180 protein-coding genes, 4 tRNA genes and 3 pseudogenes are annotated in these 197,256 nt (G+C 59.1%); 94 read left to right on the forward strand and 93 right to left on the reverse strand.

What is annotated here, in order from left to right:
• The 4 genes and pseudogenes from C7534_RS33115 to C7534_RS18115 form a co-directional block, all read right to left on the reverse strand.
• A pseudogene (locus tag C7534_RS33115) lies at positions 1-192 on the reverse strand (hypothetical protein); the annotation flags it as partial.
• 645 nt (positions 193-837) lie between these two features.
• Positions 838-1,404 (reverse strand): hypothetical protein, encoded by a 567-nt coding sequence (locus tag C7534_RS32525; protein WP_158283924.1) that lies wholly within the window; start codon positions 1,402-1,404, stop codon positions 838-840.
• A 448-nt stretch (positions 1,405-1,852) separates the two neighbouring features.
• Entirely contained in the window at positions 1,853-2,692 is an 840-nt protein-coding gene (locus C7534_RS18110) for a nitrilase family protein (protein ID WP_109786581.1), read from the reverse strand.
• Positions 2,689-4,188: a purine-cytosine permease family protein gene (locus tag C7534_RS18115; RefSeq protein WP_109786582.1), complete on the reverse strand. Its 1,500-nt coding sequence runs from the start codon at positions 4,186-4,188 to the stop codon at positions 2,689-2,691. Before C7534_RS18115 ends, C7534_RS18110 begins: the two co-directional genes overlap by 4 nt.
• Positions 4,189-4,333: 145 nt before the next feature.
• Here C7534_RS18115 and C7534_RS18120 point away from each other — a divergent pair, with 145 nt between their 5' ends.
• Positions 4,334-5,236 carry a LysR family transcriptional regulator gene (locus tag C7534_RS18120; RefSeq protein WP_109786583.1) on the forward strand — a complete coding sequence of 301 codons (903 nt, stop codon included), beginning with the start codon at positions 4,334-4,336 and terminating at the stop codon, positions 5,234-5,236.
• A gap of 49 nt (positions 5,237-5,285) precedes the next feature.
• On the opposite strand, the gene C7534_RS18125 is transcribed toward C7534_RS18120, so the two are convergent.
• Complete coding sequence (locus C7534_RS18125; RefSeq protein WP_046032455.1) at positions 5,286-5,819, reverse strand: cysteine hydrolase family protein; 534 nt, start codon at positions 5,817-5,819, stop codon at positions 5,286-5,288.
• 70 nt (positions 5,820-5,889) lie between these two features.
• A complete protein-coding gene (gene ggt / locus C7534_RS18130; RefSeq protein ID WP_109786584.1) occupies positions 5,890-7,617 on the reverse strand; it encodes a gamma-glutamyltransferase in 1,728 nt (575 codons plus the stop codon).
• 150 nt (positions 7,618-7,767) lie between these two features.
• Here ggt and C7534_RS18135 point away from each other — a divergent pair, with 150 nt between their 5' ends.
• Positions 7,768-8,283 (forward strand): methylated-DNA--[protein]-cysteine S-methyltransferase, encoded by a 516-nt coding sequence (locus tag C7534_RS18135; RefSeq protein ID WP_109786585.1) that lies wholly within the window; start codon positions 7,768-7,770, stop codon positions 8,281-8,283.
• Positions 8,284-8,289: 6 nt separating this feature from the next.
• Here the strand turns inward: C7534_RS18135 and C7534_RS18140 are convergent, their stop codons facing one another.
• On the reverse strand, positions 8,290-8,883 hold the full coding sequence (locus C7534_RS18140) for an NUDIX domain-containing protein (RefSeq protein ID WP_109786586.1): 594 nt from the start codon (positions 8,881-8,883) through the stop codon (positions 8,290-8,292).
• Positions 8,884-8,994: 111 nt separating this feature from the next.
• Positions 8,995-9,432 carry a hemerythrin domain-containing protein gene (locus C7534_RS18145; protein WP_046032460.1) on the reverse strand — a complete coding sequence of 146 codons (438 nt, stop codon included), beginning with the start codon at positions 9,430-9,432 and terminating at the stop codon, positions 8,995-8,997.
• A gap of 146 nt (positions 9,433-9,578) precedes the next feature.
• Here C7534_RS18145 and C7534_RS18150 point away from each other — a divergent pair, with 146 nt between their 5' ends.
• Positions 9,579-10,007 (forward strand): GNAT family N-acetyltransferase, encoded by a 429-nt coding sequence (locus tag C7534_RS18150; RefSeq protein ID WP_109786587.1) that lies wholly within the window; start codon positions 9,579-9,581, stop codon positions 10,005-10,007.
• A gap of 5 nt (positions 10,008-10,012) precedes the next feature.
• On the opposite strand, the gene C7534_RS18155 is transcribed toward C7534_RS18150, so the two are convergent.
• Positions 10,013-10,363, reverse strand: coding sequence for a hypothetical protein (locus C7534_RS18155; protein ID WP_046032462.1), 351 nt, complete (start codon positions 10,361-10,363; stop codon positions 10,013-10,015).
• A gap of 149 nt (positions 10,364-10,512) precedes the next feature.
• Between C7534_RS18155 and C7534_RS18165 the strand changes: the two genes are divergently transcribed.
• The 9 genes from C7534_RS18165 to C7534_RS18205 all read left to right on the forward strand — a co-directional run bounded on the left by C7534_RS18165 (position 10,513) and on the right by C7534_RS18205 (position 15,525).
• On the forward strand, positions 10,513-10,761 hold the full coding sequence (locus C7534_RS18165; protein WP_034146936.1) for a hypothetical protein: 249 nt from the start codon (positions 10,513-10,515) through the stop codon (positions 10,759-10,761).
• Positions 10,762-10,781: 20 nt separating this feature from the next.
• Positions 10,782-11,111: a DUF6388 family protein gene (locus C7534_RS18170; RefSeq protein ID WP_109786666.1), complete on the forward strand. Its 330-nt coding sequence runs from the start codon at positions 10,782-10,784 to the stop codon at positions 11,109-11,111.
• Between the two features lie 25 nt (positions 11,112-11,136).
• On the forward strand, positions 11,137-11,841 hold the full coding sequence (locus C7534_RS18175; protein WP_109786588.1) for a YoaK family protein: 705 nt from the start codon (positions 11,137-11,139) through the stop codon (positions 11,839-11,841).
• Positions 11,842-12,053: 212 nt separating this feature from the next.
• Positions 12,054-12,446 carry a sulfurtransferase complex subunit TusD gene (tusD, locus tag C7534_RS18180; RefSeq protein WP_109786589.1) on the forward strand — a complete coding sequence of 131 codons (393 nt, stop codon included), beginning with the start codon at positions 12,054-12,056 and terminating at the stop codon, positions 12,444-12,446.
• Position 12,447: 1 nt separating this feature from the next.
• Complete coding sequence (gene tusC, locus C7534_RS18185) at positions 12,448-12,810, forward strand: sulfurtransferase complex subunit TusC (protein WP_109786590.1); 363 nt, start codon at positions 12,448-12,450, stop codon at positions 12,808-12,810.
• Entirely contained in the window at positions 12,810-13,103 is a 294-nt protein-coding gene (gene tusB / locus C7534_RS18190) for a sulfurtransferase complex subunit TusB (RefSeq protein WP_109786591.1), read from the forward strand. The genes tusC and tusB overlap by 1 nt, the downstream gene beginning before the upstream one ends.
• Complete coding sequence (locus C7534_RS18195) at positions 13,100-13,435, forward strand: TusE/DsrC/DsvC family sulfur relay protein (RefSeq protein ID WP_046032468.1); 336 nt, start codon at positions 13,100-13,102, stop codon at positions 13,433-13,435. Before tusB ends, C7534_RS18195 begins: the two co-directional genes overlap by 4 nt.
• Positions 13,432-14,433 (forward strand): glycosyl transferase family protein, encoded by a 1,002-nt coding sequence (locus C7534_RS18200; protein WP_109786592.1) that lies wholly within the window; start codon positions 13,432-13,434, stop codon positions 14,431-14,433. Before C7534_RS18195 ends, C7534_RS18200 begins: the two co-directional genes overlap by 4 nt.
• Before the next feature lie 90 nt (positions 14,434-14,523).
• The gene (locus C7534_RS18205) at positions 14,524-15,525 is read left to right on the forward strand and encodes a glutathione S-transferase family protein (protein WP_109786593.1); all 1,002 of its coding nucleotides are present in this window, start codon (positions 14,524-14,526) and stop codon (positions 15,523-15,525) included.
• A 135-nt stretch (positions 15,526-15,660) separates the two neighbouring features.
• On the opposite strand, the gene cysG is transcribed toward C7534_RS18205, so the two are convergent.
• The 7 genes from cysG to C7534_RS32355 all read right to left on the reverse strand — a co-directional run bounded on the left by cysG (position 15,661) and on the right by C7534_RS32355 (position 23,561).
• Positions 15,661-17,055, reverse strand: a complete 1,395-nt coding sequence (gene cysG, locus C7534_RS18210) for a siroheme synthase CysG (RefSeq protein ID WP_109786594.1) — start codon at positions 17,053-17,055, stop codon at positions 15,661-15,663.
• Entirely contained in the window at positions 17,056-18,336 is a 1,281-nt protein-coding gene (gene serS, locus C7534_RS18215; protein WP_046032472.1) for a serine--tRNA ligase, read from the reverse strand.
• A gap of 16 nt (positions 18,337-18,352) precedes the next feature.
• Complete coding sequence (gene crcB / locus C7534_RS18220; protein ID WP_046032473.1) at positions 18,353-18,727, reverse strand: fluoride efflux transporter CrcB; 375 nt, start codon at positions 18,725-18,727, stop codon at positions 18,353-18,355.
• Positions 18,727-20,049, reverse strand: coding sequence for a replication-associated recombination protein A (locus C7534_RS18225; RefSeq protein WP_109786595.1), 1,323 nt, complete (start codon positions 20,047-20,049; stop codon positions 18,727-18,729). The genes crcB and C7534_RS18225 overlap by 1 nt, the downstream gene beginning before the upstream one ends.
• Before the next feature lie 142 nt (positions 20,050-20,191).
• On the reverse strand, positions 20,192-20,815 hold the full coding sequence (gene lolA, locus C7534_RS18235) for an outer membrane lipoprotein chaperone LolA (RefSeq protein WP_027925132.1): 624 nt from the start codon (positions 20,813-20,815) through the stop codon (positions 20,192-20,194).
• Between the two features lie 68 nt (positions 20,816-20,883).
• Positions 20,884-23,292 carry a DNA translocase FtsK gene (locus C7534_RS18240; RefSeq protein WP_077431877.1) on the reverse strand — a complete coding sequence of 803 codons (2,409 nt, stop codon included), beginning with the start codon at positions 23,290-23,292 and terminating at the stop codon, positions 20,884-20,886.
• The gene (locus C7534_RS32355; RefSeq protein ID WP_146206178.1) at positions 23,289-23,561 is read right to left on the reverse strand and encodes a hypothetical protein; all 273 of its coding nucleotides are present in this window, start codon (positions 23,559-23,561) and stop codon (positions 23,289-23,291) included. The genes C7534_RS18240 and C7534_RS32355 overlap by 4 nt, the downstream gene beginning before the upstream one ends.
• 38 nt (positions 23,562-23,599) lie before the next feature.
• Here C7534_RS32355 and trxB point away from each other — a divergent pair, with 38 nt between their 5' ends.
• The 4 genes from trxB (at position 23,600) to infA (ending at position 26,388) form a co-directional block, all read left to right on the forward strand.
• Positions 23,600-24,559: a thioredoxin-disulfide reductase gene (trxB, locus tag C7534_RS18245; RefSeq protein WP_077431876.1), complete on the forward strand. Its 960-nt coding sequence runs from the start codon at positions 23,600-23,602 to the stop codon at positions 24,557-24,559.
• 64 nt (positions 24,560-24,623) lie between these two features.
• Complete coding sequence (gene aat / locus C7534_RS18250) at positions 24,624-25,304, forward strand: leucyl/phenylalanyl-tRNA--protein transferase (protein ID WP_046032477.1); 681 nt, start codon at positions 24,624-24,626, stop codon at positions 25,302-25,304.
• Between the two features lie 57 nt (positions 25,305-25,361).
• The gene (locus C7534_RS18255; RefSeq protein WP_046032478.1) at positions 25,362-26,069 is read left to right on the forward strand and encodes an arginyltransferase; all 708 of its coding nucleotides are present in this window, start codon (positions 25,362-25,364) and stop codon (positions 26,067-26,069) included.
• Positions 26,070-26,169: 100 nt separating this feature from the next.
• A complete protein-coding gene (infA, locus tag C7534_RS18260) occupies positions 26,170-26,388 on the forward strand; it encodes a translation initiation factor IF-1 (RefSeq protein WP_002553999.1) in 219 nt (72 codons plus the stop codon).
• 825 nt (positions 26,389-27,213) lie between these two features.
• Here the strand turns inward: infA and clpA are convergent.
• Positions 27,214-29,484 carry an ATP-dependent Clp protease ATP-binding subunit ClpA gene (gene clpA / locus C7534_RS18270; RefSeq protein ID WP_046032479.1) on the reverse strand — a complete coding sequence of 757 codons (2,271 nt, stop codon included), beginning with the start codon at positions 29,482-29,484 and terminating at the stop codon, positions 27,214-27,216.
• A gap of 30 nt (positions 29,485-29,514) precedes the next feature.
• A complete protein-coding gene (clpS, locus tag C7534_RS18275; protein ID WP_046032480.1) occupies positions 29,515-29,877 on the reverse strand; it encodes an ATP-dependent Clp protease adapter ClpS in 363 nt (120 codons plus the stop codon).
• Positions 29,878-30,144: 267 nt separating this feature from the next.
• On the opposite strand from clpS, the gene cspD reads away from it, so the two are divergent.
• The gene (cspD, locus tag C7534_RS18280; protein WP_046032618.1) at positions 30,145-30,435 is read left to right on the forward strand and encodes a cold shock domain-containing protein CspD; all 291 of its coding nucleotides are present in this window, start codon (positions 30,145-30,147) and stop codon (positions 30,433-30,435) included.
• An 80-nt stretch (positions 30,436-30,515) separates the two neighbouring features.
• Here the strand turns inward: cspD and icd are convergent, their stop codons facing one another.
• On the reverse strand, positions 30,516-31,772 hold the full coding sequence (gene icd, locus C7534_RS18285) for an NADP-dependent isocitrate dehydrogenase (RefSeq protein ID WP_017339594.1): 1,257 nt from the start codon (positions 31,770-31,772) through the stop codon (positions 30,516-30,518).
• Here icd and C7534_RS18290 point away from each other — a divergent pair.
• The 26 genes and pseudogenes from C7534_RS18290 to C7534_RS18420 form a co-directional block, all read left to right on the forward strand.
• The gene (locus tag C7534_RS18290) at positions 31,771-31,998 is read left to right on the forward strand and encodes a hypothetical protein (protein WP_109786596.1); all 228 of its coding nucleotides are present in this window, start codon (positions 31,771-31,773) and stop codon (positions 31,996-31,998) included. The two genes, icd and C7534_RS18290, sit on opposite strands and share 2 nt — an antisense overlap.
• Before the next feature lie 267 nt (positions 31,999-32,265).
• On the forward strand, positions 32,266-34,491 hold the full coding sequence (locus C7534_RS18295) for an NADP-dependent isocitrate dehydrogenase (RefSeq protein WP_109786597.1): 2,226 nt from the start codon (positions 32,266-32,268) through the stop codon (positions 34,489-34,491).
• A gap of 237 nt (positions 34,492-34,728) precedes the next feature.
• Positions 34,729-35,175: an NUDIX hydrolase gene (locus C7534_RS18300; RefSeq protein ID WP_109786598.1), complete on the forward strand. Its 447-nt coding sequence runs from the start codon at positions 34,729-34,731 to the stop codon at positions 35,173-35,175.
• A 59-nt stretch (positions 35,176-35,234) separates the two neighbouring features.
• Entirely contained in the window at positions 35,235-36,368 is a 1,134-nt protein-coding gene (gene mnmA / locus C7534_RS18305; protein ID WP_046032483.1) for a tRNA 2-thiouridine(34) synthase MnmA, read from the forward strand.
• Positions 36,365-36,988, forward strand: a complete 624-nt coding sequence (hflD, locus tag C7534_RS18310) for a high frequency lysogenization protein HflD (RefSeq protein WP_046032484.1) — start codon at positions 36,365-36,367, stop codon at positions 36,986-36,988. The genes mnmA and hflD overlap by 4 nt, the downstream gene beginning before the upstream one ends.
• A gap of 124 nt (positions 36,989-37,112) precedes the next feature.
• Positions 37,113-38,483 (forward strand): adenylosuccinate lyase, encoded by a 1,371-nt coding sequence (purB, locus tag C7534_RS18315; protein WP_109786599.1) that lies wholly within the window; start codon positions 37,113-37,115, stop codon positions 38,481-38,483.
• Between the two features lie 86 nt (positions 38,484-38,569).
• Positions 38,570-39,739, forward strand: a complete 1,170-nt coding sequence (locus C7534_RS18320) for a ribosomal protein uL16 3-hydroxylase (protein WP_046032486.1) — start codon at positions 38,570-38,572, stop codon at positions 39,737-39,739.
• Positions 39,732-40,157 (forward strand): GNAT family N-acetyltransferase, encoded by a 426-nt coding sequence (locus C7534_RS18325; protein WP_046032487.1) that lies wholly within the window; start codon positions 39,732-39,734, stop codon positions 40,155-40,157. Before C7534_RS18320 ends, C7534_RS18325 begins: the two co-directional genes overlap by 8 nt.
• A gap of 216 nt (positions 40,158-40,373) precedes the next feature.
• Positions 40,374-41,135, forward strand: a complete 762-nt coding sequence (locus C7534_RS18330; protein ID WP_109786600.1) for a secretin N-terminal domain-containing protein — start codon at positions 40,374-40,376, stop codon at positions 41,133-41,135.
• A gap of 475 nt (positions 41,136-41,610) precedes the next feature.
• A complete protein-coding gene (gene aceA, locus C7534_RS18335; RefSeq protein ID WP_008032724.1) occupies positions 41,611-42,936 on the forward strand; it encodes an isocitrate lyase in 1,326 nt (441 codons plus the stop codon).
• A gap of 689 nt (positions 42,937-43,625) precedes the next feature.
• Positions 43,626-44,039, forward strand: coding sequence for an NADH-quinone oxidoreductase subunit A (locus C7534_RS18340; RefSeq protein WP_003223812.1), 414 nt, complete (start codon positions 43,626-43,628; stop codon positions 44,037-44,039).
• A 10-nt stretch (positions 44,040-44,049) separates the two neighbouring features.
• A complete protein-coding gene (locus C7534_RS18345; protein WP_007946424.1) occupies positions 44,050-44,724 on the forward strand; it encodes a NuoB/complex I 20 kDa subunit family protein in 675 nt (224 codons plus the stop codon).
• 73 nt (positions 44,725-44,797) lie between these two features.
• A complete protein-coding gene (nuoC, locus tag C7534_RS18350) occupies positions 44,798-46,582 on the forward strand; it encodes an NADH-quinone oxidoreductase subunit C/D (protein ID WP_046032489.1) in 1,785 nt (594 codons plus the stop codon).
• Between the two features lie 2 nt (positions 46,583-46,584).
• Positions 46,585-47,082: an NADH-quinone oxidoreductase subunit NuoE gene (gene nuoE / locus C7534_RS18355; RefSeq protein ID WP_008020715.1), complete on the forward strand. Its 498-nt coding sequence runs from the start codon at positions 46,585-46,587 to the stop codon at positions 47,080-47,082.
• Positions 47,079-48,434: an NADH-quinone oxidoreductase subunit NuoF gene (gene nuoF / locus C7534_RS18360; protein WP_046032490.1), complete on the forward strand. Its 1,356-nt coding sequence runs from the start codon at positions 47,079-47,081 to the stop codon at positions 48,432-48,434. The genes nuoE and nuoF overlap by 4 nt, the downstream gene beginning before the upstream one ends.
• Positions 48,435-48,571: 137 nt before the next feature.
• Positions 48,572-51,286 carry an NADH-quinone oxidoreductase subunit NuoG gene (gene nuoG / locus C7534_RS18365; protein WP_109786601.1) on the forward strand — a complete coding sequence of 905 codons (2,715 nt, stop codon included), beginning with the start codon at positions 48,572-48,574 and terminating at the stop codon, positions 51,284-51,286.
• Positions 51,283-52,290, forward strand: coding sequence for an NADH-quinone oxidoreductase subunit NuoH (gene nuoH / locus C7534_RS18370; RefSeq protein WP_109786602.1), 1,008 nt, complete (start codon positions 51,283-51,285; stop codon positions 52,288-52,290). Before nuoG ends, nuoH begins: the two co-directional genes overlap by 4 nt.
• A 12-nt stretch (positions 52,291-52,302) precedes the next feature.
• Positions 52,303-52,848, forward strand: coding sequence for an NADH-quinone oxidoreductase subunit NuoI (gene nuoI, locus C7534_RS18375; RefSeq protein WP_007946418.1), 546 nt, complete (start codon positions 52,303-52,305; stop codon positions 52,846-52,848).
• Between the two features lie 9 nt (positions 52,849-52,857).
• Positions 52,858-53,361 carry an NADH-quinone oxidoreductase subunit J gene (gene nuoJ / locus C7534_RS18380; protein ID WP_033057072.1) on the forward strand — a complete coding sequence of 168 codons (504 nt, stop codon included), beginning with the start codon at positions 52,858-52,860 and terminating at the stop codon, positions 53,359-53,361.
• A 2-nt stretch (positions 53,362-53,363) separates the two neighbouring features.
• Positions 53,364-53,672: an NADH-quinone oxidoreductase subunit NuoK gene (gene nuoK, locus C7534_RS18385; protein ID WP_007946416.1), complete on the forward strand. Its 309-nt coding sequence runs from the start codon at positions 53,364-53,366 to the stop codon at positions 53,670-53,672.
• Positions 53,669-55,522: an NADH-quinone oxidoreductase subunit L gene (gene nuoL / locus C7534_RS18390; protein WP_109786603.1), complete on the forward strand. Its 1,854-nt coding sequence runs from the start codon at positions 53,669-53,671 to the stop codon at positions 55,520-55,522. Before nuoK ends, nuoL begins: the two co-directional genes overlap by 4 nt.
• A gap of 40 nt (positions 55,523-55,562) precedes the next feature.
• Positions 55,563-57,095 (forward strand): NADH-quinone oxidoreductase subunit M, encoded by a 1,533-nt coding sequence (gene nuoM / locus C7534_RS18395; protein ID WP_046032494.1) that lies wholly within the window; start codon positions 55,563-55,565, stop codon positions 57,093-57,095.
• A gap of 7 nt (positions 57,096-57,102) precedes the next feature.
• On the forward strand, positions 57,103-58,566 hold the full coding sequence (gene nuoN, locus C7534_RS18400; protein ID WP_046032495.1) for an NADH-quinone oxidoreductase subunit NuoN: 1,464 nt from the start codon (positions 57,103-57,105) through the stop codon (positions 58,564-58,566).
• 420 nt (positions 58,567-58,986) lie between these two features.
• Positions 58,987-59,337, forward strand: a complete 351-nt coding sequence (locus tag C7534_RS18410; RefSeq protein WP_046032496.1) for a toxin — start codon at positions 58,987-58,989, stop codon at positions 59,335-59,337.
• Positions 59,327-59,641, forward strand: a complete 315-nt coding sequence (locus C7534_RS18415) for a helix-turn-helix domain-containing protein (RefSeq protein WP_109786604.1) — start codon at positions 59,327-59,329, stop codon at positions 59,639-59,641. Before C7534_RS18410 ends, C7534_RS18415 begins: the two co-directional genes overlap by 11 nt.
• 176 nt (positions 59,642-59,817) lie before the next feature.
• Positions 59,818-60,753 (forward strand): annotated as a pseudogene (locus tag C7534_RS18420) (OprD family outer membrane porin); the annotation flags it as partial.
• Positions 60,754-61,132: 379 nt separating this feature from the next.
• On the opposite strand, the gene C7534_RS18425 reads toward C7534_RS18420, so the two are convergent.
• The 6 genes from C7534_RS18425 to C7534_RS18450 are packed head-to-tail and all read right to left on the reverse strand — an operon-like array spanning position 61,133 to position 67,069.
• Entirely contained in the window at positions 61,133-62,875 is a 1,743-nt protein-coding gene (locus tag C7534_RS18425) for an ABC transporter substrate-binding protein (RefSeq protein WP_046032506.1), read from the reverse strand.
• A 47-nt stretch (positions 62,876-62,922) separates the two neighbouring features.
• A complete protein-coding gene (locus C7534_RS18430; protein WP_046032507.1) occupies positions 62,923-63,195 on the reverse strand; it encodes a DUF2160 domain-containing protein in 273 nt (90 codons plus the stop codon).
• 10 nt (positions 63,196-63,205) lie between these two features.
• The gene (locus C7534_RS18435; protein ID WP_046032508.1) at positions 63,206-64,006 is read right to left on the reverse strand and encodes a carbohydrate ABC transporter permease; all 801 of its coding nucleotides are present in this window, start codon (positions 64,004-64,006) and stop codon (positions 63,206-63,208) included.
• Between the two features lie 8 nt (positions 64,007-64,014).
• A complete protein-coding gene (locus tag C7534_RS18440) occupies positions 64,015-64,881 on the reverse strand; it encodes a carbohydrate ABC transporter permease (protein ID WP_046032509.1) in 867 nt (288 codons plus the stop codon).
• Complete coding sequence (locus C7534_RS18445) at positions 64,878-65,975, reverse strand: ABC transporter ATP-binding protein (protein ID WP_046032510.1); 1,098 nt, start codon at positions 65,973-65,975, stop codon at positions 64,878-64,880. The genes C7534_RS18440 and C7534_RS18445 overlap by 4 nt, the downstream gene beginning before the upstream one ends.
• Positions 65,975-67,069, reverse strand: coding sequence for an ABC transporter ATP-binding protein (locus tag C7534_RS18450; RefSeq protein WP_046032511.1), 1,095 nt, complete (start codon positions 67,067-67,069; stop codon positions 65,975-65,977). The genes C7534_RS18445 and C7534_RS18450 overlap by 1 nt, the downstream gene beginning before the upstream one ends.
• Positions 67,070-67,532: 463 nt before the next feature.
• Here C7534_RS18450 and C7534_RS18455 point away from each other — a divergent pair, with 463 nt between their 5' ends.
• Positions 67,533-69,383: a sigma-54-dependent Fis family transcriptional regulator gene (locus tag C7534_RS18455; RefSeq protein ID WP_109786605.1), complete on the forward strand. Its 1,851-nt coding sequence runs from the start codon at positions 67,533-67,535 to the stop codon at positions 69,381-69,383.
• Positions 69,384-69,718: 335 nt separating this feature from the next.
• Here the strand turns inward: C7534_RS18455 and hxsC are convergent, their stop codons facing one another.
• The 4 genes from hxsC to hxsA2 are packed head-to-tail and all read right to left on the reverse strand — an operon-like array spanning position 69,719 to position 72,912.
• Positions 69,719-70,882, reverse strand: coding sequence for a His-Xaa-Ser system radical SAM maturase HxsC (gene hxsC / locus C7534_RS18460; protein ID WP_077431865.1), 1,164 nt, complete (start codon positions 70,880-70,882; stop codon positions 69,719-69,721).
• Positions 70,876-72,333 carry a His-Xaa-Ser system radical SAM maturase HxsB gene (gene hxsB, locus C7534_RS18465; RefSeq protein WP_109786606.1) on the reverse strand — a complete coding sequence of 486 codons (1,458 nt, stop codon included), beginning with the start codon at positions 72,331-72,333 and terminating at the stop codon, positions 70,876-70,878. Before hxsB ends, hxsC begins: the two co-directional genes overlap by 7 nt.
• Complete coding sequence (gene hxsD, locus C7534_RS18470; RefSeq protein ID WP_109786607.1) at positions 72,326-72,628, reverse strand: His-Xaa-Ser system protein HxsD; 303 nt, start codon at positions 72,626-72,628, stop codon at positions 72,326-72,328. The genes hxsB and hxsD overlap by 8 nt, the downstream gene beginning before the upstream one ends.
• Positions 72,628-72,912: a His-Xaa-Ser repeat protein HxsA2 gene (hxsA2, locus tag C7534_RS18475; protein ID WP_077431862.1), complete on the reverse strand. Its 285-nt coding sequence runs from the start codon at positions 72,910-72,912 to the stop codon at positions 72,628-72,630. The genes hxsD and hxsA2 overlap by 1 nt, the downstream gene beginning before the upstream one ends.
• Positions 72,913-73,297: 385 nt before the next feature.
• On the opposite strand from hxsA2, the gene C7534_RS18480 reads away from it, so the two are divergent.
• Together C7534_RS18480 and C7534_RS18485 are read left to right on the forward strand one after the other, a co-directional pair.
• The gene (locus C7534_RS18480) at positions 73,298-73,855 is read left to right on the forward strand and encodes a class I SAM-dependent methyltransferase (RefSeq protein WP_109786608.1); all 558 of its coding nucleotides are present in this window, start codon (positions 73,298-73,300) and stop codon (positions 73,853-73,855) included.
• Between the two features lie 49 nt (positions 73,856-73,904).
• A pseudogene (locus C7534_RS18485) lies at positions 73,905-74,024 on the forward strand (helix-turn-helix domain-containing protein); the annotation flags it as partial.
• Between the two features lie 290 nt (positions 74,025-74,314).
• Here C7534_RS18485 and cysS read toward each other — a convergent pair.
• Together cysS and C7534_RS18495 are read right to left on the reverse strand one after the other, a co-directional pair.
• Positions 74,315-75,697, reverse strand: a complete 1,383-nt coding sequence (cysS, locus tag C7534_RS18490) for a cysteine--tRNA ligase (RefSeq protein WP_109786609.1) — start codon at positions 75,695-75,697, stop codon at positions 74,315-74,317.
• Between the two features lie 20 nt (positions 75,698-75,717).
• Positions 75,718-77,415 carry a glutamine--tRNA ligase/YqeY domain fusion protein gene (locus C7534_RS18495; protein WP_109786610.1) on the reverse strand — a complete coding sequence of 566 codons (1,698 nt, stop codon included), beginning with the start codon at positions 77,413-77,415 and terminating at the stop codon, positions 75,718-75,720.
• 250 nt (positions 77,416-77,665) lie between these two features.
• Here C7534_RS18495 and C7534_RS18500 point away from each other — a divergent pair, with 250 nt between their 5' ends.
• On the forward strand, positions 77,666-78,169 hold the full coding sequence (locus tag C7534_RS18500) for a peptidylprolyl isomerase (RefSeq protein WP_034146890.1): 504 nt from the start codon (positions 77,666-77,668) through the stop codon (positions 78,167-78,169).
• Positions 78,166-78,918, forward strand: coding sequence for a UDP-2,3-diacylglucosamine diphosphatase (gene lpxH / locus C7534_RS18505; protein WP_109786611.1), 753 nt, complete (start codon positions 78,166-78,168; stop codon positions 78,916-78,918). The genes C7534_RS18500 and lpxH overlap by 4 nt, the downstream gene beginning before the upstream one ends.
• A 182-nt stretch (positions 78,919-79,100) precedes the next feature.
• On the opposite strand, the gene C7534_RS18510 is transcribed toward lpxH, so the two are convergent.
• The 7 genes from C7534_RS18510 to C7534_RS18540 form a co-directional block, all read right to left on the reverse strand.
• Positions 79,101-80,630 carry a DHA2 family efflux MFS transporter permease subunit gene (locus C7534_RS18510; RefSeq protein ID WP_109786612.1) on the reverse strand — a complete coding sequence of 510 codons (1,530 nt, stop codon included), beginning with the start codon at positions 80,628-80,630 and terminating at the stop codon, positions 79,101-79,103.
• Positions 80,631-80,720: 90 nt separating this feature from the next.
• On the reverse strand, positions 80,721-81,923 hold the full coding sequence (locus C7534_RS18515) for an HlyD family secretion protein (protein ID WP_109786613.1): 1,203 nt from the start codon (positions 81,921-81,923) through the stop codon (positions 80,721-80,723).
• A gap of 15 nt (positions 81,924-81,938) precedes the next feature.
• Positions 81,939-83,408, reverse strand: coding sequence for an efflux transporter outer membrane subunit (locus C7534_RS18520; RefSeq protein ID WP_109786614.1), 1,470 nt, complete (start codon positions 83,406-83,408; stop codon positions 81,939-81,941).
• Positions 83,405-83,878: a MarR family winged helix-turn-helix transcriptional regulator gene (locus tag C7534_RS18525; protein WP_109786615.1), complete on the reverse strand. Its 474-nt coding sequence runs from the start codon at positions 83,876-83,878 to the stop codon at positions 83,405-83,407. Before C7534_RS18525 ends, C7534_RS18520 begins: the two co-directional genes overlap by 4 nt.
• A gap of 238 nt (positions 83,879-84,116) precedes the next feature.
• A complete protein-coding gene (locus C7534_RS18530; RefSeq protein ID WP_109786616.1) occupies positions 84,117-87,785 on the reverse strand; it encodes a translocation/assembly module TamB domain-containing protein in 3,669 nt (1,222 codons plus the stop codon).
• The gene (locus C7534_RS18535; RefSeq protein WP_109786617.1) at positions 87,782-89,509 is read right to left on the reverse strand and encodes an autotransporter assembly complex protein TamA; all 1,728 of its coding nucleotides are present in this window, start codon (positions 89,507-89,509) and stop codon (positions 87,782-87,784) included. Before C7534_RS18535 ends, C7534_RS18530 begins: the two co-directional genes overlap by 4 nt.
• 66 nt (positions 89,510-89,575) lie before the next feature.
• Complete coding sequence (locus tag C7534_RS18540) at positions 89,576-90,226, reverse strand: GNAT family N-acetyltransferase (protein WP_109786618.1); 651 nt, start codon at positions 90,224-90,226, stop codon at positions 89,576-89,578.
• Positions 90,227-90,535: 309 nt separating this feature from the next.
• Here C7534_RS18540 and xthA point away from each other — a divergent pair, with 309 nt between their 5' ends.
• A complete protein-coding gene (gene xthA / locus C7534_RS18545; protein WP_046032524.1) occupies positions 90,536-91,348 on the forward strand; it encodes an exodeoxyribonuclease III in 813 nt (270 codons plus the stop codon).
• Between the two features lie 186 nt (positions 91,349-91,534).
• A complete protein-coding gene (locus tag C7534_RS18550) occupies positions 91,535-92,875 on the forward strand; it encodes a substrate-binding domain-containing protein (protein ID WP_046032525.1) in 1,341 nt (446 codons plus the stop codon).
• A gap of 119 nt (positions 92,876-92,994) precedes the next feature.
• Here C7534_RS18550 and C7534_RS18555 read toward each other — a convergent pair whose 3' ends face one another.
• Positions 92,995-94,224 (reverse strand): acyl-CoA dehydrogenase, encoded by a 1,230-nt coding sequence (locus C7534_RS18555; protein WP_046032526.1) that lies wholly within the window; start codon positions 94,222-94,224, stop codon positions 92,995-92,997.
• Between the two features lie 178 nt (positions 94,225-94,402).
• Between C7534_RS18555 and C7534_RS18560 the strand changes: the two genes are divergently transcribed.
• The 3 genes from C7534_RS18560 to C7534_RS18570 all read left to right on the forward strand — a co-directional run bounded on the left by C7534_RS18560 (position 94,403) and on the right by C7534_RS18570 (position 96,929).
• On the forward strand, positions 94,403-95,332 hold the full coding sequence (locus C7534_RS18560; RefSeq protein ID WP_109786619.1) for a LysR family transcriptional regulator: 930 nt from the start codon (positions 94,403-94,405) through the stop codon (positions 95,330-95,332).
• A 169-nt stretch (positions 95,333-95,501) separates the two neighbouring features.
• Positions 95,502-95,900, forward strand: coding sequence for a MerR family transcriptional regulator (locus tag C7534_RS18565; RefSeq protein WP_046032528.1), 399 nt, complete (start codon positions 95,502-95,504; stop codon positions 95,898-95,900).
• A gap of 129 nt (positions 95,901-96,029) precedes the next feature.
• The gene (locus C7534_RS18570; protein ID WP_109786620.1) at positions 96,030-96,929 is read left to right on the forward strand and encodes a hydroxymethylglutaryl-CoA lyase; all 900 of its coding nucleotides are present in this window, start codon (positions 96,030-96,032) and stop codon (positions 96,927-96,929) included.
• A gap of 671 nt (positions 96,930-97,600) precedes the next feature.
• On the opposite strand, the gene C7534_RS18580 is transcribed toward C7534_RS18570, so the two are convergent.
• A complete protein-coding gene (locus C7534_RS18580) occupies positions 97,601-99,298 on the reverse strand; it encodes an AMP-binding protein (protein WP_109786621.1) in 1,698 nt (565 codons plus the stop codon).
• 204 nt (positions 99,299-99,502) lie between these two features.
• On the opposite strand from C7534_RS18580, the gene C7534_RS18585 reads away from it, so the two are divergent.
• From C7534_RS18585 to C7534_RS18600, 4 genes are read left to right on the forward strand one after another with little or no spacing between them, the layout of a single operon-like run.
• Complete coding sequence (locus C7534_RS18585) at positions 99,503-100,666, forward strand: isovaleryl-CoA dehydrogenase (protein WP_007946948.1); 1,164 nt, start codon at positions 99,503-99,505, stop codon at positions 100,664-100,666.
• 12 nt (positions 100,667-100,678) lie between these two features.
• Complete coding sequence (locus C7534_RS18590) at positions 100,679-102,286, forward strand: carboxyl transferase domain-containing protein (RefSeq protein WP_077431854.1); 1,608 nt, start codon at positions 100,679-100,681, stop codon at positions 102,284-102,286.
• 13 nt (positions 102,287-102,299) lie between these two features.
• Positions 102,300-103,112 carry a gamma-carboxygeranoyl-CoA hydratase gene (locus C7534_RS18595; RefSeq protein ID WP_046032533.1) on the forward strand — a complete coding sequence of 271 codons (813 nt, stop codon included), beginning with the start codon at positions 102,300-102,302 and terminating at the stop codon, positions 103,110-103,112.
• On the forward strand, positions 103,112-105,061 hold the full coding sequence (locus C7534_RS18600; protein ID WP_109786622.1) for an acetyl/propionyl/methylcrotonyl-CoA carboxylase subunit alpha: 1,950 nt from the start codon (positions 103,112-103,114) through the stop codon (positions 105,059-105,061). The genes C7534_RS18595 and C7534_RS18600 overlap by 1 nt, the downstream gene beginning before the upstream one ends.
• A 39-nt stretch (positions 105,062-105,100) precedes the next feature.
• On the opposite strand, the gene C7534_RS18605 is transcribed toward C7534_RS18600, so the two are convergent.
• A complete protein-coding gene (locus tag C7534_RS18605; RefSeq protein WP_046032535.1) occupies positions 105,101-105,742 on the reverse strand; it encodes a LexA family protein in 642 nt (213 codons plus the stop codon).
• A 129-nt stretch (positions 105,743-105,871) separates the two neighbouring features.
• On the opposite strand from C7534_RS18605, the gene C7534_RS18610 reads away from it, so the two are divergent.
• Both C7534_RS18610 and C7534_RS18615 read left to right on the forward strand, forming a co-directional pair.
• The gene (locus C7534_RS18610; RefSeq protein WP_046032536.1) at positions 105,872-106,213 is read left to right on the forward strand and encodes a DUF6124 family protein; all 342 of its coding nucleotides are present in this window, start codon (positions 105,872-105,874) and stop codon (positions 106,211-106,213) included.
• A 486-nt stretch (positions 106,214-106,699) separates the two neighbouring features.
• Positions 106,700-107,851, forward strand: a complete 1,152-nt coding sequence (locus C7534_RS18615; protein WP_109786623.1) for a M14 family metallopeptidase — start codon at positions 106,700-106,702, stop codon at positions 107,849-107,851.
• 213 nt (positions 107,852-108,064) lie between these two features.
• Here the strand turns inward: C7534_RS18615 and C7534_RS18620 are convergent, their stop codons facing one another.
• The 5 genes from C7534_RS18620 to C7534_RS18640 all read right to left on the reverse strand — a co-directional run bounded on the left by C7534_RS18620 (position 108,065) and on the right by C7534_RS18640 (position 113,502).
• The gene (locus tag C7534_RS18620) at positions 108,065-108,610 is read right to left on the reverse strand and encodes a cytochrome b (protein WP_109786624.1); all 546 of its coding nucleotides are present in this window, start codon (positions 108,608-108,610) and stop codon (positions 108,065-108,067) included.
• Positions 108,607-109,692: a catalase family peroxidase gene (locus C7534_RS18625; protein ID WP_109786625.1), complete on the reverse strand. Its 1,086-nt coding sequence runs from the start codon at positions 109,690-109,692 to the stop codon at positions 108,607-108,609. The genes C7534_RS18620 and C7534_RS18625 overlap by 4 nt, the downstream gene beginning before the upstream one ends.
• 122 nt (positions 109,693-109,814) lie before the next feature.
• A complete protein-coding gene (locus tag C7534_RS18630) occupies positions 109,815-110,579 on the reverse strand; it encodes an enoyl-CoA hydratase-related protein (RefSeq protein WP_046032540.1) in 765 nt (254 codons plus the stop codon).
• A 47-nt stretch (positions 110,580-110,626) separates the two neighbouring features.
• A complete protein-coding gene (locus C7534_RS18635; RefSeq protein ID WP_109786626.1) occupies positions 110,627-111,952 on the reverse strand; it encodes a hypothetical protein in 1,326 nt (441 codons plus the stop codon).
• Positions 111,949-113,502 carry an amino acid adenylation domain-containing protein gene (locus tag C7534_RS18640; RefSeq protein WP_256594781.1) on the reverse strand — a complete coding sequence of 518 codons (1,554 nt, stop codon included), beginning with the start codon at positions 113,500-113,502 and terminating at the stop codon, positions 111,949-111,951. Before C7534_RS18640 ends, C7534_RS18635 begins: the two co-directional genes overlap by 4 nt.
• 290 nt (positions 113,503-113,792) lie before the next feature.
• On the opposite strand from C7534_RS18640, the gene C7534_RS18645 reads away from it, so the two are divergent.
• The 4 genes from C7534_RS18645 (at position 113,793) to C7534_RS18660 (ending at position 117,697) form a co-directional block, all read left to right on the forward strand.
• The gene (locus C7534_RS18645) at positions 113,793-114,299 is read left to right on the forward strand and encodes an RNA polymerase sigma factor (RefSeq protein WP_109786628.1); all 507 of its coding nucleotides are present in this window, start codon (positions 113,793-113,795) and stop codon (positions 114,297-114,299) included.
• Complete coding sequence (locus C7534_RS18650) at positions 114,296-115,048, forward strand: anti-sigma factor family protein (protein ID WP_046032544.1); 753 nt, start codon at positions 114,296-114,298, stop codon at positions 115,046-115,048. Before C7534_RS18645 ends, C7534_RS18650 begins: the two co-directional genes overlap by 4 nt.
• Positions 115,049-115,172: 124 nt before the next feature.
• Positions 115,173-116,303: a cell division protein ZapE gene (gene zapE, locus C7534_RS18655; RefSeq protein WP_109786667.1), complete on the forward strand. Its 1,131-nt coding sequence runs from the start codon at positions 115,173-115,175 to the stop codon at positions 116,301-116,303.
• Between the two features lie 80 nt (positions 116,304-116,383).
• Positions 116,384-117,697 carry a protein kinase gene (locus C7534_RS18660; RefSeq protein ID WP_109786629.1) on the forward strand — a complete coding sequence of 438 codons (1,314 nt, stop codon included), beginning with the start codon at positions 116,384-116,386 and terminating at the stop codon, positions 117,695-117,697.
• A 126-nt stretch (positions 117,698-117,823) separates the two neighbouring features.
• On the opposite strand, the gene C7534_RS18665 is transcribed toward C7534_RS18660, so the two are convergent.
• Positions 117,824-118,528 carry a YebC/PmpR family DNA-binding transcriptional regulator gene (locus C7534_RS18665; protein ID WP_109786630.1) on the reverse strand — a complete coding sequence of 235 codons (705 nt, stop codon included), beginning with the start codon at positions 118,526-118,528 and terminating at the stop codon, positions 117,824-117,826.
• Between the two features lie 232 nt (positions 118,529-118,760).
• Here C7534_RS18665 and C7534_RS18670 point away from each other — a divergent pair, with 232 nt between their 5' ends.
• The gene (locus C7534_RS18670) at positions 118,761-120,161 is read left to right on the forward strand and encodes a type VI secretion system Vgr family protein (RefSeq protein WP_109786631.1); all 1,401 of its coding nucleotides are present in this window, start codon (positions 118,761-118,763) and stop codon (positions 120,159-120,161) included.
• A 5-nt stretch (positions 120,162-120,166) separates the two neighbouring features.
• On the opposite strand, the gene C7534_RS18675 is transcribed toward C7534_RS18670, so the two are convergent.
• Positions 120,167-121,558 carry an FAD-dependent oxidoreductase gene (locus C7534_RS18675; protein ID WP_109786632.1) on the reverse strand — a complete coding sequence of 464 codons (1,392 nt, stop codon included), beginning with the start codon at positions 121,556-121,558 and terminating at the stop codon, positions 120,167-120,169.
• 69 nt (positions 121,559-121,627) lie between these two features.
• Positions 121,628-122,953, reverse strand: coding sequence for an MFS transporter (locus C7534_RS18680; RefSeq protein ID WP_109786633.1), 1,326 nt, complete (start codon positions 122,951-122,953; stop codon positions 121,628-121,630).
• 268 nt (positions 122,954-123,221) lie between these two features.
• On the opposite strand from C7534_RS18680, the gene C7534_RS18685 reads away from it, so the two are divergent.
• Positions 123,222-124,094, forward strand: coding sequence for a LysR family transcriptional regulator (locus C7534_RS18685; RefSeq protein ID WP_109786634.1), 873 nt, complete (start codon positions 123,222-123,224; stop codon positions 124,092-124,094).
• Between the two features lie 119 nt (positions 124,095-124,213).
• Here C7534_RS18685 and C7534_RS18690 read toward each other — a convergent pair whose 3' ends face one another.
• The gene (locus C7534_RS18690; RefSeq protein WP_046032551.1) at positions 124,214-125,074 is read right to left on the reverse strand and encodes a LysR substrate-binding domain-containing protein; all 861 of its coding nucleotides are present in this window, start codon (positions 125,072-125,074) and stop codon (positions 124,214-124,216) included.
• Between the two features lie 109 nt (positions 125,075-125,183).
• Between C7534_RS18690 and C7534_RS18695 the strand changes: the two genes are divergently transcribed.
• From C7534_RS18695 to C7534_RS18705, 3 genes are all read left to right on the forward strand, one after another.
• Complete coding sequence (locus C7534_RS18695; protein ID WP_109786635.1) at positions 125,184-126,293, forward strand: 2-aminoethylphosphonate--pyruvate transaminase; 1,110 nt, start codon at positions 125,184-125,186, stop codon at positions 126,291-126,293.
• Positions 126,294-126,488: 195 nt separating this feature from the next.
• A complete protein-coding gene (gene phnX, locus C7534_RS18700; RefSeq protein WP_109786636.1) occupies positions 126,489-127,316 on the forward strand; it encodes a phosphonoacetaldehyde hydrolase in 828 nt (275 codons plus the stop codon).
• A gap of 188 nt (positions 127,317-127,504) precedes the next feature.
• Positions 127,505-128,053 carry a cytochrome b gene (locus tag C7534_RS18705; RefSeq protein ID WP_109786637.1) on the forward strand — a complete coding sequence of 183 codons (549 nt, stop codon included), beginning with the start codon at positions 127,505-127,507 and terminating at the stop codon, positions 128,051-128,053.
• 11 nt (positions 128,054-128,064) lie between these two features.
• Here C7534_RS18705 and C7534_RS18710 read toward each other — a convergent pair whose 3' ends face one another.
• From C7534_RS18710 to C7534_RS18730, 5 genes are all read right to left on the reverse strand, one after another.
• Positions 128,065-128,982 (reverse strand): 1-aminocyclopropane-1-carboxylate deaminase/D-cysteine desulfhydrase, encoded by a 918-nt coding sequence (locus C7534_RS18710; protein ID WP_109786638.1) that lies wholly within the window; start codon positions 128,980-128,982, stop codon positions 128,065-128,067.
• Positions 128,983-129,067: 85 nt separating this feature from the next.
• Positions 129,068-131,107, reverse strand: a complete 2,040-nt coding sequence (locus tag C7534_RS18715) for an oxidoreductase (RefSeq protein WP_046032556.1) — start codon at positions 131,105-131,107, stop codon at positions 129,068-129,070.
• A gap of 217 nt (positions 131,108-131,324) precedes the next feature.
• Positions 131,325-135,734, reverse strand: a complete 4,410-nt coding sequence (locus C7534_RS18720; RefSeq protein ID WP_109786639.1) for a response regulator — start codon at positions 135,732-135,734, stop codon at positions 131,325-131,327.
• Positions 135,735-135,785: 51 nt separating this feature from the next.
• Complete coding sequence (locus tag C7534_RS18725; RefSeq protein WP_046032558.1) at positions 135,786-136,943, reverse strand: HD-GYP domain-containing protein; 1,158 nt, start codon at positions 136,941-136,943, stop codon at positions 135,786-135,788.
• 218 nt (positions 136,944-137,161) lie between these two features.
• A complete protein-coding gene (locus tag C7534_RS18730; RefSeq protein WP_256577208.1) occupies positions 137,162-137,290 on the reverse strand; it encodes a hypothetical protein in 129 nt (42 codons plus the stop codon).
• Positions 137,291-137,442: 152 nt separating this feature from the next.
• Between C7534_RS18730 and C7534_RS32530 the strand changes: the two genes are divergently transcribed.
• Genes C7534_RS32530 through C7534_RS18745 form a run of 3 tightly spaced genes read left to right on the forward strand, consistent with a single transcriptional unit; the run spans position 137,443 to position 139,765 of the window.
• Positions 137,443-137,580: a hypothetical protein gene (locus tag C7534_RS32530; RefSeq protein WP_158283926.1), complete on the forward strand. Its 138-nt coding sequence runs from the start codon at positions 137,443-137,445 to the stop codon at positions 137,578-137,580.
• 10 nt (positions 137,581-137,590) lie between these two features.
• Complete coding sequence (locus tag C7534_RS18740; protein WP_109786640.1) at positions 137,591-138,721, forward strand: nitrilase-related carbon-nitrogen hydrolase; 1,131 nt, start codon at positions 137,591-137,593, stop codon at positions 138,719-138,721.
• A 3-nt stretch (positions 138,722-138,724) separates the two neighbouring features.
• On the forward strand, positions 138,725-139,765 hold the full coding sequence (locus C7534_RS18745; RefSeq protein ID WP_109786641.1) for an AraC family transcriptional regulator: 1,041 nt from the start codon (positions 138,725-138,727) through the stop codon (positions 139,763-139,765).
• Between the two features lie 342 nt (positions 139,766-140,107).
• On the opposite strand, the gene C7534_RS18750 is transcribed toward C7534_RS18745, so the two are convergent.
• The 11 genes from C7534_RS18750 to C7534_RS18800 all read right to left on the reverse strand — a co-directional run bounded on the left by C7534_RS18750 (position 140,108) and on the right by C7534_RS18800 (position 150,651).
• Entirely contained in the window at positions 140,108-140,941 is an 834-nt protein-coding gene (locus C7534_RS18750; RefSeq protein ID WP_046032562.1) for a DUF2242 domain-containing protein, read from the reverse strand.
• A 227-nt stretch (positions 140,942-141,168) separates the two neighbouring features.
• Positions 141,169-143,040: a SurA N-terminal domain-containing protein gene (locus C7534_RS18755; protein ID WP_109786642.1), complete on the reverse strand. Its 1,872-nt coding sequence runs from the start codon at positions 143,038-143,040 to the stop codon at positions 141,169-141,171.
• Positions 143,041-143,273: 233 nt separating this feature from the next.
• Positions 143,274-143,546 carry an HU family DNA-binding protein gene (locus tag C7534_RS18760; RefSeq protein ID WP_002552737.1) on the reverse strand — a complete coding sequence of 91 codons (273 nt, stop codon included), beginning with the start codon at positions 143,544-143,546 and terminating at the stop codon, positions 143,274-143,276.
• 153 nt (positions 143,547-143,699) lie between these two features.
• Positions 143,700-146,096 carry an endopeptidase La gene (lon, locus tag C7534_RS18765; protein WP_046032564.1) on the reverse strand — a complete coding sequence of 799 codons (2,397 nt, stop codon included), beginning with the start codon at positions 146,094-146,096 and terminating at the stop codon, positions 143,700-143,702.
• A 239-nt stretch (positions 146,097-146,335) separates the two neighbouring features.
• A complete protein-coding gene (gene clpX / locus C7534_RS18770) occupies positions 146,336-147,619 on the reverse strand; it encodes an ATP-dependent Clp protease ATP-binding subunit ClpX (protein WP_007946893.1) in 1,284 nt (427 codons plus the stop codon).
• Positions 147,620-147,731: 112 nt separating this feature from the next.
• Positions 147,732-148,367, reverse strand: a complete 636-nt coding sequence (clpP, locus tag C7534_RS18775) for an ATP-dependent Clp endopeptidase proteolytic subunit ClpP (protein WP_015094302.1) — start codon at positions 148,365-148,367, stop codon at positions 147,732-147,734.
• Positions 148,368-148,460: 93 nt separating this feature from the next.
• A complete protein-coding gene (tig, locus tag C7534_RS18780) occupies positions 148,461-149,771 on the reverse strand; it encodes a trigger factor (RefSeq protein ID WP_109786643.1) in 1,311 nt (436 codons plus the stop codon).
• Positions 149,772-150,173: 402 nt separating this feature from the next.
• Positions 150,174-150,249, reverse strand: a tRNA-His gene (locus tag C7534_RS18785).
• 77 nt (positions 150,250-150,326) lie between these two features.
• A tRNA-Leu gene (locus tag C7534_RS18790) sits at positions 150,327-150,411 on the reverse strand.
• A 55-nt stretch (positions 150,412-150,466) separates the two neighbouring features.
• Positions 150,467-150,542, reverse strand: a tRNA-His gene (locus C7534_RS18795).
• 32 nt (positions 150,543-150,574) lie between these two features.
• Positions 150,575-150,651, reverse strand: a tRNA-Arg gene (locus tag C7534_RS18800).
• 274 nt (positions 150,652-150,925) lie between these two features.
• On the opposite strand from C7534_RS18800, the gene folD reads away from it, so the two are divergent.
• Both folD and pbpG read left to right on the forward strand, forming a co-directional pair.
• Entirely contained in the window at positions 150,926-151,780 is an 855-nt protein-coding gene (gene folD / locus C7534_RS18805; RefSeq protein ID WP_046032567.1) for a bifunctional methylenetetrahydrofolate dehydrogenase/methenyltetrahydrofolate cyclohydrolase FolD, read from the forward strand.
• A 236-nt stretch (positions 151,781-152,016) separates the two neighbouring features.
• A complete protein-coding gene (pbpG, locus tag C7534_RS18810; RefSeq protein WP_046032568.1) occupies positions 152,017-152,955 on the forward strand; it encodes a D-alanyl-D-alanine endopeptidase in 939 nt (312 codons plus the stop codon).
• 55 nt (positions 152,956-153,010) lie between these two features.
• Here pbpG and C7534_RS18815 read toward each other — a convergent pair whose 3' ends face one another.
• The 3 genes from C7534_RS18815 to C7534_RS18825 all read right to left on the reverse strand — a co-directional run bounded on the left by C7534_RS18815 (position 153,011) and on the right by C7534_RS18825 (position 154,216).
• Entirely contained in the window at positions 153,011-153,226 is a 216-nt protein-coding gene (locus C7534_RS18815; RefSeq protein WP_109786644.1) for a hypothetical protein, read from the reverse strand.
• Between the two features lie 17 nt (positions 153,227-153,243).
• Positions 153,244-153,450: a DUF6021 family protein gene (locus C7534_RS18820; protein WP_027925384.1), complete on the reverse strand. Its 207-nt coding sequence runs from the start codon at positions 153,448-153,450 to the stop codon at positions 153,244-153,246.
• A gap of 94 nt (positions 153,451-153,544) precedes the next feature.
• Positions 153,545-154,216, reverse strand: coding sequence for a lipoprotein (locus C7534_RS18825; protein WP_046032570.1), 672 nt, complete (start codon positions 154,214-154,216; stop codon positions 153,545-153,547).
• Positions 154,217-154,437: 221 nt separating this feature from the next.
• Between C7534_RS18825 and C7534_RS32610 the strand changes: the two genes are divergently transcribed.
• A complete protein-coding gene (locus C7534_RS32610) occupies positions 154,438-154,608 on the forward strand; it encodes a hypothetical protein (RefSeq protein ID WP_175648988.1) in 171 nt (56 codons plus the stop codon).
• Between the two features lie 68 nt (positions 154,609-154,676).
• Here the strand turns inward: C7534_RS32610 and C7534_RS18830 are convergent, their stop codons facing one another.
• Together C7534_RS18830 and C7534_RS18835 are read right to left on the reverse strand one after the other, a co-directional pair.
• Complete coding sequence (locus C7534_RS18830) at positions 154,677-155,426, reverse strand: TerC family protein (protein WP_109786645.1); 750 nt, start codon at positions 155,424-155,426, stop codon at positions 154,677-154,679.
• A 26-nt stretch (positions 155,427-155,452) separates the two neighbouring features.
• Positions 155,453-155,689, reverse strand: coding sequence for a hypothetical protein (locus tag C7534_RS18835; protein WP_109786646.1), 237 nt, complete (start codon positions 155,687-155,689; stop codon positions 155,453-155,455).
• 135 nt (positions 155,690-155,824) lie between these two features.
• On the opposite strand from C7534_RS18835, the gene nhaR reads away from it, so the two are divergent.
• Positions 155,825-156,754 (forward strand): transcriptional activator NhaR, encoded by a 930-nt coding sequence (gene nhaR / locus C7534_RS18840; RefSeq protein ID WP_046032573.1) that lies wholly within the window; start codon positions 155,825-155,827, stop codon positions 156,752-156,754.
• Here the strand turns inward: nhaR and C7534_RS18845 are convergent.
• Positions 156,729-157,883 (reverse strand): MFS transporter, encoded by a 1,155-nt coding sequence (locus C7534_RS18845; RefSeq protein WP_046032574.1) that lies wholly within the window; start codon positions 157,881-157,883, stop codon positions 156,729-156,731. The genes nhaR and C7534_RS18845 overlap by 26 nt on opposite strands.
• Before the next feature lie 434 nt (positions 157,884-158,317).
• On the opposite strand from C7534_RS18845, the gene sstT reads away from it, so the two are divergent.
• The gene (gene sstT / locus C7534_RS18850; RefSeq protein ID WP_109786668.1) at positions 158,318-159,550 is read left to right on the forward strand and encodes a serine/threonine transporter SstT; all 1,233 of its coding nucleotides are present in this window, start codon (positions 158,318-158,320) and stop codon (positions 159,548-159,550) included.
• A gap of 186 nt (positions 159,551-159,736) precedes the next feature.
• Here sstT and C7534_RS18855 read toward each other — a convergent pair whose 3' ends face one another.
• The 4 genes from C7534_RS18855 to C7534_RS18870 all read right to left on the reverse strand — a co-directional run bounded on the left by C7534_RS18855 (position 159,737) and on the right by C7534_RS18870 (position 162,762).
• Complete coding sequence (locus C7534_RS18855) at positions 159,737-160,246, reverse strand: DUF1993 domain-containing protein (RefSeq protein WP_046032575.1); 510 nt, start codon at positions 160,244-160,246, stop codon at positions 159,737-159,739.
• A gap of 87 nt (positions 160,247-160,333) precedes the next feature.
• The gene (locus C7534_RS18860) at positions 160,334-161,743 is read right to left on the reverse strand and encodes an ArnT family glycosyltransferase (RefSeq protein WP_109786647.1); all 1,410 of its coding nucleotides are present in this window, start codon (positions 161,741-161,743) and stop codon (positions 160,334-160,336) included.
• Between the two features lie 3 nt (positions 161,744-161,746).
• On the reverse strand, positions 161,747-162,025 hold the full coding sequence (locus tag C7534_RS18865) for a lipid-A-disaccharide synthase N-terminal domain-containing protein (RefSeq protein ID WP_109786648.1): 279 nt from the start codon (positions 162,023-162,025) through the stop codon (positions 161,747-161,749).
• Positions 162,022-162,762, reverse strand: coding sequence for a glycosyltransferase family 2 protein (locus C7534_RS18870; protein WP_109786649.1), 741 nt, complete (start codon positions 162,760-162,762; stop codon positions 162,022-162,024). The genes C7534_RS18865 and C7534_RS18870 overlap by 4 nt, the downstream gene beginning before the upstream one ends.
• A gap of 312 nt (positions 162,763-163,074) precedes the next feature.
• Between C7534_RS18870 and C7534_RS18875 the strand changes: the two genes are divergently transcribed.
• On the forward strand, positions 163,075-163,722 hold the full coding sequence (locus tag C7534_RS18875; RefSeq protein WP_109786650.1) for a YceH family protein: 648 nt from the start codon (positions 163,075-163,077) through the stop codon (positions 163,720-163,722).
• 296 nt (positions 163,723-164,018) lie between these two features.
• On the opposite strand, the gene C7534_RS18880 is transcribed toward C7534_RS18875, so the two are convergent.
• A complete protein-coding gene (locus C7534_RS18880; protein WP_109786651.1) occupies positions 164,019-164,537 on the reverse strand; it encodes a cupin domain-containing protein in 519 nt (172 codons plus the stop codon).
• A 9-nt stretch (positions 164,538-164,546) separates the two neighbouring features.
• A complete protein-coding gene (locus C7534_RS18885) occupies positions 164,547-165,365 on the reverse strand; it encodes a shikimate 5-dehydrogenase (RefSeq protein ID WP_046032581.1) in 819 nt (272 codons plus the stop codon).
• 246 nt (positions 165,366-165,611) lie between these two features.
• Here C7534_RS18885 and C7534_RS18890 point away from each other — a divergent pair, with 246 nt between their 5' ends.
• From C7534_RS18890 to C7534_RS18900, 3 genes are all read left to right on the forward strand, one after another.
• The gene (locus C7534_RS18890; RefSeq protein WP_109786652.1) at positions 165,612-165,986 is read left to right on the forward strand and encodes a hypothetical protein; all 375 of its coding nucleotides are present in this window, start codon (positions 165,612-165,614) and stop codon (positions 165,984-165,986) included.
• 231 nt (positions 165,987-166,217) lie between these two features.
• A complete protein-coding gene (locus C7534_RS18895; protein WP_007944773.1) occupies positions 166,218-166,412 on the forward strand; it encodes a hypothetical protein in 195 nt (64 codons plus the stop codon).
• 100 nt (positions 166,413-166,512) lie between these two features.
• Entirely contained in the window at positions 166,513-166,695 is a 183-nt protein-coding gene (locus C7534_RS18900; RefSeq protein WP_046032584.1) for a hypothetical protein, read from the forward strand.
• On the opposite strand, the gene C7534_RS18905 is transcribed toward C7534_RS18900, so the two are convergent.
• Complete coding sequence (locus C7534_RS18905; RefSeq protein ID WP_077431768.1) at positions 166,692-167,753, reverse strand: AI-2E family transporter; 1,062 nt, start codon at positions 167,751-167,753, stop codon at positions 166,692-166,694. The genes C7534_RS18900 and C7534_RS18905 overlap by 4 nt on opposite strands.
• A gap of 178 nt (positions 167,754-167,931) precedes the next feature.
• Here C7534_RS18905 and trhP point away from each other — a divergent pair, with 178 nt between their 5' ends.
• The gene (gene trhP / locus C7534_RS18910; RefSeq protein WP_046032586.1) at positions 167,932-169,257 is read left to right on the forward strand and encodes a prephenate-dependent tRNA uridine(34) hydroxylase TrhP; all 1,326 of its coding nucleotides are present in this window, start codon (positions 167,932-167,934) and stop codon (positions 169,255-169,257) included.
• Positions 169,258-169,299: 42 nt separating this feature from the next.
• On the opposite strand, the gene C7534_RS18915 is transcribed toward trhP, so the two are convergent.
• Entirely contained in the window at positions 169,300-170,163 is an 864-nt protein-coding gene (locus tag C7534_RS18915) for a LysR family transcriptional regulator (protein ID WP_046032587.1), read from the reverse strand.
• Between the two features lie 98 nt (positions 170,164-170,261).
• On the opposite strand from C7534_RS18915, the gene C7534_RS18920 reads away from it, so the two are divergent.
• Positions 170,262-171,179 (forward strand): DMT family transporter, encoded by a 918-nt coding sequence (locus tag C7534_RS18920; RefSeq protein WP_109786653.1) that lies wholly within the window; start codon positions 170,262-170,264, stop codon positions 171,177-171,179.
• Between the two features lie 178 nt (positions 171,180-171,357).
• Positions 171,358-172,677: a hypothetical protein gene (locus C7534_RS18925; protein ID WP_109786654.1), complete on the forward strand. Its 1,320-nt coding sequence runs from the start codon at positions 171,358-171,360 to the stop codon at positions 172,675-172,677.
• Between the two features lie 41 nt (positions 172,678-172,718).
• Here C7534_RS18925 and C7534_RS18930 read toward each other — a convergent pair whose 3' ends face one another.
• Positions 172,719-173,432: a FadR/GntR family transcriptional regulator gene (locus C7534_RS18930; RefSeq protein ID WP_077431764.1), complete on the reverse strand. Its 714-nt coding sequence runs from the start codon at positions 173,430-173,432 to the stop codon at positions 172,719-172,721.
• Between the two features lie 280 nt (positions 173,433-173,712).
• Between C7534_RS18930 and C7534_RS18935 the strand changes: the two genes are divergently transcribed.
• Positions 173,713-175,059 (forward strand): MFS transporter, encoded by a 1,347-nt coding sequence (locus C7534_RS18935; protein WP_046032591.1) that lies wholly within the window; start codon positions 173,713-173,715, stop codon positions 175,057-175,059.
• A gap of 24 nt (positions 175,060-175,083) precedes the next feature.
• The gene (gene gudD, locus C7534_RS18940; protein WP_109786655.1) at positions 175,084-176,427 is read left to right on the forward strand and encodes a glucarate dehydratase; all 1,344 of its coding nucleotides are present in this window, start codon (positions 175,084-175,086) and stop codon (positions 176,425-176,427) included.
• A 1-nt stretch (position 176,428) separates the two neighbouring features.
• Here the strand turns inward: gudD and C7534_RS18945 are convergent, their stop codons facing one another.
• Entirely contained in the window at positions 176,429-177,322 is an 894-nt protein-coding gene (locus C7534_RS18945; protein WP_109786656.1) for a LysR family transcriptional regulator, read from the reverse strand.
• 162 nt (positions 177,323-177,484) lie between these two features.
• Between C7534_RS18945 and ampC the strand changes: the two genes are divergently transcribed.
• On the forward strand, positions 177,485-178,651 hold the full coding sequence (ampC, locus tag C7534_RS18950; protein ID WP_109786669.1) for a class C beta-lactamase: 1,167 nt from the start codon (positions 177,485-177,487) through the stop codon (positions 178,649-178,651).
• 212 nt (positions 178,652-178,863) lie between these two features.
• Here ampC and C7534_RS18955 read toward each other — a convergent pair whose 3' ends face one another.
• A complete protein-coding gene (locus C7534_RS18955; RefSeq protein WP_046032595.1) occupies positions 178,864-179,235 on the reverse strand; it encodes a DUF6124 family protein in 372 nt (123 codons plus the stop codon).
• 260 nt (positions 179,236-179,495) lie between these two features.
• Positions 179,496-180,068, reverse strand: a complete 573-nt coding sequence (locus tag C7534_RS18960; protein WP_046032596.1) for a DUF4174 domain-containing protein — start codon at positions 180,066-180,068, stop codon at positions 179,496-179,498.
• A 179-nt stretch (positions 180,069-180,247) separates the two neighbouring features.
• Between C7534_RS18960 and C7534_RS18965 the strand changes: the two genes are divergently transcribed.
• Positions 180,248-180,616, forward strand: a complete 369-nt coding sequence (locus C7534_RS18965) for a VOC family protein (RefSeq protein ID WP_046032597.1) — start codon at positions 180,248-180,250, stop codon at positions 180,614-180,616.
• Between the two features lie 20 nt (positions 180,617-180,636).
• On the opposite strand, the gene C7534_RS18970 is transcribed toward C7534_RS18965, so the two are convergent.
• Both C7534_RS18970 and C7534_RS18975 read right to left on the reverse strand, forming a co-directional pair.
• Positions 180,637-181,422 carry a sulfite exporter TauE/SafE family protein gene (locus C7534_RS18970; protein WP_077431761.1) on the reverse strand — a complete coding sequence of 262 codons (786 nt, stop codon included), beginning with the start codon at positions 181,420-181,422 and terminating at the stop codon, positions 180,637-180,639.
• A 226-nt stretch (positions 181,423-181,648) separates the two neighbouring features.
• Positions 181,649-182,398 (reverse strand): hypothetical protein, encoded by a 750-nt coding sequence (locus C7534_RS18975; protein ID WP_077431760.1) that lies wholly within the window; start codon positions 182,396-182,398, stop codon positions 181,649-181,651.
• 232 nt (positions 182,399-182,630) lie between these two features.
• Here C7534_RS18975 and C7534_RS18980 point away from each other — a divergent pair, with 232 nt between their 5' ends.
• Positions 182,631-183,452, forward strand: a complete 822-nt coding sequence (locus tag C7534_RS18980; protein ID WP_077431759.1) for an aldo/keto reductase — start codon at positions 182,631-182,633, stop codon at positions 183,450-183,452.
• A gap of 30 nt (positions 183,453-183,482) precedes the next feature.
• Positions 183,483-183,953: a DUF1810 domain-containing protein gene (locus C7534_RS18985; RefSeq protein ID WP_046032601.1), complete on the forward strand. Its 471-nt coding sequence runs from the start codon at positions 183,483-183,485 to the stop codon at positions 183,951-183,953.
• Here the strand turns inward: C7534_RS18985 and C7534_RS18990 are convergent.
• The gene (locus C7534_RS18990; RefSeq protein WP_175648987.1) at positions 183,918-186,278 is read right to left on the reverse strand and encodes a DNA polymerase II; all 2,361 of its coding nucleotides are present in this window, start codon (positions 186,276-186,278) and stop codon (positions 183,918-183,920) included. The two genes, C7534_RS18985 and C7534_RS18990, sit on opposite strands and share 36 nt — an antisense overlap.
• Before the next feature lie 221 nt (positions 186,279-186,499).
• Between C7534_RS18990 and C7534_RS18995 the strand changes: the two genes are divergently transcribed.
• Positions 186,500-186,940 carry a CBS domain-containing protein gene (locus C7534_RS18995; RefSeq protein ID WP_109786657.1) on the forward strand — a complete coding sequence of 147 codons (441 nt, stop codon included), beginning with the start codon at positions 186,500-186,502 and terminating at the stop codon, positions 186,938-186,940.
• A gap of 131 nt (positions 186,941-187,071) precedes the next feature.
• Here the strand turns inward: C7534_RS18995 and C7534_RS19000 are convergent, their stop codons facing one another.
• Both C7534_RS19000 and C7534_RS19005 read right to left on the reverse strand, forming a co-directional pair.
• Positions 187,072-187,695 (reverse strand): glutathione S-transferase N-terminal domain-containing protein, encoded by a 624-nt coding sequence (locus C7534_RS19000; protein ID WP_046032604.1) that lies wholly within the window; start codon positions 187,693-187,695, stop codon positions 187,072-187,074.
• 61 nt (positions 187,696-187,756) lie between these two features.
• The gene (locus tag C7534_RS19005; protein WP_077431757.1) at positions 187,757-188,377 is read right to left on the reverse strand and encodes an isochorismatase family cysteine hydrolase; all 621 of its coding nucleotides are present in this window, start codon (positions 188,375-188,377) and stop codon (positions 187,757-187,759) included.
• Between the two features lie 219 nt (positions 188,378-188,596).
• Between C7534_RS19005 and C7534_RS19010 the strand changes: the two genes are divergently transcribed.
• On the forward strand, positions 188,597-189,076 hold the full coding sequence (locus C7534_RS19010; protein ID WP_109786658.1) for a phage infection protein: 480 nt from the start codon (positions 188,597-188,599) through the stop codon (positions 189,074-189,076).
• An 80-nt stretch (positions 189,077-189,156) separates the two neighbouring features.
• Here the strand turns inward: C7534_RS19010 and C7534_RS19015 are convergent, their stop codons facing one another.
• A complete protein-coding gene (locus C7534_RS19015; protein ID WP_109786659.1) occupies positions 189,157-190,251 on the reverse strand; it encodes a DUF1615 domain-containing protein in 1,095 nt (364 codons plus the stop codon).
• Positions 190,252-190,436: 185 nt separating this feature from the next.
• Here C7534_RS19015 and C7534_RS19020 point away from each other — a divergent pair, with 185 nt between their 5' ends.
• A complete protein-coding gene (locus C7534_RS19020; protein WP_109786660.1) occupies positions 190,437-191,972 on the forward strand; it encodes an FAD-dependent oxidoreductase in 1,536 nt (511 codons plus the stop codon).
• Positions 191,973-191,995: 23 nt separating this feature from the next.
• Here the strand turns inward: C7534_RS19020 and hemB are convergent, their stop codons facing one another.
• The 3 genes from hemB to C7534_RS19035 all read right to left on the reverse strand — a co-directional run bounded on the left by hemB (position 191,996) and on the right by C7534_RS19035 (position 194,833).
• Positions 191,996-192,970: a porphobilinogen synthase gene (gene hemB, locus C7534_RS19025; RefSeq protein WP_109786661.1), complete on the reverse strand. Its 975-nt coding sequence runs from the start codon at positions 192,968-192,970 to the stop codon at positions 191,996-191,998.
• Positions 192,971-193,259: 289 nt separating this feature from the next.
• Complete coding sequence (locus C7534_RS19030) at positions 193,260-194,102, reverse strand: PhzF family phenazine biosynthesis protein (protein WP_109786662.1); 843 nt, start codon at positions 194,100-194,102, stop codon at positions 193,260-193,262.
• Between the two features lie 23 nt (positions 194,103-194,125).
• Entirely contained in the window at positions 194,126-194,833 is a 708-nt protein-coding gene (locus C7534_RS19035) for a glutathione S-transferase family protein (RefSeq protein WP_109786663.1), read from the reverse strand.
• A 371-nt stretch (positions 194,834-195,204) separates the two neighbouring features.
• Here C7534_RS19035 and C7534_RS19040 point away from each other — a divergent pair, with 371 nt between their 5' ends.
• Positions 195,205-195,879, forward strand: a complete 675-nt coding sequence (locus tag C7534_RS19040) for a histidine phosphatase family protein (protein ID WP_109786664.1) — start codon at positions 195,205-195,207, stop codon at positions 195,877-195,879.
• Positions 195,880-195,970: 91 nt separating this feature from the next.
• On the forward strand, positions 195,971-197,026 hold the full coding sequence (locus C7534_RS19045) for a permease (protein WP_109786665.1): 1,056 nt from the start codon (positions 195,971-195,973) through the stop codon (positions 197,024-197,026).
• Positions 197,027-197,256 lie beyond the last annotated feature (230 nt).

Here is a 197,256-nt window from a genome sequence, read left to right on the forward strand (position 1 = left end):
ACCACCACCACCACCACCACCACCACCACCACCACCACCACCACCACCACCGCCACCGCCACCGCCACCATCTTTGGCATAGGCACTCGAGTCATGGGAAATGGAATCTGGTACTAAAACAATGGAAGCCGAAAGGACGCCACCGATTGCCAGCGCCAGTAACCCTCTCTTGAAAAGCAGGTAAGTGTTCATCGTGCATTCTCCAGGTGATTTGCCACGAGCTGAGCCAACGCAATCAGGTTGCAATCCGGGAGCGGCATGGGATCAACCCCGTAGCTTTAAAATTTCTTAAGAATAATTTTCGTGGGAAATTTTCCCGCTAGACGTAAGTTAGTCCTTTCTGACTCCGGGTCAACCCGCGCAGGAGAAAGCCGACCGATGGCTAGGGGCACGAATGGAGATGGGGGTTGCCCTTACGGCGTGGTATGCGCTGTATGTCTGGCGCGTTTCTTGATCGCCATACGAAAAAAAGTCGCAAACCCCGCGTCTATTCAGGGCTTGCGACTCATTGCCGATACGTCCCTCAAACGCTCGGGACGTTTTCTTCGGGTATGCCAGCCGTGTTCGTTCGGAACGTGCTGGCCTAGTTCTGTACCTCAACCGCGTCGAAATCCGGCGCGTCCGGGGCATCTGGGGCGTCCGCCACATCCTCTCTGGCGGCCCTCGCCTCAGCTTTGGCAGCCTCTCTGGCTGCGTTCGCGTCAACTTTAGCTGCGTCCCTGGCTGCATCGGCAGCAGCCCTTGCAGCATCTCTTGCTGCATCTGCATCTCGTCGTGCGGCGTCCCTGGCTGCATCGGCAGCCGCCCTGGCAGCGTCTCGGGTTGCATCTGCGCCCGCTACGCCAGCAGCTTTTGCAGCATCCCTGGCTGCATCCGCCTCGGCTCTGGCGGCATCTCTAGCTGCATCTGCAGCAGCTTTTGCAGCGTCCCGGGCTGCATCTGCATCATTTCTGGCAGCATCTCTGGCTGCATTTGCATCGTTTCTGGCAGCGTCCCTGGCTGCATCTGCGGCATCGTTGTCATCGTTGTCATCGTTGTCACGCGCATTGCCTGGGCCTCTGTTCCCAGCAACACCACCATGGTCAGCGTCGCCGCGCCCCGGGCCTGCATGACCGTTACCGTCATGGCCTCCAGCACCATGATCGCCGCCAGCGCCATGGTCGCCGCCGCCGTGACCACCACTTCCGGAGCCACCGCCGTCGCCACCGTGACCACCGCCTCCGGAACCTCCATTGCCTCCATTGCCGGAGCCACCGCCACCGCTGCCGCCACCGTGACCACCACCGCCGCCGGAGCCTCCATTACCAGAGCCTCCGCCACCGTGACCGCCTCCGCCGTCTCCACCGTGACCACCGCCACCGCCGTGGCCTCCTCCACCACCGCCGCTGCCGCCATCTTTGGCATACACGCTGGAGAAACTATTGATGTAATCAGGCACCAGAACAGTCGATGCCGACAGGACTCCGCCGATTGCCAGAGCCAATAAACATTTCTTGAGCAGCATGATGCACCTCCACTTGGAGTTGCGAAGTCATCTCCGTATCGAACGCAATATCCAATGAGTTCCCGGCCGCCCATTGAAGCGGCCAGCCAACCGGCGCGGCCATGAATATGCAGCAACAACGAGCAACTGCGGTTTCCGCACGGTCCTTCAGAGCCAGTCAGCATCTCTTGTGGGAAATATTCCCACAGCTATAGGTTAGTACTGTCAGCCCGGGTGTCAACAACCGAATATCAGGACCAAGGAACGCGCAGGAGCAAAAATCTCAATCAATCCCTTTTGAGAATCGTCCAACAGTCGCCCCTTCCCTGCCACCGCACCCGGTGACAGAAACAGCGGCGATCTAGCGCTTCATCCCTCGACGCCCCCATACAACCCCTGCCGCCGATCCCGGTGCAAATCGTTGCGTGCACTGATGCGTTTGTTTCGCGCCTCGGCAAGGTTGAGGGTTGCCAGCAGAATCTGCTCACCACCCTGCTCGGCCGGTCCTGCCAGCGGATAACCATCCGCATCGACGATGACCGAGCCTTGCACCCACCCGACACCGCGCTCATGCCCATGCCGGTCACACGCAGCGATGAACATCCGGTTAACTGAAGCATTGGCCTGAACCCGCACCACTTCCGCCGCCCGCTCGGTGGGAGGCCTCGGTCCGTCCGGCCAATTGACCGGAGCGCACAGCAAATCCGCGCCGGCCAGTGCCGGGAGCCGCACCCACTCAGGGAACTCCAGGTCATAGCAAATCAGCATGCCGATTCGCCCATGAACCGTTTCAACCACCGGCGGCGCGGCGTTACCGGCGCTGAATATTTCACGCTCGGCATCCCAGAGGTGCGCTTTGCGGTACACGGCGCGCAGGCCTTGGGCATCAATCAGGGCGGCACTGTTGGCCAACTCATCGCCCTGCAAGCGTTCGCAGAATCCACCGACTACGACGATGTTCAGTTCGCGGGCGAGTGCCTCCCACAGGCGCAAGGTTGGCCCCTCTGTCGGTTCTGCCAAGGACAAGGCCTCGCTACGGTGGTTGAACACGTAACCGCTCTGCACCAGTTCTGGAAGCACCACAATCTGTGCGCCTTGATTCGCCGCTGAACGAATCGCGCGTTCGCACAGCGTCCGGTTGTAAGCCAGATCGCCGACTCTCGGTGCCACCTGGCAGCAGGCGACCACCGTTTTCTTTGCGCTGTTCAACGCGCCTCCTCAACAGGCTGTTTAGCCATGGAAATAATGTCGTCCTCGGTAATCGAATCGATGATCCGGCGTTCGGCCGCGAGGTCTATCGAACGACTGAGGAGGTAATACGTCAGGCCCGACACCACCAGTCCCACCAGCCAGGCAATGTCCACACCTTCCAGCATGCGCGCCAGCGGACCGACGAATACCTCTTTGTTGGCAGACGCATCAAAGATGTAGAAGAACGGCACCATCGCGGCAAAACCGATCAGGTACGAGACGATGCCGCGAAATTGCCAAGCGCCGTAGATGCCCTTCGGCGTGAAGAAATGCGGGATCGCGTAGCGGCCCTTGCGCACGAAAAAGTAGTCCACCAGATTGACGGCGGTCCAGGGCACGAGGAAGTACAGCAACAACACGAGGAAGGTGTTCAACAACGCGATGCCATCACCTTTGATCGACAACACGCAGGTCAACAGGATGATGCTGATCACGCTGATGGACATGACTCGGGCACGCGGTGTCGGCGTGATCTTTTTGATCGAGTCGACACCGGTCAGCAACGTCAGCATGGCGCTGTAAGTGTTGAGCGCGATGATCGGCAGAAAGCCCGCCACCGAGACAATGACCAGCACATTGCCCAAGCCCGGAATCATCGAAGAGCCGACCTGGTTCAACGCCACCAGCGCATCCGCCGCTTTCAGTTGCTGCGCCAGCCACGCACCGAGGCCGATCATCCAGCCACCGGACAGCGAAGCGCCGATGAACACCGCGGCGATCAATTTCGGGCGGCTGGTGTTTTTCGGCAGGTATCGGGAATAGTCGGACACATAGGGCGCATAGGAAATGTTGTAACTCGCACCGATGGCAAACAGCGTGGCAAACGCAACCCAGTTGAAACCCAGGTCTGTCGCCGGGGTGACGCCTTCCTGGCCGGCACCGAACATCAAGGCGATGGTCACCAGTGCATACAGGGGCAACGTCGCCAACAATGCCCATTTGAACGCTTTGTGCATCAGGTCATGGCCGTAGATCGACAACAGCGCGCCAATCAGTACCACCGCCACGGCGACAATCGTCGGGTCGAAACCGAAGACATGTTCCAGGCCGTTCATGATCAGCGAGATGTTCACCACGTTGAAACCGACGAACACAAACATCGTCGCCATCAAGGCCAGGATCACACCGCGATAACCAAACTGGGCGCGGGACTGGATCATTTGCGGAAGGCCCATCTCCGGACCTTGCGAGCCGTGAAACGCCATGAAAATGGTGCCGAACATAATGCCCAGCGCACCGGCCAGCAGGGTCCACAGCGCCGACAACCCAAGGCTCGGGCCGACAAAACCGATGGAGATGGTGAAGAAGTGGAAGTTGCCCAGAAACCAGAAAGGCCCCTGGCTGCTCAGTTTGGCGTGACGTTCATTTTCCGGAATGTAATCGATCGAGTGGCCTTCGATGGCCAACCCGCTGCTCGCTGCAATGGCGTGCACAGACTGCGGAGAACCTGACATACGATTGTTCCTATGCTGGTAATTGTTGTTTTTATGGGCAAAGCGCCGGTTTCATTGCAATGTAGGGCGTTAGTCAGGGCGGTAAAATATCGCAGGCACACTGTTTACATAGATCGGCATCTATGTGGCAAACAGGGGGGCACACATGCTGGGCACTGTATCGGAACTGGATTTGCGCTTGATCCGGGTCTTCCTGACTGTCGTTGAGGCGGGCGGAATATCGGCCGCGCAAACGGCGCTCAACACCACTCAACCCACCATCAGTGCGCAATTGGCGACGCTCGAAGCGAGGGTCGGGTTTCGTCTGTGCGAGCGAGGTCGCGGCGGGTTTTCGGTGACGCCCAAAGGGGGGCAGTTTGTCGAAGCGGCCCGTCGATTGCTGGCGGCGGCCGAAGGGTTTCGGGTTGAGGTCCAGCACATCAATCGCAAGGTGTCGGGCAACATCAACATCGGCCTGCTGGGTCAAATCGATCCATCCGCCAACAAGAACATCGCCCTGGCCATCGCGCGTTTGCGCTCGCAACATGAAGGCCTGTACTTCCACTTCACCGAGCTGTCGTCATCCTTGCTGGAAGAAAAAATCATCAACGGCCATATCGATCTGGCCATCGGGTACTTCTGGCATCGTTTGCCCAACATCGATTACTTCCCCTTGTTCAAGGAAACCCAAATCGCCTACTGCGCCCCGGCGCACCCATTGTTCGATCACGTCGGCGCACTGACCCGCGATGACGTCCGCGATTACGATTGGGTCTGGCCCAGCCACCCGCTGCCGGAAATGCCCGCGCCCACCACCCTCGAGCGGTTGACCGTACTCACCGACAGCATGGACGGTGCCGCCCTGCTCATTCTGTCGGGCCAGCACCTGGGCTTTCTGCCACAGCACTACGCGGCCAAGCATCAACAACTGGGGCAGTTGCATCCGCTGAACCCTGAGCAGTTGCGCTATGAAGTCGGCTTCCATGCTGCCGTTCGGCATTCGGCGCGGCAGCGCGACGTGGTGAGTGCATTCCTCACGGAGCTGATCGAGATTTTTGCTGCAACGTAAGTTCACAAACAACTGAATGTGCCTGCGTGGCGGGTCGTTTCGCCGCGGCTCAGATTTTGATCTCACCCGCCGGCATGACGTCGATACGCGCCACCGAACCGGTCAGGTGCGCCAAGTCCTTATTGTGCTCGACGATGATGTCTTCGGCACTTTGGTTACCGTTGTCGACGGTGGAGTGCGCGTCGGCCGCCAGCACCACGTCATATCCCATTTTCAGTGCCTGGCGCACGGTCGCGTTGACGCAATAATCGGTTTGCAAACCACAGATGATCAGACGCTCGAATTCCTCTTTCGACAGCAGCTGTTGAAGGTTGGTCTGATAGAACGAATCCGGTGTGGTTTTGCGTACGTAATAATCCTTGGGCTCGGCTTCCAGGCTTTCGGCCAGTTGCCAGCCGTCGGTGTCATATACCAGAGGGCCACCCTCTTCTTCATGCTGAATGAAAACAACCGGCACCCCGGCTATCCGGGCTCGGGTGCTGAGGTGGTTGATGTTCTCGATGACGCGGTTGATCTCGAAGCACGCGTACTCGCCCGAGCACAGTGCCCTCTGGACGTCGATAATTAGCAGTGCGGTAGCCATGGCCCCTTCCTTGATCAGTCGGTAGATCAGGGGACGAAAAAGCAGATCCGTCCCCTGTTAAACACAACCCTTAGTAACCGAGTGACAACCCGGTGTTACGGCGTGGGTCGTTGGCGCCGTAGAAACGGTTTTTGCCGACCGGTTTGCCGCCCAGCGAAGGCGCACCAACCAGGATTGCCGCCACGTGGTTGGCATCCTGTGGCCCGGCAAACTTGTGACCCCAGCTTTCGAGGATTTTCACCGTGTCCGGGCTGGTGGTGAAGGTCTCCAGGTTGGTTTCTTCGGGCAACCATTGCTGGTGGAACCGCGGTGCATCCACCGCTTCCTGGATGTTCATGCCGTAGTCGATCACGTTGAGCATGGTCAGCAAGGTCGCAGTGATGATGCGGCTGCCGCCCGGGGTGCCGACGACCATCACGACTTTACCGTCCTTGGTGACGATGGTCGGGCTCATCGACGACAGCGGTGCTTTGCCGGGTGCGATAGCGTTGGCCTCCCCTTGCACCAGGCCGTACATGTTCGGCACACCGATTTTCGAGGTGAAGTCGTCCATTTCGTCGTTGAGGATGACCCCGGTTTTGCTGGCCATGACGCCAGCGCCAAACCAGTCGTTGAGGGTGTAGGTCATCGACACCGCATTGCCCCACTTGTCGACAATGGAGAAGTGCGTGGTGTTGCTGCCCTCATGCGGCGCTACGCCGGGTTTGAGCTCGCTGGAGATAGCGGCCTTTTTCGGGTCGATGGCATCGCGGATTTTGGTGGCGTAATTTTTATCCAGCAGATGCGCGATCGGATTTTTCACGAAGTCCGGGTCGCCGAGGTAGCTGTTGCGGTCCACATAAGCGTGGCGCATGGCTTCGATCTGATAGTGCATGCCCTGGGCCGAGTGGTAGCCGAGGTCTTTGATCGGGTAGCCTTCGAGGATGTTCATGATCTCGCAGATCACCACCCCGCCGGAGCTCGGTGGCGGTGCCGACACCACGTGATAGCCCCGGTAATCGCACTCAATCGGCGCCAGTTCTCGGGTCTTGTATTTGTCGAGATCGGCCTGGGTGATGATGCCTTTGTTGGCCTGACTGGACGTGACGATGGCGTCGGCGACCCACCCTTTATAGAAACCGTCGGCACCCTTCTCGGAAATTTCCCGCAGGGTTTTGGCCAGGTCTTTCTGCACCAGTTTTTGTCCGACCTGCATCGGCTCGCCGTTGCTCAGGAAAATCGAGCCCGAGTCCTTCATGTCTTTCTTGAACACGTCGGTGGCGTAGTCCAGCAAATCGACATCGCCCTGCTCCAGGACAAAACCGTCTTCCGCCAGTTTGATCGCCGGGGCAATCACTTCCTTGCGCGGCTTGGTGCCGTACTTGGTCAGGGCCAGTTCCATGCCGGACACAGTCCCCGGCACGCCGACGGCCAGGTGGCCACGGGTACTGAGGTCGGGGACGACATTGCCTTCTTTGTCGAGGTACATGTTGGCGGTGGCAGCCAGCGGCGCTTTTTCGCGGAAATCGAGGAACGTCTTGCGCCCGTCCGCCAGCTGAATGGTCATGAAACCGCCGCCACCGAGGTTGCCCGCTGCGGGATACACCACCGCCAGCGCATACGCCACCGCGACGCCGGCATCCACGGCGTTGCCGCCGTTCTTGAGCACATTGACCCCCACCTGGGAGGCCAGATGTTGGGCGGTGACCACCATGCCGTTTTCGGCCGCAACCGGGGCTACGGAAGCGGCATGGGCAGTCAGGCAACTAAGCGCCAAGGAGGTCGCTATGAGCGATTTGGCAAAAGGTTCGTACTTCATCAGTCGGTCTCTTTTTTGTTTTTGGGCTCTGCACAAAACAGAGTGAGCAGTTCAAAAGCACAGGCAAGTATGGTCGGGATTACGTATTGCGCCTCCCCGTCGGAACAGTATGCTGGGCCTCTATTCAGCCCTTCTGCGGAGTCCGCCAGCATGACCTACACCTTCACCACTCTGGCGTCTCCGGTTGGCGAACTGAAGCTGGTAGCGAAAGACGCAAGACTGGCGGCCATCCTCTGGGAAAACGACAAACCGAACCGGGTTCGGCTTGGCCCGATGCACGAAGCCCCGGACAACCCGATTCTGGTACGCGCCGCTCAGCAGTTGCAGGAATACTTTGCCGGCACGCGCGATCGCTTCGAGCTGGAACTGGATTTTGCCGGAACGGAATTTCAGAAGAAGGTGTGGGCGGCGCTGCTGACCATCCCGTTCGGAGAAACGCGCAGCTATAGCCAGATAGCCAAGCAAATCGGCAATCCGAGCGCAGTTCGGGCAGTGGGAGCCGCGAATGGCAAGAACCCGATATCGATTGTGGCGCCCTGCCATCGGGTGATCGGGGCCTCGGGAAAACTCACCGGGTTCGCCGGAGGGCTTGAGGCGAAGGAACGTTTGCTGACGCTTGAGGGTTGCGAATGGGCAGGCGCCAGCAGGATGGATGATTTGTTTTGATGGACGCTAAGGTGTCGCGAAGATGTTCTTCATCGCCGCATATTGCAGCAGCATGATGGTCTTGGCGTCGCAGATCTCCCCGCGATAAAACGCTTCAAGTGCCTCATCGAACGCCCACTCCAGCACTTCCAGTTCTTCGGTCTCTTCTTCCAGCCCACCGCCTTCGCTGACTTTTGAAGCAGCGTCGTATTCGGCGATGAAAAAATGCAGTTTTTCAGTGACCGAGCCGGGGCTCATATACGACTCGAAGACCTTCTGCACATGGTGCACGCGGTAACCGGTTTCTTCTTCGGCTTCGGCGCGGATGCGTTCTTCCGGCGCGGCACCTTCAAGTAAGCCGGCGGCCACTTCGATCAGTAATCCGTCATGGCCGTTGACGAACACCGGCAAGCGGAACTGCCGGGTCAGCACCACGGTTCGCTTCTGGCGATTGAACAGCAGAATCGCCGCGCCGTTACCACGGTCATAGACCTCGCGGGTCTGGCGCTGCCAGTCGCCGTTGTTACGCTGATAGTCGAAGGTGATTTTCTTCAGCAGATACCAGTCGTGGGACAACACCTGGGATTGGATGATGTTGACCCGTTCGGCTGTGTTCGCCATGGCACCGCATCCTTTTTCGTGAAAAGTGCTCATGGTAGGCGAAAACGAAAAAGCCTGGCATCTCCCTAATGCGAACCTTGTAGCAGCTCCTTAACGGGTCCAGCCACAGGCTCAGGACAACTGAGCCTTGTATTCCTTCTCGTACTGGCCGGCCAGCGCTTCTTTTTGCTTGTCATCGAGCAGTTTGCCGGCCATCTGGAAGAACTTCTGCTCTTCCTCCTTGAGGTGATGATGAACCTTCTCGGACAGCTTTTTCGCGGTCACAAGCCATGACGGGCTGGACATCTCGGTGCCGTCCAGTTCCTCCATCATTTCGTCCATCTCGTGGTGTTCGGCGATGGCATGGCGGCTCAGGTCGACGCCGTTGTCGAATTCCATCAGCGGGATATAGAAGTGGCGTTCTTCGGCAGTAGCGTGGGCTTGAAGCTCGGACTTGAGTTGCTGGTAAGCCTCGACCCGCTCCGGGGTGTCACCACTGGTTTTGATCAGTGCCTTGGCATAGGTCCTTTGACGTTCGTGGCTTTCGCGCAGGGCTTCGAAAATATTCACGGGTTGTCCTCATCGGCGGCGTTCCGGGGTGACGCTGTTTAGGCTAGACATCCGTGCCACCACGACGGTTCCTTTGGTGCGCCAGGGATAGAACAAACGCCATCACCACGCTAGGCTCCTGATTCATTGCCATAAGTATGTCGCTCATGCCCCTGCGAATTGAACAGTCGCAAAACCCCACTGATGAACAACGTGAGGCCATCCTCACACCACTGCGCGCCTACAACGCGGCTCAGGCCGGCCCGTCCAATGCGCAACCGCTGGCCTTGCTGGTGCGCGACGACCACGGCGAGATTCTCGGCGGGTTGTATGGCCGCTTCTTTTACCAGTGGTTGTACATCGAATTGCTGTCGGTGCCCGAACAGGGCCGGGGACAGGGCCTGGGCTCGAAGTTGATGCAGATGGCCGAAGATCTCGCACGGGAAAAGGAATGCGTGGGAATCTGGCTGGACACCTTCGACTTTCAGGCGCCGAAGTTTTACGAAAAGCTCGGCTACAGCGAGCTGGGCCAGATTGCCGACTACCCGCCCGGCCACAAGCGCTTATTTTTTCAGAAGCGCCTGATAAACGCCTGAATCGCTTACAAACAGGTCGCCAACGCTGCCAAACGGCGCTTGGCGACGAAGTCGTCATGTTGCGCGTAGTAACTCAGCACGGTACCGGACGCATCGGTGGTCACGTCCACAAAGGACTCCGCCGACCGCGTGTAGACGGTCGACCCGCCCTTTTTGCCAGGCTGCAGATAAGCGGCGGCATCGACGCCGAATACCGCTTCGTCCTGCCAGGAAAACTGCACGCACTGGGCCACGGCCAATGACGGCTTGTCCGAGTTCAGGGTTTTGTACGGGGTCTTGGTACGAGCATCGTCCATCACCGAGCCCGCGCATCCCGCCAGCAACGTTACGGCCAGCGCCACCATCAGAATTCGCATTGCATTCGCTCATCAAGAAAAAGCGGACTGTATCACCGTGGCGCGCCGTTTCGTTCTGCTTTACTTCATTTATACCGCGACACCGCGCGATGATTCGCGCACCCTGTCGCGCCATTCATGCCGCATCGCGTCTATTTCTGGAAAGCCCAATGACACCCAACGCCGAATTCTACAAACCGACCACCGAATACGCCGACAAACTGATCAGCCAGATCGGCCAGACGCCTTCCTGGATCGCCAAGCGCATTGGCGTCACCGACAAGCGCATTCGTTACATCCTCGACGGCGAACGCACCGTCAAAGGCGAAACCACGCCAATCCAGATGACCTACACCGAACAGTTCGCCCTCGAATGCCTGGCGGCAGCGGCCAAGGCCAGCAAGAAGCAGTCTTCGTAATCCATTCTCAAGGAGCGACCATGGCGGCAACTGAACAGCAACACGAGCAGGCGCTGAAGAAGTTTCTCGACGAGCGCCCTGAACTGCGTCACGAACTCGACAACCTCAACCCGCTGCTGGCACAAGCCAAGGGTGAAACCCAGGCGCAGTATCGCGACGAGCGCTTGCATGAAGCGTTCGAAGATGAGGCCGAGCGCCAAGGGTTGTTCGCCTGGGAACTGACGCTGCAAATGACTGCCGCCACGCCTGCGGACTATCAAGCCCAACGCCTGGAAGTGCATAAGGAAGTGGCGGAAATGGCGGGCATGGAATGGCTGGACTATTGCGAGTTGTACGGGATACAACCGTAACCACCGTTCAAGGATGTCATCGCCCATGCTGCCTTCCGCCTCAACCTCCCACGCCAGCCCCGGTCACCTGCGCACGCAAAAGTGGCGTGGGCGCATAGGCATGACACTGGTGGCCATGCTCTCGGTCCTCGCCGGAATGACCGACGCCATCGGCTTCATGGCCAGCGGCGATTTTGTCTCGTTCATGAGCGGCAACACCACGCGGCTCGCCGTGGCCATCAGCGTCGGCGATCTGGGGCTGACCGGGCGTTTGCTGCTGCTCGTGGCCACCTTCATCGTCGGCAACGCCTTGGGCATTGTCGTCAGCCGCCTCGGCGGGCGACGGGCGCTGCCCTTGATGCTGACCATCGCCGCGTTGCTGTGCGCGGCAGCCACCTGGCCTTACGACGAACAATTGCCCGCGCTGCTGGCGGCGATCATCGCCATGGGCATGCTCAATGCCGCCGTCGAGGAAGTGAACGGCCTGCCGGTTGGCCTGACCTATGTCACCGGCGCCCTGTCGCGCTTCGGACGGGGGCTGGGGCGCTGGATGCTCGGCGAACGGCGCAATGGCTGGCGCGTGCAACTGATTCCCTGGACCGGGATGTTCGCCGGGGCTGTCCTTGGGGCGGTGCTGGAACATCATTTGGGGCTTCAGGCATTGTTCGCCAGCGGATTGCTGGCGGGTGTGCTGGGGGTGGTGTCGTTGAAGATTCCGCGGCGCTGGCAGTTGGGGTATATGCCGCGTTGATTCAGGCGTTGCCTGTTAGACCGCTATCGCGAGCAGGCTCACTCCTGCAGGTGGTTGTGGTGAAACTGCAATCTCAGGCATCACCCAACCTCCTGCAGGAGTAAGCCTGCTCCGGGCGGCGTTCCGACGATGAGGCCCGCCCAGACAACATCGATTTAGCCGCCCCGCCGATAAAGCTTTATCATGGCCGCAGTTTGTTGATCGAGTCCGTCATGAAATTCGCCATTGCGCTGTTTTCCGCCGCCCATGCGCCCTCCTCGCGCCGCGCCTTGCTGTTCGCTCAGGCTGCGCTGGCCGGCGGGCATGAGATTGTCCGGTTGTTTTTTTATCAGGATGGCGTCTACAACGCGTCCGCCAGCGTGGTCACGCCGCAAGATGAGCTGGACGTGCCCAAGCAATGGCGCACCTTTGTCAGCGAGCACCAACTGGATGGCGTCGTGTGTATCGCCGCGGCCCTGCGTCGCGGGGTATTGAACGAAGAAGAAGCCGGGCGTTATCAACGTGACGCCGTTGCCGTGGGCGCGCCGTGGGAATTGTCCGGTCTGGGGCAATTGCATGACGCGGTGCAGGGCGCCGACCGTTTGATCTGCTTTGGAGGCGCGTAAGATGCCTAAATCCTTGCTGATTATCAGCCGACAGGCGCCTTGGTCCGGACCAAATGCACGCGAAGCACTGGACATCGTCCTCGCCGGCGGCGCCTTCGATCTGCCCATCGGCCTGCTGTTTCTCGATGACGGGGTGTTCCAGCTCGCCGCGAAACAGGACGCCAAGGCATTGCAACAAAAAGACCTGAGCGCCAACCTGCAAGCCTTGCCGATGTTCGGTGTCGACGAGCTGTTCGTCTGTGCCGACAGTGCCGCAGAACGTGGGCTGGACCCGAACAGCCTGCCGCTCGAAGAAGCCCGGGCGCTGACCGCTCACGAAATCACCGCCCTTATTGACCGCTACGACCAGGTGATCACCCTCTGATGTCGACTTTGCATGTGTTGTCTCACTCCCCGTTCGGCGACGATCGCCTGAGCAGTTGCCTGCGCGTGATCGGCGCGAACGATGCGCTCTTGCTGAGCGGCGACGCGGTGTATGCCCTGCAGCCGGGCACTGCGCCTTTCAATACGTTGAACACTCGCGCCCTGAACCTTTTCGTGCTGGCCGAGGATGTTCAAGCCCGGTCCATTGAAACCCCGGACTGGGCCAAGGCCATCGATTACCCGGCCTTCGTCGATCTGTCGATTCACCATGACAAGGTCAACAGTTGGCTATGAATTCCCTGACGGTCGGCGCCCGCGCCATCGAGTTGGACAAGGACGGTTTTCTGGTCGAACTCAGTGACTGGTCTGCCGACGTCGCTGCCGCCCTGGCCGCCGCCGAAGACATCGAGTTGAGCCCCGAGCACTGGGAAATCCTCGAACTGCTGCGCCGTTTCTACGACGAGTTCCAGCTGTCGCCGGCCACCCGCCCCTTGATCAAATACACCGCATTGAAGCTCGGCCCGGAAAAAGGCAACAGCCTGCACCTCAACCGACTGTTCAAAGGCACCCCCGCCAAACTCGCCGCGAAACTGGCGGGCCTGCCCAAACCGACGAATTGCTTATGACCGACTTCCCAGCGCTGACCCTCGAAACACCCGCCGAGCATCCGTTCGCCCAGTTCGTGCGAATCCTCGGTAAAGGCAAGCGCGGCGCCCGCGACCTGACACGTGAAGAAGCCCGCGAAGCCATGGGCATGGTGCTCGACGACAAGGTCGAAGACACCCAGCTCGGGGCGTTTTTGATGTTGCTGCGACATAAGGAAGAAAGCGCCGAGGAAATGGCCGGTTTCACCGAGGCCCTGCGTGAACGATTGCAAGCTCCCGTCTTAAATGTCGATCTGGACTGGCCGACGTATGCCGGCAAGAAACGTCATTTGCCGTGGTACCTGCTGGCGGCCAAGTGCCTGGCGCAGAACGGCGTGCGTATCTTCATGCACGGCGCGGGCGCACACACGGCCGGTCGGCTGTACAGCGAACAACTGCTCAATGACCTGAACATCCCCCTGTGCCGCGACTGGCAACAGGTCGGTGATGCACTCGATAACGGTGGCCTGGCGTTCATGCCGCTGGTGGATTGGGCGCCGCAACTCCAGCGCATGATCGACCTGCGCAACACCTTGGGCCTGCGTTCGCCGATCCATTCCCTGACGCGCATCCTCAATCCGCTGGGCGCTCGCTGCGGCCTGCAAAGTATTTTCCACCCCGGCTATCAGGCCGTGCATCGCGATGCCAGCGGCTTGCTGGGCGACACGGCCATTGTGGTCAAGGGCGACGGCGGCGAGATCGAGATCAACCCGGACGCCGACAGCCATTTGTACGGCACCACGGGCGGCGAAAGCTGGGATGAAGAATGGCCGCAACTGTCGGCCCAGCGTCACGTCAAACCGGCGTCCCTCGACCCCGAGCATTTGAAGGCCGTCTGGCGCGGCGACGTGGTCGACAGCTATCCGCAAATGGCCCTGATTTCGACCATGGCCCTGGCCTTGCGCGGGCTCGGTCAGAGCCGCGAGCAAGCCTTCGAAACCGCCGAGCAGTATTGGGTTGCACGCAACAAATCTATTTAACCGATCATTTTCTCCCGATCTTTGCGCTTTTGGTTCAGGTTCATGGGAATAGACTCAACTCCAACGATTATTGGTTCAGGAGTCTTGAACATGGGTTTGTTAGTCGATGGCCGTTGGCAAGACAAGTGGTACGAAAGCAGCAAGGACGGCGCTTTCCAGCGTGAACAGGCGCAACGTCGCAACTGGGTGACCACCGACGGCAAACCGGGGCTGACGGGCGTCGGTGGCTTTGCCGCCGAGGCCGGTCGCTATCACCTCTACGTGTCCCTCGCCTGCCCGTGGGCCCACCGCACGCTGATCCTGCGCAAACTCAAAGGCCTCGACAGCCTGATCGACGTCTCTGTAGTCAGTTGGCTGATGCTGGAAAACGGCTGGACCTTCGACCAGAGCCTGGGCTCCACCGGTGACAAGCTCGATCACCTCGACTTCATGCACCAGCGCTACACCACCGACACTGCCCACTACACCGGCCGCGTCACGGTGCCGGTTTTGTGGGACAAGCAGCAGAATCGCATCGTCAACAATGAATCGGCGGAGATCATCCGCATGTTCAACAGCGCATTCGATGACCTGACGGGCAATGATCTGGATTTCTATCCGCAGCCACTGCGCGCCGAGATCGATGCGTTGAACGAGCGAATTTACCCCGCGGTGAACAACGGCGTTTACCGGGCTGGATTTGCAACGTCGCAACAGGCCTATGAAGAAGCGTTCGATGGCTTGTTTGAAGAACTGGATCGACTGGAGCAGCTATTGGGCGCCAACCGCTATCTGACGGGTGAATACCTGACTGAAGCGGATATTCGGCTGTTTACCACGCTGATCCGTTTTGACGCGGTGTACTACGGGCACTTCAAATGCAATCTGCGACGGATTGCCGATTATCCGAACCTGTCGAATTGGTTGCGTGAGATTTATCAGTGGCCGGGAATCGCCGAGACGGTGGACTTCACCCACATCAAGAGCCACTACTACGCCAGCCACAAGACCATCAACCCGACGGGGGTTGTGCCTAAGGGGCCAGAGCAGGATTTCAATGCGCCGCATGACCGGGCGCGGTTGAACGGGAAAGGGGTTTGGCGCAGGGCCTGAGATTTTTGCAGATGCTGATCGTTCCCACGCTCCGCGTGGGAATGCCGCCAAGGACGCTCCGCGTCCCGTTTGTGACGCGGAGCGCCAAGGAATTCATTCCCACGCAGAGCGTGGGAATGATCAGTTAGCCGGTTTCTAGACCTGCCCCTGAGCCCCTTCGAACCACGCCAGTTTCTCGCGCAGTTGCACCACTTCGCCCACGATCACCAGCGTCGGCGCATGCACTTCATGCTCCGCCACCAACTGTGGCAAATCCGCCAAGGTACCGGTGAATACACGCTGATTAACGGTGGTGCCCTGCTGGATCAACGCTGCTGGGGTGTCCGCCCCGCGACCGTGCTTGATCAATTGCTCGCAGATGATCGGCAAGCCCACCAGGCCCATGTAGAACACCAATGTCTGCGCCGGCGCGACCAGATCGGCCCACGGCAGATCGGTGGAACCGTCCTTCAAATGTCCGGTAACAAATCGCACGGACTGCGCGTAATCGCGGTGAGTCAACGGAATTCCGGCATAGGCCGCGCAACCGCTGGCCGCCGTGATACCCGGCACCACCTGGAACGGGATGCCCTGGGCCGCCAGCTCTTCGATCTCTTCACCGCCGCGACCGAAGATGAACGGATCACCGCCCTTCAACCGCACTACACGCTTGCCGGCCTTGGCCAGGACCACCAATTGCTGGTTGATCTGATCCTGCGGCACAGCGTGATCGGCGCGGCGCTTGCCGACGTAGACCCGCTCGGCGTCGCGGCGGCACAACTCCAGAATCGCCGGAGCCACCAGACGGTCGTACAGCACCACATCGGCTTGCTGCATCAGGCGCAGCGCCTTGAACGTCAGCAGATCGGGATCCCCCGGCCCTGCGCCCACCAGATATACCTCACCGGTGGTCACTGGCGCCTCGCCATCGACTTTCGCTTGCAGCAGACGCTTGGCTTCGGCGCCCTGTCCGGCTAGCTGGCGGTCGGCAATTGGCCCCTGGAATACGTCTTCCCAGAACGCGCGGCGCTGCTGCACATCCGGGAACAGTTTTTTCACCTGATGGCGAAAGCCTGCGGCCAGTCCGGCCAGATGACCATAAGTGGAAGGAATCCAGGTTTCGATCTTGGCGCGGATCAAGCGTGCCAACACCGGCGCATCGCCGCCGCTGGACACGGCAATAATCAAGGGGGAACGATCGACAATCGCCGGGAAAATCACGCTGCACAGCGCAGGTGCATCTACCACATTGACCGGCACACACCGCCGATGAGCATCGGCGGAGACTTGTGCGTTCAACGATTCGTCGTCGGTGGCGGCAATGATCAGCCCGCAACCGTCCAGATCCGCCTCGATGTAACCACGCAATAGACACTCGCCACCGCTGCCGGCAACCAGTTCGCGCAGTTGCAGTTCGATTTCAGGTGCAACCACCCGCAGCAGCGCACCGGCATCGGCCAGCAGGCGGGATTTGCGCAAGGCAATTTCCCCCCCACCGACGACCAACACACGACTGCCGCGCAGGTTGTGAAACAGCGGCAGATAGTTCATTTAGCCGATGACCTCAATGCCACCCATGTATGGCTTCAGCACTTCTGGCACACGGATCGAACCGTCGGCCTGCTGATAGTTTTCCAGCACCGCGACCAGGGTACGACCGACTGCCAGGCCAGAACCGTTCAGGGTGTGAACCAGCTCAGGCTTGCCGGTTTCCGGGTTGCGGAAACGCGCTTGCATACGACGGGCCTGGAAGTCGCCGCAGTTGGAGCACGACGAAATCTCGCGGTATTTGTCCTGGCTCGGAATCCACACTTCCAGGTCGTAGGTCTTGACCGCGCTGAAGCCCATGTCGCCGGTGCACAGCGCCAGGGTCCGGTAAGGCAGTTCCAGCAGTTGCAGGACTTTCTCGGCGTTGGCGGTCAGGCCTTCCAGTGCTTCCATCGAGGTCGATGGCTCAACGACCTGGACCATTTCGACTTTGTCGAACTGGTGCTGACGGATCATGCCGCGCGTATCACGACCCGACGCACCGGCTTCACTGCGGAAGCATGGCGTGTGGGCAACGAATTTGATCGGCAGCAGTTTCGAATCGACGATTTCGCCGGCCACGATGTTGGTCAGCGACACTTCAGCAGTCGGGATCAGGTACAGATCGGCTTCGCCTTCGCGAGTGATCTTGAACAGGTCTTCTTCGAATTTCGGCAACTGACCGGTGCCTTGCAACGCCGGGGCCTGAACCAGATAAGGCGTGTAAGCCTCTTCGTAGCCGTGCTCGGTGACGTGCAGGTTGATCATGAACTGCGCCAGGGCGCGGTGCAGACGGGCAATCGGGCCACGCAACAGGGCGAAACGCGCACCCGACAGCTTGGCGGCGGTTTCGAAGTCCAGCCAGCCGAACTTTTCGCCCAGGGCGACGTGGTCCTGAACCGGGAAATCGAAGGCGGTCGGAGTGCCCCAGCGGCGCACTTCGACGTTGCCGTCTTCGTCATCGCCCACCGGCACCGATTCGTGCGGCAGGTTCGGGATGCCCAGCAGGATCGAATCCAGATCGGTCTGGATCGCGTCCAGCTCGACTTTACCAGCGCTCAATTCGTTCGCCATGCGCTCGACATCCGCCATCAACGGCGCGATGTCTTCACCGCGCTGCTTGGCCTGACCGATGGATTTGGAACGGGCATTACGTTCAGCCTGCAGTGCTTCGGTGCGGGTCTGGACGGTCTTGCGCTGTTCTTCCAGCGCTTCGATGCGCGCAACATCCAGCACAAAGCCACGGGATGCCAGGCGGTCCGCTACGTCCTGAAGGTTGCTACGTAACAGTTTGGAATCGAGCATGTCGGTTTCTCGTTTATCAAAGTTTGGTCAAGGACAGGCCGGCCCAGGTGGCAAGCAGCCCGCCGAATACGCTGAGCGTCGCATAGCCCAGGGCCAGCGGCACTTGCCCGCTTTCCAGCAAGCGCACCGTATCCAGTGAAAAGGATGAAAAAGTCGTCAGCCCTCCGAGGAAGCCGACGATCAACCCGGCACGCACCTCAAACGGCACCTCCGGGCGTATCAAAAACAGACCGTATAGAACGCCGATCAGCAAACAGCCCACGATATTAACGGCCAGCGTCGCGGTATAGAAGTGCCGCGGCCAATTAGCGTTGATCCAGTTGCCCGTGGCAAAGCGCAACAACGTACCGGCCATCCCGCCGACGGAAACCGCAACGATCACTGGAAGCACTATTTTCTCCGCTGCCGGGGGCTTAAACGATCGAGTTTGGCCAGGTGATTGAGCTTTTCACCAATCTTCAATTCCAGGCCACGCGGCACCGGCTGATAGAACGGAATCGGGTCCAGCTCTTCCGGGAAATAATCTTCGCCGGCGGCATAGGCGTCCGGTTCATCGTGGGCATAGCGGTATTCATCGCCATAACCCAACTGCTTCATCAGTTTGGTCGGCGCATTGCGCAGATGCAGCGGCACCTCCAGCGAGCCGTGTTCGGCGGCGGCGCGCAGTGCGGTCTTGAAGCCCATATACACCGCATTGCTTTTCGGCGCACAAGCCAGATAGGTGATGGCCTGGGCCACCGCCAGCTCGCCTTCGGGGCTGCCCAGACGTTCCTGCACTTCCCACGCCGCCAGGCACAGGCTCAGGGCGCGCGGGTCGGCGTTGCCAATGTCTTCGCTGGCCATGCGCACCACACGCCGCGCCAGGTACAGCGGATCGCACCCGCCGTCGATCATCCGCGCGAACCAATACAGCGCGCCATCGGGGTTGGAACCCCGTACGGATTTATGCAGCGCCGAAATCTGGTCGTAGAACGCTTCGCCGCCCTTGTCGAAACGTCGACGGGTATCGCCGAGCAGACTTTGCAGCAGGTCGGTACCGATCTCGCTGTTGTCTTCGGCCAGGTCAGAGGCATTTTCCAACAGGTTGAGCAGCCGCCGGCCATCGCCATCGGCGGCAGACAACAGCATCTGGAAGCCTTCATCGCTGAGGCTCAGTTGCCGTTTGCCCAGACCACGCTCTTCAGTCAGTGCGCGTTGCACCAACTTGCGCAGGGCCGCTTCGTCGAGGCTTTTGAGCACATAGACGCGTGCCCGGGAGAGCAACGCGTTATTGAGTTCGAAAGAGGGGTTTTCGGTGGTCGCACCAATGAAAATCAACGTGCCGTCTTCAACGTACGGCAGGAATGCATCCTGCTGCGATTTGTTGAAGCGGTGCACCTCATCAACGAACAGGATGGTGCGCCGGCCGTACTGCCCGGCCTGTTGCTTGGCGATTTCCACCGCCTGACGGATTTCCTTGACGCCGGCCAGCACGGCCGAGACCGTTTCGAAGTGCGCATCCGAGACTTCCGCCAACAGCCGCGCCAGGGTGGTTTTGCCCACACCCGGCGGGCCCCAGAAAATCATCGAGTGCAGGGCTCCCTGCTCCAGGGCTTCGCGCAATGGCTTGCCGCGAGCGAGCAGGTGTTCCTGACCGACGTACTCGTCCAGATTGGCTGCTCGCAAGCGAGCGGCCAAGGGTTGAGCGATCGGGGCACTGCGAAACAGGTCCATCACTACTTGCGAAACCTCACTACTTGAACACCGCAGGACAATGTGGGAGCGGGCTTGCTCGCGAAGGCGGTGTGTCAGTCGCCATCAATGTTAACTGACACACCGCCTTCGCGAGCAAGCCCGCTCCCACAGGTTTTGCGTTTTACTCTTGAATTACGTCCGCACCCTTGGGGATATCGAACTTGAACTTGGATGCCGGGATCGGCTCGTTGGCCTTCACGCCGGTGAACAGGATATTGGTGCGCTGACCGACGCTGTCGATCAGTTGCATGTCGTTGACCAGACCATTACGGAACGACAGACGCAGGCTGTCGAACAGGGTGTCCTTGGTTTTCGGCTTCAGGGTGAAGTCGATTACGCCGCCGGCTTCCTTGGCGCTGATGTCGAAGCTCTGGCTGATTTTGGACACGTCACCGGACAGCAGCAGCGCCGGAGTCTGGGTCAGACGCATGTCGAGGGTCTTGATAGTGACCTGCTCCAGATCCGGGTCCCACAGCGTGACCTTCTTGCCGTCGGACACCATGGTTTGTTCGGCCGGCGCATTGGTGTGCCAGTAGAACAGGCCTGGGCGCTGCAACGACATATCACCAGCGGTTTCCTGCAATTGGGTGCCACTGCCATCAAGCGTCAACTGGGAGAAGCGTGCGGTCAGGGTCTGGGATTTTTCCAGCAATTGAGTCAAACGCGCCACGTCTTTGTCATCGGCGTGGGCCGAGAGCGTGGTCAAAGCCAGTACCGGCAGCAACAGCATGCGGATAAGACGCATGGGAGTCCTCTTGATATTCGTGGGGGATGCGAGTGGCGCGTCACTGCGCCACTCTGCTTCAAATCAAATCAGTCGCGTACCGGGCCAGGCGCCAGGACTTCACGCGAACCGTTGGTGTTCATGGACGTCACGACCCCGGCCATTTCCATGGCTTCGATCATGCGTGCGGCGCGGTTGTAGCCAATTTTCAGTTTGCGCTGAACCGCAGAAATGGACGCACGACGGCTTTCCAGGACGAACTGCACTGCTTCGTCGTACAACGCGTCGGCTTCCGGATCGTCGCCGTCGCCGCCACCGCTGCTGCCTTCGAAGCCACTGCCGGCCTCTTCGACACCGTTGAGGATGTCGTCGTTGTATTCAGGTGCACCGCGCAGCTTCCAGGCTTCCACGACGCGGTGAACTTCATCATCGGACACGAATGCGCCGTGAACACGAATCGGCAGGCTGGTGCCAGGCGGCATATACAACATGTCACCATGACCCAGCAGTTGCTCGGCGCCACCCTGGTCGATGATGGTCCGGGAGTCGATCTTGCTCGACACCTGGAACGCCATGCGCGTGGGGATGTTGGCCTTGATCAGGCCGGTGATCACGTCAACCGACGGACGCTGGGTCGCGAGGATCAAGTGGATACCGGCGGCACGAGCCTTCTGGGCGATACGGGCGATCAGCTCTTCCACCTTCTTGCCGACGATCATCATCATGTCGGCAAATTCGTCGACGACCACGACGATGGTCGGCAGCTTGGTCAGCAGCGGGGCTTCGTCGTGAATGCTTTCGCGCTTGTACAGCGGATCGGTCAGCGGCGTGCCGGCGTCCTGGGCTTCCTTGACCTTGGCGTTGAAGCCGGACAGGTTACGCACGCCCATCTTCGCCATCAGTTTGTAGCGACGCTCCATCTCCGCCACGCTCCAGCGCAGGGCGTTGGCCGCGTCCTTCATGTCGGTCACGACCGGGCACAGCAAATGCGGAATGCCTTCGTATATCGACAGTTCAAGCATTTTCGGGTCAATCATGATCAGCTTGGCGTCTTCCGGGCCAGACTTGAACAGGATCGACAGGATCATGGCGTTCACACCCACCGACTTACCGGAACCGGTGGTACCCGCCACCAGCAGGTGAGGCATTTTTGCCAGGTCAGTGATGACCGGCTTGCCACCGATGTCATGACCCAGGGCCAGGGTAACCGGCGATTTGAAGTTGTCGTACTCGGGCGTCGACAGTACTTCGGAAAAGCGCACGATCTGGCGGTCTTCATTGGGAATCTCGATACCGACGGTGGTCTTGCCGGGAATCACCTCAACCACACGCACGCTGGTCACGGCCAGGGAACGCGCCAGGTCTTTCGCCAGGTTGGAAATGCGGCTGACTTTCACACCGGCGGCCGGTTGAATTTCGTAACGGGTAATCACCGGGCCCGGGTGAATCGAATCCACCGTGACTTCGACGCCGAATTCCTTGAGCTTGATTTCCAGCAAATGGCCAACCGCGGCCAGGGATTCGGGCGAGTAATTGAGTTGTTTTTTTTCTGCGGGGTCGAGAATCGAGATCGGCGGCAAGGTGCCTTCCACCGCACTGTCGACGAACAATGGGGCCTGTTTCTCTTTTTCCACACGCTTGCTCGGTGCCACCGGCTTCGGCGGGGCTGGCGCGATGACGGGTGGTACCTGCTTTTCGCGTTCCGACATGTGCTTGCTCAGGGCCTGCTCACGTTCGATCAGGCGCTCCTTGACCTTGGCCTGCTCGCGCTTGTCGGTGACAGTCGGCGCGACCACGTCATGGACGCGATCATCAACTTCACGCAGCTGCGCAACCAGTTGCTTGCGCTCGGTACGAGCCGCCCACCAGCGATTGGCCGCCCCCTGGAACAGCTCGAAAAGGTCGAGGGTAATCTTGCCGGTGACGTCCATCACCTTGAACCACGACAGGTCGGTGAACACCGTCAGGCCGAACAGGAACAGCGCGATGAACAGCAGTGTGCTGCCCTGGATATTCAGCGCATTCCTGGCCAGATCGCCGAGGCTTTCGCCCAAAGCACCGCCAGCGCCCGCCGGCAGACCGGTGGCAGCGTGAAAATGGATGTGCGCCAACGCCGCGCCGGACAGCACCAGGAACACCAGGCCGATCAGGCGCCAGGAGAACAGCCAGCCACTCCATTGCCACGGCTCGTGACGCTGACGGAAGATCTGATACACCTTGATCGCCAGCAGCAACGGGAAAATGTAGGCGAAGTAACCCAGCACCATGAACAGGATGTCGGCGCTGTAGGAACCGGCCGGCCCCCCGAAGTTCTGCACGTCATCAATCTTGCTGTTATGACTCCAGCCCGGATCGTCCTTGCCGTAGGTCAGCAAGGCCATCATCAGGAACAGGCACAAGGCACCGATGGCGATCAATGCACCTTCCTTGAGCCGGTAGTGCAAATGCTGGCGCCAGAGCGGAACGACTGTTTTGGGTGCTGCGGTGGATTTCTTCAAAACGCTACTTTTCCTGCGCCTGGGGCGCGTCCATCTGTTGAAAGACTATAAAAAACTGCCCAATCCAGGCAGGTAAAAAAGTTAACAGGCGCAACTGGGACTACTTTTAACACTGCACCCCGTCTTTTATAAACACGGCGCGCACTGCTTATTTTGTTACAACCCTCTATACAGGCAGGCATTGTACGGGTTTGTTCGTCCGATGCCATGCTTGTGGCGCTAGGTGTAGCATAGTCAAAAGCACCATGACATGCGTTCAATTTGAGCATGCATTCTCTTTTGTGACAAAGGCTTATGAGGTGTTTTTATGAGCGAAGCGAAGCATTCACGCCTGATCATTCTGGGTTCCGGCCCTGCCGGTTACAGCGCAGCCGTTTATGCCGCCCGCGCCAACCTCAAACCCGTTGTCATTACCGGCATACAGGCCGGTGGCCAGCTCACCACCACTGTCGAAGTCGACAACTGGCCCGGCGATGTCGAAGGACTCACCGGCCCGGTATTGATGGAACGCATGCAACGTCACGCCGAACGCTTTGACACAGAGATCGTTTACGACCACATCCATACCGCCAAGTTGCAACAACGCCCCTTCGAACTGATCGGCGACGGCGGCACCTACACCTGCGACGCACTGATAATCGCCACTGGCGCTTCGGCGCAATACCTGGGACTGCCCTCGGAAGAGACATTTGCCGGCAAAGGGGTTTCAGCCTGCGCCACGTGCGACGGTTTCTTCTATCGCAATCAGGTGGTCGCAGTGGTCGGCGGCGGCAATACCGCTGTCGAGGAAGCCTTGTATCTGTCGAACATCGCCAAGGAAGTCCATTTGATTCACCGTCGCGATAAGTTGCGCTCGGAAAAAATCCTGCAGGACAAACTGTTCGAAAAAGCCGCCAACGGCAACATTCGCCTGCATTGGAACCAGCATCTGGATGAAGTGTTGGGTGACGCCAGCGGAGTGACTGGCGCCCGACTGCGCGACAGCCTCACTGGCGAAACCCGTGAATTGGCGCTGGCCGGCGTATTCATTGCCATCGGCCACAAACCCAATACCGATCTGTTTATCGATCAGTTGCCCATGCGCGACGGTTATCTGCGGGTCAGGAGCGGCAACGACGGCGACGCCACCGCCACCGAAATCCCCGGCGTGTTTGCCGCCGGCGATGTCGCCGATCACGTTTACCGCCAAGCCGTCACGTCGGCCGGGGCTGGCTGCATGGCCGCGCTGGATGCCGAGAAATACCTCGACGACATTCCCGCCGTTTAACGGCACACTTTAAGGCGGGCCTACCAGCCCGCCACCGCCCTCCCCTTCTGCAAGCCCGGATGCCATGCTGACTTGGTTACAACGCAATACCCTGACCTTCCCCCCGCTGGAAAAAGCCATGCGCGACCCCAACGGGCTGCTGGCGGCGGGTGGCGATCTGTCTGCCGATCGTCTGATTCAAGCCTATCGCCACGGTTGTTTTCCGTGGTTTTCCGAGGGCCAGCCCATTCTCTGGTGGTCGCCAGATCCACGCACCGTGCTGTTTCCCGACGAACTGCATGTTTCCCGAAGCCTGGCCAAATTGCTGCGTCAACAGCGCTATACCGTGACCTTCGATCAGGATTTCACCGCCGTCATCCGCGCGTGCGCCGCACCGCGTGATTACGCCGACGGCACCTGGATCACCCAGGCCATGCAGGACGCTTACACTGAACTGCACAGGCGTGGCCATGCCCATTCGGTGGAAGTCTGGGATCAGGACGAGCTGGTCGGCGGACTCTACGGCCTGGCGATGGGACAGCTGTTCTTCGGCGAGTCCATGTTCAGCCGAGCCGATAACGCCTCGAAATTTGGTTTTGCGACGCTCGTACGGCACCTGAAAGACTCGGGGTTTGTGCTGATCGACTGCCAGATGCCGACCGACCATCTGCACAGCCTTGGCGCCCGGGCGATTCCTCGCCGTGAATTTGCCGGCTATCTGGCGCAACACCTGGATCAACCCAACCGCGCCACATGGGTTTCCTGAGCGGCTTTTGCGCGTGTGGCTTACACTTAATTCACAAGCTTATTCCGAGGGTTGATCATGACCGAGTTGGCGCGTTTGAAGTTTTATGCCACTCAGCCCCACTCTTGCAGCTATCTGCCAGATGAACAGGCCACGACCCTGTTTCTCGACCCTAGCCAGCCCATGGACGTGCATGTCTACGCAGATTTGTCTGAAATGGGTTTTCGGCGCAGCGGCGATCATCTCTACCGGCCTCATTGCCAAAACTGCAATGCGTGCGTGCCGGCGCGCATCCCCGTGGCGCAATTCACCCCCAACCGCCAACAGAAACGTATCTTCAAACGCAACGCCGACCTGCAGGTCCGCCCCGCCAGGGCACAGTTCAGCGAAGAGTATTTCGACCTCTATCAGCGCTACATCGAACAGCGTCACGCCGACGGCGATATGTACCCGCCGAGTCGCGATCAGTTTTCGACCTTCCTGGTTCGCGACCTGCCGTTCTCGCGCTTCTATGAGTTTCGCCTTGAAGGCCGACTGCTCGCGGTAGCCGTCACCGATTTACTGCCCAACGGTCTGTCGGCGGTTTATACCTTTTACGAACCCGATGCAGAACGCCGTAGCCTGGGGCGATACGCGATCCTCTGGCAGATTGCCGAGACCCGACGCCTCGGACTGGAAGCCGTCTACCTCGGCTACTGGATCAAAAACTGCAAAAAAATGAGCTACAAGACCCAATATCGCCCAATCGAGCTGCTGATTAATCAACGCTGGGTCATCCTGAACTAGAACCCCTTGGCTTAAACCCCATTTTTCGGGCACAATGCACGCCGCTTTTGCCTGGCGCAGTTGCACCGGGCCATTCATTGGACACCGAGGGCTTTACTGCATGTCGAAAGAAGACAGCTTCGAAATGGAAGGCACTGTCGTCGACACCCTGCCCAACACCATGTTTCGTGTGGAGTTGGAAAATGGGCACGTCGTAACCGCGCATATCTCCGGCAAGATGCGCAAGAACTACATTCGTATTCTTACCGGCGACAAAGTGCGCGTCGAGCTGACGCCCTATGACTTGAGCAAAGGGCGCATCACTTACCGCGCTCGCTAATCAAGTCAATACAAAACGCCCGGCTCTGCCGGGCGTTTTTGTTTGCCTGCGATTTGGTGGGGTTTTGGGTTTTGGGTGTATATCCGTTGCTGCGGTGATGGCTGATTATGGTTTCGCTCTTACAGCGAATCCCTTTTTCAAACGCCAAAAAGGAACCAAAAGGCTTTGCCCCGGCGTACGGCACTTCGCTAAAGCTCAGTGTTCCCTCGCTACGGTATCCATCAGGGGACATCGCCTACGGTCTGCTTCGCTACGACCTCCTCTCGATGTGTGCGGCTTCGCCGCACGGCGCTACGCGCCTAATCCCCTGATGAACACCTACGCTCGGCCTGCCGAAGGGGCAAAAGATCAAAATCAGGATCAACGAGCCAAAGCCAGATCAAAAGATCGCAGCCGCCCCTATATGGGATTGGCGTACACCCGCCCTTCACCACTCAACAGGCCGAGCGTTAGCTCGCCTGCAGCTTTTGATCTTGATCCACCCGCCCCTTCGGGAGGCTGAGTGGAGGTGTTCATCCGGGGAGTGGCGCGTAGCGCCGTTCGACGCAGTCGAACACGCTGCATGTAGGTCGAAGCGAAGCCGACCGGAGGGCAGTGTCCCCGGATGGATACCGAAACGAAGGAACGCCGAGCCCTAGCGAGGGGCCGGACGCTCGGGGCGAGCCTTTTTTTGCTTACTTTTTTTTGGCGTTTGAAAAAAAAGTGAGTCGCCGTAAGGGCGAAACCCTAAGCAGCCGTTACCGCAGCAACGGATATACACCCAATCTAACAGACAACAAAAAGGCGCCCGAAGGCGCCTTTCGCTTTACAACAGATCAACACCCGTCAGGCCATTTCAGCCGTGGTCTCGAACTCGAAGGTCAGCTCGCCGTCCTTCAGGTCGATGTGTACCACACCGCCATGGTCGGCCAGTTCGCCAAAGAGGATCTCTTCGGCCAGCGGACGCTTGATCTTGTCCTGGATCAAACGCGCCATTGGTCGAGCGCCCATTGCCGTGTCGTAACCACCTGCTGCCAGCCAGCTGCGCGCGGCGTCCGTTACTTCCAGCTGCACGCGCTTGTCTTCCAGCTGCGCCTGAAGCTCGGTAAGGAACTTGTCCACCACGCTCTTGATGACCTCGTGACTGAGGCGACCAAACTGGATAATGGTGTCCAGACGGTTGCGGAACTCCGGCGTGAAGCTTTTCTTGATCACTTCCATCGCATCGGACGAGTGGTCCTGGTGCGTGAAACCAATCGAAGCACGCGCAGCTGTTTCGGCACCGGCGTTGGTCGTCATGATGACGATCACGTTACGGAAATCCGCCTTGCGCCCGTTGTTATCGGTCAGCGTACCGTGGTCCATGACCTGCAGCAGCAGGTTGAAGACTTCCGGGTGCGCCTTCTCGATTTCATCGAGCAACAGCACGCAGTGAGGCTGCTTGGTGATGGCTTCGGTCAGCAGGCCACCCTGATCGAACCCGACATAACCTGGAGGTGCACCGATCAGACGCGATACGGTGTGGCGCTCCATGTACTCGGACATGTCGAAACGAACCAGCTCGATGCCCAACGCCTTGGCCAACTGACGCGCCGCTTCGGTTTTACCGACACCGGTCGGCCCTGCGAACAGGAACGAACCGACAGGCTTGTCAGGCGACTTGAGGCCGGCACGGGACAGTTTGATCGCCGTCGACAACGAATCGATGGCGGCATCCTGGCCAAATACGGTCAGCTTCAGGTCACGCTCAAGGTTACGCAGCAGCTCTTTGTCGGAGCTGGTGACGTGCTTAGGCGGAATCCGCGCGATTTTCGCAACGATGTCCTCGACCTGAGGCACCTCGATGCGCTTCACACGTTTCTCGATCGGTTGCAGACGCTGATAGGCGCCCGCCTCGTCGATCACGTCAATGGCCTTGTCCGGCATGTGACGGTCATTGATATAGCGCGAAGCCAGTTCAGCCGCCGCACGCAGCGCTTCATCACTGTATTCGATGTTGTGGTGTGCCTCGAAACGGCCTTTCAGGCCGCGCAGGATGCCAATGGTGTCTTCCACCGAAGGCTCCGACACATCGACTTTCTGGAAGCGCCGGGCCAAGGCACGGTCTTTCTCGAAAATCCCGCGAAATTCCTGGAACGTAGTCGAACCGATGCAACGGATATCACCCGAGGACAGCAGCGGCTTGAGCAGGTTCGAGGCATCCATGACGCCACCGGACGCGGCACCTGCACCGATGATGGTGTGGATTTCGTCGATGAACAGGATCGCCTGCGGACGTTTTTTCAGTTCATTGAGCAGCGCCTTGAAGCGCTTCTCGAAATCGCCACGGTATTTAGTCCCGGCCAGCAAGGCGCCCAAGTCGAGGGAATACACCACGCTGTTGGCCAGAAGGTCCGGCACCTGGTTGTCGACAATGCGCTTGGCCAGGCCTTCGGCAATCGCGGTTTTACCCACGCCCGCCTCGCCCACCAACAGCGGATTGTTTTTGCGACGACGCGCCAGAATCTGAGCAACGCGCTCAACTTCCAGCTCACGACCTACCAATGGATCAATTCGACCCTGGCGCGCAAGTTCATTGAGATTGCTGGCATAAGCATCCAGCGGATTGCCTGAAGAAGAAGACTCACCGCCCTCGTCGTCCTGCATATCTTGCTCACCTTCAGAGTGATCGCCATGCCCCGGCACTTTGGAAATGCCATGAGCGATGTAGTTGACGACATCAATGCGCGCTACGCTCTGCTGTTTCAGCAGAAACACCGCCTGACTCTCTTGCTCACTGAAGATCGCGACCAGCACGTTGGCGCCAGTCACTTCACGCTTGCCCGAGCTCTGTACGTGGAACACAGCACGCTGCAGTACACGCTGGAAGCCCAGGGTTGGCTGGGTTTCACGATCCTCGTCATGTACGGGGATCAAAGGCGTGGTGGAGTCAATGAACTCCTGCAGGTCATGCTTGAGTTTGTCGAGGTTTGCGCCGCAGGCACGCAAAACGGTGGCGGCAGCCTCATTGTCCAATAGGGCCAGCAGGAGATGTTCGACGGTCATGAACTCATGACGCTTCGAACGAGCCTCCTTGAAGGCAAGATTGAGGGTGACTTCGAGCTCGCGGTTTAACATAGCTTCACCTCATACCCAAGTGGTCGGCGATTAACCGTCCTTCTCGATTTCACAGAGTAGCGGATGCTGGCTTTCCCTGGCGTACTGGTTGACCTGCATGGCCTTTGTCTCGGCGATGTCGCGGGTAAACACTCCACATACTGCCCGTCCTTCTGTATGGACGGCCAGCATGACCTTGGTCGCCAGCTCGCGATTCAGGTTAAAAAACACCTCGAGCACTTCGACGACGAAATCCATCGGCGTGTAGTCATCGTTGAACAAAACCACCTTGTACATCGGCGGCGCCTGTAACGCAGGCTTTGCCTCCTGAACAGCAATACCCGCTGAATCGTCGTCGTGTGAATCAGGGCGATCCTGATTGAATGTTAGTCGAATCTGGCTGATTGCATGCATGGAAAGAAAGGTTCGTCAGTTGTGCGAATACAGTGGTGGGGGCGGCTATGGACGATTTCAACACCGACCGCCCGGTCACCTTGACTATCGGGAAAACGGTGTTACAACCAATAGAGCCCACAGTGGGTAAAAAAGGTCCGCGGAGTCAATCTTAATTCCAAGATTAGACTGCGGATGTACTGGATGATACTCCAGTGATGGAGTCTGTTGCAGAGGGAGTTGGGTATGTCAGGTGTCAAGGGTCATGAGCCGGTTGCTAAAGGCACTATAGAAAACAAGGGTGACAAGCCAGCAGCCAAAGGCACTGTAAAAGGCAAGGTCAAATGGTTCAACAATGCCAAGGGTTATGGCTTCATCAATAAGGATGGTGATAGCGAAGACCTCTTCGCCCATTATTCAGCCATCAAGATGGACGGATATAAAACCCTGAAAGCCGGGCAAGCTGTCGTATTCGATATCATCCAGGGCCCCAAAGGCCTGCACGCGATCAACATCGGCAACCCCGTGGATGTCTTGAATACCGACGCGCCTGCAGTGCAACAGACCGTGACAGCCTAAGACCGCAGCGTCATCCAGTCATAAAAAAACCGCCCGACTCAATCACTTGAATCAGGCGGTTTTTGTGTGCCTGCGTATTCTTACATATGCGAGATCAGCGCATCGCCAAACCCGGAAGACGAAACCAGCTTCGCGCCTTCCATCAGACGTTCGAAGTCATAGGTCACGGTCTTGGCGGAAATCGCGCCGTTGGTGCCCTTGATGATCAGATCAGCCGCTTCGGTCCAGCCCATGTGACGCAGCATCATTTCAGCCGACAGGATCAGCGAACCCGGGTTGACCTGGTCCTTGCCAGCGTACTTCGGCGCAGTACCGTGGGTCGCTTCGAACATGGCAATGGTGTCGGACAGGTTGGCACCCGGTGCGATACCGATGCCGCCCACTTCCGCCGCCAGGGCGTCGGAGAGGTAGTCGCCGTTCAGGTTCAGGGTCGCAATCACATCGTATTCGGCAGGGCGCAGCAGGATCTGCTGCAGCATGGCGTCAGCGATGGCGTCCTTGACGATGACGTTCTTGCCGGTTTTCGGGTTCTTGAACTGCATCCACGGACCGCCATCGAGCAGGGTCGCACCGAACTCTTCAGCCGCCACTTCGTAGGCCCATTCCTTGAAAGCACCTTCGGTGAACTTCATGATGTTGCCTTTGTGCACGATGGTCAGCGAGTCGCGGTCGTTGTCGACCACATACTGCAGAGCCTTGCGTGCCAGACGCTTGGTGCCTTGCAGCGAAACCGGCTTGATGCCGATACCGCAGTTTTCGTCGAAGCGGATCTTGGTGACGCCCATTTCATCTTTAAGGAACTTGATGACTTTGGTCGCTTCCGGCGAACCGGCTTTCCACTCGATACCGGCGTAAATGTCTTCCGAGTTCTCACGGAAGATCGTCATGTCGACATCGCCTGGCTTCTTGACCGGGCTTGGCACGCCTTCGAACCAGCGCACCGGGCGCAGGCAGACATACAGGTCGAGTTGTTGGCGCAGCGCCACGTTCAGCGAGCGGATGCCGCCGCCGACCGGAGTGGTCAGGGGGCCTTTGATGGAAACTACATAATCCTTGACCGCGTCCAGGGTTTCCTGGGGCAGCCAGGTGTCCTGATCGTAAACCTGAGTCGCTTTCTCCCCGGCGTAGACTTCCATCCAGGAAATTTTGCGCTCGCCGCCGTAAGCCTTCTTAACAGCAGCATCGACAACCTTGATCATGACCGGGCTGATATCAACACCAATACCATCGCCTTCAATGAAGGGGATGATCGGGTTGTTAGGAACATTGAGAGAATGGTCCGCGTTGACGGTGATTTTGTCGCCGACTGCTGGAACCTGAATCTTCTTGTATCCCATGCTGAACTCCATTGTTTGGATTGAACATCTGGCTTCGTTCGAGCGTAACCCAGTTAAATCGGCGCGCAAACCCTATGTTCCATCCATCTGCCGCAAAGCTGCATTACTTGCGAGCTACAAGCCTGAAAGCAAAGGGAAAAGCGCCAAACTCAAGCACGCCGAACGACTCTACGCCGCCCTCGCCCCTGCGACCTTTAGACCAATGGACGAGAATCGTTACTCATGAACCATCGGCAGATTGCCAGCTACCTATGTATAATGCCGCCGCTGACCAAAGGGTCACGACGACTGAGGGGCTCTATGACGAGACTTTCAGCCCGATAAGCCGGTCTGTTACCGCAGCCCGAACGCTTGACGCCCTACTGATGCACCCAACATCACAGCAACGAAACCTCGATATTCGGCTCATGGATGACTTTGAACGAACGCGCTTACCCGGCGCACCTCGAGTTTCTGCGCACGCTTTAGCAAAGAAGAGAGAGTTAATCCGAATATGCCCACCCGCTCGAAGATCATCTATACCTTCACCGACGAAGCCCCAGCCCTCGCCACCTATTCACTGTTGCCTATCGTAGAGGCCTTCACCGCCTCGGCTGATATCGCCGTTGAAACCCGCGATATCTCTCTTGCAGGACGCATTCTGGCCAGCTTCCCCGAGCAACTGGGTGACAAAGCCGTAGCCGACCACCTCGCCGAACTGGGCGACCTGGCCGTTACGCCTGAAGCCAACATCATCAAGCTGCCGAACATCAGTGCTTCCGTTCCTCAGCTGCAAGCAGCGATCAAGGAACTGCAAGCCCAGGGCTTCGCGCTTCCTGACTACCCGGAAACCGTGACCAGCGACGCCGACAAGCTCGCCAAGTCGCGCTACGACAAGATCAAGGGCAGCGCCGTGAACCCGGTTCTGCGCGAAGGCAACTCGGATCGCCGCGCACCACTGTCGGTCAAGAACTACGCTCGCAAGCACCCGCACAAAATGGGTGCCTGGGCTAAAGACTCCAAGTCTCACGTCGCGCACATGAGCACCGGCGATTTCTACGGCAGCGAAAAAGCCGCCCTGATCGATGCCGCTGACGCTGTAAAAATCGAGCTGATCGCTCAAGACGGCACCACCACCGTCCTGAAAGAAAAAACCACCGTACAAGCCGGTGAGATCCTCGATTGCGCAGTCATGAGCAAAAACGCTCTGCGCAGCTTCATTGCCGCCGAGATCGAAAGCGCCAAGCAACAAGGCGTGCTGCTGTCGGTTCACCTCAAAGCCACCATGATGAAGGTCTCCGACCCGATCATGTTCGGCCAGATCGTTGCCGAGTTCTATAAAGACGCACTGGCCAAGCACGCTGACGTGCTGGCACAGATCGGCTTCAACCTGAACAACGGCATTGGCGACCTGTACGCTCGCATCAAGGCCCTGCCGGCCGAGCAGCAAGCTCAGATCGAAGCTGACATTCAAGCGGTCTATGCCGTTCGTCCATCGTTGGCCATGGTCAACTCCGACAAAGGCATCACCAACCTGCACGTGCCGAGCGACGTGATCGTCGACGCCTCGATGCCGGCGATGATCCGTGACTCCGGCAAAATGTGGGGCACTGACGGCCAGCTGCACGACACCAAGGCTGTGATCCCGGATCGCTGCTACGCGACCATCTACCAGGCCGTCATCGAAGACTGCAAGGTAAACGGCGCTTTCGACCCAACCACCATGGGCAGCGTGCCAAACGTTGGCCTGATGGCGAAGAAAGCCGAAGAGTACGGCTCGCACGACAAGACCTTCCAGATCAAGGCCAACGGCGTTGTCCGCGTCACCGACGGCAAAGGCGCCCTGCTGCTGGAGCAATCGGTTGAAGCCGGCGACATCTTCCGCATGTGCCAGACCAAAGACGCGCCGATCCAGGACTGGGTCAAACTGGCCGTCAACCGCGCTCGCGCAAGCAGCACGCCAGCGATCTTCTGGCTGGACCCAATGCGCGCCCACGACGGCGTGATGATCGAGAAAGTTCAGGCCTACCTGAAGGATCACGACACTGCCGGTCTGGACATCCAGATCATGTCGCCGGTCGACGCAATGAAGTTCACCCTGCAGCGCACCCGCGAAGGCAAGGACACCATCTCGGTGACCGGCAACGTATTGCGCGACTACCTGACTGACCTGTTCCCGATCATGGAACTGGGCACCAGCGCCAAGATGCTGTCGATCGTTCCACTGATGAACGGTGGCGGTCTGTTCGAAACCGGCGCCGGTGGTTCGGCTCCGAAGCACGTTCAGCAGTTGCTGGAAGAAAACTTCCTGCGCTGGGATTCCCTGGGCGAGTTCCTGGCCCTGGCCGCATCCCTTGAGCACCTGGGTGTGACCTACAACAACCCTAAGGCGCTGGTTCTGGCCAAGACCCTGGACCAGGCCACCGGCCAGTTCCTGGACAACAACAAGTCGCCATCGCGCAAAGTCGGCAACATCGACAACCGCGGCAGCCACTTCTACCTGGCGCTGTACTGGGCTCAAGCCCTGACCGCCCAGACTGAAGACGCTGCACTGCAATCGCAGTTTGCGACCCTGGCCAAAACCCTGACCGAGAACGAAGCAACCATCGTTGCCGAACTCAACGCCGTTCAGGGCAAGCCAGTGGACATCGGCGGTTACTACCACGCCGACGCCGAGCTGATCAGCAAGGCCATGCGCCCGAGCGCAACCTTCAACGCGGCGGTTGCTGCGCTGGTTTAAGGTTGTAAGGGAACATCACAAACCCCGGCCCTGTGCCGGGGTTTGTGTTTCTGACATCACCACTTCTGTAGCAGCTGCCGAGCCCGCGAGGCTGCGTTTGGCTGCGAAGCGGCCACAAATCAGGCAATGTAGTGCTCCATGCCCCACCCGGCATGACTTCTTGCGATTGCTGCGCAGTCGAACGCAGCCTCGCAAGCTCGGCAGCTGCTACCCCCTACAAAAAACCGAGGTATTTTCATGGACTGGAAACCCCACATCACCGTCGCCACGATCGTCGAGGATAACGGCCGCTTCCTGATGGTCGAGGAACACAAAGCCGGTCGCAACGTGCTGAACCAGCCCGCTGGCCACCTCGACCCGGACGAAACCCTGACAGAAGCCGCCATCCGCGAAACCCTCGAAGAAACCGGCTGGGACGTCGAGCCGACCGGCGTCGTCGGCATTTATCTCTATACCGCCCCCAGCAATGGCGTGACTTACCAGCGAGTCTGCTTCATTGCAAAACCGCTCAGGCACCACCCGGACTATCAATTGGACGACGGCATCGTCGGCGCCAAGTGGCTGACGCGTGACGAATTGCTGGAACAGCGCGCAAACTGGCGCAGTGAGCTGATCATCCGCTGTATCGATGATTATCTGGACGGCAATCACTTCAGTCTCGAACTGATCCGCCCTTCTCTTTAGCCTTGCGGGCTCCGGCCTGTTAGAATCGCGTCCTTTTTCAAGACACTCATTGAATCCCTATGCGTGATCCAGCCCCTTCTGACACACAAAAGAAGCGCGTCATTGTCGGTATGTCCGGCGGCGTGGACTCTTCCGTTTCCGCCCTCCTGCTGATCGAGCAGGGCTACGAGGTGGAAGGCCTGTTCATGAAGAACTGGGAAGAAGACGATGGAACGGAATACTGCACCGCCATGGACGACCTGGCGGATGCCCAGGCCGTGTGCGACAAAATTGGTATCAAGCTGCACACCGCCAACTTCGCCGCCGAGTACTGGGACAACGTGTTTGAGCACTTTCTGGCCGAATACAAGGCCGGCCGCACGCCAAACCCGGACATCCTGTGCAACCGTGAGATCAAGTTCAAGGCGTTCCTCGACTACGCCATGATGCTCGGTGCCGACCTGATTGCTACCGGCCACTACGTGCGCCGCCGCGATATCGACGGCCGCACCGAACTGCTCAAGGGCCTGGACGCGAACAAGGACCAGAGCTACTTCCTGCACGCCGTGGGCGGTGAACAGATTGCCAAGACCCTGTTCCCGGTCGGCGAACTGGAAAAACCCGAAGTACGCGCAATTGCCGAGAAATACGAGCTGGCGACCGCGAAGAAAAAGGACTCCACCGGCATCTGCTTTATCGGCGAACGCCGCTTCAGCGACTTCCTCAAGCAGTACCTGCCCGCGCAGCCTGGCGAGATCAAGACCACCGAAGGCGAAGTCATCGGCCGCCACCACGGCTTGATGTACCACACCATCGGTCAGCGCCAGGGCCTGGGCATCGGCGGCTTGAAAGACGCCAGTGACGAGCCATGGTACGTGCTGATCAAAGACCTGGAACACAACGAGCTTATTGTTGGCCAGGGCAATGACCACCCTTACCTGTTTTCCCGCGCCCTGCTCGCTTCGGACATCTATTGGGTCAACCCGATTGATTTGACCGAACCGCGCAAGTTGACCGCCAAGGTCCGCTACCGCCAAAGCGATCAGCCTTGCACGCTGGAGAAAACCGCCACCGGCTACCGCGCGACCTTCGATGACCCGCAGCGTGCGGTCACTCCAGGCCAGTCCGTGGTGTTCTATGACGGTGAAATCTGCCTCGGCGGTGGCGTGATCGAAATTGCAGAGCCGTGGACCAGCAAAGGCCAGCCTCAATGAGCCCGACCCAGGAGCAACTGACGGCACTGGGCGGCGTGTTTCTCGCCGCCGTCCTCGTCGACAAGATTGCCAAGAGCGGCCAGACCTCTGAAGCCGGCCTGACCTGCATGCTCGGCAGCCTGCTGATTCGCGACCCCAAGGACACGCTGGAAGTCTACGGCGGCGACGACCTCAACCTGCGCGAAGGTTATCGTGCACTGATCGGCGCCCTGGAGCGCGACCCGAGCGCCCTGCAACGCGAACCGTTGCGTTACGCGCTGGCGATGCTGGGGCTGGAGCGCCAGCTGGCCAAACGTGGCGACATGCTGGACGCGATCGGCAAGCGCTTGCCGCAGATTCAATCCCAGGTCGAACACTTCGGCCCCGCTCATGAAAACGTGATCGCCGCGTGCGGCGCGTTGTATCAGGACACTTTGAGCACACTGCGCCAACGCATCCAGGTCCATGGCGACATGCGCAACCTGCAGCAACCGAGCAACGCCTCGAAGATCCGCGCCCTGTTGCTGGCAGGTATTCGTTCGGCGCGCTTGTGGCGACAGTTGGGCGGTCACCGCTGGCAGCTGGTAATCAGCCGCCGCAAATTGCTCAAAGAGCTTTACCCGTTGATGCGTAACGAATAACTCGCATCGGCAGACCTTTACACCGAGTTACGCGTAATACGCCGGTCAGTTGGCGACGGACCGGCGGATTTTTTCATGTATGATACGCGCCCCATTTCGTTGCCCGACTGTCCGAGAACACCCCATGCAGCTTTCTTCGCTCACTGCGGTTTCCCCTGTTGACGGCCGCTACGCCGGCAAAACCCAGGCCCTGCGCCCAATTTTCAGCGAATACGGCCTGATCCGTGCTCGCGTTCTGGTTGAAGTGCGCTGGCTCCAGCGCCTGGCCGCTCATCCTGCCATCAGCGAAGTACCGGCGTTCTCCGCCGAAGCCAACGCTGTACTGAACACCCTGGCGGAAAACTTTTCTCTGGAGCACGCCGAGCGTGTCAAAGAGATTGAGCGCACCACCAACCATGACGTTAAAGCCATCGAATACCTGCTCAAAGAGCAAGCGGCCAAGCTGCCAGAACTGGCTGCCGTCAGCGAATTCATCCACTTTGCCTGCACCAGCGAGGACATCAACAACCTGTCCCACGCCCTGATGCTGCGCGAAGGCCGTGATGACGTGATGCTGCCGCTGATGCGTCAGACCGCCGAAGCCATCCGCGAACTGGCCATCCGTTTTGCCGACGTGCCAATGTTGTCGCGCACCCACGGTCAACCGGCTTCGCCGACCACCCTGGGCAAAGAGCTGGCGAACGTGGTGTACCGCCTGGAGCGTCAAATTGCTCAGGTCGCTGCCGTTCCGCTGTTGGGCAAGATCAACGGCGCTGTCGGCAACTACAACGCTCACCTGTCGGCCTACCCTGAGATCAACTGGGAAGAAAACGCCCGCGCTTTCATCGAAGACGAGCTGGGCCTGGGTTTCAACCCGTACACCACGCAGATCGAACCGCACGACTACATTGCCGAGCTGTTTGACGCCATCGCGCGCTTCAACACCATCCTGATCGACTTCGACCGCGACATCTGGGGCTACATCTCCCTGGGTTATTTCAAACAGCGCACCATCGCTGGCGAAATCGGTTCGTCGACCATGCCGCACAAGGTCAACCCGATCGACTTCGAAAACTCCGAAGGCAACCTGGGCATCGCCAACGCACTGTTCCAGCACCTGGCGAGCAAGCTGCCAATCTCCCGCTGGCAGCGCGACCTGACCGACTCCACCGTGCTGCGCAACCTCGGTGTCGGCTTCGCCCACAGCGTGATCGCGTACGAAGCCAGCCTCAAAGGCATCAGCAAGCTGGAGCTCAATGCCCAGAAGATCGCTGCCGACCTGGACGCTTGCTGGGAAGTATTGGCCGAGCCGATCCAGACCGTAATGCGCCGCTACAACATCGAAAACCCGTACGAAAAACTGAAAGAACTGACCCGCGGCAAGGGCATCAGCCCTGAAGCGTTGCAGACTTTCATCGACGGCCTGGACATGCCAGCCGCCGCCAAGGCCGAGCTGAAATTGCTCACCCCGGCGAACTACATCGGTAACGCTGTAGAGCAAGCCAAACGCATCTGATTGACCGCTTGCCCCGCTTGAGACGCCCGGCAGCGCCGGGCGTTTTTATTCCTGTCTCAAAAGTGCTTTTTTTCAATAGGTTACACATGAATCCTGACATTCCTCTTCAACTTCTGGGCGGTATCACGGCACGCGAGTTCCTGCGCGACTACTGGCAGAAAAAACCGCTGCTGATCCGCCAGGCGATTCCTGATTTCGAAAGCCCGATCGACGCCGACGAACTGGCCGGCCTGGCGCTGGAAGAAGAAGTCGAATCGCGCCTGGTGATCGAGCACGGCGAGCACCCTTGGGAATTGCGTCGCGGCCCGTTTGCCGAAGACGAGTTCAGCAAACTGCCGGAACGCGAGTGGACCCTGCTGGTTCAAGCGGTGGATCAGTTTGTGCCTGAAGTGAGCGAGCTGCTGGAACACTTCCGCTTTCTGCCGAGCTGGCGCGTTGACGACGTGATGATCAGTTTCGCAGCCCCAGGTGGCAGCGTCGGTCCACACTTCGACAACTACGACGTATTCCTGCTGCAAGGCCATGGCAAGCGCAACTGGAAAATCGGCCAGATGTGCGATTCCGAGAGCCCACTGCTGCAACACGCCGACCTGCGCATCCTGGCGGAATTCGAAGAGACCGCTGAATGGGTCCTGGAACCGGGCGACATGCTGTATCTGCCGCCACGCCTGGCCCACTGCGGCGTGGCTGTCGATGATTGCATGACGTATTCCGTGGGTTTCCGTGCGCCGAGCGCCGCTGAAGTGCTGACCCACTTCACCGACTTCCTCAGCCAGTTCCTGACAGACGAAGAGCGTTACACCGACGCCGACGCCCTGCCAGCGGTTGATCCTCACCAGATCCAGCATGACGCTCTTGATCGCCTCAAAAGCCTGCTGGCCGAGCACATGAGCGACGAGCGTCTGCTGCTGACCTGGTTTGGCCAGTACATGACCGAGCCGCGCTATCCAGAACTGGTGGTCGGCCCGGAAGAGATCGAAGAAGACGACCTGCTCGCCAGCCTGGAGCAAGGTGCCGTACTGATCCGCAACCCAAGTGCGCGCCTGGCCTGGTCCGAAGTCGATGACGACTTGCTGCTGTTTGCCAGCGGCCAAAGTCGTTACCTGCCAGGCAAGCTGCGCGAACTGCTGAAGTTGATTTGCGCTGCCGACGCACTGCACATCGACAACCTCGGCGCGTGGCTGACCGATGAAGACGGTCGTGGCCTGCTGTGCGAACTGATCAAGCAAGGAAGCCTGGGGTTTGCTGATGAATAAAATTCACGTACGTGTCGCAGACTGGCAGAAGGATATCGCCGAGATCCGGCGCATTCGTGAGACGGTGTTCATCGCCGAGCAATCCGTTCCACCTGAGCTGGAATGGGATGCTGATGACGCAACCGCGGTGCATTTCCTGGCCTTCGAAGGCGACTTTCCGATAGGCACCGCCCGCCTGCTGCCCGATGGGCACATTGGCCGGGTCTCGGTACTCAAGGACTGGCGCGGCTTGAAGGTCGGCGATGCACTGATGCAAGCGGTGATCGGCGAAGCCGAAAAACGTGGGCTGAAGCAGCAAATGCTCAGCGCACAAGTGCAAGCCACGGCGTTCTATGAGCGCCTGGGTTTCAGCATGGTCAGCGAGGAGTTCCTGGAAGCCGGGATTCCGCATGTGGACATGGTGCGGCACTCCGCGTGAGACCGAAGCGCTGCCATCGCGGGCAAGCCCGGCTCCTACAGATTCAGCGCGATACCTGTAGGAGCCGAGCTTGCTGGTGATGAGGCCCGCAAGAACACACAAAACGCCCCACCATCTTCGGATGTCGGGGCGTTTTGCTGTCTAAAATTCAACTTGCCCCACGCCGGGCCGACAAACTGGCACTATCAACACTTCAAGATGTCGGAGATAACGGATATGTCCCTACGCACCCTGCTCACCACCTTGCTGTTGGCTTGCAGTTTTTCGGCCATGGCGGCCACCGAGATCGTGCCCCTGAGCTTCCGTACCAGTGCTGACATGCTGCCCATGGCGCAGGATTTCATTGGCAAGGAAGGACAGGTCAGCGCCTACGGCAATCAACTGATCATCAATGCCGATCAACGCAAAATCGACGAACTTAAAGCGCTGATCGCACAACTTGATACCCAGCCAAAACGCCTGCTGATCACCGTCGACACCAATGAAAACAACTTCCATGGCGATCAGGGCTACTCGGTAAACGGCGCCAAGCCGAGCCAGACCCGAATCATCAATCACAGCACTGACAGCCGTGACGGCGGCATCCAACAAGTCCAGGCCAGCGAAGGCACTCCCGCACTGATTCAGGTGGGCCAGAGCGTTCCACTCATCAGCTCGCAAACCGACTCCTACGGTGATTTGCGCAGCCAGACCGAATACCGCAACGTCACTCAAGGCTTCTACGTCACCGCCAGCGTCACCGGCGACATCGTTCACCTGGCAATCAGCACAAACCGTGACCGCATGAGCCAGGAACGGCCCGATGTAGTGAACGTGCAAAGTACCGACACAACTGTCACCGGACGCCTCGGTGAGTGGATCCTGCTGGCCGGGATGAACGGCCAGACCCAGGCCGACAAACAGGCCATGACCCGCAGCTACTCAACCCAGAGTCGCAACGACATGACTTTGCGGGTGAAAGTCGACACCTTGGACTAAAGCACCAAAAACTGACTGATTAGTCTTATTAGACCAAAGATGTAGTGCTTGAAAAAAAGCACTACAAAACGTTTGACGATCGAAAAAAGCAAAGGCATGATGGCCTCGCTCCCGCTAATCAGAGGCCCTGGCAAGGGCCTTCGAGGCGATGCTTGCACCTACCCCGCGAGCCGCTTCGTGTCTGTACCGCCCACAAGGTGTGTTTGACGAGGTTGCCGACTGGAACGAAGTTGTCCCGAGGGACGGAAGCGTAATTAGGTAACCCGGCTACTCACTGTAGTTCGCACCAAGGCCCACGATGCCCGAATGCGCTCGCCAGCTCGCCCTTACCTGCTCACTTCCCCTCGAGCCCATCGTTCATCCCGTCGCCACCCCCGCCAAATCCGACTTGACCGCCAAAGCTTCTGGTCAGCGCGCAGCATGAATTTTCCACAGCAGCACAACTTTCCGTAAAGACGCGACGAGGTTTATCTCCATGGCACTGACACGCGAACAGCAAATTGCAGCCCTCGAAAAAGACTGGGCTGAAAACCCACGCTGGAAAGGCGTGACACGCGCTTACTCCGCTGCTGACGTCGTCCGCCTGCGTGGCTCGGTTCAACCTGAGCACACCTTTGCAAAACTGGGCGCCGAGAAGCTCTGGAACCTGGTTACCCAGGGTGCCAAGCCGTCCTTCCGCCCTGAGAAAGATTTCGTTAACTGCATGGGCGCCCTGACCGGCGGCCAGGCTGTACAACAAGTTAAAGCCGGTATCCAGGCGATCTACCTGTCGGGCTGGCAGGTTGCGGCGGACAACAACTCCGCTGAATCGATGTACCCGGATCAGTCGCTGTACCCGGTGGATTCGGTTCCAACCGTGGTCAAGCGCATCAACAACTCGTTCCGTCGTGCTGACCAGATCCAGTGGAAAGCCGGCAAAGGCCCGGGCGACGAAGGCTACATCGACTACTTCGCTCCGATCGTAGCTGACGCCGAAGCCGGTTTCGGCGGCGTACTGAACGCTTACGAGCTGATGAAGAGCATGATCGAAGCAGGCGCCGCCGGCGTTCACTTCGAAGACCAACTGGCTTCGGTGAAAAAATGCGGCCACATGGGCGGCAAGGTACTGGTTCCTACCCAGGAAGCCGTACAGAAGCTGACCGCTGCTCGCCTGGCCGCTGACGTTGCCGGTACTCCGACCATCATTCTGGCCCGTACCGACGCTAACGCAGCTGACCTGCTGACTTCCGATTGCGACCCGTACGACCAGCCGTTCGTCACTGGCGAACGTACCCAGGAAGGCTTCTACAAAGTGCGCGCCGGTCTGGACCAGGCCATCGCTCGCGGCCTGGCTTACGCTCCGTACGCCGACCTGATCTGGTGCGAAACCGCCAAGCCAGACCTGGACGAGGCTCGTCGCTTCGCTGAAGCGATCAAAAAGGAATACCCGGACCAACTGCTGTCGTACAACTGCTCGCCTTCCTTCAACTGGAAGAAAAACCTGGACGACGCGACCATCGCCAAGTTCCAGCGCGAACTGTCCGCCATGGGTTACAAGCACCAGTTCATCACCCTGGCCGGCATTCACAACATGTGGCACAGCATGTTCAACCTGGCGCACGACTACGCCCGCAACGACATGACTGCCTACGTGAAGCTGCAAGAGCAAGAGTTCGCTGACGCTGCCAAGGGTTACACCTTCGTGGCTCACCAGCAGGAAGTGGGCACCGGCTACTTCGACGACATGACCACCGTGATTCAGGGCGGCTCGTCTTCGGTAACCGCACTGACCGGTTCGACTGAAGAAGAACAGTTCCACTGATCTGCTTCACCTGAACAAGTGGCCGCTGCGGACCGAGTAAAAAGCTAACCGCAACGCTGCACATCTGACGCCCCGACTGGTTCGGGGCGTTTTTTTGCCTGTGATTTGTAGGCCATCACAACCCTGTAGCAGCTGCCGAAGGCTGCGTTCGAGGACGAAGTCCTCGCGAAACCATCCACCTTGTTGTGCCTGTTTCACCGTGCACTCGGGTTTTACGACTGCTGCGCAGCCGAACGCAGCCTTCGGCAGCTGCTACAGGGATCGTGCACGCCGGATTTTGTGCGGAAAATCATTGATCCTGAGCATTTTCCCGATTAGGAAAACAGGGTAAAACAACCCCGCTCGCTACTTGCAGTAACGCGCATATAAGGCAACTTCCTGATCGCCTACTCGCTAAACTGTTTAAAAATCACTGCAAACAATATTGATTATCATTTAGCCGCAACTATGTTCGTTACGCGCTGCGCAAAACATAATTAATGAAATCCCGGCTAATGCCCGAAGCGCATGGGCTGCGGGGCTTTGGAGGTGCGCTATGTCCTTATTCCTATAAATAATTTCGCTATAGGAATTTTACTTGCTGGGTGTTTAGCCATAAAATCAGCGGGATTGATTGCTGCGACATATCGTCACTGCGTTGTTACTTTTTTAAGCTCAGAGACCTTTGCTCTCTGTTAAGGATTACCAGCATGCCCGAAGCGACAGGACTCATGGCCCACAACTGGGGCTTTGCCATTTTCCTTCTGGGCGTCGTCGGCCTTTGCGCCTTCATGCTCGGCGTTTCCAGCCTCCTCGGGTCAAAAGCCTGGGGCCGCAGCAAAAACGAACCGTTCGAATCCGGCATGCTGCCTACAGGTGGCGCCCGTCTGCGGCTCTCAGCCAAATTCTATCTGGTCGCGATGCTCTTCGTGATCTTCGATATCGAAGCCCTCTTTCTCTTTGCATGGTCTGTGTCCGTCCGCGAAAGCGGCTGGACCGGATTCGTCGAAGCTCTCGTTTTCATAGCAATTCTGTTGGCAGGCCTTGTCTACCTATTCCGAGTGGGCGCCCTTGACTGGGCTCCGGAAGCTCGTCGTAAGCGACAAGCGAAGCTGAAACAATGAGGCTTTGGCAATGCAATACAATCTCACCAGGATCGACCCCGATGCTCCTAACGAGCAGTATCCGATTGGCGAACGGGAAACCGTTTCCGATCCGTTAGAAGATCAAGTCCACAAAAACATTTTCATGGGCAAGCTCGAAGACGTGCTTAACGGCACGATCAACTGGGGGCGCAAGAACTCCCTGTGGCCGTATAACTTCGGTCTTTCGTGCTGCTACGTGGAAATGACCACCGCCTTCACGGCGCCCCACGACATCGCGCGCTTTGGCGCCGAGGTTATCCGGGCATCGCCGCGTCAGGCGGATTTCATGGTTATCGCCGGTACCTGCTTCATCAAGATGGCGCCGATCATTCAGCGTCTCTACGAGCAAATGCTCGAACCTAAATGGGTTATCTCCATGGGTTCGTGCGCCAACTCCGGTGGCATGTACGACATCTACTCCGTCGTTCAAGGGGTGGACAAGTTCCTGCCCGTGGACGTCTACGTGCCTGGCTGCCCGCCCCGTCCTGAAGCTTTTCTGCAAGGCTTGATGCTCTTGCAAGAGTCGATTGGACAGGAGCGTCGTCCGCTTTCCTGGGTCGTTGGTGATCAAGGCGTGTATCGCGCCGAGATGCCTTCCGAAAAGGAAAAGCGCCGCGAACAGCGAATCGCAGTCACCAACCTGCGCAGCCCCGACGAAGTCTGATCCAGATCTGCTTCTTTCTATAGAACGAGAACCTGGCTTCATTCTTTACGTTGACCGAAAGCGATAAATAACCATGACTACAGGCAGTGCTCTGTACATCCCGCCTTACAAGGCAGACGACCAGGATGTGGTCGTCGAACTGAACAACCGTTTTGGCCCGGAGGCGTTCACCGCCCAACCTACCCGCACCGGCATGCCGGTGCTTTGGGTTGCGCGTGCCAAACTCGTCGAAGTCCTGACATTCCTGCGTAACCTGCCCAAGCCGTACGTCATGCTCTATGACCTGCACGGCGTGGACGAGCGTCTGCGCACCAAGCGTCAAGGGCTGCCAAGTGGCGCCGACTTCACTGTGTTCTACCACTTGATGTCGATCGAACGTAATAGTGACGTAATGATCAAGGTCGCCTTGTCCGAGGGCGACCTCAACGTGCCGACCGTGACCGGTCTGTGGCCGAACGCCAACTGGTACGAGCGTGAAGTGTGGGACATGTACGGCATCAACTTTGCCGGTCACCCGCACCTGACCCGCATCATGATGCCGCCAACCTGGGAAGGTCACCCGCTGCGCAAGGACTTCCCGGCCCGTGCCACCGAGTTCGACCCGTTCACCCTGAACCTGGCCAAGCAACAGCTTGAGGAAGAAGCCGCGCGCTTCAAGCCTGAAGACTGGGGCATGAAGCGTTCCGGTGCGAACGAGGACTACATGTTCCTCAACCTCGGTCCCAACCACCCTTCCGCGCACGGTGCGTTCCGCATCATCCTGCAGCTGGACGGTGAAGAGATCGTCGACTGCGTGCCGGACGTCGGTTACCACCACCGTGGTGCCGAGAAAATGGCCGAGCGTCAGTCCTGGCACAGTTTCATCCCGTACACCGACCGTATCGACTACCTCGGCGGCGTGATGAACAACCTGCCGTACGTGCTCTCGGTCGAGAAGCTGGCCGGCATCAAGGTGCCCGAGAAGGTCGACGTCATCCGCATCATGATGGCCGAGTTCTTCCGTATCACCAGCCACCTGCTGTTCCTGGGGACTTACATCCAGGACGTCGGCGCCATGACCCCGGTGTTCTTCACGTTCACCGACCGTCAGAAGGCGTACACGGTGATCGAAGCCATTACCGGTTTCCGTCTGCACCCGGCCTGGTACCGCATTGGTGGCGTCGCTCACGACCTGCCGCGCGGCTGGGAAAAACTGGTTAAAGACTTCGTCGAGTGGATGCCAAAGCGACTGGACGAATACCAGAAAGCCGCCCTGGACAACAGCATCCTGCGTGGCCGGACCATCGGCGTCGCCGCCTACAACACCAAGGAAGCCCTGGAATGGGGCGTCACCGGTGCCGGCCTGCGTTCGACCGGTTGCGACTTCGACCTGCGTAAAGCTCGTCCATACTCCGGTTACGAAAACTTCGAATTCGAAGTGCCGCTGGCGGCCAACGGCGATGCCTACGACCGCTGCATTGTGCGCGTCGAAGAAATGCGCCAGAGCATCAAGATCATCGAGCAGTGCATGCGCAACATGCCGGAAGGCCCGTACAAGGCGGATCACCCGCTGACCACGCCGCCGCCGAAAGAGCGCACGCTGCAACACATCGAGACCCTGATCACGCACTTCCTGCAAGTTTCGTGGGGCCCGGTCATGCCGGCCAACGAATCCTTCCAGATGATCGAAGCGACCAAGGGCATCAACAGTTATTACCTGACGAGCGATGGCGGCACCATGAGCTACCGCACCCGGATTCGTACCCCAAGCTTCCCGCACTTGCAGCAGATCCCTTCGGTGATCAAAGGCAGCATGGTCGCGGACTTGATTGCGTACCTGGGTAGTATCGATTTCGTTATGGCCGACGTGGACCGCTAAGCATGAACAGCACGCTTATCCAGACAGACCGTTTCACCTTGAGTGAAACCGAGCGCTCGGCCATCGAGCACGAGCTGCATCACTACGAAGACCCGCGCGCGGCGTCGATCGAAGCCCTGAAGATCGTCCAGAAGGAACGTGGCTGGGTGCCGGACGGCGCCTTGTACGCCATCGGCGAGATCCTCGGCATTCCGGCCAGCGACGTTGAAGGCGTGGCTACGTTCTATAGCCAGATCTTCCGTCAGCCAGTGGGCCGTCACATCATTCGCGTCTGCGACAGCATGGTCTGCTACATCGGCGGCCACGAGTCCGTGGTCAGCGAAATCCAGAGCAAGCTGGGCATCGGCCTGGGTCAGACCACCGCCGACGGTCGTTTCACCCTGCTGCCGGTCTGCTGCCTCGGCAACTGCGACAAGGCGCCGGCGTTGATGATCGACGACGACACTTTCGGTGATGTGCAGCCTGCCGGCGTTGCCAAATTGCTCGAGGGCTACGTATGACCCTGACTTCCTTCGGTCCTGCCAACCGCATCAAGCGTTCGGCCGAGACTCACCCGTTGACCTGGCGTCTGCGTGACGACGGCGAAGCCGTGTGGCTCGACGAGTACCAGGCCAAGAACGGTTACGCCGCAGCGCGCAAGGCCTTCGCCGACATGGCTCAGGACGATATCGTCCAGACCGTGAAAGACTCCGGCCTCAAAGGTCGCGGCGGTGCAGGCTTCCCCACTGGCGTGAAGTGGGGCCTGATGCCCAAAGACGAATCCATCAACATCCGTTACCTGCTGTGCAACGCGGATGAAATGGAACCGAACACCTGGAAAGACCGCATGCTGATGGAGCAACTGCCCCATCTGCTGATCGAAGGCATGCTGATCAGTGCTCGCGCGCTGAAAACCTACCGTGGCTACATCTTCCTGCGTGGCGAGTACACCACCGCCGCCAAGCACCTGAACCGTGCCGTGGAAGAAGCCAAGGCAGCAGGCCTTTTGGGCAAGAACATCCTGGGCAGCGGCTTCGATTTCGAGCTGTTCGTCCACACCGGTGCCGGGCGTTACATCTGCGGTGAAGAAACCGCACTGATCAACTCCCTCGAAGGCCGCCGCGCCAACCCGCGCTCCAAGCCGCCCTTCCCTGCCGCCGTTGGCGTTTGGGGCAAGCCGACTTGCGTGAACAACGTGGAAACCCTGTGCAACGTCCCGGCGATCATCGCCGACGGCGTGGACTGGTACAAATCGTTGGCCCGCGAAGGCAGTGAAGACATGGGCACCAAGCTCATGGGCTTCTCCGGCAAGGTCAAGAACCCGGGCCTGTGGGAATTGCCGTTCGGCGTCACCGGTCGCGAGTTGTTCGAAGACTACGCCGGCGGCATGCGCGACGGTTACAAGCTCAAGGCCTGGCAGCCAGGCGGCGCCGGTACCGGTTTCCTGTTGCCGGAACACCTGGACGCACAAATGTACGCCGGCGGCATCGCCAAGGTGGGCACCCGTATGGGTACTGGCCTGGCCATGGCGGTCGACGACAGCGTCAATATGGTTTCCCTGCTGCGCAACATGGAAGAGTTCTTCTCCCGCGAATCCTGCGGCTTCTGCACCCCGTGCCGTGATGGTTTGCCGTGGAGCGTCAAGCTCCTGCGTGCGATCGAGAACGGTGAAGGGCAAGCCGGCGACATCGAGACCCTGCTGGGTCTGGTCGGCTTCCTCGGCCCAGGCAAGACCTTCTGTGCTCACGCACCGGGCGCCGTGGAGCCGTTGGGCAGCGCAATCAAATACTTCCGCCATGAGTTCGAAGCCGGCATCGCGCCTGTCAGCGCCGTCGTCCCGCCTCTGGCAAGGCCGATCGTAGTCGGCGCTTAACGCTTAAAAAAGGCGAACGGTCCGTGCCGTTCGCCTTCTCGTGTGATGACGCCTTGAACGGCTGTGTTGATTCACGCGAATAACAAGATTCCATTAGCCACGCCCGCTGACACCGGGCCAACGAAGAACTTTGAACCATGGCCACTATCCACGTAGACGGCAAAGAGCTCGAAGTCGATGGGGCAGACAACCTGTTACAGGCATGTCTGTCGCTAGGCCTCGATATCCCGTATTTCTGCTGGCACCCAGCCCTAGGCAGCGTTGGCGCTTGCCGCCAATGCGCGGTCAAGCAGTACACCGACGAAAACGACACCCGCGGTCGTATCGTCATGTCCTGCATGACCCCTGCAACCGATGGCACCTGGATCTCCATCGAAGATGAAGAATCCAAAGCCTTCCGCGCCAGTGTTGTTGAATGGCTGATGACCAACCACCCGCACGACTGCCCTGTGTGCGAAGAAGGCGGTCACTGCCACCTGCAAGACATGACGGTAATGACCGGCCACAACGAGCGCCGTTACCGCTTCACCAAGCGTACTCACCAGAACCAGCAACTGGGCCCGTTCATTTCCCACGAAATGAACCGCTGCATCGCTTGCTACCGCTGCGTGCGCTTCTATAAAGACTACGCCGGCGGCACTGACCTCGGTGTGTTCGGCGCCCACGACAACGTGTACTTCGGTCGCGTTGAAGATGGCACCCTGGAAAGCGAGTTCTCCGGCAACCTCACCGAGGTCTGCCCGACCGGCGTGTTCACCGACAAGACTCACTCCGAGCGCTACAACCGCAAGTGGGACATGCAGTTCTCGCCGAGCATCTGCCATGGCTGCTCCAGCGGTTGCAACATCTCCCCGGGCGAGCGTTACGGCGAACTGCGTCGTATCGAAAACCGTTTCAACGGTTCGGTAAACCAGTACTTCCTGTGCGACCGTGGCCGTTTTGGCTATGGCTACGTCAACCGCGAAGACCGCCCGCGTCAGCCACTGCTGGCCAACGGCGCCAAGCTGAGCCTCGACGAAGCGCTGGACAAAGCCGCTGACCTGCTGCGCGGTCGCAACATCGTCGGTATCGGTTCGCCACGTGCCAGCCTCGAAAGCAACTACGCGTTGCGCGAACTGGTCGGCGCCGAGCACTTCTACTCCGGTATCGAAGCGGCCGAGCTGGAGCGCATTCGTCTGGTCATGCAGGTGTTGAAAGACAGCCCGCTGCCGATCCCGAACATGCGCGACATCGAAGACCACGACGCCGTGTTCGTCCTCGGTGAAGACCTGACCCAGACCGCAGCCCGCATGGCCCTGTCCCTGCGTCAATCGGTCAAAGGCAAAGCCGAAGACATGGCCGACGCCATGCGCGTTCAGCCTTGGCTCGACGCCGCCGTGAAGAACATCGGTCAGCACGCGATGAACCCGCTGTTCATCGCCAGCCTGGCTGAAACCAAGCTCGACGACATCGCCGAAGAGTGCGTTCACGCCGCTCCCGACGACCTGGCCCGCATCGGTTTCGCCGTGGCTCACGCCCTCGACGCCAGCGCTCCGGCCGTTGAAGGCCTGGACGCTGAAGCCCTCGAACTGGCCAAGCGCATTGCCGACGCCCTGCTCGCCGCCAAGCGTCCATTGATCATCGCCGGTACCTCGTTGGGTTCCAAAGCGCTGATCGAAGCCGCCGCGAACATCGCCAAGGCTCTGAAGCTGCGCGAGAAAAACGGTTCCATCAGCCTGATCGTGCCAGAGGCCAACAGCCTCGGCCTGGCCATGCTCGGTGGCGAATCGGTCGACGCCGCGCTGCAAGCCGTGATCGACGGTAAAGCCGACGCCATCGTCGTGCTGGAAAACGATCTGTACACCCGTACCGACAAAGCCAAGGTCGATGCTGCCCTGACCGCCGCCAAAGTGGTGATCGTGGCCGACCACCAGAAGACCGCCACCAGCGATCGCGCGCACCTGGTTCTGCCAGCCGCCAGCTTCGCTGAAGGCGACGGTACGCTGGTCAGCCAGGAAGGCCGCGCCCAGCGCTTCTTCCAGGTGTTTGATCCGAAGTACATGGACGCGAGCATCCTGGTTCACGAAGGCTGGCGCTGGCTGCATGCCCTGCGCGCAACCCTGTTGAACCAGCCGATCGACTGGACCCAACTGGACCACGCCACCGCTGCCGTTGCTTCCAGCACTTCGATTCTGAACCCCATCGTCGATGCCGCACCGTCCGCCACGTTCCGCATCAAAGGCATGAAGCTGGCCCGCGAACCACTGCGTTACTCCGGTCGTACCGCCATGCGCGCCGACATCAACGTGCACGAACCGCGTACTCCGCAAGACAACGACACCGCGTTCAACTTCTCGATGGAAGGTTACTCGGGCTCGGTCGAACCACGTCAGCAAGTGCCATTCGCCTGGTCTCCGGGCTGGAACTCGCCGCAAGCCTGGAACAAGTTCCAGGACGAAGTCGGTGGTCACATCCGCGCTGGCGACCCGGGCACCCGCCTGATCGAAAGCACCGGTGACTCGCTGAACTGGTTCGCCAGTGTTCCGCGTGCGTTCAACCCGGCTCCGGGCACCTGGCAGGTTGTGCCGTTCTTCCACCTGTTCGGCAGCGAAGAGACCTCTTCGAAAGCCGCGCCGGTTCAGGAACGCATTCCAGCCGCCTACGTCGCTTTGGCCAAGTCCGAAGCCGACCGCCTGGGTGTCAACGACGGCGCCATGCTCAGCTTGAACGTCGCTGGCCAGACCTTGCGTCTGCCGCTGCGCATCAACGAAGAACTGGGTGCCGGTCTGGTTGCATTGCCTGCGGGCATCGCCGGCATTCCGCCAGCGATCTTTGGCAAATCCGTTGACGGTCTGCAGGAGGCAGCGCAATGACTTGGTTCACTCCTGAAGTGATCGCCGTGATCATCTCGGTCATCCAGGCCATCGTGATTCTGCTCGCCGTGGTGGTGTGCGGCGCGCTGCTGAGCTGGGTCGAGCGTCGTTTGCTCGCCCTCTGGCAGGACCGTTACGGTCCGAACCGCGTCGGCCCGTTCGGCGCGTTCCAGATCGCGGCCGACATGATCAAGATGTTCTTCAAGGAGGACTGGACCCCGCCGTTCGCCGACAAGATGATCTTCACCCTGGCACCGGTCGTGGCCATGAGCGCCCTGCTGATTGCCTTCGCGATCATCCCGATCACCCCGACCTGGGGCGTGGCGGATCTGAACATCGGTATCCTGTTCTTCTTCGCCATGGCCGGTCTGTCGGTCTACGCGGTGTTGTTCGCCGGTTGGTCGAGTAACAACAAGTTCGCCCTGCTGGGCAGCTTGCGGGCCTCGGCGCAAACTGTGTCGTACGAAGTGTTCATGGGCCTGTCGCTGATGGGCATCGTGATCCAGGTCGGCTCGTTCAACATGCGCGACATCGTTGATTACCAGGCTCAGAACCTGTGGTTCATCATTCCGCAGATCTTCGGTTTCCTGACCTTCTTCATCGCTGGCGTGGCCGTGACTCACCGTCACCCGTTCGACCAGCCGGAAGCGGAACAGGAACTGGCCGACGGTTACCACATTGAATACGCCGGCATGAAATGGGGCATGTTCTTCGTCGGTGAGTACATCGGCATCGTGCTGATCTCGGCGCTGCTGGTGACCTTGTTCTTCGGTGGCTGGCACGGCCCGTTCGGCATCCTGCCGCAGATCCCGTTCATCTGGTTTGCACTGAAAACCGCGTTCTTCATCATGATCTTCATCCTGCTGCGCGCCTCGATTCCGCGCCCACGGTATGACCAAGTGATGGACTTCAGCTGGAAGTTCTGCCTGCCGCTGACCCTCGTCAACATGCTGGTGACCGCTGCGATCGTGTTGCTCAACACGCCCGCCGTCGCGGCTCAGTGAGGATAGAGAATCATGAAGTACATATTTGACATCGTGCATGGCTTCTTCACCCAGCTTCGCAGCCTGGTGATGATTTTCGGCCACGCCTTCCGCAAGCGCGACACGCTGCAGTACCCGGAAGAAGCCGTGTACCTGCCGCCGCGCTACCGTGGCCGTATCGTCCTGACCCGCGACCCTGATGGCGAAGAGCGTTGTGTAGCCTGCAACCTGTGCGCCGTGGCATGCCCGGTGGGTTGCATCTCGCTGCAGAAAGCTGAAACCGAAGACGGTCGCTGGTACCCGGACTTCTTCCGCATCAACTTCTCGCGCTGCATTTTCTGCGGCCTCTGCGAGGAAGCCTGCCCGACCACCGCGATCCAGCTGACACCGGATTTCGAGATGGCCGAGTTCAAACGTCAGGACCTGGTTTACGAGAAAGAAGATCTGCTGATCTCCGGCCCCGGCAAAAACCCTGATTACAACTTCTATCGTGTTGCAGGTATGGCGATTGCCGGGAAGCCGAAAGGCTCCGCGCAGAACGAAGCCCAGCCGATCAACGTGAAGAGCTTGCTGCCTTAAGGAAGAAAGATGGAATTCGCTTTCTATTTCGCATCGGGTATCGCTGTGGTGTCCACGCTTCGCGTGATCACCAACACCAACCCTGTGCACGCCCTGCTCTACCTGATCATTTCGCTGATCGCCGTGGCCATGACGTTCTTCGCCCTCGGCGCACCGTTTGCCGGTGTACTGGAAGTGATCGCCTACGCTGGCGCCATCATGGTGCTGTTCGTGTTTGTGGTGATGATGCTGAACCTGGGCCCGGCCTCGGTTCAGCAAGAGCGCGTCTGGCTCAAGCCCGGTATCTGGCTTGGCCCGGTTGCTCTCGGCGCCCTGCTGCTGGTTGAACTGCTGTACGTGCTGTTCAGCCATTCCAGCGGCCAGGCCGTCGGCCACACTACCGTAGACGCCAAGGCCGTGGGCATCAGCCTGTTCGGTCCTTATCTGCTGGTGGTCGAACTCGCCTCGATGTTGCTGCTCGCCGCAGCTGTCACGGCGTTCCACTTGGGCCGCAACGAAGCCAAGGAGCAATGACGATGCCTGCTATCCCTATGGAGCATGGTCTGGCGGTCGCCGGCATCCTGTTCTGCCTCGGTCTGGTCGGCCTGATGGTCCGCCGCAACATTCTCTTCGTGCTGATGAGCCTGGAGGTCATGATGAATGCCTCCGCTTTGGCGTTCATCGTTGCCGGTAGCCGCTGGGCGCAGCCGGATGGACAGATCATGTTCATCCTGGTGATCAGCCTGGCAGCCGCCGAGGCCAGTATTGGCCTGGCGATTCTGTTGCAGCTGTATCGCCGCTTCCACACTCTCGATATCGACGCTGCCAGCGAGATGCGCGGATGAATCTTCTCTATCTGACTTTCGTATTCCCTCTCATAGGTTTCCTGCTGCTGGCGTTTTCACGCGGCCGCCTCTCGGAAAACCTGTCGGCGCTGATCGGCGTCGGTTCCATCGGTCTGTCGGCCATCGTCACGGCTTACGTGATCTGGCAATTCAAGGTAGCCCCGCCTGAGGGCGGTCACTACACCCTGGTGTTGTGGCAGTGGATGGCGGTGGAAGGCTTTACGCCGAACTTCGCGCTGTACCTTGATGGCCTGTCCGTGACCATGCTCGGTGTGGTCGTGGGTGTCGGCTTCCTGATCCACCTGTTCGCGTCCTGGTACATGCGCGGTGAAGCCGGTTACTCGCGTTTCTTCGCCTACACCAACCTGTTTATCGCCAGCATGCTGTTTCTGGTCCTGGGCGATAACCTGTTGTTCCTGTACTTCGGCTGGGAAGGCGTGGGCCTGTGCTCGTACCTGTTGATCGGTTTCTACTACAGCAACCGCAACAACGGTAACGCGGCACTCAAGGCGTTCATCGTCACCCGTATCGGCGACGTGTTCATGGCCATCGGCCTGTTCATCCTGTTCGCTCAACTGGGTACGCTGAACGTCCAGGAACTGCTGGTGCTGGCACCGCAGAAATTCCAGGCTGGCGACTTCTGGATGGTCATGGCCACCCTGATGCTGCTGGGCGGCGCTGTCGGTAAATCGGCGCAACTGCCGCTGCAAACCTGGCTGGCGGACGCGATGGCCGGTCCTACTCCGGTTTCGGCACTGATCCACGCCGCAACCATGGTAACCGCCGGTGTCTACCTGATCGCCCGTACCCACGGCCTGTTCACCCTGGCGCCGGAAATCCTGCACCTGGTAGGCATCGTCGGTGGCGTGACCCTGGTCCTCGCCGGTTTCGCAGCCCTGGTCCAGACCGACATCAAACGTATCCTCGCCTACTCGACCATGAGCCAGATCGGCTACATGTTCCTGGCGCTGGGCGTTGGTGCGTGGGATGGCGCGATCTTCCACCTGATGACCCACGCCTTCTTCAAGGCGCTGCTGTTCCTTGCCTCCGGTGCGGTGATCGTTGCCTGCCACCACGAGCAGAACATCTTCAAGATGGGCGGCCTGTGGAAGAAACTGCCGCTGGCCTACACCAGCTTCATCGTCGGCGGCGCGGCACTGTCTGCCCTGCCACTGGTGACCGCAGGCTTCTACTCCAAGGACGAAATCCTCTGGGAAGCGTTCGCCAGCGGCAACCACGGTCTGCTGTACGCAGGTCTGGTCGGCGCGTTCATGACCTCGCTGTACACCTTCCGCCTGATCTTCATCGCGTTCCACGGTGAAGCGAAGACCGAAGCGCACGCCGGTCACGGTATTGCTCACTGGCTGCCACTGTCGGTGCTGATCGTGTTGTCGACTTTCATCGGCGCGATGATCGTTCCGCCGCTGCACGGTGTACTGCCAGAAAGCGTCGGCCATGCCGGCGGCGAAGCCAAGCACAGTCTGGAAATCGCGTCGGGCGCCATCGCCCTGGCCGGTATCCTGCTGGCCGCGCTGCTGTTCCTCGGCAAGCGTCGTTTCGTCACCGCCATCGCCAACAGCGGCATCGGCCGTTTCCTTTCGGCCTGGTGGTTCGCTGCCTGGGGCTTCGACTGGATCTACGACAAACTGTTCGTCAAGCTATACCTGGCGATCAGCCACGCACTGCGCAGAGACCCGCTCGACCAGACCATCGGTCTGATCCCGCGTATGGCCAAAGGTGGTCACACCGCCCTGAGCCGTACCGAAACCGGTCAACTGCGTTGGTACGCAGCATCGATGGCAGCCGGCTCCGTGCTGGTCATCGGCGCCATCGTGCTGGTAGCGGTCTGAATATGAACCTTGCGAACTTGCGAAAGGAATTGAGCCCGTCATGATTCTGCCTTGGCTAATCCTGATCCCCTTCATCGGCGGCCTGCTGTGCTGGATGGGTGAGCGCTTCGGCTCTACCCTCCCGCGCTGGATTGCGCTGTTGACCATGACCCTGGAACTCGCACTCGGCCTCTGGCTGTGGGCCCACGGTAACTACTCATTTGCACCGGCGCCTGGCGCCGATCCGACCTGGGCGCTTGAGTTCAAGCACATCTGGATCCAGCGCTTCGGCATCAGCGTCCACCTGGCCCTCGACGGCCTGTCGCTGCTGATGATCCTGCTGACCGGTCTGCTGGGTATCCTCTCGGTACTGTGCTCGTGGAAAGAGATTCAACGTCACGTTGGCTTCTTCCACCTGAACCTGATGTGGATCCTGGGCGGTGTCGTCGGCGTGTTCCTCGCCCTCGACCTGTTCATGTTCTTCTTCTTCTGGGAAATGATGCTGGTGCCGATGTATTTCCTCATCGCGCTCTGGGGTCACAGTTCTTCGGACGGCAAGAAAACCCGGATCTACGCGGCGACCAAGTTCTTCATCTTCACTCAGGCGTCCGGCCTGATCATGTTGGTGGCGATCCTGGGTCTGGTCCTGGTCAACTTCAACAGCACTGGCGTGATTACCTTCAACTACGCCGACCTGTTGAAAACCAAGATGTCGATGACCACCGAGTACATCCTGATGCTCGGCTTCTTCATCGCTTTCGCGGTCAAGCTGCCCGTCGTACCGTTCCACTCCTGGTTGCCTGACGCTCACGCCCAGGCGCCAACCGCAGGTTCGGTCGACCTGGCCGGTATCTTGTTGAAGACAGCTGCTTACGGCCTGCTGCGTTTCGCCCTGCCGCTGTTCCCGAATGCGTCGGCCGAGTTCGCGCCGGTTGCCATGAGCCTGGGTCTGGTCGGGATCTTCTACGGTGCGTTCCTGGCCTTCGCCCAAACCGACATCAAGCGTCTGATCGCCTACTCCTCCGTTTCCCACATGGGCTTCGTGTTGATCGGCATCTACTCCGGCAGCCAACTGGCGCTGCAGGGCGCGGTGATGCAGATGCTGGCGCACGGTCTGTCGGCCGCGGCACTCTTTATCCTCAGCGGTCAGTTGTACGAACGCACTCACACCCGCGACATGCGTGAAATGGGTGGCCTCTGGTCGAAGATCGCTTACCTGCCGGCCATCAGCCTGTTCTTCGCCGCCGCGTCCCTGGGCTTGCCGGCTACCGGTAACTTTGTGGGTGAGTTCCTGATCCTGATCGGCACGTTCCCGAGCGCTCCATTGATCACTATCCTCGCGACGTCCGGCCTGGTGTTCGGTTCGGTCTACTCGCTGATCATGATCCACCGTGCCTACTTCGGCCCGTCCAAATCGGACGCGGTGCTGCATGGCATGGATGGTCGCGAACTGATCATGGTGGTCGGTCTGGCAGCGTTGCTGATTTTCATCGGCGTGTACCCGCAGCCGTTCCTCGACACCTCTGCCGCGACGATGCATGGCGTGCAGCAGTGGCTTGGCACCGCCTTCACTCAACTCGCTTCGGCCCGGTAAGAGCGCTATGGAATTCACGACTCAACACTTTATCGCGCTAGCGCCGTTGTTGATCACCAGCGCCACGATCATCGTGGTGATGCTGGCGATCGCCTGGCGCCGCAACCACTCGCAGACCTTCCTGATTTCCGTGGCGGGCCTGAACCTGGCGTTACTGTCGATCCTGCCAGCCTTGAAAGTCGCGCCCCTGGCGGTGACCCCACTGCTGCAGATTGATAGCTTCGCTTGCTTGTACATGGCGCTGATCCTGGTCGCCACCCTCGCTTGTGTAACCCTCGCCCACGCCTACCTCGGCGATGGCGGTTCGGGTTACCCGGGCAACCGTGAAGAACTTTACCTGCTGATTCTGATGTCCGCCGCCGGTGGCCTGGTACTGGTCAGCGCGCAGCACCTGGCCGGGTTGTTCGTCGGTCTGGAACTGCTTTCGGTACCGGTCTACGGTCTGGTGGCGTATGCCTTCTTCAACAAGCGTTCGCTGGAAGCCGGTATCAAGTACATGGTGCTGTCGGCTGCCGGTTCCGCGTTCCTGTTGTTCGGTATGGCCCTGCTGTACGCCGACTCCGGCTCCCTGAGCTTCGTCGGTATCGGTCAGGCCCTGGCGGCTACCGGTCTGCCAAGCTCGCTGGCACAACTGGGCCTGGGCATGATGCTGATCGGTCTGGCGTTCAAGCTGTCGCTGGTACCGTTCCACCTCTGGACCCCGGACGTTTACGAAGGTGCTCCGGCGCCGGTTGCAGCGTTTCTCGCTACCGCTTCCAAGGTTGCTGTGTTCGCCGTGATGGTGCGTCTGTTCCAGATCTCTCCAGCGGCAAGCAGTGGTGTGCTGAGCGACGTACTGACCATCATCGCCATTGCGTCGATCCTGTTCGGTAACCTGCTGGCACTGACCCAAAGCAACCTCAAGCGTCTGTTGGGTTACTCGTCCATCGCGCACTTCGGCTACCTGCTGATCGCCCTGGTGGCGAGCAAGGGGCTGGCCGTGGAAGCCATCGGCGTGTACCTGGTCACCTACGTGATCACCAGCCTGGGCGCGTTCGGCGTGATCACCCTGATGTCCTCGCCGTACAACGGCCGTGACGCGGATGCCCTGTACGAATACCGCGGCCTGTTCTGGCGCCGTCCGTACCTGACCGCCGTGCTGACCGTGATGATGCTGTCCCTGGCCGGTATCCCGCTGACCGCGGGCTTCATCGGCAAGTTCTACATCATCGCGACTGGCGTCGAGTCGCATCAGTGGTGGCTGGTCGGCTCCCTGGTACTGGGCAGCGCCATCGGCGTTTTCTACTACCTGCGTGTGATGGTCACTCTGTTCCTGATCGAGCCGAACCTGCGTCGCCACGATGCACAACTGCACTGGGAACAACGTGCAGGCGGCGTGATGCTGCTGGCCATCGCCGCACTGGCGTTCTTCCTGGGCCTGTATCCGCAGCCGTTGCTGGTGCTGGTTCAGCAGGCGGGTCTGGCGGGTTGATCGCTTAAGCGACACTCGGTAGAAAACAGAAACGGCGCCTTCGGGTGCCGTTTTTGCGTTTATACCTTCACAGTTTCTTCACCATGGGCACGCAGGCCAGTTGAAGTCCGAAGGAGGCATGGTAGATCGCAAGCTCCTCCCCCCAGATAAAAATGCGTTCCCATGAGTACACCGTAACCGTCCTCAGCCGAACCCTAGATCCAGTCCAGCATTTGCTGCTCGCTGGAGGCATTGTTCCGACACTTCATTTGCGACGTCTCCCCTCTCTTTGATCGAACGTTCTCACCACACCGGTCGACTCGTCCTACAGGTGTTTTTGCGACCGGGATCTATCTTGAGAACAGGGACGAAAAGGACGGCTTCTATGCCTTGACCTATTCGGTTATCGACACAACACTATACGCAGGCAACGTACAGAACATGGATGCTCTTTTTATCGAATTACCTGCGTTTCAGAAACACCGAGACGACTATCTGGATGACGATCTGTTTCGCAGCTTTCAGCTGGAACTGCTGAAAAACCCAGCAGCGGGAGATCTCATTGAGGGTACAGGTGGGCTGCGCAAAATCCGCTTCTTCGATCAACGTCGCGGCAAGGGCAAGCGCAGTGGACTGCGGGTGATTTATTACTGGTGGTCAGGCTTCGAGCAGTTCTGGCTGTTCACCGTGTACAGCAAAAACGAGCACGACGATCTGTCGCCGGCCCAGAAAAAACTGTTCAGACAAATGCTAAATAGAGAAATCAATACGAGAACCCACTATGAAACGTGACATTTTTTCCGAACTGATCGAAGGCCTCGACGCCTTGGCCGACGAGCGCCAAGGCAAGATCACGCTGCGAACCCACAAGGTTCAATTGCCGAAACTGATGCCGATCACTGCCGAGGAAGTGGTCGCCATCCGCCAACAGCTCAACCTCTCCAGGTCGGTGTTCGCGATGTATCTGCGCACCAACACCCGCACCCTCGAAAACTGGGAACAAGGACGGGCAACACCCAATGCTCAAGCCACGACATTGATCCGCCTCGTTGAACGCTTCCCGCAAACCATCGAGCAGCTCGCAGCCTTGACCTGACCCACCGAGGTTTCAACCCGACCCACATGACGAAATTGTAATTTCCCCATCACCTTGGCGTTATCCGCAGCTTGTAACGATGTCACCCGGCGACCATGCCGGCGGGCCTTTGTCCGCCGAACAATAAAACCCATGCCGAAGCACGTTCCCGTTCTGCCGAACCCAAGGAGTGATTGATGGTTAACCATACAAAAATGTCGATGGCCGCTTTAGCGGTGGTGATCGGCTCCGGGCCGTCCATGGTGTTGGCGCAAGATAAAGCCGAGGGGTTTGTCGAAGGCAGCAGCCTGACGGTGCTCAACCGCAACTTCTACTTTAATCGTGATTACCGCAAAGGCCAGTCCAGCCCCACCGGCAATGGCTACTCCGAAGCCTGGGCCCAGGCCATCATCAGCAAGTTCGAATCCGGTTACACCCAAGGCACCGTCGGGTTCGGGATCGATGCGTTTGCGATGATCGGCTTGAAACTCGATACCGGTGACGGTCGCAACGGTGGCAACAGTTCGTTCGACGTGCTGCCGGTCGACAGTGACGGCCAAGCGCAGGACGAATACACCAAGGTCGGTGGCGCCGCCAAAGTCCGGGCCTTTGACACGGAGATAAAAATCGGCGACGTGTTCCCCGCCACCCCGGTCGTCGCGGCAGGTGACTCGCGGTTGCTGCCGGAAAGTTTCCGCGGCGTCACGGCCACCAACACCAGTATCGAAGGCTTATCGGTTCAGGGCGGTCGGTTGCATGCCATGAGCCAACCGGTGTCCAGCGACCTGCGCGAGAACTTCGCGACGTTTTACGCCGGCCCGGTCAATTCGCCGTGGATCGCTTACGGTGGCGGCGACTACGCGCTGAACCAGAACCTCAGTGTCAGCCTGTACTCCAGTCGCCTCAAAGACGCCTGGAATCAATACTACGCCGGCACCGCTTGGACTTACCCGTTGATGGACGACCTGTCGTTGTTTGGCGGCCTTAACTATTACAAGGCCGTCGACGAGGGCAAACAATTACTCGGCCAGTTCGACAACAACATCTGGAGCGGTCGGGTTGGCGTGAAACTCGGCGCCCATTCCGTCGCGCTGTCGCACCAGCGCAACAACGGCACCAGACTCCATAGCTATAACGACTACCTGTCGCCAATAGCCATGGAGCAAAAAGCGGCATAAACACCGTAATCGGTGTCCGAGATTACTTGACCAGTTCAGGCTCGCCCGCGATGGCGCCGGCACCTTCAGCATCCTCACCGACTGACCCACCGCTATCGCGGGCAAGCCCGGCTCCCACAGGGTTAAGGGTGTAGCTCTCTGAGGTATCAGACTTGAGATTTTCGCTGCCCGAACCACCGCTATCGCGGGCAAGCCCGCTCCCACAGTGATCACCGTCGTCCGTGGAATGTGTGAACACCACTGAAACCTGTGGGAGCGGGCTTGCCCGCGAAGACGGTGGAACAGGCCCAAACAAAAACGGCACCTTTCGGTGCCGTTTGCATTTCACAACAGCTTACTTACGCGCATCCGCCCACGATTTCAGCAGTTCGTTGTAGCTCACGGTCTCCCCTTTCGGTTTCTCGTTCGCCAGTTTTGGTTTCGGTGCGCCCGGTTGGTCGAACCAGTACTGTGCATCGCGCTCCGGGTTCATTTTCGGTGCGCAGGTGAGCTGCGCCTTGGAACGTTCCAGACGGGTCATGATGGCGTCCTGATCCTTGGCCAGGCCATCCAGGGCTTCTTGCGGGGTTTTGTCGCCACTGGCGGCTTCGGCGATGTGGCTCCACCACAGTTGTGCCAGGCGTGGATAGTCCGGCACGTTGGTCCCGGTCGGGGTCCATTGCACACGGGCCGGGCTGCGGTAGAACTCGACCAGACCACCGAGTTTCGGTGCCAGGTCGGTCATCGCTTGCGAGTTGATGTCCGATTCGCGGATCGGTGTCAGGCCAACGATGGTTTTCTTCAGCGACACGGTTTTCGACGTCACGAACTGCGCATAGAGCCAGGCAGCAAGTTTCTGTTTCTCAGGCGTGGACTTCATGAATGTCCACGAACCCACGTCCTGATAACCCAGTTTCATGCCCTCTTCCCAGTACGGACCGCGCGGCGACGGCGCCATGCGCCATTTCGGCGTGCCATCGGCGTTCACCACTGGCAGGCCTGGCTTGGTCATGTCGGCGGTAAAGGCGGTGTACCAGAAGATCTGCTGGGCGATGTTGCCTTGGGATGGGACCGGGCCGGATTCGGAGAAGGTCATCCCGGCGGCTTCCGGTGGCGCGTACTTTTTCAGCCAGTCCACGTACTTGGTGGTGGCGAACACCGCTGCCGGACCGTTGGTGTCGCCACCACGCGTCACGCTGGAACCCACCGGATGGCAATCCTCGACACGAATGCCCCACTCGTCCACCGGCAAACCGTTGGGCAGGCCCTTGTCGCCGCCACCGGCCATGGAGAACCAGGCGTCGGTGAAACGCCAGCCCAGGGACGGGTCTTTCTTGCCGTAGTCCATGTGCCCATAGACGCGCTTGCCGTCGATTTCCTTGACGTCTTCGCTGAAGAATTTGGCGATGTCTTCATACGCCGACCAGTTCACCGGTACGCCCAACTCGTAGCCGTATTTCTCCTTGAACTTGGCTTTCAGCTCCGGCCGCTCGAACCAGTCGGCGCGGAACCAATAGAGGTTGGCGAACTGCTGGTCGGGCAGTTGGTAGAGCTTGCCGTCCGGGGCCGTGGTGAAAGACGTGCCAATGAAGTCCTTGAGGTCCAGCGTCGGCGACGTGAAGTTCTTGCCTTCGTTCGCCATCAGGTCGGTGATCGCTTCAGTCTTGCCGTAGCGAAAATGCGTACCGATCAGGTCCGAGTCGTTGACCCAGCCGTCATAAATGCTCTTGTCCGACTGCATCACCGTCTGCAGCTTCTCCACCACGTCGCCTTCTTGCAGCAGGTCGTGGGTGACTTTGATCCCGGTGATCTCGGTGAAGGCCTTGGCCAACACTTTGGACTCGTATTCGTGAGTGGTCAGGGTTTCCGAGACGACCTTGATGTCCATCCCGCGAAACGGCTCGGCGGCCTTGATGAACCACTTCAACTCCGCGAGTTGCTGATCGGCCGTCAGGGTGGACGGTTTGAACTCGTCGCCAATCCATTTCTTCGCAGCGTCTTCATAGGCGTCGGCCCAGGCCGAAGCGCTCAACCCACTGAGTGCCAGCATGGCTGCCAATGAAATGCTATGTCGCAGCTTATTGTTTTTGTCGAACATAGAGACCTCCTGTTTGATTTTCGGAGCAACATTGCCGAGCGATTCGACTAGCCCCAACGCATCACAGCCAACAGCCACACCAGGGACAACGCGGACGCTACCCAGATGCTCCAGTCGGTGACGCCAATTACCAGCAAATGCAGGTAGGCGCTGCCGAGAAGACCGATAAACAGCCGATCGCCACGGGTGGTGGCAATCGGCAAGAAACCTCGTTTGAGAATGCTCGGCGAGCGCAACTCCCAGGTCGTCATGCCCACCAGGATCAGGGCAATGACACAGAAGAACGCCGCCGTGGGACCGGTCCAACTCATCCATTCCATCATCAGCTCCTCATACCCGACCCAGGGCAAAGCCCTTGGCCACGTGGTTGCGAACAAACCAGATCACCAGCATGCCCGGCAGAATGGTCAACACCCCCGCCGCTGCCAGCACGCCCCAATCGATGCCGGATGCCGAGACCGTGCGGGTCATCACCGCGGCAATCGGTTTGGCGTTGACCGACGTCAGCGTGCGCGCCAAGAGCAGTTCAACCCAGGAAAACATGAAGCAGAAAAACGCCGTGACACCGATGCCGGAACCGATCAGCGGGATGAAAATCTTGACGAAGAACTTGGGAAAACTGTAGCCATCGATGTAGGCGGTTTCGTCGATTTCCTTGGGAACGCCGGACATGAAGCCTTCAAGAATCCACACCGCCAGCGGTACGTTAAACAGGCAGTGAGCCAGTGCCACGGCGATGTGGGTGTCGAACAACCCGATCGAGGAATACAGCTGGAAGAACGGCAACAGGAATACGGCGGGTGGCGCCATGCGGTTGGTCAGCAGCCAAAAGAACAGGTGCTTGTCGCCCAGGAAACGGTAGCGTGAAAACGCATACGCCGCCGGCAACGCCACGCTCAGGGAGATCACCGTGTTCAGGCTCACGTAATACAGCGAGTTGAGGTAACCGGTGTACCAGGCCGGATCGGTGAAGATCACCTTGTAGTTGTGGAAAGTGAAATCCTGGGGAAACAGCGTCAGGCCACCGAGGATTTCGGTGTTGCTCTTGAAGGACATGTTCAGCAGCCAGTAGATCGGCACCAGCAGGAACAGGATGTAGATCAGCAGCGGGATGAGCTTTCTTTTACTCATGGCGGGCCTCAGCGGTTGGCGTCAGAGTGAGTCATGGCGGTGTAGAACAGCCAGGACACCAACAGGATGATCAGGAAGTACACCAGCGAGAATGCCGCTGCCGGCCCCAGGTCGAATTGCCCTATCGCCATCTGGGTCAGCGTCTGACTCAAGAACGTCGTCGCATTCCCCGGGCCGCCACCGGTCAACACAAACGGCTCGGTGTAGATCATGAAACTGTCCATGAACCGCAGCATCACCGCGATCAATAGCACGCTTTTGAGCTTGGGCAACTGGATGTGGCGGAACACCGCCCAGGCGGACGCACGGTCAATCCGCGCGGCCTGGTAATACACGTCCGGAATCGCCCGCAATCCGGAGAAACACAACAGCGCCACGAGCGACGTCCAGTGCCAGACGTCCATCACCAGCACCGTGACCCAGGCGTCCATGGTGTTCGCCGCATAGTTGTAGCTGATGCCCATGGCATTGAGGCTCGACCCAAGCAGGCCGATATCGGCTCGACCGAAAATCTGCCAGATCGTGCCGACTACGTTCCACGGAATCAGCAACGGAATGGCCAGGACGATCAGCACCAGCGACGACCAGCGTCCCTTGGTGGGCATGGTCAGTGCGATGGCGATGCCCAGCGGAATTTCGATCAGCAATACGCAGGCGGAGTAGATGAACTGGCGCAGCAGCGAGTCATGCAGGCGCGGATCGAGCAGCACTTGTTTGTACCAGTCGGCGCCGACGAAGTAGCGGCTGGACTGGTCGAAAATGTCCTGCACCGAGTAGTTGACCACCGTCATCATCGGGACCACCGCACTGAAGGCCACCAGCAGGAACACCGGCAACACCAGCCACCAGGCCTTGTTGTTTTGCACCTTGTTCATGGCTGTGTCTCCAGCAAGTATTCATCGGCATACACCATCAACCACTGCGCCGGAAAACTGATGTACGCCGTGCCTTCCGGCACCGGCTTGTCTTCGGCCAGGCGCACTTTCAATGGGGCGCCGTCGAGGTTCAGGGTCAGGATCTTGTAGGTGCCAAGGTCTTCGATGTGTACGACTTGAGCCCTCATCGCGTCATCAAAGGGCTCTTCCCACACATGCACAAACTCCGGACGGATACCGACTTTCAAGGTTTTCCACTCGGATTCGGCGATGCGTTTTTGCTGCGCCTCGGACAGCGGCAGATGCGTCGAAGCGAACCCCACGCCCCCGGCCTGCGGCGTGACCTCAATCAGGTTCATCCCCGGGCTGCCGATGAAATAGCCGACAAAGGTGTGGCTTGGGCGTTCGAACAATTCTCGCGGCGTACCGAACTGCACGATCTGCCCGCCGTACATCACCGCAATTTTGTCGGCGAAGGTCGAGGCCTCCAGTTGATCGTGGGTCACGTAGACCATCGTGATGTTGAACTGCTCGTGGATCTGCTTGAGCTTGCGCCGCAGCTTCCACTTCAAGTGCGGATCGATCACGGTCAGTGGTTCATCGAACAGGATGGCCGAGACGTCGTCGCGTACCAGCCCACGGCCCATGGAGACTTTCTGTTTCTCGTCGGCGGTGAGGTTGCTGGCCTTCTTGCTCAGCAGCGCCTGAAGGTCCAGCACCTCGGCAATTTCCTGCACCTTGCTGTGAATTCTTGCCTCGGCCATGCCTTGATTGCGCAGAGGAAATGCAAGGTTATCGAACACCGTCATGGTGTCGTAGACCACCGGAAACTGGAAAACCTGGGCGATGTTGCGCTTCTCGGGGGTCAGGTCGTTGACCGCTTTGCCGTCGAACAACACATGCCCCTGAGACGGGCTGAGCAATCCGGAAATGATGTTGAGCAAGGTGGATTTGCCGCAACCCGAAGGCCCGAGCAACGCGTAGGCACCACCCTGCTCCCAAATGTGGTCCATCTCGCGGATGGCGTAATCCTCAGGGCCGGTTGGCGTGCGGGTGTAGCTGTGGGCGAGGTTTTGCAAACGAATTTCGGCCATCAGGCAACCCTCGCGATACGGCGACCGGGCGCCTGGACCAAACGCCCCTGCGCATCGAACACAAACAGTTTGTGGGTGGGGATATAGATGCGAATCGGCGCATCGACGTCGTATTCGTGAACACCGGGCAGGTGCAGCACCAGCAGGAAATGCTCATTGCGCACATGCAGGAAGGTTTCCGAACCGCTGATCTCGGCGACCTCGACGGTCACGGCCAGCTCCAGGTCATCGTCGTTGCTCGGCACCAACGAGATGTGGCTGGGCCGCACGCCAAAGCGGAACTCGCCCTCACCCACTGGCCGCAAATCCACGTTCAACGGGAAGTGCACGAAGTTGGCAAAGCTCACTTCGTTGCCGGCAATCCGGCCCGGCATCAGGTTGATTGGCGGCTCGGAGAACAACTCGGCTGCCAGTACGGTTTGCGGCTGGTGATAGACCTCGGAAGACTTGCCGCTCTGGATCACCCGGCCTTCGTGAAGAATGGTCGTGGTGCCGCCCAGCGCCAGCGCTTCGTTGGGTTCGGTGGTGGCGTAAATGGCGATGGTGTGCCGCGCCTTGAACAGCTCGCGCATTTCCTGGCGCAGCTCTTCGCGCAGCTTGTAATCAAGGTTGACCAGCGGTTCGTCGAACAGAATCAGTTCGGCATCCTTGACCAGCGCCCGTGCCATAGCCGTGCGCTGTTGCTGGCCGCCGGACAGTTCGAGGGGATGGCGCTGGAGGAACTTCTCGATGCGCAGCATCTTCGCGGTTTCCAGCACTTTGCTCTGGATCAGTTCGTTGGAAACACCACCCTGGCGCAACGGCGAAGCAATGTTCTCGAACACCGTCATGGTCGGATAGTTGATGAATTGCTGATAGACCATCGACACATTGCGCAAACGCACCGGGCGCTGGGTGACGTCGACGCCGTTCATGAGGATGCGGCCGCTGTCGGGCTTGTCCAGACCGGCCATCAAGCGCATCAGGCTGGTTTTGCCGGACAGTGTTCGCCCAAGCAAAACGTTGAAGGAACCGGGTTCAAAACTAAGGCACGCATCATCGATCCAGGTCTGGCCCTCGACGGTGCGGCTGACGTGCTCCAGGGTTAATGACATGGCTCGGCCTTTTTTATTATTTGGAGTCAAGCGACCGGAGCTACAGAGCGACTTTCGTGCCAAAAATCACAAGCCATTGATCTAGCTTGAAAAACCTCGAATGGACGGCGTCATCGCTTTCGTTGCTGAACACAAATGAACAACCTGGACTGAACAACTGAACAATCCGCCGGTTGACAATGAACAATAGTGAACAACACTCTACAAACCGTTTTACTGCGAAAATTTCCGAATTACGCACAACCTTGTAGCAGCTGCCGAAGCCTGCGTCCGGCGACGCAGTCGTCGTTAGATCAGGTGTCGCGGTGTATAAGAAAGACCGCGAATACAGGTTTTACGACGACTGCGTCGCCGGACGCAGGCTTCGCCAGCTGCTACAAAATCGCGTTCGGCGGTATGTCGAGATGCGTGCAGATTGCGTTTACCCAAAACAAAAACAATAAATGCTTAGAGATCGACTGCCATGGCCGCACCCGCCACGCCGCTCTCCCACGACGCCATCATTCAGGACTCCTGGTCCCGTTGCCGCGCGTTCGGCCTCAATCACCAAAGCGCCCCGGCGTTTGATCAACTGCCGGCCGAAGGCATTGCGCAGTTGCTGGAGAGTCAGCATTCATTGGTGCAAACCACGCATCAGGAAGTACTGCCGTATTACGAAAACATCCTGAGCAATTCCAACTGCCTGATCATGCTTGCCGATAATCAGGGCCAGGTGCTGACGTCGTGGGGCACTCAGCGCTTTATCGAGCCGACCCTGGCCCGTGGTTTCAGCGCGGGCGCCAGCTGGATGGAGCGTTGCAGCGGCACTAACGCCATCGGCACCGCCCTGGCCTGTGAGCAGGCGGTGCACATTGAACACGATGAACACTTTTTGAAAGCCAACCGCTTCATGACCGGTTCCGCCGCACCGATTTTCGATGCCGAGCGCAAAGTGATCGCGGTACTGGATGTGTCCAGCGACAGCTACCTGCCGCCATCGCACACCCTGGGCATGGTCAAGATGATGAGCCAGACCGTGGAAAACCGGCTGATCCTCAACCTGTTCCATGGCCAGCATTTTCAACTGACCTTCAACACCGGGCTAAACAACCTCGACAGCCAATGGGCCGGTTTGCTGATTTTTGATGAGAGCGGCCAGGTGCTGTCGGCGAACCGCCGGGCCGACAATCTGTTAGGCATCAGCCTGTCGCGGGTCAGCATCGAAAGCCTGTTCAAGGTCTCGTTGCTGGAACTGCTGAACCAACCCGACGGCCTGCCGTTTGCCCTGCAAGCCTCCGGCCGCAACCGCTTTCAGTGCCTGTTGAAGCGGCCGAAACAAGTGCCCATACAACCTCGACTGTTTTCTGAACCCAAGAGCGCCGAGCCGGTGGTGGCGGCGCCCGAAGCCATCAGCCTCAACACCCTGCATTTCGGTGACAGCCGCGTGGAAAAGGCTGTGCGTCAGGCGGAACGCCTGCTGGAGAAAGACATTCCGCTGTTGATCCACGGCGAAACCGGGGTCGGCAAGGAAGTTTTCGTCAAAGCCCTGCACCAGGCCAGTTCGCGCAGCAAACAACCGTTCATTGCCGTCAATTGTGCGGCGATCCCCGCCGAACTGGTGGAGTCTGAGCTCTTTGGCTATGAGAAAGGCGCGTTCACCGGTGCCAATCAGAAAGGCAGCATCGGGCTTATTCGCAAGGCCGACAAAGGCACCCTCTTCCTCGATGAAATCGGCGATATGCCGTTGCCGACTCAAGCCCGGTTGCTGAGGGTTTTGCAGGAGCGCTGCGTGCAACCAGTGGGCAGCAGCGAACTGTTCCCGGTCGATATCCGGATTATTTCGGCCACCAACCGTGCGTTGCGTGAACAGGTGCAGCTCGGTCGCTTTCGTGAAGACCTGTATTACCGCATTGGCGGCCTGACCCTGGAGCTGCCGCCGCTAAGGGAACGCAGTGACAAGGAAGCACTGTTCAAGCGGCTGTGGGAGCAACATCGCGAACCGACGCAATGGGCCGGGTTGAGCCGGGAAGTTTTGGAGTTGTTCGGCCGCCACCCGTGGCCGGGGAATTTGCGTCAGGTCAGCAGCGTGATGCAGGTGGCGCTGGCCATGGCGGAGGAACAACCGGTGCGACTGGAACATTTGCCGGATGATTTTTTTGTCGATCTGGAGATGGAGCCGGTGGATTCGCCGCAGGCGTTGGAGGTGGATCTCAATGATGCCGAAGACTTGAATCGACAGCTGCAGGCGGCCGGGGGGAACATTTCGTATCTGGCGCGGCGGCTTGGGGTTAGTCGTAATACGCTTTACAAGCGGTTGCGTCAGTCAGAAAGCTGACTGCTGCGCAGTCAATCGCGGGCAGGCTCGCTCCCACATTTGATCTTCTGCACGACACAAATCCCCTGTGGGAGCCTGCTCGCGATGGCGTCAGCCCTGTCAACGCAAACCTAAAGCCCTGCACATAAACAAAACCCACATAAAGTGCCTATAGCGGCGACTGCTGTTGAATGCCCAGTTACACAGACTTGCTCTCTCACCCACAAGCATTCAACGTGACCTAACATCGCATCGGAGCTGACCACTACTAATCAGCGACCATTACGGCAGCAAACACCATTTGCGGACGTGCATGCACTAATGACGCTATGTGACTCACTAAAATGATGCCGAAGTCAGAATGGGACTAGGTGCTTGCTGTAACCGAATTTGACACCCGATGCGAAAAAACCTCCGCATTCGCGTTGTTTTTTACAGCTCTGACACTCAGAAGCGTACTCGTTCTTCCAGTCGCTGATTGATTTACGGTAGTAGGGTTGAATGTCCGGATTCACCAAACACAGCTGATGGTTGTATACCGAGATATTCATGCCGTACTTGGCCAAAATGCCAACTGATTTACTAAGTGTGTCTTTGTACTCGATTGGGTCAATCCACAGCTCCTCAAGATTTGCCCTAGTGAAGCCCATCATCTCAAGACCCATCAACGCCACATGATCAACAAACAGCAGATTGCGTGCGATGAACTCACACAGCTCAGGCAGGCGCCGCACTGATAGCTTGTGAATGACAACTCGGATCTCAACCTTCTGACCCAAACGCTTCAGATTGAGAATGCCCTGAAGGGTTTCATCGAATGCGCCTTGGGCCTGGACGATGTAGTCATGCAGCGTCGGATCGTCCGAATAGACAGGTATTCCGATCATCGCGTCGGGCAATTCAATCTGCGCATACTTTTCGGCGAACGCAGGGTCTTTAAAACTGCGCCCGTTCGAGAGAATGTGGATTGCAGTTCTTGGTAGATAACTTTTTGTCAGACTGATGATCTTAAGGAAGCGCTCCCGATTGGTCGTTGGCTCGCCGCCAGTAAACACCAATTCTGGGGTGTCCTTTGGAATTAGCGGGATCAGGTTTTCCGTTTCATCGAGCAACCATGAATCATCAGCAGCCTTAGGCGGTTGTGAGCACATCAGGCAGTAATGATTGCACTGTTCAGTAATCAGAATGCTGTTGTTGGGCGCCGATGCCCGAAATAGCACACGAATTGTCCGACGATCTGCTGAAAGCCTGACTATGTCACCATCGCCAATGTAGCTGTAGTCATTCGGTAGGAGTGAGTAATCAGAGTCGGGAGGCAGCACTTCAAACAACTCACGATGCTTTTCAAGCAGTAGGTAGTGTGCGAATCCTCGGGGAATCTGGTGATCAGAAACCAGATAGGCCATTTCTCGTCGCAATACTTCAGGCAGATTCCGGCTGGCCGCCACTTTGAGTAAGGTGAGGTCCTTGTGAACATCAACCGCATGGATACGGATAATCTTTCCGCCGAGCTTCAGCATCGATTGGCCCACCCCATAAAAATCCGTTTCGTTTGCTCATCGCTTTCCATCAGCTCAATGAGATGCTTGAAAATCGCCATATTTCGCTTGCAGAAAGAGGACTCGGGTTTTCTTGCAACCACGTCCTTGTGAATGGCGTGATGGTAGACGGGCTCGGCGCCGCAGTAAGGCTCAAACGCACAGTCAGAACACATTGGCGCGCTTAAAGTGAACGAATTCTCCAGTGCATCCAGAAGCTGATCAGAGAGGATTATGTCCTCATAGGAATGCATAAGAATGTTGCCCAACCGAAACGTATGATCGCCCATTTCGGCAAGCATTCGGCTTTCATCTGAGGCGTAGACCGATCCGTCGTAGTTGAACACGATGGCTGCGATGCCAGCACCGGCAGGGTTCATCAAATCAACAAACCCAGGGTCCCCTGATGTCAACATTTTCGTCAGCACAATCGAGGAGTACTGCTCTACAAATCTTATGCCGGACTTGTTCAGTTCAATAATGTACTCAAGACCTTCCTTGTAAAACTCGAGCCAACGCTCCGTGTCATACGACATGAATTTCTTGGTTTTAATCGCAAAGCCGTAAGGGGAAAGCGTACGTAAGAAGATCCCATCAAAGCCCAGGCGCAAGTATTCATCAATGATGTCACGTGCGCGTGGCAGGCTCTTATCTGTGGTTGTCATCAGGGCTGACACTTGGTCATAGCCGAGGGCTGCGCGGGCTTTTTTCAAGCCTTCCTCGAAACGCTGATGACTATCTCTGCCTGGACGTGGGCGATTTGCATTATGCAGATCCATTGGCCCGTCCAGAGAAGATGAAAGCACGATGCTGTGCCGCTTACAGAACTCGAGCATGTCATCCGTCAGAAGCGACAGTGTGGTCGCGATGACGAACCGCAGATCTCGCCCTTCCTTGATGTTGCGCTTTTTTGCTTCAAGAACGACGTATCTCACCATCTCGAAATTCAGCAGTGGTTCGCCACCTTGAAATTCGATTTTGATCGCTGGATTCGGTGACCTAAAAACGAAATCCAACGACTTGTCTGCCATCTCCGTGGTCATGTCGAATTCGCCTTTGCTTTCCGACTGCCTTGATACCTGGCAATACGGACAGCTGTGGTCACAGCGAAGGGTCACCACAAAGATATGTAGATTGGTGAACTGGGCCAGCCTGGACAGCCGTGTGCGTATTTTGAGTGCCAAGAGCTGAAGTGGCGCTTGCTCATTGGTGAAGCGAATGAATTGCTTGGACCGGAGCGTGGGGATCAGCTCTGATGAGAGTGGAAGCGTCTTTCTAATGATCGGCTCAAGCATAGGCGATGGTATAACGTGGAACTCGCCTGCCATGTTGGTGATGACATACTCGTCGTCATTCAGGCGATCAAACTTGAAGGGCAGCAACTCGTAAGGACGTTGCTGCGCGTAGAACTCAAGCTTTTGGAATTTACTCACTGATAAGCCCGGTTTTTGAAAAGGCCAGTCCAAGGATCAAATTTTTGATCGGCTGCGTCTCAGTGCTCAACTGGTGGCGCAATTGATAGTCGAGCACATCCTTCTTGAACTCTTGAACGGCAGATAGGAAGGACAACTCATCAACGCCGATATTCGAGGACAAGGCGCAGATAAACATCCCCTTATCGGCCGCGATATCAACCGTCAGAAATTTCATCGAACGATAAGCGGCTTTCTGCAAAACCTGCGCGTCGTAAAGCCGCTCATCAAAAACGAGCTTATGTGAGTAACCCATCAGGAGCCTGAAGTGTGAGAGGTGTGCGAGGCATGCGAGGCGTGCGAGGCATGGGAGGTGTGGTAGGCCATCATCTGACCTTGGTCTCCGCGTTTGAGAACAAAGGCGAATTGATCACTGCCACCGCGCACCGAAAGGTTTTCGCTTTGAGCTTCAGCCGGGAATGTGTTTGGGGCGTCGGTTATTGGTTCTATAACCTCGTGGGTCGCTATTGCTGATGCTTGTTCAGTTGCCATCGCAGCTGCAAGAGTGGCCATCGGTACCAGAAAGGAGCGTTTTTTCATCTCGAATTTCCCTATCGTTCTTGTGGTTTCTAGGAGTCTCGCTGACACATATCAGTGATGTCAATATGGAATCGACTAGTGGCCTTTTACTCGCCCATAACCTGACAGACGACACGCTTTTTAGTAAAGGCTATAGAAGAGCGAAAAACGGGAGCACAGAGATGGCGCCATATAATTCCTCTATTACCGTCCTTGACGGATGCGGCGCAAAGCCTTTCACGAAAATTGAGACTCCCCACCAGGCACGAGAAGGCGTTATCGAACCTCTTGAGCTATCTTAAACTTTCAGCGCAGGTCAACAGGACCTGATGGCTTTAAAATTGCTTATGGGGCATGCAGTGGTAATTTTGTTTTTAATTTGCAGAGCAATTTTCGCAGGCTCCTTATGAGATTAAGAAATAGTCAATTCGACAGTCATTACAGTCGACATAAAAAGCCGCTATCCGACGACCCTTCTAGTTTCTTAGAGGGGGTGCTTTCAGCCTTGACTTTACATGAAGGGTCAGCTGTTCTTGATGCGGGATGCGGGTACGGTCGTAATTCGGCACTATTATCCAAATATAATTTAAATGTAGTGGCTGCAGATTTTTCTCATAAAAGCTTTAGCAATTCATGGCACTTAAACCATAAGAATATAAACCCAATTGTTTTGGACTGCAGAAAACCACTACCATTCAAAAGCAATTCTTTTTCAGCCGCAATCATCATTCATTTTTACAATAAATATTTAATAGAAAATTTAATCGACATAATTAAACCATCTGGTTTTTTAATTTATGAAAGTATCGGTGGCAATGGTGAAAACTGGCGTGAACTGGGTGTTTCCGGAGAGGTAAAAAAAATTTTGGAGAAAACGTTTATTATCAAACACTACACAGAGCGACTTGTTGGTCCCGATAAAAAATATGCCACCGTAAAATTGGTTGCTCAAAAAATGAGTTAATAGAGCACCTGCGACTATAGACTGAAAGCATTCGCTCGAATGGGTCTACGATGTCAAGGATTTGAATCGGCAGTTGCCGGCGGCCGGGGGGAACATTTCGTATCTGGCGCGGCGGCTGGGGGTTAGTCGTAATACCCTTTACAAGCGATTGCGTCAGTCAGAAAGCTGACTGCTGCGCAGTCAATCGCGGGCAGGCCTGAACTGGTCAAGTAATCTCGTACACAGGTTCGGTGAACGACTCTGTCCCGTAGGAGCAAGGCTTGCCCGCGATAGCATCAGCCGAGCCACTGCTGCACTTGAGCCCCCCCCCCAAAAAAACAAAAACCCGCACAAGGCGGGTTTTGTTTGATCGTTCCCACGCTCCGCGTGGGAATGCAGCCAGGGACGCTCCGCGTCCCATGCCGAAGCGGACGCGGAGCGTCCAATGTGGCATTCCCACGCAGAGCGTGGGAACGATCATCAGTCAGCCAGGCGCCAGGTCGTACCGCCCTTGCCGTCTTCCAGCACCACGCCCATGGCGGTGAGCTGGTCGCGGATGCGGTCGGATTCGGCCCAGTCTTTGGCAGCACGTGCCGCCAGACGCGCAGCAATCAGCGCATCCACTTCAGCGGCATCGACACGCCCTTCGGCGCCCGCTTGCAGGAAGTCATCGGCTTCGAGCTGCAACACACCCAGCACGCTGGCCAGTTCTTTCAGGCGCGCCGCCAGACCGGCCGCTGCATCGAGATCGTTCTCGCGCAGGCGGTTGATCTCACGCACCATCTCGAACAGCACGGCGCAGGCTTCTGGCGTGCCGAAGTCGTCGTTCATCACCTGAGTGAAACGCTCGACGAAGGCTTCGCCGCCAGCCGGTGCCACGTTCGGCAGGCCTTTCAACGCGTGGTAGAAACGCTCGAGTGCGCCTTTGGCGTCCTTGAGGTTGTCTTCCGAGTAGTTGATCGCGCTGCGGTAGTGGCTCGACACCAGCAGGTAACGCACGACTTCCGGGTGGTACTTGTCGAGCACGTCGCGAATGGTGAAGAAGTTGTTCAAGGACTTGGACATCTTCTCGCCATTGATACGAATCATGCCGCAATGCATCCACGCGTTGGCGTAGGTCTTGCCGGTGGCCGCTTCGCTCTGGGCGATTTCGTTTTCGTGGTGCGGGAACTCAAGGTCGCTGCCGCCGCCATGAATGTCGAACGTCTCGCCCAGGCAGCAGGTCGACATCACCGAGCACTCGATGTGCCAGCCCGGACGCCCGGCGCCCCACGGCGATTCCCAGCTCGGCTCGCCCGGCTTGGCGCCCTTCCACAGCACGAAGTCCAGCGGGTCCTGCTTGGACTCGTCGACTTCGATCCGCGCGCCGATGCGCAGGTCTTCGATTTTCTTGCGCGACAGCTTGCCGTAGCCCATGAACTTGGCGACGCGGTAGTACACGTCGCCATTGCCCGGGGCGTAGGCGTAACCCTTGTCGATCAGGGTCTGGATCATCGCGTGCATGCCGGGGATATGCCCGGTGGCACGCGGTTCCATGTCCGGCTTCTTGATGTTCAGGCGCGCTTCATCTTCGTGCATCGCCGCGATCATGCGCTCGGTCAAGGCTTCGAACGACTCGCCGTTCTCGCGGGCACGATTGATGATCTTGTCGTCGATGTCAGTGATGTTGCGCACGTACGTCAGGTCGTAACCGCTGAACCGCAACCAGCGGGTCACCAGGTCGAACGCAACCATGCTGCGGCCGTGGCCCAGGTGGCAGTAGTCGTACACGGTCATCCCGCAGACGTACATGCGCACCTTGTTGCCATCCAGCGGCTTGAAGACTTCTTTGCTCTTGGTGAGCGTGTTGTAGATCGTAAGCACGTTAGTTCCTTGACGCTAAATCACTGGCCCCACGAATCACGCAGGGTCACGGTACGGTTGAATACCGGCTGACCTGGTTTCGAGTCCTTGATATCCGCGACGAAGTAACCTTCGCGCTCGAACTGGAAACGGTCTTCCGGCTGTGCGTTGCCCAGCGAAGGCTCGGCACGACAACCGGTGAGTACCTGCAGCGAATCAGGGTTGATGTTGTCCAGGAAACTGGCGCTGTCTTCGGCCTTCTCAGGGTTGGCCGAACGGAACAGGCGATCGTACAGGCGCACTTCGCACTCGACGCTGGCAGCCGCTGGCACCCAGTGCACCACGCCTTTGACCTTGCGGCCTTCAGGGTTCTTGCCCAGGGTGTCCGGGTCGTAGGAGCAACGCAGCTCGACGATGTTGCCGTCGGCGTCCTTGATCGCTTCGTCGGCACGGATCACGTAGCTGCCACGCAGACGCACTTCGCCGGCCGGTTCCAGGCGCTTGTAGCCTTTTGGCGGCTCTTCCATGAAGTCTTCACGGTCGATGTAGATTTCACGGGCAAACGGCAGAACGCGCATGCCCATGTCTTCTTTCGGGTGGCACGGCAGTTCGAGGTTCTCGACCTGGCCTTCCGGGTAGTTGGTAATCACGACTTTCAGCGGGCGCAGCACGCACATGGCACGCGGGGCGCTGTGGTCGAGGTCGTCGCGGATGCTGAATTCGAGCATGCCGAAGTCGACCACGCCGTCGGAACGGTTGGTGCCGATCATTTCGCAGAAGTTGCGGATCGATTTCGGCGTGTAGCCACGGCGGCGGAAGCCCGACAGCGTGGACATGCGCGGATCGTCCCAGCCGTTGACGTGCTTTTCATCGACCAGTTGCTTGAGCTTGCGCTTGCTGGTGATGGTGTAGTTCAGGTTCAGACGGCTGAACTCGTACTGGCGCGGGTTGGCCGGCACTGGCAGGTTTTCGAGGAACCACTCGTACAGCGGACGATGGCTTTCGAACTCCAGGGTGCAGATCGAGTGGGTGATGCCTTCGATGGCGTCCGACTGACCGTGGGTGAAGTCGTAGTTCGGGTAGATGCACCACTTGTCACCGGTCTGGTGGTGGTGAGCGTGACGGATGCGGTACATGATCGGGTCGCGCAGGTTCATGTTCGGCGAGGCCATGTCGATCTTGGCTCGCAGCACGCGTGCGCCGTCTGGGAACTCGCCAGCCTTCATGCGGGCGAACAGGTCCAGGTTTTCTTCCACGGAACGCTCGCGGAACGGGCTGTTCTTGCCCGGTTCGGTCAAGGTGCCACGGTATTCCTTGGCCTGTTCAGGGCTCAGGTCGTCGACATAGGCGTTGCCGGACTTGATCAGTTCGACGGCCCAGTCGTGCAACTGGTCGAAATACTGCGAGGCGTAGCGCACTTCGCCGGACCATTGGAAGCCCAGCCATTTGACGTCGCTTTCGATCGCGTCGATGTATTCCTGGTCTTCCTTGGCCGGGTTGGTGTCGTCGAAACGCAGGTGCGTGACGCCGCCGAACTCCTGGGCCAGGCCGAAGTTCACACAGATCGACTTGGCGTGACCGATGTGCAGGTAGCCGTTGGGCTCAGGCGGGAAACGGGTGACGATCTGCGTGTGCTTACCCGAGTCCAGGTCCGCCTGGATGATCGGGCGCAGGAAATTGACCGGCACGGCAGGGCCGGTCTTGGCATTCGAGGTAGGGTCGACAGTGGGCTTGCTCATAGGATCCTTGAACGTACAAGTGCGCGGCCAGAAGAAGGGCCAGATAAAACAAAGCCGCTATCATAGCCGATGCTGTCAAGCACCTGACAGAGCGCGCCTGCAAACGGTCGTATTTAATAGGCCATAAATGAAAAACAGCCTCGAAATTCGCGTCCGGCACGCTAAACTGCGCACCTTGGCTGTTACTGGCCAAACCGGTTGGGGGCTGTAATGCCCCGAAACCCACGAATTCCCAGATAGAGTACCGATCATGACCCAAGTCAAACTGACCACCAACCATGGCGACATCGTCCTGGAACTGAACGCCGAGAAAGCCCCGATCACCGTGGCTAACTTCGTCGAATACGTTAAAGCCGGTCACTACGAGAACACCGTTTTCCACCGCGTCATCGGTAACTTCATGATCCAGGGCGGCGGTTTCGAGCCAGGCATGAAAGAAAAGAAAGACAAGCGCCCAAGCATCCAGAACGAAGCTGACAACGGTCTTTCCAACGACAAGTACACCGTTGCCATGGCCCGCACCATGGAGCCGCATTCGGCTTCCGCCCAGTTCTTCATCAACGTGGCTGACAACAGCTTCCTGAACCACAGCGGCAAGAATGTCCAGGGTTGGGGCTACGCGGTATTCGGTAAAGTGACTGCCGGCACCGACGTTGTCGACAAGATCAAAGGCGTGGCCACCACCTCCAAGTCCGGCCACCAGGACGTTCCAGCAGACGACGTGATCATCGAGAAAGCCGAGATCATTGAGTGATATTGCTGATTTCAGACTTGCATCTGGAAGAGGAGCGCCCGGACATCACCCGGGCGTTTCTGGATTTGCTCGCCGGACGCGCCCGCTCGGCGAGTGCGTTGTACATTCTGGGCGACTTTTTCGAAGCGTGGATTGGCGACGATGCCATGACGCCCTTTCAGCGCTCCATCTGCCAGGCCCTGCGCGAATTGAGCGACAGCGGCACGGCCATTTTTCTGATGCACGGCAATCGCGACTTCATGCTCGGCCAGGCCTTCTGCAAACAGGCCGGCTGCACGTTGTTGAAGGACCCGAGTGTCGTGCAGTTTTATGGCGAGCCGGTGCTGTTGATGCACGGCGACAGCCTCTGCACCCGCGACGAAGCCTATATGAAGCTGCGTCGTTACCTGCGCAACCCCGTCACCCTGTTCATCCTGCGTCACTTGCCGCTGCGCACGCGCCATAAACTGGCCCGCAAGCTGCGCAGTGAAAGCCGCATGCAAACGCGGATGAAGGCCAATGACATTGTTGATGTCACGCCCGAGGAAATTCCGCGAATCATGCAGGAATACGGGGTGAAGACCTTGATCCACGGGCACACCCACCGCCCTGCCATCCATAAACTGCAACTTGGCGAGCAGGCGGCCAAGCGCATTGTGTTGGGGGATTGGGATCGTCAGGGTTGGGCGTTGCAGGTGGATGAGAACGGGTTTGCGTTGGCACCGTTCGACTTCGCCCCGCCACCGCAACTGGCAGCCCCCACGAGCTGACTGCCGGACACACACCCTGTAGGAGCGAGCCTGCTCGCGATAGCGGACTCAAATTCAACATCATTTGATCGTTCCCACGCTCTGCGTGGGAATGCCTCAACGGACGCTCCGCGTTCGGCTTTGGATGGGACGCGGAGCGTCCCGGGCTGCATTCCCACGCGGAGCGTGGGAACGATCTTCACTCAATGCCCGGATGCCGCAGGGCCTGCTTTGGCGGCAAACGGTGGTTTCGCCAGCCACACAATCAGAATCAACCCCATGAACCCCCACCCCAGCAACGTGAAGTAATCCACGGTGGAAAGCATGTACGCCTGACTGGTCAGCACATGATCGAGTTGCGCATACGCCGGACTCCCCGCCCCGCCCAGCGTGTTCAACGCATCGCGGGTTGCCGGGTCGTAAGTGGTGATGCTTTCACTCAGGTACGCGTGGTGCTGATCCGCCCGGCGAATCCAGATCCAGGTGGTCAACGACGCCGCAAAACTACCGCCCAAGGTGCGCAAAAAGGTCGCCAGGCCCGCGCCATCGGCGATCTGGTGCGGTGGCAGGTCTGACATCAGGATGCTCAGGGTCGGCATGAAGAACAGCGCCACGCCAATGCCCATGAACAGTTGCACCAGGGCAATGTGCTGGAAGTCGACTTCATTGGTGAACCCGGCGCGCATGAAACAACTCAGGCCAATCGCCAAAAACGCCAACCCGGCCAACAATCGCAGGTCGAAATCGTGCGCATACTTGCCGACAAAAGGCGACAGGATCACCGGCAGAATCCCGATTGGCGCCACGGCCAGACCAGCCCAGGTCGCGGTGTAGCCCATTTGGGTTTGCAGCCACTGCGGCAGGATCAGGTTGATGCCGAAGAACCCGGCGTACCCCAACACCAGCACCAGCGTGCCGATGCGGAAGTTGCGATAGGCAAACAGCCGCAGGTTGACCACCGGATGCTTGTCGGTCATTTCCCAGATCACAAACACCGCCAGCGCAATCACTGAAATGGCCGCGCCGAGGATGATGAAGTTCGACTCGAACCAGTCCAGGTCATTGCCCTTGTCGAGAATCACCTGCAAGGCCCCGACACCAATGATCAGCGTGATCAAACCGACGTAATCCATCGGCTGACGGCTGGTTTCCACCGGCCGTGCCTTGAGCTGCTGGCGCACCACCATCACCGCGAAAATGCCGATGGGCACGTTGATGAAGAAGATCCACGGCCAGCTGTAACTGTCGGTAATCCAGCCACCGAGAATCGGCCCGGCAATCGGCGCCACCACCGTGACCATCGCCAACAACGCCAGGGCCATGCCGCGTCTGGCGGGCGGATAAACCGCGATCAGCAGCGTTTGGGTCATTGGGTATAACGGACCGGCGACCAGCCCTTGCAACACCCGAAAGCCGATCAGCTCCGGCATCGAGGTCGAGATACCGCAGAGAAACGAGGCCAGCACAAACAGCACCGTGGCCCACAGAAACAGCTTCACTTCACCGAAGCGCCGACTGAGCCAACCGGTCAGCGGCAGCGCAATGGCGTTGCTCACGGCAAATGAAGTAATCACCCAGGTGCCCTGCTCCGAACTCACGCCCAGGTTGCCGGAAATGGTCGGCAGCGCCACGTTGGCGATGGTGGTGTCGAGCACTTGCATGAAGGTCGCCAGCGACAGGCCGATGGTGCTGAGCAACAGGCTGGGCGGCGTGAAAGAGGCGTTATTGCTCATCGCGAATCCTTTGAAACCGGGTGGGCGCAGCGCCTGTTACTGACGCAGCTGACCTTGTGGGAGCGAGCAAGCTCGCTCCCACAGGGCGAATCAGCGTTGCGCGGTTTTGCTGACTGCGGCGCTGTTGTCGTGGATCAATTGGGTGATCATTGCGTCGGCCTCGGCCAACTGACGATCGTAGACATTGGTGCTGAACGAGGCCTTTTGCGGCGGTTGTTGTGCCAGTACCGGGCCGCTCTGGTCGCGCAGGTTCACATTGACCAGCGTCGACAAACCAACCCGCAGCGGATGCTTGGCCAGTTCTTCGGCGTTGATGTGGATCCGCACCGGCACCCGTTGCACGATCTTGATCCAGTTACCGGTAGCGTTTTGCGCCGGGAGCAGGGCAAACGCGCTGCCGGTGCCGGCGCCAAGGCTGTCGATGGTGCCGCTGAATTTCACGTCGCTGCCGTACAGGTCGGCTTCGATGTCCACAGGTTGACCGATGCGCATGTCACGCAGTTGGGTTTCCTTGAAGTTGGCGTCGATCCACAGTTGATCCAGTGGAATCACGGCCATCAGCGCAGTGCCCGGCTGAACCCGTTGACCCAATTGCACGGAGCGTTTGGCCACGTAACCGGTGACCGGCGCGATCAAGGTGCTGCGCGAGTTGTTCAGGTAGGCCTGACGCAGTTGCGCGGCGGCCGACATCACGTCCGGGTGCGACGAAACCACGGTGTCATCGACCAGCGCGCTGGTGGTTTTCAGCTGCTGTTTGGCGTTGGCCAGGGCGTTTTGCGCCGAGGTCAGGTCATCGCGAGCGTGGGACAGCTCTTCCTGGGAAATCGCACCGCCGGCGGCGAGGTTTTTCCGGCGATTGAAGTTGTCCTGCGCCTTCTGCACTTCGGCTTGTTGCGCGTTGACCTGAGCCTTCATGCCATCGACGTTACTGTACAAACCACGCACCTGGCGCACGGTGCGGGCCAGATTGGCCTGGGCACTTTGCAGGCCGACTTCGGCGTCGTTCGGGTCGAAGTTGATCAGCACCTGGCCTTCGTGGACGAGGTCGCCATCATCAGCACCGATACTGACCACGGTGCCAGTCACCAGCGGGGTGATTTCCACGACGTTGCCGTTGACGTAGGCGTCGTCGGTGCTTTCATTCCAGCGCCCGTAGAGTTCGTGATAACCCCAGACGCCGACTCCGGCGAGGACAACCACGATGGCCAGAGCGACCAGCATGACTTTGCGTTTACGCGGATTGCCCGTGTCTTGAGCGTTATCCGGGGCTTGAGGTGTATCGACGGTGGCCATGACAAATACCTTGAATTAGTTGTGCTGCGTGGCTGGGATGGCGTTGGCTGCGGTCAGGGTGTCGCCCTGAAATCCGCCGCCCAGCGCTTGCATCAATTGGATCGACAAGTCGATCTGCTCGGCATTCAGGTTGGCCAGCTGACGCTGGGCCTGGAGCAATTGCTGCTCGATGCTGAGCACGTCCAGGTAGTTACCGATGCCGGAACCGTACCGCTGAACCACGGTGTTGTAAGAATCCTGGGCAATGTCGGTGGCGTGCTGCTGAGCACCGATTTGCCGGCCGATATCGCGTAACTGGTTGATCGTGTCGCTGACATCGCCGAGCGCTTTCACCAGGCTTTTGTTGTACTGCGCCACCGCGAGGTCGTAATCGGCATCGCGCGAATCGAGGTCGGCGCGCAGCCGGCCGCCGTCGAAAATCGGCACCGAAATGGTCGGCGCGACATTAAAGAAGCGACTGGCCGACCCGAACATGGCATCCCCTAACAACGATTCGGCACCGGCGGCGGCGCTGAGGTTCAAGTTGGGATAGAACTGGGTCTTGCCGGCGGCAATGTTCTTGCTCGCCGCCTCGACCCGCCAGCGTGCAGCCACCAGGTCCGGGCGGCGACCCAGCAACTCGGCGGGCAATACCGACGGCAATGCCACGGCGCTGGCCTGGAGGATTTTTGGACGGGCGATTTCGTTGCCGCGATCCGGGCCTTTGCCGAGCAACACCGCCAGGGCGATTTTTGCGCTGTTCAGGCGTTTTTCAGCGTCGATCAGGCTGGCTTCGGAAGTGGCTTCCAGGCTTTCGGTTTGCTGGAACTGATACTGGCTGTCGATGCCCGAACTCAAGCGACGCTGGCCCAGATCGAGCATTTGCCGGGTGCGCTTGAGGTCCTCGTTGGCCAGGTCGTAAACGATGTGCGCCTGACCCAGATCGCTGTAGGCGCGGGCAACATCGGCGGACAAGGTCAACTGGGCGGCCTGTTGATCGACTTCGGCAGCGCGGGCTTCGCCCAACGCCGCTTCCCAGGCGTCACGCTGGCCGCCCCAGAGGTCGAAGTTGTAATTGAAGCTGGCACCGATGTTACGCACGGTGGCGTAAGTACCGCCCTGCCCGCTCGGGTCCTGATCCCGAGAGAGTCGCGAACGGCTGACGCCAGCGCTGGCGTCGAGGGTCGGCATGCGGGCGGCGTCGGCGGCGTAAGCGGCAGCGCTGGCCTGGTGGGCACGAGCGTCGGCAATTTGCATGTCCGGGCTGTCGTGCAAAGCTTCGCGGATCAAACCGTCCAGCTGCGGATCACCGAGGCTTTTCCACCAATCGTTTTTTGGCCAGGCCGCTGGCGACAACGTGACGCCGTTCAACGATTGTCCGGCCTTCAGGTTTTTCGCATCGAGGCTGACGCCTTCGGTGGTCAGGCCGCTGTAGCTGGCGCAACCCGCCAGCGTCATGGCCAACAGCACCAGACTCAGGCTCGTACGCAGGGTTTTACTGTTCATTTGTCACCTACCCGCAGCAGGGTGATCGAGTCACCGGCAGCCACCAGGATTTTCTTGAGGATGTGTTCCAGGGTCTTGAGCTCATCGGGGGTGATGGCGCCGGCCAGTTCGTTCATCGCTTCTGCACCGATGTGCGGCAGGCGGTCGGCGAGCTTCTGGCCGTCTTCGGTCAGCACCAGTTGAACCTGACGGCGATCCGCCTCGCTGCGTTGGCGGGCGAGGAAACCCTTCTGTTCCAGACGATCGAGCATGCGGGTCATCGAACCACTGTCCAGCGACAGATGACGGCACAGCTCGGCCGGCGTATCGACGCCGTATTGGCCAATGATGATCAGCACTTTGAACTGCGCGGCGGTGATGCCGTGGGGTTCCATATGGGTGTCGAGAATCCGGTCCTTGAGCAGCGCGGCGCGCCCGAGCAGGAGCCCGAGGTGGCAATTCTGGAAATCGTCCGGAGAGAAATGTTTCATCTGGCCACCAATTAGCTGCCTAGGCAGAGAATGTATGACGAAATGTTACTGCCTAGGCAGCCAATGTCAACGCAATAGTTAGGTTGCTTCGTATTTAGTTGACCAAAGGAGTCGGATATTGTGGCGCGCGCACGGACGCTATCGCGGGCAAGCCCGCTCCCACAGGATCGGTGTAATCCCCTGTGGGAGCGGGCTTGCCCGCGATGGCAGCGACTCGGTTTGAAAAAGTGACGGGGTCTTAGAAATCCCGCTTGTAGAAGATGTCCAGCGAACTGGCCACGCCGCTGGCGGCTTCGAGGTAGACCTTCTTGCTCAGCTTGTAGCGCAAGGCAATGGTGTTGGCCGGTTCAAACACGCCAACGCCATAACGCAAACTGAGCTTCTCGGAGATATTGCCGCTGGCAACCACGCTGGTGGTGCTGCCACTGCCCTGGGTATCGAGCTGGAAATCCTGAATCCCCAGGTCCTTGGCCAGCCCGCCAGTCACTCCCGAACTGCCCATCAAGCCCAACCCAAGCGCAGCTTGGGCAAGCATGTTGTTATCTTCGCCGTTGCTGCTCAGCGGACGACCCAGTACCAGATAGGACAAGGCCTGCTCCTGGCTCATGGCCGGCTCGGAGAAGATCTGCGTGGTTGGCTGCTCGGCGCTGCCGCTCAGGCGTATACCGGCAATCACGTCGTCGGTCTGGCGAATCGCCTCGACGTCCAGGTAAGGCTGATCGAGCGGGCCGGCAAACAACAAGCGCGCCCGGCGCACGGTCAAGCGCTGACCGTAGGCGCGATAACGCCCGTCGTTGAGCCACAACTCGCCGCGCGTGTCCAGGTTGTCGCCGATGTGCACATGCCCCTGCACATTCGCAGTCAGGCCAAACCCGGCAAAGCTCAGTTTGTCTTCGCCGACCACCACATCGATGTCCATCTTCATGGCCAGGGGTGGTTTGCCCTCTTCGGTCTGCTGACCGACGATCACCACGTCATCGGACACCTTGACCGTGGAAGGCGGCAACTCACGAATGGTGATCTCGCCTCTGGGCACCAGCACTTTGCCGGCGATGGCCAACTCGTCACCTTTCATCGAGATCTTCAGGTCAGGCGCGACTTCCAACTTGGCGTACGGCTCGACGGTGACTGGTAATTGTGAGCCCTTGAGCGCCAGGTCGACCATGAGCGCCTGCCCCCAGTCGATGTTGCCGTTGAGCGTGCCCTGCCCGGTCTTGCCGCTTTTCCAGTCGCCATTCAATTGCACGGTTTCACCGGCAATTACCGCGCGCAGTTGCAAGGCTTGCAGCGCCATCGGCAACTCGGCCCCGGAGACTTCACCGTCGCTGAGCAGCAGGCTGCCGTTGACCTGCGGCGCCAACAGGCCACCGGAAATCGTGCCACTGCCATTCAAACGCCCGGTCAGCTTTTCGACCATCGGCACGAATGGCCGAGCTACCGACAGGTCCAGCCCACTGAGGCGGAACGAGCCGCTCACAGGTTTGCTCTTGGGCAGCGGATTGATCTGCGCCTGGACCATCAGCTCGCCGAGCTTGCCGCCGACGAAGTTGAGGTCAGTGTCGATGCGTTTGGGCGTGAGTTTGCTGGTGACTTTCAGCGTCTGGTACGGGAAGTCCAGCCACTGGTCCTTTTCCTTCATGCGCAACGTACCGCCGCTGGCGTCGATGCTGATCTGGCCGTTCGGACCGCTGGCCGGCAAGTCCAGTTGCAGGTCGGCGTTGAGACTGCCCTTCCAGGCGAAATCTTTCGGCAACCACTGCGCCAGGCTGTCGATCGGGAACTGCTTGAGGTGATAACGCAACTTCGGCTCAGGCATCAGGCGCGAATCCTCACCACACAGACTGGCCGGGCCGGACGCCCAGCAATGTGCCCCGAAGGTGATTTTGCCGTCCGCCAGTCGTTCCAGTTTCGCCGGGGATTGCAGCTTCCAGTCTTGCCCTCCGGCCTGGATATCGCCGCTGGCCAAGCGCCCGCGCCAGTTGCCCTGATTCAGATTGCCATCGAGGCCGAGCGCCAATTTGAGCTTCGGCCCTTGCAGGTCGAGCGTCAGTTTCTGGCTTTTGATGTCGCCCTGACCACTGGCGGTCAGCGTTCCCAGCGACGTATCACCGGCCTGGATGCTGCTGCCCTTGAGCTCGATTTTCGCCCGTTGCGCACTGTCGAGGGTCGCGTCCAGGTTCAGGCTTTGCAGGCGATTGTCCTGGAATGTCAGTTGCGAACCTTGCAGCCCAAGCTTGCCTTGCGGCGCCTTCAGCGTACCGGCGACATCGATGCGCCCGTTCAGTTGCCCACGAAGTTGCGGCCAGAGTTGCGCCAGACGCGGCAGGTTGATGTCGATCTGCCCGGCGAGTTTCTGCTGCAGGCTGCCTTTGCCATTGATGCTGTTGTCGCCCAGACGAACGTGCAGCGCATTGAGGTTCCATTGCTCGCCGCCACCGTCAGCCTTGGCCTGAATCACCGCCGGCTGGCCACGCAGTTTGCCTTTCAGATCGAGGTCGGCGGTCAGGCTGAGCTGTTCATTTTTCATCTCGCCTTTGCTGCGCAAGGGCCCAGCCAGGGTGCCCGGCAGTTCCGCCACCCAATACGCCGGGTTGATCGCCGAGAGGTCGAGCGCCGTATCCCAGGCAATGCCGTCGGCGAATTGCAGGTTCAGATGCCCTTCGGCCTTGCCCTGCCCCGCCTGGAGCTCAATCTGTTGCAGGTAGATTTTCGTCAGGTCGCCGCTGAACGGGCTGTTCAGGGTGAAGGCGCCGGCCGGACCGTCCAGTGCGGCGTTGAAACTGCCGAGGTATTTTCCGTCGGTATAGGAGATATCGCCATTGAAGCGGCGCAACGCGACGTCCGGTTCGTCGATCAGCGGATAGAGTCGGTGCCACGGGAAATCCTGCCAGTCGATCTTCGCATCGGCGCTCAGGCCTTTGCTCCAGTCCAACTGCCCGGTGAGTTTGAGGGATTGCTTGTCGTTGGCCGTCAGGTCCAACCCGGCAATCTGCGCGCCCTTGGCGTCGACCTTGCCTTGCAGCAGTAACGCGACCGGGCCTTGCTCGGCGGGCAAAGAGGCTTTGCCGAGCAATTGATAACCGTTTTTCAGATCACCGTCGCCGGTCAGTTCCAGTTGATTGAGTTGCAGCGTGTCCGGCAGGTCGGCACTGGCCTTGAAGCCATCGGCGGTGATCCGCACCTTGGCCGGCAGGTTTTCCACCAAGGGTTGCAGTTCAGCGGTCAGTTGCCCGTTCAGGTAACCGCTGCTGTCGGCTTTCAAGTTCAGGGTTTTCAGCAGATCGCCGTCAACCTTCAACGCCAGTGTCCAAGGCCCCGGGGTCGCCAGGGTCAGATTGCCTTCAGCCTTGAGTGGCCAATTACCGCTGGGCTGCAACAGGCCGGAGAGGTTCAGGCTCAGGTCATCGCGTTGCAACTTCACCGAGTCGATCTGCAAGCCTTGCACCGTCCAGTGCGCCGCCAATTGCAGGCCTTTGAGCGCTTCGCTGCCATTGAACAGCAGGCTGCCGACCTGGACGTCACCCAGCTCGATCGCCACGGGCAACTTCAATTCCGGAAGGCTGAGCGGCCCGCTGCTTTGCTCTTCAGCGCCCGGGGGAAATTGCAGGCTGACCTGGTCAGCCTTCACTTGCTCAAGGCACAGGGTCATGCGCGTCAGGCACAACGGTGACCAGGCGAAAATCACCTTGCTCAGTTCAACCCGGCGGGTGTCTTGCTGCCACAGCACATGATCGGCGCTCCACTGTCCGCCCAAACGGCCCTGGAAATTCTCGACGGTCAGACCCGGTACAAACCCTAAAGCCCAGCGGCTGCCCGTGGCTGTACCCAGCACCGACACCACACTCAGCAGCACCAGCATCAGCAACGCCAGAATCGCCAGCAGCGTTATTTTCAAACCACGATTCAAAGCTCAGGCCCCATGGAAAAGTGCAGTCGAATGCCGCCGTCGTCGTCCAGCGCATGGGCCAGGTCAAGACGGATCGGCCCTACCGGCGAGACCCAGCGCACGCCGATACCCACACCGGTCTTGAGGTTCGGCAATTCGAGTGTATTGAAGGCGTTGCCCTGATCAACGAAGGTCGCGACCCGCCATTTTTCGGCGACGGAATATTGGTATTCGGCGCTGGCTGCGACCATGTAGCGGCCGCCGATGCGGTCGCCCTCGGAGTTTTCCGGGGACAGGCTTTGATAGTCGTAACCGCGCACGCTCTGATCACCACCGGCGAAAAACCGCAGCGACGGCGGGACTGAGCTGAAGCCATTGGTGGCGCTGCCGCCCACCTGCACCCGGCCAAGAAAGCGGTGTTTGTCAAAGACCGTGGTCAAGCCTTTCACCAACGCGGTGCCGTATAGCAAGTTGCTGTCTGAACCCAGGCCTTCTTTCGCCACTTTGGACTCGAATTGCAGGCGATAGCCGTTGTGCGGGTCGATGCGGTTGTCACTTTTCAGGTAGGAATAGCTGACGCCGGGCATCAGCAACGTACTCAAACCCGCGTCGTCACCCAGTGAGTAATCCTCACGCTGCCATTTCAACGACACCACGCGCTGCCAGCCACTGGGTAACTTGCTGTGCCATTCCGGGCCGAGGGTCAGCAGCTTGCTGTGGGTGTCGGTACCGGCGATGTCTTCGTTCTGGTAACCACCGGCAAAACGCAGTTTGTCGGTCAGTGGCGGGTCCAGCGGGATGTCGTAGAACAGCCCGACGTTTTGCCGGGGCGCCGATAGCTCGGCTTCCCAGCCATAACTATGCCCCTGCGGATTGACCCAGTGCCGGGTCCAGTTGGCCTTGATCCGGGGACCGACGTCCGTGGAATAACCCAGGCCCAGGCCCATGGTTCGCGGCTTGCGCGTTTCGAGTTTGACGTCCACCGGGATCACGTCATCTTTGGATGCCGTGGGTGCTGCATCGACGCGCACACCTTCGAAATAGCCACTCGATTGCAACGCCTGATTGAGCTCGGCGATGAGCTCAGAGTCATAAGGCGCTCCGGACTCGAACGGCACCATGCGTTGCAGCAGGTCTTCATCGAAAGGCGTGTCGCCTTCGAAACTGACCTTGCCCAGCGCATAACGCGGGCCGCTGTTGTAGATCAGTTCGATATCGGCCACGCCGGCGCGCGGGTCCACTGACAACTTCTGGCTGGTGAAGTGACCACTGAAAAAGCCGAAGCGCGAGGCTTGATTCTGGATCAGGCGCTTGGCGTCTTCGTAATGACCATGATTGAGCACCGCACCGGTTTTCAGCGAAGCGCCTTGGGGCACACGAAAGGATTTGAGGTCTGCCGCCGGGCCGTCGACGCGAATCGTGACATTGCGCAGGTGTACCGGCTCGCCGGGGTCGATGTTGAGCACCAGGCGCGGCGTCTTGCCACCCTTCACATTACTGTCGATCTGCGGCTGGTAATAACCCAAGGCCTGGGCGGCCTTGCGCGCCTGCTGCTCGGCGCCACGACTGAAGCGCAGCAGCGCTTCTTCGTCACGATCGCCAAGGTTGCCGATATAGCCCTCTACATTGGCTTTCAGCTCATCATTGGACGGTTTGATCCGCACATCCAATTCACTTTGGGCCAGTGCCGCACTGCTGGTTAACAGCATCAGTACGCCACTGGTAAATCTTCCTGGAAACTTCATAGGCACGGATGCTATCACGAGCTTGGGAGCGTGATAGAGCGTGGGGAGGCGTTAAAGTTCTACCGTTTATGCCGTCGCGGTGTGCAAAACCTGCGGATTGGCATGGAAAAAAACGTGCTCGCGGATGGGTCCTACAGCGACCTCGCCGATTTCCTCGTAACCCTGACGTTTATAGAACTCCAGGTAGCGAGGATTCCCGGTGTCGAGGATCACACCCTCGGAGGTTTCATCGACGGCGCACCAGTTATGCACCGCTTGCAGCAGTTGCTCGCCAAAATGTTTGCCCTGAAATTGCGGGTGAATGCCCAGCAGCGGCAACACATGGACCAAGTCCGTGGGCAGACAGGCCGCGACGGCGGCGTGGTAGTCGAGGTAGCGGCGGGTGCAACGAAAACCGGCACTGAGCACCATGCGTAAACGCCAGGCCCAACTTTCGGTGATGCCCAGGCGTCGTTGCGGGGGCGCGATCAGCGCGATGCCAATCAAACGGTCGTTGACCAGCAAGCCAATGGCCGGCAACTCCTGGACAAAGTGCTGTTTGACCAGCTCACGCACGGTCGCCCGCACGCGATGTTCATAACCGGGGCGTTCGGCCTCGAACAGGTAACCAAAGGTCGGTTCGTGGCGGTAAGCGTGGTAAAGCAGGGAGCGCGCTTCGTGGGCATAGCCGCTGTCGAGCATGTGGATATCGGCAAGGGCGGTAGAGGTTTCAGGCATAACGGTTAATCTCCCCGGTACAGCTCAAATGGCTGTGCTCTTCTTGGTACGAGCCTATCGGTGCTGACACAGTTCCCTACTGATCGATATCAGTGTTGACTGTGATGACGCCATCGTCGGAACGCCGCCCGGAACAAGCTCGGCTCCCACAAAGGTATAGACCAGACTCGGACTGTAGGAGTGAGCCTGCTCGCGATGAGGCCCGCATTGGCGATGAAAGACCTACCTCCGGACACGAATCCCCTCACCCCACGCTGGCCCGATTCCTACATGTCAGCTAGCATCGCCCTTTTGCCAGGACTGCCGACCATGAAGATCGTCTCCTTCAACATCAACGGGCTGCGTGCTCGCCCACATCAGCTGGCGGCGCTGATTGAAAAACATCAGCCAGACGTCATCGGCCTGCAGGAAACCAAGGTTCACGACGACCAGTTCCCCCTGGCCGAGGTTCAGGCGCTGGGCTATCACGTGTACTTCCATGGGCAGAAAGGCCATTACGGCGTCGCCCTGCTCTCGCGCAAAGAACCGCTGGCACTGCACAAAGGGTTCGCCACCGATGAAGAAGACGCTCAGCGCCGCTTCATCTGGGGCACATTCGCCGACGCCAACGGCGTGCCGGTGACGATCATGAACGGCTATTTCCCACAGGGCGAAAGCCGCGATCACCCAACCAAGTTCCCGGCCAAGGAACGTTTCTACAGCGACCTGCAACAATTGCTGGAAAGCCAGTTCAGCAACGATCAGCCGCTGGTGGTGATGGGTGACGTCAATATTTCCCCGGAAGACTGCGACATCGGCATCGGCCCGGACAACATGAAACGCTGGCTGAAAACCGGCAAATGCAGTTTCTTGCCGGAAGAGCGCGAATGGATGGCACGCCTGAAAAACTGGGGCCTGGTGGACAGTTTCCGTCACCTCAACCCGGACGTGGCCGATCGTTTCAGTTGGTTCGACTACCGCAGTCGTGGCTTTGAAGACGAGCCCAAGCGCGGGCTGCGGATTGACTTGATCATGGCCTCCCATGGCTTGTTGCCACGGATCAAGGACGCCGGCGTGGATTACGACCTGCGCGGGATGGAAAAACCGTCCGATCACGCGCCGATCTGGCTTGAGTTGAGCTGATCCCAGGCTTTACACAAATCAAAATGTGGGAGCGAGCTTGCTCGCGATTGGGGACTTTCAGCCAACATAGATGTTGGAAGTGCCACCGTCATCGCGAGCAAGCTCGCACATAAGTTAACTGTCATCTTTCGGAAACCTTGCTGACTTATTGTCCCCGCACTTTCTTTGTTTTTTTAAGGTGCGGGCATGACGCTGCGCGTTTTGTTTGTGTTGATGCTGTGCGCCGGCCTGCCATTGACGGCATCGGCCGGTGATTTACCGACAACCGCCAATGGCCCGGTGCTGCGCATCCAGGGTTCCAACACCATCGGTGCGGCCTTGGGTCCGGCGCTGGTCGAAGGCATGCTGCGCGAACAGGGCCTGCTCAAGGTTCACAGCGAAGCACCGGACAAAGCCAACGAACTGCAAGTTGTCGGCGAAACGGCCCAAGGCCATCGCGTCGTGGTGGAGGTCGCGGCCCACGGTTCCAGCACCGGTTTCACCGCGCTGAAAAACAGGTCCGCCGACCTCGCCGCGTCTTCGCGCCCGATCAAGGACAGCGAACGGGTCGACCTCGAACCCTTGGGCGACTTCAAAAGCCCCGACGCCGAACAAGTCATCGCGATCGATGGGCTGGCCATCATCCTGCACCCGCAAAACCCGCTGAACCAACTCGATACCGAACAACTGGCGCGAATTTTCAGTGGCGAAGTCAAAACCTGGGAAGAACTCGGCGGCAGCGGCGGCGCCATTCATTTGTATGCGCGGGATGACCAATCGGGCACCTACGACACCTTCAAGGAATTAGTCCTCAGCCGTCGTGGAAAAACGCTCAACAGCGCTGCGAAACGCTTCGAATCCAGTGAGCAATTGTCCGACGCGGTCAGTCTGGACCCGCAAGGCATCGGTTTCATCGGCCTGCCTTATGTGCGCCAGGCCAAAGCCGTGGCCATCGTCGACGGCCAATCCCAGGCAATGCTGCCACTCAATAGCCTGATCGCCACGGAAGACTATCCGCTGTCGCGCCGGCTGTTCTTTTACCTGCCGCCCCACGCCCAAAACCCTTGGGCCGAGGCCTTGGCGACGTTCGCTCAAAGCAATAAAGGCCAGGCGATTGTCGCGGCCAACGGTTTTATCGCTCAGACCGTCCAGGCCATCACGGTGACGCCGAACGCGCTGATGCCCGAGGCTTACCAGGCGCTCAGTCGCCATGCTCAGCGACTGTCGGTGAATTTCCGCTTTGAAGAAGGCAGTGCCACGCTGGACAACAAGGCCCAGCAAGACCTGTCACGGGTGCTCGACTATATAAAGCAGCACGGCAAGACCAACCGCGAGGTCACGCTGGTAGGGTTTGGTGACGCCAAGAGTGACCCGGCGCGTGCCGATCTGCTGTCGAAGCTGCGGGCGATGGCCGTGCGGCGGGAATTGGTGAAAAGCGGTGTGGTGTTTCGCGAGATCCGCGGTTTTGGCGCCGAAATGCCGGTGGCGACCAATAGCGGCGATGAGGGGCGGATCAAGAATCGGCGGGTTGAGGTTTGGGTGTATTGAGTCAGATGCTGATACGGTGGATCGGCTGACGCTATCGCGAGCAAGCTCGGCTCCCACAGGGGTCACGCTGTACCTGTGGGAGCTGGGCTTGCCCGCGATGAACGATGACGCGGTCTAACTTACTGCCCGCTACGCATCATCTCTTTGGGCACGTACTTGCCGATCTCGAACTTGCCAATGGCTGCGCGGTGTACTTCGTCCGGGCCGTCGGCCAGGCGCAGGGTGCGCTGCATCGCATACATGTAGGCCAGCGGGAAATCGTTGGACACCCCGGCCCCGCCATGGATCTGGATCGCCCGGTCGATTACCCGCAATGCCACGTTCGGCGCAACCACCTTGATCTGCGCGATTTCGCTCTTCGCCACCTTGTTGCCCACGGTGTCCATCATGTACGCCGCTTTTAATGTCAGCAGGCGTGCCATGTCGATTTCCATCCGCGAGTCGGCAATCTTGTCGATATTGCCGCCCAGGCGTGCCAACGGCTTACCGAACGCAGTACGGCTGACCGAGCGTTTGCACATCAATTCCAGCGCCCGTTCAGCCATGCCGATCGAACGCATGCAGTGGTGAATCCGGCCTGGGCCAAGGCGGCCCTGAGCGATTTCGAAGCCGCGCCCTTCGCCCAACAGGACGTTTTCATACGGCACGCGGACGTTTTCGAACAGCACTTCGGCGTGGCCGTGAGGCGCGTCGTCATAACCGAACACAGGCAGCGGACGCACGATCTTCACGCCCGGGGCATCCACCGGCACCAGAATCATCGAGTGCTGCGCGTGGCGCGGTGCATCCGGGTTACTCAGGCCCATGAAAATCAGAATTTTGCAGCGTGGATCGCAGGCACCTGAGGTCCACCATTTTTTGCCGTTGATGACCCACTCGTCACCATCACGCACAGCGCGGGCGGCCATGTTGGTGGCGTCGGAGGACGCGACGTCCGGCTCAGTCATGGCGAACGCCGAGCGGATCTCGCCGCGCAGCAGTGGTTCGAGCCAGCGTTGTTTCTGTTCTTCGTTGGCGTAACGCACCAACACTTCCATGTTGCCGGTGTCGGGTGCCGAGCAGTTGAACGGTTCTGGCCCCAGCAACGAGCGGCCCATGATTTCAGCCAATGGCGCGTATTCGAGGTTGGTCAGGCCGGCACCGAGTTCGGACTCAGGCAGAAACAAATTCCACAGACCTTCAGCCTTGGCCTTGAGTTTAAGTTCTTCCATGATCGCGGTCGGCTGCCAGCGATCACCTTCGGCAACCTGGCGCTCGAACACGGCTTCGGCGGGATAAACGTAAGTGTCCATGAACGCGGTCACGCGCTCACGCAGTTCTTGCACCTTGGGCGAATAAGCGAAATCCATGAGCAATTACCTTCTTGGGCAGAGGTTGTTTAGGTCATGCGATTGATGCTAGAACAGCGCTGATAATTTACCTAGCCTATTCTCGGCGTGTATTAACATTCATCACCGATATATGATCGGGTGATCGCCAAGGCCTCCGGCCACAACGAAATGCCCCAAACAATAAGAGTGCAGCGCAATGAATCTGAGCAAGGTCGACCTCAACCTTTTCATCGTCTTCGACGCGATCTACACCGAAGCCAACCTGACCCGTGCCGGGCAGATTGTCGGCATTACTCAGCCAGCGGTCTCGAACGCTCTGGCTCGCCTGCGCGAGACCTTCAACGATCCGTTGTTTGTACGCACCGCCCAAGGCATGGTGCCGACGCCGATGGCGCAGAACATCATCGGGCCGGTGCGTAACGCCCTCTCTCTACTGCGCGTATCGGTGCAGGAAAGCCGCATATTCAACCCGCTGCAGGCGGTCAAGACCTACCGCATCAGCATGACCGACCTCACTGAAGCGGTGATCCTGCCGCCGCTGTTCCAGCGCCTGCGCCGTCTGGCCCCGACAGTGATCATCGAAAGCTTCCTGTCCAAGCGCCGCGAGACCACCAAGGAACTGGCGGCCGGGCGTCTCGACTTCGCGGTGGATGCGCCGCTCAACACCGACCCGCAGGTGCGTCACGTCAAGTTGATGGAAGACCGCTACGTGTGCGCCATGCGCAAGGGGCATCCGCTGGCGGGTAAAGAGAAATTCACCCTGGATGATTACCTGTCGCTGACCCACATCCACATTTCCAGCCGCCGCAGCGGTCTGGGCCATGTCGACCTGGCTCTGGGGAAGATGGGCATCCAGCGCAAGATCGCGCTTCGGTCCCAGCACTATTTGATGGCCTCGCAAGTGTTACAGCAGACCGACATGGTCATGACCGTGCCGGAGCGCTTCGCCCGTCGCAATGACTTGCACGCCTTCAGCCTGCCGGTCAACGACGTGCCACCGGTGGAAACGCACCTCTACTGGCATGAAAGCACCGACCAGGACCCGGCCAACCGCTGGATGCGCGAGCAGATGATCGAGTTGTGCCAGCAGGTGACGGCGCATGAGAAGAAGCTCGAAAAGGCGTAGGCATCATCGTTCATCGCGGGCAAGCCTTGCTCCTACAGGTTCGGCTCAGATCCTGTAGGAGCGAGGCTTGCCCGCGAAGAGGCCCGCATTGACAGCGAAAACCGCTGCCCCTTGACGTAAACGTCAACCTGCCATTAGCTTAGCGCCATGACCTTTTTCGAGCGCCTCCATGAGCAGCCAGACCTATAGCATTTCCGACCTCGCCCGCGAGCTCGACATCACCACGCGGGCCATCCGCTTTTATGAAGAGCAAGGCCTGCTCAGCCCCGAACGTCGCGGTCAGGAACGCATCTATTCGCCCCGCGACAAGGTCAGTCTGAAACTGATCCTGCGAGGCAAGCGCATAGGCTTCTCGCTGGCCGAATGCCGCGAGCTGATCGAGCTATACGACCCGACCGGTGGCAATCAGAAACAACTGCAAACCATGCTGACCAAAATCGCCGAACGCCGCGAACAGCTGGAGCAGCAAATGCTCGACATCGAACAGATGAAGCTGGAACTGGATACCGCGCAGGAGCGTTGCGTCCAGGCGCTGGAGCAAACGATCAAGAGCCAACAGGTCGTGTAGGAGCTGAGCTTGCTCGCGAAAGCGTCAGGTCAGTCGACATCGATGTTGAAGGCCATACCGCTATCGCGAGCAAGCTTGGCTCCTACAGGGTTCTGTGAACATTCAGACAATTACAACAGGTCCAACGCCATGTCCCTTCCTACCCACGTACGCATTGTCGAAGTCGGCCCACGCGACGGTCTGCAAAACGAAGCCCAGCCCATCAGCGTTGCCGACAAGGTGCAACTGGTCGACGCGCTGACCGCCGCCGGCCTTGGCTATATAGAAGTCGGCAGTTTCGTTTCGCCAAAGTGGGTGCCGCAAATGGCCGGTTCCGCCGAGGTCTTCGCGCAGATCCAGCGCAAGCCGGGCGTCACCTACGGCGCGCTCGCCCCCAACCTGCGCGGGTTTGAAGACGCAATGGCGGCGGGTGTAAAGGAGGTGGCCGTGTTCGCCGCCGCCTCCGAGGCGTTTTCCCAACGCAACATCAACTGCTCGATCAGCGAAAGCCTGGAGCGTTTCGTGCCCATCATGGAGGCGGCCAAACAACACGGCGTGAGCGTGCGCGGTTACGTGTCCTGCGTGCTGGGCTGCCCTTACGAAGGTAACGTCGCCCCCGAGCAAGTCGCCCTGGTTGCGCGCGAGCTCTATGCAATGGGCTGTTATGAAGTGTCATTGGGCGACACGATCGGCACGGGCACCGCTGGCGCCACCCGCAAGCTGTTCGAAGTGGTCTCGGCCAGCGTGCCCCGCGAAAAACTCGCCGGGCACTTCCACGACACCTACGGCCAGGCCATGGCCAACATCTACGCCAGCCTGCTGGAAGGTATCTCGGTGTTCGACAGTTCCATCGCCGGCCTCGGCGGCTGCCCGTACGCCAAGGGCGCCAGCGGTAACGTTGCCACTGAAGATGTGGTTTACCTGCTCAACGGCCTGGGAATCGAGACGGGTATCAATCTGGATGCATTGATTCTGGCCGGTCAGCAGATTTGCACGGTGTTGGGGCGTGTGACCGGTTCGCGCGTGGCCAAGGCTCGCAGCGCACAGTGAGTGTGTCTGGGTGTTACCGCGCGGTCTCAATGGTGGGCGCAAGCGAGTAACACGGAAACAGATTCTAGGGTTTTACCTGAGGCGCAAAACCTTACAAAATCACAAAGCATTGATTTTAAAGTGTTTTTAAAAGTTGGCACGGCTTCTGCTATCTCTACTGCATAACAAGAACAAAAAAAGCAGCAAACCTAATAAAAATAAGACGTAACGACTCTGACATAACAAAAACAACACGGCAGAGACGCAGCTAACAGATTTTTTTGGAGAAGGTGTGCTTTTCAGGGTGCTTTTCGGAGTAACCCGCAACCGGGCAGAGAACAATAAAACTACCCTCAGGTAGCTCCCGAACTGGTTGGATCGCTTAGCGAAAAAGTAGATCAGCGCTCAAAAAAATACGTTTGCTCTTGATCCCGGATGGGGATCGACAAAAACAGCGGTAAAGGGTCACGGTCACTAAAAACAAAAACAGACCGCCCCTCAATAATAAAAAAAGAGCACGCGCAACGACAAAATTAAAGGGGAGCTTCGGCTCCCCTTTGTGCTTTCTGGCATTCAGGTTTTCACTATCCCCTGTGGGAGCGAGCTTGCTCGCGATAGCGGTGGGTCAGTCGACATCTTTGCTGGATGTGCTACCGCTATCGCGAGCAAGCTCGCTCCCACAGGGGTTCCCTTCAGTCTTGGTTACCGCGCAGTTCTTCGATACTGATCTCACGCATACGGAATTTCTGGATCTTGCCAGTCACCGTCATCGGAAACTCCTCGACGAATTTGAAGTAACGCGGCGTCTTGAAGTGCGCGATGCGATCCTTGCACCAGGCTTGCAGCTCTTGCTCGGTAGCGCTGTGGCCAGGGTGGAATTTGATCCAGGCGACAATCTCTTCGCCATAACGCGAGCACGGGATGCCGATCACCTGCACGTCAGCCACCGCCGGGTGGGTGAAGAAGAACTCTTCCAACTCCCGTGGGTAAACATTTTCACCGCCACGGATGATCATGTCCTTGTTGCGTCCGGCAATGCACACATAGCCTTCGTCGTTCATGCTCGCCAGGTCGCCGGTATGCATCCAGCCGGCCTGATCAATGGCTTCCGCCGTGCCTTGCGGGTTGTTCCAATAGCCGAGCATCACGCTGTAACCACGGGTGCACAGTTCGCCAATGGTGCCGCGCGGCACGAGGTTGCCGGCCTCGTCGATGATTTTGCTTTCCAGTTGCGGCTGGGTGCGACCGACCGTGGTTACGCGCAACTCCAGTTCGTCTGACGGACCGGTCTGCAACGACACCGGGCTTGTTTCCGTCATGCCGTAGGCAATCTGCACTTCGTTCATGTGCATTTCGTTGATGACCCGGCGCATCACCTCGATCGGGCACGTTGCACCGGCCATGATCCCGGTGCGCAGGCTCGACAGGTCAAATTCGGCCCGGCTGGGCTGATCGAGCATGGCGATGAACATGGTCGGTACGCCATACAACGCTGTGGCTTTTTCTTCAGCGACAGTGGTCAGGGTCAGCAGCGGATCGAAGGCATCACTCGGGTAAATCATGGTGCTGCCATGAGTGACGCAGCCGAGATTGCCCATGACCATGCCGAAGCAGTGATACAGCGGCACCGGGATCACCAGGCGATCATTGGCGGTCAGGCCCAGGCTTTCGCCGACCATGTAACCGTTGTTGAGAATATTGTAGTGACTGAGGGTCGCGCCTTTCGGGAACCCGGTGGTGCCGGAGGTGTACTGGATGTTCACCGGCTGATCGAAATGCAGGCTGTCCTGGCGTTCTTGCAACTGCTCAGTCGAAACGCTGGCGGCCAGATCGGCCAATTGTGACCACGGCAGGAAACCTGAAGGCGGCTGCGCATCCAGACTGATGACACCGCGCAGGTCGGGCAGGCGTTCACTGTGCAACTTTCCGATGGATTGCTCGGCCAGTTCGGGAACGAGGCCTTGCAGCATCCCGTGATAGTTGGAGGTTTTGAACGCGCCGGCGCAGACCAGCCATTGGCAACCCGACTGCTTGAGCACATATTCGAGTTCGGAGCTGCGATACGCCGGGTTGATGTTGACCAGAATCACGCCGATTTTCGCCGTGGCGAATTGGGTGATGCACCACTGGGCGCAGTTCGGTGCCCAAATGCCGAGACGGTCACCCGCTTGCAGGCCCAGCGCCAGAAGCGCTCTGGCGTGCAGGTCTACGACGTCGGCCAGTTGCTGCCAGGTGTATCGCAACTGCTGATGGCGCACGACCAGCGCCTCCCCGGTCGGGTACTGCGCAACGGTGTTATCGAATGCCTGGCCGATGGTCATCGCCAGCAAGGCTTTGTTTTGGGAACCTCGGGTATAGCTGCGCTGCGGGCTTGCACTGGGTTGATCCATGACGACCCCTATTGTCTTTATTAGTGGGTTGTTGGACCGAGGCATATGAGTAGCCCCGATCGTTCAGAACTGCCTCTACTCTCGCTCAAGTTGACGTTAACGTAAAGGGTGATTGACAGCCATTCGTCACAGGCTTACGTTAACGTAAAGGTGAGAGCCGAATCACTGCCCTCCCCACCCTACAAAAAAGCCAAAAGGTGACCCATGAGCTACCCATCCCTGAATTTTGCCCTCGGTGAAACCATCGACATGTTGCGCGATCAGGTTCAGTCCTTCGTCGCCAAAGAGATCGCACCGCGCGCCGCTCAGATCGACATCGATAACCTGTTCCCCGCTGACCTGTGGCGCAAATTCGGCGACATGGGCCTGCTGGGCATTACCGTGCCGGAAGAGTACGGCGGTGCTGGCCTGGGTTACCTGGCGCACGTGGTTGCCATGGAAGAAATCAGCCGCGGTTCGGCGTCGGTCGCCCTGTCCTACGGCGCCCACTCCAATCTCTGCGTCAACCAGATCAACCGCAACGGCAATCACGAACAGAAATCCAAATACCTGCCGAAGCTGATCAGCGGCGAGCACATCGGCGCCCTGGCCATGAGCGAGCCGAATGCCGGTTCCGACGTGGTCTCGATGAAACTGCGCGCTGACAAACGTGGCGACAAGTACGTGCTCAATGGCAGCAAGACCTGGATCACCAACGGTCCTGACGCCAACACCTACGTGATCTACGCCAAGACCGACCTGGAAAAAGGCCCGCACGGCATCACCGCGTTCATCGTCGAGCGCGACTGGAAAGGCTTCAGCCGCAGCAACAAGTTCGACAAGCTCGGCATGCGCGGCTCGAACACCTGCGAACTGTTTTTCGATGACGTCGAAGTGCCGGAAGAAAACATCCTCGGCGTGCTCAACGGCGGCGTGAAAGTATTGATGAGCGGCCTCGACTACGAGCGCGTCGTCCTTTCAGGTGGCCCGACCGGCATCATGCAGGCCTGCATGGACTTGATCGTTCCCTACATCCACGACCGCAAGCAGTTCGGCCAAAGCATCGGCGAATTCCAGTTGATCCAGGGCAAAGTCGCCGACATGTACACCCAGCTCAACGCCAGCCGCGCCTACCTGTACGCCGTGGCCCAGGCTTGCGAACGTGGCGAAACCACGCGCAAGGACGCTGCCGGCGTGATCCTCTACAGCGCCGAACGCGCCACGCAAATGGCCCTCGACGCGATCCAGATTCTGGGGGGCAACGGTTACATCAATGAATTCCCGGCGGGTCGTCTGCTGCGTGACGCCAAGCTGTACGAAATCGGCGCCGGTACCAGTGAGATCCGTCGCATGCTCATCGGTCGCGAACTGTTCAACGAAACCCGCTAAACGGAGCTGTCCATGGCTATCCTGCATACCCAGCTCAACCCCCGTTCGGCGGAATTCGCGGCCAACAGCGCGGCGATGCTCAAACAGGTCGACGCCCTGCACACCCTGCTCGCCCAAGTGCAGCAAGGTGGCGGCCCGAAGGCACAAGAACGCCACACTTCGCGAGGCAAGTTGCTGCCCCGCGAGCGGATCAACCGCCTGCTCGATCCGGGCTCGCCGTTTCTTGAGATCAGCCAGCTGGCGGCCTACGAGGTGTACGGTGAAGACGTTCCAGCCGCTGGCGTGATCGCCGGGATCGGCCGCGTGGAAGGCGTCGAGTGCATGATCGTCGCCAACGATGCCACGGTGAAAGGCGGCTCTTACTACCCGCTGACCGTGAAAAAACACCTGCGCGCCCAAACCATCGCCCAGCAGAATCGCCTGCCGTGCATCTATCTGGTGGACTCTGGCGGCGCCAATTTGCCGCGCCAGGATGAAGTGTTCCCGGATCGCGAGCACTTCGGACGAATCTTCTTCAACCAGGCCAACATGAGCGCCATGGGCATTCCGCAAATTGCGGTGGTCATGGGCTCCTGCACCGCCGGTGGCGCGTATGTGCCAGCGATGGCTGACGAAGCGATCATGGTTCGTCAGCAGGCGACGATTTTCCTCGCCGGCCCACCGCTGGTGAAAGCCGCGACCGGTGAAGTGGTCAGCGCCGAAGACCTTGGCGGGGCCGATGTGCATTGCAAGATCTCCGGGGTGGCCGACCACTACGCCGAGAGCGATGAACACGCCCTGGCCATTGCCCGACGCAGTGTCGCCAACCTTAACTGGCGCAAACTCGGCGAGCTGCAACAACGTGCGCCGATTGCTCCGCTGTACAGCAACGACGAGCTATACGGCGTGGTGTCGGCGGACGCCAAGCAACCGTTCGATGTACGCGAAGTCATTGCGCGCCTGGTCGACGGTTCGGTGTTTGACGAATTCAAGGCACTGTTCGGGACCACACTGGTCTGCGGCTTTGCCCACTTGCACGGTTACCCGATCGCGATCCTCGCCAACAACGGCATCCTGTTCGCCGAAGCCGCGCAGAAAGGCGCGCACTTCATCGAACTGGCCTGTCAGCGCGGCATTCCGTTGCTGTTCCTGCAAAACATTACCGGGTTCATGGTCGGCCAGAAATACGAGGCCGGTGGCATCGCCAAGCATGGCGCGAAACTGGTGACCGCCGTGGCGTGCGCCAAGGTGCCGAAATTCACCGTGATCATTGGCGGCAGTTTTGGTGCCGGCAACTACGGCATGTGCGGGCGAGCCTACGACCCGCGCTTCCTGTGGATGTGGCCGAACGCTCGCATCGGCGTGATGGGCGCCGAGCAAGCCGCTGGGGTGTTGGTGCAGGTCAAACGCGAGCAGGCCGAGCGCAGTGGTCATGGTTTCAGCGCCGAGCAGGAAGCCGAGATCAAGCAACCAATCCTCGATCAATATGAAGAACAGGGTCACCCCTACTACTCCAGCGCACGGCTGTGGGACGACGGTGTCATCGACCCGGCGCAGACCCGCGATGTGCTGGCCCTGGCCTTGTCCGCGTCGTTGAACGCGCCTATCGAACCGAGCCGCTTCGGCGTGTTCCGGATGTGATCGGGAGAAAACCATGAGCGACTTCAATACCCTCGAACTGCTGACCGACCCACGGGGTTTCGCCACCCTGTGGCTCAGCCGCGAAGAAAAGAACAACGCGTTCAACGCTGAAATGATCCGCGAACTGATCCTCGCGCTGGATACCGTGGCCAGCGACACCAGCCTGCGCTTTTTGCTGGTGCGCGGGCGCGGCAAGCATTTCAGCGCCGGCGCAGACCTGGCGTGGATGCAGCAGTCGGCCGAGCTCGATTACAACACCAACCTCGACGACGCCCGGGAACTGGCGGAATTGATGTACAACCTCGCCAAGTTGAAAATCCCGACAGTGGCCGTGGTGCAAGGTGCGGCATTCGGCGGTGCACTGGGCCTGATCAGTTGCTGCGACATGGCCATTGGCGCCGATGACGCGCAGTTCTGCCTGTCGGAAGTGCGCATCGGCCTGGCGCCAGCGGTCATCAGCCCGTTCGTGGTGCAAGCCATTGGCGAACGCGCTACACGCCGTTATGCCCTGACTGCCGAACGTTTCGGCGGGCAACGGGCGCGGGAAATCGGCTTGTTGTCGGAGAGCTATCCGGCCACTGAGCTGGAGCAAAAGGTCGATCAGTGGATCGACAACCTGCTACTCAACAGCCCGGCCGCCATGCGCGCCAGCAAGGATCTGCTGCGCGAAGTCAGTCACGGCGAATTGACTCCGGCACTGCGCCGCTACACCGAAAATGCCATCGCCCGTATCCGCGTCAGCCCTGAAGGTCAGGAAGGCCTGCGCGCTTTTCTGCAAAAACGTCCGCCGAGCTGGCAGGCCCCCACCACGAAGGAGCCGCGTTGATGAGCGCACCTGTTCTCACCACCCTGCTGGTGGCCAACCGTGGCGAAATCGCCTGCCGCGTGATGCGCACCGCCAAAGCCCTGGGCCTGACCACCGTGGCCGTGCACAGCGCCACTGACCGTGACGCGCGCCACAGCCGCGAAGCGGATATCCGCGTCGACCTCGGTGGCAGCAAAGCCGCCGACAGTTACCTGCAAATCGACAAACTGATTGCTGCCGCCAAGGCCAGCGGTGCTCAGGCGATTCATCCGGGTTATGGCTTTTTGTCGGAGAACGCCGGGTTCGCCCGCGCGATTGAAGAGGCAGGCCTGATTTTCCTCGGCCCACCCGCCTCGGCCATCGACGCCATGGGCAGTAAATCCGCGGCCAAAGCGCTGATGGAAACCGCCGGCGTACCGTTGGTCCCCGGCTATCACGGCGAAGCGCAAGACTTCGACACCTTCCGCGATGCCTGCGAACGCATTGGTTATCCGGTGCTGCTCAAGGCCACCGCCGGCGGTGGCGGCAAAGGCATGAAAGTGGTCGAGGATGTCAGCCAGTTGGCCGAAGCCCTGGCCTCGGCACAGCGTGAAGCGAAATCGTCCTTCGGCGATTCGCGGATGCTGGTGGAGAAGTACCTCCTCAAACCGCGTCATGTGGAAATCCAGGTCTTCGCCGATCAGCATGGCAACTGCCTGTATCTGAATGAACGTGACTGCTCGATCCAGCGTCGGCACCAGAAAGTCGTCGAGGAAGCCCCCGCGCCAGGCTTGAGCCCGGAACTGCGTCGTGCCATGGGCGAGGCGGCTGTGCGTTCGGCGCAAGCCATCGGTTATGTCGGTGCCGGCACCGTGGAGTTTTTGCTGGATTCGCGCGGTGAGTTCTTCTTTATGGAGATGAACACGCGCCTGCAGGTGGAACACCCGGTCACCGAAGCCATCACGGGGCTCGATCTCGTGGCCTGGCAGATTCGTGTGGCTCGTGGCGAAGCGCTGCCGATGTCCCAGGCCGAGGTTCCGCTGATCGGTCACGCGATTGAAGTGCGGCTGTACGCCGAGGACCCGGCCAATGACTTCCTGCCGGCCACCGGCCGCCTGGACCTGTATCGCGAATCCGCCGCAGGCCCGGGACGTCGGGTTGATAGCGGTGTCGAGGAAGGCGATGAAATTTCGCCATTCTACGACCCGATGCTCGGCAAGCTGATTGCCTGGGGCGAGGACCGTGAACAGGCGCGTCTGCGCTTGCTGAGCATGCTCGATGAGTTTGCGATTGGCGGGCTCAAGACCAATATCAACTTCCTGCGCCGGATCATCGCGCACCCTGCGTTTGCGGCGGCAGAGCTGGACACCGGGTTTATCCCGCGTTTTCAGGAGCAATTGTTGCCAGCGCCCTCGGACCTCGATGACGCGTTCTGGCAAGCCGCTGCGCAGGCGGTTGCCCAGAGCCAGCCAGCTTCACCGCGCGCTGATGACGTGAGTTCGCCGTGGGGGATCAGTAATGGTTTCCGTGCCGGATTGCCGAAGGAAATCACCCTGCACCTGAGCTGCGAAAACCAGGACCGGGCGTTGACCCTGGGCGACATCTGCACGGCGCAACTCAAAGGCGAGCAATTGCTGACCGAGCACAACGGCGTGCGCCGCCAGCATCGGACCCTCCGTCGTGGCGACTCTGTCTATCTGCAATGGGAAGGTGAACTGCGCCGTATCGAGTCCTACGACCCGATCAGCGCCGTCGAAGCCAGCCACAGCCATCAGGGCGGTCTCACGGCCCCGATGAACGGCAGCATCGTGCGAGTCCTGGTGGAGGCCGGGCAAACGGTCGAAGCCGGGGCGCAATTGGTGGTGTTGGAAGCAATGAAAATGGAGCACAGCATTCGTGCGCCCCACGCGGGTGTGATCAAGGCCTTGTATTGCCAGGAAGGCGAAATGGTCAGCGAAGGCAGTGCGTTGGTCGAACTGGAAGAAGCGTGAAATGAAGATCGGTCCTACGTTTTGCGAGGACCGATCTGATTAGAATTTGGCCGTTGCCTGAACCACTACGCCGAGTATTCGACACTCCTCGGTGAAAAGGGCTTTCGGATACGTCGGATTGAGCGGGACCAGGTAACGCTGCCCGCCCTCTTCGATCAGTTTGCGAAAGGTCGCCTCGGTGCTGTCCGACCACTGCGCGATCACCAGTTTTCCGGGCTCTGGCACAATGGCCGGATCGACCAGGATCATCATGCCCTCGGCGATACTTATGCCCGTGGGCGCAGTCATCGCATCGCCCACCACCTCCAGCCAAAACGCAGCACCCTGCGCGTGGTAATCGGTCAGTTCGAAACGCGGCTTGCCGTAGACCGATAACTCACCGTCACGCACTTGCGCGGGCTCCCGCCAGTCACTGACCGGGTAGCGGAAGTACGGGTTGTACTTGTGTGTCAGGCAAGGCTCGTCATCCTGCAAGACCTCGCGAATCACCATCGCCACTTCCAGAAAATCCATCCCGAGCGCGCGCAAGACACGATTCATGTCTTCGATGCTCGGCGAACGGCGTTTATTCAGCCAGTGACCCACGCCACCCTGGGACATCCCGAGGCGGTCGGCGAGTACCTCTTGAGTGACTTTGAGCTCACTCATCTTGGCTTTGACCAACTCAATCCATTTATCCATGTGCGGCACGATACGTGGGGTACTCCGACCAACAAAACACAAATTGTAGTATTTAAATCCCTGTCACAAATACAGTTCGTACTAGGATGGATTCACGGATCTGAATCTATCACGGAGCTTGCCATCGTCATGACGTTACCCAGCAACGACCTGCCAGACATGCAAATCGATACCACCCTGACCTCGCCAAAAGGCAGTGCTGCCGCGCAACGAGCATTGGATTACTACTTGAAACCAACTGTGTCCGAAGCCGCGACGGTCGAGCGTTTCTTTGATGTGAACCCGGGTATCAGTGCTGAAGAAGCACTGGTTCATGCCTCGGATTTGTTGCGATGCGCTGCGGCGACTGCACACGAGTCCGCCAGTAACCTGCACGGTGCAAGCCGCGACCTGGCGTTTTCGACGGTGCACATGATCGACATGGCCAAGGCGATGATCGATCGGTCATTGCAAGCGCATCAGAACGTGTGAAGCGAAGGTACTTCTGGGGAAGACGGGAAAGAATTTTCCCATCGTGCAGATAAATTCATTTGACTTGCAAACGAGAATGATTATTATTGCATGCAGCTGGTCGCGAGATCAGTCGATTGTCCAAATGACCTTAGGTCGGTCTTCTGGACTATCTCCTCATCAGGCTAATCACGGTTTTTGACCCGGCTTTTTGCCGGGTCTTTTTTTTGCCAGTTATTCTGGCTTTTACCTTCAGGCTAATGAAGTCTTTGGGTGCTGCAAATTCGATGGCGCGGATAATATCAAAAGAATATCGGTTGGCAAGAGAAGCCCGGCATCATTGGGCCAAACCAATGTAAAAATAGCACTTGAGAATCAATCGCACAGTCTCTAAGCTGCGTCGGCGTCAAGGAGGACGCCCCCCTCTGCACCCCGCAATTTCCCTCGGTTTCCCCCCTGTCTTGCGTGTAAAGTAGCCGCCATAAAATCATATTCTGGATATCGATTATGACCGTGGCTAAATCTTCCTTCGACATCAGTGCAAACTTCGACAGTGGCAACATTGAAGTGCTGGATATCAGCAATCCGCTTCAAGCATTGCTGGCCATCAAACCCGACACCCGCAGCCAACACTTTCAATGGTTCCACTTCAAGGCCAGCGGTCTTCACGTCGGTCAGGAGCACTGGTTTCGCCTGAACAACGCCAGCAAGTCCTCCTATAACAAGGCTTGGGACGGCTATCAGGCCGTTGCGTCCTACGACCACGTCAACTGGTTCCGCGTACCCACCATCTTCGAAGGCGACTGCCTGCGCTTCAGCCTCGAAGCCACCGCGACCCACGCCTGGTTCGCCTACTTCGAACCCTATAGCCGTGGCCGTCACGACTGGTTGATCGAACAGGCATTGACCAAAGCTGGCACCGAACTGTTGGCCACCGGCAAGAGCGTCGAAGGGCGTGACATTCAATTGCTGCGTAAAGGCACGGGTGCCGAAGGCCGGCGCAAAGTCTGGATGATCGCTCAGCAACACCCCGGCGAACACATGGCCGAATGGTTCATGGAGGGCGTCATCGAACGCCTGGAAAAACACGATGACCCGGTATTGAACAAACTGCTGGCCAGCGCCGACCTGTACCTGGTGCCGAACATGAACCCGGACGGCGCCTTCCATGGTCATCTGCGCACCAACGCCATGGGGCAGGACCTGAACCGTGCCTGGCAGAGCGCCAGTCAGGAAACCAGCCCGGAAGTGCTGTTCGTTCAGCAGCAGATGGAAAAGTATGGCGTCGACCTGTTCCTCGACATCCACGGCGATGAAGAAATCCCCTACGTGTTCACCGCTGCCTGTGAAGGCAACCCTGGATACACGCCGCGAATCGAAAAACTCGAAGAGCATTTCCGCAGCCATCTGAAACACCTGACCAAGGACTTCCAGACCAAGCATGGCTACACCCGTGATGAGCCGGGTAAAGCCAACATGACCTTGGCTTGCAACAGCGTCGGTCAGAAATTCGATTGCCTGTCCTTGACCCTGGAAATGCCGTTCAAGGACAACAACGATTCGCCGAATGCGCTCACTGGCTGGTCCGGAAAACGCTCGAAGCAATTGGGTAAAGACGTGTTGACCACCGTCGCCGACATGATCGACACCCTGCGCTGATTACCCGGCTCATGTAGCAGCTGGCGTAGCCTGCGTTCGGCTTATGTAGCAGCTGCCGAAGGCTGCGTTCGGCTGCGAAGCAGTCGTAAAAACCAACACCGCGGTGTTTCAGATCAACCGCGGTGTTTTTGATGACGACTGCTTCGCAGCCGAACGCAGCCTTCGGCAGCTGCTACATAAGCCGAACGCTGCCTTCGGCAGCTGCTACAGGGATCAGCCGCGACCCTTGCCCCGCAACATGCTGTCCAGCACGTCATCACGCCGCACCCAACCGTGAAACAACGCCGCCGCCAAGTGCAGCAACACGGTCAAAAACAGCAGATACGCCAAGTACCCATGCGCCTTGCGCAGGAACGCGAACACCTGAGCATTGGCCGGCAGGATCGACGGCAGCTGGATTGAATGGCTCAGCATCACCGGGTCGCCCGCTGCCGAAATCATTGCCCAACCGAGCAACGGCAACACAAACATCAATGCGTACAGCAAAAGGTGCGAAGCCTTGGCCGCCAGCACCTGCCACCCCGGCAGGTCTTCTGGCAAGGGTGGCTGTTGCGTGGAAAAGCGCACGAACACACGCACGATCACCAGCAGCAATATCGCAATGCCCAACGGCTTGTGCAGATGAATCAACCACTCATGGCGCTCGGACACCGAGGCCACCATTCCCGCACCGATAAACAGCATCGCAATAATCATCAGCGCCATCAGCCAATGCAGCAGCCGCGCCAATGGCGCGAAATGGTTCGGTTGAGCGCTCATTGTCGAGCCTCCTGTTTAGCGGCGGGCAACTGACTGACTTCACTGGTGCGACGCAAGTAGGAACTGGCGTAACCGGCTGAACGAGCAGCGAGCAACGGGTCGTCGGAACCTTCGATACCGCTGGGCAGCACGAGCGGATCGTAGTTGATGTCGCGGCACTCGCCATTGAGCTGTGGCTGAGTGCGCTCCAGCACCAAGGTGCCGGCATTCAACACTTTACGACCGTCAGGCCAGGCCTTGCTGGCGTCGTTGACCGGGTCTTCCGGGTTCGCCAGCGTGATCTTCAACTGCCAACGCAACGGCCCGGCCGACAAGCGCTGAACCAGGTCTTTCTCAAGAAAATCACTGCCCTCAGGCGCGGCGGCACCCGCCGCATCCTGAGCCACCGGCACCATGTTCCAGCGCACTGCCTGGCGTTGACCGGCAGCATTCACCAGGTAAAACGCGTTGACGCTGTTGTACGACTCTGTCGCATAACTGGCCGACGGCTTGGCGGTTTTGATCCAGGCCAGGAACGGCGCCGCTTCCGGGTGGGAGCCGAAAAACGCCGGAACCGCCGCAGGGTTGGGTTTGCCGGTGGCGGGATCCGGCGACTGGGCTTGCTGCAGTTGGTAGAACGCCTCAGGGCTGCCCACCGGGAATACCGGCATGCTGTTCATGCCGGTGCGCCACTGCTGACCGTTGGCCTGAGTGAAACGCAACGCCAGGCTACGAATCGGCACGGCGCTGTCCGGTGCGTAAGGATTGCCGGCAGGCAACGCGAACCGCCCGACCACCGGGGTCTGAGCCTCGCTGAACACTTGGGCGCTGGAAAAGGGGCGCGCCTCGGCGGTGCTTTCAAAATGACCGATCACGCACACACCTTTGGCGTGGTTACGACGGAATCCAGGGTGCACACCGTTGTTGGTTTCCAGCACATTGATCAGTTTTTTGGGTGTCAGACGCTGTGGGTCAAAGGTGCCGTTGACGTAGGCAAAGGCCCCGGCCAACGCGGCGACCACCACGGCGATGCCGGTCAAACGCAGTGTCAGGCTTGCGCCACTCAGCGGTGGCCGTGTGGGCGGTGTTGAGCGATCAACCATGAAAGACTCCAGGGCCATCGGCCATAGGGGGAAGGACCTATGAGACGAACGTCACGTAGGATTATTCCCCCTGAACTGTAGTTTCTTTCAAATCACCGCGAGCGACGAATACCAGAGGCCCGTTACACGGGGTTAAAACGCGCCTCACGTTTATCGAGAAAAGCCTGCATGCCTTCTTGTTGCCCAGGGGTGGAAAACAACCCATGGAACGCCCTTCGCTCGTACAGCAGACCTTCGCGCAATCCAGACTCCAGCGCACGATCAACCGCTTCGCGCGCCGCCATGGTAGCGGTCTTGGCAAAACCGGCGATGGTCTGCGCCGCTGCCAGGGACTCCTCCAGCAGATCGGCGGCGGCAATCACTCTCGACACCAACCCCGCCCGTTCGGCTTCCTGGGCAGACATCGAACGTCCGGTCAGAATCATGTCCATGGCTTTGGATTTGCCGATCAGATGCGTGAGACGCTGGGTGCCCCCGATGCCTGGCATCACGCCCAGTTTGATCTCCGGTTGAGCAAATTGCGCGTTGTCGGCAGCAAAGATCAGGTCGCACATCATGGCTAACTCACAACCGCCGCCAAAGGCATATCCGGCGACGGCTGCCAGTTTGGGGGTACGTAACGCGGCAAAGGCTTCCCACCCGGCAAAGTAATCCTCGTGAACCATGTCCAGATATGACTTTTGCTGCATTTCCTTGATATCGGCGCCAGCGGCGAAAAAATCCTCCGTACCCGTCAGGACGAAACACCCCACCTGCGGGTCCCGATCCAGTCGTTGCAGGATGTCCAGCAATTCGCGCATGAGTTCATCATTCAGGGCGTTCCGGGCTTGCGGGCGGTTGAGACGAATCAATACGACTCGATCATGACGTTCGATCAATGTGTACATGGTGACCTCGTTGAATAATGGTTGAATGGCGAGCACTTGCTCACACCTCAGGAATCCCAGATCGCGCCATAGGCCGGAATACCCCGACCTTCCATTTCCTCTACCACACGTTGAGTCAGTGCCTGGTTGGAAATGCAGATCACGGCCTCTGCACCGGTCGCTTGAACTGCGTCATAGGCCAGTTGCACCAGATCGGGTTTGCCGAGCACATCGGTGTCCCAGATCAAGGCGTCGGGCTCGGCCCGGAGAATCTCCTCCACCAGTTCGTCACCGTAGGTTTTGCGTGGGTTGCGGGTCGACCAGATCAGATGTATCGGTACCTGCCTGGCAAGAAGATGAGGCAGCACCGGGCCAATACCACTACCGGTCGCGATATACACCACCGACTTGAACAGGGTTTCTATGTGCGCCACACCTGCGGTGGTAATGCCTTTGACCCAGACGTGAGTCGGCATTTGCTCGATGAATTCGCCGGTCCAGTCCCCGGCACGGGAAATGATCAGGCGGAAACCGGCCTGCCCCGGCGCGGGAATGTTGGCAAACGAATGCCATTCCAGCAGCGGATTGAGACTGATGGCGTTTGACGAACCTGCAAACGGCGTGACATGCCCGAACCGGGCAATCACAGCGTGGGATGAAGTCCTGAGTAACTGCACCGGCACTTTGCGTAAACGCAGCCATGGCAGCGCAATACTGAACGTCAGGACCACCAGCATCCAAAAGGGAACAGAAGTGGCCAGTACTTCTTGCAACGGCACTTGCGGGTTCTGATCACGGGCAAACACAAAGGTCGATACCCAAAACAAAGCGAGCGCCGTCCAGCCACCGAAGCGATGTGTTCGTTCGAATCCATTGTGGAAACGTGAGCGAATCCCGGGATGCGCCATGGTCGCTATCAGCAACAACACGCCCAGCAGTGCTGCGTTCACCCACAGAAGCGCTGTCGAAACGCCGCCCTTGTCATCAATCCAATGCCAACCCAATGAGCCTAGCAATGCCACGAACCAGCCAATGGCTGCCAAGGCTGCGCCGCTGTGCAGCCCACCAAAGTGATAGACCTTGGCCAATGAACGACGAATCGGCAGCGGCCAACGGGTGGGAGCCCGGGTGGCTAGCCAGAACAGCAGGTTGATGACGTATTGCTGACGAATCAAAATCGCCAACGACAGATTCGCCAACACCAACCCCGCCAGCATTTCCAGTGCAACACCGGAGGGGGTCCACCATTGCCCCGCGTTCAACCCATGCGCCAGCGCGGCACCATTAAGTACCAGTACCAATGCCACAAGGCGGTTGTAATGAGAGAACACCGACAGCGTTCCGAGCCGTCGCCAAATCGCACGCTTGGCGGGTAGACCGCCGGCGGTGCTCATGCGCTCACCGTTGGTACAACATTGACATCAAGCCTGGCCTGTTGCGCTTGTTCCAGCAGCAGCCGCTTGTCGACTTTACCCCGTGACGTCAGGGGAATGTGGTCCACAGCGATGATCAACGAAGGTACGCAATAGTAGGCGAGGCGCTCCTCGCAGAGACGTCTCGCCTCTTCGACATCGGTGGACGCGGGGCTGACGAAGGCAACCAGATGACGACTGTCGAGTTTCAGCGTGACCGCCCTCTCGCAGGAGGCGCACGACTCCAGCACCGCGGACACGCTATCGAGTTCAACCCGAAAACCCCGCACCTTGACTTGATCATCGACGCGCCCCAAGTGTTCGAGCTCGCCATCTTCTGTCCAGCGTCCCAGGTCGCGAGTGCGAAACATCATCCGGTTCTCACCGAGAAAGGGATCGGGGCGATAACGTTCGGCAGTGAGAGCGGTATTCCCCAGGTATCCGGCCGTCACGCAATCCCCGCCAGCCCACATCTCCCCTTGCACCCCTGTGGCACAAGGTCGACCGTTTTCATCGAGTACGTACACCGTGTTATTGGGCGTGGGTTTGCCGATGGTCAGGGCCTTACCGGTCTGGTAGCGCTGCATGGTGTTGACGATGGTGGTTTCGGTCGGTCCGCAGGCATTGAAAAAAATGCAGAACGAAGACCAGCGATCGGCCAGCGGCTGTGGACACGGCTCACCGGCAACGGCAACGACCTTGACCTGCTGGCAACGTTCCGGATCGAGCGTGCCGAGAATCGACGGCGTGGCGATCAGTACATCGCATTGTTCGGCAGTCTGAGCAATGTCTTTGCCACGGATCATTAACGTCGCGCCATGGGCCAGGCAACCCAAAATCTCCCAGGCGGCCATATCGAAGGCGATGTTTAGAATCTGCCCGACCTTGAGCCCAGGCTTCATGCCGAGGTTGCCAGGTTCCGTCAGCAGAATATTGCAGACATTACGCTGGGTAACCCGAACCCCGTTGGGCTGTCCGGTGGTACCGGAGGTGAACAAAAGGAAGCACAGGTGATCCGGGGTCATTAACGGCGTACAGGCCACGTTCAATTCGTCCGATTGCATTGACGCCTCGGACATGAACGTATCGAGGCAAATGCAGTGCTGCGCCGCAGTCAGGGGAATCTGCGACTGCAGGTTCGACAGCGTCAGCACCAAACGTGTGTTGGCAACCTCCATGATGTGGCGCAATTGCGTCGCAGGGGTGATCCCCACGTGCTGGGGAATGTAGGCCGCGCCTGCTTTCAACGCGGCCAACATGCCTACCAGCATGGGGATCGACCGTTCCACGAACAAGGCAACGTGATCACCTGGATTGACGCCTTCCTTTATCAACAAGGCAGCCAGTCGATTGGCCTGTCTGTTCAATTCTCGGTAGGTGATGGATTCACCCAGGCAATGGGCCGCAACACCTTGTGGGTTGGTCACGGCTTGCGCTTCGATTGCATGATGAATCAAGGAGAACGCTGGCTTGACCGTCGGCCCACAAGCAAAAGGCTGCCAAAGCTCCTGATCGACTGCGGACACAGGCATCGCACAATAGGCTAATGCTGGTTTGAGGGTGATTGCGTGCTCTTGCATGAAAAAAGTCTCAACGGGCTCAATGTGTAAGCTCAAGGCCGGCTGAACTGAGTGCCGGTTGCGCTTGTTATGAGGGTTGAGCCACGACGCTTGATGCCGTTACATGGATTACAACCAGATAGGAACAGTCCTACAGAAAGTGGACCGTGGGATTTTCTTTTCCAGTAGAGGGAATAACCTGCAGTAGCCGGCGTCTTCCTTGTCAATGCCGCCCTTCACTGACTCAAGACACACCCTTCCCCATGAACGATATCGACGAACAACTCAGAGAAATCATTCCCAGGCTGCGGCGTTTCGCGGTGTCGCTGACGCGCAATCCCAGCGCTGCCGACGATCTGGTGCAGTCGAGCCTGGAGCGCGCCCTGTCGAGTTGGGGCGACAAACGCCCCGAGGGCGACTTGCGCGCCTGGCTGTTTTCAATCCTTTATCGCCAGTTTCTGGATGCCCACCGCCGTTCCCGGCGCTATGCGCGGATGCTCGAATTCTTTACCGGGCGTGACGACGCACAACCATCGGTCGAGCGCACGGTGATTGCCCAATCGACACTGCAAGCCTTCGATCAGCTCACCACCGAACAGCGCGCGCTGCTGCTCTGGGTGTCGGTGGAAGGTTTGAGTTATAAAGAGGTCGCCGCGATTCTCAACGTCCCTACCGGCACCGTGATGTCCCGCCTGTCCCGCGCACGCCAGGCCTTGCGCCAGCTCAGCGACGGCGAAATCACCAGCCCTTCTCTGCGGATACTCAAATGATCAGCATGCCCCCGAGCGAGCGTGACCTGCACGCCTACGTCGATCACCAGCTCAACGACGCCGACCGACACCTGATGGAAACCTATCTGGCCAGTCACCCTGAAGTGGCCGTGCAAGTGCGCGCCTGGCAGCAGGATGCTCAACAATTGCGCGCCGCCCTGAGCGGCACGCTGCAACTCCCCGTCAATCAGGACCTCGACCCGGCGCTGATTCGCCAGCGCCTAAAACACCAGTCCCGTCGTCATCTGGCCAGCGCGGCGGTGCTGTTGATCGCTGTTGCCGTGGGTGGATTGAGCGGCTGGCAAGCGCGCGAGATGACCCTGGCCAGCGCCCAGACGCCGATGGCCGATGCCATGCAGGCTTATCGCCTGATCGCCCAGCAAGGCATCCTGCCGGCGGACTACAAAGCCGTCGCCGACGGCGACATGCAAGGTTGGCTCGACCGTTATTTCACCCAGGCCCATCGCCTGCCTGACTTGTCGAGTTCAGGCTTCAAACCGGTCAGCGGCCGTTTGCTCAGTACCGAACAAGGGCCGGCGGCCATGGTGGTTTACGAGGATCAGGGCGGGCACAAGATCAGCTTCTACGTGCGCCCACCAGGCCCGAAAAACAATTTGCTGCCACGAGGCAGTCGCAGCGACGGCGAGTTGCAGGCCGAGTACTGGTCCGGCGGCGGCTACAACTATGCGATGGTCAGCCCGAGCGACACGCCAGCAGCGCAGATGCTCAAGAAAACGGTGCAGTTCTGATTCGTTTCAGGTGGGTGTAAAACGCGGCGTCCGTCGACATGACTGGAAGGGAAATTCCCCAACTGGTTACACTACGCCGCCGCTGCTCGGGGAGCCGGCCTGACGATTTCGGGGTGACATGACCATGGCCGCTCGACCGCCTGACCGTTCGCGACTCACACCGCGCTTGCCTTCCTTGCGCGGCCTGTTCGGCAAGACGCTCGCGGCCCCTGCCTGCGGGATGGCGGCAGGTAAAGCCGTCCACGACTACTTTCGGCAAAAGGCCCATGCCCAGGGTTATACCCTCAGCCATAGCCAGCAGCGCGTGATCGACTGCATGGCACAGCACGCCACGGCGCTGCTGGGTGCGTCGGCGAAAACGCCGCCCGGTCTTTACTTGCATGGTGCGGTCGGGCGCGGCAAGAGCTGGTTGCTCGACGGTTTCTTCCAGGCGATCCCTATCGAGGCAAAACAGCGCCTGCACTTCCATGAGTTTTTTGCGCAATTGCACCAGGGCATGTTCATCCATCGCGATCAGCCCGATGCGCTGGCATCCACCCTCGATGAGCTGCTGAACGATTGCCGGGTGTTGTGTTTCGACGAGTTTCACGTCCATGACATCGGCGATGCGATGCTCATCACGCGACTGTTCAAGGCACTGTTTCGTCGCGGCATCCTGTTGCTGGTGACGTCCAACTACCCGCCGGAAGGCTTGCTGCCCAACCCGCTCTACCATGCGCGTTTCAAACCGGTCATCGACCTGATCCACGCCCGCATGCACGTGATGGAAGTCGGCGGCCCGCATGACTACCGCAGTCAGGTGCGAACGCACGTGCAACAGGTGTTCACCCAGGGCCGGTATGTCTGGCCGGGCAGCGTCGCACAACGTCAGGCGTTGAACCTGCCCGAACGCAACCCCACGCCATTGCAACTAGCGGTCGGCACCCGCCACCTGCAAGCGCAGCACTGCGCAGAACGGACCATCGCGTTCACCTTTGGCGACCTGTGCGAACACCCTACCGCCGTCATGGATTATCTGGAGCTGTGCCGGCGCTTCGATCACTGGATCATCGACGAACTGCCCAACCTGGCCGACTGTTCGATCGCCGCGCAGCAGCGTTTCATCAATTTGATCGACGTTTTATACGATCAGGACAAGCACCTGACATTGCTCGGCCTGCAATCACTGCGCGAAAGCCTGGGCGGCGATGCCATCGATCTGGCCCGCACGCGTAGCCGTCTGGGGCAGTTGCTGGAAGTGCGCGCAACGGCCTGACAAGCGCGAACCCTTTACCGTTATCATGTCGCCCATTTCCGGGCCCCTGCGCCTTCACTTGATCAAAAGCGAACCCGCTCATGGATACCCTCGCCCAACTGCGCGCCGGCCAACTGACTGGCATCACCCGCCTGGACCTGGCCTGCGGCCTGACAGAGTTCCCCCGGGAAATCTTCGACCTGGCGGACTCGCTGGAAGTGCTCAACCTCAGCGGCAACGCCCTGAGCAGCCTGCCCGATGACCTCCATCGCCTGACCCGTTTACGCGTGCTGTTCTGCTCGGACAACTTGTTCACCGAGCTGCCTGCGTGCCTGGGCCAATGCGCCGCGCTGACGATGATCGGCTTCAAGGCCAATGCCATCGAAACGGTCCCGGCCGCCGCGCTGCCACCGTTGCTGCGCTGGTTGATCCTGACCGACAACCGCATCACCGAACTGCCAATGGAACTGGGCGAGCGGCCCTACCTGCAAAAACTCATGCTCGCCGGTAACCGCTTGCAGCGCCTGCCGCGAAGCTTGAGCCAGTGCCATCGGCTCGAACTGATCCGCATCGCCGCCAATCAGCTCAGCGAACTTCCCGAATGGCTGCTGACCTTGCCCAGCCTGACCTGGCTGGCGTACGCCGGTAACCCCCTGGAAACCGAAGCCGATGCGGCTGCGCTGCAAGCCACGCCGCTTATCCAGTGGGACCAATTGCGTCTGGAACAGTTGCTGGGCGAAGGCGCTTCGGGGGTGATTCATCGGGCGACCTGGAGCCCGGAGGGGCATCCGCAGACATCGGTCGCGGTGAAGCTCTACAAGGGTGAAATGACCAGCGATGGTTCACCGCTGCACGAAATGAATGCCTGCATCACCGCAGGCCTTCACCCCAACCTGATCCAGGTCAAAGGCCGAATCGTCGGTCATCCCGAGCAGCAGGCCGGGCTGGTGATGCAACTGATTGACCCGAGTTATCGCAACCTGGCCGCGCTGCCAAGCCTGGCGTCCTGCACCCGCGACATCTACACCGAAAACACCCGTTTCAGCGCGCGCGTGGCCTTACGCATTGCCCATGGCATTGCTTCGGCGGCCAGGCATTTGCACCGCCAAGGCATCACCCACGGCGACCTCTATGGCCACAACATCCTGTGGAACGAGCACGGCGATTGCCTGCTGGGCGATTTTGGCGCCGCGTCTTTCCACGCGACGGTGGACAGCCATGAAAGCCGGGCGCTGCAGCGCATCGAGGTGCGGGCATTTGGTGTGTTGCTGGGGGAACTGCTGGAACGCATCGACTCGGGGTTGAGCAATATCGCGCGCGAGGAGCTGCAAGTGTTGCAGGAGCGCTGCTGTCAGCCAGAGGTGCTGAAGCGACCGGGGTTCAGCGAGATTGTGCGGGAGCTGCAGGATCGGTGACCGCTTCGCGGTCATTCGTCGCAACGCCGCCCGGAGCAGGCTCGCTCCTACATTGGATCTGTGTATGACGGAGATCCAATGTAGGAGTGAGCCTGCTCGCGATAGCGGTATTACTGAAGAGTCAAATTACCCAGCCAGACCCACAAACATATCCTGTACATCATCATGGTTGTCGAGGCCTTCCAGGAACGCTTCGACTTCAGCCATTTGTTCATCGCTCAATCCGCTGACCGGGTTCTTCGGCTGATAGCCCAGTTTCGCCGACAACACCGTGAAACCTTGCTCCGGCAGGGCTTTTTGCACCGAGTCGAGGTCCGCAGGTTCGGTCAGGAACAGGGTTGCGCCGTCTTCACCCGGTTCGAAATCCTGGGCACCGGCTTCGATCGCGGCCATTTCCGGGTCGGCGTCCGGGCTGTCCGGGGACGCCTCGATCATGCCGACATGGTTGAAGTCCCACGCCACGGAGCCGGAAGCACCCAGTTGGCCCTTACGGAACGCCACGCGGATTTCCGCCACGGTGCGGTTGATGTTGTCGGTCACGCATTCAACGATCAGCGGCACCTGGTGCGGGGCGAAGCCTTCGTAAGTCACGCGATGGTATTGCACGGTTTCGCCCAACAGGCCCGCGCCTTTCTTGATCGCGCGATCGAGGGTTTCCTTGGGCATCGAGGCTTTCTTGGCCTGTTCAACCACAAGTCGCAGATGTGCGTTGGTGGCGGTATCGGCACCGTTGCGCGCAGCAATGGTGATTTCTTTCACCAGTTTGCCGAAAATCTTGCCTTTGGCGTTGGATGCCGCTTCTTTGTGTTTAACCTTCCACTGTGCGCCCATTACTCACTCTCTTGATCTGTGGCGCCGAGACATCTATTGGCCGACGCGTTGTGCAAGTTTATACGGCCTAAAGTTGGCAATCGACCAAAAAATGCGGACTGATTCAGCGCCCTCGCCGATCGACATATTCACCAGCACTCGTAGGACGATTCTGAAATGCCGATTTGCGGTGACCATTGAGGGGCTTGGTTTCGTACCCTTCGCGTCCCATTCCATGGCAGAAGCGTGTTCAATGCACAACGACAAGGAAAGTCTCTACACCCTGACCCTCCTCAAAAGCGGATTGCGCCTGCAGGTGTTGCAGTTCAGTGGCGCTGAAGGCCTGAACCAGCCCTATCGGTTCAGCATTGAAATGATCAGCCTGGCACCGGCGATCAACCTCGACCGGCTGCTGCAACAACCGGCTTATCTGAACTTGGGCGATCACAGCGGCATTCACGGCATTGTTCAAAGCGCCAGCCTTGAACATCGCGGCCCGCATCGCATTGGCTATCACCTTGTCCTGGTGCCCTACCTGCAAAACCTCGACCGTCACCGCTCACGTCGGGTGTTCGATCGCCTCAGTGTGCCGGCGATCCTGCATCGGTTGTTCCAGGAACATGCACTGCCCGAGACCAGCTATCGCCTGGATCTGGCAACCGGGCACTACCCGCCCCGACCTTTTTGCATTCAGTACGAAGAGACCGACCTGGCACTGCTGCAGCGACTTTGCGAAGAAGAAGGCATCCACTATCACTTCGAACATCGGCACGACGGGCATGTGTTGGTGCTGGCCGATGACACTCAGAAATTTCCGCAGGAACCGCTGCGGCTGCCCTTCCAGGACACTTCGATTGAGCAGATTTCTGCGCCGGTAATCCATGAGCTGTTCCAGCGTCATGGCGCGCGCGCCCAACCTGAACGCCGCATTGTCCACAACCTCGGCACTCAGGCAATCGATGACGGCGCGGCCAACCACGCCATTGCAGCCACATCTCCTTCAACCGCTCGTCCGTCCCCCGAGCAGGCGCACCGTGAGCAGCTCAGTCGGCGGTTGCTGGAGCGAATGCGCTGCCACCATCAGCAGATTGAAGGCCGATGCAATGAATCCGACTTGCGCAGTGGAAGCATCGTACAAGTGACGGGGCATCCACTGGCGGGCTTCAACGATCAGTGGCTGATCACAGAAGTCCGGCACCAGGGACAGCAGCCTTCAATCCTTGCCGATCAACGTCCACGGCGCTACAGCAATCAATTCACCGCGATTCCCTGGTCAACGGAATTCAGGCCCCCGCGCACACAGCCCCGGCCGAGCATTCCGGGGTATCAGACGGCGCGCGTGCTAGGGCCGATCGGGCAGCCGGCGCAGTTGGATGACCAAGGCCGGATACACGTCAGGTTATGGCCAACGCTCGAAGACGACGGGGACGAATCAGCCGGCCTGTGGCTGCCTGTAGCCCTCACCCTGCCGGACGGCCGGAGGGATCCGCACTGGCTGCCAATCGCCGGCACCGAGGTGCTCATCAGTTTTCTCGACAGCGACCCGGATCGCCCGGTGTTGTGCGCCACCGCCGGCCGCCCGCCCAAACCGGGTGCCGCTTATCGACCACGCAGCGACGGGCGTTTGCTGCTCGATTGGCTGATCCGTCGCTAAAGCCCTCAGCCCTTGTCCGCTTTGCCGGCCGCCGCCGCAAATTTGGCCAGGCGCACGTCCAGATGCCGTGGTCGGCGCCCGTGATCTTCAGCGCGCTCCTTGCGGCGGATGGCGTTGCGCACCATCAGGGAACCGAGGTAACGGATCGGCTCCGGCGGGAAGAACCCCAGCGGGCCGTTCACCAATGGCGAACGAGTCCAGGCGTTGTCCAGCCCAAGGACCATCGAGGCAAGAATCTGCCCGCCCATGTGACACGGACCAACGCCGCTGCCGGAATACCCGAACCCGTAGAACACATTCCCGCTGGCACTCATCTGGCCAAAGAACGGCAAACCGGTGACCGAGCGATCCGAGGGACCATTCCAGGTGGACTCGACCTTGACCCCGGCAAACGCCGGAAAGAACTCACTCAAGCTGTCCTTCAACAACCCGGCGTACGGTGACGGCTGATCGAACACCGGCAGCATTCGCCCGCCGTAGGCAAACGTATTGCCGCCCTTGCCGAGCATGATTCGCCCGTCCGGGGTGTTGTGGTAGTAGTGCACGAAAATCCGCGAATCGAGGACGGTGACACCGCTGGTCAGGCCGATTTCATTGAGCAGATCAGGTCGCGGTTCAGTGATCAACATGTCGCTGGAAACAATCGCCACGCTGCGTTCGAACTGCGGGAACGCCCGGGCCATCCACGCGTTCATCGCCAGCACTACCCGATCCGCGCGGACCGTTCCTTTCGGCGTTTCCACCCCTGCCGGCGAGCCCTCCTCCAGCCCGGTCATCGCGGTGTTTTCGTGAATTCTCACGCCCAATTGCAACGCCACCCGGCGCAAGCCGCGCACCAGTTTGCCCGGCTGCACACTGGCGGCGGCCGGCGAAAACCAGCCCTCCAAGTGCTTTCGGGAACCGGCCATGCGTTGCACGTCGGCGACCGGCCGTTGGGTGAACGAGTTGATGCCGTTGCGCGCCAGCGCGGCAATCACCGCATCGGTCGAGCCGCACTGGGCGTGATTGGTCGCGGTATAGAGCGTGCCATCGAGGCGGAAATCGGCGTCCACGCCGTACTGCTCGCAGAAGGTGCCAATCGCGTAAATGCTGCGCTCGGACTCCTTGACCAGGCGCACCGCCTCTTCGACGCCAAACAACCGCTCCAGCGTGAAGTACTTGGCCAACCACGACAACGCACAACCGCCGTTGCGGCCACTGGCGCCGGCACCGCAAACGTCCGCTTCGATCAGCACCACATCGAGTTCCGGGTTCTGCTCCTTGAGCATGATCGCAGTCCACAACCCGGTGTAGCCGCCACCGACAATGCACACATCCGCGCGGGTGTTGCCCTCCAGCGCCGGGCAGGTGTCGGACGTATCAGCCTTTAAGGCCTGGTCCAGCCAAAAGGGTCTCATGGGAAAATCTCCAGTCAGATACCCACACGCAAGCCTGCCGCCAGCGCAGCAGGCTGCAAGGGACAGGGTTCAGGTACGCAGGGGTTTGATGGCCATCGCCCGATTGGGCACGAACGGGTAATTGGCACGCAGGCCAGCCGGGCGGCTGTTCCAGTGGGGGATCAACACCAGGGCCGAGAACAACGCGCAGCCGGCGAAGACAATGAACACCGTGACCGAGTCGAAGTAGCCTGGCAGCAACCCACCGAGAATTGCCCCGACCGAACCGCAACCGTTGACGAAACCTGCCGCCGTCGCGCCTGCCTTGGCGGTGCCGAAATCAATCGCCGCCGCGCCGCTGATCATCGAGTCCGGCCCGTACAGGGTCAGGCCCATGACAAACAGCAAGGCCACCACCAGCAAGACACTGCCGGTATGCAGGGCGCCCATGAACAAGGCGAGAGACACGGTCAGCGCCAACAGACTGATCACGCAGGCCGGCATGCGGCGAGCGCCGAACAGTTTGTCCGAGGCCAGCCCCAGCAGAATCGGCCCGAGCAATCCGGCCAGTTCGAACGCAGTCGGAATTATCGCCGCGCCGACCTTGCCCACCGTCGGCATCTGTTCGAAAACGATCACCGGGCCCCACAACAGAATGGCGTAACGCGCCGGCTTCAGCAGAAAGTACGCCAGACCCAACACCAGCACCGTGCGGTTGCGCAGGATTTCCTTCAGGGGTTGCAGAACGCTGATCCTGCTTTGGGCGTCAGCCTCTTCAGCCGTCAACTCAGGTTCGATGTCCACCGCCGGTAGACCGACGTCTTGCGGTTTGTTGCGTTGAAAAATAAAAAACAGCACGGCGACCAGCCCAACCACCGCCGCACTGGAAATGAACGCCGCATGCCAGGTGCCGATGAGCGTGTAGGCCCACCAACCGGCAAACGGCGAGGCCACCAACCCGCCAAAGGCGTAGCAGGAGCTCCACAACCCAAGCACCCTTCCGCGCTGCTGTGCAGGGAAGAAACTGCCGATGTTCTTGCACAGCCCCGACCAACCGGTGGACTGCGCCAGGCCTTGAATCAACATGCAGGTGGCGAAGATCGGCAGTGTCGCGAAGCTGCCCATCACCAGCGCAGCCGCCGCCGAAATCAGTAACCCGCCAAGCACCACGACCCGGGGACCAAAGCGGTCGGCAAGCAGGCCCCAGGTGAATTGCCCGAGGGCATACGCCGCCAGGTAGATCGCGTCGAGGTTGGCCATGGCCATTTTGTCGAGCATGAAGGTGGGGTCTTCGGCGATCCCCAGTTTTGCCACGGAAAACGCTTTGCGGGTGAAGTAGAAAGCAGCGTAGGCGAGCCAGGTGATCGCGAAGATCTGCACGCGCCAACGCTTGATGGTGCCGATGTGATTATTCATTGTGGTTCTGACCTCAGGGTGTGAGTGTGCCGGCAGAATTTGGAAGAAAACGCCTGTGTTTTTATTGTTGAGCACTGCGGTATCGCGGATTCCCTGTAGCGATACCGGTCAGATGAGTCCTGCTGTTACACGCACAGGCTCATGGCCACCGATGCTGATCGACTGAGCAGTCACGGGGTTGAAACGGATAGAAACAATTACTGAATAATAAGTGAAATCGATTTATCGTATTTCCAAAATAAGCTCAGCTTGTTACTGGAGGTTTTCGATGTCGGTTTCCCACGCCCAGCTCAAAGCCTTCCACGCCGTGGCCGTCCACGGAAGCTTTACCAAAGCCGCCGAACGGCTCTTTCTCACACAACCGGCCATTTCCGACCAGGTGCGCAAACTTGAAGAGCGATTTGCTGTGTTGCTGTTCCACCGCAACAAACGCTCGGTGCGCCTGACCGACCTGGGCGAACGCTTGTTGAGCATCACCCAGCGGTTGTTCGTCATTGAAGCCGAGGCGCAGGAGTTGCTTCACGACTCCCAGGCGTTGAAGACCGGCAGCCTGATCCTCGCGGTGGATGCGCCGGTGCATGTGCTGCCGCAGATCGCAAGGTTTTGCGAACGCTTCCCCGGCATCAGCGTAAAGATTGAAACCGGCAATACCGATGAGTCGCTGTTTCGCCTGTTCAACTATCAGGCCGACCTGGCGCTGCTGGGTCGGGATGTCAGTGATGAGCGGCTGATCTCGTTGCCCCTGCGCAATGACCCGATGGTGGCGTTTGTCTCACGCAATCACCCGTGGGCCGATCGCGAGTCGATTTGCCTCGCGGACCTGGACGACACACCGTTGGTGCTACGGGAAATCGGCTCGGTGACCCGCCAGACACTGGAAGAGGAAATGGCCCGCGCCGGGTACCGCATTCGCCCGGCGATTCAGGTTGAAGGCCGCGAAGCGGCGCGCGAAGCGGTGGTCGTGGGGATTGGGGTTGGCGTGGTGTCGGCCGCCGAGTTCGGTGCCGACTCAAGGGTTTGCGCGTTGCCGATTACCGATTGCACGCGGCGTCTGACGGAGACGCTGGTGTGCTTGCGCGAGCAGAGTTCGCGGCGGGTCGTGGCGACGTTTCTGGAGATGGTTCGCGAGAGTCTGGTGTAGGCAGGTCAGGCCCCATCGCGGGCAAGCCCGGCTCCCACAGGGATTTGAGTCGATCACAGAAGCCGATTCCACCGCGCATCCTGTGGGAGCGGGCTTGCCCGCGATAGCCGCGCCGCGGTCTAACTGACAGGCGCCAACCCGAAAAACGCCTGAATCAAGCGCAAATCCCGCCGCCGCTCCATGCACCCGATCATGTGCCGGTTCACCAGCCCCTCGCCGATGATCGGCACTGCCGCCACCCGTGGGTCATGGCTGACTTCCACCGACGACACCACACCGACCCCCAACTCGGCGGCCACGGCTTCGGTCACCGCTTCACGACTGTCCAGCTCCAGCAACACCCGTGGATTGACCTTCGCCGTCGCACACGCGTCATCGAACGTGCGTCGCGTAATCGAACTCGGCTCACGCAACACCATGATCACCTGATCCAGCTCCTTGAGCTTGACGCTGGGTGCCTTGGCCCACGGATGATTTTGCGGCACCAACGCGCAAATTCGCGATTCATTCAACGCCTGCAAATGCAGGCCTTTGCGCGGTTCAACCTCGGTCAGTACTGCCACGTCGGCATGCTCGGACAATAACGCCGCCAGGGTTTCCTGAGCATTGCCCAGCCGCAGGTTCACGGTGATCCCCGGATAGCGTGCGCGCAGACTGGCCAGCATCGGCATCACCATGTGCGGGCCGTCCGCTGCCACTTCCAGGCGCCCGGTCAGCAACTGCCGATTCGCTTCGAGCATCACTTGCGCCTCTTCCGCCAGGCCGAACATGGCCCGGGTGATCGCCGCCAGTTTGGTGCCCTCCTCCGTCAGTTCCACTCGACGAGCGGTACGTCGCAACAAGGTGATCTGGTAATGCTCCTCCAGGGCCTTGATGTGCCCGGTCACCGCCGGCTGACTGATGAACAACCGCGCGGCAGCACGGGTGAAGCTGCCTTCACGGGCCACCGCATCAAAGGCCCGAAGCTGGAACAGGTTCATGAATAAATCTCACTGATGGCTGGCATAACAACAAACAATTTGATTGATACAACCGCAAATTGCAATTTATGTCCCGTAGCTTCATCCCATCGAATGCGAGGACACGAGAATGAGTACTGCCGAACCCATCCTGCTCACCCCCGGCCCACTGACCACATCGGCCCGCACCCGTCAGGCGATGATGGTCGACTGGGGTTCATGGGATGACCGCTTCAATCAACTGACCGCCAGCCTGTGTGAACAACTGCTGGCAATCATCAACGGCGGCGACAGCCACCATTGCGTGCCCCTGCAAGGCAGCGGCACCTTTGCTGTCGAGGCCGCGATCGGCACGCTGGTGCCTCGTGACGGCAAGGTGCTGGTGCTGATCAACGGCGCCTACGGCAAACGCCTGGCGAAAATCTGCGAAGTGCTCGGCCGCGCCTTCAGCACCTTCGAAACCGCCGAAGACGAACCGACCACCGCCGCCGACGTCGACCGCCTGCTGCACGCCGACACCAGCATTACGCACGTCGCCCTGATTCACTGCGAAACCAGCACTGGCATCCTCAACCCGCTGCCGGAAATCGCCCACGTCATTGCGCAACACGGCAAACGCCTGATCATCGACGCCATGAGTTCGTTCGGCGCCCTGCCGGTTGACGCCCAACAGGTGCCATTCGATGCGCTGATCGCCGCTTCAGGCAAATGCCTGGAAGGCGTGCCGGGCATGGGTTTTGTCTTCGCCCGCAAAGAGTCCCTGGCCAACGCCGCCGGCAACTCGCACTCGCTGGCGATGGACCTTTACGACCAGCACACCTACATGGCCAAGACCGGTCAATGGCGCTTCACCCCGCCGACCCACGTGGTCGCGGCGCTGCACGAAGCGTTGCTGCAATACAACGAAGAAGGTGGCTTACCGGCGCGGCATCAACGCTACGCCAACAACTGCCAGGTGCTGCTCGATGACATGGCGAAGCTGGGGCTGCGCAGTTTTCTGCCCGCCGCGATCCAGGCACCGATCATCGTCACGTTCCACGCACCGAAAGATCCGCGCTACCAGTTCAAGGAATTCTACGAACGGGTCAAGGCCAAGGGTTTCATCCTCTACCCGGGCAAATTGACCCAGGTTGAAACCTTCCGCGTCGGCTGCATCGGCCACGTCAACCAGGCCGAGATGCAAGCGGCCGTGGCGGCCGTCGCCGAAGTGCTGCGCGAGATGGAAGTCGTCGAAATCTGATTCAAAGGCATCTGTAGCAGCTGCCGAGCCTGCGAGGCTGCGTTCGGCTGCGAAGCAGTCGTAAACCCTGTCGACGCGATTCACCTGAAACACCAATGTGGATGGTTTTACGACTGCTTCGCAGCCGAACGCAGCCTCGCTTGGGCTCGACAGCTGCTACAGGGCTCTTCATTCCCCAAATACAGGATTTGAGACATGAACTACGCAAACCCAACCAAGCTGCAAGCCGCCATCCTCGACTGGGCCGGCACCGTCGTAGACTTCGGTTCCTTCGCGCCTACCCAGATTTTTGTCGAAGCCTTCGCCGAATTCGACGTCCAGGTTTCCATCGAAGAAGCCCGTGGACCGATGGGCATGGGCAAGTGGGACCACATCCGCACCCTGTGCGATCAGCCGCAAGTCGCGGAGCGTTATCGCGCCGTGTTCGGCCGCACGCCAACCGACGATGACGTCACCGCCATCTACCAACGCTTCATGCCGCTGCAGATCGAAAAAATCGCCGAGCACTCGGCGTTGATTCCAGGCGCCCTGGACACCATCGCCAACCTGCGCCAGCAAGGGATCAAGATCGGTTCCTGCTCCGGTTACCCGAAACAGGTCATGGACAAAGTGGTCGAGCTGGCGGCCACCAATGGTTACGTCGCCGATCACGTGGTGGCCACTGACGAAGTGCCCAACGGCCGCCCTTGGCCGGCTCAAGCCCTGGCCAACGTGATTGCGCTGGGCATCGACGATGTCGCGGCTTGCGTGAAGATCGACGACACCGTGCCGGGCATTCTCGAAGGTCGCCGCGCCGGCATGTGGACCGTGGCGCTGATCTGCTCGGGCAACGCGCTGGGCCTGGACTACGAAGGCTACCGCGCCTTGGGCAGCGATAAACTGGACAGCGAACGCAAGCGCATCCATGCAATGTTCGAAGGCTCGCGCCCGCACTACATGATCGACACCATCACCGATTTGCCAGAAGTCATCGCCGACATCAACAAGCGTCTGGCCAAGGGTGAAATGCCGCAAAACAGCTGATGTTGAAATTTTGCCGCTGATCAAAGCGCCAGTTCTTCGCGGAACGGGCGCTTTTTTTTGGCCAATCACTTGATCCAGAGCGTTGCAACGACAAATAGCCGCAGGCAAATCCATCAAAGCGGATTACAGTAAAGGAACACCGTCGAACAAGAACGGTGGCTTTAGACCAGACCTGTGAGGAACACCGTATGCCCTGGAAGAATTCCGAATCACGCTACAGCACGGTATCGATCACGCTGCATTGGTTGATGCTGGTCTTGCTGGCGCTGGTTTACGCCTCTATCGAGTTTCGCGGGATCTTTCCCAAAGGCAGTGGCGGCCGGACCCTGATCGTCGAATCACACTTCATGCTCGGCCTGACCGTGTTCGTGTTGGTGTGGCTGCGGCTGTTCGCTCGCAGCTTCGGCCCGGCGCCGCAGATCTTCCCCGCCTCGCCTCACTGGCAAACCACGCTGGCCAAGCTGATGCACTGGGCGCTGTACATTTTCATGATCGCCATGCCGATTCTGGGATGGCTGGTGACCAGCGCCAAGGGCAATCAAGTGATGTTTTACGGTTTTGATCTGCCGTTGCTGGTCGCCGAAAACAAGGAATTCGCCAAAGAACTCCAGGGCTGGCACGAGCTCGGTGGCACTATCGGCTACTGGCTGATTGGCCTGCACGCGGTAGCCGGGATTTATCACCATTACGTGGTGCGGGATAACACCTTGCTGCGCATGATGCCCAAGCGCAACTGAACGCAGCCCTGCTACACAAATCCCCGGCGGCCCTGCAAGCCGCCGGTGTGGATGAAGATCAGCCGCATGCCCTTTTTGAAGCGTCCAGCCTCGACGTTCTGCTTGAGCGTCAGCAGCGCCTTGGCGGTGTACAACGGCTCCAGAGGCACGCCGCCGGCTAGTTCGGTCTGTTCGATGAAGTCGAGTAACGGCTGATCGACTTTGGCAAAACCGCCACGACTGGCGTCCAGCAGCTCATAGTTGTGCAGTCGCAAACCCGCCTCCTGCAGAATGGATTCGACGTTTTGCGCAACGCCGTGATCATCGGGCACTGCCATCGCCCCATACACCTTGCGTTCACCGGCCTCGGCCAGCACCAGACCCGCCAGGGTCGTGCCGGTGCCACAGGCCAGCCACCAGCCGTCGTAATCGCTCCAGCCCAGGTCGTTCAGTCGCTCACAGACCTGGGTCTTGAGTTGCATGCAGCCAAGCGCGCCACGCAGCCCCCCGCCACCTTCGGGCACGGGTTGCAGGTCGGGATACTGTTCTGTCCATGGCAGCCAGAAACCCGGCTCATGACGCGCTCTATAACCGCCATACCCCAACCAATGCAATTGCATGCCGAACGCCTGCAAATCCGTCACCGTCGGCGTGTCTTGCGCATGCCCGCGCAGCAGCCCGACGGTACGGAAACCGAAGCGTTTGCCTGCAGCAGCCAATGCATGCAGATGGTTGGAGTGCGCACCGCCCAGGCTGATGATGCCGTTGGCACCCGCGAGGTCAGCGGCGTTGAGGTGTTCGATGAGCTTGAACCACTTGTTGCCGCTGATCAGCGGATCGATCTGGTCCAGGCGCAGGATCGCGACCTCGATACCGGCGGCGGTGAGCCAATCGAGATGAAGGGGTTCGAGGGGGGCTTGGGGCAGCCAGTGGCTGGAAGGAAAAAGCATGATGCCGGATCCACGAGAAGATCCGGCATCTTAGCAGCAGCCCTGTGGTGAGAGGGCTTGGCCCCTCACCACAGGTTTGTGTGGATTACAGCTCCGCAGCCAACCGCGAACCCTGGTTGATCGCCCGCTTGGCGTCCAGCTCTGCCGCCACGTCGGCGCCACCGATCAAATGCACGTTCTGGCCAGCCGCGACCAGTCCGTCCTGCAACTCACGCAACGGATCCTGGCCAGCGCAAATCACGATGTTGTCCACCGGCAACACGTGCGGCTCGCCGGTTTCACCGATGCGGATGTGCAGGCCTTCGTCGTCGATCTTCAAGTACTCGACGCTGTTGAGCATCTGCACTTGCTTGTTCTTCAGACCGGTCCGGTGAATCCAGCCAGTGGTTTTACCCAGGCCGTCGCCGACTTTGGATTTCTTGCGTTGCAGCAGGAACACGTCACGTGCCGGTGCATGTGGCTCAGCCTTGATGCCGGCGACACCACCGCGGGCTTCAAGGTGTGTATCGATGCCCCACTCCTTCCAGAACGCTTCGCGATCCTGACTGGTGGCCACGCCTTGGTGCACCAAAAATTCCGACACGTCGAAACCGATACCGCCGGCGCCAATCACCGCCACACGCTTGCCCACCGGCTTGCGCTCCAGGATCACGTCCAGGTAACTCAGCACCTTGGCGTTTTCAACACCTGGAATCGCCGGCGTTCTTGGCGCGATGCCGGTGGCCAGGATGATCTCGTCATAACCGCCTTCCACCAGTTTCGCCACATCGACACGGGTATTCAGGCACACCTCGACGTTGGTGGTCTGCAGTTTGCGGTTGAAATAGCGGATGGTTTCGTAGAACTCTTCCTTGCCCGGCACACGCTTGGCGATGTTGAACTGACCGCCAATTTCGCTGGCCGAATCGAACAGCGTTACCTGATGACCACGCTCGGCGGCCACGGTCGCGGCGGACAGGCCCGCAGGCCCGGCACCGACAACGGCGATCTTCTTGATCTGCTGCACCGGCACGTAGTTGAGCTCGGTTTCATGGCAAGCGCGTGGGTTGACCAGGCAAGTGGTCAATTTGCCGCCGAAGGTGTGATCCAGGCACGCCTGGTTGCAACCGATGCAGGTGTTGATTTCATCGGCGCGACCTTCAGCGGCCTTGTTGACGAAGTCCGGATCGGCGAGGAACGGCCGCGCCATCGACACCATGTCGGCATCGCCTTCGGCCAGAATCTGCTCGGCCACTTCCGGGGTGTTGATACGGTTGGTGGTGATCAGCGGAATGCTCACCGAGCCGCGCAGCTTGGCGGTCACTTTACTGAACGCCGCGCGCGGTACTTTGGTGGCGATGGTCGGGATCCGCGCTTCGTGCCAGCCGATGCCGGTGTTGATGATGGTCGCGCCGGCCTGTTCGATCGCCTTGGCCAGCGTCACGATTTCTTCCCAGGTACTGCCGCCTTCCACGAGGTCGAGCATCGACAGGCGGAAGATGATGATGAAGTTCGGACCGACCGCTTCACGCACCCGGCGCACGATTTCCACCGGCAGGCGCATACGGTTCTCGTAGCTGCCGCCCCAACGGTCGGTGCGGTGGTTGGTGTGGGCGGCGAGGAACTGGTTAATGAAATAACCTTCGGAGCCCATGATCTCGACGCCGTCGTATTCGGCGGTTTGCGCCAGTACCGAACAGGTGACGAAATCGCTGATTTGTTTCTCGATGCCTTCCTCGTCCAGCTCTTTGGGCTTGAACGGGTTGATCGGCGCCTGGATGGCGCTCGGTGCGACCTGTTTCGGGCTGTAGGCATAACGGCCAGCGTGGAGGATCTGCATGCAGATCTTGCCGCCCGCCTCGTGCACCGCGCGCGTCACGATCTGGTGCTTGAGCGCTTCTTCCTCGGTGGTCAGCTTGGCTGCACCGGAATACACCCCGCCCTCATCGTTCGGGCCGATACCGCCGGTGACCATCAGGCCAACGCCGCCACGGGCACGTTCGGCAAAGTACGCCGCCATGCGCTCGAATCCACCGGGCTTTTCCTCAAGGCCAGTGTGCATCGACCCCATCAGGGTACGGTTACGCAGCGTGGTAAAACCCAGGTCCAGCGGGGCCAACAGGTGCGGGTAGTGAGCGGCGGCCATTTGTAACTCCACATCGAGCGATCACGGAAAAAGTGCAGGAGCTCTTTGGCTCCCGTCAGTCATGGTGGACAGACTAAGAGTCGAACCACTACCGCTCAATGACCGAAACTGACAACTTAATGATCGAAATGTGCAGCACCCCATGACTAATCTCGCAATGCCGCTTTACTTCGCAAGTGCATGAATGACCAGGAGCGGGCTCAATCCACTTCAATTATCAGGACAGGTTTTCAAGCAACTCCAGCGCCTGATCAAAATCGAAGCGCTCCGCTTGCCGGACAACCCGAAGCAGCTGCTCGGTCATCCGCGGGTCTGAAACCAGCCCCTGCAGTTTGAGCAAGGCCGTCAGCGCCTGGGTGTCGCTCTCGGCCAGCAGCGACCGGGCTTGGGCCAACTGCGCATGCCATTCGCTGCCCGGTGGCGCGATTGATGAGTCTGCGGACGATGTCGGTTCGTCGATCACCGATAATCCTTCCAGCACTGTTGTCAGGCAGCGCTCAACCTCCGCCAGCCGGTCAGCCAGCACCTGCTCCGTTCCATCGCTCGCCCCATCGTTCAGACACGCCTGCTCCAGCGCGGCGGCTGCGTTCGCCACTTCAACGGCACCAATGTTGCCCGCCGTACCGCGTAAGGTATGGGCCAGCCTGACCGTCACCAACGGATCGCCTTGACCTTGGGCAGCCAGGAACTCAGCGCAAAAATCCTGCTGGCTGGAGCGAAACTTGCGCAGCAGGCGCAGGTAGAGCTCGACCTTGCCCATGCAGGTGCCCAGGCCCGCGTTCAAATCAATACCGGGAAGGCTGGCTGGCAGGCTCGTTGCTGACACCGAGGTGGCCGGCGAAACGTCGGCCGACATCGCGCCACGGTCAGCGCGCGGATGTATCCACTTGGCCAACGTGGCGAACATGTCATCAACGTTCAAGGGTTTGGAGATGTGGTCGTTCATGCCGCAGGCCAGCGCCCGCTCACGGTCCCCCATCATGGCGTCTGCCGTCATGGCGATCACCGGCAGATTCGCCCAGCGTGGCTGCTCACGAATCTTGCGGGTCGCGGTATAGCCGTCCATCACCGGCATCTGGCAGTCCATCAACACACCATCGAAGTCTGCGTCATGTTCCAGTTGGTCGAGCGCCTCTGCGCCGTGAACGGCCAGGCACAGCTCGATTCCGGCGCTCTCCAGCAGCTCACAGGCCAGCTCGCGGTTCAGCTCATTGTCTTCCACCAACAGCAGTCGCGCGCCACGCAGGCGGGCCATGGCGCCGGCGCTCTGGCCCAATCGCTCACTGGCCCGGGTATCGGCCTGGGGAGTCTTGCCGAGCACCGTACCCAGTGCCTCAAGCAACGTAGACGGCGTCACCGGTTTGGTCAGTACCACCGGCAATTGAATGCCGTGCCGACTGGCTTCCTCGCGGGCCTCCTCGCGACCGAACGCCGTGACCATGATCACCGACGGCGTATGCGCCAGTTTAGCGGCCTGCATCTGCCGCACCGTCTCCACACCGTCCATGCCAGGCATGCGCCAATCCATCAGCACCAGATCATAGGGCAGCGCCTTGGCTTCAGCGTCCACCAGCATGGCCAGTGCGGCCCTGCCACTTTGCGCGACGTCCACCTCCACGCCAAAACTGCGCGCCATGCTGGACAGGATCTCGCGCGCGCTGGCGTTGTCATCGACCACCAGCACACGGCTGCCAAGCAATTCGTCGGCGGTCACCATGCGCCGCAACTGGCTGTCACGCTGCACGCCCAGACTCACCTCGAAATGGAAAGTGGAACCCTGGCCCGGCTCGCTCTCAACCCAAATGCGCCCGCCCATCAACTCCACCAGATGCCGGGAGATGGCCAGGCCCAACCCGGTGCCACCGTACTTGCGGGTGGTGGTGCTATCAGCCTGGCTGAAGGGTTGAAACAGGCGCGAGCATTGTTCGGCGTTCATGCCGATGCCAGTGTCACGTACCCAGAAATGCAACTGCGCCTGCTCTCCCGCAGAGCCCCGCTGCTCTACGCCGAGCACGATCTCACCCTGCTCGGTGAACTTCGTCGCATTGTTGCCCAGGTTGATCAGCACCTGGCCAAGACGCAGCGGGTCGCCGATCAAGGCGGTCGGCAGCTCGGCATCGGTGCTGAACAGCAACTCCAGGCCTTTGTCCTCGGCTTTCAAGCCAATCATGCTCGCAAAGCTGTCGAGCACGGCCTCGAGGTGGAAGGGAATGTGCTCCAGGTGCATCTTGCCGGCCTCGATCCTGGAGAAGTCGAGGATGTCGTTGATGATCACCAACAGGTATTCCGCCGAGCGATGGACCTTTTCGATGTAGTTGCGCTGGCGGTGGTCGAGCTCGGTGCGCAATGCCAGGTAGCTCATGCCGATGATGGCGTTCATCGGCGTGCGGATCTCGTGGCTCATGGTGGCCAGGAAGTTGCTCTTGGCCTGGGTCGCCTCTTCTGCGGCCTCCCGTGCGCGCTGCACCTCGGCCTCGGCGGTCTTGCGGTCGGTGATGTCAAAGTACCAATTGGCCCCCATGCCCCGCTCCCCCAGCGTCATCGTGATGGCCGAAACCAGTACGTCGAAGCGCTCGCCTCCTGCGCGCTGCAGAGTGGTCTCGAAGTTCAGCACTGCACCTTGCGATGCCGCTTCGAGAAAGCGCTGGTGGGCCTGCGGGTCGACCCAGAACTGCGCTGGATCCGTGCCTTCGAGCTCAGCCAGACGAGTCCCGAACAAACTGTCGAACTGCGGATTGCAGTAGGTCGGGCGGCCATCAACGTCCCTGATCTCCATGGCCACCGGGCTGCTGTCGAGTACTGCGCGCAACTGTGCCTCGCTGGCCTTGAGTGCCGCCTGCAGATGACGGCGTTCGCTCACGTCGCGCACCGACGCGCACACGCAGTCTCCGCCCCCTTCCAGGCTCGGCAGATGCGACAGGCTGATCTCTGCCGAGAACAGACTGCCGTCTTTGCGCACGCCTTGCAGGTCGTCCAGGTTGGCCCCCATCTGGCGAGTGGCGCCGTGGGCCATGAAGCCCTTGCGCAATGCCTCGTGGCGCCCGCGACTGGCCAATGGCACCAGGCGATCGATGGTTTCGCCGAGCAGCTCACCGGCGCTATAGCCGAACAGCTGATCCAGCTGGCGATTGGTGCGCAGGATTTGTCCTTCGGCATCCACCACCAGCATGCCGTCCGGCGCCGCTTCGATAATGCCGCGATACCAGGCCTCGGTGGCGCGCAACGCCGATTGCTGGGATTCGAGTGCCTGCGCCTGCTGCTCCAGCTGCAGCGCCTGTTCCGCCATTTCATTGGCCTGGCGCCGGGTTTCCGCCAACAGGGTCTTGACCGCCTGATTACGCTCCAGAATCGCCATGGCCGCGGCCAGGCGCGGGGTGGCTTCCTGCAAGAGCAGCAGTTCACGCTCGCCCAAGAGTTCCAGCCCGGCCAGCTCGAGCACGCCCAACAAACGCTCGCCACGCACAATGGGTTGCAGCAGCAGGCAACGGGCCGGGACCTCGCCAAGCGGCGAGCGCAACCGCCAGTATTGCTCCGGCATCGCCTGAAACTGACGCGGCACGCGATCCACCGCGCACTGCCCCAACAGGCCATCGCCGAACTTGACCTGCGCTTCGGGTGGCCGCTCGGAATCGGTGGCATAACCCCCCATCAGCGCCAGCGTGCCAGAATCCTCCTGCGCGCTGTACAGCACCCCCTGGCAGATTCCGTGCAGGCCGGCCATGCATTGCAAGAACACCTGCGCCAGTTCGGCCGGGGTTTCTGCCTGCTGCAGATCGACCTGTAATTGGGCGGTATGCGCCTTGATCCAGCGCTGACGTTCAAGTTGTTGGGACTCGGTCTGCAATTTGGCGATGGCCCGCGCCAGATCGCCGGTTTCGTTGTTCATGTCGGTGTGGGGAATCGGTTGATCGAGCTGCCCCGCGGCCAATTGGTCTACCGCCACCCGCACCCTGTTGAGCGGATTGCGGATCGACTGGCTGACGACCCAGGACAACAGCAACGCCAGCGACAAGCCACCGAACAACAGGATGTAGGTCAGAAGGGTACTGCGTTCGGCAAACTCGGCAATGTCCTTGGCCGTGTCGCGAATCGAGGCTTCCTTGACCTGGGCGATCGCGTACAAAAGGCCATCGGCCTGCTGGGCCAGTTGCTGGAATTCACTGCTATTGAGCAGCATTAACGCCTTGTTCTGCTGGCCCTGGTCGATCATTACAAAGGCCTGGTCGCTTTGACGCTGCAACTGTTGCAGCAGCAGGTCGAACTCGGAGAGTCGCGCCAGATTCTCCGCGCGCCTGAGGGTCACTTTGGCGTGGGCCACCGCCTGTTGCAGGCGCTCCTGGATCTCGTGCAACTGCTGCAGGGATTCGACGCGAATCTGCGCGCTGTCGGTGCCCACCGCGCGTTGCAGCGCTTGCAGCATATGCGGCAATTGCACACGTGCTTCCTGCAAGTGCTCCATGCCGACCAGTTCCTGCAGATAAAGGTTCTGCATATTTTGCTTCAGCGATTGCTGGGTGCGCAGGCTTTGCACGCCGAGCACCAACACCAACAGCAGCAGCGCTGAAAAACCCAGGATCAGTTTGTGCCGTAGCGCGAGGCGCTCAAGCAGGGTACGCAATCCAGCCATGACTATCCTCGTGGACCTGATGAAATTACTGACAAAGGGGCCATTGCGGGTTCACGGAGTCTGGCCGAGACGCTCCAGGGCCGCCCGCTGGACGGCCATGTCCTGATCGGTATCAGCGAAACGCTCGGCAATGGTCTGGAACTGGTCGAGGCAATCCAGGAAGGCATCACAGATGTCCGGGTCGAAGTGCGTGCCTCGCCCCTGACGAATAATCTCGACCGCCTGCCCGTGGGGCATCCCCGCTTTATAGACCCGACGGCTGATCAACGCGTCATAGACGTCCGCCACCGCCATCAACCGGGCGCTAATCGGGATGTCGTCACCCGCCAGCCCTTGCGGATAGCCACTGCCGTCCCATTTTTCCTGGTGACTGTAGGCAATTTCCTTGGCCAGGCTGAGAAACTCGGCGCGCATGCCGAGCTGGTCCTCGGCATGCTGTATGGCGTCACGCCCCAGCGTAGTATGTGTCTTCATGATCTCGAACTCTTCCTCGGTATAGCGTCCCGGCTTGAGGAGGATATGGTCGGGGATGCCGATCTTGCCGATGTCGTGCAGCGGCGCCGACTTGAACAACAAGGCGACGGTGTCCTCGGTGAGAAAGTGACTGAAGCGCGGATGGTCACGCAGATGCTCCGCCAGCACCTTGATGTAGTGCTGGGTCCGCCGGATATGGTTGCCGGTTTCGTTATCGCGCGTCTCGGCCAGTGAAGCCATGGCCTGGATGGCCACATCCTGGATCGCAATCACCTCGAGGGTCCGGCGCGCTACTTCCTTTTCCAGATAGTCGCTGTGATCACGCAGGAAGTCTGCCGCCGCCTTGAGCTTGAGTTGGGTATCCACCCGCGCCAGGACCAGTGCCGGCCGGATCGGTTTGGTGATGTAGTCGACAGCCCCCAGCTCCAGGCCATGGATCTCGTCTTCGGTGGCGGCCATGGCCGTCAGAAAGATGATCGGAATGTCACGGGTACGCGGGTCGCGCTTGAGTTGCTGCGCCACTTCATGGCCGGACAGCCCGGGCATCATCACGTCAAGCAGGATCAGGTCAGGGAGTGTGTCGCCTTGTAGTACGCGCAAAGCCTTTTCACCGCTATTGGCGGCCTTGACCCGGTAGCGATCCTTGAGCAGATCCGTCATCAGCATCAGGTTATCGGGCGTGTCATCGACCACCAGCAGGGTCGGCGGACTGTAATGACGCTGTTCGACGCTCATGACGGGGGGCTCCCTTGCCGGAAATAGACATCCCGAGGCAACACTTCCACCGCCGCCCCAGCGCAGGAGAGCTTAGCTGCAGTTCTTCAGGGCTGCCCGGCGTCAAGCCGCGTACAAAGATGCTCGATGACCACGCAAGGCGTTGCGCCAACGTCGTGATGCGCCGCTACTTTCCAACCCGAACATTGCAACGCAGCTTGAGCGAGAGGCCATCACCGCTATCCCAGCAGTGCATGCTTGAGCACCGAATCGGTCGTGGTCTGATAATGACTGGCCAGCAACTCGCAAGCCTTGTCGATGTCTTTGGCCAGCGCCGCCTCCATCAACTGGCGGTGTTCATGGGGCACATTACGCGCAGTGTAGGGGCCAGGCAGAACGAATGCCTCTGCGGGCTAAAACACACTTAAGCAGTAAAAACACCCACAGCGATCACTTGCCTCAATTTCGGCGCGATGATCTTTACCAAGGGTCGCTGTACGTTATGTAACTTGGCGGCAGCATGACCAGCACCGATTCCATTCGGCCAAAAAGCGAAGAATTGTCCGGAGAAAAAAGAAAATTGCCCATTAACCCATTGATTCGCTTTATCCTCGATCCAAATCCTGGTGAAAAGCCATGCCCTGAACACGGCTGTTGATTGCTCCCCCATGCGCAAACTTTTGTACCTGACCTTTTCCATGGCCATCGTTGCCACCCTGACAACCTACGCCATGTGGGCCGCGGATCGTCCGGTGGGCCATTACCTGTCGGACCTGCGCATCAACCTGGCCATTGATCAAGGCGAACCCGCCGATCGCGGCAATCTGCTGGGCATCCAGCCTGAGCTGTTCCCTACCGACTATCAAAGCCCCGAACGCTTGCATCGCAAACTCGCGGCCTATCTTCAGAAGGCCCAGGATGAGGGCCTGTTGAATGACAAGACCATCGTCGTGCTGCCTGAACATGTCGGCACCTGGCTGATGGTCAGCGGTGAAAAAGATGAGCTGTACCAGGCCACCACGCTCCAGGAAGCGATGAACTGGCTGGCGGCGAGCAATCCCCTGAAGTTTGTCCGCGCACTGTTCAGTGCCAACGGCGGCAGCCGTCTCGACGACGCTCATTTGCGGATGAAGGCCAAAGGCATGGCCAAGGATTACCAGGCACTGTTCGGGGGGCTGGCGAAAGAGTTTCATGTGACGCTGGTGGCGGGCACCATCGTGCTGCCGGAGCCCAGCATCATTGACGGTACGCTGAAAATCGGACGCGGTGCGCTGTACAACAGCAGCGTGATATTCGGGCGCGACGGCGTGCCGATCGGCCAACCCCAACGCCAGATGCATCCGGTGTTCGAGGAACATGACGACATCAAGGCCAATGACCTGCAGGCACTCAACGTCATCGATACGCCCGCCGGACGCTTGGGTGTGTTGATCGGCAGCGACAGTTGGTACCCGGAAAACTACCGAAAGCTCGATGCTCAGGGCGTGCGACTGGTGGCCGTACCGGCGTACGTCATCGGGCGCGACACCTGGGATAAACCTTGGCGGGGATACCGAGGGTTGCCAACACCCGAATCCGTCACCCTCAAGGCCGGCGAACTGAGCGAAGGTCAAGCCTGGCATCGCCTGACACTGACAAGCCAATCGCCTTCCAGCCAGGCCATTGCCGGGATGAGCGTGTTCCTGCGCGGCCAGTTCTGGGACAGGGGCAGCGCCGGGCAAAGCTTTCTCAGCAACAACGGTCAACAGTTCGCCGACGGCAATGCCCGCGGCGCGCGGTTGTTGAACCTCTGGTTGTAACCCATGAAACCGCAGCCGATGCGCCTTGGGGATTTGTCGGTGGGCTTCGTCCATAGCCTGGCCGATGCCGTGCACAGCCATGGCGTAGATCCTCAACCGTTGCTCGATCAATACGGACTGGATGCGGCCCGACTGGCGGAGCCCGGTGCCCGGCTGTCGATCCCGCGTTACATGCGCCTGGGCCACAGTGCAATTCAACTGACGAATGACCCGGCTCTGGGTTTGCGCATGGGCCAGGTCAGTCGCCTGAGCCAGGCGGGTCTGGCCGGGGTCACGGCCGCCCAGGCGCCAACCGTTCGAGAAGCCGCGCGTTGCCTGATTCGCTTCGAAGCCTTGTACGGCTCTAACTATCGCGGCCAGTCGAGTTTTCATGAAGACGCTCAGGGTGCATGGCTGCGCTTCTATTCCATCAGCCCCTACAACGCCTACAACCGCTTCGTGGTGGATTCGATCATCGCCGGCTGGTTGCAGCAGTTGTCCAGCCTGAGCCCTGCCCCGCTGCGCGCAGAGCGCATAGAAATCGAATTCGATGCTCCGGATTACCGCGAGGCGTATGGCCTGCTGGGCGACTGTCCGATCCAGTTTGGCGCCGAGCACAACCAACTGCGCCTGAGCCTGCCCAGCCTCGCCCAACGCAACCCGCAGCACTGCCCGAGTACCTGGCGGCATTTACTGCAACTCTGTGAACGGGAACTGGAACAACTGACCCGCACCCGCAGCCTGCGTGAACGCATCACTCAGTTACTGGGGCCGTTGCTCAATGGTGGTCGGGAACCCGACCTGGAAGAAGTGGCGGCACACCTGAAGCTGCCCACCTGGACCTTGCGCCGCAAACTGGCCGAGGAAGGCACGCAATTTCGCGCAATTCTCAACGACACCCGTCGCGACCTGGCCATGACCTACATTCGCGATACTGAACTGGCGTTCGGAGAAATCGCTTATCTGCTGGGTTTCGCTTCAGCTGAAGCCTTCCAGCGGGCCTTCAAACGCTGGAATGGCCAGACCCCTGGCGAGTTTCGCCGCAGTCATCGCCAATCCGCTTGACGCTTACAGCTCGGTAGCGTCTTCGGCGGGTTCCAGCGGATCCAGTTCAAACGCCTGGAACTCGAGCAGCTCTTCTTGATAATCGTCCATTTTTGAATCCCCCTGCGCTCGTTTAAAAAATGCCTGAATAAATGACCAACACCCTGAGCATAAAGTGCCCCCGTGAAAGAAAAATGACGCAGGTGCACCGCTCAGCGGCTACTCAATAAAACGTAGCAGGCGGTCAGGAATTTATCACAGGTTTTTTCGATACAGGCTGTAGGACTACGGCCCGGCTGACGCAGATCAACGTTAAGCGCCTACGGGATCGATGTCGTCTGACCCGACCCCGTAGATAAACGCTTAATGACCAGAGATGGGCATGGCCGGAATCGGCTCGCTAGGTGGCGGCAGGTCCGACTGTGGTGGCGGAGTGACAGCTTCTGCGGTCGGTGCCGGTTCGCTGTTTTGTGCCGGGGTAATCGGAGCGGTTTCGACCGGCGGTGCAACAGGTTCAGAGGCCGTAGGGGCCGGTGCAGGCTCAGCAGCCGGTGCTGGCGCTGGCGTCGGTTCCGCAGGCGTTGGCGCTAACGCTGCAGGCGCCGCTTTGGCTTCAGGCACGCCCAGGTCAGTCTTCGGTTTCTCGACGATGTGTGCGGCTTTCTTCGCTTCCGGTGGCAGGAACAATTCGACCAGCGTGAAAAAACGCTCGTAGAATTTGGCCGACGAAACGGTTTCGCTGGCGACCTTGACCATCGAGTCGTCGGACGAGCCGATCGGCATCGACACCGAGCCCAACACACCGACACCGAGGCTGGCGGAGTTATTGGTCTTCTTCAGCGCGTAACGGTCCTGCAGGGCGTTGGCAAACATGGTCGCGTGGTGCCCGTCGCTGCCATCATCGGCACAGACCACACTGAAACTGATCTCCATGTGGGTTTCGCCAGTCTGCTGGAAACTTTTGTGCCCACTGATCAACTTGGGGTCGCTGCTGGTAATGATGTAACCCTGGCTGAGCAAGGCGCGACGGGCGGCTTCGCAGGTCTGCGCATCGCTCACCGGGTAATTGCGCGAAAAGGTGCCGGAGTCGGAGAAGTTCTCATGCTCATAGATCGCGGCTTTCTTGGACGAGCAGCCGGCAGCAGCAGCGAGCACCAGTGCCAACCCGACGAGGCGCATGGGAATTGATTTAAACATTGAACATCCTGAGGAAAACGGTCCGGGGCGTATTGTGCAACAGATCGATGCTTAGCGGCGTATCGATTAGTGTCTTAAAACAGTTACAAGTGTAAAGACTGCCTTTGACGCAAAAAAGTCGATCCGCATCCACATCGGGCGACGGATAACCGTTTCGCCTTTCCCCTGGCAAAAAAAACCCCGGCCTTTCGGCCAGGGTCTTTTTGCAGCAAAGAGCTAATCAGGCATCAGTAACGCTTGATGTCAGCTTCACTTTCCAACTGCTTGCGGTAAGCCGCGAAGTCCTGCTGGCCAATGCGCGAGGCGAGGAAGCGACGGTACTGAGCCTTCTCTTCATCGGTCGGCGCAGCCGCTTCGTTCACGTTATTCAAGCGCACGATCACCAGGCTACCATCGGCCAGGGTCACGCTGCTGAAGGACGGCTTATCCTTGGCGGCTGGTTTTGGCATCCGGAACAGCGCTTGCAGCACAGTTGGGTCAACCCCTTCCTGAGCGCGGGTCGCTGCTTCGATCACTTTCCAGTTCTGGCCTTCAATGGCTTTGTCCAGCGGGGACTTGCCGTCGCGCAGGCTGGCAATCAGCTGTTCAGCCTTGGTCTTGGCGGCAGAGCTGGCGTGCTCCTTGGCCAATTGCGTGCGAATGGCGACATTCACGCTTTCCAGCGGCAATTGTGCAGGCTTGAGGTGTTCCTTGGCGCGCAGCACGATCACGGTTTCCGGATCGAGCTCGATGGCGGTGCTGTTGGCACCTTCATCCAGCACTTCAGGACTGAACGCAGCGGTGATCACGGCACGGTTGGCTGCAATCCCCTCACCGCCTTCACGACCAAACGGCTTGGAGGTGTGAACAGTCAGCTTCAGGTCTTGTGCTGGCTGGGCCAGATCGGACGCCTCGAACGAGGCGTCTTCCAATTGCTTGGTCGCCTCGACGAACCGCTGCTCCACTTGCTGGGCTTTCAGCTCACGGGTCAGCTTGTCTTTCAGGCTGGCAAACGTTGGCACTTCAGGAGCTTCCACACCCAACAGCTTGATCAGGTGGAAACCGAAGTCAGTACGAACCGGCTCGGAGACTTGATCCTTGTTCAGCGAATACAGGGCTTTTTCGAAGACCGGGTCGTAGACACCTGGACCTGCGTAGCCAAGGTCGCCGCCATTGTTGGCCGAACCCGGGTCCTGGGAGAACTCTTTGGCCAAGGCCTCGAATTTCTCACCTTTGGCCAGGCGCGCCTGCACTTCTTCGATCTTGGCCTTGGCTTGCGCCTCGGTCATCTTGTCGTTCACTTCGATCAGAATGTGCGCAGCCCGACGCTGTTCGGACAGGTTCGCGATTTCTTTCTGATACGCCGCTTGCAGGTCTTCGTCCTTGACGCTGACTTGATCAAAGAAGGAAGCCTTCTTCAATTCCAGGTAATCGATGACCACCTGATCCGGCGTCATGAACTCCTTGGCGTGTTCGTCGTAGTAGGCTTTGACTTCATCGTCGGTCAGCTTCACAGCCGCCGGGTCAACCTTGACGTTCAGGGAGGCGAAATCGCGGGTCTGTTTTTCCAGACGAGCGAAGGCCAGCACCTGGGCGTCGGTGACGAATCCGCTACCTGCCAGGCCCGCACGCAGCTGACCAATCAGCATTTCCTGAGCCAGCATCTGGCGGAACTGCATACGGCTGTAACCGAGCTGACGGATCACCTGATCGAAACGCTCAGGGCTGAACTTGCCGTCGACCTGGAATTCAGGCGTCTGCAGGATCACTTGGTCCAGGGCGCCTTCGGAGAAAGCGAATTTCGAGTTCTGTGCGCCTTGCAGCAGCAATTTGCGGTCGATCAAGCCTTTGAGGGCCGATTCGCGCAGCATTTTTTCATCCAGCAAGGAAGCGTCGAAATCCTTGCCCAGCTGTTGCATGAGCTGACGGCGTTGCATATCAACCGCTTGGCTCAGCTCGTTCTGGCTGATTTCTTCGCCATTGACCTTGGCCGCATCATTGCTGTGCGTGGTGGCCTTGAAAATGGCATCGAAACCGGTCAAAGCCATCAATGCAACGACGACCCCGATGATGGTCTTGGCAATCCAGCCTTGTGAATTGTCCCTGATATTCTGCAGCATGCGTCCCCCAGAAACGGTTGAACTTCAAAAATTAGGCAACCGTGGAGCGTGGGTAGAATCCGGATAGAAGAAAGGCGCATCCGGGGATGCGCCTTCTCGTAACTGGCGGAGCGGACCGAGGGTTCGAACTTGCGACCCTCAGTGTCTCAGACCGGCATTCGCCGGCTGGACTACCGCTCCGCTGCCAGGTCAGGCATGACCCCGACCCGGATAGGCAAAAACCTGAATCGAACTTAGTTGACAGCTTCTTTCAGTGCTTTACCGGCTTTGAAACCTGGTTTTTTGGCTGCCGCGATTTCCAGTGTCTTACCGGTCTGTGGGTTACGACCAATGCGAGCTGGACGATCAGTTACGGAGAAAGTACCGAAACCAACCAGAACAACGGAGTCGCCAGCCTTGAGAGCGCCAGTGACGGATTCGATTACTGCGTCCAGCGCACGGCCAGCAGCAGCTTTCGGGATATCAGCGGATGCAGCGATAGCATCAATCAGTTCCGACTTGTTCACTCTAAGTCCCCTTATATCTATCTATTTGAGTATGATTCTAAGTTTTTTTGGTGAAAGCAAAAACGTGTGCTGAATGGCCTACAGACACTTAAGAGCCGCTTTATAACAAGGGCTCTAAAAAGCTGTCAAGGAAGCCACCCGGCCAAATGCGTACTAATGCGTGCTAATTCTTTCCTTAGAGTCAGACTCGCGTTTTTCATCCTTTGCAACTATCTCAGGAGCCACATCAGGCAGGGGCTCCGGCGCGTATTGCAGCGCAATTTGCAGGACCTCGTCAATCCATTTAACCGGTTTAATCTGCAGATCTTGCTTGATATTGTCAGGAATTTCCTTCAGATCGCGTACGTTCTCTTCAGGAATGATCACTGTCTTGATTCCGCCACGGTGAGCGGCCAGCAGTTTTTCTTTCAAACCACCAATGGCCAGCACCTGACCACGCAGGGTGATTTCACCCGTCATGGCGACGTCCGCACGCACCGGGATCCCGGTCAGTGCCGATACCAGGGCCGTGCACATGCCTACGCCAGCGCTAGGACCGTCTTTCGGGGTCGCCCCTTCCGGCATGTGAATATGCGTGTCGCGCTTCTCGTGGAAGTCCAGGGGGATCCCCAGGCTCTTCGCACGACTACGAACCACGGTCAACGCTGCAGTGATCGATTCGACCATCACATCACCCAGGGAACCGGTCTTGATCAATTGACCTTTACCCGGGACCACGGCGGCTTCAATGGTCAGCAGCTCGCCACCCACTTGAGTCCATGCCAGCCCGGTCACTTGACCGATCTGATCCTGCGACTCAGCCAGGCCGTAGCGGAATTTACGCACGCCCAGGAAGTGTTCGAGCATCTCGGCAGTGACCTTCACCGAGAAGCGTTTTTCCATCGCATGCTCTTTGACCGCCTTGCGGCAAACCTTGGCAATCTGGCGCTCCAGCCCACGCACACCGGCTTCGCGGGTGTAGTAACGGATGATGTCGCGGATCGCTTCGGCGTCGAATTCCAGCTCGCCTTTCTTCAAGCCGTTGGCAGTGATCTGCTTCGGCGAGAGGTATTTGACGGCGATGTTGATTTTCTCGTCTTCGGTGTAGCCCGGCAGACGAATCACTTCCATCCGGTCCAGCAATGCCGGCGGGATGTTCATGGAGTTCGAGGTGCACAGGAACATCACATCGGACAGGTCGTAGTCGACTTCCAGGTAGTGATCGTTGAAGTTGTGGTTCTGCTCGGGGTCGAGCACTTCCAGCAACGCCGACGCCGGATCGCCACGCATGTCGCTGCCCATCTTGTCGATTTCATCAAGCAGGAACAGCGGGTTGCGGACGCCCACCTTTGTCATCTTTTGAATCAATCTTCCTGGCATCGAACCGATGTAAGTACGGCGATGGCCACGAATTTCAGCCTCATCACGCACACCACCAAGGGCCATGCGCACGAATTTGCGGTTGGTGGCGTGGGCAATCGACTCCGCCAGCGAGGTTTTACCCACGCCCGGAGGACCGACCAGGCACAACACCGGGCCACGAATTTTCTTCACGCGTTTTTGCACGGCGAGGTATTCGAGGATCCGCTCTTTGACTTCTTCCAGACCGTAGTGGTCGGCGTCGAGAATGTCCTCGGCGCGCGCAAGGTCCAGACGGACTTTGCTCTGTGCCTTCCACGGCACCTGAACCAGCCAGTCGATATACGAACGCACCACGGTCGCTTCCGCAGACATTGGCGACATTTGCTTTAGTTTGTTCAGTTCAGCCTGGGCTTTGGCCAAGGCATCTTTGGGCAGGCCAGCGGCATCGATGCGCTTTTTCAGCTCTTCGATTTCGTTGTGGCCTTCGTCGCTGTCGCCGAGCTCCTTCTGAATGGCCTTCATCTGCTCATTCAGGTAGTACTCGCGCTGACTGCGCTCCATTTGCTTTTTGACGCGACCACGAATGCGTTTTTCAACTTGCAGCAGGTCAATCTCGGCATCCAGCAGCGCCAGAACGTGCTCGACACGGGCCGACAAATCGATGATTTCGAGAATTTCCTGCTTCTGCTCGATCTTCAGGGCCATGTGCGCGGCCATGGTGTCGACCAGGCGGCCTGGCTCGTCGATGCTGTTGAGCGACGACAGCACTTCAGCCGGGACTTTCTTGCCCAACTGTACATATTGTTCGAACTGAGCCAGCAGGCTGCGAACAAAGACTTCCGACTCGCGCTCAGGCGCGTCGACTTCATCGATCAGCGAGACTTCGGCACGACAGTGGCCGTCCACTTCGCTGAAGCGCTCCACGGCGCCCCGCTGCTCGCCTTCGACCAAAACCTTGACCGTGCCGTCAGGCAGCTTGAGCAGCTGTAGAACGGTTGCAATAGTACCTACGCGATAAAGTGCATCTTCACCGGGATCGTCGTCAGCAGGGTTTCTCTGAGCCAGCAGAAGGATCTGCTTGTCGCCCGTCATCGCTGCCTCGAGGGCTTCGATGGATTTCTCGCGCCCCACGAACAGCGGGATAACCATGTGCGGATAAACCACAACATCACGCAATGGCAGGAGAGGCAATTCGATGGTTGTCTTCATGATTTCGCCTCTACGGCGGCCATAAGGCCGTAAACAGATGGAAGTAAGCTTGAAACCAAGATGGGGGCTGCTCTGGAAAAAAACAAGCGGATAAAAGCAGTAAAAGATCGCAACCTTAGGAAGCTAAGGGAATGGATGGTTGTCAGGCCGCTTTCGCTGCGGTGCGGCGATCCGACAATCCAGCGCCCACAATAGCAAAGGGGCCCGAAGGCCCCTTCTTTGTTCCGGCTGCATGACGCTTAAGCGTCTGGCGCGGCCTTGGCAGCAGGCTCACTGTTTTCGTAGATATACAGTGGCTTGGACTTGCCTTCTATAACGCTTTCGTCGATCACTACTTTACTCACCTCGGACTGCGAGGGGATTTCATACATAGTGTCGAGCAATACACCTTCGAGAATCGAACGCAGTCCACGGGCACCGGTCTTGCGTTCCAGAGCACGTTTGGCGACCGATTTCAGTGCGTCGGCCCGGAATTCCAGGTCCACGCCTTCCATCTCGAACAACTTGGCGTACTGCTTGGTCAGAGCATTTTTCGGCTCGGTGAGGATCTGCATCAGCGCAGCCTCATCAAGCTCGTCCAGCGTGGCAAGTACCGGCAGACGACCGACGAATTCCGGGATCAGACCGAACTTGACCAGATCGTCAGGCTCGACTTCACGCAGGGACTCACCGACTTTCTTGCCTTCTTCCTTGCTGCGCACTTCTGCGTTGAAACCGATGCCGCCCTTGGTGGAACGGTTTTGAATAACCTTTTCCAGACCAGAGAACGCACCACCGCAGATGAACAGGATGTTACGGGTGTCGACCTGAAGGAATTCCTGCTGCGGATGCTTGCGGCCACCTTGCGGCGGAACGGAAGCGACCGTGCCTTCGATCAACTTGAGCAGGGCCTGCTGCACGCCCTCACCGGAAACGTCCCGGGTGATCGACGGGTTGTCAGACTTGCGCGAGATCTTGTCGATCTCATCAATGTAGACAATGCCCATCTGGGCTTTTTCTACGTCGTAATCGCACTTCTGCAGCAGCTTCTGAATGATGTTCTCGACATCTTCACCCACATAACCCGCCTCGGTGAGGGTGGTTGCGTCGGCGATGGTGAACGGAACGTTCAGCAAGCGGGCCAGTGTTTCGGCAAGCAGGGTTTTACCCGAGCCTGTCGGGCCGATCAGCAAGATGTTGCTCTTGCCAAGCTCGACGTCGTCATTCTTTTTGTCACGCTGGTTCAGGCGCTTGTAGTGGTTGTACACCGCTACGGCCAGAACCTTTTTCGCACGCTCCTGACCAATCACGTACTGATCAAGGATGCCGCTGATTTCTTTAGGCGAAGGCAATTTATGCGCGCTGCTTTCGGCCTGGGCTTCCTGCACCTCCTCACGGATGATGTCATTGCACAGGTCGACGCACTCGTCGCAGATAAAGACCGAGGGGCCGGCAATCAATTTGCGTACTTCATGCTGGCTTTTGCCACAGAAGGAGCAATAGAGCAGCTTGCCGTTGTCCTCGCCGTTGCGGGTGTCAGTCATTCGTTCGATCCAAATCCGATAGGCTTGCAACACAAGATGAAGGCTATTGCGGGCTTTTTCAAGCCCGCTGGTGATCGGACGAGCCGACCAACCCTATTTTGAGTTGCTTATATTAAGCGGGGCGCTGGCTGATCACTTCATCGATCAACCCGTACTCACGTGCAGCGTCTGCACTCATGAAATTATCGCGGTTGGTATCGCGCTCGATTTCCTCAAGCGTGCGCCCGCTGTGCTTGGCCATCAGCGTGTTGAGACGCTCACGAATGAAGAGGATTTCCTTGGCATGGATTTCGATATCCGAAGCCTGGCCCTGGAAACCGCCCAGTGGCTGGTGAATCATCACACGCGAGTTCGGCAGGCAGTAACGCTTGCCCTGGGCACCGGCGGTCAACAGGAACGCGCCCATGCTGCACGCCTGACCGATACAGGTGGTCGACACGTTTGGCTTGATGAACTGCATGGTGTCGTAGATCGACATGCCAGCCGTCACCGAACCGCCCGGGGAGTTGATATAGAGATGGATGTCCTTGTCCGGGTTTTCCGCTTCAAGGAACAGCAATTGCGCACAGATCAGGTTGGCCATGTAGTCCTCTACCGGGCCAACCAGAAAGATCACTCGCTCCTTGAGGAGGCGCGAGTAGATGTCGTAGGCGCGCTCGCCACGAGCGGACTGCTCGACAACCATCGGGACCAGGCCGCCTGCGGCCTGGATATCAGAGTTCTGCTGAATATACGAATTACGGAACATGCTCTGCAGTCACTCCCAAATAGTTATGTCTTGAATACGCATAAGCCAGCACGAAGGCTGGCTTATGGTGTGTACTTCTTATCGCAAAAACGATCAGTCGGCTTGTGGAGCTTCTACCGGCTTGACTGCTTCTTCGTAAGAGACCGATTTGTCGGTCACACTAGCCTTCTGCAGAACAGTATCCACAACTTGTTCTTCCAGCACAACCGAACGGACTTCGTTCAGTTGCTGCTCGTTCTTGTAGTACCAGGACACGACTTGCTCAGGCTCTTGGTAGGCCGAAGCCATTTCCTGAATCATCTCGCGAACGCGGGCTTCGTCAGGCTTGAGGTCGAATTGCTTGACCACTTCAGCAACGATCAGGCCCAGTACTACGCGGCGCTTGGCTTGTTCTTCGAACAGCTCGGCCGGCAGTTGGTCCGGCTTGATGTTGCCGCCGAACTGCTGAACAGCCTGCACGCGCAGACGGTCAACTTCGTTGGACAGCAGAGCCTTAGGCACTTCGATCGGGTTGGTGGCCAGCAGACCGTCCATTACCTGATTCTTGACCTTGGATTTAATCGCCTGGCGCAGTTCGCGCTCCATGTTCTTGCGAACTTCGGTGCGGAAGCCTTCCAGACCGGTTTCCTTGATGCCGAATTGAGCGAAGAATTCTTCGGTCAGCTCTGGCAGTTTTGGCTCGGAAACGGTGTTGACAGTCACGGTGAACTCGGCGGTTTTGCCAGCCAGGTCCAGGTTCTGGTAGTCCTCAGGGAAGGTCAGGTTCAGAACACGCTCTTCGCCGGCTTTAGCGCCAACCAGACCGTCTTCGAAACCAGGGATCATGCGACCCGAACCCAGCACCAGCTGAGTGCCCTTGGCGGAACCGCCAGCGAACACTTCACCGTCAACTTTGCCGACGAAATCGATGTTCAGTTGGTCTTCGTTCTGGGCAGCGCGATCGGCCACTTCGAAACGGGTGTTCTGCTTGCGCAGGATTTCCAGCATTTTGTCCAGATCGGCATCTGCCACGTCAGCGCTCAGGCGCTCTACGGTGATACCTTCGAAACCGGCAACAGTGAACTCAGGGAACACTTCGAATACAGCAACGTATTCCAGGTCCTTGCCCGCTTCCAGGGACTTAGGCTCGATCGAAGGCTGACCAGCCGGGTTCAGCTTCTGCTCAACCACAGCTTCGTAGAAGGAAGACTGGATCACATCGCCTACAGCTTCCTGGCGAGCGTCAGCACCGAAACGGCGCTTGATTTCGCTCATTGGCACTTTGCCTGGACGGAAGCCAGCAATCTTGGCCTTTTGGGCAGTCTGCTGCAGACGCTTGTTGACCTGGCTCTCAATGCGCTCAGCCGGCACGATGACGCTCATGCGGCGCTCAAGAGCAGTAGTATTTTCAACAGAAACTTGCATGGATATTCCTCGTTGCACAGACGTTAGCCGGCCGTTTCCGACCCCAGAATCAAGGGCATGCATTCTAGTGGGTCAAACTCAAGAAGTCACCCTACTGAAAACGGGTAAAAACGCAGCAGGCAATTTATAGGTGCGAATGCACGAATGCACCTCGCCCCGATGGCAAATACAGCCAATTACGCCAGGGCTCTGCGCCAACCCTTCTATATATAGAAGAGGCTGCCAATCATCTCCCTGACAGCCGATCTTGCAAGCAAGGTCGGCGGGCAGCGCGGCATCATCGAGAAACAAAAATACGACGAAACGCCCCACCCCTGCGACCCAGAACCTGCAGCCGCCAAATACTCGAACCACTGAAACAAAAAAGGCGCCAGACTGTTAAATCTGGCGCCTTTCGAAATATGGGGTGGACGATGGGGATCGAACCCACGACAACGGGAGTCACAATCCCGTGCTCTACCAACTGAGCTACGCCCACCATATTGCCTGTCAAAGAAGCCAAACAACCTCTTTGTAAACCCCAACCACGCCAATCGGCATGAATGAAGCTTTATTTGGTGCGGATGAAGAGACTCGAACTCTTACGCCTCGCGGCGCTGGAACCTAAATCCAGTGTGTCTACCAATTCCACCACATCCGCATTGAAGCCTTTAAAGCAAAGGCGCCAGACTGTTAATCTGGCGCCTTTCGAAATATGGGGTGGACGATGGGGATCGAACCCACGACAACGGGAGTCACAATCCCGTGCTCTACCAACTGAGCTACGCCCACCATATTGCGCTACTTGTGCCAAAGCTGCCTAATGGCGCACCCGGCAGGACTCGAACCTGCGACCATCCGCTTAGAAGGCGGATGCTCTATCCAGCTGAGCTACGGGCGCCTTGTTAGCTGTAACCTTGGAGGACTACAAACTAAGTGCTTTCCAGTCTTGCGGAATCGTAACTCCGTTCGACCTTCCCAACCAGTGCTAGGCTGTGCCCGACAAGTGCGACGAATAGTATAGAGCCCCCCGGAGGTCGTCAAATCCTTTTTAAAAAAAATTCATTTAATTAAAGGAGTTAGGGGAATTTGCAGACCAAGCGCCTTTGCCCTCACCTCATGACATGCGAGAATGCGTTCTCTTTTTTTCCCCTCTCGATGGTTAATCACGCGCAATGACTGCACAACTAATCGACGGCAAATCGATCGCCGCCAGCCTGCGCCAGCAGATCGCCAAACGCGTTACCGAACGTCGCCAGCAAGGTCTGCGCACGCCGGGGCTCGCGGTGATCCTGGTCGGCAGCGATCCCGCCTCTCAGGTTTATGTCTCGCACAAGCGTAAAGACTGTGAAGAGGTCGGCTTTATCTCCCAAGCCTATGACCTGCCTTCCGAAACCACTCAAGAAGCACTGACCGATCTGATCGATCGTCTGAACGACGACCCGGCAATCGACGGCGTTCTGCTTCAGCTTCCTTTACCGGAACACCTGGACGCCTCCAAATTGCTGGAGCGCATTCGTCCGGACAAAGACGTCGACGGCTTCCATCCTTATAACGTCGGTCGCCTGGCCCAACGTATTCCGCTGCTGCGCCCCTGCACCCCTAAAGGCATCATGACCTTGCTGGAAAGCACCGGTGCCGATCTCTACGGGATGGATGCCGTGATTGTCGGCGCGTCCAACATTGTTGGCCGCCCGATGGCGATGGAGTTGCTGCTGGCCGGTTGCACCGTGACCGTTACCCACCGCTTCACCAAGGATCTGGCTGGCCATGTCGGCCGCGCTGACCTGGTGGTGGTTGCTGCTGGCAAGCCAGGCCTGGTCAAGGGTGAATGGATCAAGGAAGGCGCGATCGTGATCGATGTCGGCATCAATCGCCAGGAAGACGGCAAACTGGTCGGCGACGTAATCTACGAAACCGCCCTGCCCCGTGCTGGCTGGATTACACCCGTACCGGGCGGTGTTGGCCCGATGACCCGTGCCTGCCTGCTGGAAAACACGCTGTACGCGGCCGAAACCCTGCACAGCTAAGTGACAAAGCAGACGTAAATGGCCAATCAAGAACCCCGCTACTGGCGGGGTTTTTTTTGCCTGCAGAAAAAGCCCGACCACCTGCCGGAAAATGACATATTTTTCATGTTTCCAAACACTTTCATCTCTTACTGGAACAACCATCGACAGTTATTCAGCCATACTCCAGAATGTCGCGCTTTTTACGAAATAGCCCGTTACAAAACGGCTTATCAACACATAATGAGTCTGCCAGCGTGAAAATCCGTCTTTCGATCCTGAGCCTATTTTTTGCAGTTACAGGGACTTTCATCACGCCAATCGCCAACGCTGGCGATACGACCGCCGCGCCTCGAGATGCAACACATCTCAAACTCGCGTCGGGCAGTTCATTAGTCATGGATATGCAGACCAACAAAATCATCTACGCCAGCAACCCCGACGTGGTGGTCCCTATCGCTTCCGTGAGCAAGCTGATGACGGGCCTGGTCGTGGTTGAAGCGCGCCAGAACATGGACGAAATCATCAACATCAACATCAGTGACACCCCGGAAATGAAAGGGGTGTTTTCCCGGGTCAAGCTCAACAGTGAGATGCCACGCCGGGAAATGCTGCTGATTGCGCTGATGTCTTCGGAAAACCGCGCGGCGGCAAGCCTGGCCCACCACTACCCGGGTGGCTATGCGGCATTCATTGCCGCCATGAACGCCAAGGCCAAGGCACTTGGCATGACCAACACCCACTTCGTCGAACCGACCGGTCTCTCCCCGCACAACGTGTCCACCGCTCGCGACTTGAGCAAACTGCTGGTCGCAGCGCACAAGCAACCGCTATTGACCGAACTGAGTACCACCAAAGAAAAAATCGTGTCGTTCCGCAAGCCCAACTACAGCCTGCAGTTCCGCAATACCGACCACTTGGTGCGCAAAGACGATTGGGACATCCAGCTGACGAAAACCGGCTTCACCAATCAGGCGGGTCACTGCCTGGTGCTGGTCACCAGCATGGGTAACCGCCAGGTTGCGCTGGTCATCCTCGACGCTTACGGCAAGTACACTCACTTTGCCGACGCCACCCGTATTCGCAATTGGGTCGAAACCGGCAAAGGCGCAGACGTGCCGTCGGTGGCCTTGCAGTACAAGTCTGACAAGAACCTCAAGCAACGTCAGAGCGGTGTGATTGAAGCCTCAAAGTAAACCAGCGCTCCCAAAAACAAAGCCCCGAAAAATCGGGGCTTTTTTTGTCTGAGGGTTAATCGTTGGGCAGCGGCATCTGATCGTCGTCAGGAATACCGTCCCCCTTGCTCGGGTCTCTCCAGCCCTCAGGGTGCGCTTTTGGCGACACCGGCCGTGCCAAAGGATCGCGCAGCGGGCTGTTCGGATCCATCACAGGGTCCGTCGCGGTCCCTTCGGGGGTTGTAGGAACGCTGTCCGGACGCTTGTCGTCGAAACTCGAATCGGTAGACATAGGCACCTCATCAGGGCTCAGGGTTTCAGATCAGCCAAGGGGTCGTAAGGCTTCGCTGGTGCCTTGGGATTGTCACCTGGCTTCACGTCCCTGGGTGCCTTGGCCGGACCGATGGGATCGACCTGGGGATCGGCGAGGTCTGGCGAATCGGGATCGAAACCCAGCTCATCGCCCGAAGAATGCTCAGACGAATGCGGGCCGACAGGGGTAGTGGAATGTGCCATGGGCGCCTCCTTGGTACGGCCCGGACAAATCCGGGCCCTGTCCTTTAGAGAGCCGCTGTGCACGGCAGTGCCCTGCAGAATGACGAACGGAGACCTACTGCGCCGTCAGGGCCTTTTTTGCCCGCGCAGCTGCTTGCTCCTGACCGGCCTGCCCCAGCTCATTGGCCGCCTTGAGCCAACGCTGCTGATCGACGTTGGCCGGAATCTGATCCGGCTTCAGGATCAGCACGGCCCAGCCGCCAGCGTCCTTGAATGACGATTCAAACGAACTGAAACTCATCAAGTCCCGACGATTCATCCCCGCGCGCAGCAACACGGTCTGCTTCTTACTGTTGTATCCAGCGAGAATGGCGTAGCGCGGCTCAGCCCAGAGCGCCGTACCTTCGGTGAAACGCACCATCACCGGATAGCCGGCGGCGACCTGAGTCAGCAGCGCGGGCAAAGTGTTGTCGAGGGGGTAAACCACCATCCCGTACTCTCGGGCCAGGTTCTGCATGTTCTGCTGTAACTTGTCTTCGGCGCCCGGCAAATGCAGGGGCTTTTCCAGCAAGCCAGGGGTAATGACTATGCCCTGTTGCGCCAACAGGCTGGCCAGCACTTGCGGTCCACTTTGAAAGGCTTGCCCGCGGTAGAACGTACCACTGAGCTCCACCCGCTCCGGCAGACGCTTGATCTCAGGTGCGACGCTCCCGGCGCACCCCGCCAATCCGGCAACGCAGCCAACGATCAGTGCTGCCGTTCGAATTCGAGAAAATACCCGCTCCATGTTCACTCTCTGTTCAGGCGCCAGGCACCACACTCCCGGCTTGGCCGTCGATCATAGGACGACGCGCGGTGCCGGTATAGCTTTAACCGGCAGTTGCGCGCATTCGATAGAGCGAACTCGTTAGTGACAGGCGACCTTTGGTCAATTGTCTGACACACAGCACCGACTAGACTGACAGTTGCAAAGCGTGTGTGCCCGATGCAGGGCAAAGAGGAGGCACGATGAGCCTTGTTATGACGATCGTGATGTTGATTTCCGGCTGGCTGGCCGTTGCCGCCGCCATGTTGTGGGGAGTCCTGCGCATTACCCGACGGCACCATCACCACCCGGTGCAATCAGCGCCTGTGGCCAAAAGCGAAAAACCAGCTGAGCACCACGCCACCGTGCACTGATCGGCCTATTTCAGCCTTCAAAAAAAAGGCCGCCTGAACACTCAAGCGGCCTTTTCGTTTATTGCCGATTAAGCTTCAGTCGCTACGCGCTTCTGCCTGGCCCGGCGGGACATCATGTTCAAGCATTCAATCGTGGCCGAGAACGCCATGGCCGCATAGACGTAGCCTTTCGGTACGTGGGCGCCGAAGCCTTCGGCGATCAGCGTCATGCCGATCATGATCAGGAAGCCCAGCGCCAGCATCACCACCGTCGGGTTTTCGTTGATGAACTTGGCCAATGGATCAGCCGCCAGCAACATCACCAGGACCGACACCACCACCGCAATGATCATGATCGGCAAATGCTCGGTCATGCCGACAGCGGTAATGATGCTGTCGATGGAAAACACCATGTCCAGCATCAGGATCTGACCGATCGCAGCCGCAAAGCCCAGGGTCACAGCGGACGTCGCCGATTTCGGATCTTCCGGCGCCGGGTCCATGCTGTGATGGATCTCGGTGGTCGCCTTCCACAACAGGAACAGGCCGCCGGCAATCAGGATCATGTCCTTCCAGGAGAACGCATGGCCGAGAACTTCGATCACAGGCGCCGTCAACTGGACGATGAACGCAATGGTGCTCAGCAGTGCCAGGCGCAGGATCAACGCCATGCCGATACCAATACGGCGGGCTTTCTGCCGGTGCTGCTCAGGCAGCTTATTGGTCAGGATCGAGATGAAGATCAGGTTATCGATGCCGAGCACGATTTCCATCACCACCAAAGTAGCCAGGGCGACCCAGGCGGTAGGGCTTGCAGCAAGTTCTAAAAGGTATTCCATGGGTCAGTCCTGACTCGTATTAGACGTTAGATTTCCTGGGATTGGGCTTTGTCTTTCTCTTCACCCGATGACTCTTTTTTGCTGATAACACCGTTAGTGGCGTCGCTGAGCGCTTGTTTGGCGGCTTTGTGGGTCTCGTCAATCGCCTGTTTGGCGCTTTCGGCAGCCTTGCCCATCAGTTGCTGAGCACTTTTTTCCGCCTGGTCGCAACCGGCCAACAGCAGTAAAGACGCGAACAGCACAGCCGTGGTTTTAAGCATCATGATGTTTCCCTCGTTAGAACAAACGGCACCAAAACGATGGCCCGTTGATAGCGACGCATTCTAGGGAGACAAACACTTCAGGAAAATTCGTATTTTTAGCGGCTATACTTCGATTTTTACGAACTGTAGACCGCGATGCTCAACTATCGGCAATTGCATTACTTCTGGGTGGTAGCCAAGACCGGCAGCATCGTGCGCGCCTGCGAGCAGCTCAACCTGACACCACAGACCATCAGCGGGCAGATTTCCCTGCTCGAACAAACCTACGGCATCGAGTTGTTTCGACGGGTCGGCCGACAGCTTGAACTCACCGAGGCGGGCCGTCAGGCCCTGCCCTACGCCGAGCAGATGTTTCAGTTGGGCGGTGAACTGGAGTTGATGCTGCGCGCACAGCCCAACGAGCAGCAGATTCAATTTCGTGTGGGGGTCGCGGACGTCGTGCCCAAGTCGATCGTCTATCGGCTGATCGCGCCGACCATGGAGCTGAGCGAGCCGCTGCGCATCACCTGCCGCGAGGACAAGCTCGAGCGGTTGCTCGCCGACCTGGCAATCCAGCGCCTGGACATGGTGATTTCCGACAGCCCAATGCCCTCGCACCTGGACATCAAGGGCTATAGCCAGAAACTCGGGGAATGCGGGATCAGCTTCTTTGCCACGGCGGAACTGGCCGCGCAGCACGGTCAGGATTTCCCCCGCGGCCTGCACGGCGCGCCGCTGTTGATTCCGGGGCCGGAAACCGTGGTGCGCAACCGCTTGCAGCGCTGGTTCGCCGAGCAGCAAATCCAGCCGCGCATTGTCGGCGAGTTCGACGACAGTGCGCTGATGCAGGCTTTCGGTCAGTCCGGCAGCGGGATCTTCATCGGCCCGAGCGTGATTGCCGATGAAGTGAAACGCCAATGTGGCGTGGAGTTGATTGGCCAGACCGACGCCGTGACCGAGTCGTTCTACGCCATTTCAGTGGAGCGCAAGGTCAAGCACCCCGGCATCGTGGCGATTACCGAAGGCGCCCGACGCCAGTTGTTTACCGACCTTTCAACCGTCAGGCGTAAATCTCACGAGGCTTGAAGGTCATCAGCGCAATGGCCAGCAGAATCGAAGCAAGGATAAAACCGGCCGCCGCAAAACCAAGGCCTTGCAACCCGACACTGTCGATCACCCGGCCGCCAACGATCGCGCCCAGGCCGATGCCGAGGTTGGCCCCGGCAATGTTCAGCGACGCGGCGAACGCCGGGGCCTCGGGTGCCGCCTTCATCAGGCGCACGTGGCTGACCAGGAACAGCGCCGCCTGAGTCACGCCCCAGATACCCATCGCCGCCGCCAGACCGAGGGGCGAATGGATATTTGGCACCAGCGTTACCAGGCCGGAAATCATGAAGGCGCAGAACATCATCGAAGCGATCAGCGGATGGCGATCCACCGCGCGACCGCCCAGCGAGTTACCGATCAGCCCGACCGCGCCAAAGCCCATCAGGCACCAGCCGACCACCGTGCCGTTGAAACCGGCCAGGCGCTCAAGAATGTCCGCCAGGTAGGTGTACGCGGTAAACATCCCGCTGAAGACCACAATCGACAGCAGCACGTGGCCGAGCATCAGCGGGCTGCGCAGGATTTTGAATTGCGAACGGAAACTCACCTGATGCTGATGCAGATCGGTTTTGGGCAGGTAAATGAACAGCAGCAAGGCTTTGGCAAAGGCAATGACAGCGAGAATACCGAAGGCACTGCGCCAGCCGAATGCATCGGAAATCAGCGTGCCCACCGGAATGCCGAACACCGTGGCGCAGACAATCCCGAAACCGATCTTGGCGATGGCCCGCCCGGCGTAATCGGGGCCGACGATATCCACCGCCGTCTCGCTGGCCAGGGCCCAGAACACCGGCAACCCGAGCGCAGGAATCAACCGGGCAAATGCCATCACCCAGATATTGGGCGCAAAGGCCGCGAGGGTATTGGCCAGACCGAACATGATCAGCACGCTGATGAACAGTTTACGGCGCTCAAACCTGGCGAAGTATGCAGTCAGGAACGGCCCGAAGGCAGCGACGGTGAAGGCAAACAACGTCACCAGCAAACCCGCTTGCGGGATCGAGACGTCCAGGTCCCGGGCAATGGCCGGCAACAGGCCAACGATGACGAATTCCGTGGTCAGCACCGTAAAACCGGCGGCGGACAACAGAAGAATGGGCAACAGCATGCAGAGCTCCAGAAAACGACGACACCAGCGATAGCCCGAAGGCCCACTGGCAACTTGAAAGTGAGGATGGCGAATCTTAACAGAGTGATTCAAAACAGGGTTGCACGAACCTGCCTATCTCGTTGAACGCCATAGCGTCAGTTGGTCACAGGTCTGAAAGAACGGTCCTGCGCTGTGATAAAGTCCGCGCCCTGCAAAATGTACACCCTGTGGTTAATGCCGATCAGTTAAACCAAAACGCAATTTTTGTAGCCGCTGGCGAAGCCTGCGTTCGGCGGCGCAGCCGAACGCAGGCTTCGCCAGCGGCTACAAATCGTGTGATGGCTGACTGATCGGCACTACACCCCTTTCCGGTTTCCCGCCTGTGGCCTGCCCCCGTTTATTGCCGCAAACCTGCGAAACCTTGCACTTATAGAAAATCAGAGATGCTGTTTATGACTGCTTCATCCCCTTCTCTATTGCAACGCCTGAAACGCACCAGCCTGGTGACGCAAATCGTTATCGGCCTGCTCGCCGGTATTGCCTTGGCCCTGTTCGCGCCTGAAGTGGCGAAGTCCACGGCGTTTATTGGCAAAGTCTTCGTCAGCGCATTGAAAGCAGTCGCGCCGATTTTGGTGTTCGTGTTGGTCATGGCCTCGATTGCCAACCATAAACACGGCCAGGAAACACATATCCGGCCGATTCTGTTCCTGTACCTGCTGGGGACTTTCGCTGCCGCGGTGGTCGCCGTCGTGGCCAGCATGATGTTCCCGTCGAGTCTGGTGCTGTCCACCCAGGACGTCGCGGTGACGGCACCGGGCGGTATTGGCGAAGTCCTGCAAAGCCTGCTGCTGAGCGTGGTTGATAACCCGATCAGCGCACTGATGAACGCCAACTTCATCGGCATCCTGGCGTGGGCGATCGGCATGGGCATCGCCATTCGCCACGCCGGCGACACCACCCGCGAAGTACTGGGTGACTTGTCCAATGGCGTGACCGTGATCGTGCGCGTGGTGATTCGCTTCGCCCCGCTGGGGATCTTCGGCCTGGTGTCCTCGACCCTGGCCACCTCCGGTTTTGGTGCCTTGATCGGCTACGCACACCTGCTGGCCGTGCTGCTGGGCTGCATGCTGTTCGTGGCGCTGGTGATGAACCCGCTGATCGTGTTCTGGAAGGTGCGTCGCAACCCTTATCCGCTGGTGCTGACCTGCCTGCGTGAGAGCGGCATTACCGCGTTCTTCACGCGCAGTTCGGCGGCGAACATTCCGGTCAACCTGGAGCTGAGCAAGCGCCTGGGCCTGCACGAAGACACCTACTCGGTATCGATCCCGCTGGGCGCGACCATCAACATGGCCGGCGCGGCGATCACCATCACTGTGCTGACCTTGGCAGCCGTGCACACCTTGGGCATCGCCGTGGACATTCCGACGGCCATTCTGCTGAGCGTCGTCGCAGCGATCTGTGCCTGTGGCGCTTCGGGCGTGGCCGGCGGTTCGCTGTTGCTGATTCCGCTGGCGTGCAGCCTGTTCGGCATTCCTAGCGAAATCGCCATGCAGGTGGTGGCGGTCGGTTTCATCATTGGTGTATTGCAGGATTCGGCGGAGACCGCGCTGAACTCCTCCACGGACGTGCTGTTTACCGCCGCGGCGTGCCTGGGCGAAGAACAGAAAGCCGAGCGTTTGGCCTGACACAAACCCTTGTAGGAGCGAGCCTGCTCGCGATAGCGTTCAATCATTCAACATAGATGTCGCCTGATACTCCACCATCGCGAGCAGGCTCACTCCTACAGGAACCGTGGTGTAGTTGATAAATGCGTACACATGAAAAAGCCCCCGCAGCTTAAGGCTCCGGGGGCTTTTTTGTACCTGGACGGTTTAGAACGCGCCCATGAAGTCGCGCTTGCCCACTTCCACACCGTTGTGACGCAGCAATGCGTAAGTGGTGGTGACGTGGAAGAAGAACTGCGGCAGGCCGTAGGTCAGCAGGTAAGCCTGGCCACTGAAGCGCTTCTCTTTAGGAGTACCCGGACGGGTAACGATCTCGATGCCTTCCTTGCCGTTGATCTGCTCCGGCTTGATCTCGCCGATGAAGGCCAGAACCTTGGCGATCAGTGCTTGCAGCTCAGCGAAGGTGGTTTCGGTGTCGTCGTACTTCGGCAGCTCGATTTCGGCCAGGCGCGAGGACACGCCTTTGGCGAAATCAACGGCGATCTGTACCTGACGCACCAGCGGGAACATGTCCGGGTACAGACGTGCCTGCAGGAATGCGTTCGGGTCAATGTTCTTGGCAGTGGCGTGGGCTTCGGCCTTGTTCAGCACATCGCTCAGGGCATTGAGCATTTGCTTGAAAACAGGAACAGAAGCGTCGTACAGGGCGATGGTCATGGCAGGTCTCGTGTGGTGACAGGAGGGAAACGTCGGCCGATTATAGCCATGCGCAGCCCTCCTCCGACCGCTCTTTTTAAGCGGCGATCAACGGCACTCGCCACCCAAACGCACAAGGACCGCGCCCCGTTCCGGTTTCAGATAAGGTTTGACCGCGCCAACGGCGCACGACACCAGGTTCTGTAGCTCTGGCTGGAGCGGCTCCTGCATGAACAACAACCCCGCGGGCCGGGACTCTCCCTGCAACTGCTCCACCGTCAACGCTGCAACCGGCCGGCCCAGGTAATAGACCAGACGGATATCCGGCTCGCCGAGGGTGTAGGCTTTTTGGCCCGGTTGCCCTGCGGCCAATGTCGCGACCTGTTCCAGGCCAGCGACCCGGTGAGCCAGTACCCGCGCTTCAACGAACATGTAGAACACAACGAACCCGGCCAGCATCACGTAGGGTACAACGGCCAGGACCGTGCGCCAGCGCCCCTTCAGATCATCGAGCACTGCCGCCCAGTGCATGGCCAGCAGCAACGCCATGGACGGGTAAACCGGCAACAGGTACTTGCCGTGCTTTTCGGTGAACATCGAGAAAACCAGCAGCGGCAGCAGCGTGCAACACAGCAGCATGGCCGCTTCACGGCGCGAGCGGATCATTGCCCAGAACTTGCGCGGCTGCACAAACACAATCAGCCAGAATGGAAAGAAATCACCGGCCAGGTACAGCAGATACGCGTACCAGGCCTCGGCGCCCTGCCCGTCAATCTTCTTCACGATGTCTTCGCTGATGATCGACGCCCAGATGCCCCAGCCCTGACTTACCGACACCGCCACGTACCAGGAACTGCCCAGCACCACGGCAATCAACCAGCCCCAACCGTCACACAGGTAAGCCTTGGCCCGCGCATCGCGGTAGATCAAGGCGTACGTCAGAATCGGCGCCGTCACCCACAACAGGCACACCGGGCCTTTCGTCAGCAGTGCACAGCCAAGAAGGACGTAGCTGAGGCGGCGCCAGACATCCCGGCCCTGCAGGAAGATGAACTGCCACGCTGCCAGCAATGCGCCAAAGCACAGCAGGGTCAGCAGCATTTCGATTTCAGAGCGGCGGGCGAACAGACTGAAAGCACCGTTGGCGGCCAGAAACACCACGGCGAACAAACCGACCTGGCGCCCGGCCTGCCTGACGCCGTACCAATACGTGCCAAGGCAGCACAACATCGCGGCCAGCGCCGACGGCAGGCGCACACTCCACTCGGACAAACTGCCCAGCACGGCCGTCGACACCAGGCCCGCCCAATAGAAAAACGGCGGTTTGGACAGGTACAAATCGCCGTTCATGTACGGCAGCAACCAGCTCCCCGCTTCGCGCATTTCCCGCACGGTGACAGCGCGACGAGCCTCGTTGACACTGAGGAACGGCACGCTGCCCAATCCCCAGAAAAACAGCAGCGCAATGGCGATCGCCGCAAGTAACGTGATATTCCGGGTCGATAACGATCCGCGCATGACCTACTCCTTCAGGCTTTTGCTTTTGGCGATCAACTGCAAATTGCGAAAATAGACGATTGAACCGAAGGCCTGCCCGACAATGAACACCGGGTCCTCACGGTAAATGGCGTACGCGAGCAACAGGGTGCTGCCGACGATGCTCAGGTACCAGAAGCTCACCGGGATCACGCTGCGTTTTTTGTACTCGCTGTACAGCCACTGCAGGATAAAGCGGCCGGTAAAGGCGATCTGGCCAATAAAACCGACTGCCAGCCACATGGCTTCGCGGGAAAGATTCATCCTTCAATCTCCTGCGCATGGGTGTTCAGGCGCGTGCGTTTGATCAGCCACCAGACGCCGATCAGGTCGAGAATGCCCACTAGGGCGCGGTCGAGATTGCCGTACTTGGACACCCCGGCGGTGCGCGGTCGGTGGTTGACCGGATGAACGATCATTCGGCCGTTATGGCGCTGGATCAGCGCCGGGATATAGCGATGCATGTGGTCGAAGTACGGCAGGCGCAAAAACGCCGCACGCTCGATCAACTTCAAGCCGCACCCCGTGTCCGGGGTGGAATCCTTGAGCAGGCGACTGCGCAGGCCGTTGGCGAAACGCGAAGCCCAGCGCTTGCTCGCGGTATCACGGCGATTGACCCGGTGCCCGGCCACCAACTGCACATCGACGCGTCCCGGCTCACCGCGCACCAGCGCCAGCATACCGGGGATGTCCGCCGGGTCGTTTTGCCCGTCGCCATCGAGTGTGGCCAACCACTGTCCACGCGCCTCGAACGCCGCGTGGTAAAGCGAAGTGCTCTGCCCCAGCGAACGTTCATGGTGCAGGATGCGCAATGCGTCCAGCCCGTTGTGCCGCATTTGCCGCAGTTCGTGCAAGGTGGCATCGGTGCTGCCATCGTCAACGACGATGATTTCGTAAGCCTCATCGGCCAACGCCACGCGGATTTCCTCAAGCAGTGGCCTGAGGTTGTTTGCTTCGTTTTTGGCTGGAATCAGTACAGATACAAAAATGTCTTGGTTCATGGAGTCTCTCTCGCCTTTATTGGTTTTTTGTAAGCAGAGGCGAATGAAGGTGTCGTACACCGAGTGACTCGATGCATGGGGCAGAAGTTCGGGGGCGATACAGCCAATGACCACAACGCCGTGAATGGCTCGCGCGACGTCGCGCGAGCCCGCATAAGGTGCCCGCGCATTTGTAAAAAAGTCGTTAATATTTCATTTAGGTTTCGTCATCGTTATGGCGCAGGCACAACGAATTCAGTTGCCATTGGCGCTCGCCCCTCTAAAGTGCATCCAGGCACGTGAAAAACATGAACCGGGCAAGGATTCGCAACCATGAACACTGAGCAAGAAACGACCTCTGACGGACCGCGGCTTAACAGCGCGGAAATCCGAATTTTGGGCTCGCTGATCGAGAAACAGGCCACCAGCCCCGAAACGTATCCGCTGACCCTCAATGCCCTGGTGATCGCCTGCAACCAGAAAACCAGCCGCGAACCGGTGATGAACCTGACCCAGGGTCAGGTCGGCCAGAGCCTGCGGGCGCTGGAAGGACGCGGCTTCGCCAAACTGGTGATGGGCAGCCGCGCGGATCGCTGGGAGCACAAGGTCGACAAAGCCCTGGAACTGGTGCCGGCACAAGTGATTTTGACAGGCCTGTTGTTCTTGCGCGGCCCGCAGACGACCAATGAATTACTGACCCGCAGCGGGCGCATGCATGAGTTTGAAGACGCCGAACAGGTGGTGCATCAGCTGGAGCGTTTGATTGTCCGGGGCTTGGCACTGTTGATTCCAAAGCAGGCTGGCCAGCGGGAGGACCGGTATATGCATGCGTTGGGTGATCCGGCAGACATCGAAGTGATTCTGGCGGCACGGCACAATCCGGTGGAGCGAGGCAATGCCAGCGGGATGTCGGTTGAGCGAATCGAAGAGCTTGAAGCGCGAATTGCCGCGCTGGAAGAACGCCTGGCCCGCCTCGAATAACCCGTAGCAGCTCGTCCGGCTTGTAGCAGCCGTCAAGCAGCGCGAGGCTGCGTCCGGCTTGTAGCAGCCGTCGAGCAGCGCGAGGCTGCGTCCGGCTTGTAGCAGCTGTCGAGCCGCGCGAGGCTGCGTCCGGCTTGTAGCAGCTGTCGAGCAGCGCGAGGCTGCGTCCGGCGGCGAAGCCGTCGTGAGTCAGGCTAACGCTGTCTGTCTGAAACACCGCAAGTTCTGGTTCAGCGCCTGCTTCGCAGTCGGACGCAGCCTCGCGCTGCTCGACAGCTGCTACACGCTGCTACAGGTTACTCACCGTCCCAATAATCCACGCCGTCGCCCGGCCGGGCGATGGCAACGAAGCCCGAAGCATTGCCCTCGGCATCCACCCTGAAATCATCCATCACCGCATACTTACCGGAATCCGGGTACTCGCAAATTTCCGGTGATTGCTGGGTGCTCACCGCCAGATAGCGCAGTTCAGCGTTGCTGGTATTGATGATCTGATGCGCCGCTTCCGGACCACCTGGCGGACAAGCAATCACGTCGCCCGCACGGATGGGAAAACGCTCGGTCCCGAGGCGTACCTCCCCTGCCCCGGCCACGACGTAAAACATCTCCTCGTTGACCCGATGGCTATGAAACGGGCTGCCACGCATGCCCGGTTCCAGCGCATACAGCCGATACCCAAGCTTTTGCGCGCCCAATTGCTGGCCAACGCGGGCGAAACGCTGCTGGTAGCGACCGGCCGTGTCGCCGGTAGGAGCCAGGGCTTCGGGCAACGGTTCAAGATCGACCTGGTTCAGATTGAGAATGCGCGGGTGCATAGGCACCTCCTAGCTGCGGGCAAATTCCACGGCTTTGTGAAACTGCTCATCCGTGGGCCTTACACCGGTGTACAACACAAACTGCTCCAGTGCCTGGATCGCGATCACTTCCAGCCCCGTGATGACTCGCTTGCCTTGCGCACGACCGCTCACGATCAGCGGCGTTTCCGAGGGAATTGCCACCACATCGAAGACAGTCTGCGCGCTGGCAATCGCGTGCGCATCAAACGCCAGTTGATCAGCTTCCGGACCGCCCGTCATGCCAATCGGTGTGACGTTGATCAGCATTTGCGGGCGCTGTGCGCCCAGTTCCGCTTGCCATTGGTAGCCCAGCGACTCAGCCAGGGCGCGTCCGGCGCGTTCATTTCGGGCGACGATCAAACCGTTTTTGTAGCCGCCATCACGCAACGCGCTGGCCACGGCCTTGGCCATGCCGCCGCTGCCGCGCAGGGCAAAGGTCGACTCTTTGGGCACTTCGTGGGTCTTGAGCAGTTGTTCGATGGCAATGTAATCGGTGTTGTACGCCTTTAAATGGCCATCGGTATTAACGATGGTGTTGATTGATTGAATGGCCGCCGCCGAGGCGTCCAGTTCATCAACCAGCTCGATACACGCTTCCTTGAACGGCATCGACACCCCGCAGCCACGAATGCCCAAGGCGCGAATACCGCCGACAGCGCCGGGCAAATCCTGGCTGCTGAAGGCCTTGTAATAGAAATTCAGGCCCAGTTGTTCATACAGATGATTGTGAAACCGCAGGCCGAAGTTGCCGGGGCGCCCCGAGAGCGACATGCACAGCTGAGTGTCTCGGTTGGGGTTCATCTGCATGAAACTTTCTCCTTCAATAGCACTTTCAGATGGACGGGATTAGCCAATCCATCGGGTCTGATCGATCATAATCAAAGGCCTGCGCGAGGTAGCGCGGGTCTGTCAGGAAATCGGTACAGACCTTACACAAAATTTACCTATCGGCCGTGCTGTTTTTCAAAAAAAAGCTGTCTTAGAGGTATCCCCGCGACAATCCTTGGGTCTATTGCAGACGCAAGCGCCGGGTCGAAAAGACGAGGATTTATCATGAACCGTAAAATCACCACAGTTGCCTTGCTGATCGGCGCACTCGCTGTCGCAGGGCAGGCACAAGCCCATGGCGGTGGTTGTGGTAACTGCTGGCAAGGTCCGGCGATTTTTGGTGCGCTCGTCGGCTCGGCCATTGTCGGTTCGGCCGTGATCAACGCCAACCGGCCGGTCTATGTTCAACAACCGGTTTACGCTCAACCGGCGCCGGTTTACATGCAACAACCGCCACCGGTTTATTACCAGCCTGCACCGGTCTACGTGCAACAGCCGGTCTACTACGCCCCGGCACCGGTTTACTACGGTCCGCCACGTGGTTATTACGGCCCGCCGCGCGGTTACTATGGCCCTCCCCGTGGTTATGGCCACTGGTAACAACATTCCCCGGCCCCGCCTCAACAGCGGGGCTTTTTTGTGACCGTTCGTCGGCGAACGTCTGGATAAATCGCGTCAAGGTCGCTGTGGGGACAGAGTGGGTGGTTCAAATGGGCAAGATTGACATGACCCGCCCTCGCCTTGCGCCAAACGGTCATATTTTTGTCATATCAGGTCCGCAAGCTTGGATCTGTCCGCAAACAACAGGTTGATAACAACAAGGACGACCTCATGCCTACGCAAAACCCGCACCGCATTGTCGGTTTGTGCACTTCCAGCAAGGTGTACAACGCTTTGACCGAACTCAAGCACCTGGAAGGCCATCGCAGCGCCAAGTTTCTTTCGCTGCTGGCGGAAAACCTGGTACGCAAGGGCCTGCTCAACGAACACGAAGTGGTTCACATGCTGGATCTGGTCGTCGACTGAGGCGAACACTCATCGGCGTCAATGACCACTATCGAACGTGTTGATTGTCCGTTCCTGCGCGACGTCCTTAAGGTAGCTCCATAGATTGATGGAGGTACTTATGTCCCAGGTTCAGATCATGTCCGTTATCGGCAGCGCCGTTCCCTCATCGCTTAGAGAGCTGGGTTTGCTTGCCTGTTGGTATCTGGTGCAGGACGGCGAAGCGATCAGCGGTCCGCTCACCTCGCTACCCGCCGCCCAGGCCTTGTCGCAGCGCATCGGCCAAGGCCTGCTCAGCGCCTAAGGCAACTGCACCCGCGGTTTGGTTTCGATGAAAATGTCCCAACTCGACATGAACAGGGCCGCGATCAGCGGCCCGATAACGAAACCATTGAGGCCAAAGATCGCCAGACCGCCCAGTGTCGAGATGAGGATGAGGTAGTCCGGCATCTTGGTGTCCTTGCCCACCAGGATCGGTCGCAAGACGTTATCCACCAGGCCAATCACAAAAACCCCGTACAGCCCCAACGCCACACCCTGCCAGATCGCCCCGCTGAGCAGGAATAACGCCGCCACCGGCGCCCAGACGATCCCTGCCCCCACCGCTGGCAACAGCGACAAAAACGCCATCAGCACCGCCCAGAGCAACGCGCTCGGGATGTCCAGAAACCAGAATATTGCCCCACCCAAAGCGCCCTGCGTGATCGCCACCAGCAGGTTGCCCTTGACCGTCGCCCGCACCACGCGATTGAACTTGAGTTGCAAGCGACGCTTCTGGTGCTCCTCCAGCGGCACCGCCGCGCGAACCTTGCGTGCCAGTTCGGCGCCGTCACGCAAAAAGAAATAGAGCAAATACAGCATGATGAAAAAACTCACCACAAAATCAAACGTGCCCTGGCCGAAGCTGAACGCCTGAGTGGCGAAAAACTCATTGCCCGTCACCGCGCTCTTGATGATTTTCTCCCGCAGCCCGCTCAATTCGCCCACCCCGAACCGGTCAAGCAGGTGCTGGAAGTACGGCGGCAGGCTGTGCTTGAAATGCGAGACGAACCCGGCGATATCCAGTTCACCACTTTCGATGCTTTTGTACAGCGTGGTCCCCTCTTGAACCAGCAGGAAGCCAAGGATGATCACCGGCAGGATCGCAATCACCAGACAGATACTGAGCGTGAACAGTGACGTCAGGTTGCGCTCCCACCCCAGTTTCAATTGCAGTCGGCGCTGCATCGGCGCAAAGAGGATGCCGAGGATCACCGCCCAAAACACCGCACCGTAAAACGGCAGCAGAATCCAGATGAAGGCGGCGGTCACCAGCCATAGCAAGATCACCAGTGATCGGTTGTGTACGGTTTCTTCGCTCATGTCCGGTCCGTGTCAGTGCGCAGGGGGACGCAGGCTCTTGTACTGACGAGCCTTTCTGATACTTAGTCCGCCACGGTTCGCGCGAGTGCCATCCGTTTGTTCATCAAGCATAGATCCAGATCAATAAACCCCTCGGGCAAGCCGATTACGCTCCTTGGCTTTTGCGACCGACACTGCCATGACTCCCCTCGCCCCCGAACTGCTCGCCCCTGCCGGCACCTTGAAAAACATGCGTTATGCCTTCGCCTACGGCGCCGATGCGGTGTACGCCGGCCAGCCGCGCTACAGCTTGCGGGTACGCAATAACGAATTCGATCACGCCAACCTCGCCCTCGGCATCAAGGAGGCCCAGGCCCAGGGCAAGCGTTTTTACGTGGTGGTGAACATTGCGCCGCATAACGCCAAGCTCAAGACCTTCCTCAAGGACCTGGCACCCGTAATCGCCATGGCGCCGGACGCGCTGATCATGTCGGATCCGGGCCTGATCATGCTGGTGCGGCGACACTTTGCGCAGATGCCGATTCATCTGTCGGTGCAGGCCAACACCGTGAACTGGGCCAGTGTCGAGTTCTGGCAGCAACAGGGGTTGAGCCGGATCATCCTGTCGCGGGAACTCTCGCTGGAAGAAATCGGCGAAATCCGCGAACAGGTGCCGGCCATGGAGCTGGAGGTGTTTGTCCATGGCGCGTTGTGCATGGCCTATTCCGGGCGCTGCCTGTTGTCGGGCTACATGAACAAGCGCGATGCCAATCAAGGCAGTTGCACCAACGCCTGCCGCTGGAAATATTCGGCGCAGGAGGCCACGGAAAATCAGCTCGGCGAAATCGTCCAGCAATATCAACCCGAACCGACCTTGGGCCTCGGCCCCCCCACCGACCAGGTGTTCCTGTTGCAGGAAGCCAATCGGCCAGACGAACTGATGCCGGCCTTCGAGGACGAACACGGCACCTACATCATGAACGCCAAGGACCTGCGCGCCGTTCAGCACGTCGAGCGTCTGACGCACATGGGCGTGCACTCGCTGAAAATCGAAGGCCGGACCAAGTCCCATTTTTATTGCGCGCGCACTACGCAGGTGTATCGCCGGGCCATCGACGACGCCGTGGCCGGGCAAGCATTCGACCGCAGCCTGATGACCGACCTGGAGTCGTTGGCGCAGCGTGGCTACACCGAAGGATTTTTGCGACGGCATGTGCATGACGAATACCAGAACTACCAGAACGGCAGCTCGGTGTCGGAACGACAGCAGTTTGTCGGTGAACTGACCGGAGAGCGCCGCGATCGGCTGGCTGAGGTCAAGGTGAAAAACCGCTTTGGCCTGGGCGATCACATGGAACTGATGACCCCCAAGGGCAACTTCCATTTCGATTTACATCAGCTTCAGAACGCCAAAGGCGAACCGATTGAAGTCGCGCCGGGGGATGGGCACACGGTGTACTTGCCGATTCCGGACGCGGTGGATCTGAACTTCGGATTGCTGATGCGCGACGTCCGCGTGACCTGAGCTCCAAACACGAACGGAACCCTGTGGGAGCGAGTTTGCCAGTCACGCGAACTCCTCGCGCAGCATCGCCACAAACGCTTCGCGCGCCGGGTGAACCCCGGCGTTTTCATGCCAGTAAAACAAATTGTCGATAGCCGTCAGCTCAGGAAATTCATACCCCGCGCACCCCGCCCCCTTGGCGTACTGATCAAACACCCCTTTGGGCACTAACGCGACACCGGCACCCGCGCTGACACACCCGACAATCGCGCCATAACTCGCCAGACTGACAATCGGCAGCGCCAGCCCCTGACGCAACAACCAATGTTCCAGCGCCGCCCGATACGGACAACCCTGGGGCCACATGAAGACGGTCTTGTCCTGCAAATCCGCAATGCTGTGCACCGCTCCCAGCGACGTTGAGGCAATCAACAAAAGCTCTTCGCGGTACATCGGTGTGCGCTTGAGTTGAGCGCGCTCGACATCCACGGCGACGATGGCGCCGTCGAGCCGGTGGTTGAGTGTGTCGTCGAGCAATTGGCCCCAGCTGCCCGTGGTCAATTCCAGCGCAACTGCGGGATAGCGCTTGTGGAATTTCGCCAGCAGCCGCGGTAAGCGACCGGTGGCCGAGGACTCGATGGCGCCGATGCGCAGCGGCCCGGAGGGGTCGGCTGACGGGTCCAATGCGCGCTTGGCCTCAACGGTCAGCGCCAGAATTTTTGAGGCGTAGGACAAAAACGTTTGCCCCGCCGCGCTGATGCGCAGCCCTCGACCCTCGCGCAGAAACAGCGCCACCCCCAATTCCGTCTCCAGCGCCTTGATCCGCGCCGTGATATTGGACGGCACGCAATGCAGCAACTCGGCGGCCCGGGCGATGCTGCCGACATCGGCCACGGTCTTGAACATGCGAATCTGCGCCAGCTCCATAATCATCACCAAAAGTGAACGGTCTACGCAGTATAAGTCAGTTGTGGAGAGCAATCTGAGTTCTGATACTCAATGCACCTACCTGATGGTGCACGACCATGAATTCACGCACGCACGCTCCCCGCTCGCCCTGGAAAATCATCCTCGCGATGGCTTTTGTCGTCGCGTGCTGGGGCTATTCACCGACCGGCATTCATATCGGATTGCAGGCCTATGACCCCGGACACCTGGCACTGCTGAGGTTTCTGATGGCCTCGGTGTTCATGGCGGTCGTCGCCGCGTTCAAAGGCATCCGCCTGCCCAGGCCTCGCGACCTGCCGTGGCTGGTTGCTCTCGGTTTTTTCGCGGTGAGCCTGCATCACGTCGTACTGAACATAGGCCAGCAGCATGTCACTGCCGGGGCTTCCAGCGTGTTGGCACAATCGACACCGTTGTTCAGCACGCTGCTGGCGCGTTTTGTGTTCAAGGATCGGGTCAGCTTCTGGCGCTGGGGCTGCATCGTGTCGGGAATGATTGGCGTGGTGATTGTGGTGGCCGGTGATCACGGACTGGGCGGCCTCGATGTTTACGGTTTGTTGATCTTGCTGGCAGCAGTGTCCTGGAGTTTTTACTTCGCCTTGCAGAAGCATCATTCCACGCGCTATGACGGCCTGACGCTGGTGTGTTACACGGTCTGGTCGGGCACGGCGTTGTTATTGATTTACCTGCCGGGATTGGCCAGCGAGGTCGTCAGCGCACCGGTTCATGTGCAGTGGGCGGTGCTGGCGCTGGGCATATTTCCCAGTGCGCTCGCCTATCTGGCGTGGGCGTTTGTGCTGGCCCATGTGGACTTGAGCCGCGCAACCATGACGCTGTATCTGATCCCGCCGACCGCGATGGCCATCGCCGCTTACGCCTTGGGTGAACAGCCAACACTGATGGTCGGCGTCGGCGCCCTCGTGATTTTGATCAGTGTGCTGGCATTGAATATGGAACGACGCGCCACCGTTACCGCGAGCGGCCCGGTGCGCCCCTGAACGGAGGTAGCGCCGGGTTAAAGAATTACTGGGGGCTGCCGACCTTTTCAGTTCACATGTATGTGGCACTTATCGCCATGGATTGCCTATGACCCGCTTTGTTGTTATCGGTTTGCTGACGTTGATTTCAGGTTGCGCCAGCAAGCCAATACCTGCCCCCGTGCCCAAGATACCGCCCATGACAACGGAGGAAATGCTCGACGAGCCACTGCTGACTCACTCGGTCATGCGTGATGCAGACCTGCTCAGCTATCTGGTGAGCATTCCCGAGCGAAACATGAAAAACACGCAATCGACCTTGCAGATGCAAGCCAACTGCGACGCCACCGGTGCCACCGCCCTGTTCCTCGACACACGTATCGTCTCCGGTTCCAGCACCGGGTCCTACAAGTCGCCCAAGAACACTCCATTGTCTGCGCCACTGCTGGCTCGCCTGGCGCAGAACCCGAGCTTCGTCGAAGCCTGCGCGGAAACGCCCCCTGCGGATTGGCGTGTGGCCTTGGGCGGCGACACGGAACGCCGGCTGCTGATCGACCGCAACAGCTTCAAGGCACAAGGCAGTTCCGTGTTGTTCTGGGGCGCGATTGATGAGCCGGCATTGCTCACCGACGCGAGCTATAAAGTGTTATTCGGACAAACTCGCAGCCGTTATCAAGTCGATTGCAAGGGCCAGACCTACCGCGTGTTGAGCGAGTTCAAACTGGACGAAAAAGACCAGATCACCCGAGGAACGCTGCTTGCCGACGCCCCGCAAACAAACTTCGAGCAAGGTGCGGATGTCCGGCCTTTGTTGAAAGCGGCCTGCGCCCCGGCCTCCCAACTGTCGACCCTGGCGCCCTACTCTCCCCGCCGTAAAGTGGCGCAGGTCTATCAATCCAGACCCGTTGCGGCAAACGTGCTCAAGTCGATTGCCGACCTGAACCTGGCACCGCCGGCCAAGGCGATCAAAAAGATCGAGATTCACTCGAAAAACGTCGGGTACCTGGGCGGCGCGCCGTCGCAGAGCGAGCAACGCTACGAAATCGATCCACAAAGTGGCCAGTTGAAATTGCAGTGGCCTGGCAAGGTGATAGACACCTACTCGGTCAATTTCCGCGGGCTGTTGACGCTACGCCTCGACAGCCAATACACCGACCGAAAACTGCCCGTGTCGTACGCAATCGATACCGAAAACCTCACATTCACCGGCGACTGGAGAACGATGGCGGTTGGCTCATCGTTGGGCTATCACATCACCCAACAGCGTCGCAGCACGCTCAAGGGCACCTCGCTCAACAGCGAAAAACTCGAGTGTGTGGTCGAGCGCCAAATTGACGCCGTACAGGTCAACACTTCATTGCAAGGCGGCGCAAAAGAACTGGCGTGCACGATTGAAGGGGGTGAGCTCAAAGTGAGCGTGACGATGTATTACCTTCAGGATTACGGTTACTTCTTCCGGTCGCGCTATCAGGCTGGATCGATAACGGATGTGCGAACGACCTTGCTCGCTATCGAGTGAACTGACACAGAACCTGTGGCAAGCGCCTTCGCCACACAGTTTCAGCCACCCGGTGAAAACCGGTCGCGGCTGTTGGTCAGGTGCAGCCACATCGCCGCACGCGCCGCATCCGGGTCTTGCCGTTTGATGGCATTGAGAATCGCCTCGTGCTCGAGGTTGGCAAGCTGCCCGAGCTTGCTCAAATCTGCCGCACCGCGCTCGACGGCGTTGACGCGAGTCCGGGGAATCATCGCACTGCCCAGGTGCTGCATGATTTCGGTGAAACACACATTGCCGGTCGCTTCGGCGATCAACAGGTGAAAACGCCTGTCAGCCTCAACGCAGCTGTCGTTATTGGCCAGCAGGCTTTGATAGTCGTCCAGCGCTTCACGCATGTGCGCCAACTGCGCCGGCGTACGGCGTGTCGCCGCCAGTGCGGCGGCCTGAGTTTCCAGGCCCATGCGCAATTCCAGAATGCTGCGCACCCCCAGTGCAGTGTCGACATTCAACCGCAACCCTTGCTCAGGGGCACGCTCCAGCACAAAGGTGCCGATCCCATGTCGGGTTTCCACCAGGCCTGAAGCCTGCAACTTCGAAAGCGCCTCGCGCACAACGGTGCGACTCACCCCATGCTCCTGAACAATCGTGTTCTCCGACGGCAGCTTGTCGCCCGGCGACATCTGCCCGAGCAGGATGCTCTGGGTCAACTTGGCCACCAGGTCATGGGCCAGGTTGTGAGTGCGCTTGCGGGCAGGCGCGTCGAAGTCTTCTTGCATGGCGATCATCCAGAAACAGGGCTGGTTGAATCGTAGCACTGCGCCGGGCGGGAATCTCGACAAAACCTCGCCAACTTGTATGACAACACTCAACAAAACAACCAAACAGCGCCTTTTAAGACACAAGCACAACCCTGAAACAGAAGCCACACCTGCCAAAAAAGCGCCATTTTGTTGAGCAACCCCTATTGCGAAGCCAAAAAACCTAGTTGTATGATGTCTATCAACAACGCAACACCAGATACACCCCGCATAACAATAACGAGTGGGAGAAAATCCAGTGAATACATCCATACCCGGGATGAACGATGGCATCGATTGCGCCTTGAAATCAGCCATCGCGAAAGTGAAACGACATGTCCTTCCGCTGTTCGTCATCATGTTCATCGTCAACTACATCGACCGTGTGAACATCGGTTTCGTCCGCGCCCACATGGAACATGACCTAGGGATTGGCGCTGCCGCCTACGGCCTCGGGGCCGGGCTGTTCTTCATCGGTTACGCGCTGTTCGAAGTCCCCTCCAACCTCCTCCTGCAAAAAGTCGGCGCACGAATCTGGCTGACCCGCATCATGCTGACCTGGGGCCTGGTGGCCGCTGGCATGGCGTTCATCCAGAACGAAACCCACTTCTACATCCTGCGATTCCTGCTGGGCGTGGCCGAAGCCGGATTTTTCCCGGGGGTGATTTATTACTTCACTCGCTGGCTGCCGGGGGTTGAGCGCGGCAAGGCGATAGCGATCTTCCTCAGTGGCTCGGCGATCGCGTCGCTGATCTCCGGCCCGCTGTCCGGGTTACTCCTGCAAATCAGCGGCTTTGGCCTGCATGGCTGGCAATGGATGTACTTCATTGAAGGGATGTTTTCGGTCGGGTTGTGCGTGTTCGTCTGGTTCTGGCTGGACTCCAAACCCCACGACGCCAAATGGCTGAGCCGCGAAGAACAGGATGCGCTGGTCAATGCCATCGACGACGAGCAACAGGCCCGCGAAGCCGCGACACCAATCAAACCGTCGCTGGGCAAGCTGCTCAAGGATCGCCAGATCATTCTGTTTTGCCTGATCTACTTCTTTATCCAACTGACCATTTACGCGGCGACCTTCTGGCTGCCGAGCATCATCAAGAAGATGGGCGATCTCAGCGACATTCAGGTCGGGCTGTTCAACTCCATCCCGTGGTTGCTATCGATCGTCGGCATGTACGCGTTCGCAACGCTATCGACCAAGTGGAAACACCAGCAAGCCTGGGTCGCCGCCGCGCTGCTGATCGCCGCCGCCGGGATGTTCATGTCCACCACGGGCGGGCCGATCTTTGCCTTCGTTGCGATCTGCTTTGCCGCGCTGGGCTTCAAATCCGCTTCATCGCTGTTCTGGCCAATCCCGCAGGCGTATCTGGATGCGCGGATCGCCGCGGGCGTGATCGCGCTGATCAACTCGGTCGGCAACCTCGGCGGTTTCGTCGCACCGACCACCTTCGGCCTGCTGGAAGAACACACCGGCTCGATTCAGGGCGGGCTGTACGGGTTGGCAGCGACCTCAATCATCGCCGCGATCATTGTCTTCGCCGCCCGCAACAAACCGAAAACCGCGCCTACCACCGCACTGGGCAATCCAGCGCCCAATCACGCCTGATCTTTTGTTTTGAAGGATAAGAAAATGCACTCACAAGACACTGCAAAAGCGCCGATCATCACCAGCATGCAGGTGGTACCGGTGGCCGGCCACGATGGCATGCTGCTCAATCTGAGCGGCGCCCATGGCCCGTTTTTCACCCGCAACATCGTGATCCTCAAGGACAACGCCGGTCACACCGGTGTCGGCGAAGTCCCGGGTGGTGAGCGGATTCGCCAGACACTGGAAGACGCCCGCTCACTGGTCGTCGGCAGCCCGATTGGCACTTATCAGAAGATCCTTAATCAAGTGCGCCAGACCTTCGCCGATCGCGATGCCGGTGGTCGCGGTTTGCAGACGTTCGACCTGCGCATCACCATTCACGCGGTCACGGGACTTGAAGCCGCCCTGCTCGACTTGCTCGGCCAGCACCTCGACGTGCCGGTCGCCGCCCTGCTCGGCGAAGGTCAGCAGCGCGATGAAGTGAAAATGCTGGGTTATCTGTTTTACGTCGGTGATCGCCAGCAAACCGACCTGGCCTACCGCAGCGAACCGGAGGCCGACAACGACTGGTTCCGCATCCGTCACGAAAAAGCCATGACCGCCGACGCCGTGGTACGCCTGGCGGTCGCCGCGCATGACCGCTATGGCTTCAAGGACTTCAAACTCAAGGGCGGCGTGCTCAGCGGTGACGAGGAAATCGAAGCGGTCACAGCGCTGGCCGAACGCTTCCCGGATGCACGTATTACGCTCGATCCAAACGGTGCGTGGTCGCTCAAGGAAGCGATTCGCCTGTGCCGGGATCAGCATCGCGTCCTCGCCTACGCCGAAGACCCGTGCGGCGCGGAAAACGGTTACTCGGGCCGCGAAGTCATGGCCGAGTTCCGCCGTGCCACCGGCCTGAAAACCGCCACCAACATGATCGCCACCGACTGGCGGGAAATGGGCCACGCCATTCAATTGCAATCGGTCGACATTCCTCTGGCCGATCCGCATTTCTGGACGATGCAGGGCTCGGTTCGCGTGGCGCAGATGTGCCACGAATGGGGCCTGACCTGGGGATCGCATTCCAACAACCACTTCGATATTTCCCTGGCGATGTTCACCCACGTCGCGGCGGCCGCACCGGGCGACATCACCGCCATCGACACCCACTGGATCTGGCAGGACGGCCAGCGCCTGACCAAAGCTCCGCTGCAAATCGTCGGCGGCTGTGTGCAAGTGCCGAAGAAACCGGGGCTAGGGGTTGAACTGGACATGGATCAGTTGGCCAAGGCCCATGAGCTGTACAAAAGCATGGGGTTGGGCGCACGAGATGACAGCGTGGCGATGCAGTTTTTGATCCCGGGCTGGAAGTTCGATAACAAGCGGCCGTGCCTGGTGCGCTGAGTCACTGGTCGCGCGGGAGTTGGTCTTGCGCGACCTGAAGTAGCCAGTCCTTGAACGCCGTCATGGCCGCCGTTTCAGTGCGGGACTGCAAGCGGGTCAGCCAGTAGCTGCCGGTGGTGATACCGATCGCGAAAGGCTGCTCGATCGCACCTGCCGCCAGTTGCCGGGAAAACATCAACGGCGGCGCCAGTGCGATACCGGCGCCCTGAAGCGCGGCCTCCATCATCGCCAGTGAAGAGTCGAAAACGATGCTCTTGGCGGGCGGTGTATTGGCCGGTAATCCGCAGGCCTGAAACCACTCGGACCATTCGTCTGTACGGTAGGAACGTAGCAAGGTTTGTTGCAACAGATCCTCAGGCGACTGCAATTGCCGGGCAAGTTCAGGAACGCATAACACCGACAGCGGCGCATCGATCAACCGCAACGCTTCAACGCCATGCCAGGCGCCGGCGCCAAATCGAATGGCGTAATCCAGACCTTCGGCGGCGACGTCCACACGGTTATTGTTGGTCGACAGGCGTAAATCTATGTACGGATGTTTCACATGAAAATCCGCCAGGCGTGGCAGCAACCACCCCACCGCAAACGTGCCCACCGCTCCCACCGATAACACCTCCCGATAATGCCCGCCTTCAAAGCGTTCGAGGGTTTCAGCGATTCGGTCGAAAGACTCGCGCAATACCGGCAGCAAGGTTTCCCCCTCGCTGGTCAGCATCAGCCCGCGTGGCAAGCGTTTGAACAGGGTCACGTTCAGTTGCGCCTCAAGACTTTTGACCTGATGACTCACCGCCGCCGGCGTCACGAACAGCTCCACCGCCGCCCGCGTGAAACTCAAATGACGCGCGGACGCCTCGAAAGCGCGCAATGCATTTAGCGGCAAGTGAGGACGAATCATGCCAACTCCATAATTTTTCTAATGGCTAACCCGAGATTTCGTCGTTTGTCGAAGTTCGGCAGACTGCCTAGATTCTGCTCGCCTGTTAGCTAGCCCGTTTTGCAAGAGCGCATGGAGTGTAGCGGGTTAACATCATCACAACTCATGAAGAGTGAATCAGACATGTATCAATACAAACTGCCAAGGCTAGCGACCTACAGCGTTTTCGCACTTCTGCTCGGCACAGCGCCGTGTTTCGCTGCAACACCGTCCGACCAGCAGCTCGAAGCCTTGGTCAACGCCACCGTCGGCCCGGTGATGCAGCAACAGAACATCACGGGACTCGCCGTTGCGATCACCCAAAATGGTCAGAAGCATTACTTTAATTACGGCGTAGCATCCAAAGAGGATGGCAAACCGGTCAGCCAGGACACCCTGTTCGAAATCGGCTCGGTCAGCAAAACCTTCACTGCCACGCTGGCCGCCTATGCACAGGCCAGCGGCAAACTGTCCCTGTCCGATACAGCCAGCGCTGTTTTACCAGCCTTGCGCGGCAGTGCGTTCGACCACATCAGCGTATTGCAATTGGCCACTTACACCGCTGGCGGGTTGCCGCTGCAGTTCCCCGAAAACGCAGACCACGCGGATAAGATGCTGGGTTATTTCAAGCAGTGGACACCGGTGTATCCCGCCGGAACCCATCGCCAGTATTCGAACCCAAGCATAGGGCTATCCGGTTACCTCGCCGCCTACAGCATGGGCCAGCCGTTCGATACCCTGTTGGAAAAGACCTTGTTGCCGAAACTGGGCCTTGAGCACACCTACCTCAATGTCCCCAAAAACCAGATGGGGCTTTACGCGCTGGGGTACAACAAAGACGACAAGCCGGTGCGTGTCGAGCCGGGTGCTCTGGACTCCGAAGCCTACGGCGTGAAAACCAGCGCCTCGGACTTACTGCGTTTTGTCGAAGCGAACATGAAACCGGCAGGGTTGGAAAAGCCGCTACAGCAAGCCATTGCCACCACCCACACCGGTTATTACACCGTGGGCAACATGACGCAGGGGCTGGCCTGGGAGTTCTACCCCTACCCGGTCACGCTGGATCGGCTGCTTGCCGGTAATTCGACCGAGATGGCAATGGAAGCGCACAAGGTCAATTGGTTGAACCCGCCGCAGCCACAACAGGAAAACCTGTTGTTCAACAAAACCGGCTCAACGGGTGGCTTTGGTGCCTATGTCGCGTTCGTACCCTCGAAGGACATCGGCATCGTGATCCTGGCCAACAAAAATTACCCAAACCCGGAACGCATCAAAATCGCCCACACGATATTGAGTGCCCTGACCGAATAACCAAGAGCAACGCGACTCCTGTAGCAGCTGCCGAGCCCGCGAGGCTGCGCTCGGCGACGAAGTCGTCGTGAAATCAGACGATGCAGTTTTTCAGGAAAACCGCGTCCGCCGGGTTTACGACGACTTCGTCGCCGAACGCAGCCTCACAGGCTCGGCAGCTACAGACGGATGGGTGACCCTTTGAGGTCACCTATTGTCGTTATGTCGCTCGCTTAATGCCGAGTCACTGGCGAACCGTCAGACGCATCGTCCTGCGGAACAAGGTTGTCCCGCACCTGGGTCACCAACAACTCAGCGATCATCGCCAACTGCTGGATCGAAAAGATTTCACCACGGTTCGGCGCGTCCAGTTTTGCCGCAAAATTCTCGAGCAGGGCATTCAGCGATGCGAGGGTTTCGCTGGCTTGCCTTAGCAGCGTCAGCGTGTCGACGCCGGGGACAACGGCGAATATCTGCCGAGCAGTGGGAACACGCCTGGGGCGTGGAATGACCGCCACTTCTGCGGTACCACACACCTTCACAGAATCGGGATGATCGGCATCGGTGGGCGTTTGCGGTTGTTGAGGCTTACTGATCTTTTTCACAGGCGGGGCTCCTTTTTCCACGGGGGTTTTCGTCCTTGGGTCCCTCAATATCGCGGACTTCAACAAAGGCTAGCGGTGCGCGCTGTAGGGCACCAGTTCATCAAGTGCTACACAACTTGAAGGAAATGTCCGAGGCCCGTGAAGGCGGGTACTTCACCTGCAAAAAAAATGGGCGATCGTTTAGATCGCCCATTGTCATGACGGTGACTGAAATCGGCGTTCAATCCCACCCATCAAAAGGAACAGACGCCCTCAACGTTTCAGTCATCCGGCATTTCCGGGGGCTTGGCCGGTTTGCCCGCTTTGCCAGCCTTTGCGCCCTTGGTGCCTTTGGCCCCATTGACGGGTTCGGCTTCAGCCGGGGGGGCTACGACCGCCGGCGCGGTGGCTTCTTTCTCAGCCGCTGGCAGGGCATCGATGGTGTCGAAAATTTTCTTCAAATCGACGGACTTTGACTCATCCCCCGAACTTTCAAGCTTCTTCTCGCCGTCCTTGCCGATCAGGATCACTTTGGGCAACGCCCCCGCACCAAGTTTCAGCGAGCGGATCAGTGCCATGGTGTCCTGCTGACCGAGGTCCCTGCCGTCAAGCTGCCCGAACATGTTCAGCACGCTGTACACCTTGATATTGCGTTGAGCGATCCCCTCTTTGTTGGCCGGATCAGCCAGCGACTTTTTCAGTCCCGTCCAGACCGGGTCGACGGTACTGGGCGCGATAACAATCAATGGCCTAAACCTGCCCTTGTCTATATCCAGCGGTGAATCGCCCTCGGCTGCGAACAAGGGACCGGCGAAAGCCAGCAAGGTTGTCAGGGTCAAAAACCTGATGAGCATGCGCATCTCCTTTTGATAACCACGCTCTAATGATTGCGCATCGCGGCGTTCGTTCCGGTGACGCACCGCAATTGTGTTTCGCCTTGACCCAAGCTTAGGTCAGGGCGGTCATTGCGCAACAGGCTGAGCTACTCTCATCACTTAAAACGACCCACCTGAACCGCCGTGAGGACAACTCCATGAGCGCTCAGTTGAACCACACCATCGTCTGGTGCCGCGACAAACAGGTTTCCGCGAATTTCCTCGCCGAACTCCTCGGCCTGCCCGCTCCCGAGCCTTTCGGCCCCATGCTGGTCGTCAAGTTCGATAACGGTGTGTCGCTGGATTTCTACAACAATGAGCCGCCGATTGCGTCCCAGCACTATGCGTTTTTGATCGGTGACGATGACTTCGACAACGCGTTCGCGCGCCTGCAAGCATGCGGACAGCCTTGGTGGGCTGATCCGGGCAAGCAGCGGCCGAAGGAAATCAATGAGTACGCAGGGGGACGGCGGGTGTATTTCGATGACCCGGACGGGCATCTGCTGGAAATTTTCACCCGCGAGTGAAGCTGGCGCATGGGGTTGAATCAGAACGCCAGTTTGTAACCGATCAAAACCAACATGGTTGCCAGGCAAGGGCGCAACAGTTCATCGGAGATGCGCCCGGTCAAATGGCTGCCCAACCAGATACCCGGCAGCGAACCGATCAGCAGGTAACCCAGCACGTGCCAATCCATGTTGCCCATGCTCGCATGGCCAAGCCCGGCGACCAGCGTCAGTGGCACGGCGTGGGCGATTTCCGTGCCGACGAGGCGGCGGGTTGGCAACAGCGGGTACAGGATGAACAGTGCGACGGTGCCCAGGGCGCCGGCACCAATGGACGTCAACGCAACCATGGTGCCCAGCACCAGGCCCGTGATGACGGTCATTACATTGAGGCGCGAACCGCTGGGGTTATAGTTGCCACCCGCGCGTTTGTGCGCGAAATCGAGCAGGCGTTTCTTGAACAGAATCGCCAGCGCCGTGGCGAACAGGACGAACCCCAGCGCTTGTTTGATGATGGCATTCATCGTTTCAGGCGCGGTGTGCAAGCTACTCAGGAACCACAACGTCAACGCCACTGCCGGCACGCTGCCGAGGGTCAGCCAGCCGGTAATCGCCCAGTCGATGTTGTTGTTTTTGCGGTGAACGAGCACGCCACTGGATTTGGTGATTGCCGCGTACAGCAAATCGGTGCCGACAGCCGTCGCGGGGTTAATACCGAACCACAACAGGATCGGGGTCATCAATGACCCGCCACCGACGCCCGTCATGCCGACAATAAAGCCAACGACCAACCCGGCAATGACCAACCCGATGTTCACTAATTCCATTGATACGTCCACAAAGATCGCAGGGAAAACTGGCCCGCAGCATAGCGATTTTTCTTATAACCACTTATATCGATGCGAACTATCGTTATACCCGAGACATAACAACACCCCATTCCCCTGTAGGAGCTGAGCTTGCTCGCGATAGCGGTATAACATTCAACATATGTGGTGGCTCAAAGTCCGCTATCGCGAGCAAGCTCAGCTCCTACAGGGTTTGTGTCGGGGTTTATTGCACCGGCAGGAAATTCAGAAACAACAGACTCTGCGCGTAGTTCAAGCCGATGCGCCGGTAGCGTTCGTCCAGCATCTGCGTCAGTAAATCCAGGCGTGCGACGATTTTGCCGAATTCCACGGCAAAACTCAGGTTGCTGCCCTCCTCCGAAATTTCATTGGAAAACAGCAACGGCTCACCATTGCTGTTTTGCCGTTGGCTGAGAATCCACGTGGCGATCTCGATGTTGCGCGCGGCATTGCTGACGAACGTCGGGTTGATCGCATCCGTCATGTAGAACTCCAGACGATTGCCGTGAGCGGTCACCAGCATGCTGCCGATGGCATAGATGAAGGCACCGACCCGGTCACCGAGAAATTCCGGGCTCATGGCATACCGAAGGGCCGCCAGGTCTTTTTTACCGCCCAGGGTGGGCAACGGCTGTTGCAGCTCGATGGCCATGCGCACTTGTTTGCCAGCGGTTCGGGCATCGAGGAAACCGGATTTCTTCAGCTCATCGGGGTTGCGCAGGTAAAGCTTGCTCATCAGCAGGTAGAGGCTGTCGAGGTTGTCACGCATTGTCAGCGTGGCCATGCGGTCGACGCTGGTCTGCAGGAATTCCTGCGGCCTGCCTTCACGGAACTGGCTGACGATGTCGTTGCCCTGCTGCTGGCTGCAACCGCTGACAAAGAGCATTGTCAGGCAGGCCGAAAGCAGGCAACAGCGGTGGATCGGTGAGGTGATACGGGGTAAAACTCGAGCCATGGGTTCTTGAACTTGGGCATGGGCCGACGGTGGGGATCGCCGCCGGCTGCCCAAGGATAGAGCCACCAAAACCAGAAAAGTGCAGTGCCGGTGGTCCGTGGGCAACGATACCGACAATCTGCAGCTGAGATTTCGTCGTGTTCGCTATCACCAACTATCTAGTGCGCTGCGGAACCACCGGGGCATTTTGCTGCCCATTTAATATCCACCGAGTTACAGAAAGGAGGTTTTCATGCGGACCCTCGAATTGGCCGGCTCCCAGGTTCCGGTCATCGGCCAGGGCACCTGGCGCATGGGCGAGGATCGCTCGGCGCACCGGCATGAAGTCGCCGCCCTGCGGCTGGGTATCGAGTTAGGCATGACGTTGATCGATACCGCCGAAATGTATGCTGAAGGCGGTGCCGAGGAAGTGGTCGCTGAAGCCATCAGTGGTCTGCGAGACAACGTCTTTCTGGTCAGCAAGGTCTACCCCCACAACGCCAGCTGCAAAGGCATTCCCCAGGCCTGCGAGCGCAGCCTTCGGCGTCTGAACACCGATTACATTGACTTGTACCTGCTGCACTGGCGTGGCCAGTATTCCCTGGAGGAAACCGTCGAAGCCTTCGAACGCCTGCGTGAAGACGGCAAGATCGGTCGTTGGGGCGTGTCCAATTTCGATGTGGACGACCTGCAAGAACTCGACTCACCGGCCTGCGCCACCAATCAGGTGCTCTACAACCTGGAAGAGCGCGGCATCGAATTTGATTTGCTGCCCTGGAGCCAACAGCATCGCCAGCCATTGATGGCTTACTGCCCGATCGGTCAGGGCGGGCAAATGCTGGCCCATCCGGCGCTGAAAAAGGTTGCCGCCCGTCATGGGGCGTCACCGGCTCAAGTAGCGCTGGCATGGATTCTGCGGCAGAGCGGCGTGATCGCCATCCCCAAAGCGGTCAAACCTGAACACGTGCAATTGAATGCGCAAGCCGCGCAGTTGCGGCTCGAACCCGGGGATCTGGAGGCGCTGGATCACGCGTTTCACGCGCCACAACGCAAACATCGGTTGGCCATGGTCTGAACCATCGCCGATTTGCCAGAGGGCATGTGCATGAGAAGCACCGATCAGCTCGACGCTTTTAATTTGCCACGCTTCGTCCAGGCTCAAGACCCGGTATTCGAATGGGTACAGGAAGAACTGCACGCCGGTAAAAAACGCCGTCACTGGATGTGGTTCATCTTTCCGCAGCTTGCCGGGTTAGGCGGGAGCGAGATGTCCCGTCACTTCGCCATACGCTCCGATGAGGAAGCCGCGGCGTATCTGGAGCATCCACTGCTGGGCCCGCGCCTGCGGACCTGCACGCAATTGGTCCTGAACGTCAAACAACGCTCGATCGCCGATATCTTCGGCCATCCTGATGACCTGAAGTTTCACTCCTCGATGACCCTGTTTGCCCAGGTCGCCCCCGACGGCAGCGTTTTCCATCGAGCCCTCGAGCAATATTTCCACGGCATACGGGATGACTGGACGCTGTCTCTGCTGGACCTAAAACAAGCCCATTTGCCCACCAATCAGCGTTGAGAAGTCGTCGTCCACAAACGGCAGGATCGCATCCGCCACCGGTTGCAGCTGCCGGGTGACGTAGTGGTCATAGTCGATGGGCGCGCTGCGGATCTCCAGCGGCTCGGGCCCGGCGACGGTGATCACGTAGCTGATCCAGCCGCCGTTCTGGTACTGACGTGGGCGACCCTGCCGGTCATTGAAATCATCGGCGATGCGCGCGGCGCGCACGTGGGGCGGCACGTTGCGCTCGTAGTCATCGAGGGTGCGGCGCAGACGCTTGCGGTAAATCAGACGGTCGTCGAACTCGCCGGCCAGGGTCTTGCGCACGTAATCGCGAACGTAATCCTGATACGGCTTGCGATGGAAGATCCGCGAGTACAGCTCCTGCTGGAATTGCCGGGCCAGTGGCGACCAGTCGGTGCGCACGGTTTCCAGGCCTTTGTAGACCATTTCATCAGAGCCATCGGCGCGCGTGACCAGGCCGGCATAACGCTTCTTGCTGCCCTCCTCCGCGCCACGGATGGTTGGCATCAGAAAGCGCTTGTAGTGGGTTTCGAACTGCAACTCCAACGCACTTTCCAGTCCGTACTCGGCTCGCACATGCTCGCGCCACCACTGGTTGACGTGATCGACCAACGCAAAACCGATCTGCGCGGCTTCCTCCTGTCCGTGGGCCCGGCGCAGCCAGACGAAGGTGGAGTCGGTATCGCCATAAATCACTGTGTGGCCCTGGGCTTCGATCAACTGCCGGGTGCGCAGCATGATTTCGTGACCGCGCAAGGTAATGGACGAAGCCAGGCGCGTGTCGAAGAAGCGGCAGCCGCTGGAACCGAGCACGCCGTAGAAGGCATTCATGATGATCTTCAGCGCCTGGGACAGCGGTGCGTTGTGTTCGCGCTTGGCGGTTTCGCGACCTTCGGCCACCCGGGCGACGATGGCCGGCAGGCAATGCCGGGTTCTGGAAAAACGTGCCCCGCGAAAACCCGGTACCGAGTCTCTGTCGTCGGGATGTTGCAAGCCTTCGATCAGCCCGACCGGGTCGATCAGAAAGGTACGGATGATCGACGGATAGAGGCTTTTATAGTCGAGCACCAACACCGACTCGTACAGGCCCGGCTGTGAGTCCATGACAAAGCCGCCGGGGCTGGCCTGCGGTGACTGGCGGCCAAGGTTGGGCGCGACAAAGCCCTGGCGGTGCATCAGCGGCATGTACAAGTGGGTGAACGCCGCCACCGAACCACCGCTGCGATCGGCCGGCAAACCGGTGACGCTGGCCCGTTCCAGCAGGAAAGTCAGCAACTGGGTCTTGGCGAAAATCCGCGTCACCAGTTCGCAGTCTTTGAGGTTGTACGTGGCGAGGGCCGGTTTGTCCTCGGCGAACATCCGGTTGATTTCGTCCATGCGCTGGTAAGGCGTGCTGATTGACTTGCCCTCACCGAGCAGGGTTTGCGCGACGTTTTCCAGGCTGAACGACGGGAAGTTCCAGGTCGCCGAGCGCAGGGACTCAATACCGTCGATGATCAACCGCCCTGCCGCCGAGGCGAAGTAATGGTTGCGGCTGCCGTGTTCGCGCCATTGCATCTCTTCCCCGCCACGCCCCAGCTTGAGCGGTACCGCCAGGCGCCGGGCGTGTTCATGGAGCACGCGCAGGTCGAACTGCACGACGTTCCAGCCGATGATTGCGTCGGGGTCGTGGCGGGCAAACCATTCATTGAGCTTTTTCAGCAGCACGGTTCGCGAGTCGCAGTACTCGAGCTGGAAATCCACCTGGCTGTCGTCGCCATTGGGCGGTCCGAGCATGTACACCTGCCGCTCGCCGCAGCCTTCCAGCGCAATGGAATACAACTCGCCCTGCGCGGTGGTTTCGATGTCCAGCGAGACCAGGCGCAGCGTTGGTCGGTAGTCCGGATCGGGTTTCATCTGCGCGTCGAGCAACAGGCCCTGCGCATCGGGCGTGCCGCCAAAAATCACCGGCGCCGTGATGAACCGCTCCATCATGTAGCGCTCCGGCGGGCGCACGTCGCCCTCGAACATCTCGACGCCGGCCTTGCGCAGCGCGGTTTCCAGGCGCATCAACTGACCGTGCTGCTGGCAATACAAGCCGAGCACCGGGCGGTGCTCGAAATCCAGCAGGGCCAGGGGCTTGAGCTCGACGTTTTTCTCGCCGTGCAGCACTGCCTCAGCCTGCTCGCGCTGCTGCGCCGCAATGAACCCCACCGACGGCTGATGAGGCAAGCGGATGCGCCGGGGACCGGAGTCGGTCGCCAGCCAGAACTCGACTTCCGTACCGGCCGGGGTGTCGCGCCAATGCCGGGTCAGGACGAAGCCCTGCTGTAAGTCCACCACTGCAACCTCACGTTTTGTTCAGGCTGCAATTCTACCCGTCATCAAGGGCCAGCGGGTCAGGGGTGAGAATTTCCCTTGGCACGCCCCTTTCGACGAAGCTTTACCAAAGAAAAACCGCCGAATGACGTTTTTTGAGTGTTATCTGCCGCTTTCTCCCTTGCCCTCAGCGCTTGCGTCTACGATTCTTCAAGAACAACGACAACACCCGAGAAACCGCCATGAAAACCGTCGCTCAACTGCTCAAGCTCAAAGATCAGAAGAATCAGGAAGTGCATCAGATCAAGCCTGATCATATGGTGCTGGAAGCACTGATGAAGATGGCCGAGAAAAACGTCGGTGCCTTGCTGGTGGTAGAGAAGGACGAAGTGCTGGGCATCATCAGTGAACGCGACTACGCCCGCAAACTGGTGCTGCATGGCCGCTCCTCGGTCGGTACGCCGGTGCGCGACATCATGGTGTCCCCAGTCATTACCGTGGACACCCATCAAACCGTCGATACGTGCCTGGGCATCATGTCCGACAGGCGCCTGCGTCACTTGCCGGTGGTGGAGAACGGCAAGTTGATCGGTTTGTTGTCGATCGGCGACCTGGTCAAGGAGGCCATTGCCGAGCAGGCTGAACTGATTCAACAACTGGAGCAGTACATCCGCGGCGAATAATCCGAACACACTACAAAAACCTGTGGGAGCCGGGCTTGCCCGCGATGGGATCAACCCGGTTCGACGTCAAACCGGGTCGCCTGCATCGCGGGCAAGCCCGGCGCCTACAGCTCACCGTTGATCTTTTGTGTTCAGGTTGGCCAATGCCGCGCGAAAACCGGTGCCAAGGTCGGGTGCCGGTCTATACGCTCAAGCCATGCAAAAAAACCGGGGCGGGTGCGGCGTAAATGCTCCCGGCTGCCCGCCCATCTCGACACCACCGCCGCCAGTACATCCAGCGCTCCCGGCGTCTCATCGCCCAGATACAGCTCGCCGGAAAACTGATCGGCAAACACCTCCCAGCTCCAGTGCAAGCGTGTGCGGGCGCCGGCCATGAGATTTTGTCTGGACGACTCATCCGCCTCGATCAACCAGCGTTCGGGGTAGTCGATAATGCCGATGGCCGTGTAGCAATTGCAGATGATGAACGCCAGGCCCCGAATGGCTTGATCGCGATCAGCGGCCAGCTTCGGCAGCAGGTTTGACTCGGGAAAGGTCAACCCGAGATGAATCAGGATCGCCGCGCTTTCGCTCAGCACACTGCCATCGGGCAATTGCAGGGTTGGGATTTGTTTGAGCGGGTTGAGTTTTTCCAGCGCGTGGGCGGCCTCTAGCGAAGATTCGACGTCAATGAAGCGATAAGGAATTTCACAGAGTTCGAGGGCAGCCTCTATCGCCGCCGCGCCGGAATTCTGGTGTCCATAAAGTTGGTACATGGTGCGGCCTCCTGGCGTGACAAAAATGAAGGATCAAGAGAGGCGCCATCTGCTGGCCGTACTAGCCCAGCGCTGCGATCAACTCGGCCGTCGTGACGATCGAATGCGCATACGTCGGCCCGTTGATCTCATGCGCGGCATGCATGGCTTCTGCACTGAACGCGGCGGTGGCGTCGCGCACCAGCGTCACGTGATAGCCCAATTCAGCGGCAAACTTGCCGGTGGTTTCGATGCAGGTATTGGCGAGCATCCCCACCACCACGACCTTGTCGATCCCGTGTTGCTTGAGCAAAAAGTCCAGGTCGGTGTTGGCGAAACCGCTGCCGCCCCAGTGTTCCTTGACGATCACGTCGCCCGCCTCGGGATGGAAGTCCGGGTGCCATTCCCCGCCCCAAGCTCCCGCCGCAAACACTTGCGCGCTGCTGGCCCCTTGTTGATAAGGGCTGGGATGCTGCCAGTGGGCCAGGTCATCCGGTTCGGCGCGGTGGTGGGGTACATAGAAAACCCGGATCCCGGCATGGCGAGCGGCCGACACCACGGCCTTCAGATTGGCCAGCGTGCCGACGCTGTCAGCCACCGGTTTGGCCCGACCGTGAAGTTTGCCCCCTTCGCTGAGGAAGTCGTTGTAAGGGTCCACCAGCAGCAGGCCGGTGTGTTCGGCAACATAAGAACTGGTATTCATGATTGGCTCCTCGGGGGCACGCGCCAGCTAACCAGTGTAGAAGTGCCGCTCAACCCTACCCGCGCTATCCGACGACTGAACCATCACGCCTGCGTGGGGTTACTTTCATCACCTATCAATACCGTCGATGTTCACAATCACAGCAATGAAGTTCTCATAAAAAATCGTCGGCGTAACATCCGCTCCATACCAACCAATAACACCCCGGAGCACACCCTCATGAAACGCCAAACTCTTCTCAGCATCGCTTTCTCGGTTTTTGCAGTTAACGCTTTTGCCGCTACCTCTGCTCAACCTGTCGTCGCCGAAGGCGGCTCGGATCGCCTGATTGAAAGCCGTGTGGCTGAAGGAGGTTCGGATCGTTTGATCGAGAATCGTGTTGCCGCTGATGGTTCCGACCGTCTGATGCAGAACCGCGTTGCCGAAGGTGGCTCCGACCGTCTGATCGAAAACCGCGTTGCCGCTGATGGTTCCGACCGTCTGATGCAGAACCGCGTTGCTGAAGGTGGCTCCGACCGTCTGATCGAAAACCGCGTTGCCGCTGATGGTTCCGACCGTCTGATGCAGAACCGCGTTGCTGAAGGTGGCTCCGACCGTCTGATCGAAAACCGCGTTGCCGCTGATGGTTCCGACCGTCTGATGCAGAACCGCGTTGCTGAAGGTGGCTCCGACCGCTTGATCGAAAGCCGTGCTGCATAAATGCAGGGTTTTACCGCAGGACTCAATGAAAAACCCGGCCTCACCCGCCGGGTTTTTTTACGTCTGTTTTTTGCTTCCGCTCACTGGCCTGCCCGCACCAGGCAGCGCTGATAACGCTCATCGACCCGTTTGGCGAACCACGCCGTCGTGAGTTTTCGGGTGATTTTCGGACTTTGCAACTCGATCCCCGGTAACACTGCACGAGGCAATGACCGGCCCTCGGCCTGGTCGGCCAACGCGAACACCCGCCGATAGAGTTCGGTGTTCTCTAATGTCAGACTTTTGCCCTCCTCCAATTGATTGCGAATGGTCGTATTGCGCATGCCCAACTGCTTGCCGAGGCTGCGCACCGCCAATTCAGTGGTGCCGGGCATGATCGAGTCATAGCGAACCAGATCGCCATCCAGCGCCAGCGGAATGCCTGACACCCGACTCAACGCGTTCTGAAACGCCGCATTGCGGCTGGCATACCAGCCGGCATTGAAATCCGCGAAGCGATACAGCGGTTGCGTATAGCTCACCGGGTAACCCAGCAAGTGGGCGATGCCGAAGTACATGCCGCCTCGGCGGCTGAACACTTCATGCCGGATCGAGCCGTTCACCGGGTACGGATAGCCCCGCGCCTGCTGCTCGGCGAAATCGATGCTGACCTGCATTGGCCCGCCGGTGTGCACCGGATTGAAGCCACCGAACAGGGTCTTGCCCAATGGCACCATGCCAATGAAGTCATCGAAAATCGCGCTGAGTTCTTTCTCGCTGCGCGCTGCTTTGAGGCGCTCGCTGTAGCTTTTGCCGTTGGGTGAACGCAACTGCAATGCGCCACTGACCAACAGACTGGGGATATGAGCTTTAGCGGCGCGACGATCGATCTCTTCCCGAGCGATCTTGCCCAGGCCCGGCACCGGCGGGTCGACCTGAAATGTGGATTCCTGCTCGGTGACGGCGATCACCGAACACAGGTTTTGCGTGGAGGGATCAAGTTTCCGGGTAGCGAATGCGGTGTATATGTCCGTGGCCCAGCCCTGCCGATCGGTGGTTTTAACCGGCAATAGCCGCACGATCTCGGCCTTGACCTCGGCGGGCGTGCGCGCAGGCTGTTCCTGCGAGCGTTGAGTGCCGCAACCGGCCAAAAGCAACAGCACCGCAACCCCCGTGAGCAATCGATTGGCTTGCATGGTGCTCCATCAAATCCGTTGAACCGGGTTAACCATACGACCAATGGCATGGCGCAGGCTATGACTCCTGCCGCCGCGCCCCGTTCCCCGGTCGCAGCAGCACGGCCGTTTTCCGTTGGGCAGTCAGCCTGCCTGCGCTGCACGAGTGGACCATACTTGAGCCAGTCACCGAGGAGGACAGGTTGATGAATCGTAGTGACGTGCTGATCGTCGGCGCCGGCCCGACCGGGCTGGTACTCGCGCTGTGGTTGAGCAAACTGGGCGTTCGCGTGCGGATTCTCGACAAGACGTCAGCACCCGGCACGACGTCGCGGGCACTCGCGGTCCAGGCGCGGACACTGGAGCTGTATCGCCAGCTCGATCTCAGCGAGGCCGTGGTGCAAAACGGTCATCGTGTTGAGGCGGCGAATTTCTGGGTCAAGGGCGAACCGGTGGCGCGCTTGCCCCTGAGCCGCGTCGGCGAGGGACTGACGCCCTACGCCTTCCTCGAAATATACCCTCAGGACGAGCACGAGCGACTGCTGATAAAACGCCTCGAAGCCTTTGGCATTCAAGTGGAGCGCAACACGGAACTGGAAAGCTTCACAGACACCGGCGATGGCATCACCGCCCAACTGCGCTTGCCCGACGGCCAGCAGGAAACCTGTCAGGCCTGTTATCTGGCGGGTTGCGACGGTGCCCGGTCAATTGTGCGCAAGACCCTGGACACCGGCTTTCCGGGCGGGACCTACCAGCAGATTTTCTATGTCGCCGACGTACAAGCCAGCGGGCCGACCTTCAATGGCGAGCTGCATGTGGATCTGGATGAAGCGGACTTCCTCGCCATATTTCCACTCGGCGGCACAGGCCGTGCCCGGTTGATCGGCACCGTGCGCGACGAACGTGCCGAGCAGGCTGAAACCCTGCAGTTTGAGGACATCAGCAGCCGGGCCATCGAACATCTCAAGGTGCAGATCGAACAGGTGAACTGGTTCTCGACCTACCGTGTGCATCATCGGGTGGCCGACCACTTTCGCACCGCACGCGCGTTTCTATTGGGTGACGCCGCCCATGTGCACAGCCCGGCGGGTGGTCAGGGCATGAACACCGGAATCGGCGATGCCATCAACCTGGCATGGAAACTCGCGGCGGTGTTAAGCGGCGGCGCTACGGCCAAGCTGCTGGACACGTACGAAACCGAGCGTATCGCGTTCGCCCGCAAACTGGTCGCCACCACCGACCGTGTATTCACGTTCGTCACCGCCGAAGGTCGTCTGGCCGACGTGCTGCGTACACGGCTGGCACCGTTTGTGATTCCCAAAATGGCTTCGTTTGAAGCGACCCGCGAGTTCCTGTTTCGCACGGTCTCGCAGATCACCCTCAATTATCGCGGCATGCCGCTGAGCACTGGCGTTGCCGGGCACGTTCACGGCGGTGATCGCCTGCCCTGGGCCCACGACGGTGAGGGCGACAATTTTGAATCGCTGAAGCATCCGAACTGGCAAGTGCATGTGTATGGCGACACCAGCGACCAGATGATCGCTTGGTGTAATGAGCATCACCTGCCGCTGCAGGTGTTCGGCTGGAGGCCCGCGTTTGAAGCCGCGGGGCTGGGCCGTAACGGGTTTTACCTGTTACGGCCGGATACGTATGTGGCGATTGCCGAGACGTGTTCCGATCCGAAGGTGATCGAGCGGTACTTCAGGGATCACGGGATTCGGCCATTTTTTGGCTGCCCCTGAGAACACCACATTGGCAATGGGGTTCAGATGCCAGCCAGGGCCAGGTCCATCGCGAAGTAGGTGAAAATCAAATCCGCCCCCGCGCGCTTGATCGCCCCGAGGCTTTCACGCACCACGCGATCCTCATCGATCGCCCCCGCTTGCGCCGCGAATTTGATCATCGCGTACTCGCCACTGACCTGGTACGCCGACAACGGCAAACGCGACACCTCGCGGATGTCGCGGATGATGTCCAGGTAGGCACCGGCCGGTTTCACCATCAGTGCATCCGCGCCTTCCTGTTCGTCCATCAGCGATTCGCGCACCGCTTCGCGGCGGTTCATCGGGTTCATCTGATAGCTTTTGCGGTCGCCCTTGAGCGCGCTGCCGCCGGCTTCACGAAACGGGCCGTAGAGTGCAGAGGCAAATTTGGTGGAATACGCCATGATCGCGGTCTGGCTGAAACCCGCGTCATCCAGCGCCCGGCGAATCGCCTGGACCTGCCCGTCCATGGCCGCCGACGGAGCAATCACATCGGCACCGGCCCGAGCAGCAGCCACGGCTTGTTTACCAAGGTTGTTCAGGGTCTGGTCGTTATCGACTTCGTGGTTGTGCAGCACGCCGCAATGACCGTGGTCGGTGTATTCGCAGAAGCAGGTGTCGGACATCACGATCATCTCTGGCACGGCATCCTTGGCGATCCGCGACATGCGCGACACCAGCCCGTTGTCGTTCCAGGTGTCGCTGCCACTGCTGTCCAGATGATGCGACACGCCGAAGGTCATCACGGATTTGATGCCGGCGCGGGCGTAGCGCTCGATCTCGCCGGCCAGTTTCGACTCCGGAATGCGCATCACGCCAGGCATGCTTTTGATCGGCACGAAGTCGTCGATTTCTTCCTCGACGAAAATCGGCAGTACCAGATCGTTCAGGCTGAATTCGGTTTCCTGGAACAGGCTGCGCAGGCTCGCATTGCGGCGCAGACGGCGTGGACGTGCTTCGGGGAACTGACTGGACATGGGCATTCCTGAAAACGGAGGACAAGATAAACGTCGTAGGGAGCGAAGCTTATGCCTTGCAAGGCGCCAGGCACAAACCTCAAGAGCGGAAAAACCCTTACCGGGTCAGCAATAATCCGCGCCTGTAACACATCCCTCGTAGCAGCTGCCGAGCGTGCGAGGCTGCGTCCGGCTGCGAAGCAGTCGCAAAACCTGCAACCGAATTCTTTCAGTCAAACCGCGTTCACCGGGCCACGACTGCTGCGCAGCCGGACGCAGCCTCGCACGCTCGGCAGCTGCTACAGGGCGGTTAAAGCATCAGGGTGCCGGTAATGCAGGTCACCACAGCACCGCCAATCCAGATCTCATCACCCACCTGATCCACCTGGATGCGCCCCGCTCGTCCCATCGTCAAACCCTGGCTGACCACATAGGAGGCAGGCGCCAGCCCTTCAGCGAGCAACCATTGCGCAATCCCTGCGTTCAGACTGCCCGTGGCGGGGTCTTCCGGCATGCCGTCACCCGAGATGAACGCCCGCACTTCGAACTGTGCGTCATCACCATCGCGCTCGGGATTGCACGGCGCGATCACGCCGACGGCCAGGCCCAGCATTTGCGAATGATCCGGCTGCAAGTCCAGCACCTGTTGGCGCTCTTCGAGCATGACTGCCAGCCATCCGGCACCGTTATCCACCCACTGCGCCCGCACAATCGCCCCAACCTCCAGACCAAGGCCGCGTCGCACGCGCTCCACCAGTTCGGCGTCCACCGGCCCGGCGTTAATCAGGGGCGGCGCGAGAAAGGCCAACTGCGCGCCTTGTCGACGAATACGCACCAGTCCGACGCCGCACTCCTGAATAATCTCCTCGCCCTTGGGCACGCCACCGGCCTCAAGCCACGCATGGCAGGTGCCCAGGGTCGGATGCCCGGCAAATGGCAACTCGTTCAGGGTGGTGAAGATCCGCACCCGATAGTCGGCCCGCGGATCGCGCGGTTCCAGCACGAACGTGGTTTCACTGAGGTTGGTCCAGGTCGCGAACGCGGCCATGCGTTCCTCACTGAGTTCGTCCGCACCGAACACCACTGCCAATGGGTTGCCCTTGAGGGCGACGCGGCTGAAGACATCTACTTGCTTGAAATCGAATGAACTCATTGCCTGCCTTGGTCTTGAAGAAATCAAAGGATCGATTTAGGAATTTCCAGCCCGCGCATGACGGCCGGCCGCGCCAGGAAACGCTCCAGCACGCGTGTGACATTCGCAAAATTCTTGATGCCCACCAGATCGCCCGCTTCGTAGAAACCGATGAGGTTGCGCACCCACGGGAACGTTGCGATGTCGGCGATGGTGTAGCGCTCGCCCATGATCCAGTCACGCCCTTCAAGGCGTCCATCCAAAACCTTTAACAAACGTTTACTTTCCTCGACGTAGCGGTCGCGCGGTCGTTTGTCCTCGTAGTCCTTGCCGGCAAACTTGTTGAAGAAACCGAGCTGGCCAAACATCGGCCCGATGCCTCCCATCTGAAACATCAGCCATTGAATCGTCTCGTAACGCGCGGCCGATTCCTGAGCCAGCAGTTGCCCGCTCTTGTCGGCGAGGTAAATCAGAATCGCCCCGGACTCGAACAATGGCAGGGGTTTGTCCCCGGGACCATGGGGGTCGAGGATGGCCGGAATCTTGTTGTTGGGGCTCAGTGACAGAAACTCGGGCGACATCTGATCATTGGTGTCGAAGCCCACACGATGCGGTTCATAGGGCAGGCCGATCTCTTCAAGCATGATCGACACCTTGACGCCATTGGGGGTCGGCAAGGAGTAAAGCTGGATCCAGTCGGGGTATTGGGCTGGCCATTTTTGGGTGATGGGGAACGCGGACAAATCGGTCATCGGGAACATCCGTCGCTAAAGAAAGGGATGAGCATAATCCAGGATTAGCGCCCGTTGCTTGCGATCTTTTCGCGTTATCAAAACCATTGATGAACACGATCGAAAGATCTCAGCCTTTGCCCGAGCCTCAAGGTGTAGGGTGTCCACAAATTCGCAACATCTTGTCGATAACCTTCGCTGCAACCCGCTCAAGGTTGTCGATACAGTGCTGCGCAACCACCGGACGCGAACCAAATGGGCATCGGAGGACTCTGAGCAATGCCCTTTCGGACTCGGACCGACTCAACGACATGGAAAACACTCGAAGCTGGGAGCTCGTGGTGTAAAGGTTTGTCAGCCTTAACCGAATGCGCTGAAGATCACTTATACCAATGACCAAACTTTTTAAATTCGCTAAACGCTTCAAGCACCGTGCGTTTATTGTTCTGCCGGTGCTGCTGGCGGCAAGCGCAGTGTTTTTGTTGCTGGAGTCCCGCGAAAGTCGTGCCCAACCGGCGGACGGCACCCAGACACTGGTGTTCCTGCGTCACGCAGAGAAACCCGCCGGCGGTCTGGGCCAGCTCAATTGCCAGGGCCTCAACCGCGCCATCGACCTGGCCACCTTGTTGCCGGAAAAGTTCGGCAAGGCCAACTACGTGTTTGCCGCCAACCCGACGCGCAATGTCGAGGAAGGTGAACTGGACAACTCCTACAGCTATATCCGTCCACTGATGACCATCAGCCCCAGCGCGATCAAGCTCGGTTTGCCGGTGAACATCTCATTTTCGGCCAACGACACCAGCGACCTCGCCGAAGAATTACTGCACGACAAGTACCACAACTCCATCATCTACACCGCCTGGTCCCATGGCTACCTGCCAGAGTTGATCAACAAGGTCGCTGGAGACGCCGTCGGCAAGAAGCAGAGCATCACCGAAGACTGGGCGTCCAGCGACTACGATTCGGTGTTCGTACTCACGTTGACCTGGCAAAACGGCAAGGCCAGCCTCGTCAGTCACAGCTACAAACAAGGGCTGGATAACGGGTCTCAGACTTGTCCGACCTAAGCGGTCGGCAACATCCCACAGCCGGTGAAGACCACGACAGCCAAGGGGCGGGCTATCATGTATGCAACTTCCCCTTGTCTGGACTCTCTCCATGTCACTCTCATCCGCAGCTGTCCCCGCCCGGGGTTGGTCGTTCTGGTGGAAACCTGCCCTTTTCGTCGTGGTCGCCTGTATCGGCCTCTATTACGTCAAGTGGTCGCCTTACTACCTGAAAGCCTTCATCGCCGCTGACAATCACAGCATCGGCGCCTCCATCCTCAATGACGAACAGACCGCCCCGCTGGCCGCCGCGCTGACGTACGCGAAGGTGTACTTCCTGGCGATCTGGAAAGCCGCCGTGCTGGCCGTGATTCTCGGCTCCCTCCTGCAAGTCCTGATTCCACGAGACTGGCTGCTGCGCCTGTTCGGTCGCGCCAGCTTCGCTTCAACCTTGCGTGGCGGCCTGTTCGCCCTGCCGGGGATGATGTGCTCGTGCTGCGCCGCCCCGGTGGCCGCGAGCATGCGTCGCTCGAATGTCTCGGTCGGCGCAGCGCTGGCCTTCTGGATCGGCAACCCGGTGCTCAACCCCGCGACGCTGGTGTTCATGGGGTTCGTGCTGGGCTGGGGGTTCACCGCGTTGCGATTGGTCGCCGGGATTGTGCTGGTGTTCGGGGTGTCGATGATCGCTCAACGCATCAGCGGCCCGGAAACACTGCCTGAAGCTGCCGTCGAGGCAGTGGCCGAAGTCAGCGAAAAAGATACCCAACCATTCCTGACACGCTGGGCCAAAACCCTGTGGAGTTTGTTCTGGAGCACCATCCCGATCTATATCCTGGCAGTCCTGGTGCTGGGCGCGGTGCGGGTCTGGGTGTTCCCGCACATTGACGGGGCCATGGCCAACGGCCTGCTGTGGCTGGTGCCGCTGGCAATCATCGGTACGTTGTTTGTGATTCCTACCGCAGCAGAAATCCCTATCGTGCAAACCATGATGACGTTGGGCATGAGCACCGCCCCGGCCGTGGCATTGCTGATGACCCTGCCGAGCATCAGCCTGCCGTCGCTGCTGATGCTGCGCAAGGATTTCGATGCGCGGGTGCTGGTGAGCGTGGCGCTGATGACCATGGGGGTTGGGGTGGTTAGCGGATTGATCGGGGCTGCTTTGCTCTAGGTTTTGTAACACCGGTCAGATCGCCTTCGCGAGCGGCTCGCTCCTACATCTATGGTTACCCCCTTTTCTGCAATACTGTTTTTGATGTCGTGTTTGGCTTGCTTTCATCTATCCGGCGTCTGAGTGGGGGTGTCGCCCCGCGCCTCGATGAGAATCGATGCCCAACGACCCTAATTAGTGGAACGGCCTTACAGCCGTGTAGGAGCTCAGGGTTGTCGTCAGGCCGGTTG

Origin of the sequence: Pseudomonas sp. OV226 (assembly GCF_003148705.1) — a bacterium.
In the GTDB taxonomy this organism is placed as follows: domain Bacteria; phylum Pseudomonadota; class Gammaproteobacteria; order Pseudomonadales; family Pseudomonadaceae; genus Aquipseudomonas.

Excerpts from the sequence above, each read along its gene's own strand:
- C7534_RS18510 (WP_109786612.1), bottom strand. The coding sequence starts at position 80,630 with ATGAGCAATAACGCCTCTTTCACGCCGCCCAGCCTGTTGCTCAGCACC.
- C7534_RS32610 (WP_175648988.1), top strand. The coding sequence starts at position 154,438 with ATGAGCCTTGTTATGACGATCGTGATGTTGATTTCCGGCTGGCTGGCC.
- C7534_RS18440 (WP_046032509.1), bottom strand. The coding sequence starts at position 64,881 with ATGAACAAGGTGCAAAACAACAAGGCCTGGTGGCTGGTGTTGCCGGTG.
- clpX (WP_007946893.1), bottom strand. The coding sequence starts at position 147,619 with ATGACTGACACCCGCAACGGCGAGGACAACGGCAAGCTGCTCTATTGC.
- C7534_RS18175 (WP_109786588.1), top strand. The coding sequence starts at position 11,137 with ATGCTGCCTTCCGCCTCAACCTCCCACGCCAGCCCCGGTCACCTGCGC.
- C7534_RS18830 (WP_109786645.1), bottom strand. The coding sequence starts at position 155,426 with ATGGAATACCTTTTAGAACTTGCTGCAAGCCCTACCGCCTGGGTCGCC.
- C7534_RS18820 (WP_027925384.1), bottom strand. The coding sequence starts at position 153,450 with ATGGCACATTCCACTACCCCTGTCGGCCCGCATTCGTCTGAGCATTCT.
- C7534_RS18965 (WP_046032597.1), top strand. The coding sequence starts at position 180,248 with ATGAGCGCTCAGTTGAACCACACCATCGTCTGGTGCCGCGACAAACAG.
- C7534_RS18630 (WP_046032540.1), bottom strand. The coding sequence starts at position 110,579 with ATGTACACATTGATCGAACGTCATGATCGAGTCGTATTGATTCGTCTC.
- C7534_RS18945 (WP_109786656.1), bottom strand. The coding sequence starts at position 177,322 with ATGATTCGTCCTCACTTGCCGCTAAATGCATTGCGCGCTTTCGAGGCG.
- C7534_RS18325 (WP_046032487.1), top strand. The coding sequence starts at position 39,732 with ATGAATAAAATTCACGTACGTGTCGCAGACTGGCAGAAGGATATCGCC.
- C7534_RS18610 (WP_046032536.1), top strand. The coding sequence starts at position 105,872 with ATGACGTTACCCAGCAACGACCTGCCAGACATGCAAATCGATACCACC.
- C7534_RS18580 (WP_109786621.1), bottom strand. The coding sequence starts at position 99,298 with ATGGATCAACCCAGTGCAAGCCCGCAGCGCAGCTATACCCGAGGTTCC.
- purB (WP_109786599.1), top strand. The coding sequence starts at position 37,113 with ATGCAGCTTTCTTCGCTCACTGCGGTTTCCCCTGTTGACGGCCGCTAC.
- C7534_RS19030 (WP_109786662.1), bottom strand. The coding sequence starts at position 194,102 with ATGAGTTCATTCGATTTCAAGCAAGTAGATGTCTTCAGCCGCGTCGCC.
- nuoM (WP_046032494.1), top strand. The coding sequence starts at position 55,563 with ATGATTCTGCCTTGGCTAATCCTGATCCCCTTCATCGGCGGCCTGCTG.
- tusC (WP_109786590.1), top strand. The coding sequence starts at position 12,448 with ATGCCTAAATCCTTGCTGATTATCAGCCGACAGGCGCCTTGGTCCGGA.
- C7534_RS18590 (WP_077431854.1), top strand. The coding sequence starts at position 100,679 with ATGGCTATCCTGCATACCCAGCTCAACCCCCGTTCGGCGGAATTCGCG.
- clpP (WP_015094302.1), bottom strand. The coding sequence starts at position 148,367 with ATGTTCCGTAATTCGTATATTCAGCAGAACTCTGATATCCAGGCCGCA.
- nuoL (WP_109786603.1), top strand. The coding sequence starts at position 53,669 with ATGAATCTTCTCTATCTGACTTTCGTATTCCCTCTCATAGGTTTCCTG.
- tusB (WP_109786591.1), top strand. The coding sequence starts at position 12,810 with ATGTCGACTTTGCATGTGTTGTCTCACTCCCCGTTCGGCGACGATCGC.
- sstT (WP_109786668.1), top strand. The coding sequence starts at position 158,318 with ATGACTGCTTCATCCCCTTCTCTATTGCAACGCCTGAAACGCACCAGC.
- C7534_RS18900 (WP_046032584.1), top strand. The coding sequence starts at position 166,513 with ATGTCCCAGGTTCAGATCATGTCCGTTATCGGCAGCGCCGTTCCCTCA.
- C7534_RS18995 (WP_109786657.1), top strand. The coding sequence starts at position 186,500 with ATGAAAACCGTCGCTCAACTGCTCAAGCTCAAAGATCAGAAGAATCAG.
- hxsD (WP_109786607.1), bottom strand. The coding sequence starts at position 72,628 with ATGGGTTACTCACATAAGCTCGTTTTTGATGAGCGGCTTTACGACGCG.
- C7534_RS18750 (WP_046032562.1), bottom strand. The coding sequence starts at position 140,941 with ATGTTTAAATCAATTCCCATGCGCCTCGTCGGGTTGGCACTGGTGCTC.
- C7534_RS18445 (WP_046032510.1), bottom strand. The coding sequence starts at position 65,975 with ATGGCCGAAATTCGTTTGCAAAACCTCGCCCACAGCTACACCCGCACG.
- trxB (WP_077431876.1), top strand. The coding sequence starts at position 23,600 with ATGAGCGAAGCGAAGCATTCACGCCTGATCATTCTGGGTTCCGGCCCT.
- C7534_RS18255 (WP_046032478.1), top strand. The coding sequence starts at position 25,362 with ATGACCGAGTTGGCGCGTTTGAAGTTTTATGCCACTCAGCCCCACTCT.
- C7534_RS18415 (WP_109786604.1), top strand. The coding sequence starts at position 59,327 with ATGAAACGTGACATTTTTTCCGAACTGATCGAAGGCCTCGACGCCTTG.
- C7534_RS18435 (WP_046032508.1), bottom strand. The coding sequence starts at position 64,006 with ATGAGTAAAAGAAAGCTCATCCCGCTGCTGATCTACATCCTGTTCCTG.
- C7534_RS19005 (WP_077431757.1), bottom strand. The coding sequence starts at position 188,377 with ATGAATACCAGTTCTTATGTTGCCGAACACACCGGCCTGCTGCTGGTG.
- C7534_RS18915 (WP_046032587.1), bottom strand. The coding sequence starts at position 170,163 with ATGGAGCTGGCGCAGATTCGCATGTTCAAGACCGTGGCCGATGTCGGC.
- icd (WP_017339594.1), bottom strand. The coding sequence starts at position 31,772 with ATGGGATACAAGAAGATTCAGGTTCCAGCAGTCGGCGACAAAATCACC.
- C7534_RS18340 (WP_003223812.1), top strand. The coding sequence starts at position 43,626 with ATGCCCGAAGCGACAGGACTCATGGCCCACAACTGGGGCTTTGCCATT.
- C7534_RS18300 (WP_109786598.1), top strand. The coding sequence starts at position 34,729 with ATGGACTGGAAACCCCACATCACCGTCGCCACGATCGTCGAGGATAAC.
- C7534_RS19045 (WP_109786665.1), top strand. The coding sequence starts at position 195,971 with ATGTCACTCTCATCCGCAGCTGTCCCCGCCCGGGGTTGGTCGTTCTGG.
- C7534_RS18925 (WP_109786654.1), top strand. The coding sequence starts at position 171,358 with ATGACAACGGAGGAAATGCTCGACGAGCCACTGCTGACTCACTCGGTC.
- C7534_RS18695 (WP_109786635.1), top strand. The coding sequence starts at position 125,184 with ATGAGTACTGCCGAACCCATCCTGCTCACCCCCGGCCCACTGACCACA.
- hxsA2 (WP_077431862.1), bottom strand. The coding sequence starts at position 72,912 with ATGAAAAAACGCTCCTTTCTGGTACCGATGGCCACTCTTGCAGCTGCG.
- C7534_RS18650 (WP_046032544.1), top strand. The coding sequence starts at position 114,296 with ATGATCAGCATGCCCCCGAGCGAGCGTGACCTGCACGCCTACGTCGAT.
- hflD (WP_046032484.1), top strand. The coding sequence starts at position 36,365 with ATGAGCCCGACCCAGGAGCAACTGACGGCACTGGGCGGCGTGTTTCTC.
- C7534_RS19040 (WP_109786664.1), top strand. The coding sequence starts at position 195,205 with ATGACCAAACTTTTTAAATTCGCTAAACGCTTCAAGCACCGTGCGTTT.
- nuoH (WP_109786602.1), top strand. The coding sequence starts at position 51,283 with ATGACTTGGTTCACTCCTGAAGTGATCGCCGTGATCATCTCGGTCATC.
- C7534_RS18425 (WP_046032506.1), bottom strand. The coding sequence starts at position 62,875 with ATGTTCGACAAAAACAATAAGCTGCGACATAGCATTTCATTGGCAGCC.
- C7534_RS18595 (WP_046032533.1), top strand. The coding sequence starts at position 102,300 with ATGAGCGACTTCAATACCCTCGAACTGCTGACCGACCCACGGGGTTTC.
- C7534_RS18480 (WP_109786608.1), top strand. The coding sequence starts at position 73,298 with ATGAGATTAAGAAATAGTCAATTCGACAGTCATTACAGTCGACATAAA.
- C7534_RS18120 (WP_109786583.1), top strand. The coding sequence starts at position 4,334 with ATGCTGGGCACTGTATCGGAACTGGATTTGCGCTTGATCCGGGTCTTC.
- nuoK (WP_007946416.1), top strand. The coding sequence starts at position 53,364 with ATGCCTGCTATCCCTATGGAGCATGGTCTGGCGGTCGCCGGCATCCTG.
- C7534_RS18970 (WP_077431761.1), bottom strand. The coding sequence starts at position 181,422 with ATGGAATTAGTGAACATCGGGTTGGTCATTGCCGGGTTGGTCGTTGGC.
- C7534_RS18585 (WP_007946948.1), top strand. The coding sequence starts at position 99,503 with ATGAGCTACCCATCCCTGAATTTTGCCCTCGGTGAAACCATCGACATG.
- C7534_RS18330 (WP_109786600.1), top strand. The coding sequence starts at position 40,374 with ATGTCCCTACGCACCCTGCTCACCACCTTGCTGTTGGCTTGCAGTTTT.
- C7534_RS18865 (WP_109786648.1), bottom strand. The coding sequence starts at position 162,025 with ATGAATCTTTCCCGCGAAGCCATGTGGCTGGCAGTCGGTTTTATTGGC.
- C7534_RS18835 (WP_109786646.1), bottom strand. The coding sequence starts at position 155,689 with ATGATGCTTAAAACCACGGCTGTGCTGTTCGCGTCTTTACTGCTGTTG.
- C7534_RS18640 (WP_256594781.1), bottom strand. The coding sequence starts at position 113,502 with ATGCCTGTGTCCGCAGTCGATCAGGAGCTTTGGCAGCCTTTTGCTTGT.
- C7534_RS18290 (WP_109786596.1), top strand. The coding sequence starts at position 31,771 with ATGCTGAACTCCATTGTTTGGATTGAACATCTGGCTTCGTTCGAGCGT.
- C7534_RS19015 (WP_109786659.1), bottom strand. The coding sequence starts at position 190,251 with ATGCAAGCCAATCGATTGCTCACGGGGGTTGCGGTGCTGTTGCTTTTG.
- trhP (WP_046032586.1), top strand. The coding sequence starts at position 167,932 with ATGACTCCCCTCGCCCCCGAACTGCTCGCCCCTGCCGGCACCTTGAAA.
- nuoC (WP_046032489.1), top strand. The coding sequence starts at position 44,798 with ATGACTACAGGCAGTGCTCTGTACATCCCGCCTTACAAGGCAGACGAC.
- C7534_RS18170 (WP_109786666.1), top strand. The coding sequence starts at position 10,782 with ATGGCGGCAACTGAACAGCAACACGAGCAGGCGCTGAAGAAGTTTCTC.
- C7534_RS18155 (WP_046032462.1), bottom strand. The coding sequence starts at position 10,363 with ATGCGAATTCTGATGGTGGCGCTGGCCGTAACGTTGCTGGCGGGATGC.
- nuoJ (WP_033057072.1), top strand. The coding sequence starts at position 52,858 with ATGGAATTCGCTTTCTATTTCGCATCGGGTATCGCTGTGGTGTCCACG.
- nuoN (WP_046032495.1), top strand. The coding sequence starts at position 57,103 with ATGGAATTCACGACTCAACACTTTATCGCGCTAGCGCCGTTGTTGATC.
- C7534_RS18880 (WP_109786651.1), bottom strand. The coding sequence starts at position 164,537 with ATGCACCCGCGCATTCTCAATCTGAACCAGGTCGATCTTGAACCGTTG.
- C7534_RS18755 (WP_109786642.1), bottom strand. The coding sequence starts at position 143,040 with ATGCTGCAGAATATCAGGGACAATTCACAAGGCTGGATTGCCAAGACC.
- C7534_RS18600 (WP_109786622.1), top strand. The coding sequence starts at position 103,112 with ATGAGCGCACCTGTTCTCACCACCCTGCTGGTGGCCAACCGTGGCGAA.
- C7534_RS18635 (WP_109786626.1), bottom strand. The coding sequence starts at position 111,952 with ATGAGCACCGCCGGCGGTCTACCCGCCAAGCGTGCGATTTGGCGACGG.
- C7534_RS18550 (WP_046032525.1), top strand. The coding sequence starts at position 91,535 with ATGACGCTGCGCGTTTTGTTTGTGTTGATGCTGTGCGCCGGCCTGCCA.
- C7534_RS18320 (WP_046032486.1), top strand. The coding sequence starts at position 38,570 with ATGAATCCTGACATTCCTCTTCAACTTCTGGGCGGTATCACGGCACGC.
- C7534_RS18885 (WP_046032581.1), bottom strand. The coding sequence starts at position 165,365 with ATGCAGATGAACCCCAACCGAGACACTCAGCTGTGCATGTCGCTCTCG.
- hxsC (WP_077431865.1), bottom strand. The coding sequence starts at position 70,882 with ATGCTGAAGCTCGGCGGAAAGATTATCCGTATCCATGCGGTTGATGTT.
- C7534_RS19035 (WP_109786663.1), bottom strand. The coding sequence starts at position 194,833 with ATGACCGATTTGTCCGCGTTCCCCATCACCCAAAAATGGCCAGCCCAA.
- nuoE (WP_008020715.1), top strand. The coding sequence starts at position 46,585 with ATGAACAGCACGCTTATCCAGACAGACCGTTTCACCTTGAGTGAAACC.
- C7534_RS18725 (WP_046032558.1), bottom strand. The coding sequence starts at position 136,943 with ATGAGCGTCGAACAGCGTCATTACAGTCCGCCGACCCTGCTGGTGGTC.
- C7534_RS32530 (WP_158283926.1), top strand. The coding sequence starts at position 137,443 with ATGACCAGCACCGATTCCATTCGGCCAAAAAGCGAAGAATTGTCCGGA.
- nuoI (WP_007946418.1), top strand. The coding sequence starts at position 52,303 with ATGAAGTACATATTTGACATCGTGCATGGCTTCTTCACCCAGCTTCGC.
- C7534_RS18535 (WP_109786617.1), bottom strand. The coding sequence starts at position 89,509 with ATGAAGTTTCCAGGAAGATTTACCAGTGGCGTACTGATGCTGTTAACC.
- C7534_RS18960 (WP_046032596.1), bottom strand. The coding sequence starts at position 180,068 with ATGCTCATCAGGTTTTTGACCCTGACAACCTTGCTGGCTTTCGCCGGT.
- xthA (WP_046032524.1), top strand. The coding sequence starts at position 90,536 with ATGAAGATCGTCTCCTTCAACATCAACGGGCTGCGTGCTCGCCCACAT.
- gudD (WP_109786655.1), top strand. The coding sequence starts at position 175,084 with ATGCACTCACAAGACACTGCAAAAGCGCCGATCATCACCAGCATGCAG.
- C7534_RS18690 (WP_046032551.1), bottom strand. The coding sequence starts at position 125,074 with ATGAACCTGTTCCAGCTTCGGGCCTTTGATGCGGTGGCCCGTGAAGGC.
- C7534_RS18670 (WP_109786631.1), top strand. The coding sequence starts at position 118,761 with ATGCACAACGACAAGGAAAGTCTCTACACCCTGACCCTCCTCAAAAGC.
- C7534_RS18455 (WP_109786605.1), top strand. The coding sequence starts at position 67,533 with ATGGCCGCACCCGCCACGCCGCTCTCCCACGACGCCATCATTCAGGAC.
- C7534_RS18140 (WP_109786586.1), bottom strand. The coding sequence starts at position 8,883 with ATGGCGAACACAGCCGAACGGGTCAACATCATCCAATCCCAGGTGTTG.
- cysG (WP_109786594.1), bottom strand. The coding sequence starts at position 17,055 with ATGAACTATCTGCCGCTGTTTCACAACCTGCGCGGCAGTCGTGTGTTG.
- C7534_RS18515 (WP_109786613.1), bottom strand. The coding sequence starts at position 81,923 with ATGGCCACCGTCGATACACCTCAAGCCCCGGATAACGCTCAAGACACG.
- hemB (WP_109786661.1), bottom strand. The coding sequence starts at position 192,970 with ATGTCCAGTCAGTTCCCCGAAGCACGTCCACGCCGTCTGCGCCGCAAT.
- C7534_RS18875 (WP_109786650.1), top strand. The coding sequence starts at position 163,075 with ATGAACACTGAGCAAGAAACGACCTCTGACGGACCGCGGCTTAACAGC.
- C7534_RS18225 (WP_109786595.1), bottom strand. The coding sequence starts at position 20,049 with ATGGACCTGTTTCGCAGTGCCCCGATCGCTCAACCCTTGGCCGCTCGC.
- C7534_RS18710 (WP_109786638.1), bottom strand. The coding sequence starts at position 128,982 with ATGCTTTTTCCTTCCAGCCACTGGCTGCCCCAAGCCCCCCTCGAACCC.
- C7534_RS18745 (WP_109786641.1), top strand. The coding sequence starts at position 138,725 with ATGAAACCGCAGCCGATGCGCCTTGGGGATTTGTCGGTGGGCTTCGTC.
- C7534_RS18720 (WP_109786639.1), bottom strand. The coding sequence starts at position 135,734 with ATGGCTGGATTGCGTACCCTGCTTGAGCGCCTCGCGCTACGGCACAAA.
- C7534_RS18500 (WP_034146890.1), top strand. The coding sequence starts at position 77,666 with ATGACCCAAGTCAAACTGACCACCAACCATGGCGACATCGTCCTGGAA.
- C7534_RS18625 (WP_109786625.1), bottom strand. The coding sequence starts at position 109,692 with ATGGTTGATCGCTCAACACCGCCCACACGGCCACCGCTGAGTGGCGCA.
- C7534_RS18815 (WP_109786644.1), bottom strand. The coding sequence starts at position 153,226 with ATGTCTACCGATTCGAGTTTCGACGACAAGCGTCCGGACAGCGTTCCT.
- C7534_RS18920 (WP_109786653.1), top strand. The coding sequence starts at position 170,262 with ATGAATTCACGCACGCACGCTCCCCGCTCGCCCTGGAAAATCATCCTC.
- C7534_RS18905 (WP_077431768.1), bottom strand. The coding sequence starts at position 167,753 with ATGAGCGAAGAAACCGTACACAACCGATCACTGGTGATCTTGCTATGG.
- C7534_RS18605 (WP_046032535.1), bottom strand. The coding sequence starts at position 105,742 with ATGGATAAATGGATTGAGTTGGTCAAAGCCAAGATGAGTGAGCTCAAA.
- folD (WP_046032567.1), top strand. The coding sequence starts at position 150,926 with ATGACTGCACAACTAATCGACGGCAAATCGATCGCCGCCAGCCTGCGC.
- C7534_RS18450 (WP_046032511.1), bottom strand. The coding sequence starts at position 67,069 with ATGTCATTAACCCTGGAGCACGTCAGCCGCACCGTCGAGGGCCAGACC.
- nhaR (WP_046032573.1), top strand. The coding sequence starts at position 155,825 with ATGCTCAACTATCGGCAATTGCATTACTTCTGGGTGGTAGCCAAGACC.
- ampC (WP_109786669.1), top strand. The coding sequence starts at position 177,485 with ATGTATCAATACAAACTGCCAAGGCTAGCGACCTACAGCGTTTTCGCA.
- infA (WP_002553999.1), top strand. The coding sequence starts at position 26,170 with ATGTCGAAAGAAGACAGCTTCGAAATGGAAGGCACTGTCGTCGACACC.
- C7534_RS18715 (WP_046032556.1), bottom strand. The coding sequence starts at position 131,107 with ATGGCCGCCGCTCACTACCCGCACCTGTTGGCCCCGCTGGACCTGGGT.
- C7534_RS18930 (WP_077431764.1), bottom strand. The coding sequence starts at position 173,432 with ATGCAAGAAGACTTCGACGCGCCTGCCCGCAAGCGCACTCACAACCTG.
- C7534_RS18645 (WP_109786628.1), top strand. The coding sequence starts at position 113,793 with ATGAACGATATCGACGAACAACTCAGAGAAATCATTCCCAGGCTGCGG.
- C7534_RS18150 (WP_109786587.1), top strand. The coding sequence starts at position 9,579 with ATGCCCCTGCGAATTGAACAGTCGCAAAACCCCACTGATGAACAACGT.
- C7534_RS18560 (WP_109786619.1), top strand. The coding sequence starts at position 94,403 with ATGAATCTGAGCAAGGTCGACCTCAACCTTTTCATCGTCTTCGACGCG.
- C7534_RS18295 (WP_109786597.1), top strand. The coding sequence starts at position 32,266 with ATGCCCACCCGCTCGAAGATCATCTATACCTTCACCGACGAAGCCCCA.
- C7534_RS18135 (WP_109786585.1), top strand. The coding sequence starts at position 7,768 with ATGACCTACACCTTCACCACTCTGGCGTCTCCGGTTGGCGAACTGAAG.
- C7534_RS18540 (WP_109786618.1), bottom strand. The coding sequence starts at position 90,226 with ATGCCTGAAACCTCTACCGCCCTTGCCGATATCCACATGCTCGACAGC.
- nuoG (WP_109786601.1), top strand. The coding sequence starts at position 48,572 with ATGGCCACTATCCACGTAGACGGCAAAGAGCTCGAAGTCGATGGGGCA.
- C7534_RS18825 (WP_046032570.1), bottom strand. The coding sequence starts at position 154,216 with ATGGAGCGGGTATTTTCTCGAATTCGAACGGCAGCACTGATCGTTGGC.
- C7534_RS19020 (WP_109786660.1), top strand. The coding sequence starts at position 190,437 with ATGAATCGTAGTGACGTGCTGATCGTCGGCGCCGGCCCGACCGGGCTG.
- C7534_RS18615 (WP_109786623.1), top strand. The coding sequence starts at position 106,700 with ATGACCGTGGCTAAATCTTCCTTCGACATCAGTGCAAACTTCGACAGT.
- C7534_RS18205 (WP_109786593.1), top strand. The coding sequence starts at position 14,524 with ATGGGTTTGTTAGTCGATGGCCGTTGGCAAGACAAGTGGTACGAAAGC.
- C7534_RS18740 (WP_109786640.1), top strand. The coding sequence starts at position 137,591 with ATGCGCAAACTTTTGTACCTGACCTTTTCCATGGCCATCGTTGCCACC.
- C7534_RS18895 (WP_007944773.1), top strand. The coding sequence starts at position 166,218 with ATGCCTACGCAAAACCCGCACCGCATTGTCGGTTTGTGCACTTCCAGC.
- C7534_RS18680 (WP_109786633.1), bottom strand. The coding sequence starts at position 122,953 with ATGAATAATCACATCGGCACCATCAAGCGTTGGCGCGTGCAGATCTTC.
- serS (WP_046032472.1), bottom strand. The coding sequence starts at position 18,336 with ATGCTCGATTCCAAACTGTTACGTAGCAACCTTCAGGACGTAGCGGAC.
- C7534_RS19010 (WP_109786658.1), top strand. The coding sequence starts at position 188,597 with ATGAAACGCCAAACTCTTCTCAGCATCGCTTTCTCGGTTTTTGCAGTT.
- C7534_RS18520 (WP_109786614.1), bottom strand. The coding sequence starts at position 83,408 with ATGAACAGTAAAACCCTGCGTACGAGCCTGAGTCTGGTGCTGTTGGCC.
- aceA (WP_008032724.1), top strand. The coding sequence starts at position 41,611 with ATGGCACTGACACGCGAACAGCAAATTGCAGCCCTCGAAAAAGACTGG.
- C7534_RS18555 (WP_046032526.1), bottom strand. The coding sequence starts at position 94,224 with ATGGATTTCGCTTATTCGCCCAAGGTGCAAGAACTGCGTGAGCGCGTG.
- C7534_RS18845 (WP_046032574.1), bottom strand. The coding sequence starts at position 157,883 with ATGCTGTTGCCCATTCTTCTGTTGTCCGCCGCCGGTTTTACGGTGCTG.
- C7534_RS18975 (WP_077431760.1), bottom strand. The coding sequence starts at position 182,398 with ATGGCTCGAGTTTTACCCCGTATCACCTCACCGATCCACCGCTGTTGC.
- C7534_RS18165 (WP_034146936.1), top strand. The coding sequence starts at position 10,513 with ATGACACCCAACGCCGAATTCTACAAACCGACCACCGAATACGCCGAC.
- C7534_RS18985 (WP_046032601.1), top strand. The coding sequence starts at position 183,483 with ATGAGAAGCACCGATCAGCTCGACGCTTTTAATTTGCCACGCTTCGTC.
- C7534_RS18890 (WP_109786652.1), top strand. The coding sequence starts at position 165,612 with ATGAACCGTAAAATCACCACAGTTGCCTTGCTGATCGGCGCACTCGCT.
- C7534_RS18525 (WP_109786615.1), bottom strand. The coding sequence starts at position 83,878 with ATGAAACATTTCTCTCCGGACGATTTCCAGAATTGCCACCTCGGGCTC.
- C7534_RS18705 (WP_109786637.1), top strand. The coding sequence starts at position 127,505 with ATGCCCTGGAAGAATTCCGAATCACGCTACAGCACGGTATCGATCACG.
- C7534_RS32525 (WP_158283924.1), bottom strand. The coding sequence starts at position 1,404 with ATGCCAAAGATGGCGGCAGCGGCGGTGGTGGAGGAGGCCACGGCGGTG.
- C7534_RS18980 (WP_077431759.1), top strand. The coding sequence starts at position 182,631 with ATGCGGACCCTCGAATTGGCCGGCTCCCAGGTTCCGGTCATCGGCCAG.
- clpA (WP_046032479.1), bottom strand. The coding sequence starts at position 29,484 with ATGTTAAACCGCGAGCTCGAAGTCACCCTCAATCTTGCCTTCAAGGAG.
- lon (WP_046032564.1), bottom strand. The coding sequence starts at position 146,096 with ATGAAGACAACCATCGAATTGCCTCTCCTGCCATTGCGTGATGTTGTG.
- C7534_RS18870 (WP_109786649.1), bottom strand. The coding sequence starts at position 162,762 with ATGAACCAAGACATTTTTGTATCTGTACTGATTCCAGCCAAAAACGAA.
- mnmA (WP_046032483.1), top strand. The coding sequence starts at position 35,235 with ATGCGTGATCCAGCCCCTTCTGACACACAAAAGAAGCGCGTCATTGTC.
- C7534_RS32355 (WP_146206178.1), bottom strand. The coding sequence starts at position 23,561 with ATGCTCAAATTGAACGCATGTCATGGTGCTTTTGACTATGCTACACCT.
- C7534_RS18115 (WP_109786582.1), bottom strand. The coding sequence starts at position 4,188 with ATGTCAGGTTCTCCGCAGTCTGTGCACGCCATTGCAGCGAGCAGCGGG.
- C7534_RS18430 (WP_046032507.1), bottom strand. The coding sequence starts at position 63,195 with ATGGAATGGATGAGTTGGACCGGTCCCACGGCGGCGTTCTTCTGTGTC.
- ggt (WP_109786584.1), bottom strand. The coding sequence starts at position 7,617 with ATGAAGTACGAACCTTTTGCCAAATCGCTCATAGCGACCTCCTTGGCG.
- C7534_RS18660 (WP_109786629.1), top strand. The coding sequence starts at position 116,384 with ATGGATACCCTCGCCCAACTGCGCGCCGGCCAACTGACTGGCATCACC.
- C7534_RS18860 (WP_109786647.1), bottom strand. The coding sequence starts at position 161,743 with ATGCGCGGATCGTTATCGACCCGGAATATCACGTTACTTGCGGCGATC.
- zapE (WP_109786667.1), top strand. The coding sequence starts at position 115,173 with ATGGCCGCTCGACCGCCTGACCGTTCGCGACTCACACCGCGCTTGCCT.
- C7534_RS18665 (WP_109786630.1), bottom strand. The coding sequence starts at position 118,528 with ATGGGCGCACAGTGGAAGGTTAAACACAAAGAAGCGGCATCCAACGCC.
- phnX (WP_109786636.1), top strand. The coding sequence starts at position 126,489 with ATGAACTACGCAAACCCAACCAAGCTGCAAGCCGCCATCCTCGACTGG.
- C7534_RS18410 (WP_046032496.1), top strand. The coding sequence starts at position 58,987 with ATGGATGCTCTTTTTATCGAATTACCTGCGTTTCAGAAACACCGAGAC.
- C7534_RS18675 (WP_109786632.1), bottom strand. The coding sequence starts at position 121,558 with ATGAGACCCTTTTGGCTGGACCAGGCCTTAAAGGCTGATACGTCCGAC.
- C7534_RS18125 (WP_046032455.1), bottom strand. The coding sequence starts at position 5,819 with ATGGCTACCGCACTGCTAATTATCGACGTCCAGAGGGCACTGTGCTCG.
- C7534_RS18345 (WP_007946424.1), top strand. The coding sequence starts at position 44,050 with ATGCAATACAATCTCACCAGGATCGACCCCGATGCTCCTAACGAGCAG.
- C7534_RS18495 (WP_109786610.1), bottom strand. The coding sequence starts at position 77,415 with ATGAGCAAGCCCACTGTCGACCCTACCTCGAATGCCAAGACCGGCCCT.
- C7534_RS19000 (WP_046032604.1), bottom strand. The coding sequence starts at position 187,695 with ATGTACCAACTTTATGGACACCAGAATTCCGGCGCGGCGGCGATAGAG.
- C7534_RS18570 (WP_109786620.1), top strand. The coding sequence starts at position 96,030 with ATGTCCCTTCCTACCCACGTACGCATTGTCGAAGTCGGCCCACGCGAC.
- aat (WP_046032477.1), top strand. The coding sequence starts at position 24,624 with ATGCTGACTTGGTTACAACGCAATACCCTGACCTTCCCCCCGCTGGAA.
- C7534_RS18565 (WP_046032528.1), top strand. The coding sequence starts at position 95,502 with ATGAGCAGCCAGACCTATAGCATTTCCGACCTCGCCCGCGAGCTCGAC.
- C7534_RS18620 (WP_109786624.1), bottom strand. The coding sequence starts at position 108,610 with ATGAGCGCTCAACCGAACCATTTCGCGCCATTGGCGCGGCTGCTGCAT.
- lolA (WP_027925132.1), bottom strand. The coding sequence starts at position 20,815 with ATGCGTCTTATCCGCATGCTGTTGCTGCCGGTACTGGCTTTGACCACG.
- tusD (WP_109786589.1), top strand. The coding sequence starts at position 12,054 with ATGAAATTCGCCATTGCGCTGTTTTCCGCCGCCCATGCGCCCTCCTCG.
- C7534_RS18685 (WP_109786634.1), top strand. The coding sequence starts at position 123,222 with ATGTCGGTTTCCCACGCCCAGCTCAAAGCCTTCCACGCCGTGGCCGTC.
- clpS (WP_046032480.1), bottom strand. The coding sequence starts at position 29,877 with ATGCATGCAATCAGCCAGATTCGACTAACATTCAATCAGGATCGCCCT.
- tig (WP_109786643.1), bottom strand. The coding sequence starts at position 149,771 with ATGCAAGTTTCTGTTGAAAATACTACTGCTCTTGAGCGCCGCATGAGC.
- C7534_RS18855 (WP_046032575.1), bottom strand. The coding sequence starts at position 160,246 with ATGACCATCGCCCTGTACGACGCTTCTGTTCCTGTTTTCAAGCAAATG.
- C7534_RS18200 (WP_109786592.1), top strand. The coding sequence starts at position 13,432 with ATGACCGACTTCCCAGCGCTGACCCTCGAAACACCCGCCGAGCATCCG.
- nuoF (WP_046032490.1), top strand. The coding sequence starts at position 47,079 with ATGACCCTGACTTCCTTCGGTCCTGCCAACCGCATCAAGCGTTCGGCC.
- C7534_RS18195 (WP_046032468.1), top strand. The coding sequence starts at position 13,100 with ATGAATTCCCTGACGGTCGGCGCCCGCGCCATCGAGTTGGACAAGGAC.